220 protein-coding genes, 3 tRNA genes and 1 pseudogene (2 of these 224 running past the window's edge) are annotated in these 220,271 nt (G+C 65.5%); 129 read left to right on the forward strand and 95 right to left on the reverse strand.

The features are described from left to right. The 4 genes in view from serS to ACYQ4T_RS21010 are tightly spaced (at most 19 nt apart) and all read left to right on the forward strand, a layout consistent with a single transcriptional unit that may run on beyond the window. Positions 1-652: the 3' portion of a serine--tRNA ligase gene (gene serS, locus ACYQ4T_RS20995; RefSeq protein WP_459858439.1), read on the forward strand. 623 nt of this gene lie to the left of the window's left edge; 652 of the gene's 1,275 nt are visible here — the last part of the coding sequence; the start codon falls outside the window, past its left edge; the stop codon is at positions 650-652. A 19-nt stretch (positions 653-671) separates the two neighbouring features. Further along, complete coding sequence (gene surE, locus ACYQ4T_RS21000) at positions 672-1,577, forward strand: 5'/3'-nucleotidase SurE (RefSeq protein ID WP_459858441.1); 906 nt, start codon at positions 672-674, stop codon at positions 1,575-1,577. Between the two features lie 10 nt (positions 1,578-1,587). Then, positions 1,588-2,268, forward strand: a complete 681-nt coding sequence (locus ACYQ4T_RS21005) for a protein-L-isoaspartate(D-aspartate) O-methyltransferase (RefSeq protein ID WP_459858443.1) — start codon at positions 1,588-1,590, stop codon at positions 2,266-2,268. After that, on the forward strand, positions 2,261-3,541 hold the full coding sequence (locus ACYQ4T_RS21010) for a peptidoglycan DD-metalloendopeptidase family protein (RefSeq protein WP_459858445.1): 1,281 nt from the start codon (positions 2,261-2,263) through the stop codon (positions 3,539-3,541). Before ACYQ4T_RS21005 ends, ACYQ4T_RS21010 begins: the two co-directional genes overlap by 8 nt. A gap of 13 nt (positions 3,542-3,554) precedes the next feature. On the opposite strand, the gene ACYQ4T_RS21015 is transcribed toward ACYQ4T_RS21010, so the two are convergent. The 7 genes from ACYQ4T_RS21015 to ACYQ4T_RS21045 form a co-directional block, all read right to left on the reverse strand. Beyond that, a complete protein-coding gene (locus ACYQ4T_RS21015) occupies positions 3,555-4,169 on the reverse strand; it encodes a hypothetical protein (protein ID WP_459858448.1) in 615 nt (204 codons plus the stop codon). Positions 4,170-4,183: 14 nt separating this feature from the next. Further along, positions 4,184-4,366: a hypothetical protein gene (locus tag ACYQ4T_RS21020; protein ID WP_459858451.1), complete on the reverse strand. Its 183-nt coding sequence runs from the start codon at positions 4,364-4,366 to the stop codon at positions 4,184-4,186. Positions 4,367-4,530: 164 nt separating this feature from the next. Then, positions 4,531-5,940: a hypothetical protein gene (locus ACYQ4T_RS21025; RefSeq protein ID WP_459858454.1), complete on the reverse strand. Its 1,410-nt coding sequence runs from the start codon at positions 5,938-5,940 to the stop codon at positions 4,531-4,533. A gap of 110 nt (positions 5,941-6,050) precedes the next feature. Beyond that, positions 6,051-7,151, reverse strand: coding sequence for a hypothetical protein (locus ACYQ4T_RS21030; protein WP_459858456.1), 1,101 nt, complete (start codon positions 7,149-7,151; stop codon positions 6,051-6,053). A 4-nt stretch (positions 7,152-7,155) separates the two neighbouring features. Next, complete coding sequence (locus tag ACYQ4T_RS21035; protein WP_459858459.1) at positions 7,156-8,013, reverse strand: ATP-binding protein; 858 nt, start codon at positions 8,011-8,013, stop codon at positions 7,156-7,158. A 66-nt stretch (positions 8,014-8,079) separates the two neighbouring features. Further along, positions 8,080-9,837, reverse strand: a complete 1,758-nt coding sequence (locus ACYQ4T_RS21040) for an ABC transporter ATP-binding protein/permease (protein ID WP_459858462.1) — start codon at positions 9,835-9,837, stop codon at positions 8,080-8,082. 107 nt (positions 9,838-9,944) lie between these two features. Continuing rightward, entirely contained in the window at positions 9,945-10,700 is a 756-nt protein-coding gene (locus ACYQ4T_RS21045) for a phosphoadenylyl-sulfate reductase (RefSeq protein ID WP_459858464.1), read from the reverse strand. A gap of 260 nt (positions 10,701-10,960) precedes the next feature. On the opposite strand from ACYQ4T_RS21045, the gene ACYQ4T_RS21050 reads away from it, so the two are divergent. The 3 genes from ACYQ4T_RS21050 to ACYQ4T_RS21060 all read left to right on the forward strand — a co-directional run bounded on the left by ACYQ4T_RS21050 (position 10,961) and on the right by ACYQ4T_RS21060 (position 13,831). Then, entirely contained in the window at positions 10,961-11,293 is a 333-nt protein-coding gene (locus ACYQ4T_RS21050) for an NIPSNAP family protein (RefSeq protein ID WP_459858467.1), read from the forward strand. A gap of 224 nt (positions 11,294-11,517) precedes the next feature. Then, a complete protein-coding gene (gene nirK, locus ACYQ4T_RS21055; protein WP_459858469.1) occupies positions 11,518-12,576 on the forward strand; it encodes a copper-containing nitrite reductase in 1,059 nt (352 codons plus the stop codon). A 25-nt stretch (positions 12,577-12,601) separates the two neighbouring features. Further along, positions 12,602-13,831, forward strand: a complete 1,230-nt coding sequence (locus ACYQ4T_RS21060) for an NnrS family protein (protein WP_459858472.1) — start codon at positions 12,602-12,604, stop codon at positions 13,829-13,831. Here ACYQ4T_RS21060 and ACYQ4T_RS21065 read toward each other — a convergent pair. The 4 genes from ACYQ4T_RS21065 to ACYQ4T_RS21080 form a co-directional block, all read right to left on the reverse strand. After that, complete coding sequence (locus ACYQ4T_RS21065) at positions 13,803-14,162, reverse strand: c-type cytochrome (protein WP_459858474.1); 360 nt, start codon at positions 14,160-14,162, stop codon at positions 13,803-13,805. The two genes, ACYQ4T_RS21060 and ACYQ4T_RS21065, sit on opposite strands and share 29 nt — an antisense overlap. Positions 14,163-14,323: 161 nt before the next feature. Continuing rightward, positions 14,324-14,950, reverse strand: a complete 627-nt coding sequence (locus tag ACYQ4T_RS21070; RefSeq protein ID WP_459858477.1) for a ferritin-like domain-containing protein — start codon at positions 14,948-14,950, stop codon at positions 14,324-14,326. Between the two features lie 109 nt (positions 14,951-15,059). Beyond that, a complete protein-coding gene (locus ACYQ4T_RS21075; RefSeq protein ID WP_459858479.1) occupies positions 15,060-15,764 on the reverse strand; it encodes an anti-sigma factor in 705 nt (234 codons plus the stop codon). Then, positions 15,761-16,300, reverse strand: coding sequence for a sigma-70 family RNA polymerase sigma factor (locus ACYQ4T_RS21080; protein ID WP_459858482.1), 540 nt, complete (start codon positions 16,298-16,300; stop codon positions 15,761-15,763). The genes ACYQ4T_RS21075 and ACYQ4T_RS21080 overlap by 4 nt, the downstream gene beginning before the upstream one ends. Before the next feature lie 220 nt (positions 16,301-16,520). On the opposite strand from ACYQ4T_RS21080, the gene ACYQ4T_RS21085 reads away from it, so the two are divergent. From ACYQ4T_RS21085 to ACYQ4T_RS21095, 3 genes are all read left to right on the forward strand, one after another. Continuing rightward, positions 16,521-17,318 (forward strand): enoyl-CoA hydratase-related protein, encoded by a 798-nt coding sequence (locus ACYQ4T_RS21085; protein ID WP_459858484.1) that lies wholly within the window; start codon positions 16,521-16,523, stop codon positions 17,316-17,318. A 9-nt stretch (positions 17,319-17,327) separates the two neighbouring features. Then, positions 17,328-18,137, forward strand: a complete 810-nt coding sequence (locus ACYQ4T_RS21090; protein WP_459858486.1) for a glycosyltransferase family 2 protein — start codon at positions 17,328-17,330, stop codon at positions 18,135-18,137. A 293-nt stretch (positions 18,138-18,430) separates the two neighbouring features. Then, on the forward strand, positions 18,431-18,877 hold the full coding sequence (locus tag ACYQ4T_RS21095; protein WP_395019987.1) for a helix-turn-helix domain-containing protein: 447 nt from the start codon (positions 18,431-18,433) through the stop codon (positions 18,875-18,877). Positions 18,878-18,931: 54 nt separating this feature from the next. Here the strand turns inward: ACYQ4T_RS21095 and ACYQ4T_RS21100 are convergent, their stop codons facing one another. Then, positions 18,932-19,687 (reverse strand): iron-containing redox enzyme family protein, encoded by a 756-nt coding sequence (locus tag ACYQ4T_RS21100; RefSeq protein WP_459858490.1) that lies wholly within the window; start codon positions 19,685-19,687, stop codon positions 18,932-18,934. A 261-nt stretch (positions 19,688-19,948) separates the two neighbouring features. On the opposite strand from ACYQ4T_RS21100, the gene ACYQ4T_RS21105 reads away from it, so the two are divergent. Then, positions 19,949-20,593 carry a GntR family transcriptional regulator gene (locus tag ACYQ4T_RS21105; protein ID WP_459858492.1) on the forward strand — a complete coding sequence of 215 codons (645 nt, stop codon included), beginning with the start codon at positions 19,949-19,951 and terminating at the stop codon, positions 20,591-20,593. A 114-nt stretch (positions 20,594-20,707) separates the two neighbouring features. Here ACYQ4T_RS21105 and ACYQ4T_RS21110 read toward each other — a convergent pair whose 3' ends face one another. The 7 genes from ACYQ4T_RS21110 to ACYQ4T_RS21140 all read right to left on the reverse strand — a co-directional run bounded on the left by ACYQ4T_RS21110 (position 20,708) and on the right by ACYQ4T_RS21140 (position 27,445). Continuing rightward, on the reverse strand, positions 20,708-21,868 hold the full coding sequence (locus ACYQ4T_RS21110; RefSeq protein WP_459858495.1) for an acyl-CoA dehydrogenase family protein: 1,161 nt from the start codon (positions 21,866-21,868) through the stop codon (positions 20,708-20,710). A gap of 3 nt (positions 21,869-21,871) precedes the next feature. After that, a complete protein-coding gene (locus ACYQ4T_RS21115; protein ID WP_459858498.1) occupies positions 21,872-22,351 on the reverse strand; it encodes a thioesterase family protein in 480 nt (159 codons plus the stop codon). A 1-nt stretch (position 22,352) separates the two neighbouring features. Beyond that, positions 22,353-23,324, reverse strand: a complete 972-nt coding sequence (locus tag ACYQ4T_RS21120; RefSeq protein WP_459858500.1) for an L-carnitine dehydrogenase — start codon at positions 23,322-23,324, stop codon at positions 22,353-22,355. An 11-nt stretch (positions 23,325-23,335) separates the two neighbouring features. Then, a complete protein-coding gene (locus ACYQ4T_RS21125) occupies positions 23,336-24,226 on the reverse strand; it encodes a beta-keto acid cleavage family enzyme (protein ID WP_459858502.1) in 891 nt (296 codons plus the stop codon). A gap of 110 nt (positions 24,227-24,336) precedes the next feature. Continuing rightward, positions 24,337-25,011 carry a hypothetical protein gene (locus ACYQ4T_RS21130; RefSeq protein ID WP_459858504.1) on the reverse strand — a complete coding sequence of 225 codons (675 nt, stop codon included), beginning with the start codon at positions 25,009-25,011 and terminating at the stop codon, positions 24,337-24,339. Continuing rightward, positions 25,008-26,303, reverse strand: a complete 1,296-nt coding sequence (locus ACYQ4T_RS21135; protein WP_459858506.1) for a DUF2254 domain-containing protein — start codon at positions 26,301-26,303, stop codon at positions 25,008-25,010. The genes ACYQ4T_RS21130 and ACYQ4T_RS21135 overlap by 4 nt, the downstream gene beginning before the upstream one ends. Before the next feature lie 149 nt (positions 26,304-26,452). Beyond that, complete coding sequence (locus ACYQ4T_RS21140; RefSeq protein WP_459858509.1) at positions 26,453-27,445, reverse strand: GlxA family transcriptional regulator; 993 nt, start codon at positions 27,443-27,445, stop codon at positions 26,453-26,455. A 511-nt stretch (positions 27,446-27,956) separates the two neighbouring features. On the opposite strand from ACYQ4T_RS21140, the gene ACYQ4T_RS21145 reads away from it, so the two are divergent. From ACYQ4T_RS21145 to ACYQ4T_RS21165, 5 genes are all read left to right on the forward strand, one after another. Further along, positions 27,957-29,543 (forward strand): ABC transporter substrate-binding protein, encoded by a 1,587-nt coding sequence (locus ACYQ4T_RS21145; protein WP_459858511.1) that lies wholly within the window; start codon positions 27,957-27,959, stop codon positions 29,541-29,543. Positions 29,544-29,678: 135 nt separating this feature from the next. Continuing rightward, on the forward strand, positions 29,679-30,626 hold the full coding sequence (locus ACYQ4T_RS21150; protein WP_459858513.1) for an ABC transporter permease: 948 nt from the start codon (positions 29,679-29,681) through the stop codon (positions 30,624-30,626). A gap of 23 nt (positions 30,627-30,649) precedes the next feature. Beyond that, positions 30,650-31,504, forward strand: coding sequence for an ABC transporter permease (locus tag ACYQ4T_RS21155; RefSeq protein WP_459858515.1), 855 nt, complete (start codon positions 30,650-30,652; stop codon positions 31,502-31,504). A 15-nt stretch (positions 31,505-31,519) separates the two neighbouring features. Further along, a complete protein-coding gene (locus ACYQ4T_RS21160; RefSeq protein ID WP_459858517.1) occupies positions 31,520-33,160 on the forward strand; it encodes an ABC transporter ATP-binding protein in 1,641 nt (546 codons plus the stop codon). Positions 33,161-33,752: 592 nt separating this feature from the next. Beyond that, a complete protein-coding gene (locus tag ACYQ4T_RS21165; protein ID WP_459858519.1) occupies positions 33,753-34,166 on the forward strand; it encodes a DUF2280 domain-containing protein in 414 nt (137 codons plus the stop codon). 35 nt (positions 34,167-34,201) lie between these two features. Here the strand turns inward: ACYQ4T_RS21165 and ACYQ4T_RS21170 are convergent, their stop codons facing one another. Further along, positions 34,202-36,334, reverse strand: coding sequence for a methyl-accepting chemotaxis protein (locus tag ACYQ4T_RS21170; protein WP_459858522.1), 2,133 nt, complete (start codon positions 36,332-36,334; stop codon positions 34,202-34,204). 165 nt (positions 36,335-36,499) lie between these two features. Here ACYQ4T_RS21170 and ACYQ4T_RS21175 point away from each other — a divergent pair, with 165 nt between their 5' ends. From ACYQ4T_RS21175 to ACYQ4T_RS21185, 3 genes are all read left to right on the forward strand, one after another. Further along, entirely contained in the window at positions 36,500-38,530 is a 2,031-nt protein-coding gene (locus ACYQ4T_RS21175) for a CocE/NonD family hydrolase (protein WP_459858525.1), read from the forward strand. A gap of 77 nt (positions 38,531-38,607) precedes the next feature. Then, positions 38,608-39,060, forward strand: a complete 453-nt coding sequence (locus ACYQ4T_RS21180) for a peptidoglycan-binding domain-containing protein (protein ID WP_459858527.1) — start codon at positions 38,608-38,610, stop codon at positions 39,058-39,060. 55 nt (positions 39,061-39,115) lie between these two features. Beyond that, positions 39,116-39,271: a DUF3096 domain-containing protein gene (locus ACYQ4T_RS21185; RefSeq protein ID WP_459858530.1), complete on the forward strand. Its 156-nt coding sequence runs from the start codon at positions 39,116-39,118 to the stop codon at positions 39,269-39,271. Here the strand turns inward: ACYQ4T_RS21185 and ACYQ4T_RS21190 are convergent. The 3 genes from ACYQ4T_RS21190 to ACYQ4T_RS21200 form a co-directional block, all read right to left on the reverse strand. Next, positions 39,268-40,218 (reverse strand): aldo/keto reductase, encoded by a 951-nt coding sequence (locus ACYQ4T_RS21190; protein WP_459858533.1) that lies wholly within the window; start codon positions 40,216-40,218, stop codon positions 39,268-39,270. The two genes, ACYQ4T_RS21185 and ACYQ4T_RS21190, sit on opposite strands and share 4 nt — an antisense overlap. Before the next feature lie 35 nt (positions 40,219-40,253). Further along, positions 40,254-40,526, reverse strand: coding sequence for a hypothetical protein (locus tag ACYQ4T_RS21195; protein ID WP_459858535.1), 273 nt, complete (start codon positions 40,524-40,526; stop codon positions 40,254-40,256). Between the two features lie 73 nt (positions 40,527-40,599). After that, complete coding sequence (locus tag ACYQ4T_RS21200; protein WP_459858537.1) at positions 40,600-41,052, reverse strand: group III truncated hemoglobin; 453 nt, start codon at positions 41,050-41,052, stop codon at positions 40,600-40,602. A gap of 170 nt (positions 41,053-41,222) precedes the next feature. Here ACYQ4T_RS21200 and ACYQ4T_RS21205 point away from each other — a divergent pair, with 170 nt between their 5' ends. Both ACYQ4T_RS21205 and ACYQ4T_RS21210 read left to right on the forward strand, forming a co-directional pair. After that, entirely contained in the window at positions 41,223-43,007 is a 1,785-nt protein-coding gene (locus ACYQ4T_RS21205; protein WP_459858539.1) for a tetratricopeptide repeat protein, read from the forward strand. A gap of 187 nt (positions 43,008-43,194) precedes the next feature. After that, the gene (locus ACYQ4T_RS21210) at positions 43,195-43,587 is read left to right on the forward strand and encodes a response regulator (RefSeq protein ID WP_459858541.1); all 393 of its coding nucleotides are present in this window, start codon (positions 43,195-43,197) and stop codon (positions 43,585-43,587) included. Here ACYQ4T_RS21210 and ACYQ4T_RS21215 read toward each other — a convergent pair. The 3 genes from ACYQ4T_RS21215 to ACYQ4T_RS21225 all read right to left on the reverse strand — a co-directional run bounded on the left by ACYQ4T_RS21215 (position 43,584) and on the right by ACYQ4T_RS21225 (position 44,746). Continuing rightward, on the reverse strand, positions 43,584-43,994 hold the full coding sequence (locus tag ACYQ4T_RS21215) for a response regulator (RefSeq protein ID WP_459858544.1): 411 nt from the start codon (positions 43,992-43,994) through the stop codon (positions 43,584-43,586). The two genes, ACYQ4T_RS21210 and ACYQ4T_RS21215, sit on opposite strands and share 4 nt — an antisense overlap. A 281-nt stretch (positions 43,995-44,275) precedes the next feature. Further along, positions 44,276-44,506, reverse strand: coding sequence for a hypothetical protein (locus ACYQ4T_RS21220; RefSeq protein ID WP_459858546.1), 231 nt, complete (start codon positions 44,504-44,506; stop codon positions 44,276-44,278). A gap of 165 nt (positions 44,507-44,671) precedes the next feature. Further along, positions 44,672-44,746: transfer RNA gene (locus tag ACYQ4T_RS21225), tRNA-Thr, on the reverse strand. A gap of 640 nt (positions 44,747-45,386) precedes the next feature. Here ACYQ4T_RS21225 and murA point away from each other — a divergent pair. The 5 genes from murA (at position 45,387) to ACYQ4T_RS21250 (ending at position 48,997) form a co-directional block, all read left to right on the forward strand. Beyond that, positions 45,387-46,670 (forward strand): UDP-N-acetylglucosamine 1-carboxyvinyltransferase, encoded by a 1,284-nt coding sequence (murA, locus tag ACYQ4T_RS21230; protein WP_459858548.1) that lies wholly within the window; start codon positions 45,387-45,389, stop codon positions 46,668-46,670. Positions 46,671-46,685: 15 nt separating this feature from the next. Continuing rightward, a complete protein-coding gene (locus ACYQ4T_RS21235) occupies positions 46,686-47,186 on the forward strand; it encodes a DUF2948 family protein (RefSeq protein WP_459858551.1) in 501 nt (166 codons plus the stop codon). After that, positions 47,183-47,842 carry an ATP phosphoribosyltransferase gene (hisG, locus tag ACYQ4T_RS21240; RefSeq protein WP_459858553.1) on the forward strand — a complete coding sequence of 220 codons (660 nt, stop codon included), beginning with the start codon at positions 47,183-47,185 and terminating at the stop codon, positions 47,840-47,842. Before ACYQ4T_RS21235 ends, hisG begins: the two co-directional genes overlap by 4 nt. Positions 47,843-48,032: 190 nt before the next feature. Continuing rightward, on the forward strand, positions 48,033-48,527 hold the full coding sequence (locus ACYQ4T_RS21245; protein ID WP_459858555.1) for a UPF0262 family protein: 495 nt from the start codon (positions 48,033-48,035) through the stop codon (positions 48,525-48,527). Between the two features lie 8 nt (positions 48,528-48,535). Beyond that, positions 48,536-48,997 carry an arsenate reductase ArsC gene (locus ACYQ4T_RS21250; RefSeq protein ID WP_459858558.1) on the forward strand — a complete coding sequence of 154 codons (462 nt, stop codon included), beginning with the start codon at positions 48,536-48,538 and terminating at the stop codon, positions 48,995-48,997. Here the strand turns inward: ACYQ4T_RS21250 and ACYQ4T_RS21255 are convergent. Further along, positions 48,994-50,256 carry a hypothetical protein gene (locus ACYQ4T_RS21255; RefSeq protein ID WP_459858560.1) on the reverse strand — a complete coding sequence of 421 codons (1,263 nt, stop codon included), beginning with the start codon at positions 50,254-50,256 and terminating at the stop codon, positions 48,994-48,996. The two genes, ACYQ4T_RS21250 and ACYQ4T_RS21255, sit on opposite strands and share 4 nt — an antisense overlap. Before the next feature lie 245 nt (positions 50,257-50,501). Between ACYQ4T_RS21255 and ACYQ4T_RS21260 the strand changes: the two genes are divergently transcribed. Then, positions 50,502-51,743 (forward strand): DUF6600 domain-containing protein, encoded by a 1,242-nt coding sequence (locus ACYQ4T_RS21260; RefSeq protein ID WP_459858563.1) that lies wholly within the window; start codon positions 50,502-50,504, stop codon positions 51,741-51,743. A 7-nt stretch (positions 51,744-51,750) separates the two neighbouring features. On the opposite strand, the gene ACYQ4T_RS21265 is transcribed toward ACYQ4T_RS21260, so the two are convergent. Continuing rightward, positions 51,751-51,951, reverse strand: a complete 201-nt coding sequence (locus tag ACYQ4T_RS21265; RefSeq protein ID WP_459858566.1) for a tautomerase family protein — start codon at positions 51,949-51,951, stop codon at positions 51,751-51,753. Between the two features lie 236 nt (positions 51,952-52,187). Between ACYQ4T_RS21265 and infA the strand changes: the two genes are divergently transcribed. The 21 genes from infA (at position 52,188) to ACYQ4T_RS21370 (ending at position 66,771) form a co-directional block, all read left to right on the forward strand. After that, entirely contained in the window at positions 52,188-52,406 is a 219-nt protein-coding gene (gene infA, locus ACYQ4T_RS21270; RefSeq protein WP_028097283.1) for a translation initiation factor IF-1, read from the forward strand. A 20-nt stretch (positions 52,407-52,426) separates the two neighbouring features. Then, positions 52,427-53,026, forward strand: a complete 600-nt coding sequence (locus tag ACYQ4T_RS21275; RefSeq protein ID WP_459858569.1) for a Maf family protein — start codon at positions 52,427-52,429, stop codon at positions 53,024-53,026. Beyond that, the gene (locus tag ACYQ4T_RS21280) at positions 53,019-53,975 is read left to right on the forward strand and encodes a ribonuclease E/G (RefSeq protein WP_459858572.1); all 957 of its coding nucleotides are present in this window, start codon (positions 53,019-53,021) and stop codon (positions 53,973-53,975) included. The genes ACYQ4T_RS21275 and ACYQ4T_RS21280 overlap by 8 nt, the downstream gene beginning before the upstream one ends. Then, the gene (locus ACYQ4T_RS21285) at positions 53,975-54,154 is read left to right on the forward strand and encodes a DNA gyrase inhibitor YacG (protein ID WP_459858574.1); all 180 of its coding nucleotides are present in this window, start codon (positions 53,975-53,977) and stop codon (positions 54,152-54,154) included. The genes ACYQ4T_RS21280 and ACYQ4T_RS21285 overlap by 1 nt, the downstream gene beginning before the upstream one ends. A gap of 135 nt (positions 54,155-54,289) precedes the next feature. After that, positions 54,290-54,365, forward strand: a tRNA-Phe gene (locus ACYQ4T_RS21290). A gap of 240 nt (positions 54,366-54,605) precedes the next feature. Further along, a complete protein-coding gene (locus ACYQ4T_RS21295) occupies positions 54,606-54,902 on the forward strand; it encodes a helix-turn-helix transcriptional regulator (RefSeq protein WP_459858575.1) in 297 nt (98 codons plus the stop codon). 157 nt (positions 54,903-55,059) lie between these two features. Beyond that, positions 55,060-56,178 carry an AAA family ATPase gene (locus ACYQ4T_RS21300; RefSeq protein WP_459858576.1) on the forward strand — a complete coding sequence of 373 codons (1,119 nt, stop codon included), beginning with the start codon at positions 55,060-55,062 and terminating at the stop codon, positions 56,176-56,178. A gap of 221 nt (positions 56,179-56,399) precedes the next feature. Next, on the forward strand, positions 56,400-56,531 hold the full coding sequence (locus tag ACYQ4T_RS21305) for a hypothetical protein (protein ID WP_459858577.1): 132 nt from the start codon (positions 56,400-56,402) through the stop codon (positions 56,529-56,531). After that, positions 56,528-56,695, forward strand: coding sequence for a hypothetical protein (locus tag ACYQ4T_RS21310; RefSeq protein WP_459858578.1), 168 nt, complete (start codon positions 56,528-56,530; stop codon positions 56,693-56,695). The genes ACYQ4T_RS21305 and ACYQ4T_RS21310 overlap by 4 nt, the downstream gene beginning before the upstream one ends. Beyond that, a complete protein-coding gene (locus ACYQ4T_RS21315) occupies positions 56,692-57,348 on the forward strand; it encodes a hypothetical protein (RefSeq protein ID WP_459858579.1) in 657 nt (218 codons plus the stop codon). The genes ACYQ4T_RS21310 and ACYQ4T_RS21315 overlap by 4 nt, the downstream gene beginning before the upstream one ends. Beyond that, on the forward strand, positions 57,345-57,668 hold the full coding sequence (locus ACYQ4T_RS21320; RefSeq protein ID WP_459858580.1) for a hypothetical protein: 324 nt from the start codon (positions 57,345-57,347) through the stop codon (positions 57,666-57,668). The genes ACYQ4T_RS21315 and ACYQ4T_RS21320 overlap by 4 nt, the downstream gene beginning before the upstream one ends. 4 nt (positions 57,669-57,672) lie before the next feature. Beyond that, positions 57,673-58,320 carry a hypothetical protein gene (locus tag ACYQ4T_RS21325; protein WP_459858581.1) on the forward strand — a complete coding sequence of 216 codons (648 nt, stop codon included), beginning with the start codon at positions 57,673-57,675 and terminating at the stop codon, positions 58,318-58,320. Positions 58,321-58,331: 11 nt separating this feature from the next. After that, positions 58,332-58,778 carry a hypothetical protein gene (locus tag ACYQ4T_RS21330; protein WP_459858583.1) on the forward strand — a complete coding sequence of 149 codons (447 nt, stop codon included), beginning with the start codon at positions 58,332-58,334 and terminating at the stop codon, positions 58,776-58,778. Next, positions 58,775-58,981 carry a hypothetical protein gene (locus ACYQ4T_RS21335; protein ID WP_459858584.1) on the forward strand — a complete coding sequence of 69 codons (207 nt, stop codon included), beginning with the start codon at positions 58,775-58,777 and terminating at the stop codon, positions 58,979-58,981. Before ACYQ4T_RS21330 ends, ACYQ4T_RS21335 begins: the two co-directional genes overlap by 4 nt. Then, entirely contained in the window at positions 58,978-59,559 is a 582-nt protein-coding gene (locus ACYQ4T_RS21340) for a hypothetical protein (protein ID WP_459858586.1), read from the forward strand. Before ACYQ4T_RS21335 ends, ACYQ4T_RS21340 begins: the two co-directional genes overlap by 4 nt. A 7-nt stretch (positions 59,560-59,566) precedes the next feature. After that, the gene (locus tag ACYQ4T_RS21345; RefSeq protein ID WP_459858587.1) at positions 59,567-59,758 is read left to right on the forward strand and encodes a hypothetical protein; all 192 of its coding nucleotides are present in this window, start codon (positions 59,567-59,569) and stop codon (positions 59,756-59,758) included. Between the two features lie 9 nt (positions 59,759-59,767). Next, positions 59,768-59,947 carry a hypothetical protein gene (locus ACYQ4T_RS21350; RefSeq protein ID WP_459858588.1) on the forward strand — a complete coding sequence of 60 codons (180 nt, stop codon included), beginning with the start codon at positions 59,768-59,770 and terminating at the stop codon, positions 59,945-59,947. Further along, entirely contained in the window at positions 59,947-60,147 is a 201-nt protein-coding gene (locus ACYQ4T_RS21355) for a hypothetical protein (RefSeq protein ID WP_459858589.1), read from the forward strand. The genes ACYQ4T_RS21350 and ACYQ4T_RS21355 overlap by 1 nt, the downstream gene beginning before the upstream one ends. Continuing rightward, positions 60,134-62,212 carry a hypothetical protein gene (locus tag ACYQ4T_RS21360; RefSeq protein ID WP_459858590.1) on the forward strand — a complete coding sequence of 693 codons (2,079 nt, stop codon included), beginning with the start codon at positions 60,134-60,136 and terminating at the stop codon, positions 62,210-62,212. The genes ACYQ4T_RS21355 and ACYQ4T_RS21360 overlap by 14 nt, the downstream gene beginning before the upstream one ends. Then, the gene (locus tag ACYQ4T_RS21365; protein WP_459858591.1) at positions 62,209-64,257 is read left to right on the forward strand and encodes a hypothetical protein; all 2,049 of its coding nucleotides are present in this window, start codon (positions 62,209-62,211) and stop codon (positions 64,255-64,257) included. The genes ACYQ4T_RS21360 and ACYQ4T_RS21365 overlap by 4 nt, the downstream gene beginning before the upstream one ends. Next, a complete protein-coding gene (locus ACYQ4T_RS21370; protein ID WP_459858592.1) occupies positions 64,258-66,771 on the forward strand; it encodes a hypothetical protein in 2,514 nt (837 codons plus the stop codon). It abuts the gene before it with no gap. 95 nt (positions 66,772-66,866) lie between these two features. Here the strand turns inward: ACYQ4T_RS21370 and ACYQ4T_RS21375 are convergent, their stop codons facing one another. From ACYQ4T_RS21375 to ACYQ4T_RS21400, 6 genes and pseudogenes are all read right to left on the reverse strand, one after another. Next, positions 66,867-67,088, reverse strand: a complete 222-nt coding sequence (locus ACYQ4T_RS21375) for a hypothetical protein (RefSeq protein ID WP_459858593.1) — start codon at positions 67,086-67,088, stop codon at positions 66,867-66,869. A gap of 126 nt (positions 67,089-67,214) precedes the next feature. Beyond that, positions 67,215-67,541 carry a hypothetical protein gene (locus ACYQ4T_RS21380; RefSeq protein WP_459858594.1) on the reverse strand — a complete coding sequence of 109 codons (327 nt, stop codon included), beginning with the start codon at positions 67,539-67,541 and terminating at the stop codon, positions 67,215-67,217. A gap of 320 nt (positions 67,542-67,861) precedes the next feature. Then, a complete protein-coding gene (locus tag ACYQ4T_RS21385; protein ID WP_459858595.1) occupies positions 67,862-69,061 on the reverse strand; it encodes a tyrosine-type recombinase/integrase in 1,200 nt (399 codons plus the stop codon). Positions 69,062-69,309: 248 nt separating this feature from the next. Further along, positions 69,310-69,831 carry a hypothetical protein gene (locus ACYQ4T_RS21390; RefSeq protein ID WP_459858596.1) on the reverse strand — a complete coding sequence of 174 codons (522 nt, stop codon included), beginning with the start codon at positions 69,829-69,831 and terminating at the stop codon, positions 69,310-69,312. Positions 69,832-69,911: 80 nt separating this feature from the next. Further along, positions 69,912-70,823 (reverse strand): annotated as a pseudogene (gene ltnD, locus ACYQ4T_RS21395) (L-threonate dehydrogenase); the annotation flags it as partial. A gap of 18 nt (positions 70,824-70,841) precedes the next feature. Further along, positions 70,842-71,993: an AAA family ATPase gene (locus ACYQ4T_RS21400; RefSeq protein ID WP_459858598.1), complete on the reverse strand. Its 1,152-nt coding sequence runs from the start codon at positions 71,991-71,993 to the stop codon at positions 70,842-70,844. A gap of 86 nt (positions 71,994-72,079) precedes the next feature. On the opposite strand from ACYQ4T_RS21400, the gene ACYQ4T_RS21405 reads away from it, so the two are divergent. From ACYQ4T_RS21405 to ACYQ4T_RS21420, 4 genes are all read left to right on the forward strand, one after another. Then, complete coding sequence (locus ACYQ4T_RS21405; RefSeq protein ID WP_459858599.1) at positions 72,080-72,256, forward strand: hypothetical protein; 177 nt, start codon at positions 72,080-72,082, stop codon at positions 72,254-72,256. Between the two features lie 6 nt (positions 72,257-72,262). Beyond that, on the forward strand, positions 72,263-72,562 hold the full coding sequence (locus ACYQ4T_RS21410) for a putative quinol monooxygenase (protein WP_459858600.1): 300 nt from the start codon (positions 72,263-72,265) through the stop codon (positions 72,560-72,562). A gap of 71 nt (positions 72,563-72,633) precedes the next feature. After that, on the forward strand, positions 72,634-74,049 hold the full coding sequence (locus tag ACYQ4T_RS21415) for a hypothetical protein (protein ID WP_459858601.1): 1,416 nt from the start codon (positions 72,634-72,636) through the stop codon (positions 74,047-74,049). A gap of 192 nt (positions 74,050-74,241) precedes the next feature. After that, a complete protein-coding gene (locus tag ACYQ4T_RS21420; protein ID WP_459858603.1) occupies positions 74,242-75,420 on the forward strand; it encodes a PAS domain-containing sensor histidine kinase in 1,179 nt (392 codons plus the stop codon). A gap of 4 nt (positions 75,421-75,424) precedes the next feature. Here ACYQ4T_RS21420 and ACYQ4T_RS21425 read toward each other — a convergent pair whose 3' ends face one another. Both ACYQ4T_RS21425 and ACYQ4T_RS21430 read right to left on the reverse strand, forming a co-directional pair. Then, the gene (locus ACYQ4T_RS21425) at positions 75,425-75,907 is read right to left on the reverse strand and encodes an anthrone oxygenase family protein (RefSeq protein ID WP_459858604.1); all 483 of its coding nucleotides are present in this window, start codon (positions 75,905-75,907) and stop codon (positions 75,425-75,427) included. A 147-nt stretch (positions 75,908-76,054) separates the two neighbouring features. Continuing rightward, entirely contained in the window at positions 76,055-76,948 is an 894-nt protein-coding gene (locus tag ACYQ4T_RS21430) for a glycerophosphodiester phosphodiesterase (protein ID WP_459858605.1), read from the reverse strand. Positions 76,949-77,092: 144 nt separating this feature from the next. Between ACYQ4T_RS21430 and ACYQ4T_RS21435 the strand changes: the two genes are divergently transcribed. Continuing rightward, a complete protein-coding gene (locus ACYQ4T_RS21435) occupies positions 77,093-78,340 on the forward strand; it encodes a hypothetical protein (protein WP_459858607.1) in 1,248 nt (415 codons plus the stop codon). A 199-nt stretch (positions 78,341-78,539) separates the two neighbouring features. Continuing rightward, complete coding sequence (locus ACYQ4T_RS21440) at positions 78,540-78,743, forward strand: hypothetical protein (protein ID WP_395020757.1); 204 nt, start codon at positions 78,540-78,542, stop codon at positions 78,741-78,743. Positions 78,744-78,758: 15 nt separating this feature from the next. On the opposite strand, the gene ACYQ4T_RS21445 is transcribed toward ACYQ4T_RS21440, so the two are convergent. The 3 genes from ACYQ4T_RS21445 to ACYQ4T_RS21455 all read right to left on the reverse strand — a co-directional run bounded on the left by ACYQ4T_RS21445 (position 78,759) and on the right by ACYQ4T_RS21455 (position 81,342). Further along, positions 78,759-79,289 carry a low affinity iron permease family protein gene (locus ACYQ4T_RS21445; RefSeq protein ID WP_459858609.1) on the reverse strand — a complete coding sequence of 177 codons (531 nt, stop codon included), beginning with the start codon at positions 79,287-79,289 and terminating at the stop codon, positions 78,759-78,761. A gap of 77 nt (positions 79,290-79,366) precedes the next feature. Continuing rightward, a complete protein-coding gene (locus ACYQ4T_RS21450) occupies positions 79,367-79,840 on the reverse strand; it encodes a PAS domain-containing protein (protein ID WP_459858611.1) in 474 nt (157 codons plus the stop codon). Beyond that, positions 79,837-81,342: a sensor histidine kinase gene (locus ACYQ4T_RS21455; RefSeq protein WP_459858613.1), complete on the reverse strand. Its 1,506-nt coding sequence runs from the start codon at positions 81,340-81,342 to the stop codon at positions 79,837-79,839. The genes ACYQ4T_RS21450 and ACYQ4T_RS21455 overlap by 4 nt, the downstream gene beginning before the upstream one ends. Before the next feature lie 321 nt (positions 81,343-81,663). Here ACYQ4T_RS21455 and ACYQ4T_RS21460 point away from each other — a divergent pair, with 321 nt between their 5' ends. From ACYQ4T_RS21460 to pcaF, 4 genes are all read left to right on the forward strand, one after another. Beyond that, positions 81,664-83,166 (forward strand): MDR family MFS transporter, encoded by a 1,503-nt coding sequence (locus ACYQ4T_RS21460; protein ID WP_459858614.1) that lies wholly within the window; start codon positions 81,664-81,666, stop codon positions 83,164-83,166. 87 nt (positions 83,167-83,253) lie between these two features. Further along, positions 83,254-84,102, forward strand: a complete 849-nt coding sequence (locus tag ACYQ4T_RS21465; protein ID WP_459858615.1) for a CoA transferase subunit A — start codon at positions 83,254-83,256, stop codon at positions 84,100-84,102. A 2-nt stretch (positions 84,103-84,104) separates the two neighbouring features. Next, positions 84,105-84,890, forward strand: a complete 786-nt coding sequence (locus tag ACYQ4T_RS21470) for a CoA-transferase subunit beta (RefSeq protein ID WP_459858617.1) — start codon at positions 84,105-84,107, stop codon at positions 84,888-84,890. Then, positions 84,887-86,089: a 3-oxoadipyl-CoA thiolase gene (pcaF, locus tag ACYQ4T_RS21475; protein WP_459858619.1), complete on the forward strand. Its 1,203-nt coding sequence runs from the start codon at positions 84,887-84,889 to the stop codon at positions 86,087-86,089. Before ACYQ4T_RS21470 ends, pcaF begins: the two co-directional genes overlap by 4 nt. On the opposite strand, the gene ccoS is transcribed toward pcaF, so the two are convergent. From ccoS to ACYQ4T_RS21525, 10 genes are read right to left on the reverse strand one after another with little or no spacing between them, the layout of a single operon-like run. Next, the gene (gene ccoS, locus ACYQ4T_RS21480; protein WP_459858621.1) at positions 86,086-86,238 is read right to left on the reverse strand and encodes a cbb3-type cytochrome oxidase assembly protein CcoS; all 153 of its coding nucleotides are present in this window, start codon (positions 86,236-86,238) and stop codon (positions 86,086-86,088) included. The two genes, pcaF and ccoS, sit on opposite strands and share 4 nt — an antisense overlap. Further along, positions 86,235-88,607 (reverse strand): heavy metal translocating P-type ATPase, encoded by a 2,373-nt coding sequence (locus ACYQ4T_RS21485; protein WP_459858623.1) that lies wholly within the window; start codon positions 88,605-88,607, stop codon positions 86,235-86,237. The genes ccoS and ACYQ4T_RS21485 overlap by 4 nt, the downstream gene beginning before the upstream one ends. Beyond that, positions 88,604-89,101 (reverse strand): FixH family protein, encoded by a 498-nt coding sequence (locus ACYQ4T_RS21490; RefSeq protein WP_459858624.1) that lies wholly within the window; start codon positions 89,099-89,101, stop codon positions 88,604-88,606. The genes ACYQ4T_RS21485 and ACYQ4T_RS21490 overlap by 4 nt, the downstream gene beginning before the upstream one ends. After that, entirely contained in the window at positions 89,094-90,533 is a 1,440-nt protein-coding gene (gene ccoG, locus ACYQ4T_RS21495) for a cytochrome c oxidase accessory protein CcoG (protein ID WP_459858626.1), read from the reverse strand. Before ccoG ends, ACYQ4T_RS21490 begins: the two co-directional genes overlap by 8 nt. Positions 90,534-90,586: 53 nt before the next feature. Then, on the reverse strand, positions 90,587-91,456 hold the full coding sequence (gene ccoP / locus ACYQ4T_RS21500; RefSeq protein ID WP_459858628.1) for a cytochrome-c oxidase, cbb3-type subunit III: 870 nt from the start codon (positions 91,454-91,456) through the stop codon (positions 90,587-90,589). Between the two features lies 1 nt (position 91,457). Further along, a complete protein-coding gene (locus ACYQ4T_RS21505; protein ID WP_459858629.1) occupies positions 91,458-91,634 on the reverse strand; it encodes a cbb3-type cytochrome oxidase subunit 3 in 177 nt (58 codons plus the stop codon). Further along, positions 91,631-92,377 (reverse strand): cytochrome-c oxidase, cbb3-type subunit II, encoded by a 747-nt coding sequence (gene ccoO / locus ACYQ4T_RS21510; RefSeq protein ID WP_459858630.1) that lies wholly within the window; start codon positions 92,375-92,377, stop codon positions 91,631-91,633. The genes ACYQ4T_RS21505 and ccoO overlap by 4 nt, the downstream gene beginning before the upstream one ends. Before the next feature lie 14 nt (positions 92,378-92,391). Further along, positions 92,392-93,846, reverse strand: a complete 1,455-nt coding sequence (gene ccoN, locus ACYQ4T_RS21515; RefSeq protein ID WP_459858631.1) for a cytochrome-c oxidase, cbb3-type subunit I — start codon at positions 93,844-93,846, stop codon at positions 92,392-92,394. Continuing rightward, complete coding sequence (locus ACYQ4T_RS21520; RefSeq protein ID WP_459858632.1) at positions 93,846-94,028, reverse strand: hypothetical protein; 183 nt, start codon at positions 94,026-94,028, stop codon at positions 93,846-93,848. Before ACYQ4T_RS21520 ends, ccoN begins: the two co-directional genes overlap by 1 nt. Beyond that, complete coding sequence (locus tag ACYQ4T_RS21525) at positions 94,025-94,825, reverse strand: DUF2189 domain-containing protein (RefSeq protein ID WP_459858633.1); 801 nt, start codon at positions 94,823-94,825, stop codon at positions 94,025-94,027. Before ACYQ4T_RS21525 ends, ACYQ4T_RS21520 begins: the two co-directional genes overlap by 4 nt. A 190-nt stretch (positions 94,826-95,015) precedes the next feature. Here ACYQ4T_RS21525 and ACYQ4T_RS21530 point away from each other — a divergent pair, with 190 nt between their 5' ends. The 3 genes from ACYQ4T_RS21530 to ACYQ4T_RS21540 all read left to right on the forward strand — a co-directional run bounded on the left by ACYQ4T_RS21530 (position 95,016) and on the right by ACYQ4T_RS21540 (position 98,416). Further along, positions 95,016-95,717 carry a sulfite exporter TauE/SafE family protein gene (locus tag ACYQ4T_RS21530; RefSeq protein WP_459858634.1) on the forward strand — a complete coding sequence of 234 codons (702 nt, stop codon included), beginning with the start codon at positions 95,016-95,018 and terminating at the stop codon, positions 95,715-95,717. A gap of 95 nt (positions 95,718-95,812) precedes the next feature. Beyond that, complete coding sequence (gene shc, locus ACYQ4T_RS21535) at positions 95,813-97,771, forward strand: squalene--hopene cyclase (protein WP_459858635.1); 1,959 nt, start codon at positions 95,813-95,815, stop codon at positions 97,769-97,771. Positions 97,772-97,774: 3 nt separating this feature from the next. Beyond that, on the forward strand, positions 97,775-98,416 hold the full coding sequence (locus ACYQ4T_RS21540; RefSeq protein ID WP_459858636.1) for a phosphorylase family protein: 642 nt from the start codon (positions 97,775-97,777) through the stop codon (positions 98,414-98,416). On the opposite strand, the gene hpnH is transcribed toward ACYQ4T_RS21540, so the two are convergent. After that, positions 98,384-99,538, reverse strand: a complete 1,155-nt coding sequence (gene hpnH, locus ACYQ4T_RS21545) for an adenosyl-hopene transferase HpnH (RefSeq protein WP_459858638.1) — start codon at positions 99,536-99,538, stop codon at positions 98,384-98,386. The two genes, ACYQ4T_RS21540 and hpnH, sit on opposite strands and share 33 nt — an antisense overlap. 51 nt (positions 99,539-99,589) lie before the next feature. Beyond that, a complete protein-coding gene (ispH, locus tag ACYQ4T_RS21550) occupies positions 99,590-100,546 on the reverse strand; it encodes a 4-hydroxy-3-methylbut-2-enyl diphosphate reductase (RefSeq protein WP_459858640.1) in 957 nt (318 codons plus the stop codon). Between the two features lie 487 nt (positions 100,547-101,033). Here ispH and dxs point away from each other — a divergent pair, with 487 nt between their 5' ends. The 3 genes from dxs (at position 101,034) to ACYQ4T_RS21565 (ending at position 104,434) form a co-directional block, all read left to right on the forward strand. Continuing rightward, a complete protein-coding gene (dxs, locus tag ACYQ4T_RS21555; RefSeq protein ID WP_459858641.1) occupies positions 101,034-102,953 on the forward strand; it encodes a 1-deoxy-D-xylulose-5-phosphate synthase in 1,920 nt (639 codons plus the stop codon). An 18-nt stretch (positions 102,954-102,971) separates the two neighbouring features. Next, complete coding sequence (locus ACYQ4T_RS21560; protein WP_459858643.1) at positions 102,972-103,592, forward strand: ABC transporter substrate-binding protein; 621 nt, start codon at positions 102,972-102,974, stop codon at positions 103,590-103,592. Positions 103,593-103,780: 188 nt separating this feature from the next. Further along, on the forward strand, positions 103,781-104,434 hold the full coding sequence (locus ACYQ4T_RS21565) for an ABC transporter substrate-binding protein (protein WP_459858644.1): 654 nt from the start codon (positions 103,781-103,783) through the stop codon (positions 104,432-104,434). Positions 104,435-104,498: 64 nt separating this feature from the next. Here the strand turns inward: ACYQ4T_RS21565 and ACYQ4T_RS21570 are convergent, their stop codons facing one another. Both ACYQ4T_RS21570 and ACYQ4T_RS21575 read right to left on the reverse strand, forming a co-directional pair. Beyond that, positions 104,499-107,072 carry an MMPL family transporter gene (locus ACYQ4T_RS21570; protein ID WP_459858645.1) on the reverse strand — a complete coding sequence of 858 codons (2,574 nt, stop codon included), beginning with the start codon at positions 107,070-107,072 and terminating at the stop codon, positions 104,499-104,501. Between the two features lie 102 nt (positions 107,073-107,174). Further along, positions 107,175-107,792 carry an ABC transporter substrate-binding protein gene (locus tag ACYQ4T_RS21575; protein WP_459858647.1) on the reverse strand — a complete coding sequence of 206 codons (618 nt, stop codon included), beginning with the start codon at positions 107,790-107,792 and terminating at the stop codon, positions 107,175-107,177. Positions 107,793-107,918: 126 nt separating this feature from the next. Between ACYQ4T_RS21575 and ACYQ4T_RS21580 the strand changes: the two genes are divergently transcribed. After that, entirely contained in the window at positions 107,919-108,938 is a 1,020-nt protein-coding gene (locus ACYQ4T_RS21580; RefSeq protein WP_459858648.1) for an NAD-dependent epimerase/dehydratase family protein, read from the forward strand. A 4-nt stretch (positions 108,939-108,942) separates the two neighbouring features. Here the strand turns inward: ACYQ4T_RS21580 and ACYQ4T_RS21585 are convergent, their stop codons facing one another. Beyond that, on the reverse strand, positions 108,943-109,350 hold the full coding sequence (locus ACYQ4T_RS21585) for a CHAP domain-containing protein (RefSeq protein ID WP_459858650.1): 408 nt from the start codon (positions 109,348-109,350) through the stop codon (positions 108,943-108,945). A 327-nt stretch (positions 109,351-109,677) separates the two neighbouring features. Between ACYQ4T_RS21585 and ACYQ4T_RS21590 the strand changes: the two genes are divergently transcribed. From ACYQ4T_RS21590 to ACYQ4T_RS21630, 9 genes are all read left to right on the forward strand, one after another. Next, complete coding sequence (locus ACYQ4T_RS21590) at positions 109,678-112,755, forward strand: phosphoenolpyruvate carboxylase (RefSeq protein WP_459858651.1); 3,078 nt, start codon at positions 109,678-109,680, stop codon at positions 112,753-112,755. A gap of 94 nt (positions 112,756-112,849) precedes the next feature. Further along, on the forward strand, positions 112,850-114,340 hold the full coding sequence (locus ACYQ4T_RS21595; RefSeq protein WP_459858653.1) for a leucyl aminopeptidase: 1,491 nt from the start codon (positions 112,850-112,852) through the stop codon (positions 114,338-114,340). Between the two features lie 239 nt (positions 114,341-114,579). Continuing rightward, the gene (locus ACYQ4T_RS21600; protein WP_459858655.1) at positions 114,580-116,229 is read left to right on the forward strand and encodes a Na/Pi cotransporter family protein; all 1,650 of its coding nucleotides are present in this window, start codon (positions 114,580-114,582) and stop codon (positions 116,227-116,229) included. A 132-nt stretch (positions 116,230-116,361) separates the two neighbouring features. Beyond that, complete coding sequence (locus tag ACYQ4T_RS21605) at positions 116,362-116,487, forward strand: hypothetical protein (protein WP_459858657.1); 126 nt, start codon at positions 116,362-116,364, stop codon at positions 116,485-116,487. A 134-nt stretch (positions 116,488-116,621) separates the two neighbouring features. Continuing rightward, a complete protein-coding gene (locus tag ACYQ4T_RS21610) occupies positions 116,622-117,677 on the forward strand; it encodes a putative 2-aminoethylphosphonate ABC transporter substrate-binding protein (protein ID WP_459858658.1) in 1,056 nt (351 codons plus the stop codon). 129 nt (positions 117,678-117,806) lie between these two features. Then, a complete protein-coding gene (locus tag ACYQ4T_RS21615; RefSeq protein WP_459858659.1) occupies positions 117,807-118,847 on the forward strand; it encodes a putative 2-aminoethylphosphonate ABC transporter substrate-binding protein in 1,041 nt (346 codons plus the stop codon). Positions 118,848-119,044: 197 nt separating this feature from the next. Next, positions 119,045-120,136, forward strand: a complete 1,092-nt coding sequence (locus ACYQ4T_RS21620; RefSeq protein ID WP_459858660.1) for a putative 2-aminoethylphosphonate ABC transporter ATP-binding protein — start codon at positions 119,045-119,047, stop codon at positions 120,134-120,136. Then, a complete protein-coding gene (locus tag ACYQ4T_RS21625; RefSeq protein WP_459858661.1) occupies positions 120,136-121,866 on the forward strand; it encodes a putative 2-aminoethylphosphonate ABC transporter permease subunit in 1,731 nt (576 codons plus the stop codon). The genes ACYQ4T_RS21620 and ACYQ4T_RS21625 overlap by 1 nt, the downstream gene beginning before the upstream one ends. A gap of 64 nt (positions 121,867-121,930) precedes the next feature. Next, on the forward strand, positions 121,931-122,416 hold the full coding sequence (locus ACYQ4T_RS21630) for a PAS domain-containing protein (protein WP_459858662.1): 486 nt from the start codon (positions 121,931-121,933) through the stop codon (positions 122,414-122,416). 1 nt (position 122,417) lies between these two features. Here ACYQ4T_RS21630 and ACYQ4T_RS21635 read toward each other — a convergent pair whose 3' ends face one another. Both ACYQ4T_RS21635 and ACYQ4T_RS21640 read right to left on the reverse strand, forming a co-directional pair. Further along, positions 122,418-122,876: a hypothetical protein gene (locus ACYQ4T_RS21635; RefSeq protein ID WP_459858663.1), complete on the reverse strand. Its 459-nt coding sequence runs from the start codon at positions 122,874-122,876 to the stop codon at positions 122,418-122,420. After that, positions 122,873-123,760: a LysR substrate-binding domain-containing protein gene (locus tag ACYQ4T_RS21640; protein WP_459858665.1), complete on the reverse strand. Its 888-nt coding sequence runs from the start codon at positions 123,758-123,760 to the stop codon at positions 122,873-122,875. The genes ACYQ4T_RS21635 and ACYQ4T_RS21640 overlap by 4 nt, the downstream gene beginning before the upstream one ends. A 98-nt stretch (positions 123,761-123,858) precedes the next feature. Here ACYQ4T_RS21640 and ACYQ4T_RS21645 point away from each other — a divergent pair, with 98 nt between their 5' ends. The 6 genes from ACYQ4T_RS21645 (at position 123,859) to ACYQ4T_RS21670 (ending at position 129,739) form a co-directional block, all read left to right on the forward strand. After that, positions 123,859-124,995, forward strand: coding sequence for a 2-aminoethylphosphonate--pyruvate transaminase (locus ACYQ4T_RS21645; protein ID WP_459858666.1), 1,137 nt, complete (start codon positions 123,859-123,861; stop codon positions 124,993-124,995). Positions 124,996-125,001: 6 nt separating this feature from the next. Next, the gene (gene phnA / locus ACYQ4T_RS21650) at positions 125,002-126,261 is read left to right on the forward strand and encodes a phosphonoacetate hydrolase (protein ID WP_459858667.1); all 1,260 of its coding nucleotides are present in this window, start codon (positions 125,002-125,004) and stop codon (positions 126,259-126,261) included. Positions 126,262-126,264: 3 nt separating this feature from the next. Beyond that, the gene (gene phnY, locus ACYQ4T_RS21655; RefSeq protein WP_459858668.1) at positions 126,265-127,695 is read left to right on the forward strand and encodes a phosphonoacetaldehyde dehydrogenase; all 1,431 of its coding nucleotides are present in this window, start codon (positions 126,265-126,267) and stop codon (positions 127,693-127,695) included. Between the two features lie 6 nt (positions 127,696-127,701). Next, positions 127,702-128,859, forward strand: a complete 1,158-nt coding sequence (gene tmpA / locus ACYQ4T_RS21660) for a 2-trimethylaminoethylphosphonate dioxygenase (protein ID WP_459858669.1) — start codon at positions 127,702-127,704, stop codon at positions 128,857-128,859. Continuing rightward, positions 128,856-129,398 carry a phosphonate degradation HD-domain oxygenase gene (locus ACYQ4T_RS21665; protein ID WP_459858670.1) on the forward strand — a complete coding sequence of 181 codons (543 nt, stop codon included), beginning with the start codon at positions 128,856-128,858 and terminating at the stop codon, positions 129,396-129,398. The genes tmpA and ACYQ4T_RS21665 overlap by 4 nt, the downstream gene beginning before the upstream one ends. Before the next feature lie 119 nt (positions 129,399-129,517). Next, entirely contained in the window at positions 129,518-129,739 is a 222-nt protein-coding gene (locus ACYQ4T_RS21670; protein WP_459858672.1) for a hypothetical protein, read from the forward strand. Between the two features lie 74 nt (positions 129,740-129,813). On the opposite strand, the gene ACYQ4T_RS21675 is transcribed toward ACYQ4T_RS21670, so the two are convergent. Next, positions 129,814-130,299 carry a transcriptional repressor gene (locus tag ACYQ4T_RS21675; protein ID WP_459858673.1) on the reverse strand — a complete coding sequence of 162 codons (486 nt, stop codon included), beginning with the start codon at positions 130,297-130,299 and terminating at the stop codon, positions 129,814-129,816. A 240-nt stretch (positions 130,300-130,539) separates the two neighbouring features. On the opposite strand from ACYQ4T_RS21675, the gene ACYQ4T_RS21680 reads away from it, so the two are divergent. Genes ACYQ4T_RS21680 through ACYQ4T_RS21695 form a run of 4 tightly spaced genes read left to right on the forward strand, consistent with a single transcriptional unit; the run spans position 130,540 to position 133,874 of the window. Next, complete coding sequence (locus ACYQ4T_RS21680) at positions 130,540-131,361, forward strand: precorrin-2 dehydrogenase/sirohydrochlorin ferrochelatase family protein (protein WP_459858674.1); 822 nt, start codon at positions 130,540-130,542, stop codon at positions 131,359-131,361. Beyond that, on the forward strand, positions 131,358-131,666 hold the full coding sequence (locus tag ACYQ4T_RS21685; RefSeq protein ID WP_459858676.1) for a DUF2849 domain-containing protein: 309 nt from the start codon (positions 131,358-131,360) through the stop codon (positions 131,664-131,666). The genes ACYQ4T_RS21680 and ACYQ4T_RS21685 overlap by 4 nt, the downstream gene beginning before the upstream one ends. 8 nt (positions 131,667-131,674) lie before the next feature. Beyond that, positions 131,675-133,357 (forward strand): nitrite/sulfite reductase, encoded by a 1,683-nt coding sequence (locus ACYQ4T_RS21690; protein ID WP_459858678.1) that lies wholly within the window; start codon positions 131,675-131,677, stop codon positions 133,355-133,357. Further along, positions 133,320-133,874: a DUF934 domain-containing protein gene (locus ACYQ4T_RS21695; RefSeq protein WP_459858679.1), complete on the forward strand. Its 555-nt coding sequence runs from the start codon at positions 133,320-133,322 to the stop codon at positions 133,872-133,874. Before ACYQ4T_RS21690 ends, ACYQ4T_RS21695 begins: the two co-directional genes overlap by 38 nt. Positions 133,875-134,090: 216 nt before the next feature. Here the strand turns inward: ACYQ4T_RS21695 and ACYQ4T_RS21700 are convergent, their stop codons facing one another. Beyond that, the gene (locus ACYQ4T_RS21700) at positions 134,091-135,482 is read right to left on the reverse strand and encodes a cryptochrome/photolyase family protein (RefSeq protein ID WP_459858680.1); all 1,392 of its coding nucleotides are present in this window, start codon (positions 135,480-135,482) and stop codon (positions 134,091-134,093) included. Positions 135,483-135,540: 58 nt separating this feature from the next. Between ACYQ4T_RS21700 and ACYQ4T_RS21705 the strand changes: the two genes are divergently transcribed. Together ACYQ4T_RS21705 and ACYQ4T_RS21710 are read left to right on the forward strand one after the other, a co-directional pair. Beyond that, on the forward strand, positions 135,541-136,314 hold the full coding sequence (locus ACYQ4T_RS21705; RefSeq protein ID WP_459858681.1) for a 5'-methylthioadenosine/adenosylhomocysteine nucleosidase: 774 nt from the start codon (positions 135,541-135,543) through the stop codon (positions 136,312-136,314). After that, positions 136,314-136,532, forward strand: a complete 219-nt coding sequence (locus ACYQ4T_RS21710; protein WP_459858682.1) for a hypothetical protein — start codon at positions 136,314-136,316, stop codon at positions 136,530-136,532. Before ACYQ4T_RS21705 ends, ACYQ4T_RS21710 begins: the two co-directional genes overlap by 1 nt. A gap of 92 nt (positions 136,533-136,624) precedes the next feature. Here ACYQ4T_RS21710 and ACYQ4T_RS21715 read toward each other — a convergent pair whose 3' ends face one another. Beyond that, entirely contained in the window at positions 136,625-137,035 is a 411-nt protein-coding gene (locus ACYQ4T_RS21715; protein ID WP_459858683.1) for an HIT domain-containing protein, read from the reverse strand. A 182-nt stretch (positions 137,036-137,217) separates the two neighbouring features. On the opposite strand from ACYQ4T_RS21715, the gene ACYQ4T_RS21720 reads away from it, so the two are divergent. Further along, positions 137,218-138,492, forward strand: coding sequence for an MFS transporter (locus ACYQ4T_RS21720; protein WP_459858685.1), 1,275 nt, complete (start codon positions 137,218-137,220; stop codon positions 138,490-138,492). A 133-nt stretch (positions 138,493-138,625) separates the two neighbouring features. On the opposite strand, the gene tauD is transcribed toward ACYQ4T_RS21720, so the two are convergent. The 6 genes from tauD to betI all read right to left on the reverse strand — a co-directional run bounded on the left by tauD (position 138,626) and on the right by betI (position 144,847). After that, positions 138,626-139,507: a taurine dioxygenase gene (gene tauD, locus ACYQ4T_RS21725; RefSeq protein WP_459858686.1), complete on the reverse strand. Its 882-nt coding sequence runs from the start codon at positions 139,505-139,507 to the stop codon at positions 138,626-138,628. A gap of 22 nt (positions 139,508-139,529) precedes the next feature. Further along, positions 139,530-140,372: an ABC transporter permease subunit gene (locus ACYQ4T_RS21730; protein ID WP_459858687.1), complete on the reverse strand. Its 843-nt coding sequence runs from the start codon at positions 140,370-140,372 to the stop codon at positions 139,530-139,532. A gap of 72 nt (positions 140,373-140,444) precedes the next feature. After that, positions 140,445-141,155: a taurine ABC transporter ATP-binding protein gene (locus ACYQ4T_RS21735; RefSeq protein ID WP_459858688.1), complete on the reverse strand. Its 711-nt coding sequence runs from the start codon at positions 141,153-141,155 to the stop codon at positions 140,445-140,447. A 26-nt stretch (positions 141,156-141,181) separates the two neighbouring features. Further along, positions 141,182-142,192: a taurine ABC transporter substrate-binding protein gene (locus ACYQ4T_RS21740; protein ID WP_459858690.1), complete on the reverse strand. Its 1,011-nt coding sequence runs from the start codon at positions 142,190-142,192 to the stop codon at positions 141,182-141,184. A 406-nt stretch (positions 142,193-142,598) separates the two neighbouring features. After that, positions 142,599-144,266, reverse strand: a complete 1,668-nt coding sequence (betA, locus tag ACYQ4T_RS21745; protein ID WP_459858691.1) for a choline dehydrogenase — start codon at positions 144,264-144,266, stop codon at positions 142,599-142,601. After that, positions 144,263-144,847, reverse strand: a complete 585-nt coding sequence (gene betI, locus ACYQ4T_RS21750) for a choline-binding transcriptional repressor BetI (RefSeq protein ID WP_459858692.1) — start codon at positions 144,845-144,847, stop codon at positions 144,263-144,265. Before betI ends, betA begins: the two co-directional genes overlap by 4 nt. Positions 144,848-145,089: 242 nt before the next feature. Between betI and ACYQ4T_RS21755 the strand changes: the two genes are divergently transcribed. The 4 genes from ACYQ4T_RS21755 (at position 145,090) to ACYQ4T_RS21770 (ending at position 148,983) form a co-directional block, all read left to right on the forward strand. Next, entirely contained in the window at positions 145,090-146,022 is a 933-nt protein-coding gene (locus tag ACYQ4T_RS21755) for a glycine betaine ABC transporter substrate-binding protein (RefSeq protein ID WP_459858693.1), read from the forward strand. Between the two features lie 124 nt (positions 146,023-146,146). Next, positions 146,147-147,013 (forward strand): choline ABC transporter permease subunit, encoded by an 867-nt coding sequence (gene choW, locus ACYQ4T_RS21760; RefSeq protein WP_459858694.1) that lies wholly within the window; start codon positions 146,147-146,149, stop codon positions 147,011-147,013. Positions 147,014-147,023: 10 nt separating this feature from the next. Beyond that, entirely contained in the window at positions 147,024-148,277 is a 1,254-nt protein-coding gene (choV, locus tag ACYQ4T_RS21765; RefSeq protein WP_459858695.1) for a choline ABC transporter ATP-binding protein, read from the forward strand. 10 nt (positions 148,278-148,287) lie between these two features. Beyond that, positions 148,288-148,983 carry an HAD family hydrolase gene (locus tag ACYQ4T_RS21770; protein ID WP_459858697.1) on the forward strand — a complete coding sequence of 232 codons (696 nt, stop codon included), beginning with the start codon at positions 148,288-148,290 and terminating at the stop codon, positions 148,981-148,983. 6 nt (positions 148,984-148,989) lie between these two features. Here ACYQ4T_RS21770 and ACYQ4T_RS21775 read toward each other — a convergent pair whose 3' ends face one another. Both ACYQ4T_RS21775 and ACYQ4T_RS21780 read right to left on the reverse strand, forming a co-directional pair. Further along, positions 148,990-150,126, reverse strand: a complete 1,137-nt coding sequence (locus tag ACYQ4T_RS21775) for an aminotransferase class I/II-fold pyridoxal phosphate-dependent enzyme (protein WP_459859199.1) — start codon at positions 150,124-150,126, stop codon at positions 148,990-148,992. A gap of 2 nt (positions 150,127-150,128) precedes the next feature. Continuing rightward, positions 150,129-150,833, reverse strand: a complete 705-nt coding sequence (locus tag ACYQ4T_RS21780) for a helix-turn-helix transcriptional regulator (protein ID WP_459858698.1) — start codon at positions 150,831-150,833, stop codon at positions 150,129-150,131. A gap of 106 nt (positions 150,834-150,939) precedes the next feature. Here ACYQ4T_RS21780 and ACYQ4T_RS21785 point away from each other — a divergent pair, with 106 nt between their 5' ends. After that, positions 150,940-151,449, forward strand: a complete 510-nt coding sequence (locus ACYQ4T_RS21785; protein ID WP_459858699.1) for a tetratricopeptide repeat protein — start codon at positions 150,940-150,942, stop codon at positions 151,447-151,449. A 13-nt stretch (positions 151,450-151,462) separates the two neighbouring features. Here ACYQ4T_RS21785 and argS read toward each other — a convergent pair whose 3' ends face one another. Together argS and bmt are read right to left on the reverse strand one after the other, a co-directional pair. Further along, complete coding sequence (argS, locus tag ACYQ4T_RS21790; protein ID WP_459858700.1) at positions 151,463-153,226, reverse strand: arginine--tRNA ligase; 1,764 nt, start codon at positions 153,224-153,226, stop codon at positions 151,463-151,465. Between the two features lie 80 nt (positions 153,227-153,306). Then, positions 153,307-154,356 (reverse strand): betaine--homocysteine S-methyltransferase, encoded by a 1,050-nt coding sequence (bmt, locus tag ACYQ4T_RS21795; RefSeq protein WP_459858701.1) that lies wholly within the window; start codon positions 154,354-154,356, stop codon positions 153,307-153,309. A 232-nt stretch (positions 154,357-154,588) separates the two neighbouring features. Between bmt and ACYQ4T_RS21800 the strand changes: the two genes are divergently transcribed. The 4 genes from ACYQ4T_RS21800 to ACYQ4T_RS21815 all read left to right on the forward strand — a co-directional run bounded on the left by ACYQ4T_RS21800 (position 154,589) and on the right by ACYQ4T_RS21815 (position 157,578). Beyond that, complete coding sequence (locus ACYQ4T_RS21800; RefSeq protein ID WP_459858702.1) at positions 154,589-155,662, forward strand: two-component system sensor histidine kinase NtrB; 1,074 nt, start codon at positions 154,589-154,591, stop codon at positions 155,660-155,662. After that, complete coding sequence (gene fixJ, locus ACYQ4T_RS21805) at positions 155,663-156,286, forward strand: response regulator FixJ (protein WP_459858703.1); 624 nt, start codon at positions 155,663-155,665, stop codon at positions 156,284-156,286. Between the two features lie 92 nt (positions 156,287-156,378). Beyond that, positions 156,379-156,756 carry a response regulator transcription factor gene (locus tag ACYQ4T_RS21810; RefSeq protein ID WP_459858704.1) on the forward strand — a complete coding sequence of 126 codons (378 nt, stop codon included), beginning with the start codon at positions 156,379-156,381 and terminating at the stop codon, positions 156,754-156,756. A gap of 93 nt (positions 156,757-156,849) precedes the next feature. Then, positions 156,850-157,578 carry a helix-turn-helix domain-containing protein gene (locus ACYQ4T_RS21815; RefSeq protein ID WP_459858705.1) on the forward strand — a complete coding sequence of 243 codons (729 nt, stop codon included), beginning with the start codon at positions 156,850-156,852 and terminating at the stop codon, positions 157,576-157,578. Positions 157,579-157,591: 13 nt separating this feature from the next. On the opposite strand, the gene ACYQ4T_RS21820 is transcribed toward ACYQ4T_RS21815, so the two are convergent. Next, complete coding sequence (locus tag ACYQ4T_RS21820) at positions 157,592-158,500, reverse strand: DMT family transporter (protein WP_459858706.1); 909 nt, start codon at positions 158,498-158,500, stop codon at positions 157,592-157,594. Between the two features lie 78 nt (positions 158,501-158,578). On the opposite strand from ACYQ4T_RS21820, the gene ACYQ4T_RS21825 reads away from it, so the two are divergent. Continuing rightward, the gene (locus ACYQ4T_RS21825; RefSeq protein WP_459858707.1) at positions 158,579-159,517 is read left to right on the forward strand and encodes a LysR substrate-binding domain-containing protein; all 939 of its coding nucleotides are present in this window, start codon (positions 158,579-158,581) and stop codon (positions 159,515-159,517) included. Then, positions 159,514-160,119 carry a DJ-1/PfpI family protein gene (locus ACYQ4T_RS21830; protein ID WP_459858709.1) on the forward strand — a complete coding sequence of 202 codons (606 nt, stop codon included), beginning with the start codon at positions 159,514-159,516 and terminating at the stop codon, positions 160,117-160,119. The genes ACYQ4T_RS21825 and ACYQ4T_RS21830 overlap by 4 nt, the downstream gene beginning before the upstream one ends. Here ACYQ4T_RS21830 and ACYQ4T_RS21835 read toward each other — a convergent pair whose 3' ends face one another. The 4 genes from ACYQ4T_RS21835 to ACYQ4T_RS21850 form a co-directional block, all read right to left on the reverse strand. Beyond that, the gene (locus ACYQ4T_RS21835; RefSeq protein WP_459858710.1) at positions 160,120-161,010 is read right to left on the reverse strand and encodes a FecR family protein; all 891 of its coding nucleotides are present in this window, start codon (positions 161,008-161,010) and stop codon (positions 160,120-160,122) included. It lies immediately after the preceding gene. A gap of 72 nt (positions 161,011-161,082) precedes the next feature. Continuing rightward, positions 161,083-162,246, reverse strand: coding sequence for a ComEC/Rec2 family competence protein (locus ACYQ4T_RS21840; RefSeq protein WP_459858711.1), 1,164 nt, complete (start codon positions 162,244-162,246; stop codon positions 161,083-161,085). Next, the gene (locus tag ACYQ4T_RS21845; RefSeq protein ID WP_459858713.1) at positions 162,243-163,985 is read right to left on the reverse strand and encodes a hypothetical protein; all 1,743 of its coding nucleotides are present in this window, start codon (positions 163,983-163,985) and stop codon (positions 162,243-162,245) included. Before ACYQ4T_RS21845 ends, ACYQ4T_RS21840 begins: the two co-directional genes overlap by 4 nt. A gap of 646 nt (positions 163,986-164,631) precedes the next feature. Further along, positions 164,632-167,193, reverse strand: a complete 2,562-nt coding sequence (locus tag ACYQ4T_RS21850; protein WP_459858714.1) for a GcvT family protein — start codon at positions 167,191-167,193, stop codon at positions 164,632-164,634. A gap of 272 nt (positions 167,194-167,465) precedes the next feature. On the opposite strand from ACYQ4T_RS21850, the gene ACYQ4T_RS21855 reads away from it, so the two are divergent. After that, the gene (locus ACYQ4T_RS21855; protein WP_459858715.1) at positions 167,466-169,031 is read left to right on the forward strand and encodes a trimethylamine methyltransferase family protein; all 1,566 of its coding nucleotides are present in this window, start codon (positions 167,466-167,468) and stop codon (positions 169,029-169,031) included. Here ACYQ4T_RS21855 and ACYQ4T_RS21860 read toward each other — a convergent pair. Further along, complete coding sequence (locus ACYQ4T_RS21860; RefSeq protein WP_459858717.1) at positions 169,028-169,900, reverse strand: LysR family transcriptional regulator; 873 nt, start codon at positions 169,898-169,900, stop codon at positions 169,028-169,030. The two genes, ACYQ4T_RS21855 and ACYQ4T_RS21860, sit on opposite strands and share 4 nt — an antisense overlap. Before the next feature lie 105 nt (positions 169,901-170,005). Here ACYQ4T_RS21860 and ACYQ4T_RS21865 point away from each other — a divergent pair, with 105 nt between their 5' ends. Next, complete coding sequence (locus ACYQ4T_RS21865; RefSeq protein WP_459858718.1) at positions 170,006-170,596, forward strand: cysteine hydrolase family protein; 591 nt, start codon at positions 170,006-170,008, stop codon at positions 170,594-170,596. Here ACYQ4T_RS21865 and ACYQ4T_RS21870 read toward each other — a convergent pair. From ACYQ4T_RS21870 to ACYQ4T_RS21890, 5 genes are all read right to left on the reverse strand, one after another. After that, positions 170,593-171,105 carry a PAS domain-containing protein gene (locus tag ACYQ4T_RS21870; RefSeq protein ID WP_459858719.1) on the reverse strand — a complete coding sequence of 171 codons (513 nt, stop codon included), beginning with the start codon at positions 171,103-171,105 and terminating at the stop codon, positions 170,593-170,595. The two genes, ACYQ4T_RS21865 and ACYQ4T_RS21870, sit on opposite strands and share 4 nt — an antisense overlap. Next, positions 171,102-171,719 carry a septation protein A gene (locus ACYQ4T_RS21875; RefSeq protein WP_459858720.1) on the reverse strand — a complete coding sequence of 206 codons (618 nt, stop codon included), beginning with the start codon at positions 171,717-171,719 and terminating at the stop codon, positions 171,102-171,104. Before ACYQ4T_RS21875 ends, ACYQ4T_RS21870 begins: the two co-directional genes overlap by 4 nt. Next, positions 171,716-172,654 carry a DMT family transporter gene (locus ACYQ4T_RS21880; RefSeq protein WP_459858721.1) on the reverse strand — a complete coding sequence of 313 codons (939 nt, stop codon included), beginning with the start codon at positions 172,652-172,654 and terminating at the stop codon, positions 171,716-171,718. Before ACYQ4T_RS21880 ends, ACYQ4T_RS21875 begins: the two co-directional genes overlap by 4 nt. Positions 172,655-172,726: 72 nt before the next feature. Further along, positions 172,727-177,070, reverse strand: a complete 4,344-nt coding sequence (locus tag ACYQ4T_RS21885; RefSeq protein ID WP_459858722.1) for a PAS domain-containing protein — start codon at positions 177,068-177,070, stop codon at positions 172,727-172,729. Positions 177,071-177,220: 150 nt separating this feature from the next. Continuing rightward, on the reverse strand, positions 177,221-178,147 hold the full coding sequence (locus ACYQ4T_RS21890; RefSeq protein ID WP_459858723.1) for a fatty acid desaturase: 927 nt from the start codon (positions 178,145-178,147) through the stop codon (positions 177,221-177,223). A 174-nt stretch (positions 178,148-178,321) separates the two neighbouring features. Here ACYQ4T_RS21890 and ACYQ4T_RS21895 point away from each other — a divergent pair, with 174 nt between their 5' ends. Genes ACYQ4T_RS21895 through ACYQ4T_RS21915 form a run of 5 tightly spaced genes read left to right on the forward strand, consistent with a single transcriptional unit; the run spans position 178,322 to position 181,997 of the window. Then, positions 178,322-179,173, forward strand: coding sequence for a GFA family protein (locus tag ACYQ4T_RS21895; protein WP_459858724.1), 852 nt, complete (start codon positions 178,322-178,324; stop codon positions 179,171-179,173). Positions 179,174-179,184: 11 nt separating this feature from the next. Then, positions 179,185-180,042, forward strand: a complete 858-nt coding sequence (locus ACYQ4T_RS21900) for a GFA family protein (protein WP_459858726.1) — start codon at positions 179,185-179,187, stop codon at positions 180,040-180,042. Positions 180,043-180,047: 5 nt separating this feature from the next. After that, positions 180,048-180,851: a phosphate/phosphite/phosphonate ABC transporter substrate-binding protein gene (locus ACYQ4T_RS21905; protein WP_459858727.1), complete on the forward strand. Its 804-nt coding sequence runs from the start codon at positions 180,048-180,050 to the stop codon at positions 180,849-180,851. Positions 180,852-180,855: 4 nt separating this feature from the next. Further along, positions 180,856-181,770 carry a DMT family transporter gene (locus ACYQ4T_RS21910; protein ID WP_459858728.1) on the forward strand — a complete coding sequence of 305 codons (915 nt, stop codon included), beginning with the start codon at positions 180,856-180,858 and terminating at the stop codon, positions 181,768-181,770. A 5-nt stretch (positions 181,771-181,775) separates the two neighbouring features. Continuing rightward, a complete protein-coding gene (locus tag ACYQ4T_RS21915; protein ID WP_459858730.1) occupies positions 181,776-181,997 on the forward strand; it encodes a sulfurtransferase TusA family protein in 222 nt (73 codons plus the stop codon). A 4-nt stretch (positions 181,998-182,001) separates the two neighbouring features. Here ACYQ4T_RS21915 and ACYQ4T_RS21920 read toward each other — a convergent pair whose 3' ends face one another. Continuing rightward, on the reverse strand, positions 182,002-183,129 hold the full coding sequence (locus tag ACYQ4T_RS21920) for a TAXI family TRAP transporter solute-binding subunit (RefSeq protein ID WP_459858731.1): 1,128 nt from the start codon (positions 183,127-183,129) through the stop codon (positions 182,002-182,004). A 329-nt stretch (positions 183,130-183,458) separates the two neighbouring features. Between ACYQ4T_RS21920 and ACYQ4T_RS21925 the strand changes: the two genes are divergently transcribed. Then, positions 183,459-185,588: an acetate--CoA ligase family protein gene (locus ACYQ4T_RS21925; RefSeq protein ID WP_459858732.1), complete on the forward strand. Its 2,130-nt coding sequence runs from the start codon at positions 183,459-183,461 to the stop codon at positions 185,586-185,588. 12 nt (positions 185,589-185,600) lie between these two features. Here ACYQ4T_RS21925 and ACYQ4T_RS21930 read toward each other — a convergent pair whose 3' ends face one another. The 3 genes from ACYQ4T_RS21930 to denD form a co-directional block, all read right to left on the reverse strand. Next, entirely contained in the window at positions 185,601-186,725 is a 1,125-nt protein-coding gene (locus ACYQ4T_RS21930; protein ID WP_459858733.1) for a DUF2336 domain-containing protein, read from the reverse strand. Positions 186,726-186,930: 205 nt separating this feature from the next. Further along, positions 186,931-188,520: a S1C family serine protease gene (locus ACYQ4T_RS21935; protein WP_459858734.1), complete on the reverse strand. Its 1,590-nt coding sequence runs from the start codon at positions 188,518-188,520 to the stop codon at positions 186,931-186,933. Between the two features lie 136 nt (positions 188,521-188,656). Then, positions 188,657-189,646, reverse strand: a complete 990-nt coding sequence (denD, locus tag ACYQ4T_RS21940; RefSeq protein ID WP_459858735.1) for a D-erythronate dehydrogenase — start codon at positions 189,644-189,646, stop codon at positions 188,657-188,659. Positions 189,647-189,840: 194 nt separating this feature from the next. On the opposite strand from denD, the gene ACYQ4T_RS21945 reads away from it, so the two are divergent. Both ACYQ4T_RS21945 and ACYQ4T_RS21950 read left to right on the forward strand, forming a co-directional pair. Beyond that, positions 189,841-190,152, forward strand: a complete 312-nt coding sequence (locus tag ACYQ4T_RS21945) for a hypothetical protein (RefSeq protein ID WP_459858736.1) — start codon at positions 189,841-189,843, stop codon at positions 190,150-190,152. Between the two features lie 113 nt (positions 190,153-190,265). Next, complete coding sequence (locus ACYQ4T_RS21950; protein ID WP_459858737.1) at positions 190,266-190,463, forward strand: hypothetical protein; 198 nt, start codon at positions 190,266-190,268, stop codon at positions 190,461-190,463. 248 nt (positions 190,464-190,711) lie between these two features. Here ACYQ4T_RS21950 and ACYQ4T_RS21955 read toward each other — a convergent pair. Then, a tRNA-Thr gene (locus ACYQ4T_RS21955) sits at positions 190,712-190,786 on the reverse strand. A gap of 202 nt (positions 190,787-190,988) precedes the next feature. Between ACYQ4T_RS21955 and ACYQ4T_RS21960 the strand changes: the two genes are divergently transcribed. The 3 genes from ACYQ4T_RS21960 to ACYQ4T_RS21970 all read left to right on the forward strand — a co-directional run bounded on the left by ACYQ4T_RS21960 (position 190,989) and on the right by ACYQ4T_RS21970 (position 192,813). Then, the gene (locus tag ACYQ4T_RS21960) at positions 190,989-191,852 is read left to right on the forward strand and encodes a carbon-nitrogen hydrolase family protein (protein ID WP_459858738.1); all 864 of its coding nucleotides are present in this window, start codon (positions 190,989-190,991) and stop codon (positions 191,850-191,852) included. A gap of 48 nt (positions 191,853-191,900) precedes the next feature. Beyond that, positions 191,901-192,506 carry a glutathione S-transferase family protein gene (locus ACYQ4T_RS21965; protein ID WP_459858739.1) on the forward strand — a complete coding sequence of 202 codons (606 nt, stop codon included), beginning with the start codon at positions 191,901-191,903 and terminating at the stop codon, positions 192,504-192,506. Positions 192,507-192,576: 70 nt separating this feature from the next. Further along, entirely contained in the window at positions 192,577-192,813 is a 237-nt protein-coding gene (locus tag ACYQ4T_RS21970; RefSeq protein ID WP_459858740.1) for a hypothetical protein, read from the forward strand. Positions 192,814-192,836: 23 nt separating this feature from the next. On the opposite strand, the gene speB is transcribed toward ACYQ4T_RS21970, so the two are convergent. From speB to ACYQ4T_RS21995, 5 genes are read right to left on the reverse strand one after another with little or no spacing between them, the layout of a single operon-like run. Next, entirely contained in the window at positions 192,837-193,793 is a 957-nt protein-coding gene (gene speB, locus ACYQ4T_RS21975) for an agmatinase (protein ID WP_459858741.1), read from the reverse strand. Positions 193,794-193,818: 25 nt separating this feature from the next. Beyond that, positions 193,819-195,531 carry an OmpA family protein gene (locus tag ACYQ4T_RS21980; RefSeq protein WP_459858742.1) on the reverse strand — a complete coding sequence of 571 codons (1,713 nt, stop codon included), beginning with the start codon at positions 195,529-195,531 and terminating at the stop codon, positions 193,819-193,821. Beyond that, positions 195,528-196,379 carry a hypothetical protein gene (locus ACYQ4T_RS21985; RefSeq protein ID WP_459858743.1) on the reverse strand — a complete coding sequence of 284 codons (852 nt, stop codon included), beginning with the start codon at positions 196,377-196,379 and terminating at the stop codon, positions 195,528-195,530. Before ACYQ4T_RS21985 ends, ACYQ4T_RS21980 begins: the two co-directional genes overlap by 4 nt. Beyond that, positions 196,372-198,036, reverse strand: a complete 1,665-nt coding sequence (locus ACYQ4T_RS21990; RefSeq protein WP_459858744.1) for an AAA family ATPase — start codon at positions 198,034-198,036, stop codon at positions 196,372-196,374. The genes ACYQ4T_RS21985 and ACYQ4T_RS21990 overlap by 8 nt, the downstream gene beginning before the upstream one ends. After that, a complete protein-coding gene (locus ACYQ4T_RS21995) occupies positions 198,036-198,782 on the reverse strand; it encodes a PspA/IM30 family protein (RefSeq protein ID WP_459858745.1) in 747 nt (248 codons plus the stop codon). Before ACYQ4T_RS21995 ends, ACYQ4T_RS21990 begins: the two co-directional genes overlap by 1 nt. Positions 198,783-199,022: 240 nt before the next feature. On the opposite strand from ACYQ4T_RS21995, the gene ACYQ4T_RS22000 reads away from it, so the two are divergent. Continuing rightward, positions 199,023-200,192, forward strand: coding sequence for a pyridoxal phosphate-dependent aminotransferase (locus ACYQ4T_RS22000; RefSeq protein ID WP_459858746.1), 1,170 nt, complete (start codon positions 199,023-199,025; stop codon positions 200,190-200,192). Position 200,193: 1 nt separating this feature from the next. On the opposite strand, the gene ACYQ4T_RS22005 is transcribed toward ACYQ4T_RS22000, so the two are convergent. The 3 genes from ACYQ4T_RS22005 to ACYQ4T_RS22015 form a co-directional block, all read right to left on the reverse strand. After that, the gene (locus ACYQ4T_RS22005) at positions 200,194-200,592 is read right to left on the reverse strand and encodes a hypothetical protein (RefSeq protein ID WP_459858747.1); all 399 of its coding nucleotides are present in this window, start codon (positions 200,590-200,592) and stop codon (positions 200,194-200,196) included. A gap of 135 nt (positions 200,593-200,727) precedes the next feature. Then, positions 200,728-201,462, reverse strand: a complete 735-nt coding sequence (locus ACYQ4T_RS22010) for an MBL fold metallo-hydrolase (RefSeq protein ID WP_459858748.1) — start codon at positions 201,460-201,462, stop codon at positions 200,728-200,730. 3 nt (positions 201,463-201,465) lie between these two features. Then, positions 201,466-202,089, reverse strand: a complete 624-nt coding sequence (locus ACYQ4T_RS22015) for a TetR/AcrR family transcriptional regulator (protein ID WP_459858749.1) — start codon at positions 202,087-202,089, stop codon at positions 201,466-201,468. 110 nt (positions 202,090-202,199) lie between these two features. Here ACYQ4T_RS22015 and ACYQ4T_RS22020 point away from each other — a divergent pair, with 110 nt between their 5' ends. The 10 genes from ACYQ4T_RS22020 (at position 202,200) to ACYQ4T_RS22065 (ending at position 211,709) form a co-directional block, all read left to right on the forward strand. Then, entirely contained in the window at positions 202,200-203,243 is a 1,044-nt protein-coding gene (locus ACYQ4T_RS22020; protein ID WP_459858750.1) for a polyamine ABC transporter substrate-binding protein, read from the forward strand. Continuing rightward, positions 203,243-204,115, forward strand: a complete 873-nt coding sequence (locus tag ACYQ4T_RS22025) for an ABC transporter permease (protein WP_459858751.1) — start codon at positions 203,243-203,245, stop codon at positions 204,113-204,115. The genes ACYQ4T_RS22020 and ACYQ4T_RS22025 overlap by 1 nt, the downstream gene beginning before the upstream one ends. Next, positions 204,112-204,897 (forward strand): ABC transporter permease, encoded by a 786-nt coding sequence (locus ACYQ4T_RS22030; RefSeq protein ID WP_459858752.1) that lies wholly within the window; start codon positions 204,112-204,114, stop codon positions 204,895-204,897. The genes ACYQ4T_RS22025 and ACYQ4T_RS22030 overlap by 4 nt, the downstream gene beginning before the upstream one ends. Beyond that, a complete protein-coding gene (locus ACYQ4T_RS22035; RefSeq protein ID WP_459858753.1) occupies positions 204,894-205,934 on the forward strand; it encodes an ABC transporter ATP-binding protein in 1,041 nt (346 codons plus the stop codon). The genes ACYQ4T_RS22030 and ACYQ4T_RS22035 overlap by 4 nt, the downstream gene beginning before the upstream one ends. 55 nt (positions 205,935-205,989) lie before the next feature. Next, the gene (locus ACYQ4T_RS22040; RefSeq protein WP_459858754.1) at positions 205,990-206,874 is read left to right on the forward strand and encodes a dimethylarginine dimethylaminohydrolase family protein; all 885 of its coding nucleotides are present in this window, start codon (positions 205,990-205,992) and stop codon (positions 206,872-206,874) included. 66 nt (positions 206,875-206,940) lie between these two features. After that, positions 206,941-207,411, forward strand: coding sequence for a DUF1203 domain-containing protein (locus tag ACYQ4T_RS22045; protein WP_459858755.1), 471 nt, complete (start codon positions 206,941-206,943; stop codon positions 207,409-207,411). Positions 207,412-207,521: 110 nt separating this feature from the next. Next, a complete protein-coding gene (locus ACYQ4T_RS22050) occupies positions 207,522-208,595 on the forward strand; it encodes an ABC transporter substrate-binding protein (RefSeq protein ID WP_459858756.1) in 1,074 nt (357 codons plus the stop codon). Positions 208,596-208,598: 3 nt separating this feature from the next. Further along, complete coding sequence (locus ACYQ4T_RS22055; protein ID WP_459858757.1) at positions 208,599-209,672, forward strand: FecCD family ABC transporter permease; 1,074 nt, start codon at positions 208,599-208,601, stop codon at positions 209,670-209,672. Further along, positions 209,665-210,402, forward strand: a complete 738-nt coding sequence (locus tag ACYQ4T_RS22060) for an ABC transporter ATP-binding protein (RefSeq protein ID WP_459858758.1) — start codon at positions 209,665-209,667, stop codon at positions 210,400-210,402. Before ACYQ4T_RS22055 ends, ACYQ4T_RS22060 begins: the two co-directional genes overlap by 8 nt. Beyond that, a complete protein-coding gene (locus tag ACYQ4T_RS22065; protein WP_459858759.1) occupies positions 210,399-211,709 on the forward strand; it encodes a hypothetical protein in 1,311 nt (436 codons plus the stop codon). Before ACYQ4T_RS22060 ends, ACYQ4T_RS22065 begins: the two co-directional genes overlap by 4 nt. A gap of 3 nt (positions 211,710-211,712) precedes the next feature. Here ACYQ4T_RS22065 and ACYQ4T_RS22070 read toward each other — a convergent pair whose 3' ends face one another. After that, complete coding sequence (locus ACYQ4T_RS22070) at positions 211,713-212,423, reverse strand: FadR/GntR family transcriptional regulator (protein WP_459858760.1); 711 nt, start codon at positions 212,421-212,423, stop codon at positions 211,713-211,715. A gap of 216 nt (positions 212,424-212,639) precedes the next feature. Here ACYQ4T_RS22070 and ACYQ4T_RS22075 point away from each other — a divergent pair, with 216 nt between their 5' ends. From ACYQ4T_RS22075 to ACYQ4T_RS22100, 6 genes are all read left to right on the forward strand, one after another. After that, complete coding sequence (locus ACYQ4T_RS22075; protein WP_459858761.1) at positions 212,640-213,980, forward strand: NAD(P)/FAD-dependent oxidoreductase; 1,341 nt, start codon at positions 212,640-212,642, stop codon at positions 213,978-213,980. 100 nt (positions 213,981-214,080) lie between these two features. Then, positions 214,081-215,547, forward strand: a complete 1,467-nt coding sequence (locus ACYQ4T_RS22080) for a glutamine synthetase family protein (protein ID WP_459858762.1) — start codon at positions 214,081-214,083, stop codon at positions 215,545-215,547. Positions 215,548-215,617: 70 nt separating this feature from the next. Further along, on the forward strand, positions 215,618-216,553 hold the full coding sequence (locus ACYQ4T_RS22085) for a class II glutamine amidotransferase (protein ID WP_459858763.1): 936 nt from the start codon (positions 215,618-215,620) through the stop codon (positions 216,551-216,553). Positions 216,554-216,574: 21 nt separating this feature from the next. Next, a complete protein-coding gene (locus ACYQ4T_RS22090; RefSeq protein WP_459858764.1) occupies positions 216,575-217,411 on the forward strand; it encodes a GltB/FmdC/FwdC-like GXGXG domain-containing protein in 837 nt (278 codons plus the stop codon). A 24-nt stretch (positions 217,412-217,435) separates the two neighbouring features. After that, a complete protein-coding gene (locus tag ACYQ4T_RS22095; RefSeq protein WP_459858765.1) occupies positions 217,436-218,896 on the forward strand; it encodes an FMN-binding glutamate synthase family protein in 1,461 nt (486 codons plus the stop codon). 12 nt (positions 218,897-218,908) lie between these two features. Further along, on the forward strand, positions 218,909-219,325 hold the full coding sequence (locus ACYQ4T_RS22100; RefSeq protein ID WP_459858766.1) for a hypothetical protein: 417 nt from the start codon (positions 218,909-218,911) through the stop codon (positions 219,323-219,325). 55 nt (positions 219,326-219,380) lie between these two features. On the opposite strand, the gene ACYQ4T_RS22105 is transcribed toward ACYQ4T_RS22100, so the two are convergent. After that, positions 219,381-219,971, reverse strand: a complete 591-nt coding sequence (locus ACYQ4T_RS22105; protein WP_459858767.1) for a hypothetical protein — start codon at positions 219,969-219,971, stop codon at positions 219,381-219,383. Between the two features lie 139 nt (positions 219,972-220,110). On the opposite strand from ACYQ4T_RS22105, the gene ACYQ4T_RS22110 reads away from it, so the two are divergent. Next, positions 220,111-220,271: the 5' end (the start) of an FAD-dependent oxidoreductase gene (locus ACYQ4T_RS22110; protein WP_459858768.1), read on the forward strand. The gene runs 1,096 nt beyond the window's last position; 161 of the gene's 1,257 nt are visible here — the first part of the coding sequence; it begins with the start codon at positions 220,111-220,113; its stop codon lies beyond the right edge, outside the window.

The following is a 220,271-nucleotide window of genomic DNA, read 5'->3' on the forward strand; positions in this document are numbered from 1 at the left end:
ACAGCTGCCGAAATTCGAGGAGGACCTGTTCAAGACCACGCAGGGCCTCTATCTGATCCCGACCTCGGAAGTGCCGCTGACCAACCTCGCCGCCGACGAGATCATCGACGAGGACAAGCTGCCCTGGCGCTTCACCGCGCTCACCCCCTGTTTCCGCTCGGAGGCGGGTGCCGCCGGCAAGGACACCCGCGGCATGATCCGCCAGCACCAGTTCATGAAGGTGGAGCTGGTCTCGATCGCCCATCCGGATCATTCCGAGGCCGAGCACCAGCGCATGACGGCCTCCGCCGAGAAGGTGCTGCAGAAACTGGGGCTGCCTTACCGGGTTATCTGCTTGAGCACCGGCGACATGGGCTTCGCCGCGCAGAAGACCTACGACATCGAGGTCTGGCTGCCGGGGCAGGGCGCCTATCGCGAGATCTCGAGTTGCTCCAATTGCGGCGAGTTCCAGGCGCGGCGGATGAAGGCGCGCTGCCGCAAGCCAGGTGAGAAAGGGACGCGCTTCGTCCACACCCTGAACGGTTCGGGCGTGGCGGTGGGCCGCGCGCTGATCGCCATCATGGAAAACTACCAGCAGGAGGACGGGTCGATCCTCATTCCCGAAGCCCTGCGCCCCTATATGCATGGTCGGGAGAAGATCGCCCGTGAGTAAGTCCCCCGTGAAAAGGCCAATGGCGCTGCGCAACAAGAGATCCGCGAAGCCGATGTCGGCCCCGACCGGCGCCAAGGTCAAGTCGCCGCCGGCGGACCTGCGCAGCGCCCGCATCCTGGTCACCAATGACGACGGCATCCACGCGCCCGGTCTCAAGGTGCTGGAAAAGATCGCGCGCTCCTTGAGCGACGACGTCTGGGTGGTGACGCCCGAGAGCGAGCATAGCGGCGCCAGCCACGCGCTGACCCTACGCCGGCCGCTGCAGATCCATAAGCTCGGGCCTCGGCGCTACGCCACCTCGGGCACGCCGACCGACTGCGTGCTGCTGGCGGTCAACCATCTGGTCACCGGCAAGCGGCCGGACTTGGTGCTCTCCGGCGTCAACCGCGGCGCCAATCTCGGCGAGGACGTGCTCTATTCCGGCACCGTGGCCGCGGCGATGGAAGCCTCGATGCTGGGCATCCCGGCCATCGCCATGAGCCAGGTGCGGATGGGCGAGACGCTGCACTGGAAGACCGCGGAGAAATTCGGCGCGGAGATCGTGCGCAAGCTGGTGGCGCTGGAATGGCCGGACGATCTCCTCATGAACGTTAACTTCCCGCCGATCCCGCCGGAGCAGGTGACCGGGATCGCGGTCGGCGCGCAAGGGCGGCGCAAGTCCGAGGTTCAGGTGGTGAAGAGCAAGGATCCCTTCGCCCGGGACGTGCTCTGGGTCGGCGACTTCACCAGCGACGAGCCCGAAGACCCGCACAGCGATCTGGCGGTGATCGCGCGCGGCGGCATCGCCATCACGCCGCTGCATTTCGACCTGACCCAGGGCGCCATGCTGAAGCGGATGGCCGGGTTGTTTCCCGGCGCACGTGCCGCGGCGCAGTCGCGTCCGGCCACCAAATCGCGCCGCCGCAAGAAGGGCAAAGCCCAGTGAGGACGTTCCCGTGAGCCTCGCCGCGCGCAAGATCCGGTTGATCATGGGCCTGCGCCGGGCCGGCGTCACCGACAGCGCCGTGCTGAACGCGCTGGAGCGGATTCCGCGCGAGGCCTTCGTTCTGCCGCATTTCCATGATCAGGCTTATGAAGACCAGGCCTTGCCGATCGCCCAGGGCCAGACCATCAGCCAGCCGCAGATCGTCGCGATGATGACCGAGGCCTTGCGTGTGACCAAATCCCACAAGGTGCTGGAGATCGGCACCGGCTCAGGCTACCAGACCGCGGTGCTCTCCAAGCTCGCGCGCAGGGTCTACACGATCGAGCGCTGGAAGACGCTGCTCGACGAGGCCGAGGGTCGGTTCAAGCATTTGCGCATCCACAACGTCACCTCGAAATGCGCCGACGGCTCCAAGGGCTGGAAAGAGCAGGCGCCGTTCGATCGCATCATCGTGACCGCCGCCGCCGCGGAGATGCCGCTGACTCTGGTCGAGCAGCTTGCGGTCGACGGCATCATGGTGCTGCCCTTGGGCGCCGAGCGCGGCGAGCAGGCGCTGGAACGCGTGACCAAGCTCGCCGACGGCTCGCTGAAGCGCGAGACCCTGGCGGATGTGCGCTTCGTCCCGCTGGTCTCCGGCGCGCTGCCGGAAGAGGAGCGCCGCAGTCTCTTGCGCGAGGTCGGGCATGGCTGACCGTGCTGGATCTCGCTTCTCCTTCTCGCCCCTCCTGATCTCCGCCATCTGCCTGGCGCTCACGGCCTGCAATGCCAGCGGCCGGCCGAAGAACGCACCGAAGGTCGCCGAGCCCGCCGTGGCGGCGCGGCCCGCGGTCGATCCGGCGAGCTTCGGCAAGACGGTCGGCAGCGAATATGTGGTGGCGCCGGGCGATACCCTCGCGGTGGTCGCCGCGCGCACCAACACGCCGATCCGCAGCCTGATCGACATGAACGGCTTGCAGCCGCCCTATGGCCTCGCGCCCGGCATGCGCCTCGCGCTGCAGCAGCGCTCGCAATACGTGGTGCAGGCGGAGGACACGCTGCCTGATCTCGCCGCCCGCTATGGGGTGAGCCAGAGCGATCTTGTCTCGATCAACAACCTGACCCCGCCTTACACGCTCAAACCCGGCCAGACCCTGAACATCCCGAGCCAGAGCGAGTCATCCAACCTGCCGGCGATGACCGCTGCCGCCGTGCCGCCGCCCTCGCCGTCGGGCGCGGTCAGTTCTGCGCCGTTGCCGGCGCCGGGCGCCCCGGTGTCCACGGCTACGCCCCCGAAATCCACGGGCGGCAGCGTGAGCGCGACGCCGCTGCCGGCACCGACGGTGATCACTCCAACCGCACCGACGGCAACGCCGCCCAAGCCGGTGTCACCGACGCCGGTGCCGAGCACAGCGAAGGCGACGCCGCTGCCCCCGACACCGACCGCGCCGGTGGAGAGCGTCGAGACGCCGGCGGCGCCGGCGAAGACCCAGACCGCCACCGCACCCGGCACCAAGTCGAAGACGCCGGAGCAGATCGAGGCCGAGACCGAGGCCGCCGTCGAGGCCGCCGAGGCGGCGAAATCGGCTGGGCCGGCGGCGGGCACCGGCAAGGGCCCCTTCGTCTGGCCGGTCCAGGGCAAGGTGATCGGCGCCTTCGGCTCGAGCAAGGACGGGATGAAGAACGACGGCATCAACATCGCCGCGCCCAACGGCGCGCCGGTCGTGGCCGCGGCCGACGGCACCATCGCCTATGCCGGCAACGAGCTGCGCGGCTTCGGCAACATGATCCTGATTCGGCATGACGGCGGCTACGTCACCGCCTATGCGCACAACGCGTCATTGCTGGTGAAGAAGGGCGACAAGGTGAAGCGGGGCCAGACCATCGCCCGCGTCGGTCAGACCGGCGCCGTCTTCGGCCCGCAGCTCCACTTCGAAATCCGCAAAGGCACCCAGCCGGTCGACCCGATGAGCTTTCTCGGCGGGTGAATCTGGATTCGCCTCAGGCAGCAACGACTGCGGCGAGCGCCTTCAACTCGACAAGCTTCGCCGGCTTCGCCGGCTTTACGATGTCATCGTTGATCTCGACGACCAGTGCCTTCAAGAGTTGGGTCCGGTTCAGTTTGGTCTCCGCAGCCAGGCGATCGAACGCCGACGAGAAAGCCGGCGTGACCTTCATCGACAGGCGACGCTTTGCGGATTTGGAGCCACCGGTCAGTGCGAGATCGGCTTTGTCCAGCCGGCTGCCGATCATGCGCAGCCGCTTCGCCTTGCCCGTGCCAGCAACGGCGTAATACATCAGGAGGCGTTTCCGCAGTTCGGTAGTGGCGGCCGGATTCAAGCGGTAGCAGGCGAGATCAAGCGCATCGAGATAGGCAGCCGGCAGGTTCGCCTCAATCGCCTCGGTGGCAACTTCGCGTGCAGCCCGAATTGCCGGCGTGGACTGCGGCGGGATCGCAACCACATCACCGCAGACGTCGCAAACACCGACAAGAATGTCCTTCGCGCTGCCATGCCCGTCGCTGAATGGGACATCGCGGCGCCGATAGGTGATGCCCACAGCGCCGTCGCGGCCGCAAATCGCCTGTTCTTGATGCCCTTCGATAATCAGTTTCATTTTCGCCGACTGCCTTACTGGTGCACGCTGATGAAGACGGTCTCCGGGTCGACGAAGTAGAACTTCACATACCAGTTCAGACAGACGACCGTGTGGACCGTGACCGTCGGCACGGCATGGTGCGGGCTCATGCTATGATCCTTGCCCGTGCTCTTCTTGATGATCTCGGCGACCTGCTCAGGCGAGATATCGCCCATCAGGAGCTGATTCTTGACCTCGATCTCGTTCCGCGCTTCGTGCCGATACGAGCCATCGGCGAGCGCAGCGAGGACCCTCCGCTTGGCATCCTTGTAACTGATGGCTCAGCGTCCTTATATACGATGATCTTCGTATAAGTCAAGCCCGCGGATGACCGGCTGAATCAGTCCTTGTTCTCGATCCTGAGCGTGGAGGCATTGCCGTCCGCCGCGCAGGGGAGGTCGGGGTTCCAGTCGGCCAAGGTCGCGCCCTGCATGCAGGTGCCGGAGCTGTCGGCTTCCTCTGCCACTGCGACCGGCTCAGGCGCAGATTTCGGCGGCTCGGAGCCGATCACGGTCTTGGCGACGATCTGCGGCTTTGCCGTGTTCGGTTCCACCCCAGATTTCGGCGGCTCAGCCCCGATGACGGTCTTGGCGACGATCTTCAGCTTCTCGAACTTGGGCTCTGCGGCCTTCGGCGCCACGATCTTTGGCGCCGCGACTTCCGGCTCCGGCGCTGTCGCGGCCGACGCGACCACGGTCGGCGCGGGCTCCAAAGACTTTGGCGGCTCGGCGCCGATGATGATCTTCGGCTTCACCACGATCTTCATCTGCTTGGTCGGCGTGCAAGGCAGGAAGGGGTTCCAGTCGGCGAGGTTTGCCGACTGCATGCAGGCCATGTCGGAGCCGTCCTCAAAACTCGCGGCGGCGGAGGCCGATGCGGCGGCAGGCTCGGCTTCAACCGGCGCCGCCGCGGCAACCAGGATCGGCTGCGACTGGGTGGCGTAGGCTTCCGGTGTCGCCTCCGCGACCTGAACGTCCTCGGTCGCTTGCGGGGCCGCGCCCGGCGAGGTGACCAGTGCTGCAACCTGCGTCGCGTCCGCGACGTAGCCCGGCGGCGGGGCCGGGGTCACCAGGTTGTAGATCTGCACGCTGTCGGCGTTGACCCCGGCCAGCACCTTGTACTTGCGCAAGCCCGAGAGGTCGGCCAGATCACCGCGGCGGTTGTCGAGGATGAAATATTCGCCCTCGGCGCGGACCCGCAGCACGACATGGCCGCCCTTGAAGCTGTCGGCGAAGCCGGGCAGCTGGGCGACGATCAACTGCAGATCGCGCTCCTTGAAGCCGAGCCGCTTCAGGGTGAAATACTCGGCCAGCGCGTGGTCGCCGCAATCGCCCTCGCGATCGCTGAGGAATTCGAGCCGCGTCTTCCAGCAATCGACGCCGCAATCCGGCGCGTGCTCTTTCCATTTCACCTTGTTGAAATAGGCATAGACCGCCTCGACCTGCTCGGCCGGCGACAGGCCCTGGAGCTTTTCCTCCAGCAGCAGGGCTTCCTTGGCGGCGCAGGCCAGGCGCGGCTCGCCGGCCTTGCAGTCGTCCGGGTTGGCGCGCGCCATCAATTGCGCTTCGCGCTGTTGCACCGAGCGCCAGCGCATGAGAGCGGGTGCCTTCTGGAACGGATAATCGTCGATCGCATAGACCGGGAACTGGCTGGTCGGCACGGCTGCAGCCGGCGTAGCGACGGCGAAGAGCACGCCGAGAACAAAGCCGAGCAAAGCCCCGATGCGGTCGTATCTGATTGAATTCGCCATAATCTCCCCGGGCCCAGTCCCCGGCCGGAGTATAGGCGGAGCGAAGCGCGCCGCAAGGCCGCGCGCCGACATTCCTGTGGAGAAACTCGCCTTATGGTATGGGCGCCGGCCTAGGCGCCGCTGAAGCGAATGGAGATTTCTCCGAAAACCTTCCCATCCATCCGGATATGGAGTTGGCGATTGCCGGTATTCACATGCAGGAACGGGAGATAGGGCGAGAGCGATTCCAGGCAAGGTCGCCAGGTGAAGCTCGGAAAGACCGCGGTCATGTCCGGCCAGAGCGGCACCGGCTCGCGGCTATCGTCGAGCAAGACCGAGCCGCGTGCCAGCATCGCGTCGAGCTGCGCCTGCGCTTGGGCGGGCGAGGCAGGATGATCGGCATCGACCGGCGCGGATTCGCGATAGCTGCCGTCGTAAGCGTCGAGGGTCAGCAGCAAAGTCGCGCGGCCGTCGCGCAGCATCGGCACGATGTAATGATGGTCCGCCGGGAAGTTGAGTCGCGTGACCAGCATCGGCTCGCCCGGCACCGTGTTCCGCGCGGCCGCCTGCCAGCGCGGATGGCGCGCAAAGCGCTCGCTGCGAACGGCGGCGCTCGCCATGGCCGGCATCGCGGCGGCGTCCAGCAACGCGCGCCGGACGAACGGCGTATCTGCCTCGGCGCGCAGCTCCGGCGTCGCGGCCGCGGCCGCGCCGGCGCAGACCACCACGCGCCTGGTGCGCCAGATCCCGTGCAGCACGCCGGTCTGGTATTGCACAATCCAGCTCCGCACGTCGATGTGATGGTCGAGCGGTCCATAGGGATTGCGCAGATAGAATCCCCGCAGGCCCCAGGCCGCGTCATCGATCGAGGCCGGCGCCGTCTCGGCCTCGAAGCCGGTGACCATGCCCCAATGCCGGCATTTCCAGATCAGCACCGCAGGCGCGATGTGATCCTTGAGGATCGACCAGGCGCAGCGCCGCATCGCCTGCTCGGCCGTGATGTCGGGGTGGAAGGCGAATGTCTTGCCGCTATGAACGCTGAGCAGCTTCGCCAGCGCGTCCGGCGCCATCTTCCAGCCGGGCTCCTCGGAGCCGAGCTTGTGCGCCTCCAGTGCGAGCGCAGCCTGGTCGAGGCCGGCATCGCCGAGCAGCATCTGCGCGCAGGCGCCGCCGCCGAGATCCGGCTTGGCTTGCGCGAAGGCGGGGAGGTCGAGCGTGCAGAGCTCGGCCAAGCCTTCAGCCTTCGATGGTCTTGCCGAGCCGGCCGGCGAGGTCCTGGATGAACTGCCAGGCGACCCGGCCGGAGCGGGCGCCGCGGGTCATCTGCCACTCGATCGCCTGGGCACGCAGCGCCTCGGTCTCGATCGGCAACTGGAAGGTCTTGGCATAGCCTTCGATGATCGCGAAGAAGGTGTCCTGGTCGCAGTTGTGGAAGCCGATCCAGAGGCCGAAGCGATCGGACAGCGAGACCTTCTCCTCGACCGCTTCCGAGGGGTTGATCGCGGTCGAGCGCTCGTTCTCGATCATCTCGCGCGCCATCAGGTGGCGGCGGTTCGAAGTCGCGTAGAAGATCACGTTCGATGGCCGGCCCTCGATGCCGCCTTCCAGCACTGCCTTCAAGGACTTGTAGCTGGTATCGGCGGTGTCGAAGGAAAGATCGTCGCAGAAGATGATGCAGTGGTGTTTCGAGCCGCGCAGGATCGAGAGCAGCTTGGGCAAGGTCACCAGATCCTCGCGATGGATCTCGATCAGCTTCAGCTTGGCTTTGCCCTTCTCATTGATCTGCGCGTGCGTGGCCTTCACCAGCGAGCTCTTGCCGGTGCCCCGCGCGCCCCAGAGCAGCGCGTTGTTGGCCGGCAGGCCCTTGGCGAAGCGCTCGGTATTCTCGATCAGCATCTCCTTGGCGCGGTCGATGCCCTGCAGCAGGTTGATATGGACCCGCGAGACGGTCGCGACCGGCTCGAGCCAGCCCTCGGCCTGCCAGACGAAGGCGTCGGAAGCGTCGAGATCGTTGCCGCGCGCGGCCTGCGGCGCCAGCCGCTGCAGGCTCGCGGCGATCGATTGCAGGACAGGAAGCAGATCTTTTTCGGTCATGCGTGATGGTCCCCCCGGATGCGGGGTCAGTATGCCGACCGCCGCATTCAATTCAAGCGGCCCGCTTCACTCCGCGGCGATCGGCGAGATGGTCGCGGCCTGCGCCTTGGGGTCGATGGCAAGGCGTTGCCGATGGTACTTGGCGATGGCCGGCCGATGGGCGATCGACAGGACGGCGGCGTCCGGCAGGCGCGCGGCTAGCAGCTCGTACATCTGCCGCTCATTGTCGGCGTCGAGCGCCGCCGTGGCCTCGTCGAGATAGAGCCAGTCCGGCTTGATCAGCAGGGCGCGCGCGATCGCCAGGCGCTGCTGCTCGCCGATCGAAAGCGCCATCGACCAGTTCTCGCGGTCCTCGAGGCGGTCCTTCAGTTTCGGCAGGTTGACGGCCTCGAGCACTTCCACGAGCGCCGCATCGGAGAAGTCCTTGGATGAGGCGGGATAGGCGAGGGCGTCCCGCAACGTGCCGATGGGCAGATAAGGACGCTGCGGCAGGAACAGGGCGCGCCCGCCTTCCGGGCGCTGCACGCTCCCCTTGCCGAACGGCCAGAGTCCCGCCAGCGCGCGGAACAGGGTGGTCTTGCCGGCGCCGGAAGGACCCGTCACCAGCACTTTGTCGCCCCGCGCGATCCTGGCGTTCAGGCCGCCGACCAGGGTGCGGCCGTCCGGCAGGCCGAGGGTGAGGTTCTCGGCGACGAGTTCCGGCGAACCGACATCGGAAGTCGCGATGCCGGATTTCACGTGCTTGGCATGCTCGATCGCATCGACGAAGCCGGTGAGGCGGTCGACCGTCGCCTTCCAGGAAGCGAGATTGGCGAACGACGTCACGAACCAGGAGAGTGCGTCTTGGACCTGGCCGAAGGCGGAGGAGATCTGCATCACGTCGCCGAGCTGGATCTGGCCGGAGAAATAGCGCGAGGCGGAGAACAGGAAGGGGAATACCACGGCGGCCTGGCTGTAAAAGGCGGTGAACCAGGTGAGGTTCTTTCGCTGCTTCATGTAGCGCCACCAAGTCGCCCAGATCGAACCGAAGCTGTGCTTCAGGATCTCCCGTTCCTTGTCTTCGCCGCCGTAGAAGGCGACGCTTTCGGCATTCTCGCGCAGGCGGGTCATGCTGAAGCGGAACGACGCGTTGTAGCGCTGCAGCGAGAAGTTGGTCTTCACCAGCGGCCGGCCGATGAAGAAGGTCAGGAAGGAGCCGACCGCTGCATAGGCGACCGCCGCCCAGACCATGTAGCCGGGAATGACGAAGGCGTGGCCGCCCAGCGTCAGGGTGTAGGAGCCCGAAAGCGTCCAGAGGATGGTCACGAAGGAAACCAGCGTGACCGTGGAGTTGAGCAACCCCAGGCAAAGATCGAGCGTGCTCTCGGTGAACAGCGCGACGTCGGCTTCGATGCGCTGCTCGGGATTATCGGCGCGACGGTTGCCGCGGCCCGCCTCGAGCTGCATATGGTAGTAGGCGCGATGGCTGAGCCAGTCGCCCACCAGTCGGTCGGTCATCCAGCGGCGCCAGCGGATCTGCAGCATCTGCTGGAGATAAAGGTAGTAGACGGCGATCACGATGTAGATGGCCGCTAGGTAGGAAAAGCGCTCGATCTGGTGCCAGAAGGCGGCCTCGTTCTTGTTCTGGAGCGCGTCGTAGAAGTCCTTGTACCAGTAATTGAACAGGACGTTCATATAAACCAGGCCGAGACTCATGGCGACGATCACCGCCAGCAGGCCGCGCGCGATCCATTTCTCCTCGGATCGGAAATAAGGCCAGGTCAGCGCCCAAAGCTTCTTCAGGAATCGCCCGCGATGGGGGATGGCGATGTCGGTCTGGCTCATGATTCGGATCCGCTGCTGTCGATCGCCGCGGATCATAGGCGAGCGCGCAGGGCCGCGTAAGCTCTTGCGGGTAACGCCCCGTATCGTCTGTTACGCTTCGCGCGGGCTCAGATCTGGAAGTCGAGGTGGATGCCGCACTCGGTCTTGTCCAGGCCGGCCCAGCGGCCGGCGCGGGCGTCCTCGCCGGCTTCGACGCGGCGGGTGCAGGGCTGGCAGCCGATCGAGGTGAAGCCCTCGTCGAACAGCGGGTGCTGCGGCAGCTTATAGCGCTTGAAGGCGTCGGCGATCATGTCCGGCGTCCAGTAGGCCAGCGGGTTGACCTTGATCTTGCCCTCGGCCGAGGCCTCGAACAGCGGGATGCTCTTGCGGGTCGAGGCCTGGAAGCGCTTGCGGCCGGTGATCAGCGAATCGAAAGGCGCCATGGCGCGGTCGAGCGGCAGCACCTTGCGGATGCGGCAGCAGGCATCCGGGTCCTTGGACCAGAGATCGCCGTTCGGATCCTGGGCGGCGAGCTCGGCCGCGTCGGGCTTGAGCTCGCGCGCATCGGTGAAGCCGAAGCGGTCGATCAGGATGTCCCGGTACATCAGGGTTTCCATGAAGTGCTTGCCCGTCTCCAGGAACAGCACCGGCACGGCTTTATCGACCTGGGCGAGGTAATGCAGCACCACCGCGGCCTCGGTCCCGAAGGAGGAGAGCAGGGCGATCCGGCCCGGGAACAGCTTATGCACCGCGTCTTCCAGCAGCGCCTCGATCGGCAGGCCCTGGTAGGCGGCATCGAGCTGGCGGGCGGTTTCCTTCAAATCCACCGGCGAGTGCGCCGGCGGGGCGGGTTGAAGGTCTTGCAAGGCGGCGGCGAAGGTCATGATTTCACGAGAAAAATCGTTGCTGGAAGGCGAGGGGTGCTTCAGCAGCTTCTACATATTACGCGCGCGAAATGTAGTTTTCCTTCTTCCATGTGAAATAAACTGGCGATTTCCCCTGGAAAGTCAATGTGGCCGCTCGGCCACAAGCTATGTTTCCTTATTTCACACAGCCAGTTGCCGATCGTGACGCTGCGGCCAGGGCCGAAGCATTGCACCACCAGCCGCAGCTAGGGTCGGGCCTCCCTTGAGGAGGAGCCGAGATGATCACCTGTTTCATTCGCTATGAGATCGACCCGTTCAAGACCGCGGCCTTCGAGCACTATGCGCGCAACTGGGGCCAGGCGATCCCGCGCTGCGGCGCCGACCTGATCGGCTATTTCGCGCCGCATGAGGGCTCGGCCACCACCGCCTATGCCGCCTACAACATCGCGGACCTTGCGGCCTACGAGCGCTACCGCGCCCGGCTCAAGGAGGATCCGCTCGGCAAGGAGAACTACGCCTTCGCCAGGCAGGAACAATTCATCCGCCGCGAGGACCGTCTCTTCCTGCGCCTGGTCTCGGCGCCGCATGCCGCCTGGGTGAAGCCGGAATGAGATGGGCAATGAGCTCGGCGGGAGCATCCTGCCAGCGCCGTCGCGGCCCGTCCTTGCGGCAAATCAAACTTATATCGTGAAGCGATTGAATAGCTGCGCTATTTGTCTGATAAACTTGTAAAAGCGTTGCGACATCAGGGCGCTAAGGAGTGACCCTAACTATCACGGCCACGCATCATCCACATATGCTGAGAGCAGAACTTCACCCGACAGGAGAGTCGATCATGACTCCGCTCTCAACCCGCCGTTTCGCCCGCAGCGTCAGCGTGGCCGCCTTGAGTCTCGGGCTCGGCCTGATCGCCCTGGCACCGGCCGCCTTCGCCGAGGATGCAGCCGAGACGCCGGCCGCCGTCGATATCTCGCGCGACCCGACCGATCTGCCGCCGCCGATCGGCCAGCGCGCGCCGCAGCATCTGAAAATCGATCTCGAGGCCAAGGAGCTGCTGGGCCGGCTCGACAACGGCACCACCTATCAGTACTGGACCTTCGACGGCAAGGTGCCGGGACCGTTTCTGCGGGTGCGGGTCGGCGACACCGTCGAGGTCCATCTGAAGAATGCCGAGGACAGCGGGATGATGCACAACATCGACCTCCACGCCGTGTCCGGCCCGGGCGGCGGCGCGGTGGCGACCGATGTGGCGCCGGGCGAGACCAAGGGCTTCCTGTTCAAGGCGCAGATTCCCGGCCTCTACGTCTATCACTGCGCGATGATGCCCCATGCGCAGCACATCTCGAACGGCATGTACGGGCTGATCCTGGTCGAGCCGGACGGCGGTCTGCCCAAGGTCGATCACGAATTCTATGTGATGCAGGGCGAGATCTACACCGACCAGAAGATCGGCACCCAGGGCGAGGCCACGCCGAACTGGGACAAGCTGCTGGACGAGAAGCCGGAATACTTCGTCTTCAACGGCGCGGTCGGCGCGCTCACCGAGGACAAGCCGATGCAGGCCAAGGTCGGCGACACCGTGCGCATCTATTTCGGCGATGGCGGCCCGAACGCGACCTCGTCGCTGCACATGATCGGCGCCGTGTTCACCAAGGTCTATCAGCTGGGCTCGCTGACCGCGGCGCCGCTGACCGATGTCCAGACCATCACCGTGCCGCCGGGCGGCGCCGCGGCGGTCGAGCTGAAGCTGCAGGTGCCTGGCGACTTCGCCTTGGTCGATCACGCGCTGTCGCGCCTGGAGAAGGGGCTCAAAGCCGTGCTGCATGTGGACGGTCCTGCCAATCCGGAGATCTACCAGGATCTGGCGCCGACCACGGTCGGGTCGGCCGAGTAGCGCGCGAGCGCGGGGCGGAACGGTCATGCCGGCGCGGCCGATCTCCGGGACGGTGCAGGATCCGATCCCGCGCTATCGCGCCTATCGGGGTCCGGCGGTGCTGGCCGCCGGATTCCGCCCGTTCTTTCTGGCCGCCGCGCTCTGGGCGGCGGTTGCGGTGCCGCTCTGGCTCGCCGCCTATGCCGGCGGGCTGGCTTTGGCGAGCGGGCTCGATCCGATCGTCTGGCATGCCCATGAGATGGTCTACGGCTTCGTCGCGGCGGCGGCCGCCGGCTTCATCATGACCATGGTCCCGAACTGGACCGGCCGCATGCCGCTGCAAGGCATGCCTTTGCTGCTGCTGGTGCTGCTTTGGGCCGCCGGCCGGCTCGGCATTCTGCTGGGCGGATGGGTCGGTGCGCCGCTTGCGGCGGCGGCCGATCTCAGCTTCCCCACGCTGTTTCTCGCGGCAGTCGCGCGCGAAGTCATTGCCGGACGCAACTGGCGCAACCTGCCGATCCTCGGCGCCCTGGTCCTTCTGCTGCTCGGCAATGGCCTGGTGCATGGCGCGGCGCTCGGCCTCACCCCCGGCACCGCGGCGCTCGGCAACCGCATCGGCATCGCCACCTTCCTGATGCTGATCGCGCTGGTCGGCGGCCGGCTGGTGCCGAGCTTCACCCGCAACTGGCTCGCCAAGCGGCGGGCCGGCGGTGCGCCGGTCGCCGCCGCGGACCGGCTGGATCAAGCGGCACTCGGCGTCACCGCTCTGGGCTGGGCCCTCTGGGTGCCCGCGCCGGAGGCCGCGGCCACGGGCTGGGCGATGCTGGCGGCCGGTGTGCTGCTGCTGCTCCGGCTCCGGCGCTGGCAGGGCTGGCGCACCGCGTCCGAGCCGCTGCTCCTCATCCTGCATCTCGGCTATGCCTGGCTCGGGATCGGCGTGCTGCTGCTCGGGATCGACCGGGCCTTCGACTTGCTGCCGCCGGCCGCGGCGCTGCATGCGCTGACCGCCGGCGCGGTCGGGACGATGACCCTCGCGGTGATGACCCGGACCACGCTCAGCCAAACCGGGCGGCGCGGCAGCGCGCGGCGCGGGACCTCGCTGCTGATCCTGGCGATCGGCGCGGCCGCGCTGCTGCGTATCCTGGCGCCGCTCGCCGGGGCGGGGATGATGCCGGTGCTCTGGCTCTCGGGACTCTGCTGGAGCGCGGCGTTCCTCGGCTTTGCCGTCGGCTACGGGCCCCTGCTGCTCACTTCAGCGTCTTCAGGTAAGCGATAAGGTCCGCGCGGTCTTCCGGCTTGGCGACCTTGAAATTCATCTTCTGCCCCGGCACGAAAGCCTGCGGGTTGGTGAGCCATTTGTCCAAGCTCGCATCGTCCCAGACGAAGCCGGCGCCCTTGAGGGCTTTCGAATAGCTGAAGTCGGGCAGCGACCCCGCCTTGCGGCCGAAAACGCCGCGATGCATCGGGCCGACCCGGTTGGCGTCCGGCGAATGACAGGCGACGCAGCGGCTCTCGTAGAGCTGCTGGCCGCGCGCGGCATCGCCTTCCGCATTGGCGGGTGCGGCGGTCAGCGCCATCAAGGCAGCCAGCACGACGATGCGTTTCATCGCTTCTCTCTCATCGAAAAAGGTGGCTCCGCCATGCCCGACGGATCGGACGATCCGCCCCTTAGGTTGGGGGACTGTTGGGGAAGGGCACGGCGGAACCGAGTGTTCGGCGCGCGACCGCTGTGATGACGCGCCGAATCTGCCAGTGGTCTACGGGGTGCCTACGCGCCGAAGGTCAGCGCCTTCTCCGGCAGTGCCTGCTTCAGGGCCGAGGCGAGCACCGTCCAGTGCATGGTCTCGTCGGCGGCGAGACGACCAGCTACCTGGGCGAGGTCCTTGTTCTCGAAGGCGGGGATCACGCCGAGATAGGCGTTGGCGGCACCCTTCTCGAGCTTGGCCGCCAGGGTCAGCACGTCGGCCTGGGACTTCAGCGACCCGGCATTGAGCGCCTGCGCGTAGTCGTTCATCGACTTCTCGGCGACCGGCATGCCGCCCATGCTCTTGATCGCCGCGACCAGCGCATCGCGATGCTGCTTGTGGTGGCTCTGGAACGAGACCGCGATATCCAGCACCGGCTTCTGCAGCAGGCCGCTCTCGGCGCCGAGCTGGTAGGCGTTGATCGCCTCATGTTCGAGGCCCAGTGCCACGTTCAGCGTGTTGACGTCGCCTTCCGAGGCCATGGTCGTGGCCATGGTGTTCTTGCAGCCGCCGAGGATCGCGATCGCGGCGGCGCTGAGCGTGGTGACGCCCGCGGCGCGGAACATCTGGCGCCGGCCCAAATCGATACCCTCAGAGTTGAACCCTTGGGGGCGGATGATGGTGGTATTGGCAGTTTCCAGCTTCGACATGTCTGCACTCCCGTTTTCATGTCGGCGCGCCGATCGCGTCGCCGTGCTGGAACTACGGGGGGTCTCGCGGGGTGGATGTGTGACGGCCGTCACAAAGCTCGAGTGGGCGCTAGTTTCCGGCCAGGTGGAAGACGCCGGTGTAGAGCACGGGCCCGGTCGGGGCGCCGCTGGCCGAGCCGCCGCTGGGCTCCAGGCTGACTGCGAGCATGGTGCCGGGTTGGATCAGTGCCGCCCGCATCTGGTCGATCGGCCGTTCGATCCGCTCGGCGGCCTTCAGCACGCCGAGGGATACCGGGCTCTTGCCCGGCGGCAGCACCCAGAGCTCGTAGTCCTTGCCCGCGCCGGCGCCCGGCGCCTGGGCCAGCATCACCATCTGGCGGCGGTCCTGGTCGATCTGGAACACGACCACGTTGTTGCTGCCGGTCTCCTCGCGCAGCATCGCATAGCCGCCGAGCTTCGGCGGTTGCGGGGTGAGGAGGAAGACCAGGGCGACCGCGACCGCCGCGCCGATGGCCGACGCCCCGAACGTCCAGGCCAGCCAGCGGATGATGCTGAAGGGCCGCGCTGCGGGCGCCTCGGCGCCGATACGGGAAAGGATTCGGTCGCGCAGGGCCGGCGGCGGTGCGACGGGTGCGACCGAATCGGCCAACGGCTGCAGGCGTTCCGACCAGGCGGCGACGGCGCGGCGCAGGGACTCGTCGCGGCCGAGCGCCGCCTCGAAGGCGGCGCGCGCGTCGCCGGCCAGCGTGCCCAGCACATACTCTGCGATTCGGGCGTCGCGGTCTTCCGGGCTCATGTTCATGGTGTCGGTCATGGTTCGAGACAGCCTTTGAGGCGCTGCAGCCCGCGCCGGATCCAGCTCTTCACCGTGCCCAGGGGCGCGGCGATGCGGGCGGCGAGTTCCTCATGGGTGAGGCCGTCGAAATAGGCCAGCAGGATCGCGCGCTTCTGAACCTCCTCCAGCTGCTCCAGGCAAGCCGCCAGCCGGCGCGCGGCCTCGCCCGAGATCGTGAGATCGAGCGCCGAGGGAGCGGGGTCCTCGACCTCCGGCATAGCGTCGCCGCTGGGCTCCAGCCGCGCCGTGCTCTCGCGCCGCAGCCGGTCGAGCGCGCGGTTCCGCAGGATCACTGTCAGCCAGGCCTTGCCCGAGCCGAGTTCGCGGCGATATTCACCGGCGCTGCGCCAGGCCGAGATCAGGGCTTCCTGCAACACGTCCTCGGCCCAATCGCGTCTCTTCAGGATACGCAGCGCAAGGCCGAATAGTTGCGGCGCCGCGGCATCGTAGAGCGCGCTGAAAGCGGCCCGGTTGCCCGCGGCGCTGGCTTCGATCAGGGATTCCAGTTCGGACATGTCTCTGGCATTGGCCCCATTCCCCCGGGGGGATCATTAGCGGCGATTGGTGCGGGTTGCAATCGGGCCCGGGCGGGTGAGGGCTGGCGGTTGGGTTCCTTTCCAGCGTCGGATGGCGCCCTGCCGATGTCGCCTTTCCGCATGTCGATACAACCCGCCGCTCAACATGATAGACACGAAACAAGACGATTCTGCCCAATGAATCCGAAAGGAAGGTGCGATGAGTGAAGCGGTCAAGGTGGTGAAGCGCGGGCATGTGCTCGAAGTGACGCTGGACCGGCCGAAGGCGAATGCGATCGACGTGGCGACCAGCAAGGCGCTGGGCGAGGCCTTCGTGCGGTTGCGCGACGATCCGGAGCTTCGGGTCGGCATCATGACCGCGGCCGGCGACCGCATCTTCTCCGCCGGCTGGGATCTGAAAGCCGCCGATCGCGACAACCTGGTCGGCCGCTGGTGGGAGACCGACTACGGGCCGGGCAGCTTCGCCGGCCTGACCGAGCTTTGGGATCTCAACAAGCCGGTGATCGCCGCGCTGAACGGCCTCGCCTTCGGCGGCGGCTGGGAGTTGGCGATCGCCTGCGATCTGATCATCGCCGCCGAGCATGTCGAGTTCGCACTGCCCGAATTGCCGCTCGGCATCGTGCCGGATTCCGGCGGCGTGCAGCGAGTGCCCAAGCGGCTGCCGCACAACATCGCGATGGAGATCCTCCTGCTCGGCCGGCGCATGTCGGCCCAGGAGGCGCATCACTACGGCATGGTGAACAAGGTGGTGCCCAAGGACAAGCATCTCGATGCCGCGCGCGAATGGGCCGACATCATCGCGACCGGCGCGCCGCTCACCATCCAGGGCCTGAAGGAATGCCTGCGCGAGATGGACGGCAAGTCGGTCCGCCAATCCTTCGATCTGATCCGCAGCGGCACCATGAAGGCCTATGAGAAGGCCGTGCAGTCGGAGGATGCGAAGGAGGGGGTGAAGGCCTTCGCCGAGAAGCGGAAGGCGAATTTCCGCGGCGTCTAGCCCGCCCGCATGCCCGCTGTTTCCGTCATCATCGCCGCGCTCGACGCCCATGATACGTTGGGCGCGGCGATCGACAGCGTGCTCGCCCAGGACTTCTCCGACTTCGAGATCGTCATCGCGCCGGACGAGCCGGCGGATTATGCGGCTTTCGCCAAGCGCGATCCGCGGATCCGCGTGCTCGACGGCGTGCCGGCGCCGACCGGCCCTGGCCCGGCGCGCAACCGCGCACTCGCCGCGGCGAAGGGGGAATGGATCGCGCTGCTCGATGCCGACGATCTCTGGTCGCGGAATTATCTCGGTGCTCTGATGCGCGCAGCGGCGCCCATTGGTGCCGCGTTCGGTAGAACCTCGGTTCTGGACGAAAACGATCGAGAGTTGCGGTCTATTCCATCGCAAAACTACCGCGGTCCGGCAAATTTTTCAGTCTTCGCGCGTGCCTTCGGCTCGTTTCACGGCATCGCCCGTCGCGGCTCGGATCGCGGTTGGCGCAATCTCTTCGCCGAGGACGTCCTGTTTGACATGGAGACGCTGTCGCAGGTCGGCGGTGTGGCGCCCTACGTGCCGGAAGCAGTCTACATCCTGTGTTCGCGCGCTCAATCCGCGACCCGCAGCGCTTCCTTCATTGGAGATATCGGAAAGCATTACGCGACAATCATCGATAAGATCGCGGCAGGACGAACCATGATTGGTTCGCAGCATCGCGCCGATGCCGTCGCCGTCTTCGAGTCCTGGGCGGAAATGAATGACAGATTCCTGCAAGCCCGTGCGGCCGATCCTCTTTTGAAATATCAAAACTATATCTTCAGCCTCAAGCTGTGAGACGGATTCGGGGATTTGCAATTTCTTGGCGAAACAGTCGCGATTTTTTTTGCAAGCCCGACTTGGTCTTGTCATAGTGTAACCGCCGGTTGCCGTTGGATTGAACGTATAACCCCACGGCGTCGACGAATCCGACGCGCCGCGTTCGGCACTTGATCGATCGGAGAGGGATCAGGACCCGCAGGATCGACTCGATCGGATGACCGATCGACCTCCGCGATCGAGCTGAATGTCCGGTTTTGTTCATTGTTCTCGGCACGTGGTGTCGCAGACAGTCTGAGGGAGAGAAGATTATGGTGCGCAAGCGCAAGTCCTCCGGCCGCATGGCCAGCAAGGGCTTCCCCAATCCGATCGACGTGCACGTCGGCAACCGTATCCGGCTCCGCCGGACCCTGCTCGGCATGAGCCAGGAGCGGCTCGCCGAGCAGATCGGACTGACCTTCCAGCAGGTCCAGAAGTACGAGCGTGGCACCAACCGCGTGAGCTCGAGCCGCCTGTTCGACCTCTCCCGGGTGCTCGACGTTCCGATTCGCTATTTCTTCGAGGAAATGAGCGCCGGCGTCGAGAGCCAGAGTCCCGGCCAGCTGCACGGCGCGGCGCCGAGCCTGCCCGGCGAGGAGCACGACCCGATGGCGCGCCGCGAGACCCTGGAACTGGTCCGCGCCTACTACAAGATCCCCGACCAAGCGGTGCGCAAGCGCATCACCGATCTCGCCCGCGCCCTCGCGCGCTCGGCCTGACGACGTTGGCGGCGCGCCGGCTTCCGCCGGCGCGCCCCGCAACTCTCCGGAAAACTAGGCGACCTTCTGCAAGGTCGGCGCGCTGATCAGCTCGGTCAGCGTGGCGAAGAATCGTCCATAACCGTCCATGAAGGCGTCGGCGCCGGCCGTGATCTCGGCCGTGCAGTCGGGCCGCCGCGTCAGATAATCGCGGACGGCGGTGCGGCTGCTCGCGCCATGCATCGGCTCGACCTGGGTGTGGATGAAGTAGAAGCCGAGCTTCGGATCGTCCGGTCCGCAGAGGCCGTAATGCGCCGCATGCGCCTGCAGCCCCTCGAGGCAGAGCGTGAATTCGACATCCGAGGTCAATTCCGAGGCCAGGTGGAAGCCGAGGCTCTCACCGAGCGGACGGCGGCGATAGAAGAGGGCGGTCAGCGCCGCCATCTCTCGGGCGGCCTGGGTAATCCCGACCGGATCGTCCAGTGCGGCCCGCGTCACGCCGAAGGCCGCCGCGGTATCGAGGAAGAAGGCGTGATGCGAAGCCTGCACGCCGCGCCGTAGCTGGTGCAGGCCGAACTCGTCCACCGCGGAATAGAGGATCTGCGCGCCCTTCTCGACGGCGCCGAACCGCGCCTGCGGCATCCAGTCGTCGGTCAGCCGCAACGCCAGCGCGAGAATCCCGCCCGGCACCTCGCGGAAGAACTCCCCGGTCGAGGCAAAGAAGAGCTGGAGACCCGCGGCATCGAGCGGCCGCTTGCGCAATTGCTCCCCGAAACGCCGGAGTGCGAACATGCCGGGATGGGACTCGATCCGGAGGGTGGCCGACTCCACCTCGGTCTCTGGAGCGGAAATAGGCGTAAAAGCCTGATTTGATTGGCTCGGGACGGTCGAAAGACCGGTTGAATCATTCATGGGATAGTGCTCCTGCATGGGTTTGAAAAACGTTGAAGTTCAACTTGTTATCTCACCTCGCTGGTGCAGCGAGGTGATCCATGCTGGACGAAGTTGCAACCTTGGTATATCACATGACTGGGGTATGCCCGTTTTAGGCGAGACCATTCAAGGTGTATAGTCCCAGGAGCGCGCCAGCCGATGTCCGGTGAGCCAGCAACCCTCAACACCGCGCAGACCATCGCCCAGGCGCTGCGCGAACAGATTCTTTCCGGCGAGCTCGCGCCGCATACCCGGGTCACCCAGCGCGACCTTGCGGCGAAGTTCGGCTTCTCGCCGATGCCGGCGCGGGACGCGGTGAAGATGCTGCTGGCCGAAGGCCTGGTGGTCCAGGAGGGCAGCAAGACCATCGTCGTCGCACCGACGAACAACGAGGACTTCATCGAGATCATGGACCTGCGCACGCTGCTCGAGCCGCGCGCGCTGGAACTGTCGATCCCGCACCTCACGGAAGCCGACTTCGCGGCGGCGCGCGAAGCACTGGCGCGGTCGGGCAAGACCCGCGATCTCCGCCAGGTGGTCGCCGACCACTGGGACTTCCACCGCGCCCTGTATCGCCGCGCGGGGCGGCCGCGCCTGCTCGCGCTGATCGAGCAACACCACAATCTTCTGGTGCGCTATCTGCTGCCGCAGTGGGGGCAGTACGGCGTCATGGACGATTGGGCCGGCGACGAGATGGCGTTGATGGAACTGGTCGAGCAGCGCAAGATCGAAGCGGCGGTCGCCTGGCTGAAGGAAGATCTCGCGGTCGCCAAGGACCGCGTGGTCCGGACGGCGCGGCAATAATCCACCGCCATTGCCGGGCTTGACCCGGCAATCTCGCGCAGCTTGGAACCAGATGCGCGGCCCCGTCCGCGAATGCGGGCATTCGTCCGCTGCGCCCGGGCATGACGATTGAAGTCAGTTCTCCAGCGGCCGCAGCAGCGCCCGCGAGATGATGTGGCGCTGGATCTCCGAGGTGCCGTCCCAGATCCGCTCGACCCGCGCGTCGCGCCAGAGGCGCTCGACGCCGGTCTCCTCCATCAGCCCCATGCCGCCGAAGATCTGCACCGCGTTGTCGGTGACTCGCGCCAGCATCTCGGTCGCGAACAGCTTGGCCATCGCATAATCCTGGTCCTGCGCCGTGCCCTGCTCGGTCTTCCAGGCGGTCTGCAGCACGATCAGGTTCGCGCATTCGATCTCGGTCGCCATGTCGGCGAGCTTGAACGAGGTGCCCTGGAACTTGCCGATGGCCTGGCCGAACTGCTTGCGCGTGGCGGCCCATTGCGTCGCCATCTCCAGCGCCCTTTGTGCACGCCCGACGCATTGTGCCGCGACGGTCAATCGCGTGGCGCCGAGCCAGGTATTGGCGACGTCGAAACCCTTGTGCACTTCGCCCAGCACCTGGCGCTTGTGCACCCGCGCCTTGTCGAAGGCGAGCTCGCAGTGGTGGAAGCCGCGATGGCTGACCGAGCGCGAGCCCTTGGTGACGGTCAGGCCCGGCGTGTCCTTGTCGATCAGGAAGCTGGTGATCAGCTTCTTCGGTCCCCGCGGGGTGTCCTGCACGCCGGAAGCCGCGAACAGGATGATGTAGTCGGCGACATCGGCATAGGAGATGAAATGCTTGGTGCCGGTGATGACGAAGTCGTCGCCGTCCTGCACCGCGCGCGTCGCCATCGACTTCACGTCCGAGCCGGCATTGGGCTCGGTGATGCCGAGGCATTCGATCCGCTCGCCGCGGATCGTGGGGAGCAGGTAGCGCTGCTGCTGCTCTGCGTTGCAGGCCCTGAGGATGTTGCTCGGCCGGTGCACCGCGTATTGCAGGGCGAAGCTGGTGCGCCCCAGCTCGCGCTCCATCAGGGTGAAGGCGACATGGTCGAGCCCGCCGCCGCCGAGTTCCTCCGGCATGTTGGCGGCATAGAGCCCGGTCGCCTGGGCGCGTTCGTGGATCTGCTGGATCAGCTCCGGCCGCACCGCGTCGGTCTTCTCGACCTCGTTCTCGTGAGGCACCAGCTCCGCGTCGACGAAAGCGCGGACCGTGTCCACCAGCATGCGCTGCTCTTCGGTGAGGCCGAAATCCATGGCTCAGTCCTTCTTCGGCGGTAGCCCGATCGAACGGCCGGCGTTCTTGTGCCGCGGCAGGTCCCGGTGCAGGCGCCAGATGTCGTCGATCCGGCCCAGCACCGGCGGCAGCCAGGGCGCGCCCTTCGGTCCGCTCATGTCGATCGACATCAGCATCTGCTCGTTGGTGGCGACGATCTCGGCCTCGTTGCCGCGGTGCATGGTGTGGAAGATGTGCAGCCTTTTCGCATCATAGGCAATGAGCTGCGTGTCGATCCGCACCTCGGCGCCGCCTTTCACCTCGAGCATGTAATTGGTGTGCATCTCGAGGGTGAACAGCGTGTGGTTGGTGGCCGCGCGCTCTTCCGGCCCGAGGCCGATATGTGCCATCAGCGCGGTGGTCGCATCGCTGAAGATCACCGTGTAATAGCCGTCGTTCAAGTGGTTGTTGTAATCCACCCAACCGGGCTGCACGACCGCGCGATGAAGCGTGAGGAGCGCCACATTAATCCTCGTACTTCCAGCCGTGCCGCGCCTTCGCGTTGGTGATCGCGGCGATCACGTCGATGATGCAGTCGTCGCGCAGCCGCTCCAGCTCCTTGATCGAATGCGTGCCGGCCTGCTTCTCGGTGCCGTCGACGATCTTGTCGATGATCTCGTCGGTCAGCTTCGGCGCCTTCAAATGCGTCCAGGGCAGTTCCAGCGCCGGGCCGAACTGGGCCAGGAAGTGGCGCATGCCGGCGTCGCCGCCCGCCATGTGATAGATCATGTACATGCCGAAGAACGACCAGCGGATGCCGAAGCCGAAGCGGATCGCGTCGTCCAATTCGCCGGTGGTGCAGTAATCGTCGTTGATCATATGCATGCCTTCGCGCCAGACCGCCTCGAGCAGGCGGTCGGCGAGGAAGCCCGGGACTTCCTTGCGCACGTGAAGCGGTCGCATGCCGAGCGACTTGTAGAATTCGATCGCGATCTGCTTGGCCTCGTCCGTGGTCCACTTCGAGCCGCAGACCTCGACCAGCGGCAGGAGATAGACCGGGTTGAACGGATGGCCGACCAGGCAGCGCTCCGGGTGCTTCGCTTCCTTGTAGAAGTCCGACGGCAGCAGGCCCGAGGTCGAAGAGCCGAAGATCGCACCGGGCTTTGCCGCCGCGGTCGCCTGGGCGTGCATCTTCACCTTCAGTGCCTCGTTCTCCGGCGCGCTTTCCTGGACGAAGTCGGCATCCTTCACCGCTTCTTCCATGGTCGAGACGAATTTCAGCCGGTCCTGCGAGGCGCCGGGCTTCAGGCCGACCTTGGTCAGCGCCGGCCAGGCATTGGCGACGTTGGCGCGCAGGGTCGCTTCGGCATTCTTGCCGGGATCCCAGGCGACCACATCCAGACCATTCGCCAGGAAACGCGAGGCCCAGCCGCTGCCGATGACGCCGGCGCCGAGGATGGCGGCGGTCTTGATATCCTTCGCTGCAATCAATGCCATGATCTCAAACCTCAGTTCCTGGCCTTCAGGCCGAGCTTCTTGCGGCCTTCCGCCGGGGTGAGCGGGCGGGCGCCCAGACGCGTGATGATCTCGCAGGCGCGCTCGGTGAGCGACCCGTTCGACGCATGCACGCCCTTGTCGAGCCAGATGTTGTCCTCGAGGCCGACCCGGACGTTGCCGCCCAAGAGCATCGCCTGCGCGACCATCGGCATCTGCATGCGGCCGATGCCGAACCCGGCCCAGAGCGCGCCGTCCGGCAGGTTGTCGACCATCGCCTTCATCGTGGTGGTGTTGGCTTCCGCACCCCAGGGAATGCCGAGGCAGAGCTGGAACAGCGGCGCGCCGTCGAACAGGCCTTCCTTCACCATCTGCTTGGCAAACCACAGGTGACCGGTGTCGAAGATCTCGAGCTCCGGCTTCACGCCGAGCTCCTTCACGCGTTTGGCGCCGGCGCGCAGCATGTTCGGGGTCGAGATATAGGTGTAGTCGCCGTCGCCGAAATTGAGTGTGCCGCAATCGAGCGTGCACATCTCCGGCAGCAGCGCTTCCACATGCGCCAGGCGCTCCAGCGGGCCGACGAGATCGGTCGCCTTGCCGAACTTGAACGGATCCTCGCCGCCCCCGATCTCGAGATCGCCGCCCATGCCGGCGGTCAGGTTGATGATGATGTCGGTGCCCGAGGAGCGGATCCGGTCCACCACCTCCTTGTAGAGGTTGACGTCGCGGCAGCCCTTGCCGGTCTCCGGGTCGCGGACATGGCAATGGGCGACGGTGGCGCCGGCTTTCGCGGCCTCGATCGCCGCGTCGGCGATCTGTTTCGGCGTCACCGGAATGGCCGGATGCTTGCCGACGGTGTCACCGGCGCCGGTCACCGCGCAGGTAACGATCACTTCGTAGTTCATGCTGTCCCTCCCAAGAATCGTGGCGGGATGGTCGGCTCCGGGCGAGGGCATGGCGTGAGGAATCCCGACAAGCCATTGTCGGTTTCCGCCGGGGAGCCGCCGGGGGAAGCCTAGCCGCCGAGCGCCACGTTGATCATGCACATGCCGATGCCCAGGACCGCCACCGTCAGCCCGACTTTCCAGGGCGCGATGTCGGTGTAGGAACCCCAGCGGTAGCCGCCGATGAACAGCAGGGCGACCTGGATGCCGTTGGAGACGCGGAGCGCGAGGCTCTCGTCGGCAATGATGAAGAAGGGGATGGCGCAGGGAATGGCGGTGAAGGTCACCAGAACGAAGATGATGAAGGCGGCGACCAGGTCTTCGCGCGTGACCTTGATCCGCGCCGGCGTGGCGCGCCGGCCGAGCGCCAGGATCGAGCGGTAGAGCTCATCGCGCTCGGCGTCGGCGATGTTCAGCGGCTGGTCCTCCAGCCCGAACTGATCGGCGACGGCCGCCAGCGCCGCCTTGTCGTCGGTGGTCTCGCGCAAGGTGCGGAAGAACATGGCGCGCTGACTGCGGAAGAACAGGTTGCCCACGACGTAGAGCACGGCATCGATGATGCCCCAGGCGATGTTGCAGCCGATCGCGCCGACGATGAGATCCTGGCGGTCGAACTCGCCCTTGGCGAGGAAGAAGCGCGCGCCGACAGTGAAGGTGAGCGTCATGATGATGCCGAACATCACCTCGCCCAGCGCGTCGCCGGGATCGAGATAACGGTGGATGACCGGTCCGCGGCGCAACTTCATCCTCCATTCGCTGGTTTGCCGACCGAGCGGCCGCCGAGGCCCTGCGGGTCGGAAAGGCGGGCGACGGCGAGGTCTTCGGGAAACTCGTGCAGCTTTGTGAGGGCACGGTCCAGCAGCTCGAGCTCGTGCTGGAGCGCGGGATGGCGCGACGGCGGCAGGATCTCGATCAGGCTTTCGATCATGGCCCGCAAGCGCCGCGAGATCTGGAAGTTCCCCGCGCCATAGAGCCGGATCTCGGCAAAGGTCAGATGGACGAAGTCTTCCCAGTTCGGGGTGCGGGCGATCGCCCGCAGCGCGCCGGCGGGGTCGTAATTCTCGTCGTTGCGGAGCTGGCGCAGCCCGACGGCGCGCAGCAGGCGCTGCAGCTGGTCGATCGCCAGCACGGCGGTGGTCGGGTCGTTGATCGCCGCCGACAGCGCCTTGATCGCGATATCGACCACGATCCGGAAGGCGAAGGTGGCATCCTGGTCGATGGTGCGCTCCGGCCCGAAGGCGACCGTCCCGCGCAGCAGTCGCTCGTCGACGGGGGCGCTTCCGCCATAGACCCGGAACAACGCCTCGTCGGAACCGACGAAGTCGCCGACCATCGGCACCAGCTCGATCACCGCATCGGCCCGGCGCGCCAGCGCCATGATCGCCTTCAGGTTGATCGCCAGCAGGATCGCGGAATGCCCCTCATGGGTGACCACCTGGCGCGGCGGCGGCAGCGCAGCGCCGGCCCGCGGTGGCGCGCCGTCCGCCGCCAGGCGTTGCGGATAGACGTCGCGGATGGCGGCGCGGCCCTTCTCGCCGACCAGCCAGAGGACGCTGACCGGCCGCAGCATCCGGGCGCCGTAGTCGATCAGGAACAGGAAGGCGGCGAGCGACGCGAGCCCGAGCAGGGCGGCGATCAGCGAGGAAAGCTGGGCCGGCCCCGACTCCAGCCGGGCCGAGGTCCCCATGGCGAACAGGAAGGTGAAAATCAGCAGGCCGATGATGCCGCGCAGCGCGTTGTTGCTGAGCAGGGTGGAGGCGATGATCCGGGGAGTGAGTTGGCCGCCCGCCACCTGGATCGCCACCAGCAGCGAGCCGAGGGTGAAGATCAGGAAGGTCAGGGTGAGGTTGACGATGGTCTGGACCACCACCCGCGGTCCGGCCGGGCCCAGGAACCAGTCGGGCTGCCAGGGCACCAGCCCCTCGATCGTCCCGACCACCCGGATCGCCACGACGTAGAGCAACACGGCCAGAAACGGCACGATCCAGAGCGACGATCGCACGTAGCTTCTCAGGCTGTACCACTGGTTCCAGAGCATGCCCTTCCCCGATCCTCGGCCTGGTCCCGAGCCGAGCAACCCAGTTCGACGACTAGGCGATCGGGCGCCAAGGGGGGAGTACGGACGCGCTATTTACCGTAACGGAGCGGACTAGGCTTGACCTGCCGCGGGCCTCGGGCGGCCACGGCTCAGCGCAAGGCCGGCATGATCCCGGCTTCGACGCGGCGGCGCTCGCTGGAGGGGGCCTTGCCGGTCCAGGCGTGGTAGCTCCGCGAGAAATGCGCCGCGCTGCCGAAACCGCAGGCGACCGCGATCTCGACCACCGGCATGTCGGTATATTGCAGCAGCGCCCGGGCGCGCTGCAGCCGGAGATCGAGGTAATAGCGCCGCGGCGCCATGTTGAAATGCTTGTGGAACAGCCGCTCGAGCTGGCGCAGCGACAGGCCGGCGGCGTCGGCCAGCTTCTCGGCGTCGAGCGGGTCCTCTAGATTGCTTTCCATCAGCGCGATGGCGCGGGCGAGGCCGCTATGGCTGATGCCCTGGCGCACCCGGGGCTCCATGCGCTGGCGGTCCAGCGGGTCGCGGATCTGGGCATGGATGAACTGCTCCGAGACCGCGGTCGCCAGCCGGTGGCCATGCTGCAGCGATATGAGGTGCAGCATCATGTCGAGCGCCGCGGTGCCGCCGGCGCAGGTCAGCCGGTTGCGGTCGATGATGAAGAGGGCGTTCTCGACCTCGACCTTGGGGAAGGTCTCGCGGAAGGAATCCAGGCTCTCCCAATGGGTGGTGGCGCGGTAGCCGTCGAGCAGCCCGGCCCGGGCCAGGATGAAGCTGCCGGTGTCCATGGCACCGAGATCGGCGCCGGCGCCGGAGAGCTTCAGCAGCCAGGATTTGATGCGCCGGTCGTAATGCCGCTCCGGCTCGAAGCCGGCGCAGATCACCAGCATGGGATAGAGCGGGGCATCGTCCAGCGCGCGGTCGGCGACCAGCGACATGCCGTTCGACGCCTCCACCGACTTGCCGTCGCGCGAGACGATCTCCCAGCGATAGAGTTCGCGGCCGGCCAGCCGGTTGGCCACGCGCAGCGGCTCGACGGCGGAGACGAAGGCCATCATTGAGAACTGCGACAGCAGCAGGAATCCCAGCGTCTGGGGCGCTTCGATCGCCGGCATGGCCAGCATGGCAGGCAGGTCCCGTCCCGTTTGCGGCGTTGCGGGAGACATTCGGGGCTCCCCGGCACCCTATGTCGCTCAATCTAACGCCCATGTCGCAATTGCGCAATCGCGCCAGACCCATACGGCATAAAGGGTTAAGCACAGGGATGGCAGATCGAACCCGGGGCAACAGGGTTCGCCGAGGGGCTTGGAAAATACAGGCGGAGCGACAGCGCGGCGGTGCCGCGGGCTTTCGCACATCTTCGCTTCCGCATCGGGCCGCTTGCGCATCCGGCGCCGGAGGCGGCGGCGTATCTGGGAGTCATCCGATTGGCACGAAGCAGGTGCTATCGGTGGCGGCGCATCAGGAACGCGTATGGGTAGGTGAGTTCTTGGAATGCCGGCTGAGGCTTATTGCGACGGGTTGGGTCTTTCTGCATAGTGGTTATTAAGAACGGCCCGGGCCTCGCCCGCAAAACCGTCACGCAACAGACGCCGCTCCGACATAGTGTCGTTTGCGGCAAACAGGAGGGAGAGCATGAATCGCTGGGACGAACTGCAACTTGCTGCCGTTGAGGGAAAGATCAGCCGGCGCGACTTTATGCGTCGCGCGGCCGCCCTTGGCATCACCACGACGCTGGCTTCGGGCATTCTGAGCTCGGCCGGCTACGCCGCCACGCCGAACAAGGGCGGTCTGTTCCGCCTCGGCATGGAAGGCGGCTCGCCGTCGGACTCGCTCGATCCGCGCACCTATGCTGACTCGGTGATGATCCATGCGTCGCTGACCGTCTGCAACAACCTGGTCGAGTTCGACGAGAAGGGCCAGCCGACCGGCGAGCTGTTCGAGAGCTGGGAAGTGAAGCCCGGCGCCAAGGAGTGGATCTTCAACGTCCGCAAGGACATCACCTTCTCCAACGGCAAGACGCTCGACGCCGACGACTGCATCTACTCGATCCAGATCCACCGCGGCGAGACCAAGTCGCCGGCCAAGGGCATTCTCGAGCAGATCAGCGAGATCAAGGCGCTCAACAAGAACCAGGTCGCGATCACGCTGGCCGATGGCAACGCCGACTTCCCGGTCATCCTCGGCGACTACCACCTGATCGTGGTGCCGAAGGACTTCAACGACTGGGATCACCTGGTCGGCACCGGTGCCTATGAGCTGGACGGCGATCCGGAATACGGCGTCCGTTTGGGCTTCAAGAAGCGCGACGGCGAGTACTGGAAGCCGGGCCGCGGCAACTTCGACGCGGTCGAGATCCGCAACATCCAGGACCAAGCGGCCCGCACCGCGGCGCTGCAGTCGAACGAGATCGACGCGGCCAACCGCCTCGACGCGCGCACCGTGAAGAAGCTGATGGAGGACAAGAACCTCCAGATCGTCCGCACCAAGGGCACCGGCAACCGCTACTGCTTCGTGACCCGGGTGACCGACGATCCCTACACCAACAAGGATCTCCGCACCGCGCTCAAGTATGCGATCGACCGCGAGAAGATCATCGAGCAGGTCTACAGCGGCTTCGCCGTTCCGGGCAACGACCACAACCTCGACGCCCTGAACCCGTTCTACAACACCGCCATGCCGCAGATGAAGTACGACCCGGACAAGGCCGCCTTCCACTTCAAGAAGGCCGGCGTGTCCATGCCGATCGATCTGCAGACCTCGGAAGGCGCTTGGAACTCGGCGGTCGATTGCGCCCAGCTGTTCCAGGAGTCGGCGAAGAAGGCCGGCGTTCCGCTCAACGTGAAGAAGGTCTCGGGCGACGGTTACTGGGACAACGTCTGGCTCAAGGTGCCGTTCTGCGCCGTGTATTGGGGCCGTCGCATGTCGGCCGACCAGTCGTTCACCCAGGTGTTCGGCGAGGCCTCGGACTGGAACGACACCAACTGGAAGGTGCCGGAGTTCCAGACGCTCATCAAGCAGGCCCGCGCCGAGACCGACCAGGCCAAGCGCAAGGAGATGTACTGGAAGGCCCAGGAGATGATCGCCGACGACGGCGGCTTCATCTGCTTCGCCATCACCGACTATCTCGACGGCTACTCGAGCAAAGTCGCAGGCATCAAGCCGCACAGCCGTTACGACCTGGACGACAACCGGGCCGCGGAAAAGGGCTGGTTCGCGTAAGCGGGCCGATCGTGGCGGAGCCGGGTCCAAAGCCCGGCTCCGCGCGCGAGCCAGTGTCGATGTCGGTTGTTCTGGCCGGTACTCGGTATTCATATTTCCTGATGTGTTGATCGGCAGTCCAAGGGGGACGGCGCGATGGGAAGAACTATTGCGATTCGGGTTGTCCTCGGACTGCTGACGCTGCTCGGCGTCAGTATCCTCGTCTTCGCCGCCACCGAGATCCTGCCGGGCGACGTCGCCACGGCGGTGCTCGGGCAGGGCGCCACGCCGGAGACCGTGGCAGTGTTCCGCAAGGAGCTCGGCCTCGACCAGCCGGCCTACCTGCGCTACCTGCAATGGCTGGGCGGCGCGATCCAGGGCGACTTCGGCGTCGCCCTCACCAACAAGCGCGACATCGTCAAGACCATGTCGCCGAAACTGTTCAACACGCTGTTCCTGGCCGGCTACGCGGCGCTCATCGCCGTGCCGCTTGCGGTCGGCCTCGGCATCCTGGCCGCGATCAAGGAAGGCAAGTGGGTCGATAAGACCGCGAACATCGTCTCGCTGGCCGCCATCTCGATGCCGGAATTCTTCCTCGGCTATCTCTTCATCTTCTTCTTCTCGGTGCAGCTCGGCTGGTTCCCGTCGCTGGCGACGGTCTACAACAGCATGCCCTTCGACAAGCGGATCTACGTCGTGGCCATGCCGGCGGTCTGCCTCACCCTGCTGGTGACCGCGCATATGCTGCGCATGACTCGCTCCTCGGTGCTGGCGATCATGTCGCAGCCCTATATCGAGATGGCTTTCCTGAAGGGGCTGAGCCGGGCGCGCGTGATCTTCGTGCACGCGCTGCCCAATGCGGCGGCGCCGATCATCACCGTGGTGGCGCTGAACCTCGCCTATCTGATCGTCGGCGTGGTGGTCATCGAATCGGTGTTCGTCTATCCGGGAATCGGCCAGTTCATGGTCGATGGCGTCAGCAAGCGCGATCTGCCGGTGGTGCAGGCCTGCGGCCTGGTCTTCGCCGCCGCCTTCGTGATCCTGAACACGGTCGCCGACGTCTTGAGCATCCTGGTCAATCCGCGCTTGCGGAAGCCGCGGTAGAGCCGAAGAGGGGACGGGGAAACATGCGCATCTTCGGACACAAACCGACGCCCACCGCCTGGGTCGGCATCGCCATCGTGGCCTTCTTCATCCTGATGGCCTTGTTCGGCCCGCTGGTGGCGCCCTACGGCGAGGCGGAGACGATTGCGGAATCCTATGCGCCGCCGACCGCCGTCATGTGGTTCGGCGCCGACCAGATCGGCCGCGACCTCCTGACCCGCGTGATCTACGGCGCCCGCACCACCATCGGCATCGCCTTCGTGACGACCATCCTCTCCTTCGCGATCGGCATCGTCATGGGGCTCTGGGCCGTGGTCGGCGGCAAGATCGTGGACCAGATCCTGTCGCGGATCGTCGACGTCATGCTCTCGATCCCGCTGCTGATCTTCGCGCTGATCATTCTGTCGCTGTTCGGCTCGCTGTTCACCTCGGTGATCGGCTCGCTGACGGTGCTGGTCTTCGTGATCGCGGTCCTTGATTCCACCCGCGTGTTCCGGCTCTCGCGCTCGGTCGCCATGAACATCGTGGTGCTGGAATATGTCGAGGCGGCGCGGCTCAGGGGCGAGGGCACCTGGTGGATCATCCGCCGCGAGATCCTGCCCAACGCCCTGCCGCCGATGATCTCGGAATTCGGCCTGCGCTTCTGCTTCAACTTCCTGTTCGTGGCCGCCTTGTCCTTCCTCGGCCTCGGCGTGCAGCCGCCGCTGGCCGACTGGGGCGGCATGGTGAAGGAGAATGCCAAGGCGCTGGGCTTCGGCGGCATGGCGCCGCTCTGGCCGGCGGCGGCGATCGCGCTGATGACCATCGGCGTCAACCTGATCGTCGATTGGATCCTCTCGATCAACGCGCGCCCGTCCGGCGCCTCGGCGGAAATGTAGGGGGAGTCGGTCAGCATGGGGATGGCGGAAGGCGCGAGCACGGCCGGCAAGACCGACCAGGTGCTGAAGATCACCGACCTGCGGATCGAATCGATCCATGGCCTGGTGCTGGTGGACAATGTCTCGCTGGAACTGAAGCGCGGCGAGGTCTTGGGCCTGATCGGCGAGAGCGGCGCCGGCAAGTCCACCATTGGCCTGGGTGCCATGGCCTATTCGCGAGGCGGGTGTCGCATCACCGGGGGCAAGGTCGAAATCGATGGCGTCAGCATCCGCGATCTCTCCGCGGAAGGCCGGCGCGAGATGCGCGGCCGGCGGATCGCCTATATCGCACAGAGCGCCGCCGCCTCGTTCAACCCGGCGCACAAGATCATCGACCAGGTGATCGAGATGCCGGTCAAGCACGGCATCATGTCCCGCGAAGAGGCCAAGGCCTGGGCACTGGAGCTGTTCCGCGCCCTTGATTTGCCGAAGCCGGAGACCTTCGGCCAGCGCTATCCGCACCAGGTTTCCGGCGGCCAGCTGCAGCGCGCCATGACGGCCATGGCGATGTCCTGCCGCCCCGACATCCTGGTCTTCGACGAGCCGACCACCGCCCTCGACGTGACGACGCAGATCGAGGTGCTGGCCCTCATCAAGAAGCTCATTCACGAATACAATACCGCGGCGCTCTACATCACCCACGATCTCGCCGTGGTCGCCCAGGTCAGCGACCGGATCATGGTGCTGCGCCACGGCAAGATGGTCGAGCTCGGCGAAACCAAGCAGATCCTCGGCGCGCCCAACACCGACTACGCCCGCGCGCTGGTCTCCGAGCGCAAGGAGGCCGACCACCTGAGCCAGCTCGAGGCGGTGGACGAGAGCAACGCGGTCCTCTCAGTCGTGGATGCGGTCGGCGTCTACGAGACCTTCGTTGCGGTCAACAATGTCTCGATCAACGTCGCCAAGGGCGAGACGGTCGCCGTGGTGGGCGAATCCGGCTCCGGCAAGAGCTCGCTGGCGCGGCTGATCCTCGGCCTGCTGCCACGCAAATCCGGCTCGGTGAAGTTCAACGGCAAGGAGCTGCCGCCGGCTTTGAAGGACCGCAGCAAGGACGAGCTCCGCCGCATCCAGTTCATCTACCAGCAGCCGGACGTGGCCTTGAACCCGCGCCAGACCATCGGCGAGATCATCGGCCGGCCGATCCAGCTCTATTTCGGCCGCTCCAAGGCTGAGGTCGATAAGCGCGTCGCGGAACTGCTGGTCGAGGTCGGCCTGCCGGTCGACTATGCCGGCCGTCTCTCGACGGCGCTCTCCGGCGGCCAGAAGCAGCGCGTCTCGATCGCCCGTGCGCTGGCGGCCGAGCCCGACCTCATCATCTGCGACGAGCCGACCTCTGCCCTCGACCAGCTGGTCGCCGACGGCGTGCTGAAGCTCCTGAAGAAGCTGCAGGACGAATTGGGCGTCGCCTATCTCTTCATCACCCACGACCTCGGCATCGTGCGCCGCATCGCGCACCGCACCGCGGTCATGCTGCGCGGCGAGATCGTGGCGCAGGGTCCCACCCCGCAGATCTTCAACCCGCCGTTCCATCCCTATACCGAGCGCCTGATCTCCTCGGTCCCGGAGATGCGCACCGAATGGCTGGATGAAGTGCTCGCCAAGCGCAAGGCCGGGTAGGGTCCGAGGGCGCTTTCCTTCCGAATTCGGCCTAAGAGCTTGAATTCGCCCGAGAAACTTGCAAAAGAACAAAAAACGAACTAGACTGCGCTTCGCAGTTCGATGACGCCTGCTGCAGCGCCGCTTCGCGGAGCTTTGTGCTTTCCGGCACCACGGTGCCGCGTCCCCATTCGGCACAACCAAATGCGACCGACGCCGCGCGCGCCGCTCGCGTGAGAGGCCTCCTATGCCCACGAGACTGACTGGACTGACAAAGCATCTCCCAACCGAACAGGCGACCAGGATCCAACCCGGACCGAGCCAAGCGCCGATGCCCGCCCTCGACGACGAGATAGAGGCGTTCATCCTTCAACGCTTGGCCCGGGATGATCCGCCGTCCCTGATCGCCGACTTGGTGCGGGCGAATTTCCACACCGAGGTCGATCTCGCGCAGGTCCTCACCGGCTGGCTGAACCGAAACCCGCTCCCAACCCCGACCGGACCCCGACAGGAATCGGCAACCCCGACTGGACCCCGACAGGAATCGATGACCCCGACCGGACCCCGACAGGAACCTGCAACCCCGACCCAGCCCCGACAGGACGGAGAACCGATGGCGATCCTCACCGACGAGATCAAGGAGTTCATCGTGCGCGGCCTGGCGCGCTACGAAACGCCCACCCAGGTGGCTGCGGCGGTAAAGGCGCGGTTCGGCATCGAGATCACCCGCCAGCAGGTTCACGAGTACAACCCGGCCGGCAATCATCCGCCGGCTTCGCGCTGGTGCGAGCTCCACGCCGTGACGCGCGAGAGATTTCTGAACGACATCTCCATGATCGGCATCGCGCAGAAGGCCTATCGGCTGAGGATGCTCGACCAGTTCGCCCGGCGCGCCATCGATACCAATTTCCCGTTCCACGCCGCCGAGTTCATGGTGCTGGCGGCCAAGGAATGCGGCGGCTTCTATGATAGGCAAAGGACCGCTGCCGCGGCGAAGGACCAGCCGCCGAAGGACACGGCGTCCTAGCGGCTCGTATCGCCGTCGGCGGCGGTCCTTGTCCGTCAGCCCGCGCGCACCCGTGCAATGAAGGAGTCCACCTCGCGCCGCAGCGCCTCGGATTGCTGCGCGAGCTCGCCGGAGGCTTCCAGGACCTGACCGGCTGCGCTGCCGGCGTCGCCGGCCGCGTTCTTCACGCGCTCGACGTTGCGGGCGACTTCGTCGGTGCCCGCGGCGGCCTGGCCGGCATTGCCGGAGATCTCGCGGGTGGCCGCCGACTGCTCCTCCACCGCCGAGGCGATGGTGGTGGCGATCTCCTCGACCCGGCTGATGGTCGAGCGCACGCCGTCCATCGCCTTCACCGCATCGCCGGTCACCGACTGGATGCGCTGGATGCGGCTGGTGATGTCCTCGGCGGCGCGGCCGGTCTGGGTGGCGAGGCTCTTCACCTCGGAAGCGACCACGGCGAAGCCCTTGCCGGCATCGCCGGCGCGGGCGGCTTCGATGGTCGCGTTGAGGGCGAGCAGGTTGGTCTGCCCGGCGATGTCGCTGATCAGGCGCACGATGTCGCCGATCTCCTCGGCGGCCTTGGCCAGCTCCTGGACGGTGTTGGCGGCGGAATCGGTCTCGCCGACCGCGCTGTGCGCGGCACCCGAGCTCGCCGCCACCTGGCGGCTGATCTCGGCGATCGAGGCCGACATCTCTTCCGAAGCCGCGGCGACGGTCGAGACGTTGGCAGAAGCCTGGGTGGTCGCGGCCGAGACCGCGGTCGATTGGCGGGTCACTTCCTCGGCCACCGAGGACATCGACTTGGCGCTGGCTTCGAGCTCGACGGCGGAGGCGGAGACCGCCTCGACGACGCCCTTCACGCTGGATTCGAAGCTGTCGGCAAGCTCCAGCATGCCCTTGCGGCGCGCCGCGGCGGATTCCTGTTCCGCGGCGGCGGTCTTGGCCCGAAGCTCATCGATCTCGATCAGCTTCTGGCGGAAGAACTCGACGGCGCGGGCCATGACGCCCAGCTCGTCGCCGCGCTCGGTGGCGGGAACGGTGATGGTGGTGTTGCCGTCGGCCAGGGTCTGCACCGCCTTGGTGAGGCCGCCGACCGGGCGGGTTACCAGCGAGCGGACCAGCCAGGCGACGATGCCCGACAGGACCAACACCAGGATGGCGGCGGCGATGACGGTGGAGGTTGTGAGGTTGCGGGCCGGCGCCAGGATCTTGTCCTGCGGCAGGTTCACCATCACCGACCAGGGCGTACCGGTGGTGCCGATCTCGACCGGCACGAAGGCGCGGAGCACGTCGGTCTGCAGGCTGTTGGAGAAATCCGCGAACTCGAACACCTCTCCCTTGATGATCGCGTCCTTCGCCGCGGCCAGGGATTGGGATTGCTGCTCGATCGGCTTCATCACCCATTGCGGATCGCCAAACGCCGCCCAGTTGCCGGCGGCCGAGATCAGCGAAACCGATCCGGTCTCATACGGCTTGACCTTGGCCAGCCGCTCCTGGATCGCGGCGAGGTCGAGGTCGAGGCCGACCACGCCCAGCGTCTTGCCGTCGATCACGATCGGCGTCACCAGGCTGGTCATGATCACGGTCTTGTCGCCGACCTGATAGGCATAAGGCTCAATGACCTGCTGCTTGCCGGATTTCTGCGCCAGCAAGTAATAGTCACCGGCGCCGGGCTTGTCGTAGTCGGTCAGCGGGGCGAGATCGAAGCCGCCGGGGGCGGCGAAGACATAGGGCACGAAACGCCCGGTAGCGTCATGCGCCTTGGCGCCGGGGAAAGTCGCCTTGCCGTCGGCATTGGCAAACTCGGCGTCCTTGCCGTCGAAGGCGTTCGGTTCCCAGGCGGTCCAGACCGCGACGTATTGCGGATTGGCCTTGACCGCGCTTTCCAGCATCGCGAGATAGGCTGCCCGGTCCTTGTTGCCGGCGGTGTAGAGGCCGACGAAAGCATCGCGCATCGTCTCGGTGACACGCATGGCGACATTGAGGTCGCGCTGGACGTCGGCGGCGACCGTCGCCGCGATCTGCTTGCCGTTCTGCTCGGAGAGGTCACGGGTGATCCCCGCGCTGCGATCCGAGATGAAGAAGGTCGTGATTGCAAGCCCCGCCACCAAGGCGGTGACGACGGAGATCAGAATCTTGGCGTTCAGCGAGAGCTTCTTCGCGAAGCCCCGCTTCTTTTCGTTCGACATGTTCCACCCAGGCAAGCGGACCCCGCTTATCGGAGCCCTTTCTCGGATGGTTAGGGGGAAGGACTTAACGCCCGGTAAATATCGTGGGGCGACGCTTTGCTCCGCCCGCGCGTAACGGCTAGTGTGGCCCTCCCGAACCCGAAAGACTCCAAGCAAGACAACGCCATGACGATCGTTACCCGCTTCTCGAACTCGGTCCGCCGGGTCGAGCATTTCTGGATCACGTTGAAGGACGGCATCCGCCTCTCGGCCCGGATGTGGCTGCCGGACGATGCCGAAACCCATCCGGTGCCGGCCATCCTGGAATACATTCCCTACCGCAAGCGCGACGGCACCCGCGGGCGCGACGAGCCGATGCATCATTATTTCGCCGGCCATGGCTATGCGGCGCTGCGGGTGGACCTGCGCGGATCGGGTGAATCCGACGGGCTGCTGGACGACGAATACACGCAGCAGGAATTGGCGGACGGCTGCGAGGTGATCGCCTGGATCGCGGCGCAGAAATGGTGCAGTGGCGCCGTCGGCATGATGGGCAAGAGCTGGGGCGGGTTCAACTGCCTGCAGGTCGCGGCGCTCCGGCCGCCGGCCCTGAAGGCCGTGCTCTCGGTCTGCTCGACCGACGACCGCTATGCCGACGACATCCATTGGATGGGCGGCTGCTTGCTCAACGACAATCTCTGGTGGGGCGCGATCATGCTGGCCTACCAGGCGCGGCCGGCGGATCCGGAGCTCTATGGCCCCGACTGGCGCGCGAACTGGAAGCAGCGGCTCGAGCATATGCCGTTCTGGCCCGCGCTCTGGCTGAAGCACCAGCGCCGCGATGCCTATTGGCAACACGGCTCGATCTGCGAGAACTACGCGGATGTGAAGGTGCCGGTCTTCCTGGTGGGCGGCTGGGCCGATGCCTATACCAACGCGATCCCGCGCATGCTCGAGCATCTCAAGGTGCCGCGCAAAGGCGTCATCGGCCCCTGGGCCCATGTCTATCCGCAGGACGGCACGCCGTCGCCGGCGATCGGCTTCCTGCAGGAGGCGGTGAAGTGGTGGGACCGCTGGCTGAAGAACGAGGCCAACGGCGCTGATGAGGAGCCGATGCTGCGCGCCTGGGTCCAGGATTGGACGCCGCCGGTCGGCACGCGCACGGAATCGCCCGGCCGCTGGGTCGCCGAAGACTCCTGGCCGAGCGCCAACATCGCGGCGAAGTGCTGGTATCTCAACGCTGATGGCTGCCTGTCGAGCGGCGCCGGACCGGCGCGCGATCTCAAGATCCGCTCGCCGCTCCAGGTCGGCCAGGCCTGCGGCGAATGGATGGGCGCCGGCTGTCCCGGCGAACATCCGACCGACCAGCGGATCGACGATGCGCTGTCGCTGACCTTCGACACGCCGCCGCTGTCGAGCGCGCTCGAGATTCTCGGCGCGCCGCAGCTCGATCTCTGGATCGCCGCCGATAAGCCGGTCGCCCAGATCGGCGTGCGCCTGGTCGATGTCGCGCCCGATGGCGCAGCCCTTAGGGTCAGCTACCAGGTGCTGAACCTGACGCATCGCGACAGCCACGCGACACCGACGCCGCTCGAGCCCGGCAAGCGCTATCGGGTGAAGGTGAAGCTCAACGATTGCGGCCATCGCTTCGCCGCCGGGCATCGGGTCCGCGTGTCGCTCTCCAGCAGCTACTGGCCACTGGTCTGGCCGGCCCCGGAATGGGCGACGCTCACTATCGGCGCCGGCGAGAGCAAGCTTCTCCTGCCGGTGCGCGGTGCGCGACCCGATGACGGCAAGAATCCATTCGCCGCCCCGGAGACTGCACCGCTCACGCTGGCGACCAAGCTGAGCCAAGGCCGGCTCGAGCGCCGTTCCAGCTATGACCCGGTGAACGACCTTGCCATCTATGTGACCGATGCCGATGGCGGCGTGTTCGGCGAGGGCATGGTCCGCTTCGATGAGATCGGCACGGTGCAGGATCACCACTTGAAGCGGGAGCTGACGATCTCGCCGTCCGATCCCAGCTCTGCGATCTATACCTTGACCGAGCGCTATTTCCTGAAGCGGGAGGGATGGGATATCCGGGCCGACATCACCTGCGGCATGACGTCGACCAAGGACAGCTTCACCCTCTGGGGCAAGCTGGAAGCCTTCGAGGACGGGAAGAGTGTGGTGCTGCGCGAATGGCGCGAAGAGGTGCCGCGCGACCTGGTGTGAAATCGCGGCGCGAACTCCCTGGAACGTTCACCCTTTGCGCCGGTTGGTGGCGTGAATGAGTGGAGTGGGAGGTCGCAATGGATCGTCGCGCTACCTATCCGGGCGAACGCATGATCATCCTGGCCGAGCAGCGTCGCGAGTGGCGCGCCGGTCTTTCCGCCGCGATGGTGGTCTTCGGCGCGATGATCGGCAGCTGGCTGGTGCTGTCGGCGCCTCAGGACCCGTCGCTGCTGGGTGCCTCGGTGGTGCCGCGCGCCGAGGCGGCCTCATTCTTCGCCGAGCGACCGCTGCAGCCGCATCGTCTGAACCGCGCCGGTCCGATCCAGGAGGCACAGGCCGATGCGCCGCTCACCCATGACGACATCGTCAAGGTCCAGGAGCGGCTGAAGGCGCTCGGCTATGATCCCGGCACGGCTGACGGTAGGCCCGGCAAGCGCACGATCGCAGCACTGAATGAATACCGGGATTCGCTCGGCCTGGCGCCGATCGAGGTGCTCGATCGGCAGGCGGTCGCGCCACTTACTCCGTAAGTCGCGCGGCCAGTCGGACCGGGCACGAGATTTCACCGCAGAGGAGCCCGCCCTGATGATGGGCCATATCTACATTGTCCAGCCGCTGATCGCCCTGATCGCCGGCGTTCTGATTCTGATCGTGCCGCGGCTGTTGAACTACGTCGTGGCGCTCTACCTGATCATCGTCGGCCTGGTCGGGCTGTTCGGCGCCTTCACCATCCCTGGCTAGGTCGCGCTCGCCGCATTCAAGGCGTCGATCTGCTCCGCTGAAAGGTGCAGCCGCATTGCCTTGATGAGATCCCGGCATTGCTCGACCTTGGTCGCGCTGACGATCGGCGCGGTCACGCTCGGTCTTGCGATCAGCCAGGCGACCGCTACCTGCGCCGGCGTCGATCCGGTCTCGGCCGCGACCTGGTCCAGCGCCGCCAGGATGCGGAAGCCGCGCGGGTTGAAGTATTGGCCGATGTCCTCGCCGCGCGCACTCTTTCCGAGATCCGCCTCGGATCGGTACTTGCCGGTGAGGAAGCCCGAGGCCAGGCCGAAATAGCCGATGACGCCGATCTTCTCCTTCTCGCAGAGCGGCTCCAGTTCCTGCTCATAGCCGGCGCGCTCATAGAGATTGTATTCCGGCTGCAGGCTTTCATAGCGGGGCAGCCCGTTCCTGGCGCTGATCGCCAGCGCGGCGGCCAGGCGCTCCGGCGTGAAGTTCGAGGCGCCGATCGCCCGCACCTTGCCCGCCTTGATCAGCTTGCCATAGGCCTCGAGGGTCTCTTCCTGCGGCGTCTCCAGATCGTCGCGGTGCGACTGGTAGAGATCGATGTAATCGGTCTGCAGCCGTTTCAGCGAATCCTCGACCGCCCGCGCGATATAGCCCGCCTTCAATCCCTTCCGCCCGTTCCCCATGTCGGAGCCGACCTTGGTTGCCAAGATGACCTTGTCGCGGCTCCCGCGGCTGTTCAGCCAGCGGCCGAGCACGGTTTCGGATTCGCCGCCCTGGTGGCCGGGCACCCAGGTCGAATAGACGTCGGCTGTGTCGATGAAATTGCCGCCGGAGCCGGTGAACTCGTCCAGCACCGCGAAGGAGGCTTTCTCGTCGGCGGTCCAGCCGAACACGTTGCCGCCGAGACAGACCGGCGAGACCTTGAGGCCGCTGCGGCCGAGCGCACGCAATTCCATTCTGGGATTCCTTGGGTCTAAGCCAGGCGCGGCGGCTACTTCTTCTTCTTCGCAGCGGCCTTCTTCTTGGCTTTGGCCTTCGGCTTCGCCTTGGCCTTGGCCTTGGGCGCCTTCTTCTTGGCGGCCTTGCGCTTGGGCTGGGCGACGCCCAGGGCGGCGTTCATGGCACGCTTGGCGGCATCGATGAATTGGGATTGGACCTGCGCCGGCACATCCAGCCATTTCTGGACATCGGCGCGCTGCAGAATATCGGCGCTGGTCAACTCGTCCCAGAGATGGACGAAAAACGGATCGTGCTTCTTGGCCATGGCAATTCCCCCCGGGGTGATGGCGACTGGAGCACCCAGCCTCGCCGAACCCGTGGTTCGGTTCAAGAGGCGACTAGCGGACGGTGGTCAGCGGGATGGCGCGCGGCGGCAGATCCGCCCAGATCTCGGGCGTCGGGGAATGGAAGGCAAAGCCGAGCTTCAGGCTCTCGGCGATGCGCCGGGCCTTCTCGACGAAGCTCGCCGCGAGGTCGGGCGCGAACAGCTCTTTCGCCGTCGCCTCGAACAGGCGGAGCCACTCGGCGAAATGCTGCGGCTGGATCGGGTTTTGCGGCTGCTGCTGGTTGATGCGCACATGGGCGGGAATCGGCCGGCCCTTGTAGCGGCCGGTGGTCAACATCACCGACGACCAGAAATCGCACATCAGCTTCAGATGCGGCGTCCAGTCGTCGCCGATCACGCGTTCGAAGATCGGCCCGAGGCTCGGATGCTTGCGGATCCGGGCATAGAAGGTGGTGACCAGATCCTCGATCTGGCTTTCGGTCGGAAAGGGTGTCGCTGCATTCATGGCTCCAGATAAAGGCATGAGGCGGCGCGACGGCAAGCTGACGCGAAGTCGCAGTACCTGCGGAGGAACCCCTCGCGCTGCAAGGGGCATTCTTCCCCGACAGAGGGCCAGATTGACCGGGAGGAACGGTTTCTCTAGAGAAGCCGAACAGTCCATTCGCGGAGCAGGTCATGCGGTTTCTCCCGGCGGCGCTCTTGGCCGTGCTGTTGCTGACGGCGGCGCCGGCGCGGGCGGACACCGTCCTGCCCCCGGGCGACGATGCGGCGGGAACCGGGGAGGGCGGCGCCGATATTGCGAACTGCATCGACGCCGCGAAGCGCCGCGATGCCGATGCGACGGTCGCCGCCTGCAGCCGTGCCCTGGATGGCGGTCACCTCGGCGAAGCGCCGACGGTCGCGGCCTTGATCAATCGCGGCCTTGCGCTTATCGCCAGGAACGAGCCGGCAGCCGCCGTCCCGGATTTCGACCGGGCGCTCCAGCTTCGGCCGGAGGCCGCCGCCTTCTACGACATGCGCGCCACGGCGCATGCGATGCAGGGCGACGCCGCGCCCGCCATCCGCGACTATGCGGAGGTGATCCGCCGGGCAGTGCCGGAGACCGCCGGCGAATCCGAACGGAAGCTGCGCGAAGCGATCGCGCTGCATCTCAATGGCGATGACGCAGCGGCTCTCCCGCTCTTCGACCAGGCGCTGAGACTGGCGGGAGTGGGCAGCGACGACGCGCTGCGGGCATTGCTCTGGGAGAATCTGGCGCTGCAGGCCACCCGCCAGAACGCAATTACGCCGCTCAGCGCGGCGGCCGCCGGGCGCGATCTCACGCAATGGCCGGGCCCCCTCATCCAATACTATCTGGACCGGATCACCGAGGTCGAGCTGGGGCAAAGCCTGGAGGATCCCGATCCGGCCGTCTCCGCCGCCCGTGCCTGCGCGGCGACCTTCTTCGTCGCGGCCCAGGCGTTGGTCGACAGCCGCTTCGGCGTCGCCAAGGACGGCTTCACCCATGCCCAGACTCTCTGCCCGCAGAACTCGCTCGAGCTGGTTGCAGCTCGGGCGGAAGCGCTGGTCGCGGCGCAGCCGATTGCGCCGGATCTCTCGAACGACATGCTGCAATGCCAGGCTGCCGACGCCAATGGCGAGAGCGCGGCGATCCTCGATTATTGCGGCCGCGCCCTCAGCCACGCCGATGCGCCGGATGTCTGGCGAGTTGGCGCATTGACGCGGCGTGCGACGGCCTATCAGCGCAATGGGGACCTCGAACATGCGATCGCCGATCTGGATGCCGCCGCGGCGCTACGCCCCGATGCCGTCGATGTCTACCGGCAGCGCAGCGGCTACCGCCTGGAAAAGGGCGAAACCAGTGGCGGTCTGGCCGACCTCGCCTATGCGCTGACCCTGCAGCCCGATTTCGTCCCCGGCTATGTCGATCGCGCCTGGGCCCGCCTTTCCGGCGGCGACAAGGCCGGTGCCCTTGCCGATTTCAGCAAGGCGATCGCGCTTCAGGACCAGCCACGACTGCACCTGGGTCGCGGCATCGTCGCTTATGTGGCCGGCGACGATGCGCAGGCGGTCGCGGATTTCACCGCCGTGATCCAGACCTCGCCGCGCGCGCCCTACGCGGTGCTATGGCTGGCCCTGAGCCAGAAGCGGCACCCGATCGACGACGGTGGTGCCTTGGATTACGGCCTGGCGGCGCTTGATCTGCAGCAATGGCCCGGCCCGTTGCTGCGCTTCGTCCGTGGCGAGATCTCGGCCACCGAACTCAGCGCCGCCGCCGCCGATCCGGATCCGCAGACAGCCAGGCGACAGAATTGCGAGGTCACCTTCTATTCCGCCGCGCTGGCTCGGATTTCCGGCAACCCGGCCGCCGCCAGGGCCGGCCTGGAGCAGGCGCGCGATCTCTGCTCGGCCGACAATATCGAGTTTCACGCCGCCCAGGCTCTGGTCGGGGCGGAATAGCTATATATTCTTAGCCCCGAGGGGAACGAAGCGTGCCGCCCTATGTTGGATAGGGGCGCGGCACAGGCCAAAGGGAGGCCCCCCGCGCAGATTTCCGGGGAATATCATGCGTGGCTTCGCCGTCCCATCTCATCCTCTGCAATTCTCCCCGTCTCGGTCCTCGGCCGCTGGTGGGCCCGCCGCTGGGATGGACGGGGCCGATCCCGAACTCCATCCGAAGAACGGCGCGTCGCGCAAATCGACTGTCCTGGTCGTGGAGGACGACATCCTCATTCGCATGGCCGCCGCGGATCACCTGCGCGACAGCGGCTATCGGGTCTTGGAAGCGGCGGATGCGGAGGAGGCGCGCACGCTGCTTCGCGCCTCGGAGCCCATCGAGGTGGTGTTCTCCGACATCAACATGCCGGGCATGGATGGGATCAAGCTCGCCCTGTGGATCGCCAAGGAGTTTCCCGACGTCAAGGTGGTCCTGACCTCGGGCGATCCGCGAAATGCCGCCGCGGCCAGGGCGGTCACGCATTTTCTCGAGAAGCCCTATGACCTCGACATGCTCGGCCGGCTGATGAAACAACTGCTCTAGCCGCTCTTGCCCTGTCGCAGCCGCTGGATCCTGCGCAGCAGCTCCTGCGGGTGGTAGGGCTTCATCAGCGGACCCTCCTCGCAGAGGGCGGCTGCCTTGTCCGCCAGCTTCGCCGCGCTCGAGGTGCGGATGACGGCGATCTCGGGATATTCGGCGCCGATTTCGCGGGCCAGCGTGAAGCCATCCTCGCTGGATTGGAGCTGCATGTCGATCAGCAGCACCTCAACCTTATGGCCGTCTTCCAGGACGGTGCGAACCTCCGCGCCGCAGCTGCCTTCGATGACCTTGTACCCGCAGCTGCGCAGGTAATCGGAGATTGCCATGCGGGCGAGGATGTCGGCATCGACAACCATCACGATGGTCGCGGCAGTGCCGTCAGGTTCGGCAGGTTCATGATCATCGGTCATGCGCGGTCAACACCGGGGCGAGGCGGAGTTTCCACCCGCGCCGGCCGTTTGGCTGAAAACCGTCAGGCGGCGGCGCGCTGGTCCGCAGACCGTCTCGATCATCTCTAACACAGGCAAGGGTTTGTGAAAGACCGCGGCTGCGCCGACGCGTGTCGCGGGGTCTCTACATCGCCGCCCGATGTCACGATCACAGGGATGCCGATCCGGCGGCGGGGACTCGGCCGTAGGCCTCCCTGGCGCTGAACCGTCTGACCCGCCGCAATCAAGCCTCCGAGGAGTACCTAGCCCTCCGGGTCCATGCGGTTTTCCCCGGGGGTGGTCTTGTCGGCTGTGACCCTCGCGTCGGGTTTGCGTCGGAAATGCATCAAGAGGGATTCCAGGCCCATCTCAAGCATGTCGCCAAGGTCGATCCCGTTTCGCCTCGGATCCTCGTCGCGGGGCGCGCCCGCGCCGGAGCCGTCCGCCGCACGGTAGACGCTCGGAAGCGCGGCTCCTTTCAGGTTCTGGTCCATGTCATTCATCCGCTTCGTCTCTGCTTGCAGCGTTAATGAATCCAACCCGGCATCCGGGTGGCTGTTGCAAGCAGGTCGCGCGGAAAATGCGCTTGGTGTCCCTGAGAAGGGTTCCAAGTGCCACGGCATCTTGATTTTCGGGTTCAGCGGCCCGGAAGAGGAAGCTGGTGCTGCCGAGAGGAATTGAACCTCCGACCCCGTCCTTACCAAGGACGTGCTCTACCCCTGAGCTACGGCAGCGAAACCGGGGATTTGAAAAGCGGGCGGAACATGCCACCGGCCGCCCGGGATCGCAAGCGCAATGACGTTGTGGCGCCAATTGCCGCGAAATCTAGAATTTCCCAGGCTTTTTCATGGGCTTGCCAAGATATGGTCATGCTTTCGTCACCGCCGCCGGCTACCAGAGGTCCGGGCGGTCGGGAGGGATGATTCGCATGTCCAAGCTCAGATCCTGGTTCAGTAATCGGCGGAAGCGGAAGCAGCATAACGCTGACATCCGGGCTTTCATGCGGTTTCAGTCCGAGCGTTCGGCCCGGCGCCGGGCCGCGGCGCAACCCGCGCACTGACTCGCCGCAATCAAATTAATCTTTCAGGATCAACGCGTTGACATGACGCGCTGAAAAGGCAAGGCTCGCTCCGTTGACGACCCGGAGTCCCGACCCTGAGCCAGAAGCCTGAGAAACCAACGCCCGCGAAGCCAGCCAAATCGGCGCCGCAATCCGACTCTATGGAGGAGCGCCGCCGGCGCGAGGCCGAGGCCCTGCGCCAGAATCTCCTGCGGCGGAAGGCCCAAACCCGCGCGCGGCGGGATCCGAAACCTTGAGCCGCCGGTTCAGCTTGGTTACAACCCGCGCGACTCTTCTCCCGAGATTGGACTCCGATGGATAGAATCAGAATACGGGGCGGCCGGCCGCTGCGCGGCCAGATCCCGATCAGCGGCGCGAAGAACGCCGCCTTGCCGCTGATGGCGACCTGCCTGCTGACCGACAAGGAAGTGCGGCTCGACAACGTCCCGGACCTTGCCGACATCAGCACCATGACGCATCTCCTGGTGCAGCACGGCGCCGAGGTGACGACCAAGCTCAACGCCAAACAGCGCTCGCTGATCCTGAACGGCGCCGGCGTCAACGACACCACCGCGCCCTATGACCTGGTGCGCAAGATGCGCGCGAGCGTGCTGGTGCTGGGGCCGCTGGTGGCGCGGCACGGCCAGGCGCGGGTCTCGCTGCCCGGCGGCTGCGCCATCGGCACGCGGCCGGTCGATCTGCACATCAAGGGCCTGCAGCAGCTCGGCGCCGAGATCGAATTGAAGGACGGCTATGTCGTTGCCAGTGCACCCAAGGGCCTGGTCGGCGCGGAAGTCGCCTTCCCGAAGGTCTCGGTGGGCGCCACCGAGAATCTGTTGATGGCCGCGACCCTGGCCAAGGGCGAGACCCTGCTGGTCAACGCGGCGCGCGAGCCGGAGATCACCGATCTCGCGCAATGCCTGGTCGGCATGGGGGCGAAGATCGAAGGTATCGGCACCAACACGCTCCGCGTCACCGGGGTCGATCGGCTCGGCGGCGTCACGCACCGCGTGGTGGCTGACCGCATCGAGGCCGGCACCTATGCGATGGCCGCCGCGATCACCGGCGGCGAGCTCGACCTCATCGGCGTGAAGCATGACTTGATCGCGGCCGCCGCCGCTTCGCTGGCCCAGGCCGGTGTCGAGATCCGGGAGACCGAGCAGGGGCTTCACGTCAGCCGCACCAACAAGCCGCTCTCCGGCGTCGATGTCATGACCGAGCCCTATCCGGGATTTCCGACCGATCTCCAGGCCCAGATGATGGCGCTGATGACCACCGCGGAAGGCGCCTCGATGATCACCGAGACGATCTTCGAGAACCGCTTCATGCATGTGCCCGAGCTCACTCGCATGGGCGCGAGCATCAACGTGCACGGCGCCTCGGCGATGGTGCGCGGGGTGAAGAAGCTGACCGGTGCGCCGGTCATGGCGACCGATCTGCGGGCCAGCGTTTCCCTGGTGCTGGCGGGTCTTGCCGCCGAGGGCGACACGGTGTTGAACCGCATCTATCATCTCGATCGCGGCTACGAGAAGCTGACGCAGAAGCTCGCGGCCTGCGGCGCCGAGATCGAGCGGCTGCAGGACGCCGCGGCGGAGTAGGGGGGAATCCAGGGGATGGCTGAAGCGCAGCCCATCAGGCTGATGGCCAAAGACGCCGAGGATCTGGCGGTGATTGCGTCATGCCTGCAGGATGCCCTGGTGCCGCTCTCCGAGATGCGGTTCCTCAAGGGCGAGAAGCGCTTCGTCATGCTGGTCAACCGCTTCCGCTGGGAACAGGCGGGCGATGCGCTGACGCCGGAGCAGAGGGGTGATGCCAGCTATGCGGATGCAGCGCCCAACCAGCGCATCAACAGCGGCGTGTGCATCGACGGGGTCACGGCGGTCCGCAGCCGCGACATCGACCGCGCCAAGCCGGCCAAGTTCCTCTCGCTCATGACGATCGGACTGGACGGCACGAATCGTGTGAACCTCCTCTTCTCCGGCGGCGGCACCATCCAGCTCGAGGTTGAGAGCCCGAGCGTCTTCCTGCAGGATTTCGGCGAGGCTTGGCCGACGCAATGGCGCCCCGATCACGCGGTCGATCGTCGTGCCGGTGATAGGGGACCGAGCCAGTGACCAACGAGCCTTTCATCCTGGCGCTGCCGAAGGGCCGCATCCTCAAGGAGGCGATGCCGCTGCTGAAGCGTGCCGGGATCGAGCCGGAGCCCGACTTCTCCAACGAGGATTCCCGCGCGCTCCGCTTCAAGACCAACGTGCCGGAGATCGAGATCATCCGGGTGCGGAGCTTCGACGTCGCGACCTTCGTCGCGTTCGGCGCGGCCCAGCTCGGCATCGCCGGCAATGACGTGTTGCTGGAGTTCGACTATCCGGAGATCTACGCCCCGGTCGACCTCGGCATAGGCAAGTGTCGCCTCTCGGTGGCCGAGCCTGCCGAGATGTCGGAGAAGGACGATCCGAGCCGCTGGTCGCATATCCGCGTCGCCACCAAGTATCCCAACATCACCCAGCGCCATTTCGCCGCCCGCGGGGTTCAGGCGGAATGCATCAAACTGCAGGGCGCGATGGAGCTGGCGCCGACACTGGGCCTCTGCGGCCGCATCGTCGATCTGGTGAGCTCGGGCGCCACCTTGAAGGCGAACAACCTGGTCGAGGTCGAGACCATCGCGACGGTGACCTCGCGGCTGATCGTGAACCGCGCCGCGATGAAGACCTATCCGCGCGCAATCGGCGGCTGGGTCGAAAGCTTCCGCCAAGCCGCGGAAGCGGCGTGATCTTCAACACCCAGCGCTGGATCATGGGCGCCCAGGCTGCACGTCCCCCCCTCCCGACCTTCCCCCTGAAGGGGGAAGGGGAAGAATGCGACCGCCGCACGATCGAACTCATCCCCCCTTCAGGGGGAAGGTCGGGAGGGGGGCGCGTTGCAGCCGGGCTACTGAAGATCCAGCGCCAGGTCTTGCAGCGATGAGCGAGGAAACGCCCGCGCCGGGCCCCAACCAGCGCATCGTCAAGGTCGAGCTCGACGAGAACTCCGCGTCCGGTGGTTCGGCGGAGGCGCAGCAGGAGCGGGCGGTGGCGATCTTCGACCTGATCGAGGAGAACACCTTCGCGCCGGCGATTGAGCACGAGGGCCCCTATCACCTGAAACTCGCGATCGAGGAGAACCGGCTCGTCTTCTGCGTCTGCGACACCGAGGACCGGGAGCTGCACCGCTTCATCCTGTCGCTGACCTCGTTCCGTCGCATCGTCAAAGAATATTTCGACATCTGCGACAGCTACTACAAGGCGATCCGCAGCGCCTCGCCGTCGCAGATCGAGGCGATCGACATGGGCCGCCGGGGCTTGCACAACGAGGGCTCGGAGATCCTCAAGGAGCGGCTCAAAGGCAAGGTCGAGATCGACTTCAACACGGCGCGGCGGCTGTTCACGCTGATCTGCGCGCTCTTCATGCGGAGCTGAGCCTCCGCATGGCCCATGGACACCCTCCAAACTCCCTGCCGGGCGCCGTCCTCTTCTGCTGCACCCAGAACGCGATCCGCTCGCCGATGGCCGAAGGCATGCTGAAGCAGATCCTGGGCAAGAAGATCTATGTCGATTCGGTGGGTGTGCGCGCCGGCGAGCTCGATCCCTTCGCAGTCGCCGCCATGGACGAGATCGGCATCGACATGTCGAAGCACCGGTCGAAGACCTTCGATGCGTTGGAGGACAGCTCCTTCGACCTCATCATCTCACTGTCGCCGGAAGCGCAGCACAAGGCGGTGGACATGACCCGCACCATGGCCTGCGACGTCGAGTTCTGGAACACCTTCGACCCTTCGATCGTCGAAGGCTCGCGCGAGCAGCGGATGGACGCCTATCGCGACGTGCGCGACCGGCTGATGGACCGGATCCGCGAGCGGTTCCCGCTCCCGGGCGCGCCGAAGATCTAGGGCGCCGGGTGCAGGGAGTCGCTCAGCTCCTTCAGCTGCATGAAATAGGCGTCCGCCTCGAGCTGCTGGATCAGCGCCGGCGCGGCGGAAGCGTCCAGACCCAGCGCCGCGCAAACCGGCTGGCTGGCGGCGTCGTTCTTCAGTCTTACGTAGAGATCGATGATGTTGCGGACATAAACGCCGCGCAGCGCCTTCAGCCCGTCGTCCCGGACCAGGACGTAGAGCTGCGCCTGGGAGATCCAATCGACGATCAGGCTGAGCTCGTAGGGCAGCCGGGGCAGCATCAGGAAGGGGTTCTGGTGCGCCAGCACCTGCGCATTGTCGATGCCGATCTCGTTCAGCCGGTCGATCTTTTCCCGTGACAGATCGTCGATCATCAGCAGCGGCAGGGCGCTCGGCATCACGGCATCCGCCGGATCGGACCGCGAACCCCAGACCTTGATGACCCGGAAGGCCTTGCGGCTGAGTGCTATGATGAAGAGATCGGGCGTGAAGCCGACGATGAAGCCGAGCAGGAGCAGCAGCGGGTTGAGTGCGGTGCCGTCCGGGACCACGGAATCGAAGACCAGGATCGAGTGCCGCAGCACCGCGGCGACGAGGCAGGCGATGATGATCCGCGCCGCGTAGTAGTAAAGGGAGATCGGATAGAGGTCGTTGTTGTTGATCCGGTCGAGGATCCGCCCCAGCGCATAGGCATAGGCGCCGGCCATCGCCATGGCGACCACGCAGAAGGTGCCGCGCTGATACATCGTATAGGTTTCGGCCGCCGGGTCGGTCAGGCCGCCGAGGAAGATAGTGGGCGGGTCGAACATCTCATGCCGGCTGTAACCGAGGAAGATCGCCAGGAAACCGACGAAGCAGACCAGGAAGTAGACGAAACTCGGCACGATGTAGTCGTTGTCCATCCAGGAATCGCCGGCATCGGCGGCGATCGTGCGCTGCGCGGTGGAATAAAGCGTGGTGTCGGCGACGCCGGTGCGTTCGAGGGCCTCGAGCTCGCCCTGCTGGCGCCGCAGCGATACGTTCTGCACGGTGCAGATCATCGCCGGCATCATCGAGAGCAGCACCGCGAGCGCGAAGGAGAAACCGGTGGTGAGCTTGCTGGTGCCGCCCATCTGGTCGCCGACCAGGATCGGGTAGATCGCCACCGCGGCCGCAATCGCCACGGCAACCACGATCCCGACCGGCAGCAGGGATCGGAAGCGCATCCAGCTGGGTTGCGCACGACGCGCCGAACCGGCGACGTAAGCCTGAGCCATGGCAGTCCCCCGACGATGGTCTCGGGATGAGGGTATTCCCAGGCTGGATGCAACTCAAGGAACCCCGCCCGGGCAGGCGATGACGGCGGTCACAGTCGGTTCTGGCCAAGAACAGCCGCGCCTCGCCCGGCAGACTGCCGAAGGTTGGCCCATGGTATGGAATCCATCACGAATTATTGAGCTTGCATCGCCATGGCAGGGTGCAGAATTGAGCTGTTGGGGGACGGTGCGGTAAGGAGGCGGGTATGGCGACCCGGGTCTTGGCGCTGGTCCTGGCGCTGTGCATGGCCTCATCGGCCGTGGCGGAACAGCCGGCGGATGCGCCGGCCCAGATCGGCCGCCTGGCCGCGACCTCCGGCTCCACCCTCTACCAGCCGAGCACCGCTGCCGCGGCCGCCGAAGCTCTGGTCAATACGCCGCTGACCACTGGCAGCCGGATTGCGACCGCGCCGCGTGCCCATGCGACGGTCGACATCGCCGCCGGGCGGTTCTATCTCGACGGCGACAGCGCGATGACCATCGGGGCACTGGGCCCCGGCACCGCCGCGGTCGCGATCGAGCGGGGCGCCGTCATTCTTCGCGTGCTGCCTGGCGGAGCGGGGCAGGTTTTCGTCATCGAGACGCCGCGCGGCAAGCTGCGCGCCGACCAGCCCGGCTATTTTGAAGTCGAAGTGTCGGACACGGCGGTCACGCTCTCCGCCCTTGAAGGCGGCGCGCAGTTCAACGAGACCACCGTGCTGTCGCCCGGCCTGCGCGCGACCGTCGCGCCGGATGCGGCGCCGGTGCTGGAGGCTGCGGCTGACGACGACTTCATCCGCCGCGTCGCCGCCGAGATTGCGGAAACGGGCGAGAACGAGCTCGAGCCGCCGAGCCACGTATCAGCGCAGGCGACCGGCTTCCAGGATCTGCAGCGCCATGGTCTCTGGGTCGCGAGCGAGCAATATGGCTGGGTCTGGGAGCCGATGGTCGCCTCCGACTGGGCGCCGTTTGAGGACGGGCGCTGGGTCGAGATTGCGCCTTGGGGCCGGACCTGGATCGACAACGCGCCCTGGGGCTTCGCGCCGTCGCATTACGGCAGCTGGGCGGAGGTCAACGGCCGCTGGGTCTGGGTCCCGGGCAACGCGGCGCAGGCGGCGACCAGCTTCTTCGACGCGACCGCCGAGCGTGGACAGAATGCGCATTGGGTGGCGCTGGGACCCGAGGAGCCGCATTTCACGGCTTCGCCGGTGATCGTCACCAACGTGAGGGTGGTCAACCGGCCGGCGACGCCGAAGGTCGTCAACGTCACGACGGTCAACAACACCACCAACGTGACCACGGTGGTGAAGGAAGAGCGCCAGCCCGCGCTGGTGGTGATCGGCGGTCAGGTGCCGAGCCCGCCGCCCCCGACCCCCAGCCCGACGCCGAGCACGCCGCGCAACCTCACCGGGCTCGGCGCGACCGGAACCCCGATTGGTGGCGGCGTGCCTTTTCCGGGCTCCCGCTAGCGGTCGACTACGATCGCTTGGCCTTGATGTCGGCGACCGAATCGCCGCCGACATACCAGTCGTCCGATTCGACATCCTCGAACACCACCCAGACCGCCTCCTTGGGCAATTGCGCCACTTCGGCGATCGCGTCGGTGACGCGGCGCGAGATCTCGTCCTTCCGCTGCTTGGAATGGCCTTTCAGGATCCGGATGTTGACGAACGGCATGATGCTTCCCTGACAATCGTGGGCGGCCAGTATGCGATGCCGCCCGCGCGTCGACCAGCCGGCGCAAATTCCTGACGGCTCAATGGGTTGGCGGACGCGGTCCGGCGCGGTGGTGCGAACTGCGGCTATGCCTTTGCGACAATTGCGCTTTTGGCTTTTTGGAGTATGATCCGCGCCGATTTCGCGCCGGCCGGGGGTTGGAAACGGGGGACGGCGCGGAGAAACCAGGAGATTTGATGGCGAAAGAAGATCTGATCGAGTTCTCGGGCACCGTCACGGAACTGCTCCCCAATGCGATGTTCCGGGTGAAGCTCGACAACGAGCACGAGGTGCTGGCGCATACTTCCGGCAAGATGCGCAAGAACCGGATTCGCGTTCTGGCCGGCGACCGCGTGAATGTGGAAATGACGCCCTACGACCTCACCAAGGGCCGCATCACATTCCGCTTCAAGTAATCGAAGCTTCGAAGACGTAAATGGCGGGGATGGACCGCCCGCAGGAACTGGTGCTGGCATCGGCCTCGCCGCGCCGGCTCGATCTGTTGCGTCAGATCGGGATCGCGCCCGCGCGCGTCGAGCCCGCCGAAATCGACGAAACACCGGAGAAGGGCGAACTGCCCGCGCATTACGCCAAGCGCATCGCCGGGGCCAAGCTCGATGCCGTGGCACCCCGTCATCTGCAAAGCTTCGTCCTCGCTGCGGACACGGTGGTTGCCTGCGGGCGGCGCATTCTCCCGAAGGCCGAGGACCAGAACAGCGTGCGCCGATGTCTCGAGCTGCTGAGCGGCCGGCGCCACCATGTGCTGGGTGCCATCGCCATCGCCGCGCCCGGCGGCAAGCGGGCCCTGCGCCTGGTGGACACTTCGGTCATCTTCAAGCGCCTTTCGGAAGCGGAGATCGCGGCCTATGTTGCCGGCGGTGAAGGCGAGGGCAAGGCCGGCGGCTATGCCGTGCAGGGCCATGCCGCCGCTTTCGTGCGCACGCTCTCCGGCTCCTACAGCAACGTGGTCGGCCTTTCGCTCTACGACACCGCGGCGATGCTGACCGGCCTCGGCTTCAAGTCGCTTCATGGCTGACCAGGTCTTCATCTCGCTCGGTCCCGACCGCGCCGAGCTGTTCCGCTGGTCGCCAGGCTCCTCGGGGGATCGCCTGGTGCAAGCGACCACCGAGCGGGAAGGCGAGGGCGGCCCGGTCGGCGGCGTTCATCTCGGTCGCGTGTTGAAGCTCGACCGGGCGCTGAATGCGGCTTTCGTCGAGATCGGCCTCGATCGCCCCGGTCTGTTGCCGCTGAAGAAGCATGACAGCCTCTCCGAGGGCGATGCGGTCGCCGTGCAGGTCCGCCGCGACGCCCGCGAGGAGAAGGGTGTCCGCCTCGCCCGCTTCAACGCAAAGCCCAACTTGATCGGCGAGAAGAAACCGCCGGCGCAGCTGCTGCCGCCGCCGATGCTCTGGCAGACCGCCTTGCAAGCACTGGTGCCGGAGCGGGTGGATGTCATCCACTGCGACCGGCGCGGCGATGCCGACCGGATCATCGCCGCCGCACCCGAGCTCCGCAAGAAGGTGCAGCATACGCCACGCCGCAGCTGGGAACTGAACGATGCCGCGGCGAACGAAGAGATCGCGACAGCGCTTCAGGAGGAAGTGCCGCTGCCGAGCGGCGGCCATCTGCTGATCGAACCGGTGCGCACCCTGACCGCGATCGACGTCAACAGCGGCGATGCCGGCGGCCGGCGGGGGGAGGGTGGCGGCATGAGCGAGACCGCGCTCGCCGTGAACCTCGCCGCCGCGCGCGAGATTCCGATGCAGCTCGCCTTGCGCAACATCGGCGGCGTCATCGTCATCGACTTCATCGACATCGAGCACCGCGGCAAGCGCGAGCAGATCGTCGAGGCCCTGCGCGAGGCGGTGATCGTCGATCCGGCGATCGACTGGGTCGGCAACATGTCGCGCCTGGGCCTGGTGGAGTTGAAGCGCCGCCGCGGCGGCCCCACCTTGGCGGAGATGTGGTCGAAACGGGATTCCTGATGGCCAGATGCCCGAACTGCGGCAAGCCGACGGTTGTTGAGTTCCGCCCGTTCTGCTCCGCCCGCTGCAAGCAGGTCGATCTGAACCGCTGGTTCAGCGAGAGTTACCGCGTCCCGGTGCAAAGCCAGGACGAGGAAGAGGACGAGGCCGCCCGCCCGGACGGGCCAGAAGAGCCTTAAGGCCTTGGCCCGGGCCGATTTTCCCAGGGGACCTACAAGGCTGGACAAGCCGGTTCATATTCACTAAAAAGCCGCGATCCGCGTCGGGGGACACCAACCCAGGGCCGCAGCCCGAGCCCCGACATTTCCGGACATGCCCGGGTAGCTCAGTTGGTAGAGCACATGACTGAAAATCATGGTGTCGGTGGTTCAACTCCGCCCCCGGGCACCATCTTATCAAGCACTTAGCCCGCGTCGTTCATTCCACTTATAGACACTAGAAGCACCACAGTAAGCGCCAGGGGCCTTCGTCCTCTTGGTGCGGTGCTCGCTTTGGTGCGGAAAGAACGCCGGCCGGCGGGTGGGCTTACGCTAGCGAAACCGCCAATGACTACACTATTGTGTATCGATCCGGGGGCTGGTAGAGTATAAGCCAGTAAACGATGGCACAACCAATTGGACAGACCGCCGGATGTGCAACGAGGATGTCTTCGGCGAAACCTATCTGGAGATCGGAGCGATGGATTCAAAGGTCGAGACCCCCGAACAAAACAGCAATAAACTTCGGCGAGCGCAAGCCGCTGAATTTCTTACCAGAAATGGCTGGCCGATCAGTGAAAGCACGCTGGCGTGCTACGCGGTGAAGGGAACCGGCCCGGCCTACAGGAAATGGTCGCGCATACCGCTGTATTCACCGGAAGATCTTCTCCGCTGGGCTGAAGGTCGGGCGTCGAAGCCTGTTCGCTCGTCTTCGGAGCTGGTCGCGTGATGTTGCTCGGCTTGAGCATGCACCCCCTGCCGCGCCGTTGTCCCCTCCGGCGCGCTGAGGCGGGGAGCGGGTCCCCCTTTCAACCTGCTCCCCGTCTATCCGTTCGGGCGGCGCAATGACAGCGGACACGGCAATGAAGGGGTGGGATTTCTCGGGGGTGAACACCGACTGGGCGCGTGCTTCGCGGCCTAAATCTCATCTCAGAATTGCCAAGGACGGTGATGTGGGCCGGTTCCCTCTCGTTCGCCTTCGAGAGATCCAACCGAACCTTGAGGGGCGGTATCGAGTGAAGGGACTGTTGCAGAGCACCGGTCTCCATAACTTCTGGGGGCCGCCGAAGTGCGGCAAGACATTCTTGGTCCTCGATCTGGTCGCGCATGTTGCCTGCGGGATGCCGTATCGCGGTCTAAGGGTGCGTCAGGGCGCGGTGCTCTACATCGCGGCTGAAGGCGTGGAGGGCTTCAGGGCGCGCGCCTTGGCCTGGTGCCGGGAACATCTAGAAGATGATGCGGACCCTCCGCTCTATGTGCTTGGGATGCGGGTCGACCTGATGGCTGATCACCGGGGGCTTATTGATGCTGCCCGACTAGAGATGGCGGACGAGGTGCCGGCGGTGGTCGTAGTAGACACACTCAACCGGACGTTCACCGGCTCGGAATCCTCCGATGAGGATATGACCGCTTATGTGGCGGCGGCGGATGCGATCCGAGAGGCGTTCGGGTCCGCTGTCATCATCGTGCATCACTGCGGGCATGATGCCAGTCGGCCTCGTGGGCACACGGCCCTGATGGGTGCGGTGGATGTCCAAGTCGCGGTGAAGAAGGACGAGGCCACGAAGATCATCACGGCGGAAGTAGAGTTCGCTAAGGACATGGCGGACGGGCTCGTACTGTCGAGCAAGTTGAAGGTGGTCGACCTGGGCGTTGATGAGGACGGTGACCCGGTGACAACCTGCATCATCGAGGCGACGGAGGAGGCGCCCAAGGCGAAGTCGATCGGTCCGAAGCTCACCCCGCCTTGCCAATTGGCATTTGCGGCCCTGAAACAGGCGATCGGTGAGGCCGGGGCGATCCCGCCCGCCAGCAACCACATCCCGTCGAACATTCCCACGGTGGCGCTGGAGTTCTGGAAGAAAGTCGCGCTGATGAAGGGCGTCAGCGAGGGGTCGGAAGATGCCAACCGGAAAGCCTTCGGCAGGGCGGCAGAGAAGCTTCAGGCCGCCGGGTACATCGGGGTTTGGAATGGGCAAGTCTGGCCTGCGGAGGCGCGGTCATGATGGCGGACAAAACCGGACAAAACCGGACAATGTCCGCTGGAGTCCATGGACACACAGGACCGGACAAAACCGGACACACCCCTAAAAGGGTGTCCGGTTGTCCGTCTGTCCGGCTGGCGATCGGGGATCTGGTCTCAATCTTCGGTGAGCGGTCGGCAATTCGAGAGTTTGACGGTGGTGCGGTTCGGTCTCTCGCTGAGATCGGGGCTTTCTGGGATTGCATGGCGGAGGCCACCAGCCGCGGCTGTGAGTTGGCCGCCGTGCAGTATCTGCAACAGCTTTGCCACCTCGTTCATCAAGACCTGGACGGGAAACTGGCCGATCTGGTGAACATCATGCGGAGGGCAGCATGAGCCGGGGACGCCCCTACATCGCAACAGAGAGCCACCGGGCGGAGCGTGAGTTCCGCGCCGTCCAGGAGCGCGACCGGCTCAAGCTAGAGAACCTGGAACGCAAGATCGAAGCGGCGAAGCAGAAGCGGCTGCTGAAGCTTGGCATGGAGACGCAGCGGCCATGAAGTTCACCCGGACACGTTTCCGCGCAATGCTGGCGGCGCGCGCCCAAGACCTGGAGTTGGGTGGCATGTCGCGCGACCGTGCGGAAAGAGCGGCGCAGCAGGAGATCATCGACAAGGCGCAGAAGCGCATCAACGACACGATCGAACGGTTGCGCTGCGCGGGCTGCGGAGACTTCGGGGTTGTGGCCTCGGGCTTGTGCAGTGTCTGCTACCGGCGCGCTCTCAGGCGCCGGAAACGGATCAAGCTAAAAGACTGCAAAGCTTGCGGTAAGCCGTTTCAGACCACTCGGAAGGACGCTAAAACGTGCTCGGCAACCTGCCGTTCGCGGCTTCGGCGGCTTGGCTTGAATGGCGAAGTGGGCGGAACCGCACAGTTGCCCGCGCAGATGGCCGAAAATGCGCACAGCGAGAGCGTGACGGACTCGGCAAATCCCCTCGACACGATCGAAGCGGCGCGGCGTGAGCTGGCTTTGGCGAACGATCTCCGAAACGCAGCAACTCCGACGCTGCACATTCCGGTGCGCGTGGCGGAGATGGTGTTCGAAGCTGGCGCGGCGGCGGCGGAACGTGAACGGCGTGAACGGCTATGGAATCCGTTCTCTCGGCTTCCTCGGCCGGCGAATGCAATCGTTATATATGAGAGGAAATCATGAAGGCGATCACGGTTGCGGTGTTGATGGTGCTGGTCGGTGCGTGTGCGACGCCAAGCCCGGCGCCGAAGGTGACAGAAGCCAAGAAAGCTTACGCGGATTGCCTGGGCCGCGAACTCCCGAAGTCCGCGAAGTCAGCCCTGAGCGCGGAAGGCGCGGCGGACGCGGCGATCAGGGCCTGCGATGCCGAACACACCGCTTTGTACAAGGCGGTGCAGGCGGCGAACCAGAACGATCAGGAGACGGCCTTAGCAATGGCCGACTACGACACGCGGACCCGCGCTGACGCGGAAGCGTACATCAGTGAATTGAGAAAGGATTAGAGACATGGTTGCACCGAGCAAGTCCTGGGGCGATAAAATCGGCGCCACGGGTGGGAACAGGAGCAAAAAGGGCGATTCAGGCGCCGGCACGAAGGCGCTGACCGATCCCGACATCCTCGGCACGGCGCCCGGATGGAATCAAACCGGCCCTGGTGGTCCGACGATCACCCGGTCCGGCAAGCCGACCCCGGACGGCTCCCCGGGTGGCGGCACCAGTACTACCTGGCAGCAGACCCCCGGCGCGGTTCCGAACTTCCCCGACGCCAACCCGGCGGAGGAATTGGCGAAGGCGGCTGTTATCGGGCCGCTGGGCATGGCCGCCAAAGTCGCCTGGGGCGCCGTGACCGGCGAAGACCCCAGCCCCTTTGACCCTGGCCAGCAACGCGGCTGGCAGCCCGACCGCCACAAGGGGAAGGCCAACATGACCGGCATCGGCGATCCCGGCTCCGCGAGTGGCCTCTCCCCTGGCGAGCGGGCGATTCCAGGGTCGCCATACAGCCGCGATGCCGTCGCGCTGATCGGCGATGACTTGGCCGGCAATCCATACATGCCGCCCAGCGGCGATTTCAGCGACGTGATGATGCAGGACCGCCGCCGGCCGCGTGATGAGCTGACGGCCGAGCAGAAGCGCCGCGCATTGCTGGCGGCGTAAGGAGCAGGGAAATGAACAGGCAAAGTGATGCAGTAATCGACCGCGCCCTGTCGGCTAAGACCCGGCTGGCGCAGTTGCGATCCTCAAAGACCTTCCAGCGGCGATACGCGGAAGGCGACCCGGCGGCGATCGACGCCTTCAATGAATTGGTGAGCCGGTATGCGACCGGCCGCGAGATCGCGGAAGCCGAGATCGCGACTGCGGAAGCGCAACGCTACGGCGTGCCGCTGGCGCCGGACGTAAACCGGCAGTCGGAAGCTTGGCAAGCTCGCCAGCAGGCGGTCGAAGGTCTGATCAACAGCCCCGAGTTCCAAAAAAAGTACAAGGCCGGCGATCCTGATGCACTTCGGCAATGGCGGGAGCTTTCCGAGGGTGCCGCGACAATGCTTGGAGTTGATGCGAGCGAGGCTTCGCCCGCGCCGGCTCCTGCTCCTGAGATCGGCGGGGGTGCAGCATGAGTTTCATCGGCGATGCCTTCTCGGCCCCGAAACAGAAAGTCGAGCCGATTCCCACGCGGGATACCGCAGCGGACGCGCTAGACGCGGAGCGAGAGGCCAAGCGGCGGGCATTGCTCGGCATGGGCGGCCTCGGCTCGACGATGCTGAGCGGCCCCGGTGGCGTTACTCGCGAACTGACCGGAACGAGGAGCCTTAACCAATGAACTCACACGATCTCGCGGCCCGGATCGCCGCGCTGGAAGCCGATCTCGCGGGCGTGGAAGCGGAGCGAGGGCTGTTCGCGCTTCAAGCCGAGTCCGGTGTTGTGAACGGGCCATCCACCATGGCGGGCCTGAACGAGCGCCGGGCGAGTGTCTCCGCTGCGCTGGAGCAGGCGCGGCTGGCGCACAAGGCGCTACTCCGAGAGGAAGAGAAGGAAGCGGTTGCCGCCCGGCAGCGTTCGGCTGAAGCCCGGCGCGTTCGGGAAATGCGTTTCGGTGATGATGCTGTGGCGAAGGTGCGGTCTATTGACTCCCACATCCTGGCTGCGGTCCAGGAGCTGCGAGACCTGGCCGCACTCCATGCCGAGTATCAGGGCGGCGGCTACCCGCTGCCGCAGGCCGTCACAGAGGCGGTGCGGTCTTTCCCTCGGATGGTTCAGGACATGCTGGCCGGAAGCGGAGTCTTCGGCTTCAGCAACTGGCGCCTGCCGGGGCAGACCAGCGTCAACGGCTCGCCGTGGACTGGGGCGCTCCAGAGCGTCTACCCCCCTGCTGAATCATTCGTTCAAACGGAAAGGTAAGCACAAAATGGCAACCAGATTTTTCGGCCTGAACCGCGGTGAGCAGGCGCTCTCCGTGACGAAGGACACCAGCACCACCGGGAAGGCGATCGAGCTCGCGGTCAATGATGCAGTGGGCCTCAAAAAGAGCGAGATCCTGGTCGCGCTCCGCCAGTTCGAACAGGCGATCCTCGACGACCGCGCCACCCCGTTCATCTAGGAGGCGGACATGACTGACCATGAAGCGAAGCGCGCTGAACTCCGGACGCTTCTCGCCGAGACTGAGGCCAAGCTGGCCGCTGCCCGCGATGCCGCGTGCAATGGCGGTTCCTGGTCGGACATACCGACACTTGAGCGAGGCGCAGCCGCGCTGCATGTCCAGCTTAAGACGCTCGGAGATCCGCTCTGATGGTTAAGGCATCGAACGACAACGACGCCGAGGTTGAGGCCAAGGCGCGGGCGATGGCGGCCCGTCTGAAGGAAGATCTGAAGCAGCGCGGGATCTCAGCGGAAGGCCTGGGCGTCTTCGGTGAGGATGAATACCTGCTCGAAGAATCTAGGCTCCAGGTCCTGGCCAGGAAGGCGAAATCGGAAGATGACAACGATTGATATCTGGCAGCGGCAAGTCCTGCCCCGTGGCGACATCGGGGCCGGCACGGCGCGGATTAGTCCGGGCGAGATCATCGGCAACGCTTTGCAGAACTTTGGGCAGCAGGCCCAATCGACGATGCTGGACGTGGCTCGGGCGGAGAGGCTTGGACAGGAGCGCCAGGAGAGGCGCGACCTACAAGCGACCTCAAAGCTGGTGCTGGATTTCACGGCGGCAAATGACGCCCGCATGGTCGAGCTTCAGCAGCAGGCCGCGCCCGGTGGTGAGGGTTTTGTCGACGCGGCTCAAGAGGATTTCAACAAGCGGTCGGCGGAGTTTCTAAAATCGGTCCCGGACTCCGCGCGGCCGTACGCGGAAGAGCAAATGGCGCGCCTATGGGCGCTGACGCAGGGCGATGCGCTGAAATACTCGGCAACGTCGCGGGTGATGTTGGATCGGAAGACAGCGGCGGACATCATTGACCAAGGCGGCGCGGTCCTCGTAACCGATCCCGGAAAGCTTGATTTCGTCCGCGAGAATGTCGTGGCATCCATCAGGGCGCTGAAGCGGTCGCCGCAGGAAGAAGCGGAACTCCTGGCCGATGTTGATTCCGGCCTCGCAGGCGCGGCGCTCGGTGGCATGGTGCAGAAGAACGCGCGGGCGGCGCTCGCTCAAATCGATGCCGGCCGCTGGAACTCCGTTGGCCCTGACAAGCTCCTTGCCATGCGCGGGGCGGCGGAATCAAAGATCCGGCAAGAGGAAGCCATTGCCCGCATGGAGTCGAACATGCGGCAGGCCCAAGCGGAAGGCGATCTCCTCGGCCGCCTTGATCTGGTGATGCCGGCCTTGGCTGAAACAGGCGTTGTTCCGGTCGATAACAAAGGCGTTCCGCTCGTCTCCGGCCCGGAGGAGATCATGGCGCTGATCCCCGGTCGGCGTGGCGAGGCGCTGGCGCGCAAGTTCTCGGCGATGCAGCAGGAAGGCCAGTACCGCCTGGAAATGTCGGACACCAACATTGCCGACGATTACGCCCGGCTCCAGGCGATGGCACCGCAACCGGGGCAACCGTACTCGGCAGAACAGGTGCAGGCTTATCAAAGCTTCGGTTCGGCGGTACAGGCGAAGGCCAAGCTACTGGCGGAAGATCCGGCGGCGGCGGTGATGGGTTCTCCGACGTTGCAACAGGCATGGGCGCTTCGAGACTCCCTCGCGTCTACACCGGGAGTCGATCCGCAGCAGGTGACGAAGGCGACGAGTGCGGCAGTCAATGCCACGGTCCAGGCGCAGATAGATCTAGGGGCTGCGCCTTGGGCAGCAAAGCCGTTGACGAAGGCGCAAGCCGCTGGGTTCGCGGGTTCGCTGCGGACGGCCCGCAACCCCGAAGCGATGAAACAACAGGTCGAGGCCATCGTCGCGCTCGGCCCGCAGGCTGTCGGGCAGGTGGTGGCGGCGGGCGCGCCTTCGGGCTTTGCAGCTATGGCGGCGATCGATGATCCGGTGTTGCTGGACCAGTTCTCCAGGGCAATCTATCGGCCGGTAGCCGAATATGACTCGATCCTCGCGGCAAAGCAGATAACGCGCTCGGACGTGGCGGCGGCCGTTTCCGACGAGCTGGCGCCGCTCTATTCGACCCTGCCGCCGGATTCCGTGGCGCTATATCAGGATGCCTTCACGGACATGGCAATCGATGCCTTGGGACGCGGTGCCGCGAATGAGACTATCGCGGCGCAATCGGTGACGCGGACCCTCATGGGGGGTATGCAAATCGATGGGCACCTTCGGGTGCCGGCCGGTCTCGATCTTGGCGCGGTAAAATCCGGTCTGTCTCTTGCGCTGACCGATCTGGTCGACGGCAAGGCCGGAATCGAAATCCAGGCCCCGCCCGGCATCAACGGGATAGATGCGCTGAAGCGCGCGGCGGTCGAAGGCGGCTTGGAGTGGTTTACCAACGAGACCGGCGACGGTGCCGTATTGGCGACACCGGAAGGCCGCTGGGTCCAGGTGATCACCCGCACCTCGCGGGATAAGGTGACGGTCGGTCGGTATGAAGTGAAATTCGATGATGCGATGCGGAGAGGGCTGTGAACCTTCCCGGCTCCGCTCTCCTCGGTCCCGCTGACTCCTGGCGCGATTACGAGGCCCTGACTTCGGGCTGGGCGCTGGGGACCGCGTTCCAGAACCAACGCGACTTCGGCCCGCTCGGCAGCACCTTCCGAAGCCTGGACCAGCAGCAGGCGGCCGGCGGAACTCCGATCTTCGGCTTCAGCTACTTCATGCCGATTCCCGGCGAGCGTCGCTCGGTCGGCCCGGAAAGCGCGCTGCTCGATCCGGCGGACGCGAACAAGCGATATGGAATCTCCGGCGCCCTGTCCTGGTCGGTGCCGGTGCGGGAAGAAGAAGCCAAGCTGCTGAATGCATGGAAGCAGGAGGAGCTGCGGCAGGCGGACATCCTGGCGCGCTCTTCTCCTGGGGCCGTTCCGGCAACTGCTCGTTTCCTGGCCGGTCTTGCGGGCGGTAACGCGGACCCGCTGGGCTTCGGGTCCAACTTCGTGCCGGTGCTGCAAGAGGCACGCTGGGCGCAGCTTGGCGCTCGGATCGGTTATCGCGGTATGCGCCTGATTCGAGGCGCGGCGGAAGGCGCGGCCGGTACTCTGGTCACTGAGCCTCTGGTCTACGGGCAGGCGGTCCGCCAGCAGGCCGATTACGGCTTCGAGGACTCCGCGCTCAATTTCGCGTTCGGTGTCGCTGGTGGCTCTGGTCTGCATTTCCTCGGCGGCGAGGCTGGCGACCTCCTGAAGCGGTGGCGCTCGGCTCCTATCGAGATCCGGGACGCGGCCATGAACCAGGCGGCGGCGGCGCTGGTGACTGGGACGCCAGTCCGCACGGCTGAAATCCTCGGTACCGTGACGCCACCCGAGACCCTGAAGGCGGCGGCGCTCAAGGTCGGTGATCGGGTATTCACCGGACAGACGCACGCGGACGCCTTTGACGCGGCGATTGCCGCCGGCATCTCGGAAGATGCGCTCGGGTTGGCGAACCGTGATTCCGGCTTTGTCACGTCAACAGGCCGCTATGTGGGGCGCGAAGATGCGCTCTCGATCGCGCAAGAGTCCGGGCAGAAGTACCGGCGGGTCGGCAACAGCGTTACATCGCAAGGCACGACGGCGCCAACGGCCGAAGAGATCCGGGCAGGCAAAGCGCCTGCATCTGAGGCAAAGGCACAGGACGTGATCGCTTTCGTCCAGTCCAAGGGCGGCATCCGCGACACCGAAGGCCACGATCTGCGGAACGCGGTCGGCCAGCGGCAGAATCCGAGATACGGGGCGCTGCTCCGTGAGAAGGGAAACACGATCGATGAAATCGGCGAAATGCTTTGGGAAGGGGGCTATTTTGGTGACCCCAGAACCTCGCCGCGCCCGACCGAAGCGCAAGTGGTCGACCTGCTCCGAGAAGCCTCGGGGCGGAAAATCTACAGCGAATTGGCGAACGTCGAGGCGGGGGTCGATGCTGGTCATGCGCGCGATCTCGCTAACGAAGAACTAGGCCGCGTCGCAGAGGAAACCGGCGTCAGGGTCTCGGACGTGGAAAAGTCGGCCGCTCTCGACCTGATGCTGGGCCGGGGGCTGTCGGCCTCGGATGCGCTGGACCAGGTGCTGGAGCGGACGGCAATCGAGGGCGGGACCTTCGCGACGACGGCGCAACGGGTCGCGGATGTCGAGCGGCGGATTGCGGCCATGGTGGAAGGCAATGCACCGCTTTCCGAAATAGCGCCGCTGATGGACGAGAGGATGGCGCTCCAGGAGGATCTAGCGCGGGAACGGATGCCGGCGGTGGGCGAGACCATCCGGGCGGATCTGCGGGGCGATGCGCCGGGGAGTCTGGACGCCATGGGGCTGGAAGCCTCGCGGGGCGCCGCCCAGGACGCCAAGGACGCCTTGCCGATTGAAGAGGCGGTGGAACAGGCAAGGGCCGCGAGAGTGAATGCTGAAGCCCATTTCAAAGCGGTGTCCGGTGGTGCCGATCTCGATCCGGCGGAGCTGCGGGCGATGAATGCCGAAATCGAGACGCTGGCCGCGAAACGTCAGGCCGCGCTGTCGCTGGCCGGGTGCATGATTCGAGAAGGTGTCTAGATGGCGTATGAAGCTTGCATCCGGGAAATCCAGGGCGCGGCCGGCGGAAAGCTGACCGAAGACGATTTGGCCGACATTTTGGATGAGATCCTGAAGCGGAAGAACCGGCGGGCTCGTCAGAGCATGTCGCAGACCGACTATGTTCTCAAGGTCGCGGAAGAGTACGGCCGCTCCTTGGAAGAAGCCGAAGAGATCCTGAAGCGTAACGCATACCAGAACGCACAGAAACGGATCGCGCGGCGCGGTGTCCAGGCGGCGGCGCCAGACCCGGCGCTCGGGATGGAAGCGGCGTTGGTCGGCGTGAATACGCCGTTCGGCGGTTCACGGGATTCGGTCGAAGCGGTCGAGCGCGCCTTGACGGCGGATTGGCTCGGCGGGTTTCACATCGATGCGAAGCGGGCCGGGCTTCACAAGTACGCGGCATCCGGGATGGATGATCGCGACATTGCCCGCGAGCTGGCAGAGCTAAACAAGACCGATGGGAAACCCGGCATTACCGGCAATAAGCGCGCGGCCTCGCTGGCGGCGATCTTGGACAAGTACCAGTCGGCGGCGATGGCGACCATGAACCGCTCGGGCGCATGGGTTAAGCCGCTCTATGGCCGCGTCAGTCGCACCATGCACGATCCCGACAAGATCCGGGGGCTGGGGCGGTGGGACCTACTGTCGGGCCGGATGCCGGCGGAACCGGAAGCGCGGGCGGCCTGGTCTCAGTTCGTGCTCGATCACGCGGACCTGGACAAGACATTCGGCGGGCGTGATGGCGCATTGAAGGCGCTGCCGACCATGTGGGCGGAGTTCACCGCAGGCCAGCATCTTTCGGGCATCGATCCCGACGAAGTGAAGCCGTTCATCGCCGGAGCTAACCAGGGCCGGCGGGCGTCGTCGTCGCGGACCATCGTCTGGAAGTCCGCCGAAGACTGGGCGGCGTACAATGCGAAGTACGGCGCAGGTTCCACGACGGCGGCCGTCCTGTCGAACCTGAAACGGTCGGCAAAGATCAGCGCCTTGATGCAGAAATTCGGGACCAACCCGCTCAACGCGTTCGAGTCCGATTTGGCGCATTGGAAGCAGGAAACCATCCTCAACGAGCGGAAGCGGCAGGCGCTGACGAAGGCAGAACCGAAGCTCCGCAACCTGCTGGCAATCGTCGACGGCTCGGCCGACATACCCGCCAATGCCGTTTCGGCGGCGCGGGTCTCGGCCTGGATGCGGTGGCAGCGGTGGGCCAAGCTCGGATCGGCGCCGCTCTCGGCAATCAACGATCTGGCGTCGAAGCTCTCGGAGCTGCGGTATCAGGGTGTGCCGTTCCTCGATCGGTATCGCGGCCTGCTGACTGACTATCTCGGCCGGGCCGGGATGGTGACGGAACAGCGCGAAGCGGCGGACCTGCTGCGGGCGGGGGTGGATGGCGAGATCCACAACCTCGTGTCCAGGTACGAAGTCGGCATGGATCGGCCGGGCCTCGGAACGACCATTGATAACGCCTTTTTCAAGTACACGGGCCTGACTCCGATGACCGATAACCAGCGGCTCGGCGCTCAGATGATCATGGCCCGCCACATTGGGCGACTGAAGGGCAAGACGTTCGCGGAAATGCCTCGGGGTCTCCGCGTGGTGCTGGAAGGCGTCGGCATCGGAAACAGCGAATGGGACCTGTTGCGCTCGGCGGAGTGGAAGGAGATCGGCAAGCGCGATTTCTTCGACCCTTCGATAGTTGACCGCATCGACCCGCAGAAGCTGGCGATCTATGCCGGCAGCAGAGGCGTCGAGAATGCCAAGGCAGAACTGCGGCAGAAGGTGCTGACATACATTCACGACCGCGGAATCTACGCTGTTCTTGAGGCGGGTTCGCGGGTCCGCCAGACCCTGCTCGGCGCGTCACGTCCCGGCACTGCTGGGGGCAATGCGCTGCGTCTCCTGTTCCAATTCAAAGCGTTCCCGGCGGCAATGCTGGAAAAGACCTGGGGCCGCGAGATCTACGGCGGCGGGTCCGGTATGGATCGGCTCGCCGGCATCTCCGAGTTGATGATCGCCAGCACCATCTTGGGCTATGTCTCGATGTCGCTCCGTGACGTGCTGTATGGCAAGACGCCGGCAGACCCGCGCGACCCGCAGGTTATCGCCCGCGCGATCGTGGCCGGCGGCGGGCTCTCGATTTACGGTGACTTCATCTTCGGGAGCTGGTCGCGCTACGGTGCGAGTGCCGGCGACTCCCTGCTCGGTCCGACCTTCGGCCAGTTATCGGCCGGAGCGGATCTGGTGTCGGCGCTACGCGGTGGTCAAGACGGCTGGGCCGATGCATTCAAGATCGTGAAGCAGAACATCCCAGGTCAAAATATCTGGCTGACGCGGACGCTGCTGGATCACTTGCTCGTGTTTCCAATTCAGGAAGCGTTGAATCCCGGCTACTTGAAGCGCCTCGAAAAGCGCCAGAAGAACCAGGCGAAGGAGCCGTGGCTGCTGCGGACTCGTCAGAGCTATTGGTTGCCGCCGACCTCGGCGGTGCAGTAGGGCCGGCCGCGCCCGGGGTAGGCCCCTGGGAGCAGACACGGCCGGACACCGACCCGCCCGGGTGATGCGTTAGCCGCCCGGGCGGGGTGGTTCTATCAGGCGAACTCGTAAGCCTTACGGTAGGCTTCGATGAGTCGGTCAAGCTGGGGGATCGTGTCGCGCGCCCGGCGAATGCATTCGTCGGTGGTGTCGCTACAGCCTCCGTTGCCTGTAGAGAGCAAGCGCGGTTCGGCGGTCATCTGTTCGAGGGCCAGAGCCGTGCAGGCGCGTTCGGCGCGGAGATCGGCTAGAATGCGGGCGGGAAATTCGTTGGACATGGCGTAGCTCCTTCTAAGGGCCTGTGGCCGTCATCAGACGGGCACTCAACACCCCGCACCATAGCATGCGCGGGGCATTGGAACAAATCGCCCCGGGCAGAATCACGCGGCCCGGGGCGAGGGCGCTTAGCGGCCGGTCTGGAAAAGCGGCGTCGGCTCTGCGGCGCGGTTGAAGCCTTGGTTTGCGGTGTCGCATTCCATTGGGTCGTCGTCTTCCTCCTCCTCGCTATCGTCCTCTCGATCTCCGTTGTCCTCGCCTGGGTCATCATCTTCCGCGTGGTCGTCCTCCTCGCGGTCGGGGTCTCCTTGCCGGGCGTCCAGGATTGCAACGACGATCTCGGCCAGGGCCTCAAGGGCCTCGGTGTCCAGCTTCTCCAGGACGGTTAGAGATTCCGAGTTGCCGGGCATGTCGTAAACCGGGACGACCCGCTCGGCCTTTCTCCGGCGGCTCATTTTCGGCCCCCGCGCTTGACCGCCGCGGGCTTCCTGAGATCGGGCAGAGCGTCGGACTCGGCCTTCGTCATCGACGTGATCCACAGTAGACACGGCTTCTTCCACCGCGCCGGCCGGCCGAGCCTGAACCAGACCCGGGGCTTGCCGTCCGGGTGGACTGGCATCCGAGGCGGTAGCGGGGACTTGCGGGATGCGGCGCGACGCCGCACCTTTGCGGTAGCCTTCGGCATGTGGTCACTCCTCATGCTGGTGGTCAGGGGTCGGCCGGTGGTGCAAACACTGGTCGGCCCCGCTATGCCGCCTGCCGGGCGGCTCGGTCGTTACCCTGACAGCTTCCGCTCCAGGGTCTTGCTCCAGAGCCTCAGGGCGTCGGCGCGCTCCTCGGCGTACTGAAACTTGTTGTAGATGCGTTTCACCCCGCCCTTGGTCCGGCTGGCGTGGTTGAGGATGCGGTCGGCCACATGCTCGGCGACGCCCAACTCATTCAAGCCGGTGGCGAGGCTGCGGCGGAAGTCGTGCAAGATCCAATCCGGCATCACATCCCGCTTGGCCTTCTCTCTGGCCTCCTGGATGCGCTTGTCGATGCGTTCCTTTGGCTTGCCAAACCCCGATATCGGCGTCTCCCCGGTGGTGCTGAAAACCAGGTCCTGGCCCTGGATTTGCGGGCATTCGGCAAGCACCCGCAGGGCGAGGGGTGTCAGGTGCACGATGTGCTCAAGGCCGTTCTTGGCCCGCTCCTTGGGGATGGTCCATGTGCTGCCGTCAATCTCCGACCAGCCCATCCCGGCGACCTCGTTCCTACGCTGGCCGGTGAGGATCAGAAGCTTGATGAAGGGGCCGAACGGGAACCCTTCCGGGTCGGCCGCCTGCCAAATCTCCTTAAGCTCATCGAGGGTGGGGGACCGGTCCCGGCTTTCTTCGGTCCCGGGCTTCTCCAGGTCCTCGGCCGGGTTGTTCGTCACCTTGCCCCGGCGCCGTGCCCATTTGAACATCGCCTTGAGATAGGTCGCGATCCGGTTTGCCTGGACGGGGAAGTTAACGCCGATGGTGTCGACCAACTCCTGGGCCTCGCCATGGGTGATGGTGTCGGCGGCTCGTTTGGACCAAGCTTTCCCGACGTGCCTATCCAGGGCACGGCGGACCAGTTCGGCCGACTTCTTGTCCTTGGTTTCGAGGTGGTCGGCATACCCGGCAATCAGGGCGGCCACGGTGTTCTTGCGCTGGAGTTCCTTCTGCGCCATCGGGTCGATGCCCTTGGCTACGTCCTGCGCCAGCTTCTCAGCCCGCATACGGGCTGTGCTGGGCGTCCAGGGCTCTCCGTGCTTCCCGATGGTGTAGCGGCGGCTAGGGGCGGCCCGGCCGCTCTGCATGCGATATTGGAAGACGTAGACCTTGCGGCCGGCGGGGGTGATCTTCAGACCGAAACCGGGCGTGTCCTCATCCCAGATGAAGCGGTCTAGCTCGCCGGGTTTCTCCCGGTCGACCAACGTCTTGTTGATGGTCTGATGAGACCTCGGCATCTCGGCCCCTGCGCTTACTGGATCGAATATAGCAAGCGCGAACAATCAAACAAGGTATAAGTTCATACAAGAGAGCATCACCTAAAATGATTGTCGTGTGTGCGTTCTCGCTCGTTAGCGCGGTGAAATCGAATCTCGCCGATCACAGTATGACTCGGCCACTGCTCCTGAAAATCATGGTGTCGGTGGTTCAACTCCGCCCCCGGGCACCACTTCCCTCCTCGCGATCGGGTTGCCGGCGTCAGGCTTCACCCCACGGGCTTCTCGGCCTCGGCCATCTCCGCTTGCCGCTTCAACTGCGCCTGCTCGCGCTCGGCGATGATCGCTTCCACGAATTTGAGGATCAGGTCGGTGAAGGAGTCGTGGTCGAACTTGTCCAGCTCGAAGGAGGCGCCGGCGGGGCGCCCGACGACGCCGCTGTAGACCAGCTGCACGGTTCCGGTCTGCGCCAGGTTGAGCGCCATCGACTTGTGCACGATCGGGGTCCCCGTGGCCACGATGATCGTCATCCGGCCGACCGCGCCGCTGATATTCCCGCTGCCCTCGACGGCCAGCGTGAGGCCACGTGGCGAGAGTGCCGGGTTCAACTCGTTGACGACGTTCTTGACCACCTGGAAGGCGTTCTGCCAGTTCGTGACCATGTCCTCCCGGCGCTGCCGCTCCCGGGCTTCGGCGGCTTCCTTCTCCTCCTTCAGCCGCTGGTCCATCTGGTCGGCCGCCTGCATCCGCCGGACCAGCGACGCCAATCGATCCTTATCCGCATCTTTCATTCCGGGCCCCATTCCGCTTCCAGCTGCTCAGCCCATCTTGCCACAACCGAGCCGGGGCAAGTCGATACCAATCCTGTCGGTCATTTCTGCTTTTGCGGCAGCTCAAGCCCGGCGATCTCGGCATAGAGCCGGGCGACCGAGGCATCGTCGTCGCGCCCCATGCCGGCCGCGGCGGTCATCATGAACATCTGAAAGGCCTGGCCGGCGATCGGGGTCGGGAATTTGTTGTCGCGCGACATGTCCAGCACGATGCCGAGATCCTTGGTGAAGATGTCCACGGCGCTCCTCGGCGTGTAGTCGCCTTCCAGGATATGCGGCACGCGATTCTCGAACATCCAGGAATTGCCGGCTGCCGCCGTGATCACCTCGTAGACCTTGCCGATGTCGAGGCCGAGGCGCTGGGCGAAGGTGACGGCCTCGCAGGCCGCGGCGATGTGCACGCCGGCCAAGAGCTGGTTCACCATCTTGAAGGCGGCGCCGATGCCCGGCTTGTCACCCAGGCGATAAAGCTTCGCCGCCATGGCATCCAGGGCCGGCTGTGCCTGGGCGAAGGCGGCGTCGCTGCCGGAGGCGAGGATGGTCAAGGCACCCTCGGCGGCGCGCTGCGATCCGCCGCTGATCGGCGCATCGAGATAGCGCAGGCCTTGCGCCTCCGTTTCGGCGGCCAGACCTTCGGCGTCCTTGGGGCTCATCGTGGCGCAGGAGACGATGACGGCGCCCTGGGGCAAGGCTTTCGCGGCGCCGTCCGGTCCGAACAGCACCGCCCGCGTCTGCGCCGCGTTGACCACGACGACGACCAGGATGGCGGCGTCGGTCGCGGCTTCCGCCGGGCTCTTGGCGCCGCGGCCATGAGTTGCGAAGCGCTGCACCGCCTCGGCGCTGACATCGGCGCCGGCGACGTCGAAGCCCTTGCGCGCCAGCGACACGGCCATGCCAAAACCCATCGAGCCGAGCCCGATCACCGCCGCTTTCGTCTTGCTCATTTCGTATCCTTCATTGTGATGATGTGCTCAACGCTTCGGCCAGACCCAGCGCTCCGGGGCCTCGGTCTGCTCGGCCAGCGTCTCGCCGAGCTCTTTCCGGAGGCGCACTTCGCGGCAGTCGAAATCGGCCAGGAGGTTGCCGATCAGCGCCTCGGAATGCGTGACCAGGATGATCTGCGAGCGCGAAGCTGCTTCGCCGATCGCCCGGGCCAGCGCCGGGATCAAGTCGACATGCAGGCTGTTCTCGGGCTCGTTCAGCACCATGAGGCCCGGCGGGCGGGGTGAGAACAGCGCGGCCGCGAGCAGCAGGAACCGCAGCGTGCCCTCGGAAAGCTCGGTCGCCTTCAGCGGGCGCAGCAGCCCAGGCTGACGCATCTCGATCTCGAAATAGGTCCCGCTGACGACGACCTCAATCGAATGCCCGGGAAAGGCATGTTCGATCGCCGCATCGAGTGCATCGCCGTCGCCGACTTCGCGGATGGTCTGGATCGCCGCCGCGAGATCGCTGCCGTCGCCGGCCAGAGCCGGTGTCCGCGTGCCGATCTGCGGGCGGCGTGCGGGCGCCTCGACGTCCGTTCGCAGGTGATCGTAGAAGCGCCAGGCGCGCATCCGCTCGCGTACCACCAGTAGCTCCTGCGCTTCGCGTGGGTCGGCGCAGTGGGTCATGATCGAATCGTAAGTGGCGAGACCGGTCTCCGCCTGGGCCCAGGCCCCGGCCTTTTCACGAATGCGCACCGAGGGGCCGTGGCGTTCGGCCAGGACGTTGTTGCGTCCCGGCTGCGCACCGATCCACAGCGTCTCCAGCTTGATTTCGGGGTCCAGGGCGAAGAAGCCGCCGATCGGCAAGCCGAGCTCGATGGCATAGCTGTAATCGTCGCCGGCGAAGCCGAGCTTCAGCGCGACCGGAGTCTTGCGCCGCGTGCCTTCGACCGGGTGCTGGCCTTGCTTCACCGAGCGGGCGAAGGATTCCGGGCCGGCCCAGAGCGTCGAGGGCAATCCGCCTTCGGCCGCCAGCGAGCGGATGATGCCGCCATGGGCGATGTCGTTCATCAGTCGCAGCGCGCGGTAGAAACTCGACTTGCCGCTGCCGTTCGGACCGGTGATGATGGTGAGGCCACCCAGCGCAACCGTCAGGTCGCGCAGCGAGCGATAGCCGGAAACCGCAATCTGGTGGATCATCCCGGAACTCTACCCCCAACCTTCGGCCACCATTTGTGTCAGCGCGCGTTGTCTCGTGGCAAGTCACATCGGAGGAGACCGAGCGAATGTCCAAGGAAAAAGACAAGAAGGCAGAGCCGATCGATCCCGAAGCCCTGGTCGATGAGGCGCTCGAGGAGACCTTCCCGGCGAGCGACCCGATCTCGCCGGGCGTCGGACCCGGCGAGCCGATCCGGGAATCCGGCGACAAGGCCCAGCAACCGAAGTCGAGTGGAAAGAAGTAAGCCTCCATGGTTCACGTCATCGCCATCATCACCGCCCATCCCGGCAAGCGCACGCAGCTGCTGGAGCTGTTCCAAGCCGTCATCCCGACGGTGCGCGAGGAGCAGGGCTGCATCGAATATGGCGTCGCCGTCGACGTGGAGAATGCCGATCCGGCCTTTGGTCCCGACACCTATGTCGTGGTCGAGAAGTGGGAGAGCCTCGCGACCCTGAAGGCCCACAGCGTGGCGCCGCATATGAAGGCCTTCGGCGAAGCCGCCGGCGGGATGATCGCCAAGCGCGCGGTCCACGTGCTCGAGCCGGCCTGACGGGCGCCACTGGCCGGCCGCCACAGGAAGTTCACTATTCCGGTCCGGTGTTGCGGTTCTAGGCTCTGGTCATGCAGTTGAAACCTTCCGAGCTGCGGCCGGTCGCCAGGATCGACCCGCGCTTCCAGTCCTACAATGTCGAGATGGTCGAGGTGACCGGCGGCCGCTTCTGGTCGCCCTACGCGGTCTTCGCCGCGGGCGGCGGGCTCTATCACGAGCGGCCGTCGGTCGATCTCGAAAATCCGAAGCTCCGCCGGCTCGCGGCGGCGCTGGGGCCCGCCTATATGCGGGTCAGCGGCACCTGGGCCAACAGCACGTGGTTCTGCGATTCCGACCCCGTGCCGTCCCAGCCGCCCGACGGATTCGTCGGCGTCCTCAGCCACCAGCAATGGCAGGGCGTGATCGATTTTGCCCGCGCGGTCGATGCCGAGATCACGACCTCGGCCGCGATCAGCGCGGGGACCCGGGACGCGGCCGGCCGCTGGCAACCGGATCAGCTCCGCCGGCTGTTCGCCGCCACCCGCAATGCCGGCGGCCGGATCGCCGGCATCGAGTTCATGAACGAGCCGAGCGCAGGGGCGGGCGCACCGCGGGGCTATGATGCGGCCGCATTCGCGCGCGATCATGCCGTCTTCCGCGACGCGGTACGCAAAGCTTCGCCGGAGACGCTCATCCTCGGCCCGTGCGCGCTCGGCGACAAGATCGACGACCCGAACGAGCCGGGGCTAGCGGCGCGCCGGATTCTGGAACTGGCTGCCGCGGACCACGACGTGCTTTCCTATCACCACTACGGCGCCGCCTCGCGACGCTGCAGCAACGACGGCTGGTGGCCGCAGACCCGGGCGCAGGACGCCCTCGGAGAGGACTGGCTCGGCCGCACCGGGCAGGCGTTCGAGGTCTACCGACAGCTACGCGATCGTTTCCTGCCGGGCAAGCCGATCTGGCTCACCGAGACCGCCGACACGGTCTGCGGCGGCAACCCCTGGGCCTCGACCTTCCTCGACTCCTTTCGCTATCTCGACCAGCTCGGGCGCTTGGCGCGCGGCGGCGTGCAGGTCGTAATGCACAACACGCTGGCCGCCAGCGACTACGGGATGATCGACGAGGCGACGCTGACGCCGCGGCCGAACTACTGGTGCGCGCTGCTCTGGCGCCGCCTGATGGGCGAGACCGTTTTCGACGGCGGCGCGCCGGCGCCGGAACGTCGCCTCTACGTCCACAGCCTGCGTGATCGGCCGAGCGGCAAGGCCGTTCTGGCCCTCAACACCGAGCGCGAGAAGGAGCAGGTGCTGAGGTTGCCGGTGCCCTGCCTGCGCTACACGCTCACCGCCAAGGAGCTGCAGGCCCGATCCTTCTTCCTGAATGGGTCCTTGCTGCAGATTGCATCCGACGGGACGCTGCCGCCGCTGACCGCCGAAACGGTCTCGGCGGGTGCCTTGCATCTGCCGCCGGCATCGGTGACCTTTCTTGAAATCCATGCTGAATAAGGCGGGCATTTGAGACGATGCCAAGGGGCACACACCCGCGGCAACGTTCCAACAATAATTCCTGCCAATGGGGAAAGTCCTTAGGAGCATTTTAGAGTGATTGGCGTATCTCCTGTGACGCGCCCAGCCGCCGCCCGGAGAGTCGGCATTTCGCGACGGGTGGCAAGCGAGCATCGGCGGCCACGAGAGAAGATGAAGCTACAGGCGACCAGAAAAGACGATTGGAGCGAGGCAGGCAGCCGGGAGCCGGCCTCTCGGCTCTCCACCCGTCAGGACTTCCTTCTGAAGATCGTCGGCGGGATCCAGAATCCGGTTTTCGTCAAAGACGAGGACTTCCGCTTCGTCTTCGTCAACCCGGCCTTCTGCCAGTTCATGGGGCGCAGCGAAGCGGAGCTGCTGGGCCATACGGATTTCGACGTAGTCTCCGCCGAACACGCCCGGGTCTTCCGCGACGTCGATACCAAGATCTTCGCAGACGGCCTGCCGCACGAGAACGAGGAAGCGATCGCCAATGCCGGCGGTGCCGAGTTCTGGATTGTGACGCGGAAGTCGATCTTCGAGCTGTCCGGCGCCGGTCGTTTCATCGTCGGCGTCATCACCGACATCACCCACCGCAAGCGCATGGAGCTCGAACTCTGGCAGGCCAAAGTAGAGGCGGAGAACGCCAACCACGCGAAATCGCAGTTCCTGGCCAACATGAGCCATGAGCTCAGGACGCCGCTCAATGCCATCATCGGCTTCTCGGAAATCATCAAGGACGAGCTGTTCGGCAGCATCGAGCAGACGCGCTACCGCGCCTATGCCGAGGACATCCATCGCAGCGGCGGCCATCTGCTGCAGCTGATCAACGACATCCTCGATCTCACCAAGATCGATTCCGGAAAGTACAAGCTGCGCGAGACCGAATGCGACATGCAGCTCGCGGTCTCCGACGTGGTGCGGCTGATGCACGATATCGTGGTCCGCAACGGCATCACGCTCGAGAACAAGAGCGTGCCGCGGCTGCCGCTACTGTTCGCCGACGAGCGGGCGGTGCGCCAGATCATCCTCAACTTCCTCTCCAACGCGGCGAAGTTCACGCCGCGCGGCGGCCGCATCGAGATCGCGGCGCGCCAGGCGCCCGACGGCGGCCTGGAAATCAGCGTCGCCGATACCGGCATCGGCATGGCGCCGGAGGACATCCCGCGCGCCTTGAGCCCGTTCGACCAGCTCGAGGATTCATGGGACCGCCGTTATGAGGGTACCGGCCTCGGCCTGCCACTGACCAATGCGCTGCTGACCTTGCATGAAGGGAAGTTGGAGATCGTCTCGGCGCCCGGCCAGGGCACGACCGTCACTGCCCGATTCCCCGCCCATCGCACACTCGGCTGAAGCTTCAGGGCATTCCCAGGATGAAGCTGCCGGTCGCCGCGATGCAGGCGATCGTCCGGAGGTGGTTCCACCATGTCCATACCCTGAGGTAGTGCGCCCAGACGGTCGCGCCTTCCGCGCTCTCGGGCGTCACCCTGGCGAGTCCGTTATTGAGCGGCACGTTCCAGCGCATCGTGATGCCGATCGAGCCGGCGAGGTAGAGCAGGCTGCCGGCGAGGCGCCAGCTTGATCCGGCATCGCTCCAGGCGATCGCCGCCATGATTGCCAGGATCAGGCTCAGCAGGGCGGTGCCGAAGAACAGCAGAAAGAAGATGGGTTTGAGGATGGTCTCGTTGATCGACTGCATCGCGGCGATGCCGACCGGTGCGGGCCGCTTGGCCAAGGCCTGCATGATGAAGGTGGAAAAGGCGAAGAACAGCCCCGCCATGATACCGCTGCCGAGCGCGGCCAGCAGAGTCAGGATGAACAGCCAGCTGGGTGTCGCCATTCTCGAATCACGATGTGCAGTTTGATCCACATCATGGCCGAGCCTCGGGTCGCGGTCTAGAAACGCTGCAGCGCCGGCCAGATCCCTTAACGCACAGGCCGGTGCGTCGACGAAGCCCCTCCCGACAACGGGAGGGGCCCAGTCGCATCAACCTTCGTACAGAGCTTGCAGCGCGTCCGGCTCGTCGGTCGTTATCTGGTCCACCTTCAAGGCGACCAGACGCCTCAGGCTGCGTGCCGCACCCGGGTGGTCTGTGTTGAGGGTCCAGGCATCCACCGCCTTGCCGGCGGCCCTGAAGGGCGCCACCAGATCGATCCCCAATGCCTCCGCCGCGAGGATGAGGCGGTAATCGAGATAGATCATCTCTGCTTCCGGCGCGGTCGCGAGCGTGCTCTCGACGAAGTCGAGGCAGTCGATGCCGTCGCGCAGATAATCCAGCGTGTCCTCGCAGCAAGGATCGAAGCCGCGACGCATCGCCGGAACCGCGTCGGCCAGGCGCGAGATCGCCTTCCAGTCGAAGCCGCTCAGGATGCAATTTCCGGCAATGCAGGAGACCGTGCGGCGGAAGTTCTCGATGGTCTGGCCGTCGAGCGCGGCGTCGATCTCCTTGAGGTCGAGCTGGATCAGCGCATCCGGCGCCGCGATGCCGCGCGCCAGCTCGGCCAGGTCCTCCAGCAGGATCAAGCCTTCGCCAGTGCTTCCCTCGTTACCGCGCAGAGTGATGCGGCGGAGCTGGTCGAGCGAGGCGGCGGCAACCGGACCGCTGCCGCTGGTCTCGCGGTCCAAGGTTGCGTCATGCAGGCAGACGAAGCTGTGATCGGCGTGCAGGCGCAGGTCCACCTCGAGCGAGGCGCCGGCGGCGAGGCCTTCCAGCAAGCGGCGCGCGGTGAAGGGCCGGTCGCCCAGGCTTCGTTGCAGCCGGTGCCATTTCAGCCGTGTGACATGCTCCTTGCCCGTGATGGCGATGCCGGCGAGAGGGGTTTCGAACGAGCCGGCAAGGCTGGTGTCGGCGTGGAGCAGGGCGGCGCCGATGTCATGCATTTCGTTTCCAACTCTTCCATTTCCTCAGGGGCTTTCGTTAGCACGCGGGGCATGACGGAGATGTGTCGGCGCGATCGGCCGCGCCGGGTCGATGACCGGCAAGTCGGGCTGGCGGCGGCGGCCCGGCCGCGCTAAGCAGGATGGATGCGATGGCTCCCGTTGCTGTGCCTGCTCGCAAGCCTGATGCCGTGCGGGGCGAAAGCCGATCCCGCCGAGGATGTCGCAGGCCGTGCCTGTTCCGCACTGGCATCGCGGGTCGCGGCCGTCGCCGGCGACGATCCCTTGTTCCTGCGCAGCTATGACGCCGGGTCGGGCGATGGGCCCAATCCGGTACCCGCGCTCAACGCCGCCTTCACCTATGACAACGCTCTGGCGGCGATCGCGCTCAGGGCCTGCGGCCAACTCGATGCCGCGCGACGAATCGGCGACGCCCTGCTGGCGGCTTCGGAAGCTGATCGTGGCGGTGCGGCGGGGCGGTTGCGCAATGCCTATCGCCCGGGGGCCGTGCACGAGACGCCGGTGCCGCCGATGGGCTGGTGGAACGCGGACGCGCAGCACTGGGATGAGGATCCCTATCAGGTCGGCTCCGCCACCGGCAATCTTGCCTGGGCTGCGATGGCCTTGCTGACCCTGGCGGATGCGACAGGGGATTCCGATTACACCGATGGCGCGGCGCGCATCGCGCGCTGGGCGGCCGAAGCCAGCGCCGATGATCGCGCACCGGGGGGCTACACCGGCGGTCTCTACGGTTACGACGACCAGGCCCAGCCGCTCGGCTGGAAATCGACCGAGCATAATGTCGATCTCGCGGCGGTATTCGGCTGGCTGGCGCGCCTGCAGCCCGAAGCCGGCTGGGAAGGGAGGGCCCAACATGCGCGGGATTTCGTCGCCGCGCTCTGGGACCCCGCGCTCGGCCGGTTCTGGGTCGGCACCCTGCCGGACGGGGTCAGCATCAACCGCGCGAACAGCGGGCTGGATGCCGAGCTCTGGCCGCTGCTGCTGGCGGACGCGCCGCCGGAATGGCTAGGTGCCCTCGCTTACGCCGAACAGAACCACGCCGCCCGGCCGGGCTTCGACTTCAACGACGACCGCGACGGGGTCTGGTGGGAAGGCACCGCCCAAGCCGCCCTGGTTTACCGGGTGCTGGGCCGGGAGCAACAGGCCGACCGGCTGCTGAAGGCCCTGGCCCGGCGTTTCAGCCCCGGCGGCCTGCTTTGGGCCACCGACGCCGCGCGGATCACCACCGGGCTAGCCCTGTCCCCCAGCAGCACGACCGACGACTTCTATTACTTCCGGCTGCCGCATCTCGGCGCGACCGCCTGGGCGGCGCTGGCGGCCCGGGGCTGGAATCCCTTCACAGGGGCGCCGGTCGGAAGCGGGCCAGTTCCATGAAGATGCAGGGAAAACAAGCGATTACCGCCTGACCCTGCGATTTTTCCCTGGGATTCCACACCGCCGAAGTTCACAGTCCCAAAGCGATGATGTATAGAGGAACGGTCGGCATCGCGCCGGGTTGGGCCCCTCATGGCGTCAAGCTGTGGCGACCAGCCGGATTCGATCAGGGCATTTTGTGAAACACAGGGGATTACCAATGAAGACTTTGAAGATCGTTGTCGGTCTGTCGCTTCTGGCTGGCCTCGCCGCCTGCGAGAACAGCAAGGGCCTCTATTCCAGCGGCGACTACTACAACGCCTTCGGCCGCGGCTACTACCAGCCCTACCAGGATGGCAGCACCTTCCACTATCACCACTCCTACTACGCCAAGGCGAACACCGTCCCCGAAGTCGGCGAGTAAACCCCAGGGCTTACTCTAGCTGCGTTTCCGGTTGCGCTCGGCCCGCTTCTTGGTGCGGGCCGAGCCGCTTTGCTTGGGCGCTTCGTGCCTGACCGCTGCGAGCTGGTCGATATGCTCGGCGGCAGCCTCCATATCTTCATCTTCCAGCGCGTCCTGGGCCTTCTCGGCCAGCGCCTTGTAGCGTTGCTGAATCCTCTGGAGATCCTTGTCCTCGAGGTCCTCCAGGTTCATCAGCGTGTTGTGAGCGCCATCGAGCGCGAAGATGATCTCATCCAGCTTCAAATGCATCGCGGTTGAGTCCCGGTTCTGCGTGTTCTGAATCAGGAACACCATCAGGAACGTGACGATGGTCGTGCTGGTGTTGATGATCAGCTGCCAGGTATCGCTGAAGCCGAAGACCGGCCCACTGACGGCCCAGCCGACGATGATCAGGACCGCCGCCACGAAGGTAAACGGATGTCCCGCGGCCCTCGCGGTATGATTGGCGAAGCAGGTAAACAGGGACTGGCGATGGTTCTTGGACGATTGTTGCTTTCGATTGCTCACGGCACGCCTGTCAGGTTCATGCGGGCTCGGGTTGCCGCAGGCAGATAACCCCCAGGTCGGGCCGGAGTTTCGTGTCTCTAAAAGTCCAGAGCCTCGCCTTCCTTGGTGTCTTCCACGGTCAGGATCTGGCCGACTGAATCGTCGCCCACAGCCAGCGGCAGCATCGCGAACTCGGCAACCCCGCTCCGGCCGTCGGCATAGGCCCAATGGTCGAGCCCGAAAATGGGCTCGGCTCGCGCCCGGACATCCCGATAACAGCCGAGATAGAAATCGCGGTTGGCGAAGTTCTGGGCGTCGAGGAAGGTGCCGGTGAAGTCTCCGCCGGCATTGGCCACGACTTCGGTGCCGACCAGGCGGTAGCGGAAACGGTCTTCGACCACCTCGACGATGATCAGGCAGGAGAGGACGTCGGCCAGGTCGACCGGGTCGATGGCGGCGCGCTGCGGGATCCGTCCGCCGACCGCCTTGCTGCGCCAGTAGTCGTAGATGCGCTGGATCCGCGCCGATCGCACCTCGCCGGGCCCGGCATAGCGCCTCGGATCGAATCTCATGCGGTCTGCTTAGCCACGGCCGAACTCTCGACGGTTGCCGCCGCGGTGACAGGCTGCGGCGCCGCCGAGAAGAGCACGCGGGCGATGGTCCCGGTCGGATGGTTGCGCTCCAGGGACAGCGTGCCGCCCAGGAGCCGTGCATAGCGGGCGGCGATCGAAAGCCCCAGGCCCACGCCTTGCTTGGCGCCGCCGCGCGACAGCACGTTCTCGCTGATGTTGAAGAGATCGCCGACCGTGCGCAGGAACTTGTCGGACAGGCCGGGGCCGCAATCCACGATGCGTAGCATCAGCTCGCGGTCGTCGCCGGTGAGATGCACTGAGACAGAAGTCCCGTTCGGCGCGGCCTTGATGGCGTTCCGCAGCAATTCGTCGGCGATCGCGCGAAACGCCTTTTCGTCGCCGGACCAGGCGTCCGGCGCCTGACAGCATTCCGAAGTCAGCTCGACGCCGCGGCGCGCGGCGGCGTCCTTGAGCGTGTCGATCACGTGGCTGATGGACTCGCGCGGCTGGAAGCTCTGGTTCTGGATCGAACGCTGTCCGGAATCCAGTGCGACGAAAGTGAGGATGCGGTCGACATTCCGCAGCATCATGCGGCCGGCATCATGGGCATAGCCGGAATATTCCGTGACCTTGTTGTAGCTGTGGGCCGCGGCCTCGGCCTGGATCAGCTCGGTGAAGCCGAGCACGGCGTTGAGCGGGGTGCGGAACTCGTGGTTCATATTGGAGATGAAGCTGTCCTTGGCGCGATTGGCCTGCTCGGCGCGCTGCAGCGCTGCCGCATAGTCGCTGCCCAGGCGCTCCAGCCGCACCGCCTGCTCCTCGAGCAGGCGGTTGGTTTCCTCGAGTTCCGCTTCATGCGCAATCAGCGCCTCGTTGCTGCGGCGAAGCTTTCGCTTCGAGGCCATCAGCAGTTCCCGCGAATGGCACAGCGATCCGGCCAGCAGCACGGCGCCGACCACGAAGTTGAGCGTGAATGAGGCAATCGAGTAGTGCATCAGGAACGGCGTGCCGACGAACATCCATCGCACCAGCGCCATGGCGCCCCGCAATGCGAAGATTCCGAAGGCGAAGGCGCCGATCATCGGCAGGCGCCGAAGCAACCAGCCGGTCCAGAAATAGAGCGCCGCCGTAACCGTGCCGATGAAGGCTAAGCCCCATTCCGCGTCCTGCAGCCGGATCCCGATACTGATGGCGATGATGACGGCCGCGCTGACCGAGATCGCGCGCCACGGCACCTTGCGACCGGCGAAGGCGAGGTTGCCCATGATCATGAGCGCAACGAAGGTCCAGAACAGCAGGGTGGCTGCATAACCGGCCCCGGCCGCGCCGGTCGCGATCCGGAGCGTGACGCAGCCGATGCCCAGCGCGTAGGACAGCATCGCGCCGGTCCAGGCGAGATCGAAGAAGCGCCTTCCGTCCAGGAACCACTTGAATCCGAAGACGAGCCCGATCGAGCCGGTGCTGATCGCACCGAAGGAAAAGACCAGGATATCGGGACTCATGTCATCCCGCCTGAAGGGCGGGGGCGAGCGCGACGATGCCGAGCGATGGTCAAATCTAACACCCCTTGCGACCGCAACTGATCCACCCGGGACGGCCGCGCCCTCCAGGCTATGGCACAGACCTTAAGTGGGACTTAACGCCTACTGTTGTTTTAATAGTGCAAATCAGCGGCTTAGGAGCGTGAAACGGGCCAGGAAGCCATCGCGGCGGCGCACGACATCCATGCAGGGATTCCGCATACGGCGCTGGACGGCTTGGCTTAAATAAGAACCCGACGGTTTCAAAAGCCGTCGCGCGGCGCCAGAATCCCGGGTAACCCCTTGAACGCCACCAATTTCTATCCGCGCCCCGCCGGCATGGCCCCGCGCGAGGTCCGCCAGATCCTGCTCGGCGTGCTGCTCACCATGTTCCTGGCGGCCCTGGACCAGACCATCGTCGCCCCGGCGTTGCCAACCATTGCCCGCGATCTCCACGGCTTCGACTCGGTCTCCTGGGTGGTGACCGCCTATCTGCTCTCCGCCACCGCCACGACGCCCATTCTGGGCAAGCTCAGCGACCTCTACGGCCGGCGCAGCGTGATGATCATCAGCGTCGCGGTCTTCCTGGTGGGATCGGTCGCCTGCGCGCTCGCGCCCAGCATGTTCCTGCTGATCTGTGCCCGCGCGATCCAGGGGGCGGGCGGCGGCGCGCTGCTGTCGCTCGCCAACACCATCGTGGCCGACGTGGTCTCGCCGCGGGAGCGGGGGCGCTACCAGGGCTATTTCGCCAGCATGTTCGCGATCGCCGGGATCATGGGACCGGTGCTCGGCGGCTTCTTCGCCGAGTACATCAGTTGGACCATGATCTTCTGGATCAACCTGCCGATCGGGCTTTTGGCGATCTGGATTGCGCGCCGTGCGCTGGCGCATCTGCCGGCGAAGGGTGTTTCGCATCACATCGACTATCTCGGCTCCGCCTTGATGGCCACGGCGACGGTCAGCTTGCTGCTGGCACTGACCTGGGGCGGGCATCGCTTTGGCTGGCTCTCCGCGCCGATTCTTGGGCTGGTGCTGTTTTCGGCCGTGCTCTATGCGCTGTTCCTGCGCCAGCAGAGCACGGCGCGGGAACCGGTCCTGCCTTTGAGCCTGTTCGCCAATCCAGTCATTCGCATGACCTCGATGCTCGGCTTCACCATCATGGTGATCAATGTCGGCGCCACGGTCTACGTGCCGCTCTATCTCGAGTTCGTGCGCGGCATGAACGCCTATGATTCAGGCCTGGTGCTGATCGCGCTGATGGTTGGCGTGGTCGGCGGGGCGCTGATCACCGGGCAATACATGCGCTTCACCGGCCGTTACAAGCTGCCGCCGCTCATCGGCGTTGCCGCCGCGGCGATCGGGTTGTTCTATCTCGCCTATGGTTCGGCAGCACGGACCAATGTCGAGATCGTCATCGTGCTGACCGTGACCGGCATCGGCCTGGGCACCGCATTCCCGGCGATGATGGTGGCGACCCAGAACGCGGCGCATGGCGGCAATCTCGGCATCGCCACGGCCAACCACACCTTCTTCCGCTCGCTGGGCGGTGCGGCCGGTGTCGCCTTCCTCGGCGCGATCATCTTCAGCGTCCTGGCCTCGCATATCGATATCGAGCGCGGCGCGGACCTCAATGACATCCTGCGACCCGGGCCGGTCCTCAATGCCGTGCAGCCCTATCTTGGCCATGCCTTCTCGGCCTTCTTCGCGGCGGCGGGCGCGGTGGCGGTGCTTTCGGCGATCGGCTTCCTGTTCATGAAGGAAGTGCCGCTGCGCCAGAATGCCGGCCACGAGACGCCCGCGGAGTAGGAACGCCCCGGGTCTCCCCTTAGGCCTCCCCAGGAACCTCGGGCGTGCTATACACAGCCACCGTCAGGGACCAACCGAGACCAGGAAATGGCCGTCTTTTCATCACTCGCCGAAGCCGTCGCCGCCAATATCAAGGACGGCGACACCGTCGCCTTCGAAGGTTTCACCCATCTCATCCCCTTCGCCGCGGTCCATGAGACCATCCGGCAGCAGCGTCGCGATCTCCATCTCGTGCGCATGACGCCGGACCTCATTTACGACCAGCTGATCGGCATGGGCTGCGCGCGCAAGATGACCTTCTCCTGGGGCGGCAATCCTGGGGTCGGCTCGATCTACCGCTTCCGCGATGCCGTGATGAACGGCTGGCCGCGCCCGCTGGAACTGGACGAGCACAGTCACGCCGCGCTCGCCAATGCCTATGAGGCCGGGGCAGCGGGCCTGCCTTGCGCAATCTTCCGCGGCTATCGCGGCGCCGAGCTGGCGGCGGTCAACCCCAACATCAAGTCGATCACCTGTCCCTTCACCGGCGAGAAGCTGGCCGCCATCCCGTCGATCCGCGCCGACTGCGCCGTGATCCATGCCCAGAAGGCCGACCGCAGAGGCAACGTCCTGATCGAAGGCATCCTCGGCGTGCAGAAGGAAGCCGTGCTCGGCGCCAAGCGCGCCATCGCCACCGTGGAAGAGGTGGTCGAGGTTTTCGGGCCGCTCAGCCCGAACGCCTGCATCCTGCCGAGCTGGACCCTGAGCGCCGTGGTCGCGGTGCCCGGCGGCGCGCATCCGTCCTATGCCCATGGCTACTACAAGCGCGACAACGCCTACTACAAGGCCTGGGACGAGATCAGCAAGGAGCGCGACGTGTTCCTGAAATGGATGGAAGAGAATGTGCTGCGGCAGGGGCCGGACGTTTTCAAGCGCCATGCCGGGAAGGCGGCCTGATCATGACCGACTACACGCCCAATGAGATGATGACCATCGCGGCCGCCCGCGCGCTGCGCAACGAGGATGTCTGCTTCGTCGGCATCGGCCTGCCGAGTGCGGCTTGCAATCTCGCGCGGCTCAGCCATGCGCCGGACATCACGCTGATCTATGAGTCCGGCACCATTGCCACCAAGCCGGACGTGCTGCCGCTGTCGATCGGCGACGGCGAGCTGTGCGAGACGGCGCTGGGGACCGTATCGGTGCCGGAGATGTTCCGCTACTGGCTGCAGGGTGGGCGCATCACCCGTGGCTTCCTGGGCGCCGCCCAGCTCGACAAGTTCGCCAACATCAACTCCACCGTCATCGGCTCCTATCACAAACCGAGCGTGCGGTTGCCGGGTGGCGGCGGCGCGCCGGAGATCGCCACCTCCTGCGGCGAGATCTTCGTCGTCATGGCGCAGTCAAAGCGGAGCTTCGTCGAGAAGGTCGATTTCATCACCTCGCTCGGCCATGGCAAGGGCGGCGACGACCGGCAGAAAAATCATGGTGTCACGACCAAAGGACCGACCAAGGTGATCACTGATCTTTGCGTGATGGAGCCGGATCCGGTCTCCAAGGAGCTGACCGTGATCGGCCTGCATCCGGGGGTGACACGGGAGGCCGTCGTGGAGGCCACGGGCTGGGCGGTGAAGTTCGCGACGAGCCTCGTGGAGACACTGGCGCCGGCCGCCGACGAGTTGAGGGTGCTGCGCGCGCTACATGCGCGGACCAAGGCGGCGCATGCGCCGAAGCAGGCCGCGCAATGACCCGCTCGGTGTTTCTCTGCGACGCCGTTCGCACGCCGATCGGCCGATTCGGCGGCGCGCTCGCCTATGTCCGTACCGACGATCTCGCCACGGTGCCCCTGAAGGCGCTGCAGGCGCGTAACCCGACGGTCGACTGGAGCCGTCTCGACGAGGTCTATTTCGGCTGCGCCAACCAGGCTGGCGAGGACAACCGCAATGTCGCGCGCATGGCGCTGCTGCTGGCCGGCCTGCCGGACAGCGTTCCGGGGACCACGATCAACCGGCTCTGCGCCTCGGGCCTCGATGCGGTGGGTTCCGCGGCGCGGGCGATCCGCGCCGGCGAGATCGATTTCGCCATCGCCGGCGGGGTCGAGAGCATGAGCCGCGCGCCCCTGGTGATGGCGAAGGCCGAGACCGCGTTCCAGCGTTCGGCCGAGGTCCATGACACCACGATCGGCTGGCGCTTCATCAATCCGCTGATGAAGGCGCAGTACGGCGTCGATTCCATGCCGGAGACCGGCGAGAACGTCGCCGAGCAGTTCCAGGTGGCCCGCGCCGACCAGGACGCCTTCGCCTTTCGCAGCCAGCAGCGCGCCGGCCAGGCCGCCGCCTTCCTCGCCGCGGAGATTGTGGCCGTGGAAGCCAAGGACGCGCGCGGCAAGCCGGTCACCGTCATGGTGGACGAGCATCCGCGCGCCGACACCACACTCGAAGGCCTGGCCAAGCTGAAGACTCCGTTCCGAAACCCCGGCACGGTGACGGCGGGCAATGCATCCGGCGTCAATGACGGCGCGGTTGCGATGATCCTGGCATCGGAAGAGGCGGTGAAGGCGCATGGCCTGAAGCCGCGCGCCCGCATCCTCGGCATGGCGACGGCCGGCGTGCCGCCGCGGATCATGGGCATCGGCCCGGTGCCGGCGACGCGGAAGCTGCTGGAGCGCCTCGGCCTGGAGATCGGCGACTTCGACGCGATCGAGATCAACGAGGCTTTCGCCGCGCAGGTGGTCGCCTGCCTGCGCCAGCTCGGCCTGCCCGACGACGCGCCGCAGGTGAACCCGAACGGCGGCGCCATCGCGCTCGGCCATCCGCTGGGCATGAGCGGCGCCCGGATCGCGATGACCGCGGCGCACCAGCTGGAGAAGACCGGCGGCAAGCGCGCGCTGGCGACGCTCTGCGTCGGCGTGGGGCAGGGCGTGACCCTGGCGATGGAGCGGGTCTAGACCCGGTCCTGCGGATCGTCGAACAGGATGCGATGGGCGGCGCCGTCCATGTCGTCGTACTGGCCGGACCGGAGCGCCCAGAGGAAGGCGGCGAGGCCGAGACCGCCCATGCAAAGCGCGATCGGAATCAGGAACAGCAGGATGTTCATGGCAGCTTCGCCCCCTTTGATTCAAAGCGCCCGAGCCGGAGTGCGTTGAGGGTGACGATGATCGACGAGCTCGACATCGCCACGGCGGCGATGAGCGGGGTCACGAAGCCGAGGATCGCCAGCGGCACCGCGGCGAGATTGTAGACCAGCGCGATCCCCAAATTCTGCCGGACCAGACTATCGGTCCGTTTGGCCAGCCGCAAGGTCAGCGGGATTGCCTCCAGCTTGTCGCCCTGGAACACGACGTCGGCGGCGCTCTGGGTGATCTCGGTGCCGCTCGCCGGCGCCATCGATACATGGGCGCCGGCCAGGGCGGCCGCGTCGTTGATGCCGTCGCCGATCATCAGCACCTTGCGGCCTTCCTTCGCCAGCGCTTCCAGCCGGGCCGCCTTGTCGATCGGCGAGAGCCTCGACGCATAGGTGTCGATGCCGAGCTGGCGTGCCAGGCTTTCGACCGGGGCGGCGCGATCGCCCGAGAGCATCTCCATCTGCAACCCGAGCGCCTTCAACCGTGCAATCACCGCTTCGGCGTCGGGTCGCAGCCGGTCGGAGAACTGGAAACGCTGCTTGGCGCCGTCTGGACCGGCCAGCCACAGAACCTGGTCGGTGGCCGCATCTTCCGGCTGTCCGGTGAAGGCGCAGCTGCCGAGCTTCCAGCCGTTCCATTCCAGGCCGGCGCCCGGATGTTCTTGCACGCCGGTCAGCACCGTGGCCTCGGGTGCGGCGCGGGAGAGCGCGCGCGCCAGGGGATGGCGGCTGTTGGCGGCGATGCCGGCGGCGATATTGAGCATCTGTGGATCGGCACCGGGCTTCAGTTCCAAGCGGCCGAGGGTGAGCGTCCCGGTCTTGTCGAAGACCACGGTGTCGATCCCGGTCAGGCGCTCCAACGCATCGGCGCTCTTCAGCAGGATGCCGGAACGCATCAGCCGTTGGCTGGCCACCACCTGCACCACCGGCACAGCGAGCGCGAGGGCGCAGGGGCAGGTGATGATCAGCACCGCCACCGCGATCATCAGCGCCTCGGTCCAGGGGAGGCCGCCGCCGGCCCACCAGCCGAGGAACGTCGTCAGGGCCACCAGATGCACGACCGGCGCATAGCGCCGCGCCACCCGGTCGGCGATACGGGTGAAGCGGCCCTTGCGCGATTCCGCGGCCTCCATCAGCCGCACCATGTCGGCGAGCAGGGTGGAATCGCCGACCGCATTGACCAGAATCTTGAGTGGGCCGGTGAGATTGAGCGTGCCGGCGAACAGGCGGTCCCCGGGATTGCAGCGTTGCGGCGCGCTTTCGCCGGTGATGGCGGAAACGTCGAGATCGCTGCTGCCGGTGGTGATCGTGCCGTCGGCCGGCGCGCGTCCGCCGGGCGCGATCAGAACCGTCATGCCGGGGCGAAGCTGCGAGGGCGACAGGCTGTGCTGGCGGCCATCGGGCTCGACCACGGTCGCCGCCACGGCATTCAAAGCAAGCAGCCGGGCGGCGGTTGCGTGCGCCTGGCCCCGGGCGCGGCGATCGAGCGCGCGACCGATCAGCAGGAAGAAGAGCAGAGTGACTGCGGAATCGAAATACGCATGCTCGCCGCCGCGGAAAGTCTCGAACAGGGAGATCGACGGAGCGAGGATGATCGCCAGGCTGATCGGCACGTCCATATTGGTGCGCCGGGCCTTGAGCGCGGCCAGGGCCGAGCGGAAGAACGGCCGTCCGGCATAGGCGATCGCCGGGATGGCGACCAACGCCGAGATCCAGTGCAGCAGGTCGCGGGTGCCGGGATCGGCACCGGACCAGACCGAGACCGACATCAGCATGATGTTGCCGGCAGCAAAGCCGGCGACGGCCATCGCGGTCAGCAACGCTTTGCTCTCCGCATCGGCTTCGGAGGCGAGGCGCTCGGGATCGCAGGGCACCAGCTTGTAGCCGAGCCGGGTCACCAGCTGGACCAGGCCTTCGGGATCGGTCTCGCTGTCCTTCCAGCGCAAGGTCAGGCGCCGGGTGGAGAGGGCGACGCGCGCCGAGACGACGCCTGGCTGCTGCAGCAGGGTCTGCTCGATCAGCCAGACGCAGGCGCCGCATTGCAGCCCCTCGATCATCAGGGCGATCTCCTTCTCGCCGGGCGCCACGTCGCGGCTCCAGGCCGAGAGGTCGATCTCGGTTTCGATCTCGTCCGGGCGGGTCGGCGGCTGGGAAGGATCGGCCACGCGCTGCTGGTAGTAGCGCGAAAGGCCGAGCGACTGCACCAGCGCATAGGCACCTGCGCAGCCATGGCAGCAGAAGTCGCCTTTGCCGCGGAACGCCGCCCCGCAATGCTTGCAAGGACGGTCAGCCGCAATGCCGCAGACGTCGAGCGTCTCCGCGAATTGCGGCAGGGCGTTCACTTCACGAAGATCCGCTGCACCACCTGCCAGTCGGTCGTGCCGTCGAGCGCCGAGAGCCGGAGCTCCCAGCTTCCGTTGGCCGGCAGGATCACGTCGGCGCCGTAGATCCCGGCACCCTCGGACCGCAGCGTCAGCCGCTGGTCGAACGCCGTGCTCACCGGGCGAACCAGATGCGCCGCGACCGTCAGGCCCTGGACCGGCCGGCCGGCCTTGTCGGTGATAGTGACCGCGAGATGCCGGCCACCGGTCGCCGGCGTGACGGTGGTCTTCGCGGTCCAGCCCAAAGCCGCGCTGGCCGCAGCCTCTTTCAGGATCGCGTTGTACTCGATGCCTTGCTGATAGGCCTTGGTGGTGTCGAGGCCGCTGAACGTGCTCTGGGCGAAGAAGATCATCACCCCGTTGACCACGACCACGCCCAGCATCAGGAGCACCATCAGCGTGGGGATCCAAAGCGAGCGGCGCTGCGGCCGTGCGTTCTGCGTCAGGTCAGTCATGGTCGCGCTCCGGGCCGCTGAAGATGGCGCCATGATGGCTCTCCTCGCCGGTGCTGATGTTGGTCGCGTTGATCTTGATGTCGGTCTGCTTGCGCTTCAGGCTTTCGCGCGGTGCCTTCACCAGCAGGCGGAAGGTGCCGACGCTGTCTCCGGCGACCTTCACCGACTGCGGGTCGGCGCCGATGATCTTGATCGAAAGCCCCTCGATCCCCTCCACCGTAACCCGGTATTCCATGGGTTGCGGATTCTTGTTGGAGATCTTCAGAGTGAAGCCGTCCTGGATCTCGCCGTCGCCGAGCTTGACGAAGAGCGGCGAGCGGTCGGCCTGCACCGTGACGTCCATGGTGGCGCGGGTCGAAAGCGAAAACAGCATGCCGGCCGTGACCAGGACCAGTCCGATGGCATAGATGATCGTCCGGGTGCGGACGAACTTGAACTTGGCCGGCTTGCCGGCGGCACGCGCGGCGCTGTTGGAGAGCGAATCATAGGTGATGAGCTCGAGTGGGCGGTTGAGTTTGCCCATGATCGAATTGCAGGCATCGACGCACAGGCCGCAGCCGATGCAGGCGAGCTGCGGGCCGTTGCGGATATCGACGCCGGTCGGGCAGACGTTGAAGCAGAGGTTGCAGTCGACGCAGTCGCCGAGCTTCTCGGTCTCCTTGGCCTTCTTCTTGCCTCGGGGTTCGCCGCGCCAGGCCTCGTAGGTGACGATCAGGCTGTGCTCGTCGAGCATTGCGCCCTGGAAGCGCGGCCAGGGGCACATGTAGATGCAGACCTGCTCGCGCGCCCAGCCGGCCAGCAGATAGGTCGTGGCGGTGAAGAGGCCGATGAAGCCGACCTGGGTCAGGGTGGCTTTGAAGGTGAACAGGTCGCGGACCAGCGTCGGCGCATCGTTGAAATACATCACCCAGGCGCCGCCGGTCGCCGCCGCGATCGCCAGCCAGGCCGCATGCTTGCTGATCTTCAGCCAGGCTTTGCGCAGGGAAAAGGGCTCCTGGTCCAGCTTCATGCGAGCATTGCGATCCCCTTCGATCCAGCGCTCGACCTGCATGAAGAGGTCGGTCCAGACCGTCTGCGGGCAGGTGAAGCCGCACCAGACCCGACCCAGCAGCGAGGTTGCCAGGAACAGGCCGATCGCGCCGAGGATGAGCAAGCCGGCGAGGTAGTAGACCTCCTGGGGCCAGATCTCGATCCAGAAGAAATAGGCGCGCCGGTTCGGCATGTCGACCAGCAGCGCCTGGTCGGGGCGGCCGAGGCCGCGGTCCCAGCGCAACCAGGGCGCCAGGTAATAGATCCCCAGCAGCAGGCCGAGCGCGCTCCATTTGATGACACGGAAGCGGCCCCAGATGCGTTGGGGGTAGATCTTGACGTGTTCGGCGTAGAGCGAAGCGTTGGTCACGGTCTGCTCTGGCTTGATGGCCTGGTGTTGCATTCTATCATCACTTCACCCCCTCTCCGCGGAGAGGGGGTGTTGTTCGTTTCCGATTACTGGCCGCCGCCGAGTGAATGGACGTAGACGGCCAGCATCTTGATCTGCGCGTCGCTCAACCGGCCCTGCCAGGCCGGCATCACGCCATGCCGCGGTTTGTTGACCTGCGCGGTGATGGTCTTGGCGTCGCCGCCGTAGAGCCAGATCGAGTCGGTGAGGTTCGGGGCGCCGAGCTCGAGATTGCCCTTGCCCTGCTCGCCGTGGCAGGCGGCGCAGTTGTCGGCAAAGACCGTCTTTCCGCGCTCCGCCGCCGTCGCATCGGCCTTTTCGCCGCTCAGCGACATGACGAAGGCGGTCACGTCGGCAATCTGCTCCGGCGTCAGCACGCCATCGGCGCCGAAGTTCGGCATGATGTTGCTGCGCGTCGCCTCATCGGTCGTCGCGCGGATGCCGTGGCGGATGGTCTGCTCGATCTGCGCCAGGTCGCCGCCCCAGAGCCAGTCGTCGTCGGCCAGGACCGGATAGGCCGGCCGGCCGGCGCCGCCGGGCGCGTGGCAGGCGGCGCAGTTCTCATTGAACACCGCCTTGCCGCCGCTCATGGCGAAGTTCAGCAACTCGGCATCGCCATTGATCTGCTCGGCCGAGGAGGCGCTGATCTTGTCGATCCAGACCTTCTGCGCCTCGGCCGCCTCGGCCGCCTGATGGGCATAGTCCGCGCGCTGGTCGTAGCCGAGGATGCCCTTGGTATAGCCGGAGAAGCCGGGGATCGCCGGATAGAGCACCCACCACAGCACCGAGAAGGCGATGCAGGCGTAGAGCACGGTCAGCCACCATTTGGGCAGCGGGTTGTTCAGCTCCTGGATGCCGTCCCAGGAATGGCCGGTGGTCGGCTTGCCGGTCAGTTCGTCCTTGTTGATGTCGGTCATATCAGGCTCCCGAGCCTCTGTGCTCGTCCCGTTCATTCTTGAAGGGGATCTTCGCGCACTCGGCGAAGTGCTCCCGGTTCTTCGGGCGGAAGGCGTAGAAGGCGATGCCGAGGAACACCAGCATCAGCCACGCCGCCCAGAACTGCTTGGCGACTTCGGAGATCTCGAGCCAGGTCATTGTGCCTCTCCTTCGGCCTTGTTGGCGTATTCCGGGCGATAGGTCGTGAAGTCGACCATCCTGCCCAGCACCTGCAGATACGCGACCAGTGCATCCATTTCGGTCAGCTTCGCGGGATCGCCGTCGAAATCGCCGGTCGCCGCTTTCGGATAGCGGGCGAGCAGGCCAGCCGTGTCGGCATCCGGCGTCGCCTGCGCGGCGAGGTCGGCGGCGGCGTTCTCGATCTCCTCGTCGGTATAGGGCACGCCGACGATGCGCAGCGTCTTCAGGTGGTCGGCGATGTTCGACGGGTCCACCTGGCGCCGCGAGAGATGCGGGTAGGGCGGCATGATCGACTCCGGCACGACCGAGCGCGGGTCGATGAGATGCGCGACCTGCCAGTCGTTGGAGTACTTGCCGCCGACCCGGGCCAGATCGGGGCCGGTGCGCTTGGAGCCCCATTGGAACGGATGGTCGTACATGCTCTCGGCGGCCAGGCTGTAATGGCCGTAGCGCTCGACCTCGTCGCGGAACGGACGGATCTGCTGGCTATGGCAGAGATAGCAGCCCTCGCGGATGTAGACGTTGCGTCCGACCAGCTCGAGCGGCGAGTAGGGGCGTACCCCCTCCACCTTCTCGATGGTCTCGCCGATCGTGAACAGCGGCACGATCTCGACGAGGCCACCGATCGCGACCGTGACGATGATCCCGAGCAGCAGCAGGATCGAGTTGGTTTCGAACTTCTCTTGCTTGATGAGTGCCATTGGAATTGCTCCGGTCACGCGGTGGCGGTGACGGCGGCACCGAGCTTGGTCTCGGTCCGGACGTCGCCGCGCGCCGTGCGCCACATGTTGTAGACCATCACCAGCGCGCCTGAGAGGAACAGGACGCCGGCCAGGGCACGGACGATGTAGTAGGGGTGCATCGCCGCCACAGTCTCGACGAAGGAGAACTGCAGGAAGCCGAGATCGTCATAGGCGCGCCACATCAGGCCCTGCATGATGCCGCTGATCCACATCGGCGTGATGTAGAGAACGATGCCGATGGTGGCCAGCCAGAAGTGCCACTCGATCAGGCGGATCGAGTAGACGCGCGTGGCGTTCCAGAGCTTGGGGACCAGGTAGTAGACGGCGCCGAAGCTGACGAAGGCGACCCAGCCCAGCGCACCCGAGTGCACGTGGCCGATGGTCCAGTCGGTGTAGTGGCTGAGCGAGTTGACCGAGCGGATCGACATCACCGGGCCTTCGAAGGTCGACATGCCGTAGAAGCCGACCGAGGTGACCAGGAAGCGCAACACCGGATCGGTGCGGAGCTTGTCCCAGGCGCCGGAGAGCGTCATCAGCCCGTTGATCATGCCGCCCCAGGAGGGCATCCACAGCATCACCGAGAAGGTCATGCCGAGGAACTGCGTCCATTCCGGCAGCGCGGTGTAGTGCAGATGGTGCGGGCCGGCCCAGATGTAGAGGAAGATCAGCGACCAGAAGTGCACGACCGAGAGGCGATAGGAGTAGACCGGCCGCTCGGCCTGCTTGGGCACGAAGTAGTACATGATGCCGAGGAAGCCGGCGGTCAGGAAGAAGCCGACCGCGTTATGGCCGTACCACCATTGCAGCATCGCGTCCTGGACGCCGGAGAACAGTGAATAGCTCTTGGTGCCGAGGAGAGAGACCGGGACCGACATGTTGTTGCCGAGATGCAACACGGCCACGGTGACGATGAAGGCAAGGTAGAACCAGTTCGCCACATAAATATGCGGCTCCTTCCGCTTGATCAGCGTGCCCAGGAAGACCAGCAGATAGGTCACCCAGACGATGGTCAGCCAGAGGTCGGTGTACCACTCGGGCTCGGCATACTCGCGGCCCTCGGTGATGCCGAGCACGTAGCCGCTGGCGGCCAGCACGATGAAGAGCTGATAGCCCCAAAACAGGAACTCGGCCAGGCCGTCGCCGCCGAACAGGCGGGCCCTGCAGGTGCGCTGCACGACATAGAGGCTGGTCGCGAACAGCGCGTTGCCGCCGAAGGCGAAGACCGCCGCCGAAGTGTGGACCGGCCGCAGGCGGCCGAACGTGGTCCATTCCAGGCCGAGGTTGAAGATCGGAAAGGCGAGCTGCAGCGCAATCACCACGCCGACCAGGAAGGCGACCACCCCCCAGAACAACGTGGCGATAGTGAATTGCCGAACGACCCGTTCGTTATACGGGCTGCCGGCAGCAGCGAGTGCTGTGGCGGACATCAGTGGCCCCCTTTAGGCGCAGTAGCAAGCGTGATGAAGCGGAACACGACCAGGATCGCGAAGACGAAGAGCAGCAAGCCGAACAGCGAAAACGCCGCATCATGTGCGCGCGCGCTGATGGCGAGGCCGATCAAGCCGATGATGGCGAGCACGCCGCCGCCGATGAATTTCCCCGTGTTCATTTTCCTTCTCCAACGAGATCGCGATAGGCATGCCAGCTGGCATGGCCGATCAGCGGCAGGGTGACGATGAGGCCGAGGCAGCCGGTGATGAGACCGGCGCCGGTGAAGAGCACGATCAGCGCACCCCAGCCGAACAGGACGCGCCAATTGGCGACGCTGACGGCGATCGAGGTGGCGATCGCCTGCGCGGTGCCGACGTCGCGGTCGAGCAGCAGGGGAAACGAGACGACGCCGATCGCAAAGCAGACCGCGGCGAGCACGCCGCCGACCGCGCTTCCGGCGATCAGGAAGACCAGCCCGTCGGTCGTGGTCAGGATGGTGAGGACGAAGCTTTCCCACTCGACCGGTTGCGGGCCGAAGAACAGGGCGTAGATCAGCATCGCGATACGCATCCAGAAGATCTGGAGCAGCATCATGACCAGGCCCAGGGTGAAGAGCGGGCCCGGGCGCTTGGACCAGGCGGTGGCGATGTCGTGGAAGCGGATCGGCGCGCCCATCTCCAGGCGCCGGCTGATCTCGTAGAAGGCGATGCCGAGGAACGGCGCCACGAACATGAAGCCCGAGGCCAGCGGGAAGGAATAGGCGAGGTAGTCCTGCTGCCAGAGGCCGTAGATGATGACGACACTGATCGCGGCGATGATCACCCCGAAGGTCAGACTGACCTCGGGCGCGCGCGACAGGTCCTGCCAGCCCCGGCGCAGCCAGCCCCAGGGCATCTCGACGTCAACGCGGTTGATCGGCAGGACCAGTCCGGCATACTCGGCATCGAGCGCCGGACCGATCAGCTTCTCCCCCATGGCCTAACCTCATGCGACAGCGTGATTCGAGCTTGAGGGTAGGAGCGGACGGCCGGTCCGTCGTTGACTTGAGTCAATTCCGTCAGCCTGCGGACGACGCAGAATACGACAGACAGACTGTCGCAGCCCGGCCGCGTCCTTCCCCTCGGGGACAGGAGAATACCGGCCTGCCGATACGGAAAGTGGGACTTTGGACTCGATTGCCATCATCGCCGCCCATTGCCAGGTGGCTCTCCGCGACAACGCGCCGCTGATTCTGGCTTTGTTCATGGCGGGGCTGGTGGGGAGCGCCGGGCATTGTGCCGGCATGTGCGGTCCCTTCGTGCTGGCCCAGGTAGGGGCAAGGGCGGGGCTCAGCCGGGTCGCCGGCGCGACGCTGCTGCCCTATCATCTCGGCCGGGCCACGACCTATATCGCTCTCGGCACGCTCCTCGCGGCCCCGATTGGGCTGCTGAGCCGGCTGGATGAACTGCGCTGGATCCCCGCTTTGCTGCTGGCCGGTGCCGCCGGCCTGTTTCTGTTCCAGGCCCTGCGCGGCTTTGGCGCGATCGGCGCACCCGCGCCGGGCTTCCTCAAACACGCGCGCGGCTTGTTCGCCCGGCCCCTCGGCATGCGCGGCTATGCGCTCGGGGCGCTGCTCGGTTTTCTCCCCTGCGGCCTCCTCTATGCGGCGCTCGGTGCCGCCGCCGCCACCGCGGATCCGATCGCCGCGGCGATGGGCATGCTGGGTTTCGTGCTCGGCACCATGCCGATGCTGATCGCCATCGGATGGCTCGGCCACGGCGCCGCCGCGCATTGGCGCGAGCTTGCGCGCAAGGCTATGCCGGTGATCGCCGCGGTCAATGCTGTGGTTCTGCTGGCGATGGCTTGGCAGGTTGCCGGAATCGCCTAATTTTTGCAGGCCTGACAAGAGGTTGAGGGCCATTGCCACGGCCTGGGATTTCGCGCATTCTCCGGCGCAAATTCGCGAATCCTTAACAAACCTTAATGATGAACGCTGACCTTGCTACCGATCTCGGCGCAAGCCTGATCGCCAATCTGGAAAAGTCGATCGGCCGCGCGACCGACGCGCTCTTGGCGCGCCAGCATGACGACGGCCATTGGGCCTTCGAGCTGGAAGCCGATGCGACGATTCCGGCCGAATATGTCCTGCTGAAGCACTTCCTCGCCAGCTCCATCGATGAGATCGACACCGAGGTCGAGCGCAAGATCGTGCGCTACCTCAAATCGATTCAAGGCGAGCACGGCGGCTGGCCGCTTTATCACGGCGGCGCCTTCAACATCTCGGCCAGCGTGAAGGCCTATTACTGCCTGAAGATCTGCGGCGAGGACATCAACGCCGACACCATGCGCCGCGCCCGCGAGGCGATCCTCGACGCGGGCGGCGCCAAGACCTCGAACATCTTCACCCTGATCCAGCTCGCGCTCTACGGCCAGGTGCCGTGGCGCGCCGTGCCCGTCATGCCGATCGAACTCATCAACATGCCGACCTGGTTCCCGGTCCATCTGGACAAGGTGAGCTACTGGTCGCGCACGGTGATCGTGCCGCTGCTGGTGCTGATGACCAAGAAGCCGCGCGCCCGCAACCCGAAGCAGGTCGATATCCAGGAACTCTTCACCGTGCCGCCTGAGCAGGTGACGAACTGGTACAACATGAACCGCAAGGGCGCCTGGGCCAGCTTCTTCCGCGGCATCGACCGCGTGCTCCGGCGCACCGAATGGCTGTTCCCGAAGCGCGGCCGCGAGAAGGCGCTGAACCGGGCCGTCGCCTGGGTCACCGAGCGCCTCAACGGCGAGGACGGCCTCGGTGCCATCTACCCGGCGATGGCCAACAGCGTGATGATGTTCGACACTTTGGGCTATGCGAAGGATCATCCCGACCGCGCGATCGCCGAGAAGTCGATCGAGAAGCTGATGGTGATCGAGGAGGACCGCGCCTATTGCCAGCCCTGCCTCTCGCCGGTCTGGGATACCGGCCTCGCGGCGCACGCGCTGCTCGAGGTCGGCGGCGAGGCGGCCGAGCGGCTGAAGCCGTCGATGGAATGGCTGCGCCGGAACCAGATCAAGGACGTGGTCGGCGACTGGGCCTCGGCGCGGCCGAACGTGCGGCCGGGCGGCTGGGCCTTCCAATACGCCAACCCGCATTATCCTGATGTCGATGACACCGCCGTCGTGGTGATGGCGCTCGACCGCTTCAATCATGCGGAGAGCAAGGAAGCGATCGAACGCGGCGCCGAATGGGTGCTCGGCCTGCAGAGCAAGAACGGCGGATGGGGCGCCTTCGACGCCGACAACGAATACTATTACCTCAACCACATCCCCTTCGCCGATCACGGCGCGCTGCTGGATCCGCCGACCGCCGACGTCTCGGCGCGCTGCCTCGGCATGCTGGCTCAGCTCGGCTACAAGCTCAGCGATCCGCGCGTCAAAGCCGCGGTCGATTACCTCATTCGCGACCAGCAGGCGGACGGCAGCTGGTTCGGCCGCTGGGGCACCAACTATATCTACGGCACCTGGTCGGTGCTCACCGCATTGAACGCGATCGGCCTGCCGCACGATCACCCGGCGATGCGCAAGGCGGTCAAATGGCTGGAATCGAAACAGCGTCCCGACGGCGGTTGGGGCGAAAGCGGCGACAGCTACTGGGACGACAAGCCGCGCGGCGAAGGCCCGGTCTCGACGCCCTCGCAGACCGCCTGGGCTTTGCTCGGCCTGATGGCCGCGGGCGAGGTGGATTCAGCCGCGACCAAGCGGGGCATCCAGTTCATTTCGTCCACGCAGGCCGATGACGGCCTCTGGGACGAGCAGGAATTCACCGCGGTCGGCTTCCCGCGCGTCTTCTATCTGCGCTATCACGGCTATCGCGCCTTCTTCCCGCTCTGGGCCCTGGCGCGGTATCGGAATTTGAAGCAGGGCAACTCGACTCACGTCTTGCACGGACTCTAGCCCATGCTCGGCATCGTCACCGGCATGGCCAGTGAAGCGCGAATCTTCGGCGCCGATGCGCTGACGATCTCCGCCGGCGGCGATCAGGCTGCGACCCGCGCCGGCATCGCGACCTTGATCGCGAATGGCGCCGACCGGCTGGTCAGCTTCGGTATTGCCGGCGCGCTGGATCCGTCACTGAACCCCGGCGATCTCATCATCGGCGGCGCGGTGCGCACAGCGCAGGGCGACCGCATGCCGGTCGATCAGAGATGGCTGGTGCATCTGACGACCCATCTCGGCAACGCGCGGGTCGCCGACGTCTTCGGCAGCACGGCTATCGCCGCGGCCGCCGCGCAGAAGGCGGTGCTCTATCGCGACACCGGCGCCGCTTGCGTCGATCAGGAGAGTCATTGGGTGGCGGATGCGGCGCATGCCAACCACCTGCCGTTCATCGTCGTCCGCGCCATCGCCGATCGGGCAGGGGACAGCCTGCCGCCGGCCGTGCTGGTCGGCCTGGATTCACAGGGCAATCCGCGGACAGGTGCAGTCATCGGCGCCCTGCTGCGCGATCCCTCACAGCTTCCCGGATTGATCCGCGTCGCCCTGCAAACCCGCCGGGCGTTGCGAAGCCTACTCCGCGGCCGAGCGGCGCTGCTTCTCTAGCGCCTCTTTCTGGGCGTGGATGTCCTCGATCGCCTTCTCGACATGGCGCGAGAAGACGTATTCCGCCTTGCGCTGCTTATCGAGCGGAATGTCCGGCGCCATCTCGCCGGTGACGGCCACACCCTGACGCGAGACCTTGAGCGCCTTCAGCGGATGCTTGATCGCGTCGGCGACCGCGGTGCCTTCGAAGCCGGAGTGGACCATGCAATCGGCGCATTTCTCGTAGTTGCCGACGCCGTAGTCGTCCCACTTGGTGTCTTCCATCAGCTCCTTGAAGGTCTTCGCATAGCCTTCGCCGAGCAGGTAGCAGGGTCGCTGCCAACCGAACACGTTGCGGGTCGGGTTCGCCCACGGCGTGCAGTGATAGGTCTGGTTGCCGGCCAGGAAGTCGAGGAACAGCGACGACTGGCTGAACTCCCACTTCTTGCCGCCGTTGCCCTTGCCGAGGATGTCGCGGAACAGCTGCTTGGTCTTGCGGCGGTTCAGGAAGTGCTGCTGGTCCGGCGCGCGCTCATAGGCGTAGCCCGGCGAGACGGTGATGCCGTCGACGCCCATCGCCATCACGTCGTCGAAGAAGCTCGCCGCGCGATCGGCGCTGGTGCCGTCGAAGAAGGTGCAGTTGATGTTGCAGCGGAAGCCGGCCGCCTTGGCCAGCTTGATCGCCTCGACCGCCTTCTCGTAGACGCCGTCCTGGCAGACCGACTTGTCGTGCTCTTCCTTCGAGCCGTCGAGATGCACCGACCAGGTGAAGTAGGGGCTCGGCTTGTAAAGGTGCATCTTCTTCTCGAGCAGCAGCGCATTGGTGCAGAGATAGACGAAGCGCTTCTGCTTGATCAGCCCTTCGACGATCTCGGGCAGCTCCTTGTGCAGCAGCGGCTCGCCGCCGGCGATCGAGACCACCGGCGCGCCGCATTCCTCGGCGGCGGCGAGCGCATCCGCGACCGAGATGCGCTGGTTCAGGATCTCGGCCGGGTAGTCGATCTTGCCGCAGCCGGCGCAGGCGAGGTTGCAGCGGAACAGGGGCTCCAGCATGAGCACCAGCGGGTAGCGCTTCCGCCCCATCAGGTGCTGCTTCACGACATACGAGCCGACGCGAATGGCCTGCTGCAAGGGAACTGCCAAGTTACTCTCTCCTAGCTCAATCTCATTTCATGCTCACGCCGGGGCGCCCGATTACTGGGCTGCTCCGACATGCCGTTCTTCCCCGTCCGATAGCTCCGGCGGCAGGCGGAAGCGCACGTTCTCCGCCACGCCGTTCATCATCTCGAGCTCGACGCCATGGAGCTGGCGCAAGCGCTCTACCACGTCCTGGACCAGGATGTCCGGCGCCGAAGCACCGGCTGTGACGCCGATCGCTTTGGCACTGGTCAGCCATTCCGGCTTCAGCTGGTCGGCATTCTCGATCAGGTAGCTTGCAACGCCGAGTTCCTCGGCGATCTCCTTCAGGCGATTGGAGTTCGACGAGTTGGGCGCGCCAATCACCAGGATCAAGTCCACTTCCTGCGCGAGTTCCCTGACAGCCTTCTGACGATTCTGGGTCGCGTAGCAGATATCCTTGGTGTCCGGACCGACGATCTTGGGAAAACGCTGCCGCAACGCATCGATCACGTCCTTGGTGTCGTCCACGCTCAAGGTCGTCTGGGTAACGAAGGCCAGCTGCTCCGGGTTCGCCACGCTGAGCGTCGCCACGTCTTCCGGCGCCGAAATCAGATGCACGCCGCCGGGCACCTGGCCCATCGTGCCCTCGACCTCGGGATGGCCGGCATGGCCGATCAGGATCACCTCGCGGCCCTGGGAGGCGTAGCGGCGCCCTTCGGTATGGACCTTCGAGACCAATGGGCAGGTGGCGTCGACCACCATCAGGCCGCGCTCGCGCGCCGCGCCCTCGACCGCCTTGGAGACTCCGTGGGCGCTGAAGATCGCGATCTTGCCCTCGGGAATCTCGTCCAGCTCCTCGACGAAGATGGCGCCCTTGGCGCGCAGGCTTTCGACCACGTGCCGGTTGTGCACGATCTCGTGCCGCACGTAGACCGGGGGGCCGAATTTCTCGATCGCCCGCTCGACGATCTCAATCGCCCGTTCGACGCCCGCGCAGAAGCCGCGCGGCTGGGCCAAAACCACTCGCATCATTCAATCCGTCCGATCGCCCAGTCGTTCATTCGTGGGTGACTTCCATTCGCGGGTAGCGACGCTCCCCCCAGGGCTTGCTTGAGGGTGGTGGTTGGAGTGTCCCTGGAGATTTCCCCAGCGCCGTAGTCAACGAAACCCAAAAACCTGTCGCAGACCTGCCTCGCCGCTGTGGAGGCAAATACACAAAGGTCTGCTTCGCCCGGGGAACCCGCAGCCCCTTGTGTAGGTTCCTGGACAGGCTGTCGTCTTACACAAAATCGACATGACTGCCTATCCCGAATCACCTACCGTTGCTGCAATGCAACAGATTTTGCATTTCGCGCCTTAAATACACCACTAAATTAGTCAAGTATTCGTGAGACCTAAGGGCGAAAGACAAGTTCCGCACTGGCGTTTATCCTGCCCTTGACCTATAAGCCCGCGATTCTTCGGGGAAACGGCAAACCCCAGGAGAGCCTCCCCGAGTCGGATAAAAGGAAGCCGCAGCGTGACCGCACCCAGCAAGACACCGCTCCTAGACCGCGTCACCACCCCGGCCCAGCTTCGCCAGCTCGATCCCTCTGATCTCCGTCAATTGGCGGATGAACTGCGCCGCGAGACCGTGGACGCGGTTTCGGTCACCGGTGGCCATCTGGGCGCCGGCCTCGGCGTTGTCGAGCTGACCACGGCGATTCATTACGTCTTCGACACCCCCTACGACCGGCTGATTTGGGACGTGGGCCACCAGGCCTATCCGCATAAGATCCTGACCGGCCGCCGCGACCGCATCCGCACCATCCGCCAGGGCGGCGGCCTCTCCGGCTTCACCAAGCGCTCGGAATCCGAATACGACCCGTTCGGGGCCGCGCACAGCTCGACCTCGATCTCGGCCGGCCTCGGCATGGCGGTTGCCAGCGACCTGATGGGGCGCAAGCGCAACGTCATCTCGGTGATCGGCGACGGCGCGTTGACCGGCGGCATGGCCTATGAGGCGATGAACAACGCCGGCTCGATGAAGAACCGGCTGATCGTGATCCTGAACGACAACGACATGTCGATCGCGCCGCCGGTCGGCGCGCTTTCGGCCTATCTCTCGCGCTCGCTCACCTCGACGCCGTTCCGCTCGCTGCGCCACATCGCCAAGGACATGTCGAAGATCCTGCCGCCCCGCCTGCAGGAAGTCGCGGCGCGCGCCGAGGAGTATGCGCGCGGCATCATCTCCGGCGGCGGCACGCTGTTCGAGGAGCTCGGCTTCTACTATGTCGGCCCGATCGACGGTCATAACCTCGACCATCTGCTCCCGGTGCTGCAGAACCTCCGGAACTCGGAGGAACCGGGTCCGGTGCTGGTCCATGTCGTCACCCAGAAGGGCAAGGGCTACGCGCCGGCCGAGAAGTCGGCCGACAAGTATCATGGCGTCGTGAAGTTCGACGTCGCGACCGGTGCCCAGGCGAAGTCCACGCCGAAGGCGCCGAGCTATACCTCGGTCTTCGCCAAGGCCCTGATCGCCGAAGCCAAGGTCGACGACCGGATCGTCGCGATCAATGCCGCGATGCCCAGCGGCACCGGCTGCGATGCGTTCGGCAAGGAATTCCCGAAGCGCTGCTTCGACGTCGCGATCGCCGAGCAGCATGGCGTCACGTTCTGCGCCGGCATGGCGACCGAGGGCATGAAGCCCTTCGCGGTGATCTATTCGACCTTCCTGCAGCGCGCCTATGACCAGATCGTGCATGACGTAGCGATCCAGTCGCTCCCCGTGCGCTTCGCGATGGATCGCGCCGGCCTGGTCGGCGCCGATGGCGCGACGCATGCCGGCAGCTTCGACATCGCCTATCTCGGCTGCCTGCCGAACTTCGTGCTAATGGCGCCGTCGGATGAGCTCGAGCTCATGCACATGGTGGCGACCGCGGCGACGATCGACGATCGACCGTCGGCGTTCCGCTATCCGCGTGGCGAGGGCATCGGCCTCGAGCTGCCGGCGCGCGGCGAGGTGTTGCCGCTCGGCAAGGGCCGCATCATCCGCGAAGGCACCAAGGTGGCGCTGCTGAGCTACGGTACCCGCATGGCCGAGGTGCTGAAGGCGGCCGACGAACTCGGCGCCAAGGGCCTCTCGACCACTGTCGCCGATGCGCGCTTCTGCAAGCCATTGGATTCCGAGCTGGTGCGCCGCCTCGCGCGCGAGCATGAGGTGCTGATCACCATCGAGGAAGGCTCGATCGGCGGCTTCGCCACCCATGTGATGCACGATCTCGCCCATGCCGGCCTGCTGGAATCCGGCGTGAAGTTCCGGCCGATGACGCTGCCTGACATCTTCATCGATCACGACGCGCCGCAGAAACAGTACGACGTGGCCGGCCTCAACGCCCGTCACATCGTCGCGCAGGCATTGGTTGCGCTGGGCGTCTCCGAAGCGATCGCCAGGGCTTGAACTAAGGTGGGTCAGCGGATGATGATTTCGCGTCGTCGGTTCGGCGCCATGGCGTTGAGTGCGGTCCCGGTGTTGGCCGCGGGAGCGGCGCGTGCCGATGCGGCGGAGCCTGCCGCCGTCGTCCAGACGCTCTACGATGCGCTGTCGGAGACGATGAAGGACGGCGAGAAGCTCGGCTTCGACGGCCGCTACCAGAAGCTCGAGCCGGTGATCCACAAGGTCTTTGACGTCACCACCATGTGCAAGATCGCCATGGGTGGCTACTGGACCACGCTCACCACGGACAAGAAGAACGCGGTGCTGGTCGCCTTCGACAAATACACGGTCAGCACCTACGCCTCGCGCTTCAAGGCCGACAAGGGTGTCCAATTCAAGGTCGGCGAGACCAAGCAGGTGCCCAATGAGCGCGTGCTGGTCCAATCGACGATCGTGAAGCCCGATGGCGAGCCGGTCGAGCTCAACTACCTCTTCCGCAAGGGTGCGGAAGGTTGGCAGGTGATCGACGTCTATCTGGCCGGTGCTATCTCGCAGTTGACGCAAATGCGCTCGGAATTTTCGGAACCGCTTCAGAAGGGCGGCGTTGATGCCCTCATCCAGGTGCTCGATCAGAAGGTCGAGCAATTGAAGCAGGCCGCCTAGCCGCGTTGAGAATCCAGACCCAGTGAGCCTGCCTGCGGCCAATTGCCGCCCGCGACCTGGATTCACGGGTTCTTGAGACTGGATCGGCAGGTTGCCATCTAAGTTTCACGTAGTAACGCACCAGTAAGGCCTTCCAGGGGATCCTGCGGGATCGGAGGGCGATCCCAAGGACAGAGATGGAGTTCGATATGCGTTTGGTTCGTCGCGGCCTCTTGCTGGCCGGTATCGCTCTCGCGGCCTCGGCCATGCCCACGATCCTGACGGTGCCGGCGGCGCCCGCCCTTGCCGCCAGTGCCTCGCAGGCCGCGGCGCCGATCGGCCCGGTGCAGCGTCTCGATAACGCGCTGATCGAGGTGATGAAGAACGGCGAAGCGCTGAAGTTCCAGGGGCGCTATGACAAGCTCGCCCCGGTAATGAGCGCCGTCTTCGACGTGCCGGAGATGACGCGGATCGCGGTCGGCCCGATGTGGAACGACGCCGGCGAAAGCGACAAGAAGGAAATGGTCGAGGTATTCGGCCGTTACATGACGACGATGTACGCCGCGCGCTTCAAGGGCTACGGCGGCGAGACCTTCGAGATCGCCGATTCCAAGCAGCGCGACGGTGGCCGCGTACTGGTCATCACCAAGCTGAACCGCCAGGACAAGGAGCCGGTCGAGCTCTCCTATCTGATGAAGGGCGAAGGCGACAATTGGCACGTGACCGACGTCTACTACAACGGCTCGATCTCGCAGCTCGCCCAGCTCCGCTCCGAGTTCGCCGGGGCTCTCCGAGACGGCGGCGTCAAGAACCTGAAGTCGGTCCTCGAAGACAAGATCAAGCAGCTCCAGGGCGGCGCGTAACGGCACCGCGCCTCAGGCAAAGCAAAAGCCCGGGTTCTGCCCGGGCTTTTTTCTTGACCGGTGCTTATGGCTTGGTCGCGCCCGGCGGCCGGCCCATCAGGGACGGCATGAAGGTGAAGATCGTCGCCAGCACCACCGCCAGCCCGAGCAGCAGCAAGGCGCCGATGCTGGCCGTGCCCGGATGATTGGACACCGCCAGCCCGCCGAATGAAGACCCGGTCGCCAGCGCGCTAAACAGGACCGCGCGGGCCGTCGCGGTCGACAGCGGATGCTCGACGCCGCGCCGCCAGTTGACCGCGAAATAGATGTCGAAGGCGATGCCGATGCCGAGCAGCAGCGGCAGCGCGATGATGTTCGCGAAGTTCAGCGGCATGCCGAACACGACCATCACCAGGATGACGGACCCGCCTGCCGCCACCAGGGGCGCCAGCGCGTAAAGCACGTCGCGCACCCGTCGCAACACCAGGAAGAGCAGCAGCGTCACGGTGATCAGTGCGGTGAGCGTCGCCGTGCGGAAGGCGTCGGAGACGGCGCGGCCGGACTCGTAGATCTGCACCGCCGGCCCGGTCACGTCGGGGGCGACACCGCGCAGCGCGGCGACGAACTTCGCCAGGTTCTCGCTGTTGTTGTCGTCACCGCTCGGGAAGACCGCGATCCGGGCCGTCCCGTCGGCGGCGATCCAGTCGCGCTTTATCTCCGGCGGCAGGCTGTCGAGCGTCACCTCGCCGGCGGTCATCGCCGCCTTGAGCGCGGCGAGCCGGGGCATGAGCCCATCGACCAGCATGCGCTTGAGTTGCGGGTAGAGCGCGGGGTCGGCCTCGGCTGCCTGATCGAGGAGGCGCGCGAGGCCCATGGCGATCTCCGAAGAAGCCATCGCCTGGCGCAGCTTCTCGGCGCAGCGCCGCAGCGACGCGCGCACCTCGTCGTCGGTCGGCGGCTCGCGGACCGTGACCGGATCCAGGCTCAAGCCCATCAGGTCGTTGAGATCCGCAAGGATCGCCAGCTTCTCCTTCTGGTCCTGCGGCACCAGCGACTGCGCGGTGATCACCGCATAGACTTCCGGCAGCTGCTTCAGCTTCGCCGCGGTCTCGGTGGCGGTCTTGATGTCGGGCGCCAGCAGCTCGGACTCATAGGGTGTTCGCAAGGGATCGCGCATCAGGTCGAGCATGGTGGCCATGGATTCGACGTTGGGATCCTTCAAGTGCAGCGGATTGAAATCGAAGGCGAGGCGGGGGCTCAGGGCGAGGCCCGCGACCGTGATCACGGCCCAGACCCCGACCACCAGCCAGCGGCGCTTCAAGAGGAAGGCGTCCACGCCCGCGGCCCAGGGAAAGCCCATCTCGCGCGGCGCACTCTTGGGCTTCAGCACGGTGAGCAGGGCCGGCAGCAGGGTGAAGTTCAGCACCAGCGTGATCGCCATGCCGGCGAGCGCGATCAGGCCCAGCTCAGAGACCCCGCGATAGGCGGTCGGGATGAAGGCGGCAAAGCCCAGCGCGATCGCCGCGGCGGCAAGCGCCAGCGGCCGCGCCATCGCGCCGCCGGTCCGCGCCAGGGCGCCGGCCTCGCCATGCTCGAACCGCTCCTGCCCATAGCGCACCCCGAACTGGATGCCGAAGTCGATCGAGAGGCCGATGAACATCACCGCGAAGCCGACCGAGATCAGGTTGAGCGATCCGATGGTGAGAAAGGCGAAGGCGAAGGTGAGCACCAGCCCGACGATCAAGGTCGCGAAGGTAGCGAAGATCAGCTTCACCGAGCGCAGCGCAGCCAGGAGGAAGATCAGCACCAGCGCAACGGAGACGACCAGGGCCAGCCCCATGCCCTCGGCGACAGTGCCAAATTCCTCGTCGTTCAAGGCGACCGGGCCGGTCAGGCGCACGGTGACGCCGGTATCCGCGAGGGCGAGCGCCTTGATCTGGTCGCGCACGTATTGGCTCGCGACGGCACCGGGCTTCAGCGCGCTGAAGTCGCGGTTCGGCTGCGCCAGGATCAGGTGGCGCAACGTGTTCTGGTCGGCCGGCCGGTCGATCAGCAGTGTCTGCCAAGAGAGCGGCTGCTTGCCGCCCGCCAGGCCGTCGGACAGCGTGCGCGAGACCGCCGCCAGCGGCTTCTCCAACCGACTGATCGGTACGGCATTGCTTTCGACGCCCTGGACGAAGGTCGAAAGCGTGTCGAACAGCCCGCGCAGGCTCGGGTCCGCGGTCAGGCTGCCGATGAAGGGCTGCGCCTCGATCACGGAATCCGCGATCTTCTGCACCTCGTCCTTCTTCAGATAGAGCAGGCCGTGCTGCTCGAAATAAGGCCCGCCGTCGGGCCGCCGCACCGACATGAAGAGGTCGGTCCGGGCCAGCATCTTTTCATACAAGGCCGCGGTCGCGTCTTCGGTCGCGTCGGGAGTCTTGCCGTCGACCACCACGACCAGCAGGCCGGTATTCTGGGGAAAGAGCTCGTTGAAATGCGCCACCTGCTGCCGCCAGGGCAGGGTGGGCGAGATCATGTTCGCGGTGTCGGTGTCCATCTTGAAGGCATGGACGACGAACGCCCCGGCCAGGACGGCGGCGAGCACCATGACGCCGACCACGGCAACGGCGCGGCGCTCGCACCAGGTGACCGCGCGAAAGACGACGGATTCCAGCATCAGGCGGCGAGCCTTTTCTTGGTTCTCAGCAAATTGCGCTCACGGACGATTCCGCCTGTATCGGGCAAGGCGAACCCGCTCTAGCAGACCATCAGGGGCTTGTCACTGAGGGGCGTTGGCGCTGTCGTCGCCGGCCATGGAGCTTTGCCGGTAACGGGCGAGCGCGCTGCGCCAGCGCGGGATCACCCCATCGATATCGGTCTCGGCCAAGGTGGCCTCCGTCATGCTGCGCAACGCCATCGCCGCATTGATTCCCGCAACCGTGATTTCGGTGATTTGGAAGGTTCCATCGGCCGGGTCCCGCATCACCTGCCAATCGACCGGCAACTCCCTGCCCGAAGGCATGGTCAGCATGCTGAGGACCAGCGTGCTACCGTCGTCGCGGCTGCGGCTTCCCTTGACCCGCAGCGCCGGGCTGGGGTTGGCGCGCAGGCCCACGGTCACCACCTCGGCGACGAAATCCTGGAAGTCGGCCTGGAACCGCCGGCCCGCTTCGTTGTTGTCGGTGGGCCAGAGCCGGCCAAGCATGTACCGGGCGGTATCGTCCAGGCGAATCGCGCGCAGCAGCAGTCCTTTGACGGCCTTTGTCGCGTATTCGTCGGATTGCGGCGCAACGGCGGTTTCGACCGTTGCCCGGAAAAAGCCCGCAATATAGCTTTCAGCGGGTTCGGAATTGGCGGGCGAATCGGCCCGAGCCGATAAGATCGGGACCGGTAACACGGCCTTAAGCAGTCCGACGGCCAGAATGGTCGCCAGGACAACTGGGAAGAATCCCCTCGGCTTGCGCGTTGGATAACGGTGCATCGCGGGGGAGAATAGGATAGTCGCGGGATGAGAGGAAGCGGGGTGGGGACGGCACTTGTGACCGGTGGCTGCGGCTTCATCGGCCGTCACCTCACAGCTTTGCTGGCCCAGCGCGGCTACGGCGTGCGCGTCCTCGACCTCCAGGATTGGCCGGATGCCCCGGCCGGCGTCGAGGTCCGCAAGGGGTCGATCCTCGATCGTGCCACCATGGCCAGCGCCGTCGAGGGCGTGCAGCTCGTATTCCATCTCGCGGCAAATCCCAATCTCTGGGCACCCGATCCGCGCACCTTCCACGAGGTCAACTACGAGGGGACTTGCCGCGTGCTCGAGGCGGCGGCGAGGGCGGGGGTCGAGCGCATCGTCTACACCTCGACCGAATCCATCCTGAAGAACATCCACGCCCGCAACGGCGAAGCGGCGGCGCTGATCGACGAGAGCGTCGATCTGGCGATCGACGATGTCTGGGGCGCCTATTGCCGCTCGAAATACTTGGCCGAGCGCGAGGCGCTCCGCGCGGCGAAAGCCGGGCTGCCGGTCGTCATCGTCAACCCGACCATGCCGGTTGGCCCGGGCGACGGCTTGATCACGCCGCCCACCCGCATGCTGATCGGATTCCTCAACGGCGCGACGCCGGCCTATCTGGATTGCGAGTTCAACCTGGTCGATGCCCGCGATGCGGCGAACGGCCATCTGCTGGCCGCCGAACGCGGCCGGGTCGGCGAGCGCTACATCCTCGGCGGCGAGAACCTGGCCTTGGGCCATGTGCTCGATCTGCTGCGCGAGATGACCGGGCTGCCGATCGCCCGCACCCGTGTGCCCTATGCCTTGGCCTATGTCGCGGGCTGGATCAGCGAAGGTCTCTCGCGCCTGACCAAGCGTCCGCCGATTGCGCCGCTGACCGGCGTCGTGCTGGCGCGCTCCTCGATGGCCTTCGATTCCCGCAAGGCGCGGCGCGAGCTTGGCTGGCACACGCGGCCGCTGCGGCAATCGCTGCAGGATGCCGTGGTCGATCTGCAGACCCGCGGCCTGCTGCGCCGCGATCTCCGCCCGCAACTGGCCTGATCGGCTAGCCCGAAGTCGGCGTCAGCGACGGCATCTGGTAGATGAACCCGTCCGCGGGATAGATCGAGCCAAAGACCCCGTATTGCGGGTTGAAGAACCGCAGCTGGGTCCAGTCGTTGTCCGGCGAGACGTCCCGCACCTGCATGCCAGTAATGATACGACCGGGCACCCAGTTCGAGTGATCGACCAGGATGTCGCGGCTGTCGATCACCTGCCGCACCACCGCGACATGCCCGAGCTTCAGCCGGTCGGTCTGCCCCAGGACCAGCACCGCGCCGGCTTCCGGCATGTTGCCGCGCAGATACCGCCCGGCCGCGAGGGTCCACCAGTTCCAGGCATCGCCCCGGAGGTCGATCCCCGACGCCGCCCGGGCATAGAGCACGCAGGAGCCGCCGAGCTGGTCATCGACCACGCCCGTCACCGGGCCGACCGGGCTCGGACGGGACGCCTGCTGGGTGCCGCAGCCCGCCAAAACCAGGGCGAGCAGGGCGATCCTTCCAAAGAATAAGGCTGCGGGTCGACTCGGGAACATGTGGATAAGTGTAACCGCATCCGGCGAAATCGCCTAGTTTCAGGCATTTGCGCCGCAAACCTGCGCCGCCGGGTCGCCCGGCGATGTCGCAGTCAGACCATCCTCGCCACGGAAAAACCAGCAGTATTCCGCATCGCAGCGATCTAGATTGCTGCATTGCGGTGGTGCAGGGGAACCGGCCGATGGCACGCGGCTTGGGAGGGTGAGATGGCAAAGCAGAAGCGGGCAACCGACATGGCGCTCCGGAGCACGCCGGCACCGCGCAAATCGACCGGCCCCTCGGTGAAACTGGACGAAGGCCTTTCGCCGCTCGCCCGCGTCTTCGCGCCGACCAAGTTCTTCGACGCCGCGCGCGCCGAGAGCGAGCTGCGCGACTTGATGGGCGAGCTCGCGAAGCTGCGCGAACGCAATCCTTTCGGCAACACCGTGAAGCTGCTGGCGCTCGAGCTGGGCAAGAAGCTCGACGCCGAGAAGTTGGAACTGGGCTCGCTGGAGGACCTGATCCAGCACATCTCCGCCGAGGCCTACGAGCATCGCGCCGGGCGGATCTCGCGCTATCTCGGCGAGCATGATGCCAGGAAGAACGAGGAGCGCCTGCGCCTGGTCTTCCGCCAGGCTGCGGGTATCGCCGATAAGCCCAAAGGGGGAAAGGGCAAGAAGCCGGCAAAGTCCTTCGCGCAGTTCCAGGCGCTGCTGGAGCGCGAGCTGTTCGGCATTGTCTTCACCGCGCACCCGACTTTCTCGCAGTCGAAGCCGATGATGCAGGCGCTGGCCGAGCTCGCCATCGACCGCGATGTCGACGGAAAGAAGCTTTCCGCCAAGGAGCGCAATCGTCTCCTCGCGCAGGCGCGCGCGGTCGAGCATCGACCGGCCGAGAAGCTCGACCTTACCTACGAGCATGAACTCTCGCTGCTGGCGATCGAGAATACCCACAAGGCGCTGCGCCGCGCCTATGAAATCGCCTTCGAAGTGGCGGCCGAGCTCTATCCCGAAGACTGGCAGAAGCTCTCGCCGCGTCTGCTCACCATCGCCTCGTGGGTCGGCTACGACCTCGACGGCCGCTCCGACATCCGCTGGTCCGACACGCTGCTGAAGCGCCTTAAGGTCCAGGTGCTGCAGCTCGAGCGCTATCGCGCCACGGTAGAGGAGCTGCGCGCGATCTATCGCCAGAACCGCGGTAATGTCGATCTCATCCATCTCATGGACCTGATCGAGAGCCGCCTCGCCATGGCGATCAACGAGGCGCGCGACGAGATGGAGGTGTTCCGCGGCGGCGCCCAGGACCAGGAGAGCTGGGTCGAGGAGGTCAAGCGCATCGCCAAGCGCATGCACAGCGGCCGCGATCTGCGCCTGATCGAGTCCGTCCAGCTGCTGGAGCTGGTCGAGCGTGCGATGGCGATGACCGAGGCGCCAGCGGCCTTGAGCAAGCTGCTGATCCTGCGCGCCGAGCTCGCCAATCACGGCCTCGGCCTCGCGCATACCCACGTGCGCCTCAACTCCGTGCAGATCCACAACGCGATCCGCAATCTCATCGGCATGGAGGCGGCGCCCGACGATCCGGCGCACAAGCGCTCCTACATGGCGAGCGTCACCAGGCTCGCCCATGACGTGAAGCCGGTGAAGATCAACTTCGCATCGATCCTGGCGGAGCGAACCTCGGCCAAGCGGCTGTTCATGCTGGTCGCGCAGATGCTGAAATACATCGACGCGACCACGCCGGTTCGCTTCCTGATCGCCGAATGCGAGACCTCGCTGACGCTGATGGCGGCGCTCTATTTCGCCAAGCTGTTCGGCGTCGATCACAAGGTCGATATCTCGCCCTTGTTCGAGACCACCAAGGCCTTCGAGCGCGGCATCCGCGTGATCGACGAATGCCTGCAGAACCCGACCTTCGCCGCCTATGTGAGGAAGCGCGGCCGGCTCTGCATCCAGACCGGCTTCTCCGACGCCGGCCGCCACCTCGGCCAGACGGTTGCCGCGATCTCGGTCGAATGGCTGCGCCTGAAGCTGGGCGAGCTGCTGAAAGACCGCGGCTTCACCGATATCGAGCTGGTGGTGTTCGACACTCATGGCGAATCGATTGGCCGCGGTGGCCATCCGGAGGATTTCCGTGCCCGCCTCGAATACGTGGCCTCACCCGTCAGCCGCCACCAGTTCGCGGTCAACGGCGTGCGCTGCAAGGAGGAGGCGAGCTTCCAGGGCGGCGACGGCTACATGTATTTCGTCACGCCGGACATGGCGCTGGCTTCGGTTACGCGCATCCTCGAATACATGCTGGAGCTGCCCTCCAGCACCACCGAGGACGACGTCGCCTACAAAGCCGAAGAGGATTACATCAAGGAGACCTTCATCACGGTCCGCCGCTTCAACGAGCGAGTGATGGACGATCCGGCCTATGCGACCCTGCTCGACACCTTCGGCGGCAATCTGCTCTTCGTCAGCGGCTCGCGGCCGATCCGGCGCCAGCAGGACGGCGTCGAGCAGCGTCTGAATCTCACGCATCCGTCGCAGATGCGCGCGATCCCGCATAACGGCATCCTGCAGCAGATGGCGCTGCTGGCGAACACCGTCGGTGGGGTGGGCGAGGCGATCGTGCGCGATCCCGAGCGGTTCCAGCGCGTCTATAAGGCAAGCCCGCGCCTGCGTCGCTTGCTGGGCATGGTCGAATGGGCCCTCGAGTTCACCGATCTCGAGGCCTTGAAGTCCTACATCGATCTCTACGATCCCGGCCAGTGGCTCTCCCGCGCCGCGCAGATGAAGGACCCCGACGAGGCCCAGGGCCTGCGCGCGGTCGCCGAGCATTTGGAGCATGAGAACGTCTACAACCGCCTCGCCAAGATCTACCGCGTGTTCCAGCGCGACATGATGGACCTGCGCGACGGGCTGGCCCTGGTCGGTCTGCCGAAGCCGAAGATCGACGCCGAGGTGCGGGCGAACCTGCGCGTCCTGCATGGCATCCGTATCGCGCTGATCATGCGGATCTTCAGCCTCGCGATCCACGTCCCGGACTTCTCGCAGCAGCACAACATCACCCGCGAGCAGCTCTTGACCAAGATCTTCCATCTCGAGATCGACGACGCGATGCGCAAGCTCGCAACCATCTTCCCAAAGGTGGAGGAAACCAAGTTCGAAGGCGATTTCGGCGAGGTCGCGACTTATGTCGGTGACTGGACCCAGACCTACGAACGGGAGCACGCCCGGATCTTCCAGCCGATCGCCGGTCTCTACACCCTGGTTCTGCGGGTGAGCTCCGGCGTCACGCATACGATCGGCGCGATGGGGTAGGGGGCGGCGCCCCTCCCTATCTTTTTTACCGGATCGCCATCCGGGCGCCGATTTGCGATAACCCCTGGCAAAGAGAGTGAGTCAGGGGAATCGCATGCAGATCGCCTATCAGCCGAAACCGTCGGCCGCCGCCGTCATTGCCGTCCTCGTGCCCGAGGGCGGCAAGCTCGGCGCGCGGGCCCAGGTGCTCGACACCCAGCTCGGCGGCGCCATCGGCCGTGCCGTCAACGCGCCGGCCTTCAAGGCCAAGCGCGAGCAGATCATCGAGCTGGTCGCCCCCACGAAAGACGGCCCGCGCCGGGTGCTGATCGCCGGCGCCGGCGTGCCGAAGGAGTTGAACGCCCGCAACGCCCGTAGCCTCGGCGGCGCCATCGCCGCGTGCCTGATGGCGGCGCATGAGCCGGAGGCCGATCTGCTGGTGGACCTGCCGAAGGGCACGCCGCTCGGCGAGGGCGAACTCGCCGCCAACCTCGCGCTGGGGATTCGCCTGCGCAACTACCGCTTCGGCAAGTATCTCACCAAAGAGAAGCCGGGCAAGCCCAAGCTGCTGACCGGTGCCACGCTGGTCACCGCGAAGGCCGCCGAGGCGCGGAAGCTCGACCACCGCCTGGCCGCCGTGGCCGACGGCGTGCATTGGGCCCGCGACCTCACTAACGAGCCGCCCAATGCCCTTTATCCGGAAGAATTCGGCGCGCGCATGAAGAGCCTCGGCAAGCTCGGCGTGAAGGTCGAGGTGCTCGACGTCGCCGCCATGAAGAAGCTCGGCATGGGCGCGATCCTCGCGGTCGGCGGCGGCTCGCAACGCCCGCCGCGGCTGCTGGTCCTCCAGTATAACGGCGCGAAGCAGACGAAAGACGGCCCGATCGCCTTCGTCGGCAAGGGCGTCTGCTTCGACGCCGGCGGCCTCTGCCTGAAGAAGCCCTCGGGCATGGTCACCATGAAGGGCGACATGGCCGGCGGCGCCGCGGTGGTGGGTGCGATCCACGCGCTGGCGGCACGCAAGGCCAAGGTCAACGCGGTCGGTGTCGTAGGGCTGGTCGAGAATCTGCCATCCGCCACCGCCTACAAGCCGGGCGACATCGTCACCACCATGTCCGGCCGAACCATCGAGGTGATTGACACAGATGCCGAGGGCCGCCTGGTGCTGGTCGACGCGCTCTATTACACGGCGACCCGCTTCAAGCCGCGCTGCATCGTCGATCTCGCCACCTTGACCTATGCCGTGTCCGCTGCGGTCGGCGGCGCCTATGCTGGCATCTTCTGCAACGACGAGCGCCTGAACAAGCAGCTCACCAGCGCCGGCGAAGCCACCGGCGAGCGCCTCTGGCGTCTGCCGATCGACGGTTATTACGACCAGAACCTGGAATCCGGCATCGCCGATTTTCGGCATCACTCGCCGGACGACGAATCCGCGGATGCGGCGCATGCCGCGGCCCTCCTGAAGAACTTCGTGGCAGACCGCCCCTGGGCCCATCTCGACATCGCCAGCAAGGAGTTCACCGGCAAGGATCGCCCACTGGTCCCGGCCGGCGCGACGGGCTACGCGGTCGCCCTGCTGGAAGAGTTCGCAGCGGGACTGGAGTAGGACGGAGCACCGCTGCCGCAGATTGCCGGGTCGAGCCCCGGCATGACGGTGCCTGTTTGATTGTCATGCGCGGGCGTGACTCGCGCATCTCTCGCCGTTTTGTCGTGGGATAAGTCCCATCCTCGCGGAAACGTGTCGCTTTCGCGCTCGCCCGACTCGGGCTCCATAATGTTACAGTTTTATGACAAAGTGACCGTCGGGAGTGAGCCGCCGGCTCCCATCCGGCGTTGGAATCAACCATGGAATTCCTCCTCCATCTCTTCGGCGCAGTCGCCCTGCTGCTCTGGTCCTTGCGCATGGTGCGGACCGGGGTAATGCGCGCCTATGGCAGCCAGCTCCGGCATTGGGTCGGCCTGGCGATGACCAACCGCTTCCGGGCGGTCGGCGCCGGCGTCGTCACCAGCCTGCTGCTGCAATCTTCCAGCGCCACCGGGCTGCTGACCTCGTCTTTCGTCACCCGCGGCATGGTGGGCGCGGCCTCGGCCTTGGCGATCATGCTCGGTGCCGATCTCGGCACCAGCCTGGTGACGCAGGCCTATTCGCTGCCGATCTACATCCTCTCGCCGGCGCTGATCCTCATCGGCTACATCATGTTCAACAAGCTGGAGAGCACGCGCCTCCGGGATCTCGGCCGTGCCGGCATCGGCCTCGGCCTGGCGCTGCTGGCGCTGCATCTCATCACCGAGGCGGCCGAGCCGATCCGCGAGGCGCCGCTGCTGCCGCAGATCCTGAACCTGATGTCCAACTCTCCTGTATTCGGCGTGATCGCCGGCGGTATCCTGACCGTGCTCTGTGCCTCCTCGATCGCGGTGGTGCTGCTGATCGCCTCGCTGGTGAAGGCTGGGCTGCTGCCGGTGCCGCTGGCGCTGGCCTTCGTGCTCGGTGCCAATCTCTGCGCCGACGTGATGGCGATGCTGGCCTCGATGGGCGATCCGCCCGAGGCGCGCCGGGTCCAGCTGGGCAATATGATCTTCCGCGGAATCGGCGTGGTCGCGATCCTGCCCTTCCTGCCGCTGGTCGTGCCGCTGCTGCCCATGCTGCCGGATTTCGGCGGCGGCGCGATGCGCCAAGTCCTCGACTTCCATGTCGGCTTCAACCTGGCGCTGCTCCTGGTCTTCATCGGCCTGATCGGCCCGGTCTCGCGCCTGACCCGCAGGCTGATGCCCGACGCGACCAAGGCCGACGACCCGGCGCGGCCGCGCTATCTCGCCGCCAGCGCCGTGGATTCGCCATCGATCGCGCTGGCCAATGCCTCGCGCGAGGCCTTGCGCATGGGCGATGCGGTCGGCGAGATTCTGCGCCTGTCGCTGCAGGCCTTCCGCTCCGACGACCGCAAGGTGATCAAGCAGGCCAGCGACCTCGATTCCCAGGTCGACAAGCTCAACGAAGCGATCAAGCTCTACCTCACCAAGGTCAGCCGCGAGAGCATGGATGCCGCGGATCAGCGCCGCATCATCGACCTCATCACCTTCACCACCAACCTCGAGCATATCGGCGACATCGTCGACAAGAACCTGATGGAGCTCGCCGCCAAGAAGGTGAAGTACAAGCTGAAATTCTCGCCCGAAGGAGCCGAGGAGATCGAGGGCATCCACGATCGCCTCAACGGCAATCTGCAGCTTGCCATGAACGTCTTCATGACCGGCGATCTCGACCTCGCCCGCAAGCTCTTCGCCGAGAAGCAGGCGTTCCGCGAGCTCGAGCGCCAGGCGTCCGAAAGCCATCTCGAGCGCCTGCGCGAGGGCCGCATCGAGAGCATCCAGACCAGCGGCCTGCACCTCGACATTCTGCGCGACCTGAAGCGGATCAATTCCCACCTCGCCCTGGTCGCCCAGCCGATCCTGGAGGCGGCCGGCGAGCTCAGTCCCTCGCGCCTCAAGGAAGCCTGATCTCCGAATCGTCACGGCGCTTGCGGTTCTTGATGCACGTCAAAGAGGGAAGGGGCAGTTTGTGCCACCATTCTCCTGATCGCTCGGTGCCTCAAAGACAGGCGCGGGCACCTGTGCGAAGGAGTACGGGCCATGGCCCTTCTCATGATCACCAGCTGGCTGGCGCTGCAGCTTCCGACCGGCATCCTCCTCGGGCGTTACCTGGAGCGACAGCCGCTTCTGGTGCCCGTCCGGGTCCGGCGCCGAGCGGCAACCTGACGCCGCGATCCGGGCCTATCCTTCTGTGATTTCCCGCTTAATTTGACTTCGGTATAATCTCCCAGCTATGGAAAGCCGCGCCGGGGCAGGGGACGCCCGCGGGCGATGGGGAACAGACTGGGAAGGCGTTTTCAATGACTTCGACCATGCGGACCGCGCTGCAATGGCTTTGCGGCGGATGCTCTGTGGCAGCCTTGTTCTTCGCCCCCGCCGCCCAGGCGGCCGATCCCCAAAAGGTCGTGGTGTATACGGCACTCCAGGCCGAGCAACTGCCGGTCTACGAGAAGGCCTTCGAGGCAAAGTACCCGAAGTTCGATATCGAATGGGTCCGCGGCACCCCGGCCGAGATCACCGCGAAGCTGCTGGCCGAGAAGGGCGATCCCCAGGCCGATGTCGTCTGGGGCCTCGGCGCCAGCTATCTGATGCAGGCCGACAAGAACGGCCAGCTCGAGCACTACCGCCCGCAGGGCTTCGACCAGATCAAGGACAGCTTCAAGGACCGCCGCACCGGTTGGCCGGTCTGGGTCGGCATGGACGCCTGGGCCAACGCCATCTGCTTCAACACCCAGCTTGCCGCCGAGCGCAAGATCCCGAAGCCGGACGCCTGGAAGGACCTGGTCGAGCCGGTCTACAAGGGCCAGATCGTCATGCCCAACCCGAGTTCCTCGGATACCGGCTTCGCCTCGGTCGCGGGCTGGATCCAGACCTTCGGCGAAACCGGCGGCTGGGACTATATGGACCTCCTGCACGAGAACGTCTCGAGCTATCTCCATTCCGGCGCCAAGTCCTGCGCTGCGGTCGCGACCGGTGACGCCGCGGTCGGCATCTCCTTCGGCTATGCCGGGGTCAAGCTCGCGAACAACGGCTCGCCGATCGAAGTCGTTTTCCCGAAGGAGGGTCTCGGCTGGGAAATGGAGGCGACCGCGGTGGTGAAGGGCGCGAAGCATCTCCAAGGCGCGCAAGCCGTCGCCGATTTCTCCGCCAGCGCCGAAGCCAACACGCTCTACAACAGCTACTACCAGATCCTGGCCCGCAAGGACGTCGCGGCGACTTTGCCGGACAACTATCCCGCCGGCGAAGAGGAAGCGCTGATCGACCCCAACAACTTCGAGGCGGTCGCTGCGCGACGCCAGCAGATCCTCGACGAGTGGGAAAAGCGCTACGGCGGCAAGAACGCGCCGAAGAGCTGAGGCGCGGACGAGTCTTCCCCAGCTGAATACAGCTGCCTCCAACACGTCACCGCGCTGTTATCAAACCGTCACGGTTTCGGAAGAGGTTCCCTTCGCGCGATCCGGAGAGATCGCTGAGGAGAGGGAATCATGCAGATGTTCGGAACTAAATCACGTCTCGCCGGCCTGACGCTGGCGGCGCTGGTCGGCTTTGCCGCTACGGCAGCGGCGAAGGACAAGCTCACCGTCTATACCGCGCTCGAGGAAGAGCAGCTGCCGGTCTACAAGCAGGCCTTCGAGGCCGCGAACCCCAACTACGAGATCGAGTGGGTGCGCGATTCGACCGGCGTCATCACCGCGCGCCTGCTGGCCGAGAAGGCCAACCCGCAGGCCGACGCGATCTGGGGCCTGGCGGCGACCAGCCTGATGGTGCTCGATAAGGAAGGCATGCTTGAGAGCTACAAGCCCGCGGGCTATGCGGACATCAAGGATGACTTCAAGGACAAGCGCGACAACCCGACCTGGGTTGGCATGGACGCCTGGGCCTCGGCGATCTGCTTCAACACGGTCGAGGCCGAGAAGCTCGGCCTGCCGAAGCCGGAGACCTGGAAGGACCTGCTGAAGCCGGTCTATGCGGGCCATATCGTGATGCCGAACCCGAACTCGTCCGGCACCGGCTTCCTCGATGTCGCGGCCTGGCTGCAGATCTTCGGCGAGAAGGAAGGCTGGGCCTACATGGACGGTCTGCACCAGAACATCAACACCTACCTGCACTCTGGCTCGAAGCCCTGCAAGGCTGCTGGCGCCGGTGAATATCCGATCGGCATCTCCTTCTCCTACCCGGGCGTCGTGCTGAAGAACAAGGGCGCGCCGCTCGAGATCATCCTGCCGAAAGATGGGATCGGCTGGGAGATGGAGGCGACCGCGATCATGAAGGGCAGCAAGCACCTCGACGGCGCCAAGGCACTGGCCGACTTCGCCGCCACCGCCGACGCGAACAAGATGTACAACGACTACTATCAGGTCCTGGCCAGCAAGACCGTGCAGGCCAAGTTGCCGGAGAACTACCCGGCCGACGAAGAGAAGCTGATGATCTCGCCGAACGACTTCACGGCCATGGCCGCGAAGCGCGCCGCGATCCTCGAAGAGTGGCAGAAGCGCTACGGCTCCAAGGACGCCCCGAAGAGCTGAGCTGCCGCAGCGGAGAGACCCGTCGACCCCTCACCCTGTCCCTCTCCCGCAAGGGGAGAGGGAACGCTGTGGCGATAGCCTTGACTAGGCTCTCGCGCCTTGCAGCGAAGAAGAACCCCCTCTCCCCTTGCGGGAGAGGGCAGGGGTGAGGGGTCGATCACTCTCACCGCGCAACACTCACGGTCGCGAGCTGTATCATGCCCTACCTCCAGATCTCACATGTCAGCAAATCCTTCGGCAGCTTCCAGGCGCTGAAGGATGTCTCGCTCGACATCGAGGACGGCCGGTTCGTCTGCTTCCTCGGCCCCTCCGGCTGCGGCAAAACCACCTTGCTCCGCGCCATCGCCGGCCTCGACATCCAGACCTCCGGCCGCATCTTGCAAGCCGGCCGGGACATCTCCGCGCTGCCGTCTGCGCAGCGCGATTTCGGCATCGTCTTCCAGTCTTATGCACTGTTCCCGAACCTCTCCGTCGCCGACAACATCGGCTACGGCCTCAAGAACTCCGGCAAGCCGCGCAAGGAAATCGCCACCCGCGTCCAGCAGCTCGCGGAGCTGGTCGGCCTCAACGGCCATGAGCGCAAATACCCGAGCCAGCTTTCCGGCGGCCAGCAGCAGCGCGTGGCGCTCGCCCGCGCCATCGCCATGTCGCCCGGCTTGCTGCTGCTCGACGAACCGTTGTCGGCGCTCGATGCCCGCGTGCGCCTGCACCTGCGCACCGAGTTGAAATCGCTGCAGCGCAAGATCGGCGTCACCACGATCATGGTGACCCACGACCAGGCGGAAGCGCTGGCGATCGCCGATCAGCTGGTGGTCATGAACCACGGTGTGATCGAGCAGGTCGGCACGCCGCAAGAGGTCTACCGGAACCCGAAAACCGCCTTCGTCGCGGACTTCGTCGGTCATATGAACTTCCTCCGTGCCGAGGTGGCGGGCGAGGGGACGGTGCGCGTCGGGCCATTGATGCTCTCTGCCGAAACCGGCGGTCTCGGCGTGGGTGATAGCGTGACGCTCTGCTTCCGCCCCGAGGACATCCAAGTCCGTGGCATCGCCGCCGGCCACAAGAACGCAATCGAGGTCCGGATCGAGGAGATGGAGTTCCTCGGCACCTTCTACCGCGCCGACCTTGCCGTGAACGGCCACCCTGCTTCGCAAAGACTGGGCTCGCCGCGTCTGATGGCGGACTTCTCGATGAATGCCGCCCGGGACCTGGGGTTGGAGCGCGGCAAGGTCATCCCCATCGCGATGCCCGCGGACCGGTTGCGGCTGTTCGGTGAGAAGCGCGGCTGATGGCCGACACCTTCGCCTTCGACCTTGTTTCCGCGCGGCCGCAAGCACCGGCGAAGATCCGCCCGATCGTCGGCCGCGAAGAATGGGGCATGCGGGCCGGGCTCGGCCTGCTGGCGCTTTACCTCGCGGTCACCATCGCCATCCCGCTCTTCATGCTGCTGCGCAAGAGCGTGGAAGACGCGGACGGCAACTTCGTCGGCCTCGCCAATTTCGCGAAGTATTTCGCCGACCCGGCGCTGTCGCTCTCCTTCGAGAACAGCTTCTTCATCTCGATCCTCGGCACCGCCATCACCCTGGCGCTGGCCTTTTGGTATGCCTACGCGATCACCCGAACCTGCATGCCGGCCCGCGGCTTCTTCAAGGCCCTGGCGCTGATCCCGCTGCTGGCACCTTCGCTGCTGCCGGGCCTGGCTCTGGTCTATCTCTTCGGCAACCAGGGCATCTTCAGGGGCGCGATGATGGGCGGGTCGATCTACGGCCCGGTCGGCATCATCATCGGCGAGGTGTTCTTCGCCTTTCCCCATGCGGTTCTGATCATCACCACGGCCCTCGGGATGGCGGACCAGCGCCTCTACGAGGCGGCAGCTGCCATGCGCGCCGGTCCGATGCGCACCTTCTTCACCGTGACCTTGCCCGGCTGCCGCTATGGCGTGATGAGCGCCGGCTTCGTCATCTTCACCTTGATCTTCACCGATTTCGGCGTGCCCAAGGTGATCGGCGGCTCCTATGACGTGCTGGCGACCGACATCTACCAACAGGTGATCGGCCAGTTCAATTTCCAGATGGGCGCCGTCATCGGCCTGTTGCTGCTGGCGCCGGCAGTGATCTCCTTCGCCGCCGACCGCATCACCACCCGCCGCCAGCAATCCATGGTCTCCTCCCGCGCCGTGCCGCTGGAGCCGAAGCCGCGCCCGGCGGTGGACCGCGCCTGCCTCATCTTCTCGCTGCTGGTAGCGCTCTTCCTGCTCGGCGTGATGGGCATGGCGGCATTCGGCAGCGTGGTGAAATTCTGGCCCTACAATCTCACGCTGACGCTGGAGCATTACGACTTCGGCAAGCTCGGCACCGATGGCTGGAACCCCTTCTGGAACAGCCTGAAGCTCTCGGCCTTCACCGCCGTTTTCGGCACCGCGATCGTCTTTACCGGCGCCTACCTCGTGGAGAAGATCCGCGGCTTCGGCGTCGCGCGCTCGGCGGTGCACCTTCTCGCCATGCTGCCGCTGGCGACGCCGGGCCTGGTGCTCGGGCTCTCCTATATCTTCTTCTTCAACAGCCCCGCCAACCCGCTGAACTTCATCTACGCGACGCTGGCGATCCTGATAATCAGCACGATCACGCATTTCTACACGGTCTGCCATTTGACCGCGGTGACCGCGTTGAAGCAGCTCGACGCGGAATTTGAAGCGGTCTCGGCCTCGCTGAAAGTGCCGGTCTGGCGCACCTTCCTGCGTGTCACCGTGCCGGTTTGCCTGCCGGCGATCCTCGACATCGCGATCTATTACTTCGTCAACGCGATGACCACGGTCTCGGCGGTGATCTTTATCTACACCGGCGCCACCAAGCTGATGGCGATCAACGCCCTCAACACCGACGACGCCGGCAACAGCGCCGCCGCCTGCGCCATGGGCATGACCATCGTCCTCACTTGCGCGCTGGTGCGCGGGCTGCATGCACTCGCTGGTCGAACTTTCCTCGCACGGCACCAGGAGTGGCGGCATCGGGCCGGTTGAGGCAAGGGGGAGTCGCCTTGCGATAGGAATTGGCTCAAGATGCACCCTCGACCTGGGGGTGTTCTTGCAAACCTGGACCGATCCGGAACTGGCCAAGTCTACACAGGTCAGGACGCTCTATGACTGGTGGATCGCCAATGCCGGCCCGTCAGGCATCCCGGATCGCGAGTCCTTCGACCTGATCGAGCATCGCCTGCTGATGCCCAACGTCTTGATCTCCGATGTCGAGCCGGAACCGTTCCGCATCCGCTATCGACTGGTTGGTACGCGGGTCGTCCACAATATCGGAGTCGATTTTACCGGCCGTTATCTGGATGAATTTCTCGGCTCGAATTTCACCATTCCCTGGGCGCAGTTTTACCGCCAGGCCTACACCACGCGCCGGCCGCTGATGGGCGTCCTGACCGAGCCGACCCGGAGCGGCAACACCTTCACCTATGAGTTCGGGATCTTTCCGGTCGCGCGCGGCGGCACCGCCGTGGAGCAGTTCATTGCAATCGAGGATTACTTCGACTTCACCCTGAGCTCCGGCGCGCTGGCCGGACTCTGAGCTATGCGCGGCAACCCGCGATCATCGGCTTGAGCGCCGCCGCGGCGCCCTCGGCAGTAAACTGGCCCTTCCAGCCGAACGGCGACATCGAGATCGTGAAGGCCTTGCTGGCGGCGATATCCTCGGCCAGGCGCTGGAACGCCACTTGGGCGTTGAGATCCGACGCCTCGAAAGTGAGCTCCGCATCCTTGGCGACCGCGGTGATCTCGCTGCGCCCGCGATCGGTGGCGAAGGTCAGGGTGTAGCGGTGGTCGTCGGGCACCGAGACCCGGAATTGATGCGAGCGCAAGATGATCTGCGGTGCACCCGTGACCGGGCAGACGAAGATCACCGCGTTTTCCCGCGCGTCCTTGGTGCCGGCATAGCGCGCCCCCTTGTTCTCCAGTCCATCCCAAGGATCCGACTGCGCATAGGCGGCCGCGCTGAATAGCGAGAAGGCGAGGGCCAACATCCACTTCATCGCTTCCGCTCCTGTGCCACCGTTTCCTGCACGATATCCAGGAAGGCCTTCACCAACGGCGTTCCTTTCCGATCGGCGAGGCAGGCCACGTATTCCGTCGAAGCCATCACCGGCCCTTCGAACTCCAAGGCTTTCAGCCGCATGTCGTCGCCGAATTCCGCGCGCGCGACGATGCCGATCCCCAGGCCCGCGGCCACTGCCTCGCGGATCGCTTCGCGGCTGCCGATTTCCAGCACCTCGCCGGTCTTGATCCCGGTCCCCTTGATCGCCGCCTCGAAGCATTGCCGCGTGGTGGAGGAAGGCTCGCGCAGTACCAGGCGATGCCCGGCGAGCTCGGCGATCTTGATCCGTCGGCGTTTGGCCCAGGGATGGGCGCGATCGACGAAGCAGATCAGCTGGTCCTGCCGGAACGGGATGGCATGGATCCGCGGGTCGGGATTCACGTTGGCGGCGATGGCGACGTCAACGCTCTGGTCCAGCAGGTCCTCCTGCAGCTTGGTCGAGTTGCCGATCGACATCGACAGCCGGAGATTGGGATAGCGCCGGTTGAACACCGCCAGGAACGGGATCGAGTGATAGGGCGCGTCGGCGCCGATCCGGAGATGCCCGCGCTTCAGCCCCTTGGCCGAGGTCAGGACCTGCTCGGCCTCGATTTCCAGGCTGAACAGCCGCCAGGTGATCTCCAGCAGCTGCCGCCCGATGTCGGTCAGCTCGATCTTGCGCCGCCGCCGGTCGAACAGGTGCACCCCGTAGCGCTCCTCGAGCGCCCGGACCTGCCCCGACAGGGTTGGCTGGGTGACGTGCAAGTTATTGGCGGCCTTGGTGAAACTGCCCTCGGTGGCGACCGCGTGGAAGGCCCGGAGCTGGCTCTGGCTGAGGCTCATGACAGAATAGGTTGGCCCTATAGGTCACATAACTGTTAACGATTGGATTTATAGTACGAGCCGCGGCCATAATCCAGCCATCCCCATTGGAGAGAGACATGGCGCAAGCGCACGATCCCTGGCTTCTGACCCCCGGCCCGCTCACCACCTCGATGACGGTGAAGCAGGCGATGTTGCACGACTGGGGCTCGCGCGACGCCGGCTTCATCGCCATCAACACCCACATGCGCCGGCGCCTGGTCGAGCTGATCGGCGGCGGCAACGATTTCACCACCGTGCCGATGCAGGGCAGCGGCACCTTCGCGGTGGAGGCGATGCTGGGCAGCTTCGTCGGCCCGAAAGACAAGCTGCTGATCCTGATCAATGGCGCCTACGGCAAGCGCATGGCGAAGATCTGTGAATACGCCAAGCGCGCCGCCGTGCTGCTGGAATGGCCGGAGGACCAGCCGGTTGATCCCGCCAAGGTCCGCGAGACCCTCGCCGCCGACCAGGCGATCACCCATGTCGCCGTTGTTCATTGCGAGACCACCTCGGGCATCTTGAACCCGATCGTCGAAGTCTCCAAGGTCGTCGCCGAAGCCGGACGCAAGTTGCTGATCGACAGCATGAGCGCCTTCGGCGCATTGCCGATCGACGTTGCGTCCGTCACCTTCGACGCGGTCGCCGCTTCCTCGAACAAATGCATCGAAGGCGTGCCGGGCCTGGGCTTCGTGCTCTGCCGCATCGCCGCGCTGGAAAAGACCAAGGGTAATGCCCATTCGCTCACCCTCGACCTGTTCGAGCAGTGGCAGAACCTGGAGAAGACCAGCCAGTACCGCTTCACCCCGCCGATCCATTGCATCGTCGCCTTCGACCAGGCGCTGACTGAGCATGAGGAGGAAGGCGGCGTGCAGGGGCGCGGCGGCCGCTATCGCAACAACCATAGGATCCTGGTCGAGGGCATGCGGGCGCTCGGCTTCGAGACCCTGCTGCCCGATCGCCTGCAAGCGCCGATCATCGTCACCTTCCACATGCCGGCCGATCCAAAATTCGTGTTCGAGAACTTCTACGACGGCCTCAAGGACTGCGGCTTCGTGATCTACCCGGGCAAGCTCACCGTCGCGGACAGCTTCCGCATCGGCTGCATCGGCCGTATCGGCGAGCCTGAGATGAAGGCCTTCCTCGCCGCCGCCAAGGACGTGCTGAACGGAATGGGCGTCGCCTCAGGCCGCCCGCACAACAAGGCGGCGGAGTAAGCGCCCATGAATAACGTCAACAAAAGCATCACCGTCAACGGCAAGAGCTATGCCTGGCCGAAGCAGCCCTTGGTCGTCGTCTGCGTCGACGGCTGCGAGCCGGACTATCTCACCAAGGCCATTGCGGCGGGCGCGATGCCCTGGCTGGCGAAGGTGGTGAAGACCGGCGCCAACCTGATCGGCGATTGCGTGGTGCCGAGCTTCACCAACCCCAACAATCTCTCGATCGTGACCGGCGCGCCGCCCTCCGTGCATGGAATCTGCGGCAACTACCTCTATGACCGCGAGAGCGGGCAGGAGGTGATGATGAACGATCCGAAATTCCTGCGCGCGCCAACCATCCTGGCGGCCTTCGCCGATGCCGGTGCCAAAGTCGCCGTGGTCACCGCCAAGGACAAGCTGCGCCTGTTGCTCGCCAAGGGCATGAAGGGCATCTATTTTTCGGCCGAGAAGGCCGACCAGGCAAACGAGCAGGAGCATGGCATCGGCGACGTGCTGAACTTCGTCGGCAAGCCGCTGCCTTCGGTCTACAGCGCGGATCTCTCGGAATTCGTCTTCGCCGCCGGCGTGAAGCTTCTCAAAGCCAAACGCCCCGACATCATGTATCTCTCGACCACCGACTATATCCAGCACAAATACGCACCGGGCGACGACACCGCCAATGACTTCTACCGCATGATGGACAGCTATCTCGCGGAGATGGACGCCATGGGTGCGGAGATCGTGCTGACCGCCGACCACGGCATGAACGACAAGCACGGCGACGACCTGAAGCCGCAGGTCGTCTACCTCCAGGACGTGCTGGACGGCTGGCTCGGCGCCGCTAAGGCCCGGGTCATCCTGCCGATCACCGACCCTTACGTGGTGCATCACGGCGCGCTCGGCTCCTTCGCCACGGTCTATCTGCCGGAAGGCGCCGACCAGGCCGCCATCATCGCCAAGATCGCCAAGATCCCGGGGATCGAGCTCGCGGTCGATCGCGCCACCGGCTGCAAGAAGTTCGAGCTGCCCGAAGACCGGGTCGGCGACGTGATCGTGGTCTCGGAGAAGCTCTTCGCCATCGGCACCAGCGTCGCCAAGCACGACCTCTCGGGGCTCACGCGCCCATTGCGCTCGCATGGCGGCATGACCGAGCAGAAGGTGCCGGTCATCGTGAACCGCAAGCTGAAAGCCTTGCCGCAGGGCTATCGCTTGCGCAACTTCAGCGCTTTCGACCTCGGCCTCAACTACGCTTCTGACGAAGCCCAACTCGACAAGGCAGTCTGATCCATGGGTGTCATCCGCAAAGAGAAGATGCGCGTCGCCGGCAATTTCGGCACCAACGACCGCAACTTCGACGTCTTCAACCCCTACACCAACCAGGTGGTCGGTACCTGTCCGAAGGCCACGGTCGACGACATCCGCCAGGCCTTCGCGGTCGCCAAGGCCTATAAGCCGACGTTCTCCCGCGCCGACCGCAGCGCGATCCTGCGCAAGACCGCCGAGATCCTGGTCGCGCGCCGCCAGCAGATCGCCGAGCTGATCACTGCGGAATCGGGGCTCAGCCTCAAGGACACGCTCTACGAGGTCGGCCGCGCCTATGACGTCTTCCATCTGGCGTCGGGCATCGTGATCAAGGATGACGGCGAGATCTTCTCCTGCGACATCACCCCGCACGGCAAGAAGCGCCGGATCTACACCCAGCGCGACCCGCTGCTGGGCGTCATCTCGGCGATCACGCCGTTCAACCATCCGCTGAACCAGGTCGCGCACAAGGTGGCGCCGTCGATCGCCACCAACAACCGCATGGTGCTGAAGCCCTCCGAGAAGACGCCGCTCTCGGCGTTGATGCTGGCCGACGTGCTCTACGAGGCCGGCCTGCCGCGCGAGATGTTCCAGGTGGTGACCGGCGACCCCAAGGAAATCGCCGACTCCCTGCTGACCGACCCCAACGTCGATCTCATCACCTTCACCGGCGGCGTCTCGGTCGGCAAGTATATCTCGGCCCATATGGGCTATCGCCGCGCCGTGCTGGAATTGGGCGGCAACGACCCGCTGATCGTCATGGAAGACGCCGATATCGAGGAAGCGGCCACTCTCGCCGTCGCCGGCTCCTACAAGAATTCCGGCCAGCGCTGCACCGCGGTAAAGCGGATGATCGTCCACGAAACCGTCGCCGACAAGTTCGTGGAGCTGCTGCTCGCCAAGACCAGGGCGATCAAATACGGCGATCCGATGAATCCGGACACCGACATGGGCACCGTGATCGACGAGGCCTCGGCGATCTATTGCGAGGAAGCGGTCAACGAGGCGGTGAAGGCGGGCGCCAAGCTGCTCCACGGCAACATCCGCAAGGGCGCCCTGTATTCGCCGACCGTGGTCGACCACGTTCCCTATGACTGCCGCCTGGTGAAGATCGAGACCTTCGGCCCGGTCTCGCCGGTGATCCGGGTGAAGAATATCGACGAGGCAATTAAGGTCTCGAACTCGACGGCTTACGGGCTTTCTTCCGGCGTCTGCACCAACCGCCTCGACTACATCACCCGCTTCGTGCGCGAGCTGGAAGTCGGCACCGTCAACGTCCGGGAGGTGCCCGGCTATCGGATCGAGATGTCGCCCTTCGGCGGCATCAAGGATTCCGGCCTCGGCTACAAGGAGGGCGTGATCGAGGCGATGAAATGCTTTACCAACGTGAAGACCTATTCACTGCCCTGGAACTGAGTGCCGATGTCCGATCCTAACCGCCGTCCCGCCGTCGCCGAGGTGCATGAAGGCGGCATCACGGTCCGCTGGAGCGACAAGTCGCCGACCCACCTGCCGAATTTCTGGCTGCGCGACAACTGCCGCTGCGCCAAATGCCGGCATCCCGGCAACGGGCAGAAGCTCTACGAGATCGTCGACCTGCCGGCCGATCTCGCCGCGCTCGAAGCCATGGTCGGGGCGGATGGCACGGTCAAGGTGCTGTGGTCCGACGGCCACCGTTCGGAATACGGCGCCGAATGGCTGAACGCTCATGACCTGATCGCCTCGGCGCGCAGCGCGCGGCAACTCAAGCCGCAACATTGGGGCAAGGCGCTGGAAAGCGATCTCCCGGTCGGCGACTGGCCGCAGATGCTGCAGGATCCCACAAAGGAGCTGGCCTGGCTCGACCGCTACGCCGCGCTCGGCTTCGGCCTGCTGCGGAACGTGCCGACCCAGCTCGGCATGGTCGCCGAGGTCGGCGATCACCTCGGCTTCGTCCGCGTCACCAATTACGGCCGGCTGTTCGACGTGATCTCGGTGCCGAACCCGAACAACCTCGCCAATACCTCGCTCGGCCTCGGCGTCCATTCCGACAATCCCTACCGCCATCCCTCGCCTGGCGTGCAGCTGCTGCATTGCCTGGAGGCGGGCGCCCCCGGGGGAGACACCTTGCTGGTGGACGGCTTCCACGCGGCGGAAATCCTGCGCAAGGAGAACCCCGGCGCCTTCGCCTTGCTCTCGACCGTGCCGATGACCTTCCGCTTCAGCGACGACAAGGCCGAGCTCGAAGCGCGGCAGACCCTGATCACCGCCGACATGGACGGTGTCGTCACCGCGGTCCATTTCAACAACCGCTCCGCGGACTGGCTCGACGCGCCGATCGATCTCGCCGCGCGCTGGTACAGCGCCTACCGCATCTTCGCCCAGATCCTGAAGCGCCCCGAGCTCGAACTGGTCTTCCGCCTCGGTCCCGGCGATCTCGTGGTGATGCAGAACGACCGCGCGCTGCATGGCCGCACCGCCTTCGATCCCAATCTCGGTCGCCGCCACCTGCAGGGCTGCTACATCGACCGCGACGGCATCGAAAGTCGCCGCCTCGTGTTGAAGCGCCGCACCACCAACCGCACGGACGCCGCGGCATGAGCACCATGGAAGAGATCCGCGCCGCCTTCGCGAAGCGCGGCCATGAGGGCTACGGCGAAGGCGTCAGCCAGCTCGAGCATGCGCTGCAATGCGCGGTCTTTGCCGAGCGGGACGGGGCGTCGGAGCCACTGATCGTCGCGACCCTGCTGCACGATATCGGCCATATGCTCCATGACCTGCCGGAGGACATCGCCGATTCCGGCATCGATACCCAGCATGAGTCCCTGGGCTCGGCCTGGCTGTCGCAGCATTTCGGACCCGAGGTGAGCGAGCCGGTCCGGCTGCATGTCGCGGCCAAACGCTATCTCTCGGCCCGCGAAGCGGGCTATTTCGACCTGCTGTCGGAGGCGTCAAAACTGTCGCTGCGGCTGCAGGGCGGCCCGATGAACGCGGAAGAGCAGGCCAAATTCGGAGCCGAGCGCTTCTACAAGGACGCCGTAGCACTCCGGCGCTGGGACGACGAGGGCAAGATCCTCGGCCTGAAAACCCCGGATCTCGGCCATTTCGCGCCGATGATCGAACGCAGCCTGCGCCGCTAGTCCACCAGACCCCTGCATAGCCGCTTATTTTCGGGAACCTGTCAGCGCGGTTGCCGTTTTTTCCTCATATGCGCGGGTTGGCGAACGAGCCGCGCTCCCCTTATGAGGAGGGCTGCGCCATGGCGACCTATCAGACGGCGGGACATCACCCGGATCATCTCAAGCATGAGCTCCGGCCCGACCACGAGATTCAAGATACCGAGGGTCACCCGACCGTCGGCATCGAAGATGCGCGCGCGGCGGAGACCACCGGACGCGTCCGCATCATCCTGGCGGTGTCATTCGCGCTGGCGGTGATCTGCCTCGGCGTGGTGATGCTCACCTTCGCCAGCGGGATCTGATTTAACATTCTGGAGATGGCTCGACCGCCGTCGCGCTTGCGGCTACCGCAACGCGGCGGCGTTTCGATTCTGGGCTAAGCGGCTTTCGCGCAAGCGGGGCAGGTGCCCTGCAATTCCACGGTGAACCGGCTCACCGTGAACCCCGCCTCGGCGGCGCTCTTCTTCACCGCATTGGCGATGCCGCGGTCGTCGATCTCGACGGCGGCGCTGCAGTTCGTGCAAATCAGGAACTGGCTGACATGCCGGTCTTCCGGATGGTCGCAGCCGACGAAGGCGTTCAGGCTCTCGATCCGGTGGATCAGCCCTTGCTCCATCAGGAAGTCCAGCGCGCGGTAGACCGTCGGCGGCGCCGCCGCTTTGTCGCCCTCGCGCAGATCGTCCAGGATCGCATAGGCCCCCACCGGCCGATGGCTGTTCCAGACCAGCTCCAGCACCCGGCGGCGGAGCGGGGTCAGTCTGGCCCCACGCTTGGCGCAAACCGTCTCGGCCAGCCCCAACGCGTCCGCAATGCAGCGGGTGTGGTCATGCGGGGCGGTGGGCTGGATCTGGTGCGTGTCCAAGGGGGCAGTCCCTCAGGTCAAACCGTTGCAAACATTGCAATCATAGCTGTCCGTCAGGTGGGGCGCGATGGGCATCCACGCAAGCCCGGGCCGAGCTTTATTTATTCCACACAACAGTGTGAAATACATTGATTTGTGGGCAATGATCTTGACTTAAGGGGGTCCGAATACGTATTTGAGAGAACAGGAAAACTTCTCAATCCGGCTTATTAGCGAACGATCTGTGTAAATTAAACCAAGATGCAGTCTTTCCCGATTTTCATGCGGCTCTCGGGCCGCCCGGTCCTGGTGGTCGGCAGCGGTCACGCCGCCGAAGCGAAGCAGCGCCTGCTCGAAGCCGCCGGCGCGCGAGTCGACCGCTCGGACCGGATCGACTCGCTCGCAGGTTATGCGCTGGTCTTCGGCGCGACCGGTGACGATGCGCGCGATGCCGCGGTCTCGGAAGCGGCACGGCGCGCCGGCATTCCGGTCAATGTGGTCGACCGTCCCGAGCTTTCCGATTTCATCATGCCGGCGGTGGTCGATCGCGGTGAGATCGTGATCGGCATCTCGACCGGCGGCAGCGCGCCGATCCTGGCGCAGCGCATCCGGGCGACGATCGAAGATGTGCTGCCGAACGGCCTCGACCGCCTGGCCAACTTCGCCCGGCGCTTCCGCGCCGCGGTGCAGACCCGCGTCACCGACAGCGCCACGCGCCGCCGCTTCTGGGAGCGCTTCTTCGAGGGCGAGGGCGCCGATCTGGTGATGGCCGGCGAAGACTTCCGCGCCGCCCGCAAGATCATCCGCGACCTCAATGCATCCAATGCTGTTGAGAGTGGGGCAGGATCGGTCACCGTGATCGAACTCGCCTCCAACCGCAGCGACGATCTCACCCTCGGCACCTTGCGCGCGCTGCGCCAGGCCGACGTGATCTCCCATGATGCGAACGTCGCTCCGGAAATACTGGATTACGCCCGCCGCGACGCGCGCCGGGTCGATCTCAACAGCGACCTGCCGCAAGACGCGCGGGTCGTGGTGCTGCGCGCGCCCGCCGCCGCCAAACGTGTGGGAGTTGCCCAATGACCGTCCACGTCGTCACCGCCAATCGCCTGCGCGACGGCGTGATCGTCTGGCTGAAGGCCGACCACAGTTGGTCGGAGGACTATGCTGAGAGCAAGCTGCTGCGCGACGAGACCGAAGCCAAAACCGCGCTCGACGCCGCCGGCATCGACGTGAAGGCGCAGTTGATCGTCGGTCCCTATCTCGCCGAGTTCAAGGAGACGCCGGAAGGCCTGCAGGCCGCCAGCGCCCGCGAGCGGATCCGGGCCAGCCGGCTGCCCACCATTGTGCCGGACCAGGGCTCCTGGACCGGCCGGATTGCAGGTTGAGCTGAACGATGTACCGTTACGACGAATTTGACGCCACCTTCGTTGCCGAGCGCGTGAAGCAGTTCCGCGGCCAGGTCGAGCGTCGATTGGCCGGCGAGCTGACCGAGGACGAGTTCCGCCCGTTGCGCCTGCAGAATGGCGTCTACCTGCAGCTCCATGCCTATATGCTGCGGATCGCGATCCCCTACGGTGAACTTTCGTCGAAGAAGCTGCGCAAGCTCGCCTTCATCGCGCGGCGCTACGACAAGGGCTTCGGCCATTTCACCACGCGCCAGAACATCCAGTTCAACTGGCCGGAGCTGGTGGACGTCCCCGACATCCTGGACCATCTCGCCGAAGTCGAGATGCATGCGATCCAAACCAGCGGCAACTGCATCCGCAACACCACAGCCGATCACTTCGCCGGCGTGGCGCCGGACGAAATCGAGGACCCGCGGGTCTGGGCCGAGATCATCCGGCAGTGGTCGACCCTGCACCCGGAGTTCGCCTTCCTGCCGCGCAAGTTCAAGATCGCGATCACCGGTGCGAGCCACGACCGCGCCGCGGTCAAGTTCCACGACATCGGCCTGAAGATGGTGAAGAACGAGGCCGGCGAGATCGGCTTCGAGGTCATCGTCGGCGGCGGCATGGGCCGGACGCCCGCGATCGGCCCCACCATCCGCAGCTTCCTGCCGAAGCAGCATCTCCTGAGCTATCTCGAGGCGATCCTGCGGGTCTATAACCTGCTCGGCCGCCGCGACAACCTCTACAAGGCGCGGATCAAGATCCTGGTGACGGCGACCGGCACGCAGGAGTTCGCGCGTCTGGTCGAGGAAGAGTGGGAGCGGATCAAGGACGGTGTGTTGACCCTCCCCAAGGAAGAGGTCGCGCGAATCCAGGCCTATTTCACGCCGCCGGAATACGAGAAGCTGCCAGTGATCTCGACCGAGCTTGAGACCGCGAAGCGCAGTGACGCCGCCTTTGCGCGGTGGGTCCGCGCCAACACCCATCCGCACAAGGTCGATGGCTACCGCATCGTCTCGATCTCGCTGAAGCCCGAGGGCGGTGCGCCGGGCGACGCCTCGGCCGACCAGATGGACCTGATCGCCGATCTTGCCGACGAATACAGCTTCAAGACCATCCGGGTCACGCACCACCAGAACCTGGTCCTGCCCAGCGTGCGGCAGCAGGATCTCTATGCGCTGTGGCAGCGTCTGGCCGCGGTGCGGCTGGCCAACCCCAATGTCGGCTTCCTGACCGACATCATCGCCTGCCCGGGCCTCGACTATTGCAACCTCGCGAATGCGCGGTCGATCCCGATTGCCCAACGCCTGTCGCGGCGCTTCAACGACTTCCAGCGGCTGGAGGAGATCGGCGAGCTTCGCCTCAACATCTCCGGCTGTATCAACGCCTGCGGGCATCACCACGCAGGCAATATCGGCATCCTCGGCGTCGATAAGCAGGGCGAGGAATTCTACCAGATCACCCTCGGCGGCTCGTCGAAGGACGATGCCTCGATCGGCAAGATCATGGGACCCGCCTTCTCGATCGACCAGGTGGCGGATGCCGTCGAAAACATCGTGAACGTCTATCTGGAAAAGCGGACCAACAAGGAAGAGCGGTTCCTGGAAACCTTCCGCCGGCTCGGCCTCGATCCGTTCAAGGAGAAAGTCTATGGCAATTCTCAAGCACGGCGCCCTGCAGCCGAATGATTGGCTGACCGTCGCGGACGACGCGGCTCTGCCGGAAGGCAAGCCCGCGGTGGTTTCGCTCGACCGCTGGCTGAAGGAGCGCGACACGCTCATCGGCCGCAACGCCCCGCTGGGCGTCCGTCTGAAGAGCGACCAGTCGCCGCTGGCGATCGCCGAGGATCTCGAGCGGATCTCGCTGATCGTGCTCGAGTTCCCGAAATTCACTGATGGCCGCGGCTATTCCCATGCCCGGGCGCTGCGCCAGCGTCTCGGCTACAAGGGCGAACTCCGGGCGGTCGGGAATGTGTTGCGCGACCAGTATCTGTTCATGGACCGCTGCGGCATCGATTCCATCGAGATCGCCGACGAGGCGAATGTCGCCGGCTACCTCGAATCCCTGGGCGAATTCTCCATCTGGTACCAGCCGGCGGCCGACAAGCGGCCGACGGTCCGCCACCTCCGCGCGGCAAAACGGATGGAACCCACGGGCGGCAGCGCGGTTGTTCGTGAGAGTGTAGCGGCCAGCTGGGCTTACTAGAGTCTACTCGAGCGTTCCCTCTAAACTAGCGGCGGCCTCCGGGCCGCCGCTCTTGTTTTTTGGACAAGCGCGGCGAGGGTATTCAACCCCGGGGAGAGGGAGATTTCCTCCGTGCTCCGCGCGTAAGAGAACGAAGCCATCTCGACCAGCAGCGAAAATCAACCCCCTCTCCCCTTGCGGGAGAGGGCGGGGCGAGGGGTCGCTCGATCCTTCCGACTAACGAATCTTCTCGTAAGCAGCCAGCGCCCGCTTCCGTGCCTCGTCATGCTCCAGGATTGGCTGCGGATAGTCGCGCCCCAGCACCACGCCCGCCGCGGCTAGGTCGATCGGCGACGCTTCCCAGGGCGCGTGGATCGCCTTCGCATCCAGCTTCGTCAGCTCCGGCACCCAGCGCCGGATATAGGCGCCATCCGGATCGAATTTCCGGCTTTGGGTGATCGGGTTGAAGATGCGGAAATAGGGCGCGGCATCGGCGCCGCTTCCCGCCACCCATTGCCAGTTCCCCGCATTCTGCGCGCGGTCGGCATCGACCAGCGTGTCCCAGAACCAGGCCTCGCCGCGGCGCCAGTCGATCAGCTGGTCCTTCACGAGGAAGGAGGCGGCGATCATGCGCACCCGGTTGTGCATCCAGCCAGTGGCCCAGAGCTGCCGCATGCCGGCATCGATGATCGGATAGCCGGTCAGCCCGCGCTGCCAGGCTTTCAGGCCCTTGCCGTGCGGCAGGAAGGGAAAGCCGCGGAACTTCGCCGACCAGGCTTCCTCGGGGAGTTTCGGGAAATGGTAGAGCAGGTGGCTGTTGAAATCCCGCCAGCCCAATTGCCGCAGGAAGGGCAGGGCGGCCTCGCCATGTCGCTCACGCAAGCGCCGCCAGATCTCATGCACGCTGATCTCGCCCCAGGCGAGATGCGGGCTCAGGCGCGAAGTACCCTCCCGATCCGGCCGGTCGCGGGTCTCGTCATAGCTGTCGGCTTTATCGAGCAAATCGGCGAGGCGTGCCGCAGCGCCGGCTTCGCCCGGCCGCCATTCCGCCGCGAAGCCCTCGCTCCATCCGGCCGTCACCTGCCAGTCTTCGAGAGGCTCACCCTCCGGCCAGGCCTGAGGCGCGCGCAGCTTGCGCGGCGCCGCCAGCGCGACCGGCGGACGATAGATTTCGGCGAGGCGCCGCCAGAACGGCGTGAAGACCCTGAACGATCCGCCGGTCCCGGTCTTCAGGCGCCAGGGCTCATGCAGCCGGTTGGCGGGATGATCGAGCGCGATCGCCCCATGTTTCGGCATGGCGGCGAGCACCGCGATGTCGGTCTTGATCGCATCGGGCTCGAGCGTGCGGTTGAAGTGAACCTCCACCGCACCGGTCTCCGCCACCAGCCCGGCAAGGATCGCGAGCGGATCGCCGGTCCGCAGCAGGATGTCGCTGCCGAGCATGCGCATTTGTTGCCGCAGCGCCGACAGGCTGCGGCCGCGCCACCAGGCCGAGGCGCCGCCGATCTCGTCCTGCTTCGGCCGGATGAAGACCGGGATGATCGGCCGGCTGGTCTTGACCGCGGCGGCGAGCGCCGGGTTGTCGCCGATCCGGAGATCGCGCCGCAGCCAGAGCAGGACCGGTTCCATCGTTACGCCTGTCATCATGTAGACAGAGTGGGACTCCGTCATTAGGGTCCAGCCTATCATGCTGAAAGAACGAATCCCCCTCGGCATCATCTGCGCCATGCCGGAAGAAATCGCGGCGCTGCTCGGCGACATGAGCGGAATCAACCGCCAGGAACTGGCCGGGCGCGAAGTCCTCACCGGGCAGTTGTTCGGCCGACCGGTCGCCATGATCGAAAGCGGCATCGGCAAGGTCGCCGCGGCAATGACGGCGACCCTGCTGCTCGACGGGCTCAGCTGCCGGGCCATCGTCATGTCGGGGGTCGCCGGGGGAATCGATCCGTCGCTCGCGATCGGCGACCTGGTGGTGGCGCAGCGCCTGGTCCAGCACGATTACGGCCGGCTGCAAGCGAATGGCGTGACGCCGTTCCGCCCCGGGGTGCCGCCCTTCGGCCCGGGCCGGACGGATTTCGGCTATGACTTGCCGGACGATCTGGTCGCGCGCATCCACACCGCGCTCGACGGCTTCACGCTGCCGTCGCTCCCCGCCGACCTGGTGGGCAAGGAGGCGCGGGCGCCGATGATCAAGATCGGGACCATCGTCAGCGGCGATCAGTTCATCAACGACGAAGGCGCGCGGGCGCGGCTCCAATCGGTGTTCGGCGCCCATGCCGTGGAGATGGAAGGCGCCGCCGTGGCGCAGGTCGCCGAGGCCTTCGGCGTGCCGGCGATCGTGATCCGCAGCTTGAGCGATCTCGCCGGCGCCGACAGCCATCTCGATTTCGGCAAGTTCGTCACCGCCGTGGCGCCGACCGCGGCCAAGGTCGTCGAACGGCTGGTGCCGGTTCTCGATTGATGGAAGCGCCGGGACTGGAAACGACGCTCATCGCGTTGGCGATCGGCTTGGCGGTAGGGGGCTTGGCGAACTGGCAGCTGCGCCGACCGGTCGATCTGCGCTGGCCGGTCGTGCCCTGGCTCGCCGTGCAGTTCCTGTCCCTGGCGGTGTTGCTGATCTTCGGCGCGCATCTGATCAGCCTGCTGACCGGCCACCCGTTCGGCCGGAACGTGAACTGACCTTTAGAAGGCGTCATGGCCGGGCTTGACCCGCCCATCTTTCTCCGCAGGGCACCAGATGCCCGGATCAAGTCCGGGCATGACGATTGCTGCTAGGCGAGCCGCTCGCGCCACTGGATGACTTCGACCTCGGCCTCGTCGCTGTCGAAGGCTTGCGGCTTCTGGACGCCCCAGATCGGGCGTGGCCAGGCGGGGTCGTCGGTGAAGCGGCCGATGACATGCACATGGAGCTGTGGCGTCACATTGCCGAGGGCCGCCACGTTCAGCTTCTCGGGTTTCAGGGCCGTCTTGATCGCCCGGCTGGCCCGGGCGATCTCGCCCAGCAGCAGGCCCTGGTCGGCGGTGGAGAGATCGATGATCTCCCGCTTGCCCACCCGGCGCGGGACCAGGATCAGCCAGGGATAGGCCCGGTCGTTCATCCGTAGCACCCGGCAGAGCGGCCAGTCCGTCAGGAACAGGCAATCATTGTCCAGCTGCGGGTCGAGCTCGAAATCGGTGGCCATGCATTCCCCCCCAGTGCATCCGCCGGGACTGTGTCCCAAGTCATATTCCCTCGGGCCTTGTCGCAATGTTACCAATGCGCGGCGTTTGGGACCGGGACTCCGAGGCAAGGTTAGCGGATGATCGGCCGGTTCCGCCACAATTTCGAGCCGTACCACCCGATGCTGCGTCCAGTGAGTGCCCGATGATCCAGATCCTGGCCAGCGTCTTCTCCCTGCTGCTGGGGGCCGCCATCCTGGTGGTCGGCAACGCGCTGCTCGGCATCGTGCTCCCGGTGCGCATGGGCATCGAGCATGTGCCGGAATTCCAGTCCGGCCTGGTCATGTCGGCCTATTACCTCGGCTTTGTCCTGGGCAGCGCCCGGATCCAGTCGCTGATCCGCCGCGCCGGCCATATCCGCGCCTTTGCCGCACTGGCCGCCATCATGACGGCCGCGGCCATGGTGCACGCGCTGGTCTTCGATATCTGGGTCTGGGCCGGGATGCGCGTCGTCGCCGGTTTCTGCCTCGCCGGCCTCTATGCGATCATCGAAAGCTGGCTCAACGTGAAGAGCAGCAACGAGAACCGAGGCCAGATTCTCTCGATCTATGTGGTGACGATCTACACCGCTTCGTTCGGCGGCCAGTTCCTGGTCAACATCGGAACGGTGCAGGGCACCGAGCTCTACTGCATCGTCGGTCTCGCGGTGGCGCTCTCCCTGGTGCCGGTGGTGCTGACCCGGGTCCCCGGCCCCGAGATCGACAAGATCAAGCCGATGAGCCTGATGGCGCTCTATCGCGCCTCGCCCTTGGGCGCCGTCGTCACCTGCGGCGCAGGCCTGCTCTCGGGCGCCTTCTATGCCTTGGGCGCGATCTACGCCAATTCGATCGGCCTTTCGGTGTTCGAGGTCTCGCTCTTCATGGGCGCGCCGATCTTCGGCGGCCTGGCGCTGCAATACCCGATCGGCTGGCTTTCGGACCGCTATGACCGGCGCACGGTGCTGCTCGGCGTGCTGGCGGGCACCCTGATCTCCAGCGTCAGCATCATCCTGATCGCGATGAAGCAGGGGCCTTTCGCCGGGACCCTGACGGCGGTCTTCGTCTTCGGCGGCTGTTTGGCGGCGATCTATCCGATCGCGGTCTCGCAGATCTACGATTATATCGACCGCGCCGAGATGGTCGGCGCCTCCGGCGGCCTGCTGCTGATCTGGTCGATCGGTGCCGTCGCCGGCCCGCTGATCGCCTCGGCCCTGATGGGCCCGTTCGGGCCGGGGGCGTTCTTCTTCTACCTGACGGCGGTGGCGCTGCTGCTGCTCATCTTCACCCGCTACCGCATGGTGCGCCGCGTGGCCCGGCCCGCCGGCGAGCAGACCGGCTTCGTGGCGATGCAGACCACCTCGGCGATCGCCGGCGCCCTCGACCCGCGCACCGACCCGCTGCCGGAATTCCACTACGAAGACATCGATCCAGGAGACCGGTAGGGCAGGCAAGCAGCAGCATACTCGCTCGTCATCCCGGGACTTGGTCCCGGGATCCACGCCTTCCTTTCATCGTGCCCAAGCCGCGGATCCCGGCGCCTAGCGCCGGGATGACGGCATTGACGGTTCAGACTCCTCACACCGGCCGATCGCCGAGAATCGTCGCCCGGTGCATGCGGCGGCGTTGCGGCCAGTAATCGGCGACCACCATGTGCTGGGTGATGCGGTTGTCCCAGAACAGGACGTCGCCGGTGCGCCAGCGGTGCCGATAGCCGTATTGCGGCTGCTCGGCATGGCGCCAGAGCAGCTCCAACAAGGCATCGCTCTCGTGCCGCTGCAGGCCTTCGATCGCCTCGGTGAAGCCGCGGTTGACGAACAACCCCTTCTCGCCGGTCTCCGGATGGGTGCGCACCACCGGATGGCTGACCGGTGGGTTGTTCCTGCGCGCCTTGGCGAATTTCTCCGGATCGCTGGTATCCCCGTAATAGGGACTGCTGCGGAAGCTGCGCTCGAAATCATGCCGCGCGGTGAGACCCTCCAGCGTGCGCTTCAGCGGCTCAGAAAGTCCGGCATAGGCGGCGCCGAGATCGGCGAAGAGAGTGTCGCCGCCGGTCTCCGGAATCTCCACGCCATAGAGGATCGAGCCCAAGGGCGGCGTTGCGATGAAGGTGACGTCGGTGTGGAACTCGTCCTTCTCCGGCGGCCGGTCCGGGCCGTAATCGAGGACGATGATTTCCGGGTTGTCGTTGCCCTCGTCGTTGTTCAGCAGCGGATGGACGTGAAGCTCGCCGAAGTTGCGGGCGAAGTCCTTCTGCTGGCGCGGGGTGAGCACCTGGTCCCGGAACAGCAGCAGCTTGTGCGTGGTGAGCGCGGTGCGGAGCGCGTTGAGGGTCTCGGTCGAATGCCGCGCGCCGAGATCGAGGCCGTGAATTTCCGCGACGAAGGTCGGGTTCAAGGGCGTGATGTCGAGCTCGGCGGTCAGCGGGTGGGCGCGCGGTGCGACGATGGTCCTGGGCATGAACTTCTCCTTGGGTTGACGGCTATTCCTGGCCCTTCCAGGGGGTCAGGCGGCGTTCGAGCAGTCTGAGGGCGGCGAGAAAGAGGGTGGCGAGCGCGGCGATGGTGAGGATTCCGACGAAGACCACGTCGGTCACCAGGAACTGCGCCGCCGAGAGCGTCATGAAGCCGAGCCCCTGGGTGGCGGCGACCAGCTCCGCGGCAACCAGCGTTGCCCAGCCGGAGCCGATGCCGAGCCTGAGGCCCGTCAGGATCTCCGGCAGCGCATTCGGCAGCACCACATGGCGGAAGATCTGCAGCTTGCCGGCGCCGAGGCTCTGCGCCGCCTGGATCCGGCCTTGGGCGACTGAGCGCACGCCCGCCTGGGCCGAGATCACGATCGGCGCGAACATCGCAAGGCTCAAGAGGATGATCTTCGCGGTCTCGCCGATGCCGAACCAGATGATTACCAGCGGCAGATAGGCGAGCGGCGGCACCGGCCAATAGAGCTGGATCGGCGGGCTGAAGATGCCCTTGACCCAGCGGTTCAATCCCATGGCCAGGCCGAGCGGCACACCGACCGCGGTTGCGATCGCAAACGCGGTCAGGATCCGGAACAGGCTGGTGCCGACATGCTGCAGCAAGGTCGCGTTGGAGAAGCCGTCGACCGCGACGGCATAGAACTGCGTCGCGACGTCGAGCGGCGAGGGCAGGAACAGCGGCGCCACCAGCTTGAGCTTGGTGACCAGGGCCCAGGCCAGCAGCAGGCCCAGGGCCGAGATCAACGTGATCGGGACGACGCGTCTTTCGACCCGCGCGCGCAGCGCACGCAGCGGCCAGGCCGCATTCGCGCCTTCAGCCTGCGCGAGCAAGGAGATGTCGACCATGACTCTCGGCTCCTGTGTTGTGGATCAGGTTGCGGATTTCCTCGCGGAGCGCGATGAATTCCGGGTCGGACTTCACCGCGGAGGCGTCGCGGGTCGCGACATAGCGCTGCACGAAGTCGAGATGGTAGCGCTGGATGATGCGCCACCCGGCCGGGGCGACATCACCACCACCTCGGTCCCGAGAAACAGCGCCTCCTCGATCGAATGGGTGATGAAGAAGATCGACTTCTTCGTCTCCGCCCAGAGATCGACGATCAACTCCTGCATGGTCTCGCGGGTGAGCGAGTCGAGCGCGCCCAGCGGCTCGTCCATCAGCAGGATCTCGGGATTGGTCGCGAGGGCGCGCGCCAGGGAGACGCGCTGGCGCATGCCGCCGGAGAGCTGGTAGGTGGCGGCCTTCTCGAAGCCCTCCAATCCCACCAGCGCCAGCAGTTCAAGCGCCTTTGCCTCGCGTTTCGGACGGTCGAAGCCGGCAAGCTTCAGGCCGAATGCCACGTTCTCTTGAACGGAAAGCCAGGGATAGAGCGTGTCTTTCTGGAAGACCACGCCGCGGTCCGGCCCCGGGCCGGTGACCGGGACGCCGTCCACGGTCACCGTGCCCTGGGAGAGACGCAGGAACCCGGCCATAGCGTTCAGCAAGGTGGTCTTGCCGCAGCCGGAAGCACCGAGCGCCACCACGAAACCCTGGCGGGGGATGGCGAGGGACGCATCCGCCAAGGCAAGGACGGGAGGGGAATCCTTGGCGTCGTAGGTGACGCTGGCATGCTCGACAACGAGTGTCATGGCCGGGTTCCTTCAGTTGCCGCGCTTCAGTTCGAGGCCAGGGTGGCCTGCACGAAGCGCGGATCGACGAAGGCGGCGTAGGAGTCCAGAACCTGGTTGATCTTCTGCTGCTCCTTCAGGAACACAGCGGTGTCCTTCAGCACGGAAGCGAGCTTGCTGCCTTCGCCGCCGCCGAGCCATTGCGCGCTGGCCTGCGCGGCGCCCGGGACGTAGACCGAGACCTTGATGCGGGCGGCGATGTCCTCGGGCTTGGCGCCGGTGAACTTCGAGAGCACCTTCACGTTCTCGGAGTCCGCGGTCCAATTCTCAGGATGGTCGTGCTGGTCCTTGTAGTACTTGTCCACGATCTTCACGAACTTCTGCACGAAGTCGGCATGCTCCTTCACCAGGTCATCGGTCGCGACCAGGGCGCCGAAAGTGACCGCGCCGCGCTCGGCCGCCTGCTTGGCGGTCAGGATCACCTTGCCGTTCTCCTGCAGCTTGCCGAGGGCCGGATCCCAGACGAAGGCGGCGTCGATGTCGCCGCGGGTCCAACCCGCCACGATCTCCGGCTGCGGGATCGCCAGCACCGTCGCCTCATCCGGCTTGATGCCTTCCTGCTTCAGGGTCGAGAGCAGCATGAAATGGTCGGTCGAGACCGGCGCGGCGGCGAGCTTCTTGCCCTTGAGATCCTTCAGGCTCTCGATGCCGCTGCCGTTGCGGACCACCAGCGCCTCGTCCTCGCCGGCGGCACCCGAGATGTAGACCGCCTTGACGTCGATGCCCTTGCTGACCGAGGCGGCGAAGGGGCTGGAGCCGACCTCGCCGATCTGGACGTCGCCGGCGGCGATCGCGGCGAAGATCTCGGCGCCGGAGTTGAACTGGCGGAACTCGACCTTCCAGCCCGGAATCGCCGCGATCTCGCCGGAAGCGACCGCGCGGGTCCAGGGTGAGAATCCGGTCTGGTAGGCGATGGTGACCGTGTTGTCGGCAGCTGCCGCCGTGGAGAGGCCGAGGCCGAAGGCCATGGCTGCAATGAGTGTGCGGGCGAGAGACATGCGAATACTCCTCTATGCGCGGCACGCTCTGCAAGCGTGCGCGGTGACTTGATCGGTTTGATAGGGTTTCAGAGCGCGGCTAGACGCGCCGAGCGGGCTTCAACAGCCGCGACAACACGCGGCCGGACAGAGACAGTCGGTCATCCTGGCCTCCTAGATCGGCCCCGCGGGGTGCAGCGCCGTCTTGTCCAATCTACGAAGATCGCGGCAACGGACAACGCAGAAGTTCTAGGGGGAGGGGACGAGGATTACTCGCTGTGGAAAGTGCGGCCGGTACACACCCCCATCCCGGCCTTCCCCCTGAAGGGGGAAGGAGAAGAAAGAAGCCGCAGCACAGAAAAGCCTTCCCTCCTTTAGGGGGAGGGTTGGGTGGGGGCGCCGCAGCCGTGATCCATCCAGGCGCAAACTACCGCTGCCGCGTCTGCCAGTCCTTGGCCTGATAAACCGGCGCGTTCGACTTCGGCAATGCCGGCTTGCCGAGGATCATGTCAGCGCATTTCTCGCCCATCATGATGGTCGGTGCATTGAGATTGCCGCTGACCACCGAAGGCATGATCGAGGCATCGACCACGCGCAGCGCCTCGAGCCCATGCACCCGCGCCTGCGGATCGACCACCGCCATCGCATCGGTGCCCATCTTGCAGGAGCAGGACGGGTGATAGGCGCTGTCGGCCCGCGCCCGGACAAAGGCGTCGATCTCCTCGTCCGACTGGGCGTGCTCCCCGGGCTGGATCTCCGGGCCGCGATAGGGATCGAAGGCCTTCTGGGCGAAGATCTCGCGGGTCAGTTTCACCGCGTCGCGGAACTCGCGGCGGTCGCGCTCGGTCTGAAGATAGAAGGGCTGGATCCGCGGATGATCGGTCGGGTCGGCGGACTTCAGCTTGATCCAGCCGCGGGCCTCCTGGCGCATGTTGCCGATATGCACCTGATAGGCATGGCTGGTGCCGTTCTTGCGCCCGTGGTCGTTCACCGTCGAGGGCAGGAAATGGAACTGCAGGTTCGGATGCTCGATGCCGGCCTCCGAGCGGATGAAGCCGCCGGCCTCCAGATGCGAGGTGGCACAGATCCCCTTCTTGGTCAGGAACCATTTGATGCCCGCCGCCACCATCGGCAGCGGCTTGGTGTAGGTGTAGAGCGTGATCGGCTGCTTGCATTGCTGCTGCACATACATCTCCAGATGCTCCTGGAGATTCTGGCCGACGCCCGGCAGGTCGTGGTGCACGTTGACGCCGACCTCGCGCAGGTGATCGGCCGGGCCAACGCCGGAGAGCATCAGCAGCTGCGGCGAGTTGATGGCGCCGCCCGAGAGGATCACCTCGCGTTCCGCCCGATACCGCTTCACCTGGCCGTTCTGCTTGAATTCGACGCCGACCGCGCGCTTGCCCTCGAACAGCACGCGGCTGGTGAGCGCGCCGGTCTCGACCGTGACATTGCCGCGCTTCTCGGCAGGACGCAGATAGGCCATGGCCGCGGACCAGCGACGCCCGTTATGGGTCGTCATGTCCATCTTGCCGGCGCCTTCCTGCTGATAGCCGTTCATGTCCTCGGTATAGGGATAGCCCGCCTGCTGCATCGCCTCGATGAAGGCCTCGTAGAGCGGGTTCGGCGTGTTGCCGGTATGGGTCCAGAGCGGGCCGTCTTGCCCGTGATACTGGTCGTTGCGGCTCTCGGAATGCTCGGCGCGGCGGAAGTAGGGCAGGATCTCCTGGTAGGACCAGCCCGTGCAGTTCTCCTTGAAGGCCCAGCGGTCGTAGTCCAGCGCATGGCCGCGGATATAGACCATGGCATTGAGGCTCGACGAACCACCGAGCACGCGGCCGCGCGGCCAGTACATGACCCGGTTGTTCATGTAGGGTTGCGGCTCGGTTTCGTAGTACCAGTTGTAGCGGTCGTGGCAGAGGTTATACATCAGCGCCGCCGGCATATGGATCTGCCAGTTCCACCAATGATCCTTCGGCCCCGCTTCCAGCACGCAGACTTTCAGCGCCGGATCCTCGCTCAGCCGATGGGTGAGGACGCAGCCGGCCGAGCCGGCGCCGACGATGACATAGTCGAATATGCGGTCGAATTTCATTTCAGCTTGGTATCCAGGCGGGCGGTGAGATAGTCGAGCACCAGGCGGCGGGCGCGGGCGGAATCCGGCCCGTCCTGGGCGAGGGCCGCGCGCAGCCAGAGCCCGTCGATCAGCGCTTCGGTCACCCGGGCGATCTCCTGGGCGTCCTTGCGCCCCATCAGCTTCAGGGCATGCACCAGGTTGTCGCGCAGCCGCGAGATGATGACATGCTGGATCCGGGCGAGGCGGGGGCTGGTCGGTACCTGCGCCCAGAAAGCCAGCCAGGCGGAAACGCCCTCGGGGGTGAAAATGTCGGTGCCGAGATTGCCGTCGATCACCGCCAGCAGCCGCTCGGTCGGCGTCCGGGCCACGTTCAGCCGGCGCACCACGCAAAGCCGCAGCTTGGTTCCCAGCGCCCGCAGGGTGGATTCCAGCAGCTCGGCCTTGTCCTCGAAATAGTGGTGGACGATGCCGGTCGAGACCCCGGCCTTGGCCGAGATCCGGCTGAGGCTGGATTCCGCGAAGCCGACCTCATGGATCGAGGCGATGGTCGCCTCGATCAGCTGCCGGCGCCGGATTTCCTCCATCCCCAGTTTCGGCATCGTCTCCCACCCGCCGGTTCCAAGCCGGCCATACTGCGGGTCTTATATTGGACGATCAATCAAAAAAGGACTGGGCAAATGCCGCGGACGCGTCATAAGATGGCGTAGATGTGAAACTCGCGATATGAACGCGACGTATAAAATCATGCAGGAAGGCCCCGGCACCGGCAGGGCAAAAAAACAAGAACAGCCGGAAAGAGCCGAGGCGACTTGGGACGCTGGTTCAACATGGGAGACAATCAATGAAGTTGCGTAATCTTCTCGCCGCCGCCGCGGCCGTCACGGCCTTGACCGCCTCGGCCGCTTTCGCCGCCGATCCGGAAGCTTGCAAGACCGTGCATTTCGCGGATGTGGGCTGGACCGACAACGGTGCGCAGAACGGCCTGTTCAGCGCGGTCGCAAAGGGTCTCGGCTACGAGCCGAAGATCGATCCGCTGGCTCTGCCCCTCATCCTCGAGGCGCTGAAGGCCAAGCAGCTCGACTTCTTCCTCGACAACTGGATGCCGTCGAACGCCGCGAACGTGCAGCCCTACCTGGACGAGAAGTCGATCGAGCAGCTGGCGCCGAACCTGACCGGGGCCGGCTATGGCCCGGTGGTTCCGGACTATGTCGCCGAGGCCGGCGTCAAGGACATCAAGGATCTCGGCGCCAACAAGGACAAGTTCGGCGGCAAGTTCTACGGCATCGAGCCGGGCAACGACGGCAACAAGATCATCCAGGCCAAGATCGACGATGCCAATTCCGGCATGGCCGGCTTCGAGCTGGTTGAATCCTCGGAGCAGGGCATGCTGGCCGAGGCGCAGAAGGCCATCGAGAAGAAGGAATGGGTTGCCTTCCTCGCCTGGGTGCCGCATCCGGTCATGAACAACATGAAGCTGCACTACCTGACCGGCTTCGAGAAGGACGGTTTCGGCTCGGCCGAGATCAGCGCGCTGACCCGTCCGGGCTATGTCACCGAATGCCCGAACATCGGCAAGTTCCTGACCAACGTGAAGTTCGACCTCAACATGGAAACCCAGGTGATGGACGAGATCGCCAAGGGCACCGAGGGCGAAACCGCGGGCGCCAACTGGCTGAAGGCGAATCCGGGCGTGCTGGACGGCTGGCTGGCCGGCGTCACCACGATCGACGGCGGCGACGGCCTCGCCGCGGTGAAGAAGTCGCTGGGCCTCTGAGCCTTCCGGGAACTTGGCCGGACCAAACATGATCTAGGCGGCCCCAGCTTAATTTCTTAAGCTGGGGCCGTTTCCTTTGTCGGACCCGAGGGGATTCGGGGTCGCGACGGAGTACGGGGAGTTCATGGAACAGATCGCAGCGATCATCACGGGCTGGAAGATTCCGGTCGGACTTTGGGCCAAGGCCGTCATCGACTGGCTGAAGAGCAACCTCGGCTGGTTGTTCGATTTCCTGTCGGGCAATGCCCGGGATTTCATGGAATGGGTCGCCCAGCTGCTGGCCGGGATCCCGCCTATCGTCTTCATTCTGTTGATTGCGGCGCTCGCGCTGTGGCGGCATCGCGACTGGCGCATCCCCCTCTTCGTCATCGTCGGGTTCCTGTTTATCTGGAACCAGGGCATGTGGGACGAGATGATCAACACCTTGGTCCTGGTGTTCTTCGCGACCGCAGTCAGCCTGCTCATCGGCGTGCCCCTCGGCATCTATTCGGCGCGGCGGAAATGGCTCTGGAACGCGGTCGCCCCGGTTCTGGATCTGCTGCAGACCCTGCCGACTTTCGTCTATCTGGTTCCCGCTTTCGCATTGTTCGGCCTTGGCATGGTGCCTGCGGTGGTCGCCACGGTCATCTTCGCCGTCGCCGCACCCGCGCGCCTGACCTATCTCGGCATCACCCAGGTGCCGACCGCGCTGGTGGAGGCGGGCGAGGCGTTCGGTTGCACCCGCTCGCAGCTGCTTTTCAAAGTGACCCTGCCCGCGGCCCTGCCGAGCATCATGACCGGCGTCACCCAATGCATCATGCTCTGCCTCTCGATGGTGGTCATCGCCTCCTTCGTCGGTGCTCCGGGTCTCGGCCATCCGGTGGTCCGCGCCTTGTCGACCGCCAATGTGGCGCTCGGCTTTGAAGCGGGATTTTGCATCGTCATTCTCGCCATCATCCTCGATCGGATCCTGAAGCAGCCGACGCGGCGCCGTCGTGTGAAGAAAGCCTGAGGCCGGCCCCATGACTGAATCCCAGACCGCACAAACCGCCGTCCGCTTCGAGCATGTCGACGTGGTCTTCGGCCAGCACCAGGCCGAGGCGATTTCTCTCCTTGACAAGGGCGAGGGCCGGGACAGCATCCTCGACAAGACCGGCTGCCTGGTCGGCGTCCACGACGCCTCGGTCTTCGTCGACCGCGGCGAGATCCTGGTGCTGATGGGCCTATCCGGCTCCGGCAAGTCCTCGCTGCTCCGCTGCGTCAACGGCCTCAACAAGGTCAGCCGCGGCAAGGTCATCGTCAACGACGGCAAGCGCGAGGTCGACGTCGCAAGCTGCGACGCCGAGACCCTGCGCCAGGTCCGGCGCAACAACATCTCGATGGTGTTTCAGCAGTTCGGCCTGATGCCCTGGCTCACCGTGCACGAGAACGTCGGCTTCGGCCTCGACGTGCGCGGCATGAGCAAGGCAGACCGCGACAAGGTGGTTGACGAGAAGATCGCCCTGGTGCGGCTCGACAAGTTCGCCGAAAAGTTCCCGCACGAGCTCTCCGGCGGCATGCAGCAGCGCGTCGGCCTCGCCCGCGCCTTCGCCACCGAGGCGGATATCCTGCTGATGGACGAGCCGTTCTCGGCCTTGGATCCGCTGATCCGCGAGCATCTCCAGGACGAACTGATGGAGCTCCAGCGCCGGCTGCACAAGACGATCATCTTCGTCAGCCACGATCTCGACGAGGCGCTGAAGATCGGCAGCCGGATCGCCATCATGGAGGCCGGGCGCGTGGTCCAGTTCGGCCGTCCGGAGGACATCATCCTCAATCCCGTGAACGACTACGTCAGGCAGTTCGTCGCCTCGATGAACCCGCTGACCGTTCTCAAGGGCGGCACCTTGATGCGGCCGGTCGGTGACCTCGCGCGCGAACAGGGTTCCTCGATGATCCAGCTCGACCGCGCCGGCAAGTGCCGCTGCCGGCTGGATGCCCAGGGCAAGCCGGTCGACCTCATCGTCAACGGCAAGCCGGGGCAGTTCCTGCCCTATGCGACCGATCTGGTCCTCGACCGGCTGGGGGACAACGTCATGGTCTGCGGCACCCCGGTGACGCCGATGCGGGCCGCCGTCATGGTGCGCCAGCAGACCAAGCGGCCGCTGGTCCTCATCGGTGACAGCGGCGAGCTGATCGGTGTCGTCGGCGAGCATGAGCTCTATCGCGGCATGCTGCGGCAGACCGAATATGCGCGCGTCAACCAGCCGGACCCGGCGACCGTGGAGACGCCGTGACCTTCCGCCCATGATCGAAGCCATACTCTTCGACAAGGACGGAACGCTGTTCGACTTCTACCGGACCTGGGGTGCCGTCACCGAGGAAGCCGCCTTGCTCGCCGCCGAGGGCGATGCCGCGCGCGCCGCGGAGATCATGCTGAAATCGGGCAAGGATGCCGTGACCGGGCGCTACCTGCCAGGCTCGGTCATCGCCTCGGGCAGCAACCGCGAGATCGTGGCGCTCTGGGCCGAACTGCTCGGCCGCACCGACGTGGACAGCCTCTACGGCTCGGTCTCCGCGCATTTCCTCAAGCGCCAGACCGAGGTCATGCACCCGGTGGTCGACTTCAACAGCTTCTTCGCGCGCCTGCGCGACCGCGGCTATCGCCTCGGCATCGCCACCATGGACAGCGAACTCGCGGCGCACCAGGCGATGGACAAGTTCGGCGTCAAGCAGGCGCTGGACTTCATCTGCGGCTTTGACACCGGCCACGGCACCAAGCCCGGCGGCGGCATGGTCGAAGCCTTCGCCCGTCTCATGCAGCTCCCGGCCTCCGCCATCGCCGTGGTCGGCGACAGCCCGCACGACATGCACATGGCGCGCGCGGGCAAGGCGGGAAGGGCGATCGGCGTCCTGACCGGTGTCAGTTCGAAGGACGCGCTGCTGGAAGCCGGCGCGCATGTCGTGCTGGAAAGCATCGCCGATCTCGAAGCGGCACTCTGAGGCCGCTCACGCCGCCTGCCGGTTCCCCCGCAGCCAGGCCCGCATCGCCGCGAGTCCTTCGGGCACATACGATCGCCCGAAACCGATGCGGAACCGATCCGTCGGGGTCGGCGTCAGCGCCGATTGATAGATGCTGGACGGCAGCAGGACCACGCCGATCTCTTCGGCAATCCGCCGGCAGAAATTCTCGACGCCGTCCTTGCCCTTGTAGCGGGGAAAGCCGATGCAGCCGCCGTCCGGCACCTGCCAGTCGAACAGCGCGTCGAACTCGGCGAAGAAGGCATTCACGTCTGTGAGGTTGCGCTCGATCAACGCGAGATTGCGCGCCACGATCCGTTCGCGTGCCTTGAGCGCAATGACGGCGAGATGCTCGCTCGGGCCGGCGTTGCAGATCGAGAGATAATGCTTGATCCGCTCCATGCGCGAGAGCAAGGCGCGGTCGCGGCAGGCGATCCAGCCGACCCGCAGTCCCGGCAATCCGTAAGCCTTCGACATGACGTTGAGCGAAAGCGCGCGCTCATAGACCTCGGCCGCCTGCGGCAGCTGCAGTTCCGGTCGCCGCTCCAGGCCGCGATAGACCTCGTCGGAGAAGAGATAGATCCCGCGTTCGCGGCAGAGCTTCACCACCGCGTCGAAGGTCGCGGAGTCGATCACCTTGCCGGTGGGATTGTGCGGGAAGTTGATCAGGACCAGCTTGGTATAGGGCCGGAGCGCCACATGCAGTTCGTCAATGTCGAGCGCCCAGTTCTCGCGCTCGCGCAGTGCGACCCCCGTGGTGGCGCAGATCGAGAGTGGCAGGGTCTCGCTGGACTGGTAGTTGGGGGTGACGACGACCGCATGGGACTCCTTGTCCAGCAAGGCATGCATCGCGCAGAAGATGCCTTCCTCGGCGCCGGCGAAGGCCAGCACGTCTTCCGGCTGAAGGCCGGCATAGGTCCCGGCGACGGCGGCGCGCAGCGGCGGCGTGCCCATGGTCTCGATATAGCCGAGGCGCAGCTGGTCTAGGGCGGCGCCGTCCTCCGGGGTCGCCAGGGCCAGCAGCTCGGCGATCGACATCGATTCCATGTCCGAGGCGGTCATGTGATAGCGCGCCGAGAATTCCCACTTCGCGAGATAGGTCTCGAGCTTGAAATCGGGCAGCATGGTCACTTGCGTTTCCCCGTCTTTGCTTGGGTCTTGGCCCCCGGCGCTCGAGCCCCGGAAGCACGCGCTTGCCGCAGCAGCAGATAGACCGTGGTGCGCGAGAGATCGAGCGCTGCCGCGATGTGATCGACCGCGCGGCGGGTCTGGAAGGCGCCGCTCTGGTCGAGATGCTCGATGAGCGCCACCCGTCCGGCCTGGTCGAGCGATTGGATGCTCAGGTTGCGGCGTTTCAGGTAGTCGGCGATCTGCAGGTTGATCTGCTCGCGGATGTCCTGGCGGAACATCCAGTCCGGCCGGCTCTCACTGGTGGCGCCGAAGCTCTGCAGCAGCCGGGCCGCCGCGTCGAACTGCGAGACGTCGAGGTTGATGCAGAGCAGGAAGCGGGGAATCTGCATCCGGTCGCGCAGGATGGCGCTGATCGATTTCAGCCGCGTGCCCCTTGGACTGGCTTTCTCATAGGGACCGGCGACGTTCTCTTCCACCAGTTCCGGATCGATGTCGTCGAGATCGGAGGGTTCGCCCGGCTTGCGTCCGGAGAACGGGTTCCAGATCTTGGCGATCTTTCCGGTCGCGAGGTCGTGCAGCACGATCTCGGCATGGGGATGCAGCAGCTGGACGATGGTCTCGGCGATCGCGTCGACCACCGGTCCGAGCGGCATCACATGGCTCGGCAGTTCGATCAGTCGGCTGGGCTGCGGCGTTTTCATTCCGTACAGTCTGTACGTTACGGACGATTTGTCAATGTCCGCGCCGGCGATTGCCAAGGGATTGGAAAAACTGCATCTTTCAGCCCGGCAGCGGGGAGGTGAGGCGGTGCGTTTGCGAATTCTTGGCGGGCTTCTGGTTCTTCTCGCGGCACCGGCCGCCTTGGCCCAGCAGGCGAAGTTCAACCCGTCGCAATGCGACGGCCGCACCGCGCAGGACTGCAACGACCTGATGGGTTCGTTCAATCTGCCGCCGGAAGAGCGCCAGAAGGTGCTGATGATGCGCGCCACCGCGTTGATGCAGCAGCACGATCTCGCCGGCTCGATCGCCGAATACCGCGAGATGACGGTGATAGACCCGCACAGCCTGATCGCCTACAGCACGCTCGGCTTCCTGGAGAGCATCGGCGAGCAGTGGAAGGAAGCCGCTGTCGATCTCAAACGCGCGGTGGAGATCGCGCCTGACCAGGATCGTCTGCATGCGATGTTGGCGGTCGCCCTGGCGAAGAGCGGCGATTGCGACAGCGCGAAAGCGTCGATTGCCGAGGCGAGGGCGAAGACCAAGGACGCGGCGACTCTGCAGTCGGCCGAGCAGAGCGTGGCGGCGACCTGCCTTTAGCGCAGGCCGGCGCTCACATCCGGTCCGGGGTCGCGATTCCCAGCAGTTCCAGGCAGAGCTCCAGCTCCTTCAGCACCAGTTCGGCGATCGCCAGACGAGAACGCCGGATCCCGGTGTCGGTTTCGCTGAGGATGTGGAAATTGGCGTAGTAGGCGCTGAAGGTCTGCGCCAGGGTGAAGGCGAAGTCGGCGATCTTGTTGGGGGCGAGGTCCGCATAAGCCGCCTCGATCGCGTCGGGCAGCTGTCCCAGTTGCAGCAGCAGGTCGCGCTCACCCGGCTCCGGCGGCAGGATGGTGCCCGGCGCGTCGTTCTGCTCCCGCGCCTTGCGCAGCAGGGATTTCACCCGCACCGCGGCGTAGAGCAGGTAGGGGCCGGTCTTGCCCTCGAAGCTCGAGAAGCGATCGAGGTCGAACACATAGTTGGCGATCGGGTTGTTGGAGAGATCGGCGAACTTCAAGGCCGCGACGCCGACCTTATGCGCGATGTCGATCTTCTCGGCCGGGTCATAGCCTTCGCCGAGCTTGTGCTCGGTGATCTTCTTCGTGGCTTCGTCGGTGACCATCTGGAACAGATCATCGAGGCGCATCACCCCGCCGGCCCGGGTCTTGAACGGCTTGCCGTCGGTGCCGTTCATGGTGCCGTAGCCGAGATGCACGAGCTCGCCCTTGCCGTTGATCTTCGCTTTCTTGGCGGCGCGGAACACCTGGACGAAATGCAGGCTCTGGCGGTGATCGACCACGTAGATGCTCAAGTCCGGGTCATGGCAGTTCACCCGGTCGACGATGGTCGCGAGATCGGTGGTCGCGTACATGAAGGCGCCGTCCGACTTCACCAGGATCACCGGCGGGATCTCGGCCTTGTCCTCGGGTTCGGCGACGCGCACGATCTCGGCGCCTTTGCTCTCCTCGACCAGGCCTTGTTTCTTCATGTCGGCGATCATCGGCGCGATCAGGTCATGGACGATGGCCTCGCCCTTCCAGAGATCGAAATAGACCCCGAGATTGCCGTAGTCCCTGCGCAGGGCCACGACGGAAATATCGAAGAAATGCTGCCAGAGCGCGCGATAGCCGGGCCGGCCGTCCTGGAGCTCCGCCGTCGCCTGGCGCGAGACCTCCATCCGCTCCGGGTTCTCTTTGCTGTCCTTGGAGGCCTTCGGATACATCTCCTCGAGCTCAGCCAAGGTCACCGGGCTTTCCTTCGGATAGGGGCCGGTGAAGCTCTTGTCGAAATAGGGCAGGTCCGGCTGTCGCAGCTCCAGCTCGGAGATGATCATCCCCATCTGCAGGCCCCAGTCGCCGAGATGCACGTCGCCGATCGTCTTGTCGCCGGCGAATTTGTAGATCCTGCGCAGGGAGTCGCCGATGATGCCGGCCCGGAGATGCCCGACATGCATCGGCTTGGCGATGTTGGCGCCGCCGTAATCCAGCACCACGGTCCGCGGCTTGGCTCGCGGCGGGACGCCGAGACGCGCGTCCTGCAGGATGCGGTTCATCTGCTGGCCGAGATAGGCGTCGGTCATGTTGAGATTGATGAAGCCGGGACCGGCCAGCGAGACCTCGCGGAAGATCGGCTCGGCCTTCAGCCGTTCGGCGATCTTCTCGGCGATGGCCCGCGGATTCTGCTTCGCGGCTTTCGCGGCCGCCAGTGCGCCGTTGCACTGATACTGCGCGAGATCCGGCCGGTTCGAAACGATGACCTTGCCGAAGGCGGCATCGAGGCCTTCCGCGGCAAAGGCCCGGCCGACAGTCTCGGAGAGCAGGGTGGAGAGCGAAGACATGATGGGATCTCAGAAAACTCCCTCTCCCGTAGGGAGAGGGCTGGGGTGAGGGTCTTGCCGCAGGTTAGGTTTGTCCAGACTTAGAACGCGGCTTCTTCCGAAGCGCCGCGATCGCGTCGCCGGCTGCGCTTCGGCGCCGCCGCGGAGATGTCGCCGCCGGCGAGCAGCGCCGCGGCCCCTTCGGTCACCGGGCCGAGGCGCGCGACGATCTCGGCGGCGCTCGGCTTGGCGCCGGGCTGGTGGCCGTCGAGCGCGTGGCGGATCGACTGCAGATGTTCCGGCGAGGTGCCGCAGCAGCCGCCGACGATCCGGGCGCCGGCATCGCGCACGATCCGCGCATAATCGGCCATCAGCTCGGGCGTGCCGTTATACTTGATCTTGCCTTCCTCGTAGAACGGGATGCCGCAGTTGCCCTTGGCGACGATGATGTCGTCCGGGCCGGCGGCTTCCGACAGCTTCACGATGGTGGCGACAAGATCCGCCGCGCCCACGCCGCAATTGGCGCCGAAGGCGACCGGCTTCGGGTCCAGCGTGTGGACGAAGGCGACGAAATCCGCCGGCGAGATTCCCATCATGGTCTTGCCGTTGGTGTCGAAGCTCATGGTGGTGACAATCGGCAGGCCGGTCGTGGCCGCACCCTTGACCGCGGCCGCGACTTCCTCCTTGGAGGACATGGTCTCGATCCAGAGCACGTCGACGCCGCCATCGGCCAGCGCCTTGGCCTGCTCGGCGAAGGCGGCGATGGCTTCGGCTTCGGTCAACGTGCCCATCGGCTCGAACAGATCGCCGGTCGGGCCGATCGAACCCGCGACGATGACTTCGCGTCCCGCCTTATCGGCGACCTTGCGGCCGATCTCGGCGGCGCGCTTGTTGATTTCATGGACCCGGTCCTGGGCCTGATGCAGCTTCAGCCGGTTCCGCGTTCCGCCGAAGCTGTTGGTCAGGAAGAGGTCGGCGCCGGAATCGACGAAGCTCTGGTGCAGACTCTCGATCCGCTCGGGATGCTCGAAATTCCACAGCTCCGGCGAGTCGCCGGTCATCAGCCCCATGCCGAACAGATTCGTCCCGGTGGCCCCGTCGGCCATCAGAAAGGGTCGTTCGCTGAGGAGCTTCAAGAAGCGGTTCGCCATTGCCGGTCCTGCTTGCCTGCCATTGCCAGAGCCGCAAGTTAGGCGCTTCGCACCTGCGGGGCAAGGCAGCAATTGGCACGGCTCCATTGCGAAAAAGGTAACACTTTCAGGCACATTGCGCTATTTCTTGAGGCTGAGCAGGGTTGCCCGCGGAGCGGTGTTCGCAATACAGTTGCAGGCATGCTTGGCGAAATGAGGCTCTTGGGCGTGATGCGCATCGCATGGGGCGGGGATGCTGGCCTCGGAAAGCATGGCGGGTTGGGGTGCTGGGGTGTTTGAGGCGCTGATCACGGCGGCCGCGGACGGCATCATCGTCGTCGATGCCGCGGGTCATATCCTTGTATTCAATCCCGCCTGCGAGCGCCTGTTCGGCTACCGGCCGGACGAGGTGGCCGGGAAGGATCTGGGGGTCCTGGTCCCTTCGCCCTATCGCGACGCGAAGGCCGGCCGCCGGCTGGCCAGCCGCGAAACGCTCGGACGGCGCAAGGACGGCTCGACCTTCCCGATCTATCTCTCGGTCGGCCAGGGCAAGTCCGAGGGCGCCGACATCTCGGTCTGCATCGTGCACGACCTTACCGAGCGGGGCGCCGCGCCGCTGATGGATGTCTCGCGCTTGAGTGCCATGGCCCAGATGGGCTCGTCGATGGCGCACGAGATCAACCAGCCGCTGGCCGCCGTCATGAACTACGTGAAGGCCGCGCAGCGGACCTTGGAGACCTGTCATGAGCCGCGCGCCGCGAAAGCCGGCGAGCTGCTGGGCAAGGCCTGCGAGCAGATCGTGCGGGCCGGCGCGATCATCCGCAACCGGCGGGACTTCATCGCCAGGAGCCAGTCCGCCCGCCGTGAAGAACAGCTCTACAAGATCATCGAGAAGGCGGTGGCGCGCGCGCTGACCGGCGCCGGTCGCAGGAACACCAAGGTCACGCTGACCTTGGATCGAAACCTGCCGCCGGTCCTGGTCGACAAGATGCAGATCCAGCAGGTGATCATTCACCTGATCCGTAACGCCCTGGAGGCCATGGAGTCGGTGCCGGAGCCGCGCCTCAGCATCGAATGCGGTAGCCCCGAACCGGGGCTCGCCGAGGTGACGGTCTCGGATTCCGGTCCCGGCCTGTCCGAGGCGGAGATCGGCGGCTTGTTTCAGCCCTTCGTGACCACGAAGGAGCGGGGCATGGGCTTGGGCTTGACCATTTCCAGGTCGATCATTACTGCGCATGGGGGTCGGCTTTGGGCGACGCGCAATCCGGAAGCCGGCGTTTCGTTTCATTTCCAGCTGCCCTTGGTCGAGAAAAAGACGGAAGAGTGAATGTCCGACGAGACCGTTTTCGTCGTCGATGACGACGGCGCTGCCCGCGACTCCCTCTGCGCGCTGCTGGAATCCGCCGGCGTCGCCGCCGAAGCGCATGAATCCGCGCGGGCCTTTCTCGATGCCTATCAGCCCGGGCGGGCCGGCTGCCTGATCGCCGACATCCGCATGCCGGACATGGACGGGCTGGAGCTGCAGGAAGAGCTCAACCGCCGCAATGCCGGTCTCCCGGTGATCGTGGTGACCGGCCATGCCGATGTGCCGCTCGCGGTGCGGGCTATGAAGGCGGGGGCGGTCGATCTGATCGAGAAGCCCTATGACGACGAGCGACTGCTCGCCAGCGTGAAGCGCGCGCTGGCGCAGGCCCATGGTGCCCGCGAGCAGGCCGCGGTCGCGGAAGCCGCGAAGACCCGCATCGCCAGCCTCTCGACGCGCGAACGCCAGGTGCTGGAGCTGCTGGTCGCCGGGCAGCCGAACAAGATCATTGCCTTCGAGCTCGACATCTCGCCCCGGACCGTGGAGATCCACCGGGCGCATGTGATGGAGAAGATGGAGGCGCGCAGCCTCTCGGACCTGGTGCGGGCCGCGATCGCCGCCGGCATTTCGGGAATCGCCAGGAACTAGCGCACCGCCGCTAGGGGTTATTGCGTATACCTTGCGCTGCAGAGATATCCCTATTCTGAGGCGTGATGGCGCCTCGGCGTTCGGAGACTTCTTTGGCTGCAGCGGATCGGGATACGGTCTACATCGTCGATGACGATGCCGACGTCCGCGAATCCGCGCGGGCCCTGCTCGAATCCTATGATCTCGCGGTGCAGGAATTCGATTCGGCGCGGGCTTTCCTCGCCGGCTTCAAGTCGGGCTGCAGGGCCTGCCTCTTGCTCGACCTCAACATGCCGGAGATGGGCGGACTGGAGCTCCTGGCGCAGCTCCGCCGGCGCGAGATCGGCATTCCGGTCATCATCGTCACCGCCCAGGGCGGTCCGGAGGTCAAGGAGCAAGCCCGGCGCGCCGGTGCCTTCGCCTTCCTCGAGAAGCCGGTCGGCGAAACCCTGATCGCGACGGTCGATCGCGCGCTGAAGCGACCCCACTAGGTAGTAACCCTTACGGGACTTTCCTCAATATTCTCAAAGATCGTTCGGGGGGATGCTTTGGCCCATCGTCAAGGATCACTCGGGGTACGACCGATGACCGCCATGTTGCAGATCGCGCCCGTCGCCGGTGAGACTTTGGCCACCCGCGCCCGCGCGCCCTGGCCGGTGCTGGAAGGCGGCCGCAGCGAGACCGCCGATCCGATCGCGGCGATCCTGCAGGGTCTCGGCAAGGTCCTGAAGTTCACGCGCAATGCTGCCGTCTTCAACGAAGGCGATCCCGCCCGCCACGTCTACAAGGTGATCAGCGGCGCGGTACGCACCTGCCGCGTGCTGATGGACGGCCGGCGCCAGATCGCCGATTTCTATCTCCCGGGCGATTTCTTCGGCCTCGACTGGCAGGGCGAGCATGGCTTCACCGCCGAGGCGATCGCCGACGCGGTCGTGGTCTCCTATCCACGCGCGCAGCTCGAGCTCTCGGCCGAGACCCACCCGGCCGTGCAGAAGCTGCTGATGAGCCTGCTCGCCAACGGCCTCTCCGCCACGCAGAATCACGTCGTCATGCTGGGTCGACAGACGGCGCAGGAGCGGCTCGCCTGGTTCCTGCTCAGGATCATGCAGCGCTCGCACGACAACCCGCATCTCGATTTGCCGATGAGCCGGCTCGACATCGCCGATTATCTCGGTCTCACCATCGAAACCGTCTCCCGCGGCTTGAGCCAGTTCAAGCGCAGGGACCTGATCGCCGTCTCCGGCGCCCATCAGGTGGTGCTGAAGGACGTCGAGGCGCTGGAATCCCTCGCCAGCGGCGAAGCCGAAATCTAGCCCCGCAAGCGCGTCAAGCCCGGCGACGACGCAGCGCCAGGTTCACGATCGCGACGCCGACCAGCGCCAGCGCGCCGCCGGCGATCCCGAGCAGCGCCGGAATCTCATCCAGCCAGAGGAAACCCATCAAGGTCGCGGTGGGTGGGATGCAGTAGAGGAAGTTCGCCGCCCGCGCCGCCGGGAAGCGCGACACCGTCACCGACCAGCCGCAATAGGCGACGAAGCTCGGCACCGTGCCGAGATAAAGCGCCGCGAAACGCGCTTCGCCGCTGGCCTCGGCAAATTGCCGGAACGCGCCGGGCAGGCCGGGCGCCAGGAACAGCGCCGCGAAGATCATCGACCAGCAGGCGACGGCGAGGCCGTTATGCCGCTTGAACAGCGGTTTCTGGATCACCGCATCGACCGAGGTGCAGAGTGCCGCCGCCAGGATGAACAGCACCCCGGAATCGAACTGGAAGGAATCGCTGTCGCTCAATGCGACCAGGGTGACACCGGTGAAGGAGAGCGCGGTGCCCAGCCAGGCGATGGTGCCGAACCGCTCGCCCAGCAGCAGCATCGCCCAGATCGCGGTCAGGATCGGGCTCACGTTGACGATGAAGCTCGCCGCCCCGCTCGAGACCGTCCGCTCGCCGATGTTGAGCGCGACCGTATAGACCGAGACGCAGACCAGGCCGCGCAGCGCCAGCCGCACAAATTCACGCCAGGTCGGCCGGGCCGGGCGCATGATCGCCAGCAAGATCGCGCAGGGCAGGGCGGCGATGGCGAAGCGCAGCGACCCCAGTTCCAGCGGCCCGAAGGCGGTGAGCCCCGCCCGGATCGCCGGGAAGGCCGAGGCCCAGCCGATCACGGTGAGGGTCAGGGCGAGGATGGGGATCCAGTCGAATTTGCGCGGCAAGGGCAGGGCTTCCGAACCCAGGGACATCGGCTACTCCTTCTATGTGCCTGAAATCTGCGCAAAAGTGAGTTGCTTGACAATCGACAGGATCGATGCCGAGCTGTGATGATGAATCACATCACAGACTTCGCGGGCCGGGCGCCCTTGCTGCCGCTCGATACCCTTCGGGCCTTCGAGGCGGCGGCGCGCACCGGCAGCTTCTCTGCGGCGGCCGAGGCGCTCGACGTCACCCATGGCGCGGTCAGCCGCCAGATCGCCAAGCTCGAGCGGTGGCTCGGCCAGAAGCTGTTCCAGCGCCAGGCCCGCGGCGTCGACCTGACACCGGAGGGCCTGCGGCTCTACCAGCGCACCACCGAGGCCTTGGCGCTGATTGCCGACAGCTCCGACCGCTGGATCGAGGCCAAGGGCAGCGCGGTGGTGCGCCTCGCCTCCCTGCCGTCGGTCAGCGGCCTCTGGCTGATGCCGCGGCTGCGGGCGCTGGAAGCCGGCGAGCCCGAGCTTCGGGTCGAGCTCATCATCGACCACCGCGAATCCAATCTCGCCGATGACGGCATCGACCTCGCCTTGCGCTGCGGGCGCGGCGGCATCCCGCGGCGGCACTCGGTGCAGCTCTTCGAGGAGCATTGCTTTCCGGTCGCCGCACCGGCGCTCGCGGCCCGGATCGGCAAGGGCAAGCCGGAGCGCTTGCTCGACTATCCGCTGATTCATGATTCCGACGCCTCGGGCTGGCGTGCCTGGCTCGGCGCCCAGGGCCTGGACTATCGCCCCCGCCGCCAGGACCGCCGGTTCGAGGATTACAACCTCGTGGTCGATGCCGCCGAACACGGCCTCGGCATCGCGCTCGCCAGGCCGCCGTTGATCCAGGAGGTGCTGGAGCAGGGGCGGGTGGTCGCGGCCGACGACCGCACGGTGCTGAACCCGGTCGCCTACTGGCTGGACCGGCCGGAGGGTAGCTTGCGGCCAGCCGCCGCCGCCTTCGCGCGCCGCATCATGCAGGCAGCCGGCCTCGGCGACGCGGCGATGGCGCGGTTCCTGGCGTCATGAAGCGAACGGTCGGCGTCCTTCTGTTCGAGCGCTTCGAGCTGCTCGACGTTTTCGGTCCCCTGGAGATGCTGGGCATGCTCCCGGAGGATTTCGCGATCCGGCTGGTCTCGGAACAGACCGAGGTGGTCGACAGCGCCCAAGGCCCGCAGGTGGTGATCGACGACTTCTTCGTCGACCATCACCCCTACGACGTGTTGCTGGTGCCGGGCGGCATGGGCACCCGCCGCGAGGTTGATAACCAGGCGCTGCTCGATTGGTTGGTGCAGGCGGCCGGGCGCGCCGAGATCGTCGCCTCGGTCTGCACCGGCAGCGCTCTGCTGGCCAAGGCCGGGCTGCTCGACGGCCGTCGGGCCACCACCAACAAGAACGCCTTCGACTGGGTCGTGAGCCAGGGGCCGAAGGTGGAGTGGCAGCGTCGCGCCCGCTGGGTCGAGGACGGCAAGTTCTGGAGCTCGTCCGGCGTCTCGGCCGGAACGGATATGGCGTTGGCCCTGATCGCGCGGCTCTGCGGGACGGGACGCGCGCGACAGGTGGCGCATTGGGCCGAATATGTCTGGAACGAGGACAGCACGGACGACCCCTTCGCCCGCAGCGAACCCTAGCTAATTGTCGCCGCCACCACCGCCGCCGCCGTCACCGCCTCCATCGCCGCCATCACCGCCAGAGTCCCCGCCATCTCCGGAATCGCCGCCGTCGGCGTCGCCGCCATCGCTGCCGTCGCCGCCTTCGGAATCGCCGTCGGCGCTGTCGGCATCGCCGTCTTCGCTCTCGGCCTCGCTCAGCGCGGTCTCGATCTCGTTGGCCTCCTCGTCGGAAAAGCCGAGCTCGTTAAGCCCGACCTCGGCGAGGTCGGGATCGCCATCGAGCGCCACGTTGTCGACGAACTCATCCGCGACCTCGACCTCGTTCGCGTCCACCCCGCCCAGTCCCTGCTCGTTGCAGCTGACGCTCTGCCCGGGCCCCAGCGTCGCCGTCGCGAAGGTTCGCCGCGCGGTCACCTCGACCGAGCCGCGGTTGACCGAGACCACGGTCGTGCCGTCGGCCAGCACCCGGAGCTTGAAATTGGTGCCGCGCACCGCGACCACCGCGGTCGGGGTCTGGATCTTGATGCTGTCGCTCTTGATGCTGCCCGAGACGAAGCGCAGGGCGCCGGCGGCGATGGTATAGGCGGCGCTCTCCTTGCCGGCTTTCGGGTCGAAGACGAAGGCATCGATGGTGAGCGCGGCATTCTCGCCGATCAGCACATGCGAGCCGTCGATGAAGCTGATGTTGGCCTTGGATCCCGCCGCGGTCAGCACCTTCTCGCCGAAATGCGCCGGCGACTTCAGCTGCTTGGGCGCCGGCGGCTGGCCGGGCAGGGCGCCGCTCACCTCATTGGCGACCTCGGCAAAGCCGCCGATGACATTGCCGGTGGTGACGTCGGCGTCGGCCGACATTGTCGATGCGCCGCAAAGCAGCGCGGTCACTCCGGCCAGACGACAGAAACGGTTCATCTCGATCCCCCGGACCATCTTGTTACAGATGCCGGCCGAGGGCGAGGGGGATTTTGGCCTGGGACCGTAGCCTCAGAATTCGAGATCGACGTGGGTTCCGGTCTTGCCGTCAGTCGTCACCACCTTCTTGCTGCGGCGGGCCAGCTCGTCGAGCAGGGACGTGTCCGGGACCGGGTTCTTGGTGCCGTAGACATTCTTCTTGGTGGAGACCAGCACCTGGGCGGAGGCCTTGCGCTTGACCGGCAGAAGCTGGTCGAGCAGCTCCAGCGGCGTGCCGTTATGGCTGCCGTGGTGCGAGACCTTGAGGAAGTCGACCGGCTTCTTGAACTCCGCCGCGCATTTCTTCTTCATCACGTCCCAGCTCTCGAGCTCGGCATCGCCGGGCAGCAGCAGCCGCTTGCCGCCGGCCTCGATCATCAGGCAGAGCGAGGTGTTGTTCTGCGCGCGGTCGATGAACCGCGCCATGGCGACGCCGTCCTCCCGGATGGCCCGGCGCAGGCGCTCGAAGTCGCTGCGCGAGACGCCGCCCAGCTGGTTCGCGGTGGCGCGCGGCACGTCGGGGAAGGTCCAGTTCAGGCCCTCGGTCTCTTCCGTTGTTCCGGCAGCCGCGGCGAGCGATGCCGTCAAGGCGTTCTCCCGCGCGCTCGCCGAGTAATAGACGCTGACGTCGGGTTCCGGGGCCAGCACCCGGATCTGGATGTTCTTGAAGCCGGGCGACACCGACTTGCCGCGCGCCAGGTAGGCTACCGGCTTCTTGCCGAGTTTGCGCAGATAGTCGACGCGGTCCTTGTTGGCGAGGTTGTTCTGCAGCAGGGAGATGAAGCCCGGATGCAGGACCAGCCCGTTGCGCCGGGCATCCGCGGCAAAGGCGGTGAGGCCGGCACGGAGCTTCTTCTGCAGCTTGGCCTTGGGAAAATCCGTGTAGTATTTCGGGTGGCTCGGCAGGCTCATCCAGACCCGGTCTACCGTCATGCTGTTGAAGACTTCCCGCTCGCGGTAGAAGCCTTCCATATGGTCCAGGTGCTCATGCGTCATGACCAACAGGTCGAGCCGGCCGCCGCATTCCTTCTTGATGTCAGCCGCGATCGCCGGGAACCGTTCCAGGCTGGCCGAATCGTTGGGCGCCCGGCCGAAATCGAAGAGCAGATGGCGGGTCTTACCGCCGTCGGGGAGACGCAGCAGGATGCAATCCCCGAAACCGACGACATAGGCGCGGATGCGGATGCCCTGGCTCATCGATGTGCCCCGTGCTGCGTCCCCTGCCGCGCGCCCGGCCCAGTGTGCCGCATGGCGGCGTTGCGCTGCAGCTCCACATGGTCGCCGCGGATCACCGCGCGGATGCGATAGGCTTCGCGACCGGGCGCGCCGATGCCGCGGGCATTATCGGCGACGCCGATCTCGCCCTCCCTGACCAGGTAGCGAATGTACTTCAGCAGCTGCTCGCGCCGTTTGTCCGACGGCAGGACCATGGCCTGGTGCAGGAAGTTGCCGCTGCCGTCGAACACCAGCGTGCCGCCGCACAGCAGCGGCATAAAGGTGCCGTCGAGCGAGCCGAACGACTTGCCGGCGAGCTTCAGATCCTCGCTCCAGGTGAACTCGATCACGCGCTCCTTGGGCGTCCAATAGCCGCTGCTGGCCCGCTTGTTGGTGCGATAGACCGCAACCACCGTCACGTTGGCGTCGCGCGGAATGCCGAACACGTCGCGATAGCGGTTGAGGAAGCGATAGGCATCGACCGGCGTCGCGGTCACATCGTCGATATCGGGCGCCTGGCGCAGCGCGCTGACGATGTTCTGCCTTTGCTTGGGCGGCTCGGGCTTGAGCACCAGCCCGCGCTTTATGAAGATGCGCCGGAGCTCGGTCCGCACGCCGTAGGCATCGATCGGATACGCGACCTCGTCGGCGCGCAGCACGGCGCGGGCATATTCGTCGTAGCGCAGGTCCACCGGCGGGCAATAGTCGATCGCCCGCAGCATGATGTTGGCGGTATGCGTGGCCGATCGGATCAGCGACTTGATCGCCAGGTACTGGCGGCTTTGCTTGGGCTCTTCCTTCCGCAGGTTCTGCAGATTGCGCCGATAGAGGAACTGCAGCAGGTTGTAGTAGATTCCCGTGAGAATCTCCGACCAGTCGTGCTCCTCGTAAGTGCCGCGCAGGTCGCGCATCTTCCGATTGTTCCAGGCGCCCCGCAGGTAGTCGGTGCCGCGCAACGCTTCGCCGAACTCGCTCGCGATCTTCGAGACCACGTTCCGCGCACCGAGCTGGGTCGGCGCGCCTCTCGCCACCAGCCTGGCAATCTCCCGGTTGCTGAGGCTCGCCACCATGGCGATCGCGTCGCCGAAATATTCATGGAACCCCGCCGTCTCCGGCGAGGCAACTTCGTTATAGCCGGGCTTCAACCCGTCGAGGATCGCGTGTCCCAGTTCGTGGGTGACGATATCGTGCGAGAGGCAGGTAAAAACCCGGTTCCCGTCCTTGCCCTCGCAATAGAAGAAGTGCAGCGCGCCGGTGCCGCGATCGTAGAACGCGTTCTGGTCGTATCCGGCATGCGGCAGGATCAGCAGCCGGCCGAGGCCGGAGGCCCAGGGGATCGGCCGGCCGAGCGCACGTTCGCTCTCCAGCCGCTCCAGCGTCTGCTCCGCGATCGCCCAGGCATTGACCTGGTGGAAGGTGAAGCTTTCGAGAATCTTGTCTGGGGACTTGCCCGCTAGGCCGACGAAGCCCGATCCGTCCTTGAGGACCCGGGCCGGCGCGAAGCGCACATCGAGGTCGGCGTTGTAGTCCACCACCGCGATCCGCGCGCTGGTGGGCCCGTCGTCGATCGTGGCACACTTGACCTTCTCGGGCCGCTCGGGCGGCCAGAGGCCTTCCTTGCGGGCCACCATCGGGTCCTTGGGCAGGACCTTGACCAGCACCGTCACATCCTGCCGGCGGCCGGTTCTGGTCTCGTCTTCTTCTGCAGGCTGGACCGCCACGCTGCTCCCTTTCTCCTCGGGAGGACGACGACCCTCGAATGGTGCCTGCAATTGCCGGTTGTTGCAAGCGCGATCGGCGGGCGGATTACCCGTTGCGAGCGGCGTGACCTTGCCGAGATAGTCTGTCCGAATTCGCAACCGGGGGTAGCGGCAGAACTGGAAATGAGCTAAGATGCAATGAGGGTGATCCGAAATCTGCGTCATGCCGGATGAAGCAGACCTTCTTCGTCGTACCGAAGCAACCCATACCGAACCCATACAGAATCGCACGACAGTGCTGGACCGGCACTGAGCCACGCACCCCGACGAAACCAGAACTGTACCCGCTAACCCTGTATATCAGGCTGCGACCCCGACGGAATCACGCTACGCAGACGCCGCAGCCCAACGCAGATAGGACGTAGACAAAGAGGTTGAACGCCGACGGTGCAGTGCAACGCGGACAGGGCACAGACGAAACCGCCGCTAAACCCCTGATGAAGCAGCGCAAGGCAGATGAAGCCGCTCAACCCCGCTGATGCGGCGCAACGCAGACAGGACGCAGACGAAACAACTTTCGGACGGAGCAGTGCAACCCGGACAGGACCCGGACAGAAAATAGATTCCCGGCCCGCCGCATGAGCGCGCAGGCGGTACAGACTGCGCCTCAGGTCCGCGGCTTCAGGTTCTCCGGGTCGTAGAGCGGCTTGTAGCCGACGCCGGCGACTTCGACCGGATAGGTCTCGCCGAAATACTCGACCTGGAGCTTGCGGCCTTCCTGGCAATAGGCCCAGGGCAGGTAGGCGAGGGCGATGTTCTTGCCGATCGTCGGACCGTAAGCGACCGAGGTGGTGAAGGAGCGGCGGCCGAGCTCGTCCACCAGGCCTTCGCCGGTGGCGGGATCCAGCACCGGCATGATGCCGACCGGATAGCGCGCCACACCTTTGCTGTCGGTGTTCTCGGTCATGACCAGGGTGCAGAGCATCGCCGGCTGGTTCTTCCTGGCGCGGTGCTCCAGGTGCTTCGCCTTGCCGCGGAAGTCGGCCTCTTTGACTTTCGGGCGCTGCAGATCGCTTTCGATCAGGTTGTATTCGGTGAGGAGATCCGCGTTTTGCAGGCGCAGCGACTTTTCCATGCGGCGGCTGTTGGCATAGGTCTCGACGCCGAACGCCATGACCCCGGTCGAGCGCAGTGCGTCCCAGACCGCGAGCCCGTCCTCGTATTTCATATGCAGCTCCCAGCCCTGCTCGCCGACATAGGAGATGCGGAACGCCATCACGTTCTTGCCACCGATCTCGATCGACTTGATCGCGGCGAAGGGGAAGTTCTCCGGCGTCAGGCCGGCCGGATCCTTCACCACCTTCTGCAAGGTGGTGCGGGCATTCGGGCCCCAGATGCCGATGGTGACGAACTTCTCGGTGACATCGGTGACCGTCACGTTGAAGCCCTTGTCCGCGGCCACCCGGCGCAGGTAGTGGAAATCGCGCGGTCCCGCATCGGCGCCGTCGATGACGCGGCAGCGATCCGCCATGCGGATCACGGTCAGGTCGGCACGCACCATGCCCTCGTCGTCGAGGAAATGCGTGTAGATGCCTTTGCCGACCATGTTGTCGCCGCCGATCTTCGCGGCGCAGACCCATTCCATGAGGGCCACGTGATCCGGGCCTTCGACATCGCACATGTAGAAATGCGAGAGGTTGACGATGCCGCAATCCTCGCTCATGGCGAGATGCTCGGCATTGGAGACGCGCCAGAAATGGCGGTTGTCCCACTCGTTCTCGCGCACCGGCACCCGGTTGCCGTATTTCTTCAACAGATGCTCGTTGGCCGCGTAGCCATGGGCACGTTCCCAGCCACCCAGCTCCATGAAATATCCGCCCAGCTCCTTCTCGCGCTCATAGAAGGGCGAGCGGCGGACGTTGCGGCCGGTGGCGTAGGGCTCGCGCGGATGGACCGCGGGGTTATAGATCTTCTGCGCCGCCTCGCCGCAGCGGCCCTCGATGAATTTCTCCTCGAGCTGGTGCGGGTAGAAGCGGGCATAGTCGATCTTCGCGTGGTCGATCGGCGTGCGACCGTCGGTCATCCAGTCGGCGACCAGCTTGCCCATGCCGGGCGCGTCCTTGACCCAGATCGCGACCGCATACCACAGGCCGCGCACCTTCTGGCTCTCGCCGATCGAGGGACCGCCATCGGCGGTCACCTGGAGGAGGCCGTTGAACGAGCGCTTCTCGTCATAGCCGAGCTCGCCGAGGATCGGCGTCAGCTCGATCGCGCGCTCCAGCGGTTCCAGAATCTGCTCCATCTCCAGGTCGCGCTGCGAGGGCGAGAGACGGGACTCGTGCTTCTCCAGGAGATCGCGCGGATGGCAGAGCCGCGGATTCTTCTCTTCGTAATAGCCCCATTCGATCATGCCGCCTTCGGCCGTCTTGGGATCGCCGGTGTCGCGCATATAGGCGGAGTTGCCCTGGTCGCGCAGCAGCGGCCAGCCGATCTCCTTGCCGGTATTGGCGAACTCCGTGTACGGCCCGAAGAAGGTGAGGGGATGATCGACCGGCATCACCGGCAGGTCCTCGCCCGCCATCTCGGCGATCAGGCGACCCCACAGCCCGGCGCAGACCACGACAGTGTCCGCCATGATCGTGCCCTTCTCGGTCACGACGCCCTTGATCCGCCCGTTCTCGATCACCAGCGACTTCGCCGGCGTGTTGGCAAAGGCTTTCAGCTTGCCCGAGGCCTCGGCTTCACTGACCAGCTTGTGCGCGACGGTCTGCGAACGCGGGATGACCAGGCCGGCATCCGGATCCCAGAGCCCGCCCTGCACCATGCTCTCTTCGATGAGCGGGAACTTCTCCTTGATCCCCTTGGCGTCGATCAGCCGGGCGCGGGTGCCGAACGCCTTGGCCGAGGCGACCTTGCGCTTGATCTCGTCCATGCGCGCGTCGTCGCCGACCCGGGCGACCTCGAGGCCGCCGACGCGCTCGTAGTGACCGAGCTTGTCGTAGAAATCGATCGAGTAGAGCGAGGACCAGCAGGAGAGAAAATCGTGGCTGGTCATGTAGCAGAAGTCGGAGGCATGCGCTGTGGAGCCGATATCGGTCGGGATGCCCGACTTGTCGATGCCGACGATGTCGGTCCAGCCGCGCTGGATCAGGTGATGGGCGACCGAGGCGCCCACGATGCCGCCCAGCCCGATGATGACGACCTTTGCCTTGGCAGGAAATTCAGCCATATCCCCGTGACTCCGGATTTGGAAATTTTTCGGACTATAAAGCGGCTCTCGCCCGATTGCCGCCTGTTTGCGACACCGGCCCCAGGCCGTGCGACACGCCGCCATCCGCCGGCCGAACCCGGATAAGCCTCGGAAACTGGCCGATTTCGCCGGGGGCGGGTGGGGCGCGAAAAGGGCAGCGCCTGTCGCTCTGTCGCTAGAGGAAAACCGCCCCCGATGTCGATATGGGGCCAGTTTCAGCCCCCAAGATCGCTCCAGGATGAGGCATGCCGATGACTGTTTCTGACCGCGCCGAAGGTACTCCGGAAACCGGCCGCCGGACCCGCGGAGGCGCCGATGCGCGCCGCGCTCTGCGCCAGAAACCGAAGATCGTCCAGAACCCCTACATCGTCCGCAAGATCCCGCTGGTAACGGTGCTGGACGAGGAGGGCCTCACCACCATCGAGAACAACGCCGACACCATCCTGCAGGAGATCGGCATCGAGTTCCGCGACGAGCCGGAAGCGCTCGAGCTCTGGAAGAATGCCGGCGCCGATGTGAAGGGCACCCGCATTCGCTTCCCGAAGGGCCTGCCGCGGTCGATCATCCAGAAGTCGGCGCCGCGCGAGTATATCCAGCACGCCCGCAACCCGGAGCGTTCGGTGAAGATCGGCGGCGACGCCACCGTCTTCGCGCCGGTCTACGGCCCGCCCTTCATCCGCAACCTCGACGACGGCCGCCGCTATGCGACCATTGAGGACTTCCGCAATTTCGTGAAGCTCGCCTACATGTCGCCCTCGATCCACCATTCGGGCGGCACGGTCTGCGAGCCGGTCGATCTGCCGGTGAACAAGCGGCATCTCGACATGGTCTACAGCCACATCAAGCTGAGTGACAAGCCGTTCATGGGCTCGGTGACCGCGCCGGAGCGCGCCGCCGATACCGTCGAGATGGCGAAGATCGTCTTCGGCGAGAAGTTCCTCGAGACCAACACCGTCATCACCTCGCTGATCAACGCCAACTCGCCGATGGTCTGGGACGGCACCATGCTGGGTGCCATGAAGGTCTACGCCCGGGCCAACCAGGCCTCGATCACCACGCCGTTCATTCTCGCCGGCGCGATGAGCCCGGTCACCGCCGCCGGCACGCTCGCGCAGGTCCTGGCCGAGGTGCTCTCGGGCGCCGCGACCAGCCAGCTCTACAAGGCCGGCGCGCCGGTGATCTTCGGCGTCTTCGCCAGCTCTATCTCCATGCAATCGGGTGCCCCGACCTTCGGAACGCCGGAACCGACCCTGGTCAGCCTCGCGGCCGGGCAGCTCGCGCGGCGTCTCGGCATTCCCTACCGCACCGGCGGCTCGCTTTGCGCCTCCAAGGTCCCGGACGCCCAGGCGGCCTACGAGAGCGCGCAGACACTGCTGCCGACCTTGCAGGCCGGCACCAATTTCGTGCTGCACGGCGCGGGCTGGCTCGAGGGTGGTTTGGCCTCGGGCTACGAGAAGTTCATCATGGATGCCGATCAGCTCGGCATGATGCAGGTCCTGGCCAAGGGCATCGACCTGACCGAGAACGGCCAGGCGCTGAGCGCCATCCGCGAGGTCGGCCCCGGCAGTCACTATCTCGGTTGCAGCCACACCCAGGCCAACTTCGAGACCGCCTTCTATCGCTCGTCGATCGCCGACAACAACAGCTTCGAGCAGTGGCAGGCCGAAGGCGAGCAGGACGCGGCCCAGCGCGCCAACAAGATCTGGAAGCGCATGCTGAACGACTATGAGGCCCCGGCACTCGATCCCGCGATCGACGAGGCGCTCAGCGAGTTCATTGCCAAGCGCAAGGCCGCGGCGCCGGACTCGAACGTCTAGGCGCCTGCGAACAGCTTGCGATCCCGCGCCGTCCGCTCGACCAGGAAGTCGATGACGGCGCGGAAGCGCGGTGCATCCTTCAAATCGCGATGCACCAGCAGCCAGAGCTCGCGGGTCATCTGGGCCGGTTCCGGAAGATCTGGGACCCGCGTGAGGCCCTTCGCCGCGTAATGCGGCAGCACGCTCACGCCCAGACCGGCGCGCACTGCTTCGATCTGGGCCATGCGGTAGTTCGAGCGGAAGGCGATCGGCCGGTCGCCTGCCACCTGTTTCAGCCAGGCCACCTCGGGCAGGTCGGGCGGGCTTTCTTCGAATCCGACGAAGGAGAAGCCTTCTTTCCTGGCGCGCTGCAGATGGGCGGCGGTCGCGTAGAACCCGTAGCCGAGAGTCGCAATGCGACGGGTCACCAGGCTGCTGTCCTTCGGCCGCGCCAGGCGCAAGGCGATGTCCGCCTCGCGCCGCGCGAGGCTGAGGCTGCGCTCATCGACGATCAGCTCGATCTCGATCAGCGGCTGCTGCTTGCGGAATGCGGCCAGGATCGGCGTGAGATAGGCGGTTGCGAACATGCCGGTGGTGGTGACGCGAACCGGTCCGGCCAGCTTCGGCCGCGCCTCGGCCAGCCGCGCGACGGTCGCCGCGGCGTCGCGCATCCGCTCCGCCTCGGCCAGCGCCGCTTCGCCGAAGGCGGTGAGGGCGAGACCCGGCCGCTGCCGGTCGATCACCGCGCGGCCGAGCGTTTTCTCCAGGCGCCGAATGCGCCGCCCGATCGTGGCGTGGTCGACGCCCAGCGCCCGCGCGCCGCCGGAAAGGCTGCCCTGGCGCACAGCCTCCACCAAGTATTGCAGATCGTCCCAGCGCGGCGAGCGCATTGGTCAGCCTCGTGCAAAATTGCACAGTGAAGGGGAAATATTGCCAGTGTTGCAGGCTTCCTGCACGGCCTAAATCGGGCCTGTCAAACCCCGATGGAGAAGTCGATGTCTCTTCCCAAGACCCTGCGCGACCATGCCGGCATCGCCTGGCCGCCGGCCACTTTCGACGACGCCGTCCTCGTGGTGATCGACGCGCAGCGCGAATACACCGAAGGCAAGCTCCGGCTGCGTGGCGTCGACGCCGCCGTCGAGACCATTGTCGATCTGCTCGCGCGGGCGCGTCGCGCCGGGACGCCGATCGTGCACGTGGCGCAGAACGGCAGGCCGGGCAGCGCGCTGTTCGACCCGCAGGGGCCGATGTCCCGCTTCATCGCCGGCGCCGAGCCGCGCGAAGGCGAGACCACGGTCATCAAGTCGCTGCCCAACGCCTTCGCCAAGACCGAGCTCGATTCCATGCTGAAAGCGGCCGGTCGCGGCAACCTGATCGTCGCCGGTTTCATGACCCACATGTGCATCAGCGCGACCACCCGTGCCTCGGTCGATCTCGGCTACCGCGCCACCATTGTCGCCGCAGGGACGGCGACACGCGACCTGCCGGACGGCAACGGCGGGGTCATCGAGGCGGCGACAGTGCAGCGGGTCGCGCTGGCGGCGCTCGGCGATCGCTTCGCGACCGTGGTGCCGAGGCTGGATTAGAACAGCTTCCCGCCGCGCGGCGTGACCATGGTGTAGTCGTCGATGCTGATCGCGTGCGTCACGCGCTCCCCGTCGTCGGAGAGCGGAAACACCGCCCATTCGAAGATGCGGTCGGCCTTGGCCAGGAAGTCGGTGTAGGAGAGGCCGTAGAGCGGCTTCGCCTCTCGGTAGAGCCGCTCGTAGATGTGGGTGGTGTCGGTGATGTCATGGGGAGGCCATTCCATCTCGTCGATGAAGCGGCCCTGGACGTTGCTGCCGTAGAGCCGACCCACCTCGTTGCCGACCAGGCGGAACTGGATGCGGAACGGCGCGTGCTGGTACTGCAGCATCGAGACGTAGGGCAGGGTGTTGTAGATCGCGGTCGGGTCGATCTCGGCGCGGGTCGGAAACCGCCTGTCGCCGCGCAGGGCTTCCCAATGCCGCTGCACCGAGGCGATCATCTCGGAGCGTCCGCTCGGCTCGGCGAGGTAGAGGATTTCGCCGAGCCATTCCTGATCCTCGGTCGTCATTCCCCGGCGGTGCCCTTGGTTTCCGATTCTCCCGGCTCCGGCAGCATGTGCCGCTTGATCATCGGCAGCTGGGTCGCCATGAACAGGAAGGTGAGGAAGATCGAGCCGAACTTGAAATTGACCCAGAAGTTCTCGGACTGGGTGCGCCAGACGATCTCGTTCAGCAGCGCCATGCCGGCGCAGAATAGCGCGAAGCGTGCCTCCAGCTTGCGCCAGCCGGCATGATCCATTCTGAGGCTGGTGCCCATCAGGCGCTCCATCAGCGGCTTCTTGAGCAGCAGTCCGCCCCACAGAGTCACCGCGAACAGCGTGTAAACCACCGTCGGCTTCATCTTGATGAAAGTATCGTCATGGAAGATCAGCGTCAGCAGTCCGAACACGACCACGATTGCGGTGGTGATGATCGGCGCCCAGGGCAGCCGCCCGGCGCGGAGGTAGCCGACGATTGTTGCCGCCACCGAAGCGGCGACCAGCACCGCGGTCGCCGGCATCAGACCCCATATCTTGTAAGAGATGAAGAACAGCACGATCGGGCCGTATTCGACCGCGGGCTTGATCCAGCCACCGGATTTGGCGGCTTCGGGCGTGGGCGCACTCGGGCTCTCTTGGCTCATTCCGGCAGGCTCGCATGTTCCGGGACCGGGGGGAAGTTCCGCCGCTGCGCCAGGCGCGCCTCGCGATGGGCGATGTAGAGATTGGCGCCGATGATCAGGGCGGCGCCGACCAATACGGCGACGGTCGGCAAATCGGCCCAGAACCAGTAGCCGAACATGGTCGCCCAGATCAGGCCGGTGAACTCGATCGGCGCCAGCATCGAGGCCTCGCCGAAACGGAAGGCGCGGATCATGGCCAGCTGTCCGAAGGCACTGGCCAAGCCCTGGATCAGCATCACGCCCGCTGCCTGCCAGCCGATCGGCTGCCAATAGAGAATGCCGGGGACCGCCGCCGCCACCAGGGTCAAGGCTGTTGAATAGAACAGCAGATTGTGCGTGTGCTCCTTGCCCGATAAACCGCGCAGGGTGAGCAGGATCAGCGCATAGGTGAACGCCGAGGTGAAGACCAGGGCGATGCCGAGGCTGGTTTCACCCCTCCATGTTCCGGTCGGGTCTACCGCGACCACCACGCCGGCAAAGCCGACCACCACCGCGGACCAGCGGCGCCAGCCGACTTTCTCTTTCAGCATGGGTCCGGAGAGTGCCGTCACGAAGATCGGTGCCGCGAAGGCGATGACGATGCAATCCGCCAGCGGCAGGTATTTCAGCGCGGCGAAGAAGGTCGTGGTGGTGATCAGCACCAGGATGCCGCGCAGCATGTGCATCGGGAGGAACTTGGTCTGCACGCGGAACGGGCTGCCGGTGGCTTGCATGGTGACCGCGAGGGCCACCAGCAACGGCGGGATGCGGGTCAGGAAGGTGATCTGCCAGGTCCCCAGATCGTAATCGACCCGCAGCAGTCGCGTTGACGCATCCACCACGGCGAAGGCCAGCACGCCGAGAGTGTAATACGCGAAGGCCTGGACGGGAGCGGAGCGGGTGGCGGGCGGGATCATGGGCATGCTCAGTGAGAGTTGAGCTTTACCGGATCGGCGCCCAAATAGCGAGAGAAGGCTGTATCACAGCTTTCAGCGGATCGAGGTCAGGACGGCGCGCGTTTCACGCCGTGAGGCGGGCAGGGGCGGCGCGGCCTCGGGGCCGAAGATCTCCGCCAGCTTGCGGCCGAGGTCGGCGGCGCGGAACGGCTTGCCGATGGTGAAGGTCCCGGCCTGCTGCGACCGCTCCCCGACCGCGCGATCGCCGAGATAGCCGGAGGTGAGCAGCACCGGAAGGTCGGGCCGGCGGCGGCGCGCCAGATCGGCCAGCTGCAATCCGCTCGGCCCTTCCTTGAACACGATGTCGGTGAACAGCAGTGCGATGTCGGGCCGCGTGTCGAGCAGCTTCAGCGCGGTCCTCGCGCAGGGCGCCGACAGCGCGCGATAGCCGAAGGACCGGACCGCGCTGACCGCATAGCCCCGGAGGTCCGCATTGTCCTCCACCACCAGCACCACTTCCTTGCCGCGGCTCGGCGTCGGCAGCGGCTGCTGCAGCTCCGGTTCGGCAAGTGCCGCATCGGCCTGCAACGGCAGATAGATGTGCACCGTCGTGCCTCGGCCGGATTCGCTCTTGATCTCGACATGGCCGTCCGACTGCTTGACGAAGCCGTAGACCATCGAGAGGCCGAGACCGCTCCCCTGGCCCGGTGCCTTGGTGGTGAAGAAGGGTTCGAAGGCGCGCTCCATCACCGCCCGCGGCATGCCCATGCCGGTGTCGGAGACCGAGAGCGCGAGATAGGGCCCGGGTTGCAGCTCATGCAGACCCGCCGGCCGGTGCTCGTCCAGCACCACGCTGCGGGTCCCGATGGTGACGGTGCCGCCCTCCGGCATCGCGTCGCGCGCGTTGATACAGAGATTGAGCAGCGCGCCTTCGGTCTGCGGCCGGTCGATCAGGCAGAGCATCTGGCCGCCGGCGAGCGCAGTCTCGATCAGCACCTTGTCGCCGAGCGTGCGGCGCAGGAGGTCGAGCATGTTGACCACCAACTCGTTCACATCGGTGAGCTGCGCGTTCAGCGCCTGCTTGCGCGAGAAGGCGAGCAGACGTCGCACCAGCTGCGCCCCGCTCTCCGCTGCAGCGACCGCGCGCCCGGCCAGCGTACGGGCCCGTCCGTCGCCCTCGATCTCCTCCATCAGCAGGTCGAGATTGCCGAGTACGGCGCCCAGCAAATTGTTGAAGTCGTGGGCGATGCCGCCGGTCAGCTGCCCCACCGCCTCCATCTTCTGTGCGTGCTGCAACTGCGCTTCGATCGACTCTCGGTCGGTGATGTCGAGCGTGGTGCCGGCGATGATCAGATTGCTCGGACCAAAATCCGCGATGGGCTCGCCATGCACCTGGATGGTGCGGATCCGGCCGTCGGAGCGCACCAGTCGGCAGCGGTATGTGAAGGCGCGCGGATTGTCGGCCAGGGACTCGACAATCGAACGCACCATGGGCAGGTCGTCGGGGTGCACCTTCTGCAGCCAGCTCTCGCGCGTGAGTGGGCCGGCGCCTGGGGCGAAGTCATAGATCCGGTAGGCCTCGTCCGACCACCAGCGGGTGTTGGTGGCGATGTCCCATTCCCAGCTGCCGAGTTTGGCGATGCGTTGCGATTCCGCCAGCCGGTTCTCGATCTTCACCCGCTCGGTCACGTCCATCACGGTGCCGGCATACTGGCCGACCGAGATCGGTTCGCCGGTCTCGACTACGGTGCGGACCTGACCGTCGGGGCGGATGATGCGGTACTGATAGCGATAGGGCTTGTTGTTGCGCCAGGCATGCTCGAACTCGATCTCGGTCCAGGCGACGTCGTCGGGATGGGTGAGCGTATCCCAGCCGGGAGAGCTGGCCGGCATCTGCGGATCGAGGCCCAGTATCCGATAGCATTCCTCCGACCACCAATGCTCGTCGCGCTCGACGTCCCATTCCCAGCTGCCGATCCGGGCGATGCGCTGGGCGTGGCTCATGTTGCGCTGGGCGCGCGTGAGGTCGGTGATGTCCCAGAGGATGCCGGTGAACGTGCCGGTGGCGTTCATCTCGGACTGCTCGAAATACAGGCGATAACGCCCGTCGGGCTGCCGCATGCGGAACTGGATCGCGAGCCCCTCCGGCCGGGCGCCGGCTTCCTCATAGGCAAGGCGGACCCGCTCGCGGTCGTCCGGATGCAGCAAGGCGTGCCAGGATTCGTGGCTGTATTGCCAGGACTCGCGATCGAGCCCGAGCATCCGGCAGAGTTCGTCGGATATCCAGGTCGCGTCGGTCGCCGGATCCCACTCCCAGCTGCCGATGCCGCCGATCTCCTGTGCCTTGGCAAGATGGCGCTGGACCTGTTCGCGCTCGGTGATGTCGGTGACAAAGCCGGCAAAGCGGCCATTGGCGTATTCGCACTGCTCCAGCATGAACCGGGTCTGGCCATCGGTCCGGATCACCCGATATTGGATCGCATAAGGCTGGCGGCTGCGCGTGGTCGCCTCGTAAGTCTCAAGCACGCGCCCGCGGTCTTCCGGGTGGATATGCTGCAGCCAATAGGTGACGTCCGGTTTCACCGATTGCGGCAAGGCGCCGACCAGCCGGAACATCTCGTCCGACCAGCGCGTCTCGCGGCTATGCTCGTCTACTTCCCAGCTGCCGAGCTTGGCGATGCGTTGCGCCTCGGCGAGGTTGCGCTCCACGCGGACCCGGTCGGTGATGTCGACCATGGTGCCGACGTAGCGCTCGTCGGAGATCGGCTCGCCGGATTCGATGATAATGCGTTCCTGGCCGTCACGCCGGACCAGGCGGTATTGGCAGCTGTAAGAACGTCGCGCCTCGAAGGCGTCGTTGACCTCGATCCGCGTTGCCGTCCGGTCGTCCGGATGCACCAGCTCGGCCCAGACCCTTGCATCCAGCCGATCCTGCCTCGGATCGAGGCCGAGGATACGGTAGCACTGCTCGGACGCCCAGTGGTCGTTCGAGATCAAGCTCCATTCCCAGCTGCCGATCTGGGCGATCTGCTGCGCCAGGTTGAGGTTGCGCTCGGCGCGATGATGCTCGGTGATGTCCACTAGTACGCCGGTATAGACGCCGTCGGCGTCGCATTCCGCCTGCTCCAGCACCAGCCGGTGGTCGCCGTCGGGCCGCACGATGTGATACTGCGCCGAATAGCTGGAGCCGGCGGCGGCCGCGCTGGCATGAATGCGCATCACCTTGGCGCGGTCGTTGCGATGCACGAGGTCCAGCCAGCGGCGGGGCGTTTGATGCCACGTCGAAGCGTCGACACCGAGGATGCGGTAGAGCGCGTCCGACCACCAGCTTTGGCCGGTGCGCCGGTTCCACTCCCAGCTGCCGAAACCGGCGATCGCCTGGGCGCGTGACAAGGTCCGCTCGATCCGCAGCCGCTCGGTGATGTCCATGAGATGGCCGACTTCGAGCCCGTCGACGAACTCGGCTTGGTCGAGCATGACGCGCACGCTGCCGTTCGGCAGGCGCACGCGGTATTGGATGGAATAGTTCTGCTGCCGCAGGATCGCCGCATCGACCGTCCGCCGCACCGTCTCGTAGTCGTCGGGATGGATCCGCGACAGCCAGAGCTCGGTCGTCGGCACCACTTCGTTGGGCTCGAAGCCGAGCAGGCGATAGGTCTGCTCTGACCACCAGAACACGTTGGTGCGCGGGTCGAACTCCCAGGTGCCGAGCTTCGCGGTGCTTTGCGCGCGCAGGAGATTGCGCTCCAGCCGCGTGCGGTCGGTGATGTCGGTGATGCGGCTTTCGAAGGTGCCGGGTTCTTTAGGGTGTCCGTCCTCCTCGATGAACCGGATCTCGCCGCTCGGGCGCAGGATCCGGTAGCGGTGATGGAACGGACCGTTGGTCTTGCGGGCCTGCTCGTAGGATCGGCGCACACGTTCCCGGTCCTCGGGATGGATGACCAGGTTGCGCTCCTGCTCGCAGACAATGCCATTGGCGGTGAGGCCGAGTATCAGCAGCGCCTCCGGCGAGGCGCGAAACGTCTTCTGCCCGCTGTCCCATCGCCAGCTGCCGACCATTGGCATCGCCCTGCTGTCGGCGCCTTCCGGCTCATCGTCGAGCGCGATCCGGTTGGTGACGTCCATGATCGTGCCGATCACCCGCGGCTGTTCCGCGGTCCAGCGCGGGCTGGCGCCGCCGGTCTCGCGCAAGGTGCGAACCACGCCGTCCGGGCGGCGGATCCGATAGTAGATGCTGTAGGCGGGCAGGGCGGCCGAGGCACCGTCCACGTTATGAACCCAGCGGTCCTCTTCCAAGGTCATCGCCACGATCTTGGTGATGTCCGGCGTGAAGGTGGCGCGGCTGACACCGAAGATCCGGTAGAGGCTCTCGGACCACCAAAGCTCACCGCTGCGCGGATCCCATTCCCAGGTGCCGAGACCGAGGAAAGGTTCCACGGCTTCGACCGGAGCCTGGGATGGCTCAGGCGGGCTCCCGGGTTGTCCCCCGGGTGGTCCATTGCCGTCGGGACTCATGGTGGAGCGGGCACCTTCAGGCTGCGATCGGCAATACTAAACCGAAGGCAATCGAAGGTCACGGATTCGCGGTCAGGGGTAGGGGTGCAGCAGCGGCTCTTTCGGCGTCAGGAGGTAGCGCCGCGCCAGCTCTCCATAGCCCTTGATCAGGTATCCGCCGTTTGCTGCCAGCAAGTCCTCGCGGATCTCGCGATAGCGCGCGGGACGCCGCCACCAGACCAGGCCCGGCTCCAGGTGATGCAGGACATGGAGGTTGTTGTGCAGGAAGAGGATGCTCCAGAACGCGCCCGATTCGATGATGGCGCTCCGGTGGTTGTGATTTTGTGCCCAACGATGCTCGGCGAAGGAGCGCACCAGCGCCATCGCCGTGCCGGGATAGGCGAAGAACAGCACGTATTGCCAGAACGGCATCTCGCAGACCCAGAGCACCCAAAACAGGATAGCCGCGACGGCGACCGCGTGCCAGAGCCAGGGTGCCAGCAACCGGCGATCGCCGCGGATCAGCGCCTCACCTAGCTCGATGTAGTTCATGACGCCGAAATAGATCGGGCCGATGATGAAACGACCGGCGAGGCTGCCCATCGCCATGCGGATCATGCGGTGGATCTTGCCCATCTGCGCCCATTGCGCCGCAGTCACATAATTCGATTCCGGATCACGCAGCGGGTCGGTCAGCTGTTCGTCGATGTGATGCTGCAGATGCAGGCGGCGATAGGTGCCGTAGGGCAGCCAGAGCCAGAGCGCCCAGCCGGCGATTAGCAGATTGGCGAACGGCCAGCGCGTCGGATAGCCGTGCACCGCCTCATGCTGCAATGAACCGTGGATCCCGACGATAACGGCGCCCATCGGCAGCAACAGCCACCACGGGATCGAGGCGTGAAAGTAGGTGGTGATGAGAAAAGCGGAATAGATGATCACCGCCAGGCCGATGGTCGGCCAGTCGATCGAATAGGGCCTGCGTCCAAAATCACCCTTGGACGCTGACTGCGGCGAACTCATCGTTTTCCCTTGTGGTTACTTGTATAGACAACTCTACCAAGAGGGTCTTCCTGACGCAAGATGTCAGGAGCGTTAAGCCGCCCAAATAGGCGTGATGTCGCACACAGGCGAGCGAGTTTATCTTGCCGGTGCTCTACCGGACGGGCCGAGAACAAAGCGGGACAGGACGGAATCATGCTGAAAGGACGTTGTCTCTGCGGCGCGGTTTCGTTCGTGATCCAGGGACCAACCTCAGCGCCCAGCCTGTGCCATTGCAGTCAATGCCGCCGGCTTCATGGCGCGCCCGGCGCCTATACCAGCGGGCCGACCTCAGCTTACCGGATCAGCGGTGAAGAAAGCCTGAACTGGTACCCGATCTCGGCGCGTTCCGAGCAGGGCTTCTGCAAGAGCTGCGGCTCCAAGCTGTTCTGGCGGGAGATCGGCGGGGCGGACCTCGACGTGACCATGGGCAGCCTGGATGCGCCGACCGGCCTCTCGCTCGCCCGCCACATCTTTGTCCGGTCCCAGGGCGACTATTATGAGATCGGCCATGACGGCGTGCCGCGTTACCCGGAATACTCGGCTGGTGCCCAGCCGATCGGCGCGGAGACACCGCCGCAGGCCGGGCCGCGGAAGACCGAGCACAGCGGTCGCTGCGAATGCGGCGCGGTCCGCTACCGCGTCAACGGCGGCATGCGCGACGTCGTCGTCTGTCATTGCGGCCAATGCCAGCGGAACCACGGCTACGCGCCGGCCTACACCGCAGCGCGCAAGGCCGAGCTCACGGTGGAGGGCGAGGACAATGTCGCCTGGTATCGCTCTTCCGAGCAGGCGCGGCGCGGCTACTGCCGGACCTGCGGCTCCAGCCTGTTCTGGTCGACCGAGGGACGGGACACGCTGTCGATCACTGCGGGTTCGCTCAATCCGCCGACCGGCCTGAAGACGGTCCTGCATATCATGACCGCCGACAAGCGCGACTACTATGCGATCGCCGACGGCGTACTGCAGGTGCAGGGCCGCTCGGGTCCGGAACCGATCACGTTTTGAACAAGAGTGGAATGATGACCAAAGGACAATGCCTCTGCGGCGCAGTGTCGTTCGAGATCGAGGGGCTGCTCTCGGCACCGACGGCGTGTCATTGCGGCATGTGCCGCCGGCACAGCGGCGCGCCCGGCGCCTATACCAGCGCGCCGGTCTCGGCCTACCGGCTCCGCGGCGAGGAGAACCTCGGCTGGTACCGCTCTTCGCACGGCGCCGAGCGCGGCTTCTGCAAGCGCTGCGGCTCGAAGCTGTTCTGGCGCGAAGTCGGCGGCAAGGCGCTCGACGTCACCATGGGCAGCCTCGAAGCGCCGACCGGCCTCAGGCTGGCGAAGCATATCTGGACGCGGCACCAGGGCGACTACTACGAGATCGGCCACGATGGCGTGCCGCACTACGCCGAATCTTCCGCCGGCGACGCGCCGCCGATCGGCGAGGAAGCGCCGCCCCAAGCCGGTCCGCGCAAGACGCAGCATAGCGGCCGCTGCGAGTGCGGCGCGGTCCGCTACCGGGTCCGCGGCAACCTGCGGGACGTGGTCACTTGCCATTGTGGCCAGTGCCGCCGCGTGCACGGTCACGCGCCCGGCTACAGCGCCGCCCGCAAGGCCGAAACAACGATCGAAGGCGAGGGCAACATCGCCTGGTACCGCTCTTCCGATTCAGCGCAGCGCGGCTTCTGCGGGCAGTGCGGCTCCAGCCTGTTCTGGCGGCCGGAGGGCCGCGAGACCGTGTCGATCGCGGCGGGTTCGCTGGAAGCGCCCACCGGGTTGAAGACCGTCCGGCACATCTTTGCGGGCGACAAGAGCGACTATTATGAAATTGCCGACGGTGTGCCGCAGGATGCGGGAACCATGGCCGGGAACCCGGTCAAGTTCTGAGCATCATGTTCGCATCCCTCGGCATGTACGACCTGCCTGAACTGGCGGCGGCCACCGATGCCTGGTGGCGCGGCCTCGGGCGCCATTTCACCGCGCAAGGCTTCCGCGACCTGCCCCAGGCGCTCAATCGCGCCGGCGATCCGGTCGATCGCCTGACGGCGCCGGGACTGATCTTCGCCCAGACCTGCGGTTTCCCGCTGACCCACAAGCTCAAGGGCCATGTGCAGCTGCTGGCGACGCCGCGCTATGCGGTGCCCGGCTGTGCCGGTGCCTCCTACGTCAGCTGGATCGTGGTCCGGACGGACGATCCGGCCAAGACGCCGGCCGACCTCCGCGGCTATCGCGTCGCCTATAACGACGACGGTTCGCAATCCGGCTACAACACGCTGCGAGCGCTGATTGCGCCGATCGCGCAGGGCAAGCCCTTCTTCGGCGCCTTGACCGAGAGCGGCGCGCACCGCAGTTCGCTCGCCATGGTGAAAGCGGGTGAGGCGGATGCCGCCGCCCTCGACTGCGTCACCTTCGCGCTGCTCGTGCGGCTGGCGCCCGCGGAGGTTCAGGGCATCCGCGTGCTGCGGGCCAGCGCGGCCGCGCCGGGCCTGCCTTATGTCACCGCGGCGACGACTTCGGCCGCCGACGTGCAACGCCTGCAAGCCGGCATCGTTGCCGCTTTCGCCGATCCGGCTCTCCAGGAGACCCGCGCCGCCTTATTGCTCGATGGTTGCGAAATCCTGCCGTGCTCGGCATATGACGTGATACCGGCCATGGAACGGGCGGCGATCGCCGCCGGCTATCCGCAACTCGCGTGAATGAATGAGCGCACAGGGTCAGAGCGTCCTCCTGCCGAGCCTCGCTGTCGCGGCTTCCGCCGTGTTCTGGGGCACGACCTGGATTCCCCTGCGCGAGATCGACGGCCCCGGCGTGCCGCAGGAATGGAGCGGGCTGCTGATCTATCTGGTGCCGGCGCTGCTGGTGCTGCCGATGATCTTGCTCCGCCGCCGCCAGGTGATCGCCGGGGGCCTGCCGCTCCTCGTCACCGCGGTAGCGGTGGGTGCCTGCAACGGGCTCTTCGCCGTCTCGATGGTTTTCGGCGAGATCGGCATGGTGATCCTGCTGTTCTATCTCAACCCGGTCTGGGCGACGGTGCTGGAGCGGCTCGTGATCGGGACGCCGATCGCCGGCTTTCGTTGGGCCGGGATCGGTCTTGGCCTCCTGGGGCTGGTGGCACTGCAAGGCCTCGCCGGTCGGTGGCCGTTCCCGTCCAACGCCGCGGAGTGGATGGGCTTCCTGGCGGGCGTCTGTTGGGCCGTGGGTCTGGTCGCGACCAACCTGGCGAAGGGCGCCTCCATGATCGAGAAGACCTTCCTGCAATTCGTCTTCGCGGCACTCACCGCCGGCCTGCTCGTCGTGATGCTCGGCTGGGCCGATCCGGTGCCCACGGTTGAAGGCCTCGGCGCCTCCATGGGCTGGATCCTCGCCGCGGCGGCCTTCTGGGTCGTCCCGGCCATGGGCTTGAGCCTCTGGGGCGCGAGCCGCATGTCGCCCGCCCGTGCCAGCATGATATTGATGCTGGAAGTCCTGGTCGGGGTCGGTTCCGCCGCCTGGCTCGCGGGCGAGGAGCTGGGCATGAACAAGATCGTCGGCGGCGCGCTCATCCTTTCGGCCAGCCTGGTCGAGGCCTGGGGCAGCGCCAAGGCAGATGGAGAGGCCGCCCGAGCGGCCGGATGAGGAAAATGCGCCAGTTCGACGCCAAAGGCATGAAATGCCCGCTACCGGTCTTGAAAGCACGCCGCCTGCTGAGGGAAATGGCGCCCGGCGAGCAGATCGAGATCGAAGCCACCGATCCCGGGGCACCGAAAGACTTCGTGCATTTCTGCGAGACGACCGGCCACAAGCTGGTGGAGAGCCGCGAACGCGACGGCGTCTACGTGATTAAGATCGAAGCGGTCGGTTGAGACGCTAGTTGGTGGAGGGCGCGTTGCCGGCGCGGTGCTCGTCGTAGAAGCGCTTGGCGCCGGGATGCAGCGCCAGCGGCCCGGTCGCATCCGCCAGGGTAAAGTCGATCGGGCTCTTGCCCGTGGCGGCGAGGGTCTGGCTGGCCAGTGCCTTGGCGAGGTCATAGGCGAGGTTCGGATCGAGCAGGTTCGATACCGTCCAGAGGATCGGCACTTCGATGGTCGTGACCGGCGGCAGGCCCTTATAGGTGTCGGCCGGCAGGGTCACCGCCTTCAGGAAGCTCCTGCCGGTGACGAGCTTCGCCATCGGCTCTCCGTCCACCGGGAGCAGCCGGGCATCGGCGCTGTAGCGCAGGGCTGCGACGTCGGGATTGGGCGCGCCGTCGGCGACGATCATCGCGTCGATCTCGCCATCGACCAGCGCGGCGATGGTCGGCTGCATCTCGTCATATCTGAACTTCGCGCGCTTTGGCGTGATCCCGTAGGCCGCCAGGACCATGGCGCCGGTGACCGCGGAATCCCGGAGCTTCGGCCCGAAGCCGATGGTCTTGCCCTTCAGGTCGGAAATCGATTTTGCCTTGGAGGCGCCGGCGACCAGGACTTGGACCTGGGCCGCGCCGATCCGGGCCAGGGCCCGCAGTTCGGCTTCCGGTGCCGCGCCCTTGAAGGGCTCGTCGCCGGCCATGGCTTCGGCCGCGATATCGGCCTGGGCGACGGCGGATTCGATGGTGCCTTGATGCAGGCTCTGCAGGTTCTCGACCGAGCCCGCCGTGGTCTGCGCGAGGCCAACCAACCCCGGCACACCGCAGGGCGCTTTGTCGTCGCATTTGGCGGCGCCGGGCGGGTTGGTGATGGCACCCGCGATCGCGCCCGCGAGCTGATACAGCCGCGATCCCACGCCGCCGCCGCCGATGCGGAAATAATTGATGTCCTGCGCCGCCGCATCGGAGACGCCCGAGAGACCGGAAGAGAGGAGGCGCAGCGCGCCGAAACCGGTGCCGCCGACCGCCGCCGCGCCGAACCCGAGCAGCAGCCGCCGGCGACTGATATCCAGAGGACCAAGCCGCAGCGCCGCGGTGCCCGCAAGCGGGCGTCTCAGCAGGCGTTGAAGGTCGATCTTCGGGCTGGACACGACGCGTCCTCGAGCTGCGAATCAGCGCTATCCGCAAGATATAACCGCGACATTCTAAGCTCCAGTAAAAGGGCCGCGAGAATGACACCCGTCACTGTGCGTTTTTCTCATTGGGAATGAACGATTGCCTTGCGGCGAGCGCGTGACGGAAGTTTGGCGCTTTCGGGGCAGCGGTTCGAACCGTCGCGACTGGCTCCATCAGTGCATACAATCTGGCTCGCAGAACCGCCCATCGCGTCGGATTTGCGCAGGGTCCCGGCGGATTGCGTCAATCCTGGAGCCTCTGCTATCAGCCATCCAGATACCCAGATGATCGGGGAGCATTTCCAGTGAACGCGGCCAGCGTGAAGTCGGGGAATTTGAAGTCCAAACGGGCGCAAAACCTGCGCCGCCTCTTGAAGCCGCGCCAGGTCTGCATCGTCGGCGGCCAAGCCATGGAGGATTCGATCCGGCGCTGCGCCGATACCGGTTTCGCCGGCGAGGTCTGGGTGGTGAACCCCAAGCGCAGCGAGTTGGGTGGCCGGAAGTGCTACGCCTCGATCGCCGATCTGCCGGAGGCTCCCGACGCCACCTTCATCGCGGTCCCGCGCGAGCCGACCATCGACATCCTGCGCGCCCTCAATGCCGCAGGTGCGGGGGGCGCGATCTGCTATGCAGCAGGTTACGCCGAGGTGGGCGGCGAGGGCCACGGCCTGCAGAAGCAGCTGATCGAGGCGGTTGGCGACCTCGCCATGGTCGGCCCCAATTGCTACGGCATCCTCAACTATCTCGACGGGATCGCGCTCTGGCCGACCGGCCATAACGGCCGACGCGTGGAATCCGGCTGTGCCTTCATCGGCCAGAGCGGCAACATCGCCTTGAACGTAACAGGCAACGACCGTTCGGTGCCCTTCGGCTATGTGATCAGCTCCGGCAACCAGGTGATCCTGACCGTCGCCGACTTCGTCGATGCGCTGACCGAGGATCCGAAGATCACGGCAATCGGCCTCTACATCGAGGGCATCGACGACGTGCCGGCCTTCAGCCGCGCCGCCGCCAAGGCCATGCAGGCCGGCAAGCCGCTGGTGGCCCTGAAGGCCGGCAAGTCGGAGCTCGGCGCCAAGCTCGCCATGAGCCATACCAGCTCGCTGGCCGGCAGCGACCGGATGTACGATTCCCTGTTCGAACGCCTCGGCGTCATCCGTGTCGATACGATCCCGCAGCTCATGGAGACGATGAAGTTCGTCTCGACGGCGGGGCTGCCCAAGGGCAACAAGCTCGCGGTATTCACCTGCTCCGGCGGCGACGGGCTGATGACTGCGGACATCGCGGAATCGATCAACCTGCCGCTGCCCCAACACAGCCCGGCCCAAGTTGCGGATCTAAAAACCCAGCTGCCGAACTTCGCCACCATCTCCAACCCGCTCGACTACAACACTTCGCTCTGGGGTCATGAAGACCTGCTGACCCGCTGCTTTGACACGGTGATGGCGGGTGACTACGACGCCGGCATGCTGGTGATCGACTACGCGACCGACGGCGAGGCCAGCGAGCAGGCCTGGGACTGCTCGGTCAACGCGCTGGTCGCCGCCTGCCGCAAGAACGTCAAGCTGCCGATCGTCACCGCGACCCTGCCCGAGCTGCTGCCGGGCCGCGTGCGCGACCTGGTGATCCGCGGCCATGGCGCGCCGATGCAGGGACTGAAGGAAGCGCTGTGCGCCTTTGAAGCTACCGAGAGATTTGCGCGTTTGCGCGATCGTCTGGCAGGTGGCGGGTTGGGTGGCATCACGGTGCCGCCGACCCCGAAGCCGGAGGGCGCGGGTCGCTTGCTGCCTGAATACGAGGCCAAGCAGCAGCTCTCCGCCTATGGCTTGAGTGTGCCCGAAGCCCGGGTCGTGGCGCCGGCGGATGCGGCCAACACGGCGGCTGCCCTCGGCTTTCCCGTGGTGCTGAAGGTCGCCGAGCCGGTGCTCGCCCATAAGACCGAGGCGGGCGCCGTCGCGGTCAATCTCAAGTCCGCCGCCGAGGTCGAAGCCGCGTTGCAGGGGATGAGCGCGTCTCTTGCGCAGTACAAGCCCGGCAGCGTCATCGCCAAGGTCCTGGTCGAGAAGATGGTTTCCGATGTCGTCGCCGAACTCATCATCGGTGTGAAGCGCGATCCACAATTCGGTTTGGCGCTGGTGATCGGCGCCGGCGGCATCCTGGTCGAGATGGTGCAGGATTCCGCCATGCTGCTGCTGCCGACCGACCGCGGCGCAATCGAGCGGGCGATCGACAGCCTGAAGATCGCGAAGCTTCTGAAGGGTTATCGCGGCCGCCCTGCCGGCGACCTGCGTGCCATCGCCAGCGCGGTCGCCGCCGTCGCCGCCTTTGCCGAGGCGCACCGCGGCAGCCTACTGGAGCTCGACGTCAATCCGCTGATGGTGCTGACGAACGGCGCCGTCGCCGTCGATGCGCTGGTGGTGCTGGCGGAAGGGTAGGAGAGCTGTCGCTCAACGCCGCCGCTGCTGCAGCTTCAAGATCGACTTGATGTATTCCGGATCGATGGTCCAGCGATCGACCATCTTCTTCGCGGCATCGGTGCTGATCCGGTCGAAGAGCTCAAGCGACTTCGACATCAGATAGGGATCGCGGGTCATCGGATCGGTGCGCGCCCGCTGCATCAGCATGAACAGCGTGACGAAGCTCGAGCGGTCGATGCCGGCGGCGCGGCATGCGACCACGAGGCCTTCGCCATGTGAATCATAGATCAGCTTGCGGGCCAGGATCGGCTTGACGCCGATGCGCTCGCCGAGCATGGCTTCGAACAAGGGCGTCTCGCCGCGGCGCAGGGTCTCGACGATGATGTCCGGGGTGAGATCTTCGCGTTCCGCCAGTTGGCGCGCGAGGTTGATCGCGGGCTCTTCAGCCGCCGGCAATGAGACGCTGTGCGCCGCCTGCTGCGCGATCTGGCCGAGCGTCAGGTCGAGTTCCACCGGATCGACCGGGAAATTCTCGACGATGAACTGCCGCATCGCGGCGGAGACCCAGTAATACATCTTCTTGACCAGGTCCTGCGGCAGGTCGCTGCGGCGGAGCAGGGGCTCCTGGTAGACGTCGAGGGTCTTCGACTGGTCGCAGAGATAGGCCATGGTCGCGACTGAGATCTTGGCACCGTGGTTTTCGAGCAGCGCCTTGATGACGTCGACCGAATTGGTCGCGACCAGCGCGTCGCAGACCGGTTCGTTCAACGAGCGGCGCATGGCGATGGCGAGGCGATGGCTGATGGTGCGGTGGCGCACGATCTCCATCAGGTCCTCGTCCTCGAGCAGCGTCGAATTGAGGAGGATCGGCGAAGCGATGTCGAACTCATCGTTGGCGAGCAGCGTCGTCACTTCGCGCGGCGCATGCGGCGAGAGCGCGAGCTTTTCGGCCAGCGCCTTGCGGACCGGGCGCGCGACGTCCTGGATCAGCTTCTTCAGAATGTCGTTGATGAGGGCACGTTCCTGCAGGGTCAGGATACGGCCGTGGTCGCTCATCAGGTCGCCGATGGCGGTGACCAGATGGCTGCGGCCCTGCGTCGTGCGATCATGCGCGAGGTCGATCAGGCTCCGAACATCATTCGCAATCGCGGACATGGTGGCAGAGGCGCCCAAGACAGAATTCCCAGTTGGATCAAGCCGCCTTCGCGTTGCGGCTCAGCCGGCACGCTTCCCGATCGGACAGAATGACCAGTGTTAATGAGACGTTAGCTGAGCACCGGTTAGCAAAGCATTAATTCAACGGGCTAACGTTTCCGTGAGACCTGGGGTCTGTGGTGTGTGCAGCGCGGCGAAATGGGCATTAAGCCGGGCGGATGACGTCAGGTTTTCCGTCATAGTCGTAGTCCATGCCGATCGAGTCAGGCTTGCCGTCCTCGTTGTCGTCGATTTCCCAGACGTCGCACTCGCCTGCCGATTCATCGCCGTAGATGATCCGCGCCTCGGGTTTGTCGTCCTGGTCGCGGTCGAGCAGGCCGTAATCGACTTCGCCGTCGCTGTCTTGATCCAGCAGATAGAGATCGGGCTTGCCGTCGCCGCTCAAATCGACGCCCCAGCGCTCCGGCTTGCCATCTTTGTTGTCGTCATAGCTCCAGGTCTGGTAGTCGCCGCCGCCGCCCGCCGAAGCCGGCTGCACCTTGGCATCGCCGTTGCTGCCTTCGCTGGCCTTCGCTTCGATGACGCTGCCATCGGCCAGCCGGTCGCCGTGCATCAGCATCAGTCGCGTCACCTCATCGACCGACACGGCATAGTTCAGCCCTTGCCCTTCGGAATCCACGAAGCTGTTGATGCCGATGAGCATGCCCTCGTCGTCCAGCAGCGGTCCGCCGGAATTGCCGGGATTGATCGGCGTCTGGGTCTGAATGACATCTGCCTGGTGCTGGTAGAAGGAATCGTCCCAGTCGTATTTCGGCCGGATCTGGCTGACATAGCCGCGGGTATAGCTCCAGAATTCCCCATGCGGATGGCCGATCGCGTTGACCTCCTCGCCGATCTCGACCGAGGAGGGATCGCCGAGCTTCACCAAGGTCATGTCCTGCGGCGGGTTCTTGATGCGGATGAGCGCGAGGTCGGCCACCACGTCGATGCGCTCGACCGTCGCGTCATAGGCCTTGGCGCCGTCTACCGACGCACCGCCGGCGGGCATGAAGATGACCGATACCGCATCCGCGCCGGCGACGACGTGGTGGTTGGTCACGACCAGACCGTTTTGATCGAGGATCGCGCCGGCGCCGATGAAGTCGCCGTTCACCACCAGCACGACGCCGTTGGCGACCTTCTTGAACACAGTGGAGCCGACGCTGCGGCTGGTCGATGGATTGACCGGCGGCACCTGCTCCAGAGTTTTTGCCACCGCCTCGGATTTCGCAACGACATCCTCCGCCTGGTCGTAGGCGCCGAGGTTGACGCCGCCGATCGAACGGGTGCGCGCGCCGCTGGCCCCGATGTCGGTCGCGAGGTTGCCGATCTGGATCGCCGTGGAATCGACGATGCGGTAGCTGGTTTTTGCCAGCACCGCGCCGGCGGCGTCTTCCGCCGAGACCTTCTCCTCGCCGAGCCCGCTGGTTACGTGATACCAGCCGCCGTCTGCCGGCAGCCGCTTGCTCTCGCCGGCCTTCAGCGCGACGCTCTGCGCCAGCAAGGCCGTCGCGCCGTCGCTCGGCGTGTAGCGAATGTTGACGGTGGCGTCCTGGGTCGCGCTGATCACCAAAGCCAGCTTGGTGCCGATCGTTACCGGATCGCCGGCATCGATGATGATCGGCCGAGCGTCGGGGGCGCCGTTCTGCGGCTGGGTGACAAGCTGCAGCGTAACGGCATCCTCGGCGCGCAAAGGGGTCGTCGCGAAAGCAAGAATGACCAGCAGCACCGCCGCCGCGAAGCGAATCCGAACCATGTGCCCCTCCACCCGATTGCAGCGAATTTTGCGCCAGCACCGATGGGTGGGGGAAGGGGAGATTCGGCGCACGCCCTGACAAGCAGGTGTGCGCCGTTATGCAATCACCGCCATTTGGCGGTGTTGTGGCGTGCGCTCAAACCCCGATCTTCCCGCCGAGCTCGTCTTCGATATGGATCCTGATGATCTCGTCGAAGGAGCTTTCCGCCTTGAAGCCAAGCTCGATCGCTCGCTTGGGCGCGAAGTCGCGCGGCCAGCCGGCGACGATCTTGCCGATCGTGGCGTCGGGCTCGCGGCGGATCAGCTTCAGGGCCCTCTCGCCGCCGAAGCGCTTCAGGGCTTCGAGCTGCTCGCCGACCGTCGCCGAAAGGCCCGGCATGTTGAGATTGCGCCGGGCGCCCAGCTTGCCGGTGTCGAGTGTCGCCGCGTGAATCAGGAAGCCGACCGCGGCGCGCGGCGAGGCATGCCAGTGGCGCACGTCCTCGCCGACCGGCAGCACCGCTTCCTGGCCTGAGAGCGGCTCGCGCAGGATGTTGGAGAAGAAGCCGGAGGCCGCCTTGTTCGGTTTGCCCGGGCGGATGCAGATAGTCGGCAGGCGGATGCCGATGCCGTCGAAGAAGCCCTTGCGGGAATAGTCCGAGAGCAGCAGCTCGTCGATGGTCTTCTGGGTGCCGTAGCTGGTCAGCGGCGCCTGGATGAACTCGTCGCTGATCTTCTCCGGGAAGGGCGCGCCGAACACCGCGATCGAGGAGGTGAAGACCACGCGCGGATTATAGGGCGACTTCAGCCCTTCCTGGCGGATCGCTTCGAATAGGGCGCGGGTGCTGTCGAGATTGATGCGATAGCCCTTGTCGAAATCGGCCTCGGCCTCGCCGGAGACAATCGCCGCCAGGTGGAAGATGGTATCGGGCCGAAGGGCGGCCAGCTTCGCCGCTTCGCCGGGGGACGAAAGGTCGCTGATCAGCGTCGCGATCTGGCCGGTGAAGCCGGCGGGTTTGGCGGGCTCGATCACGTCGGTCAGGGTCAGGCGGGCGAGCTCGCGGCCGCCGAGCCTTCCATCCTTCACCAGCCGGTCGGTCAGCTTGCGGCCGACCATTCCCGCCGCTCCGACAATCAAGACATGCATGCGCCGTGTTCCTTCTGGCTGAGCCACTTGGCTGAAATCCGTGGTGCGCAGGGGTCGCGTGGAATGCTTGTCCTGTCAAGGGGAACCAGCGGGTCCGGGTTCGCGATGGCTGAATGGGTGTCTTATTTCACTACCGCCCGTTGAATCCTAGGTCGGGTCGACGGTATAAGCAGGCTGCATGGGGGAGTTGGGCGATGCGGTTGGTTTCCGGAATCCTGGCGGCGGTAATACTGGCGGCGGCGGTGCCGCCTGCCTGGGCGGTCTGCATCATCCGCGGCGGCGTCCGCAACTGCTATCAGGAACCGAGGCCCTGGAAGACCGCCGAAGGGCCAGAGCAGGAATCCCCGGCAGTCGCCCCGATCTCGGAGCTGAAGACGATCGTGCTGCAGCCGAGTGCGTCCGGGGACAACGCCTGGGTGCTGACGCCCGAGAGCGGCGACGGCGCGGTTGCGGCGCGCAGCATTAACATTTCAGCGCCGGCTTGCGAGCCGGGGCTGAGTTGCTAGCCTTCTCCTTTCGGCGGAACTGCGCTTCGTTGCCGAGGTTCAAGGATGCATAGGCCCAATCCGGCAGTCGGGCTTGCTCCGAGGCCGGCGGTCTATTGGATTGGAGATCCTCGATGCTCTACACCGCCATCCTGGTCGCCTGCATGGCGAACTCTCCCGAAGACTGCCGCACCCATGAAATGCTGATCGAAGCCTCGGCGATTCCGACCGCCGCTTTCCTCGAGGCCCAGAACAAGGCCGCCTTGTGGCTGCAGGACCATCCGGAGATGACCAAGCGCTCGCTCACCGTCAAGGCGGGCCAAAGCATCTGACGCCGGCTCATCTTGGCCGGCGACCACTTTCTCCCCTTTCGCGAATAAATCGTCCGGTCCCAGCAAGTATCCGAACGCCACATCGACGGGGTCGAGCAACTCGCCGGCGTCGGACTCGCCGGCGTCGGGTGAGACGGTCGTGCTGACACCCGGCGCCGAGACCGGCAATGCCTGGGTCTTGACGCCACAGAGCGGCGGCGGCGCCACTTGCGGGCAAGGCACCCGCTGCGACTGAGCGCGAAAGCGGGTGGTGCCGGCTGCGGGATTTGAACTCGCGACCTACCGCTTACAAGGCGGTTGCTCTACCCCTGAGCTAAGCCGGCAATCCAGGGATTTGCCCCCTCATAGCCTTCAATCCCGGGCGGGATCAAGTTATCAATGCGGGATCACCGGAACCGGCACGGCGAAGCTGCGCGATGCCCCATGAACCGGTCCCGTTAAGCCTGCTTGCCCGAAGCCTGTTTATCCGGCGGCGCCCGGACGCTATGCTGTCGGCATTCCGCGTGCTTGCCGCCAGCGAGGTGCATGATGGCCAATTCCGTGAAAGTCGCCCTGATCCAGAACTGCGCCGAGCGCGATATGGCGCCGAGCATCGCCGCCGTCGAGCCGCTGATCCGCACCGCCGCGAAGGACAAGGCGCAGTTCATTCTGCTCACCGAAATGGTCGCGATGCTGGAGCCGGACAGCGACAAGGTCCTGCAGAAGACAGTGCCCGAGGCCGAGGATCCGGCGTTGAAGACCTTCCGGGCCCTGGCGCAGGAGACCGGCACCTGGATCCTGGTCGGCTCGCTGCTGCTGAAGGAGCCGGGAAAGACCCGCGTCGTGAACCGCTCGCTCATGGTCGATCCCACGGGGGCGATCACAGCGCGCTATGACAAGCTGCATCTCTTCGACGTCGATGTCGGCGACGGCCAGGCCTACAAGGAATCCGCCACCGTGGAGCCCGGCGAGCGTGCCGTCCTGGCCGCGACCCCTTGGGGCCTCGCCGGCCTTTCGATCTGCTACGACCTGCGCTTTGCCTATCTCTACCGCGCCCTGGCCCAGGCCGGCGCCGCGATGCTGACCGTGCCGGCCGCCTTCACCCATGCGACCGGCAAGGCGCATTGGCATGTGCTGGCCCGGGCCCGCGCGATCGAGACCGGCAGCTTCGTGCTGGCGCCGAACCAGTGCGGGACGCACGCCGAGGGCCGCAAGACCTGGGGCCATTCGCTGATCGTCAATCCCTGGGGCGAGATCCTCGCCGACGGCGGCGAGGACGTGGGCATCGTGACCGCGACCATCGACCTCGACCAGGTCACCGAGGCACGGCGCAAGATCCCGGCCCTGAAACACGACCGCAGCTTCCCGGCACCGGGAATGCCGGTGCTGAAGAGCAAGGCGGGGGAGTAGGGGCAAAGCCTCCGTTCTTGTACATCATCTGAGACCAGGGGGAGCCTCGTGCCCAAACTGAAACTCTACGGCGGCGCCAAGAACCGCGGCCGGCGCTGCTACTGGCTGGCGAAGGAGCTCGGCCTGGAGATTGAGGCGGTTGAGATCGACCTCGCCAGCGGCCAGCACAGGTCGCCGGAGTTCCTGAAGATCAATCCCAACGGCCAAGTGCCGGTGCTGGATGACAATGGCTTCATCCTCTACGAATCCCTCGCCATCAATCTCTATCTGGTGAAGAAGCAGGGTGGTCCGCTCGCGGGCGCGAGCTTGCAGGAGGAAGCGCTGCTCACGCAGTGGAGCCTCTGGGTGGTCAATGAGATCGAGCACCTGCTGATCGAAATCCTTGAGCACCGCCTGATGCTGCCCGAAGCCGAGCGCAATCCGGCGCAGGCGGACCAAGCCTGGCGGAGCTTGCAGAAGCCGCTCGGTGTTCTCGAGCAGACCTTGACCGGTCGGGACTATCTGGTCGGCAACCGCTTCACCGTCGCCGACTTAAACGTCTCGATCGTGATGAGCCTGATCAACCGGCTGCAGCTTGACATCACGCGCTATCCAAACGTCCGGGCTTGGCTCGACACGTGCCTCGGCCGTCCCGCCGGCAAGGGCTTCGTGTGACTTGCGGCCGCCAAAGTTGCATGATGCTTGGCGGCGCGAGTCTCACTGACTGCATCACAGGGGAGGGATCATGGCCGACGATCTCGGTACTTTCCGGAGTGGTATTCAGCGATTTCGATCCGGCGGCATTGCCATAGCGGCGTTGCCGCTTGTCCTCGGCGTAGCACTCCTGTTGGCGGGTGAGCGCGTGCCGGCCTTGGAGATGCTCGCGGTTTCCGTGATCCTCATCTTCCTGATCCTCTGGGCCACGCACTGCATGGAAGACGCGATCGGAAAGCTGCAGGCCGGGCGCAAGACCGACGGGTAGCTTGCGGCTGCGGAGCGCCTGCGTTAGTTCCGGTATTTGACCCCCGGCAGCACGCAGAGCATCTCGTAGAGCAGGTTGGCGCCGAGCAATGCCGTGTTGCCGGTCGGGTCATAGGGCGGCGAAACCTCGACCAGGTCGCAGCCGACCAGCTGCAGGCCCAGGCAGCCGCGGATGATTTCGATGCCCTGGATTGTGGTCAGGCCGCCGATCTCCGGCGTGCCGGTGCCCGGTGCCGAAGAGGGGTCGAGCCCGTCGATGTCGAAGGAGAGATAGACCGGTCCCTTGCCCAGCTGTTGGCGGATCTCCGCCATAAGCGGCGCCAGCGACTTGTACCAGCACTCCTCGGCCTGCACGACGCGAAAGCCCTGGCTCCGCGGCCAGTCGAAATCCTCGGCCGCATAGCCGGTCGCGCGCAGCCCGATCTGAGCCACGCGTTTGCCGTCGAGCAGGCCTTCCTCGACTGCCCGCCGGAACGGCGTGCCATGCGCGATCTTCTCGCCGAACATCGTGTCGTTGATGTCGGCATGGGCGTCCACATGCACCATGCCGACTGGCCCGTATTTACGCTTCAGCGCGCGTAGGATCGGGAGGGCGATGGTGTGGTCGCCGCCCAAGGTCATCGGGATGCAATTATGGCTGAGGATCTCGTCATAGGCCTTCTCGATCAGGCCGATGCTCTTTTCGAGATTGAAGGTGTTGATCGCGACGTCGCCCACATCCGCCACCGACAGGCTGTCGAACGGCGCCGCCCGGGTCGCCATGTTGTAAGGGCGGATCAGACAGCTCTCGGCCCGGATCTGGCGCGGTGCGAAGCGCGCGCCGGCACGGTTGGAGGTGCCGATGTCGAACGGCACACCCACGAAGCAGGCGTCGAGCCCCTTGGCGCTGGAAACGGCGGGCAGCCGCATCATGGTGGCTGGGCCGCCGAAGCGTGGCATCTGATTGCCGCCGAGCGGCTGGTGATGGACTTTGTCGTTCATGATGTCCTCGGTTCAGGCGGGTGCTCTATTCCAGAGTAAACCACTGCGCCTCGACCCGTCGATTGAGATTGCTGTCCTGGCTGGAAGGCTCCTCCCAGCCGCGGCCGACAATCTCGACGCGTTTCGGGTCGATGTTGGGAAACTTCTTCAGAAGCGCGGTGCGCACCGCCTCCGCGCGCTGTTTGGAGAGCTCCATCGCCTTCAAGGCCATGGATTTCACCAGCTCCTCGCCGCCCTGCTTGCGGAACTCCTCGATCCGGGCGTTGTCGACATGGCCGCGCAGCAGGATCTCCGAGCCGGGGCTGACCTGCAGGAAGGTCTTCACGGTGTCGAGATACTGCTGGTTCTCCGGCGAGGCCTCGTCGAGCCGCGCGGAGTTGGGTTCGAAGAAGAAGCGGATATCCTTCTTCAACAGCGGATCGCCTTCCAGTGCCTGGGTGGTCGTGGTGCGGATCGGCGCGATCGCGATCACCTGGTCGGCGAACTTGCCCTCGCTCTTCAGTGCATCGAGATGGCTGGTATCGACGAAGCGGTCGCCATCCACCGGATTCTTGATCCGGTCGCCGTAGGACAGCACCGAGGACTGATAGATGCCGGAGAACGATCCCGCGGCGTCGATCGTGCCCTTGAAGAAAGCAAGGCTCTCCGGAAGGTTGGAGAGATGGACATGCGCCAGCTCGTCCTTGGTCTCGGCTTCGGTCCATTTGAAGGCCTTGGCCACCAAGCCGATATTCTGGTCCGGCTGATCGCGCAAGCGGCGATTGCCTTCCAGGAGGCCATGCACGATGCCCTTCACCATCTTCGGATTGGCCTCGGCGAAGCCTTTGTTGACGGTCAGGATGTCGGCGATGATCAGCAGGTTCTTGTTGGAGACCAGCATCTTCGCCTTGCCGCCGGATGCCTCGATGACTTCGTCGGTGCGTGGCGTCCAGCCGACGCAGCCGTTCAAGCGATTGGTGCCGTTCTTCAACTCCGCCTCATAGGCATCGCAAGCGACGAACGAGTCCTCGTAGAGCACCAGGCCCACCTCGTCCGCTGCCGGTCTGGCGTCGAGATCGCGCAGCAGCTTCACCTTCAAGCCGGCTTCGCTGGCGAGATAGCGCAGGAAGAACTCGCTCTCGTTGAACTCCGAGCCGGAGACCACCTTGCCGGCGAGCTGGTTGACCGAGGCGATGCCCTGATCGACCACGATCATGTCGGCGCCACGGGAGAAGCTGATCTGCGCCGGCACCACCACGTTGAACTGCCGCCCGAGCACCGCCAGCACATCGGCGGTGGTGGCGGCCGCTGCGAACTTGCCGTTGTTCAGCTTGCCCCAGGTCTCCTCCTCGGACACCGAGAACTTGACCTGGAAGCCGTATTCCTTGGCGAAGAAGGAATCTGGGTTTGGGGCGAGGCCACCATTGGCGACGATCAGCCCGCCGTAACCGGCATATTCCGAGATGTCGATCTCGACCACGTTGTTCTTCGGCACATAGGCCGCCGCGGCCTCGATCTGCGGGCTGCCGGCGGAAGGCTCGACCGGCGCCGGCACGTCGACCTGCTCGTTCGACGGAGCGGCGGGCGTCGCCTGCGAAGTCTGCTGGGTCGATGACTGCGTGGTGGCGGCGGTCGGCGCGCCCTGGTTTTTGTAATAGAGCCAGCCGCCGAGGCCGATCACGCCGAGGCCGAGGACGAGCGTGATGATGATCCCGAGCGGCGAACGCTTCGGACGATTGATCGAGCTCGGGTCCGTCATTGCGATTCTCCCACGCGCTTGCTGTTGCGTTGCTTTTGCGGCGAGTCCTTGAACGGGGACTCATAGGGCGTCGCGCCCAACTCGGCGATCTCGCCGAAGATCTCTTCCTGGTCCTTGAGCCAGCGGCCGGATTCCGTGAGGAAGGCGGCGAGGCCGTCCACCGACCGCCCGATCGAGGCCGGGTCGGAGCTCAGCAGTGCCTGCTCCCGCATCAGCGCCATCTGGTCGCGGATCCGCTCGAGCTCGGCGTCGAGCACGTTGATCCGGCGCTCCGCCTCAGCCCGCATGCCGATGCGCTGTTCGAGAATCCGCTGCTGGTCTTCCAGCGTCTCCTTGAGGTCATTGTCGATGCCATCGACGCTCAGCCGCTTCTTCACCTCGGCAAGCTGCTCGGCGATCGACGCCTTGCCCTTTTCGTCGCGGTTCTCGGTCACGGCGATCGCGGCGCTGCGGGCCGCCAGCAGCTTCAGGTGCAGACCTACTAGTTGCCAGACGCCGGCGATATGTTCCTGGCCGGCCTTGGCGTTCTCCAGCACCTTCTGCAGCTCGGCGCATTGCGCCTCGAGCTTGGCGTGACGTTCGCGGCTCCAGGGATCCAGCCGCTGCAGCAGGCTGGCATATTCGTTCTCCGGCGGCGGCAGGAGCAGATGCGCATCGACCGCGGTGCGGAAGCGCTTGCTGCTTGCGAGGACGCCGGTGAACATCGCCGTCGCCCCCAGGCCGATCAAGGCGAGGGGGGCGGCGACGAAATAGCCGACCAGGGCCGAGGCCAGGACCGCGAACCAGAGCGGTGGCACCGGCATTCCGATCGGCCGGACGTTGAAGGCCTTCCAGAGATATCTAAGCATCGGCCTTCCCGGCGAGCTTGCGCAGGCTTTCCGGCACGAAGGCGATGTCGGTCGCCTCGCGGATCGCCAGAACCATCTGGAACTTGAGCACGTCCTCGGGCACCGGCGGCTGATAGCCGGTCAAGCAGGCCTCGATCGCCTTGATCGATTCCAGCTTCTCGGTCCGCGCCAGGCGATAGGCCTTGACTGCGATTGCCTCCGCCGCACCCGGCGTCAGCAGAAGAGGGAGCTTGTCCCCAAGAGCGACGAGCTGTTCCTTGGTGACCTCGAGCCCCATACGCTTGCAGAGGGCGCGCAGCAGCTTGGCGCTTTCCTCCGGCGTGGTGGTCGGCAGCAGCGGGACCTTCACGTCCACGCGGCCCGGGCGCTTCAGGTCGACCTCGATCATGTCGGGGCGCGAGGAGGCGAGGATCCAGACCACATGGCCACGGGTGTCGGGATCGCTCATCTCCTGGGCGATCATCGAGTAGATGCGCCCGGAAAGGCCGCTGTCGCTGCTATCGGAAGTGCGGCGGCCGAGCGTCTGGTCGGCCTCGTCGATGAACACCATGCAGCGGCCGAGCGCGCGCACCAAGCCGATGATCTTCTCGAGATTGCCTTCGCTCGAGCCTACCCAGCGGTCGCGGAAATTCTTCAGTTTGACGACCGGAATGCCGGCCTCGCCGGCCAGGCATTCGACCAGGTAGGTCTTGCCGGTGCCGACCGGGCCGCAGATCAGGTAGCCTTTGGGGAGCGCCTTCAGATCGCCGGCTTGCCAGAGCGCCACGTCCTGCTGCAGCCAGGTTTTCAGCGCCTCCTGGCCTTCGTAATCGGCGAGGGTGCGCTTGGATTCGATGAACTCGATGAGATTCGCGCTCTCGCGCTCGACCAGTTCCTTCTTGATCTTGACCAGGTCGTCGCTCTTGATCGGCTGCTTCTGGTGCGCGCGCTGCTTGGTCAAGGTTTCGACCGCGGTGACTGCGACGCCGGTCAAGGCCGCAGCCATGGAGCTCTCGTCCTTCATGCTGCTGTCGAAGGCCGCGGCATTGTCGCGGCGGAGCAGGGCGAGCGCCCGGGTCAGCATGCCGGTATCCGGCAATGGCACCTTGACGCGTGCCGCGCGCGGATTGAGCGCGACCGAGGGATGCAGGTCATTGAGATTGTCGGCGATGATCAGGCTGACGAAGGGATGGCTGCTGAACGGTGCCTCGCCGGCCCAATCGCGCAGCAGGCTTGCCATGCCGCCCAGTTCGTAGCTCCAGCCGCCGGTCGCCGGCAGGATGTCGTCGGCATCACGCAGGATGCAGGCGACATGCAGCACCTGCTTCTCCTGGCCCAGCGCCCGCAGGTTCGCGCGGTAGCGCACGAAAGAGCTCACCAGCTCGATCGCGGCCAGGGGCTGGCGGACGGTCGGGTCGAGCCGCTTGGCGCCGCTCCAGCCTTCGAGCAGTTCGCCGCCACGCGTCACGCGCAAGCCGTTGCCGAGATCGAAGCTGAAGATCACCTGGAAGCCGGCCAGCAGCTCCTTCTCGATGAAGCCGCCGAGATTGACCAGGCTGCCGCCCACCGGCAGCCGGTCATGCACATTGCCGCTGAGGATGAACTGGCCCTGGGCCGTGCTTTCGTAGGCGAGTGCGATCTCGGCAGCCCAGGCCGGGGCCTCGGGCGACAGGGGCATCAGCTCTTCTCCGCGGCGCCTTCACTGCCCATGGTGCGCGGCGCGGCCGCGGCACCTTGCGGCGTTTCCAGGGTCAGTCCTTCGCGCGCGGCGAAGTCGGCCAGCGCCTGGTCGGCCAGCGCGTTCTGCTCCGACTCCTTCAGGTTCACCTCGGTCATGTCGATCGAGTCCTTGGCGACACGGGCGCGGCCCGCCGCCTTGGTGCGTTCCTCCTCGACCATCTCGTGCAGGCGGTTGAGCGTGTCGCCGCTGCCGCCGATGGTGCCGATCATCCCGGCCGCCATCTCCTGCATCTCGGCCATGGCGGTGTTCATGCGCATGTCGGCGATGGCGCCGCGCAGGCTTTCCATCTTGGACCTGGCGCTCTGCACCGAGACGTCGCGGGCCTTCAGCATGTTCTGGTAGGTGGCCTCGGCGCCTTCGAGCTGGCGGCGGTTTTCCTCGAGCTCGCGCTCCACGGTCTGCAGGCGGAGCGCATACTGGCCCGCAGCCTGTTTGTTGCCGGCCTTGAGGTTGGCGGCGGCCTTGGCGCGCAGGTCCTTCTGGTCGGCTTCGAGCTTGCGGACCTGACCCATCAACCGCTCGGCGAGTCCGGCATGGGCGGCGAGGCCCTGGTTGAAGTTGGCGATCTGCTTGCGGAGATTCTCTTTCTCGAGCTCCAGCAGCGCTTCCGGGTTCTGCCGCTCGACGCTGCCGATGAAGACGTTCAGAAACGCTTTGAAGAGATTAGCGATACGTCCGAGCATGACTCCCCCTTATGGCATCCCGCAGCCCGACAATCGGGCGCCAGAGTGCCATTGATCCGTCGTTGCATCTAGGAAAATCGTTCAATAAGAGCGGCCTAGCCCCCGCGGCTTGCGGCGCGCTCAACGGCGAGTCGTCACATTCGCCCATCCCTCATGGCCAAGCCAGATGTGGATGCTGGGCCTTGATTTCAATGGCCGGGCCTTGCACTGTCCCGGCCAAGTCTTAACGGGTCCATCGACATGCGATACTCCAGTTTCACCCAGCGCATCGGCGGGGAGGGTGCCCGCGCCTGGGAAATCCATCACCGCGCCGTCCAAGCGAAACGCAGAGGGGAGGACGTCATCATCCTCTCGATCGGCGATCCGGATTTCGAGACGCCGGCCTCGATCAAGCAGGCTGCGGTGGCGGCGCTCGACGCCGGCGACACCCATTACACCGACATCCTCGGCTTCCCGGCGTTGCGCGAGGCGATCGCCGCCTATCACCGGCGTACCTCCGGCCAGGATATCACCGCGGAGAATGTTGCTGCCGTATCAGGTGCGCAGGGCGGTTTGTTCGTCTCGTCGATGCTGGTGCTGGACCAGGGTGACGACGTGGTCGTGCCCGAGCCGATGTATCTCACCTACGAGGCGACTCTCCGCGCGGCGGGCGCCCATCTCGTGCGTGTGCCGATGCGGCCGGAGAACGAGTTCCACCTCGATCCCAAGGATATCGAGAAAGCGATCACGCCGAAAACCAAGGCGATAGTCTTCGCGACACCCGGCAATCCAACCGGCGCCATGTTCGGCCGCGACGTGCTGGAGGCGATGGCCAAGCTCGCGATCGAGCGCGATCTCTGGGTCATCGCCGACGAGGTCTATGCGGCATTGAGCTTCGGCAAGGAGCATGTGAGCATCGCCAGCTTGCCGGGGATGGGCGAGCGCACGGTCACCATCAACAGCCTCTCCAAATCGCATGCGATGACCGGCTGGCGGATCGGCTGGATCGTGGCGCCGCCGCAGCTGATCGACTTCGCGCATGATCTCGGGCTTAGCACGCAATACGGCCTGCCGGGTTTCATCCAGCGCGCCGCCATCCGTGCGCTGGCCGAACCGGTGCCGGAAGTCGGGGCGATGCGGGATGCCTACCGCCGCCGGCGCGACGCGGCGACCGCCACCCTCAATCAGGTTCCGGGGCTCAAAGTGCATGTACCTGAGGCCGGGATGTTCATGATGCTGGATGTGCGCGGGACGGGGCTCAGCGCCTTCGACTATGCGCTGCGCCTGTTTGAGCAGACCGGCGTCGCCGTGCTCGATGCCACACCCTTCGGCCGAAGCGCCGAAGGGCATTGCCGCGTCTCCTTCGTGGTCGATGAGAGGAGTCTGACTGAAGCCTGCCGAAGGATCGCAGGATTCACCAACAAGCTCTGAGCTACTCCGCCGTCTTCATCTCGAGCGGGGCGACGCCGCCGAACAGGCGCGCCTTTTGCGTGCCGTTCTTGCTCGACCAGGAGACTTTGTGGCCGACCACATCGACGCGGTAGCAGCCGTCCTCTGAGACCACGGCTTTCGGCCATTTCAGGCAGACGTCGCCGCTCTTGTCGAGCGACCAGGCGCCGGTTTGAGTTTCCGCGGTCCCTTCCTGGATGGTGGCCTGGCCGCCCGGCAGGAAGTAGAGCTTGTAAGGCGTGCCGTCCGCCGTCTTGCCCGTGAGCGTGTTGCCGGCCATCGCCGTGATGAATGCGTCACCACGCAGCGACTTGGCTTCGGCCGGCACGCCGGCCAGCAGAGCTGCCGCACCCAGTGCGGCCAATGCGAAATTCTTGAGCATGTCTGTCCTCCTCGCTTCGGTCCCGGCACCTAAATGCGCCTGGGGCCATGCCGGTTCACCTGGGCGAGGCGGGATCAATTCGCAAGCCATACGTGCGTATAGTGCCGCGCACGATACCGTCTGTTACAAAGCCGGCTATCGGTCGAATGCGCGTAAAAAATCGCGGATGATCGCCTGCATCCGCTCCCGGCCGAAGCTCGGATAGTGCCCGCCATGGACCAAGCGGACCGGAAGGCCGAGCAGCCGCTTCATGCTGGCCACGTATTGGCGCATCTCGCCGGCATTTTCCTCGTCATAGGCGAGCGGGCCGTCATAGACCACGTCACCGGCGAACAGGATCTCAGTCGCCTTCTCGTAGAGCGCGATCGAGCCCGGCGAATGGCCGGGCAGGTGGAAGACCTCGAAGCTGCGGTCGCCGGTATCGACCACACTGCCTTCCGGAAGCAGCGTGGTCGCGGGCGCGGGTGGGATGTCATAGCGCAGCGGTTGCCAGTCGCCCGGCGGCAATTGCGTGAAGATGTCGTTGTTGGCGACGTACTTGTCCGCCACCGTGTTGGCGCGGGTGGGATGTGCGAGGATCTCCGCCTCGTCCGGATGAACGGCGCGCTCGGCGAACTCGTGATGGGTGCCGATATGGTCGAAATGGGTATGCGAGGCAACCGCGAGAAGCGGCCGTTCGGTCACGAGCGGAATTTGCTCGCGCAGGCTGACCACGCCCATGCCGCTGTCGATCAGCAGGTCGTGGTCGCGGCCGCGCACGTGCCAGATGTTGCAGCGGTAGTATTCCTTGATATGCGGCTCGAAAATCCAGGTGACACCGTCGCCTAAGGTTCGGCTCTCGTACCAGGTCTCCGGCGTTGCGATCTGCATGGCTCAAGCCTCGGTGGTGGCGAGGCCAGCAAACACCAGACGGACCTGCCGCGCCAAGTTCTTCTTCAACAGAGCGATCGGCATCTCCTCGCGGGCGACGAAGACCTGGAACAGGCTGTTCACCACCTCGAACAGCACATCGCCGGCGGTCTTCGCATCGACCTTGGCGTCGATCTGCCCGCGTTCCTGCAGCGCGGCGACCAGCTCGCCGACCTGGTTGGCCAGTTTGCGGTCCAGCGCGGCATAGGCGAGGCCGAACTCCGAGCTCGGCTGCGACAGCGCATTCGCCATCGCGTTGCGCCAGAGCTCCTTGGAGAGATGGATCAGCGAATGGTCGATGTAGAAGGTGAGGAGCTTGCAGACTGCCTGCACCGGGTCCTTGGGCGGATTGGCGATGATGCTCTTGCCGGCGGCGCGCACTTCCTCGCCGTCGAGCGCCACCAGCGAGATCAACAGGTCGCCCTTGGATTGGAAGTAGTTGTAGACCGTTCCGGCGGCGACCTCGGCCTCGGCCGCGATCGCCTCGATGCTGGTCGCGGCGAAGCCGTCGCGGCGGAACAGCTTGGCCGCGGCCGCGAGGATGTCGCGCCGCCGTCCCGCCTTCTGCCGCTCGCGCAAGCCCGCCATGCCCGCTCCAGAAAATGAATTGACTTAAGTTTGTAGTTCATTCATTTTTTTCGAACAAGCAAAATCAAGCCCGACAAGGGCAGGCAGAGAGCAGGAGCGGGCAGATGAACATGGCGAAGACTCTTCTGGCGGGCGTCGCGCTGATCGCACTGACGACCGCCGCCCAGGCGGCGGACACCCTGAACGTGCTGACCTGGTGCGACCACGAGGATCCGGCGCTGCTCGAGCCCTTCGAGCAGGCGAATGGCGTCAAGATCAACTTCAAGGACATCGACAGCACGGCGGCGATCCTGGCGGTACTCGGGCAGTCGAAGCCCGGCGACTGGGACGTGCTGGTGGTGGACCAGACCGACACCGGGCGGCTTGCGGCCATGAAGCTGCTGGAGCCGCTCGATGCCAAGGACTACCCGTTCGGCGACATTCCGGCGGAGATTGCTGATCCGAAGCTCTCCTCGGTCGATGGCACGCTCTACACCGTGCCGGAGAAGTTCGGCTACAACACGGTCGCCTACAACAAGGCTGCGGTCGATCCCGCGGCGATGACCGACATCAACGCGATCTGGGACCCGAAATACAAGGGCAAGATCGCGATGTATGACTACTACGTGCCGATGATCGAATATGTGGCGATCGCGCTCGGCAAGAAGCCGGCCGATCTGACCGAGGCCGATCTCCCCGCGATCAAGGAGAAGCTGATCGCCCTCAAGGCCAATTCGCAGATGATCGGCGACGTCGTGACGGTGCAGCAGGCGCTGGCTTCCGGCGCGGTCGATATCCTGGTCGGCGGCGGCGAATGGGTGACGGCGGGCATCGTCAAGGATAACCCGAACCTCGATTACGTGATCCCGACCCAGGGCGGCGTGCGCTGGCAGCAGGGTCTCGCGATCTTCGCCGATTCCAAGCAAAAGGACCTCGGCAAGAAGTTCGTGCAGTACATCCTGAGCCCCGAGGGCCAGGGCAAGCTCGCGACCTCGTCCTGCTACTGGGGCATGCCGGCTAACAGCAAGGCCGTGCTGAGCGACGAGCAGAAGACGATCCTGCGCTGGAACGAGCAGCCCGGCTATATCAAGGTCTCGCATCCCTATCTGCAGATGTCGCCGGAGTTCGACAAGGCGCTGCAGGCGATGTGGGCCGAGGTGCTGCAGGCGAAGTGATGGTGTCGTCGAACGAGGCGCGCGCGGCATCCCATGCGCGCCTCGCCGGCTTCGGTTTCACCCTGCCGGCGGTGGCCTGGATCCTGCTCTTCTTCGGCGCGCCGCTGGTCATCATGGCGGTCATGAGCCTGCTGCCGTTGACCGCGGACGGATCGCCGTCGCAGCTCAGCTTCAAGGCCTACACCGATTTCTTCAACCAGCCGGCCTATGTCGAGGCGATCTGGAACTCGGTCATCACCACCGCGATCGTGGTCGTGGTCTCGCTGCTGCTGGCTTACCCCTTCGCCTATGTGCTGGCCGCCAAGGTGCCCAAGCGCTGGCAACGTTTCGCGCTCGCCTGTGCCATCCTGCCTTTCTGGACCTCCTATGTCGTGCGCTCCTACGCCTGGCTGCTGGTGCTGGCACCGACCGGGATCATCAATGCGCTGCTGATCAATCTTGGGCTGATCGAGCGGCCGATCACCCTCGCCTATAATCCCAACGCGACTGTCCTCGGCTTCGTGCATTTCTTCATCATGCTGAACGCGCTGACCATCTACGCCAACCTGGTGCAGATCAACCCGCGCTATGCGCTGGCGGCGCAGGATCTGGGCGCTTCGGCCTGGCGCAGCTTCCTGGCGGTGACTTTGCCGCTGAGCGTCCCGGGAATGGCGGTCGGCGCCTTCCTGACCGTGGTGCTCTGCATCGGCGACTTCATCACGCCGCAGATCCTCGGCGGCAACAAGGAGCTGTTGCTGCCCCAGGTCATCATGATGCAGATCCAGCGCCAGCTCGACCTGCCGATGGCCTCGGTCATGTCCCTGGTGCTGACCGTGATCGTCGCCGTGGTCTATCTCATGATGCAGAAGCCGATGCGGAGCGCGCGGCTGTGAGGCGGCAGATCGGCAATGCCCTTGCGGGCTTCTACCTGACGGCTTGCTACGTCTTCATCCTGCTGCCGGTGGCGGTGCTGATCCTGTTCTCGTTCCAGGACGGGCGCCTGGCCGTGCCGCCGTTCAAGGGCCCGACCCTGCAATGGTATGTTACCATCTTCACCAACGACCGGATGATGGATGGCCTGGTCAATTCCCTGATCGTCGGCATCTCTTCCTCGGCAATCTCGGTGATGCTCGGCTTCCTCGCCGCCTACGGCATCTCCCGCTATGAGTTCCCGGCGCGGCGTCTGCTCCAGGGCGTGATCATTCTGCCGCTGGCGGTCTCCTATCTGCTGGTCGGCATGGGGCTGCTGGTCACGATCTCCTCGCTCGGACTGGGACCGTCGCTCTGGAACGTGGTGATCGGCCATGTGGTGATCAACATGCCGCTGGCCTTCGCGATCTGCCTGGCCCAGCTCGGCGAGCATCAGCGCAAGATCGAATGGGCGGCCTGGGATCTCGGCGCCTCGACCTTGCGGGTCCTCACCCAGGTCACCATGCCGATGATCGCGCCGGCTCTGGTGGCGGCTTTCTGCCTCTGCTTCACGCTTTCCTGGGACGAGTTCATCATCGCCTTCCTGGTGACGCGCTTCGACGTGACTCTGCCGGTCGTGATCTGGAGCCTGCTGCGCGGCGGCTTGAGCCCGCAGACCAACGCGGTCGGTTCCTTCATCTTCCTCTGCTCGATCGTGATGCTGGTTGCGGTGGAGCTCCTGCTGTTCCGGAAACGTCGCGCATGACCGCCCATCTCGAAGTTGACTCGATTTCCAAGATCTACGGCGCGGTCACCGCGCTCGACCAGGTCTCGCTGGCGGTGGAGCAGGGTGCCTATGTGGTGCTGCTGGGCCCGTCCGGCAGCGGCAAGACCACGCTGCTCTCGGTGATCGGCGGGTTCACCGTGCCGACCTCCGGCCGCGTTTCCATCGCCGGCCGCGATGTGACCGCGCTTTCGCCGGCGCAGCGCCCGACCACCACCCTGTTCCAGGACTACGCGCTGTTCCCGCATATGTCGGTGGCCGGCAATGTCGGTTTCGGCCTCAAGGTGCGACGCATAGCGGCGGATGAGCGCGAGAAACGCATCTCCGCGGCCCTGGATCTCGTTGGTCTGGCGGGTTATGGCCGGCGCGGCATCCACGAAATGTCCGGCGGCCAGCGGCAGCGCGTCGCCCTGGCCCGCGCATTGGTGGTGGAGCCGGAGATCCTGCTGCTGGACGAGCCTTTGGGCGCGCTCGATCTCAACCTCCGGCGACAGATGCAGGACGAGCTGCTGGCCTTGCAGCGCCGCACCGGGCGCAGCTTCGTGCACGTGACCCATGACCAGGAGGAGGCGATGGCCCTGGCCTCGCTGGTCGTGGTGATGGACAAGGGGCGGATCGAGGACGCGGGTGCGCCGAAGCGCATCTACGAACGCCCGGCAACCTTGTTCACCGCGACCTTCATGGGCGAAAGCACGCAAATCTCCGGGCGCGTCTCCGGCACCAATGCGGTCGAGACGGCGATCGGGCTGGTCCATGCCGACGTGGCGCAGCCGATCGGTGCCGAGGTGGTGCTGATCGTGCGGCCGGAGAATATCCGCACCGACGGCGCCGAGACCGATCTCGGCACGGCGCGGATCCGCGAGGCGACCTTCCAGGGCGCGCATTACCGGGTGCTGGCCAAGGCCGAGCGCGGCGACCAGGACTTCGTGCTGCGCCTGCCGCCGGATGCCGCGGTGGAGCCGGGCGCCATGCTGCGCTTGAGCTGCCGGGCCGAAAGCCTGGTGGCCTTGGCGCGGTAGTTGCGAGGCGCCGGCGGTTCGTCTAATCCTCTCGCCGTCCAATGAGGGGAAGCGCATGTCCGTCGGAATGAACGAGCTCAAGCTCAATGAATACGGCCGGTTGAAGCGGGTGGCCTTGCGGCGCCCGGAGCAGGCCATGCTCGACCAGGCCAAGGTCGATGCCGAATGGCAGGCGCTGAACTACCACACGCGGCCGGATTTCAATGTCGCGGTCGCCGAGCACAAGCGGCTGGTGGAGATCATCCAGGGCGTCGGCGCCGAGGTCATCTACCTGCCGGCGCAGGAATCCCTCACCATGGACAGCCTCTATGTCCGCGATGCGGCGACGGTCTGCGCCCGCGGCGTCATCCTCTGCAACATGGGCAAGCCGGCACGCTCGGCCGAGCCCGGCGTCCATGGCGAGCACTTCCGGAAGGCCGGCATCCCGGTCGCCGGCGCCATCACCGGCGACGGCAAGGTCGAGGGCGGCGACATCATCTGGCTCGACCAGCGCCATGTCGGCATCGCCCGCGGCTATCGCACCAATGCCGAGGGGATCCGGCAGTTCAAGGAAATCCTCGGCGGCGATGTCCATGTCGAGGTCGCGGTACTGCCGCACTACAAAGGCCCATCCGACGTCTTCCACCTGATGTCGATCATCAGTCCCTTGGACGAGAAGTTGCAGCTGGTCTATTCGCCGCTGATGCCGGTCACCTTCCGGGAATGGCTGATCGACCACGGCCACCAATTCGTCGAGGTGCCGGAAGAGGAATTCGCCAGCATGGGCTGCAACGTGCTCGCCATCGCGCCGCGCGAGGTGGTCATGGTGAAGGGCAATCCCGAGACCCGGCGCCGGATGGAGGCGGCGGGCTGCAAGGTCCATGTGATCGACGCCGACGCGATCTCGGTGCCGGGCGAGGGCGGGCCGACTTGCCTGACCCGGCCCCTGATCCGGGCCTAGCAAGAATCGGGACGTATTGCTGCCGGATCAGGGTTACTTGAGGACCATCCGAGATGGAGGTCCGCTATGTCATTCCGTATTTCCAGCCTGCCGGTCGAGCCCTTTCAGGCCCTGTTCGGCCTCAGCGACGAAGAGCTGCTGAAGCACGGCGCCCGGCGCGCCATCGCCGACGAGAAGCCCGGCTTTCCCTGCCGGGTCACCCTCGCCGATGCCGAGCCCGGAGAGTCGCTGCTCCTGCTGAACTACGGGCATCTGGATGAGCAGAGCTCGCCCTATCGCGCCAAGGGGCCGATCTTCGTGCGCGAAGCGGCGAAGCAGGGGCGGGACGTCGTCGATGCGGTGCCGGACTATCTCGCCCGCCGGCTGCTCTCGATCCGCGCCTATGACAAGGACGGCATGATGCTGGAAGCCGACGTCGTCGATGGCCGCGAGCTCTCGCCGATGATCGAGAAGATGTTCGCCATCGACGGCGTGGACTATTTACATGCTCATTTCGCCCGGCGCGGCTGTTACGCGGCACGGATCGATCGGGCCTAGGCTTACCAGATAGGCGGAGGTTCCTCTCCACCTTATCTTTCTGTTACACTTGCGAATAAGTCGCATTTGCGGTAGCGTCCCGGTCTCATTTCGGAGAGAGGACGGGGACGATGCGGTTGTCGGAGCGGGTTTCGGGGTTGGTGCTGGGCGCGGCGGCAGCGCTGCTGATGGCGAGTGCGGCGCAGGCCGACGTGACATTTCTCGATCATCGCGGCAAGCAGATCACTTTGAAGGAACCGCCGAAGCGCATCGTCTCGATGTTCGCATCGGGGCCGCTGGTCTATGGCGCGGTCGAGGGAACGACCGAGCATATCGTCGGCGTCAACGTGAAGGGCAAGAAGACCTATTCGAACGGCATCTATGAAGAGCTGATGCCGGAGCTCCTGAAGCTCAACTTCGACGTCGCCGGCGAAGGCTTCGCGCCCAACGTGGAGGCGATCCTCGCGCTGAAGCCGGACCTCGTGCTGCAATGGGTGTTCGACCCGAAGATCATCGAACCGCTCGAGCGGGTGAACCTGCAGGTGGTCGGCTGGGATTGCTGCACCAACCAGCACCGCCGCGACTACCTGATGCTGGCCGGCTATACCTCGACCCGCATCGACCGCGCCCAATCGATTCTCGCCACCCAGGACGCGTCCTGGAAAGCGCTGACCGATACCTTCGCCAAGGCGAAGCTGGCGAAGCCGACCGGAATGCTGGTCGTGGACCAGGTCAAGGAGAGCATCCAGGTCATCGCCAACAGCTCGCAGGATTACAGCCTGAGCGGCACCAGCAATCTCGCCGCCGACAATACCGGCGAATGGTGGCGCACCATCGACGCCGAGCAGCTGCTGGTCTGGAACCCTGAGATCATCGTGATCCCGGCCTATGCGCAGGACCTGAAGCCCGCCGACATCTACGGCAACCCGATGTTCGCCGGCGTCGATGCGGTGAAGAACAAGCGGGTCTACAAGTTCCCGCAGTTCAACCGCTCGCCGGATTCGGCGGAGATCTACCTCTCCGACGACTGGCTGGCGCGGGTCGCGCATCCGGACCTGTTCCCGGACAAGAAGGCGTTCAAGACCACGATCAAGGACGCCTACAAGCTGATCTACCAGAAGGACGTCACCGAGGATCAGGTGAAATCGATCCTGGAGCTGGAGCAGAACAAGGACTCCGCCGGCTATAACGACATCCTCGGCTGACCCGTGCGTGCCGCGACGGCGACCTGGCGTGACAACTTCGCCGCACTCGATGTGCGGCGGCGCGGCTGGCTGGTCATCGCGGCGCTCACCCTGCTGCTGGTCTTCTGCATTGTCTATTCGGTCACGCTGGGGCGCTACGGCGTCAGCATGACCAATGCCTGGCTGATCCTCTGGAACCACGTCGTGCCGGTGGCCAACCCCACATGGAGCGACGTGGATGCCAATGTGGTGACGGCGGTGCGCCTGCCGCGCATCCTCGGCGCGCTGCTGGTCGGCGCGGGGCTGGCGCTTTCCGGCGCCGCGCTGCAAGGCCTGTTCCGCAATCCGCTGGTCGATCCCGGCATCATCGGCGTCACCGCCGGCGCCGGGTTCGGCGGGACGCTGGCGATCCTGATGGTCGGCGGCGGCACGGTCGTGCTCGGGGCGGCATTCGGCACCGGCATCGCCAGCCTGCTGATCGTGCGCTTCCTGGCGACGGTCAAGGGCCGTACCTCGACGCTCACCTTCGTGCTGGCGGGCGTGGTCGTCACCTCCTTCTTCGAGGCGGCGATCTCCATCATCAAGCTGCTGGCCGACCCGCACCAGAAGCTGCCGGCGATCACCTACTGGCTGATGGGCAGCATCGCCTCGACCGGATACAAGGACCTGGTCCTGATGGCGGTCGCGATCCTGCCGCCATCCATCCTGATCTTCATGCTGCGCTACCAGATCAACATCCTCTCGCTGGGCGAGGAGAAGGCGCGGGCCTTGGGCTCGCCGATCGAGCGGGTGCAGTGGATCGTCTACGCCGCGGTCGCCTGCATCTCGGCCGGCATCGTCGCAACCTGCGGCATCATCGGCTGGGTCGGCCTGGTGATCCCGCATCTGGCCCGCGCCATGGTCGGGCCGGATCACGGCCGCCTGCTGCCGGTTTCGGCTTTGCTGGGTGCCATCTACATGCTGCTGGTCGATGACATCGCGCGCACGGTGACGGTCGCCGAGTTGCCGATCGGCATCATCACCGCCTTGATCGGCGTGCCGGTCTTCGCGGTGATCCTGCGCCGCATCCAGTCGAAGAGCGGATGGGTGCATGATTGAAGTCCGAAACCTCGGGGTCTCGCTCGGCGGGCGGGCCATCCTCGAAGGCTACAGCCTCGATGTCACCAAGGGCGAAGTGTTGGCGATCCTCGGCGCCAACGGCGTCGGCAAGACCACCTTGCTGAACTGCCTGGTCGGGTTGGGGCATCCCGACAGCGGCTCAGTCGCCAAGACCGGACGCATCGGCTATGTGCCGCAGCTGTTCCAGGCGACCTTCGCCTTCTCGGTGCTGGACATCGTGCTGATGGGCCGGGCCCGGCATCTCGGCCTGTTCACCGCGCCGCGCAAGGCCGACTACGCGGTAGCCGAGCGCTATCTCGAGCTGATGCAGGTGGCGCATCTGCGCGACCGGCCGTTCAATGCCTTGAGCGGCGGCCAAAGGCAGCTGGTGATCATCGCCCAGGCGCTCGCCTCCGAATGCGAAATCCTGATCCTCGATGAGCCCTGTTCGGCGCTCGACTACAAGAACCAGGCCGTCGTGATCAACACCTTGCGGCGGCTCAACCGCAACATGGGGCTGACCATCGTCTTCACCACCCATGCGCCCCAGCATGGCTTGGAAGTCGCCAGTCATGTGCTGCTGATGAGCGACCGGCGGCGCTATCGCCACGGCCCGGTCAGCGAAATCCTGACGGCAGAGAATCTCTCGAGTCTCTATGACGTTCCCATCGCCCGCGCCGAGTTCGCCGCGGACGGACGCTTCACCTTCGCTCCCACGTATGCCGCATGAACGCCATTCTGCCGACCCGAACCAAGAAGATCGCCTACCTTACCTGGGGCTGCGCCAGCCAGGTGACCAGCTACCAGGATTTCGCGCATTTGCTCGACGACATGATCTACCTGCGCGAACTCGAGACCCGCGATCTCGACCAGTATGCGGCGGTGGTGATCCCGGACAGCATGGACAGCGCCACCATTGCGCGCTATGCGGCGCAGCTGAACGGCTATGTCCGCAACGGCGGCTTCCTGGTCGCCTTTTCCTGCAAGGGCATCCACGAATGGATCGACGTGGTCCAGCTGAAGATGCGGCCGATCGATGCGAAAGACTGGCTGTGGTGGACCAGGCCGCAGCCTTATCTCGAGATCCGCCAGCCCGAGCCGAAACACCCGCTCTGCGACGTCATTCCGCTGAAGGACATGAGCTGGCACTGGTTCGGCGTGTTCGACCATCACCCGGACGCGATCAGCGCGCTCAATCTCGACGATGACAGCGGCAGCCTGTTCCTGGATTTCCCGAAGCTCGAGGGCGGCGGTCGCCTGATCGTCTCCACCCTCGACCCGCATGTGCATAACGGCGAGCGCTTCATGCCGGCCTGCGCGCGGTTCCTGAAGGCCTTCTATCCCTGGCTCAACCGCGAGCTCGGCATCGAACGCGCGACAGGCGATTTCACCGTCACTTATCTGCAATGCTACGAGAAGTCGGCGGAATGGACCGCGCCGGGCTTTGCTGAGAGTTTCGATGGCACCTGCGGCTGCGTGAAGTTCCACCCGCAATATCAGCTCGATGCAGAAATGCTGGCGGCGACCGACATCCTCTTCCTGCCGCATATCCACGACCAGTTCTTCCTGCGCGAGAAGCAGCACCTGCTGTTGGATTATCTCGCGCGCGGCGGGCACATGATCCTCTGCGCCGAGCCGGCGATTCCATTTCTGCCGTTCCTGCACGGCTTCCAGGCGGTGCCGCCGCGGCCTTTCTCCAACATCAAGGTGCGGGTGCGCAAAGACCCCTTGGGTTTCTTCAAAAACATGCCTGAGGACTTCGACGGCTGGCAGGGCATCTTCGGCCAGTATGTCCGCGGCTGGTCCACCATGCCGGAGGGCGCCATCTGGCTGACCGATATCGGCAGCGCGGAGGATCCGAAGCCCGCCGACTGGCTCTGGCAATACCCGACCGACCACGGCCGCGGCGGCCTGGTCTTCATGCACAACGGCGACAACATGATCCGCTATCCGGATCACGGACCGCACAAGCAGGGCCTGGTGCGCGACATCTGCCTGGGGTTGATGCGCCATCGCGGGCTGCTCAATCGATTCTGATCGCTAGACGCTGCCCTCGGCGCCCATCAGCTGCCGCCTTGCGTAGTGCAGGTGGCTGGTGACCATGGCGACCGCGCCTTCGACGTCGCGGCTCGCAATGGCTTCGGCCAGCGCACGGTGCTGGCGGTTGTAATCGGCGATGCGTTGCGGGGTCAGGATCTTGTCGCGCATCGAGGCCCATTGGTCATGAGCGCGGATCTCGTTCACCCGCCGGTAGATCCAGAGCATCAGCGGATTGTGCGAGGCCTCGGCGATGCGGATGTGGAACTGGGTGTCCCATTCGGTGAATCGCGTCGGGTCGTTGCCGGCGGCTTCCGCCATCTCGCAGGCCTCGACCAGCTTCTCAAGGTCCTTCGCCGATGCGTTCAGCACGGCGAGCCGGGTCATGTAGGGCTCGATCGCCAGCCGCGCCTCGATCAGCTCCACCGGCGAGGTGATCTCGGCGATGTCGTCGGTCTCGCCGGGCTGGCGATAGGAGACGAAGGTGCCGCTGCCGATCCGGCGGGCAACCAGCTTGTCGGCCTCGAGTCGGTCGAGGGCGAGGCGCACCGTGGTGCGGGAGGCATTGAATGCCTCTGCCAATTGGCGCTCGGCCGGCAGCTTCTGGCCGAACTTGTAGGTGCCATCGACGATGGCCTGGCGCAATTGGTCGGCAATCCAGGCGGAGCCGCGCGCTGCATCGACCGGGACTACCGTGGGACCGGTTTCCGCCAAGGCCGCCGTCTCCGTGGCTTCTGCACCAATTCGAGCCAATTCAATACCTTTGTAAAAAATAGGTTGGCAAATGGGCCATGCTATGCTGAGATTATGGGCGCGCCGAACCGCGCCGGTCAACTCGCAGCGACATGAAGAACAGCGGGGTCGGATGGGGAAGCGCGTCTAGCTCGCTGCTGTACCAGTTCTTCGACCTGCCTCGGAGTGGACTCGGCCATGGCGCTTCCCGCGCAAGTGAAATTCGTCGTCATCGGTGCCGGTATTCATGGCCTGAGCTCGGCCTGGCATCTCGCCGAGAACCTCCGCAAATCCGGCAAGGGCAGCGGCAAGGACATTCTCCTCATCGACAAGGGCGGCATCGGCTCCGGCGCCTCGGGCATCGCCTGCGGCGTCGTGCGCAACAACTATTTCCAGCCGGCGATGCGGCGGCTGATGGCGCACAGCGTCTCGGTCTGGGAGCGCGATCCCGAAGCTTTCTCCTATCACCCGGTCGGCTATATGCAGATCAGCCCGGAGGTGATGCACCAGGACGTCGCCTCGATCTACGCCCAGCAGAAGGAGATCGGTTACCCCTCCACCTTCATCGAGGGCGAGAAGGACTGCATGAGATACATGCAGGGCCTGTTCTCGGACTGGCAGGCCAAGGGCATCACCTCGGTGCTGCATGAGAAAAAGGGCGGCTACGCCAACAACACCGCCTCGCTCTACGGCCTCGCCAAGAAGGCGGAAGACGAGGGCGTGCGGATCATGACCGGCGTCAAGGTCACCGGCTTCAAGCGCGACAACAAGGGCGCCATCACCGCGGTCGAGACCGACAAGGGTTCGGTGCAGTGCGAGCAGGTGATCGTCGGTGTCGGGCCTTGGGTGCGCTCGATCTGGCATATGCTCGACCTGCCCGATGCGATTTCGATCAAGGGCAAGGACGGCAAGGTCCACGACAACGTGCCTATGTGGGTCTACTGGTCGCTGCAGGAAGGGACGCTCGGCGTCGATCCCGACTACCAGAAGACCAATGACGGCAAGATGCCGCCGGTCATCCACGTCGATACCGACTCGCCGCTCTATTCCGATGTCGACAAGTCGCTGATCACCGACAAGCTCTGGGGCATCTATTACAAGCCCGACTTTCATTTCGGCGGCATCCAGGGCGGCGCCATGCCGTTCAAGGTGAAGAAGAAGATCGACGACGTCGCGGTCGACCCCTACGGCACCGAGAGCCCGGATTTCATCGTCGGCGACGACTTCGCGCATATGTGGGTCTCGGCGCTGGCCTTCTGCCAGAAGCGCTTCGAGGGCCAGATGCCGAAATACAAGAAGGAGCCATCGGGCGGCATCGGCTGCTTCACCGCGGACAGCTTCCCGGTATTCGACCGGTTCTGCGAGAACGCCTATTTCATCGCCGACTCCAACCATGGCTACAAGATGATCGGCGTCGGCAAGCTGGTTGCAGACGACATCTGCGGCATGGGTGACGAGATCCTGCGGCCGTTCCGCTTCTCGCGCTTCGCCGAAGGCAAGCTGCATCCGACGTCCAATTCGCCCTTCCCCTGGAGCTGAGGAGGAGAAGGACGAGGTACTGAGAGTTCTCGGCGGGGGACCGCCGATACAGGGAGGCGGGGCTTTCCGAGGCCCGCCGATAAAAAACGGGAGAACTCAGATGACTGACCTCGAGGCACATGTAAACGCCAAGGGCCGCAAAGAGCTCGTCAAGCAAGTTCGCGACAAGATCAAAGAACTCGATATCAAGTATATCTACTACCAGTTCGTCTCCGTCACCGGCCGCATCGTCGGCAAGGGCATCCCGGCGGACCACTGGGAATCGGTCGCCGAGAAGGGCTTCCAGCTGGTCTACGGCTCGACCGCCAACCTCTTCACCGATCGCCACAAGCGCTACATCGGCTACGGCCCCGAGGCCTCGGAGCTGGTCGGCATTCCCGACCCCGAGACCTTCGTGCAGCTGCCCTGGGACAAGCGCGTCGCCCGCGTGTTCTGCACCTGCTTCCGGAACCGCGAGGAGCGGAAGAATCCCGGCGGTCACCTGACCTCGGATTGCCGCGGCAACCTCCGCATCCTGCACGAGGAGTTCCAGAAGAAGCACAAGGGCTTGCATCTCCGCCACGGCTGCGAGCCGGAGATGATGTGGCTGAAGAAGGGCGCCGACGGTTTGCCCGACGGCGGCTTCTCCAAGCCGAACTGCTATCACATCGACCAGTTCGAGAAACTGCGCCCGGTCTTCATGCGGGTGATCGAATACGCCAACGCCATGGGTCTCGACATGATCCAGGGCGACCATGAGGACGCGCCGGGCCAGCTCGAATTGAACTTCATGTTCGACGACTGCCTGCGCACCGCGGATCGCCTGACCACCTATCGCCAGATCTGCGCCCAGGTCGCCCGCGAGTTCGATCTCATCGCCTGCTTCATGCCGAAGCCCTTCATGGGCGTCTCGGCCTCAGGCTGCCACCACAACCTGTCGCTCTGGCGCGGCGGCACGGACCAGGTCAATGATCTGCACAACAAGCCGTTGCCGGGCATGAAGGACGTGTTCTCCTACCGCAAGGGCGGCGAGAACACCTTCCTGCCGCTCAAGGGCCAAGCGAAGCCGGGACCGATCGGACTCAACTGCATCGGTGGCGTGATCAAGCATCTGGGCGCCCTGACTGCGCTCGGCTCCTCGACGGTGAACTCCTACCGCCGGCTCTGGGACACGGGCTTCTGGGCGCCGGTCTTCGCCGATTGGGGCTATCAGAACCGCACCTGCGCGCTGCGCATCTCGGCGCCGGGCCGCTTCGAGTATCGCTCGGTCGATGCCGCGGTGAACCCCTACCTGATGGCGGGCGCGCTGCTGAAGGCGTTCGACGACGGCATCACCTCGAAGCTCGATCCGGGCGAACCGGAGGAGCGCAACATCTACGAGGCGATGTCGGCCGGCAAGAAGGTGCAGAAGCTGCCGATGTCGCTCGGCGAATCGCTGGATCGGCTGTCGAAGGACGAGGTGATCAAGGAAGCGCTGCCGGACGAAATGTACCGGGTCTTCATGCATTACAAGACCGACGAGTGGGAGCGCTACATGGCCACCGTTACGCCTTGGGACCTGGAGACCTATTGGGACTGCCTGCCGTAAGGCGATTGAACTGCTCCCTCCCTTCGCTAGCGAGGGGAGGGAGCCATTGACTGGGAGAAAGGACGCTGCCATGTGCGGAATTGCGGGACTGATTCACCGCGGCAAGACCGGCGATATCGGCAAGGAAATGACGGCGATGCTGCAGAGCCTGAAGCATCGCGGCCCGGATAGCACCGGCTACGCGCTCTACGGCTCGCCCAAGGGCAATGCGCTGATCATGCGCTTCAAGGCCGCCGAGCAGGAGGAGATGCGCCACGGCTTCCATATCCATGACCAGGTCAAGGAGCGGAAGGTCGAGGTCGAGAAGCGTCTGAAGGAGCTCGGCGCCACCATCGTCTCCGAGGAGGACGCCACCGAGTACGCCTATCGCTATGTCATCGATTTCGGCGGCGACAAGCGCAAGCTCGCCAATTACATCGAGGACATCGAGGGCGTCGAGATACTCTCGCTCGGCTACGGCCTGGAGTTGATCAAGGATCTCGGCGACGCGACCACGGTGACGGATCAGTATCATCTGCAGGGCTTCAAGGGCAGCCACGCCATCGGCCATACCCGCATGGCGACGGAGTCCGATGTCGATATCCGCTCGGCCCATCCTTACTGGGCCTATCCGTTCGCCGACGTCTCGGTCGTGCATAACGGCCAGCTCACCAATTACTGGGGCGGCCGGCGCGCGCTGGAACGCAAGGGCCACCGCTTCATGTCGAATTGCGATTCCGAGCTGATCGCCGTCTATCTGGCGGACAAGATGCAGGAGGGCGCCCAGCTCCAGGACGCCATGAAGGAGTCGATCGATGAATTGGACGGCGTCTTCACCTATGTCGTCGCCACCGCCGACAGCCTCGGCATGGCGAAGGACGTGATGGCGGCGAAGCCGATGGTGCTCTACGAGAGCGACGATCTCGTCGCCCTGGCCTCGGAGGAAGTGGCGATCCGCAGCATCTTCCCGAAGGAAATCGACACCTTCGACCCCTACGAGGGCGAAGTTCGGGTCTGGAAGCGATAACGAGAGAACGGAAAACCTGCCATGGCGCTTCGCACCAAATCGCATGACATGGGGATGCACACCGAGCGTCTCTCGGGCCGCACCCAGCAACGCTTCTTCGAGCCGGATGCCGAGGAGAACTTCACTTACCCCGGCGCCTATGACGTGGACTTCAACAAGCGCGCCGAGTTCGATGCGGCGAAAATGACGCCGACCGAGATCAACCACAAGATCCGCGAGCTCCTCAGTAAGGGCAACGGCACGATCGTGATGAAGAACCCGGGCGCCAAGCACGGGGTCGCGGTCGGCATCCTGAACAAGCTGAACCTGATCATCGAAGGCAGCCTCGGCTATTTCGGCGTCGGCCTGATCGACGGGCCGAACGTGCGGATTAAGGGCCGGGTGGGCTGGTCCTGCGCCGAGAACATGCTGGCCGGGACCGTGATCGTGGAGAAGAACGCCGGCTCGACCTTCGGCGCGGCGATCCGCGGCGGCGATCTGGTCTGCATGGGCGATGTCGGCGCCCGCATGGGCATCGACATGAAGGGCGGCACGATCATCGTCGGGGGCCGGGCCGGCGCCTTCTGCGGCTTCATGATGCAGCGCGGCCGCATGGTGATCCTGGGCGACGCCGGCAAGAACCTCGGTGACTCGATGTACGACGGCACGATCTATGTCGGCGGCAAGATCGAGGAGCTTGGCGTCGATGCGGTGCCGGGCGAGATGACCGAGCTCGACTGCCAGTGGCTGGAGCGGAAGCTGAAGCTCTACGGGCTCAAGGCGCCGAGGGGTGTCAAGAACATGACCAAGATCGTCGCCGGGCGCCAGCTCTGGAACTACGACAATCTCGAGCCTTCCGAAAAGAAGCTCATCCTGTAATCCGGGGATCGAAAGGAAATCATCATGGCAAATTCGAAGAAGACCCCCGGCAAGAGCAAGACGAAGCTCGCGAAGTCCAAGGCCACGGTAAAGCTGATCAAGACCGCACCGAAGCCTGCGAGCAAGCCGACGCCGAAGAAGAACAAGAAGCCGCTCAGCCGCGACACGCATCGCCTGGGCAACAGCTTCATCTTCCCGCCGACGGTGATCGACGACATCCACATCAAGTCGGAGCTCGGCCGCTACCGGATGCGGGGTTTCTCGCTGTTCAAGAAGATCCCGAGCTGGGACGATCTCACTTTCCTGCCCGGCACGCTGACCCGCTTCGTCATCGAGGGCTATCGCGAGAAGTGCCTGACCAAGACCGTGATCGGTCCGAAGTCGAAGCGTCCGCTGGTGCTCGACATCCCGGTCTACATCACCGGCATGAGCTTCGGCGCGCTCAGCTTCGAGGCGAAGATCGCGCTGGCGCGCGGCGCCACCATGGCCGGCACGGCGACCTGTTCCGGCGAAGGCGGCATGATCCCCGACGAGCGGCGCTATAGCTCCAAGTGGTTCTACCAGTGCATCCAGTCGCGCTATGGCTTCAACCCGCACCATTTGCAGTTGGCCGACGCCTGCGAGTTCTTCATCGGCCAGGGCTGCAAGGTCGGCCTCGGCGGCCACTTGATGGGCCAGAAAGTGACCGACCAGGTCGCCGAGATGCGCTCGCTTCCGGCCGGCATCGACCAGCGCTCGCCGGCCCGCCATCCGGATTGGCTCGGCCCCGATGATCTCGCGCTGAAGATCAACGAGGTGCGCGAGGCGACCGACGGGCAGATTCCGATCCAGTTGAAGCTCGGTGCCGCGCGCGTCTATGACGACGTGCGCATGGCGGCGAAGACCGGGCCGGATTCGATCTACATCGACGGCATGGAAGGCGGAACCGGTGCCGGCCCGCATGTCGCGACGGAAGAAACCGGTGTGCCCGGCATCGCCGCGATCCGCCAGGCCCGCAAGGCGCTGGACGACGTGGGCAAGTCGGGCGAGATCAGCCTGGTCTATGCCGGCGGCATCCGCAACGGCGGCGACGTCGCCAAGGCGCTGGCCCTCGGTGCCGACGCGGTGGCGATCGGCCATTCGGCCCTGATGGCCTTGAACTGCAACAAGGACATCCCGGAAGCCGATTTCCCGAACGAGATCGGCTGCGAGGCGGGCTATTGCTACCACTGCCATACCGGCCGCTGCCCGGTCGGCGTCGCCACCCAGGATCCGAAGCTGCGCGCGCGGCTGGACCCGGACGAGGCGGCGGAGCGGGTCTACAACTTCCTGCACTGCCTCACCATCGAGGCGCAGATGATGGCCCGCGCCTGCGGCAAGACCAACATCCACTCGCTGGAGCCGGAAGACTTGGCGGCGCTGACGATGGAAGCCTCGGCGCTCGCCCAGGTGCCGCTCGCCGGGTCGCAGCACACCGTCGGCCGTCCCGACATGAACCGGTACTAAGGGAGAGACGTCATGGCCAAACCGACTGCGCCAAAGGGCGGCAAGAAGGACGACGTCAACAAGTTCCTGAAGTCGCCCTCCGGCCTCGATTCAGCGCGCGAGAAGGAGATCGGGCAGCACATCGGCTATCGCTACGATGTGAACCTGGTGCCGGACTACACGCGGCTGACACCCTTCCTGAAGAAGTACATGGAGATCATGGGCTGGGACGACCTCAACTGGCTGGAGGACGTCCATATGGGCTACGAGGAAGGCCGCGCCGCGGTGTTCGACCGCAACATCAACGGCTGGGTCACGGTGCCAAAGAACATCAAGCTGCCGGACAACCAGCAGGACCGCGACATGATCGCCCGCGAGCTGCTGATCAAGTTCCAGATGTCGAAGCGTCACCCGATGGTGGACCTGAACAAGGCCTACCGGAAGTTCTGATCACCTCGAGGAAGCCCTCGCTCCGGTCATTCTGGGCCGGGGCGGGGGCTCTTTTTCAGGCGGCGTCCACTTGCGCGCGGCGCCAGTCGGGGATGAAGCAGAGGACGCGGACGCCGGCCGGCATGTTCGGGTTGAACAGGCGATTGTGCCAATAGGTGGACTGATAGAGCGGATCATGCTCCGGCAATTCCAGCACCGAGACCGGCAGGCGGAAGCGCTGGCCGTATTCGGCGAAGTCCAGCAGGACGCGGCCGTGGTTCAGCATGGTGTCGCTGATCGGCGCCGCGGGGCCGAACAGAGCGGTCAATCGCTCGTCGAAATCGGCGGATTTCTGGAAATAGCCGGCGGCCATATGCTCGATCGCCTTCTCCCAGCGCTCGACCGGGTCCTGGGTCTTCAGGACCTGGTGGCGGAAGAGGGAGGTCGTATGCTCCGGCTCGCTCTTGTGGATCACCACCATGACGCCGGGATGAAGCTCGGTGTCGTCCTCGGCGAGAACGGCGGGCCGCATGCCGGGCGACGGGCGCCCGGCGCCGTCGCGCATGGCGATCTGGCGAATCCGGCATTGCCAATGCAGGAAGTCGTCGCGCACCTTCTCGGCGGCGGGACCCATCCGGACGACGTTGTTGCTGGCGCGACATGCCATGGCCCAAGGGTGCAGCGGCGCGGGCGCTTTGGCAAGATGCGGGATGATGAATGATGGGAAAGTTTGTTGAACCGGGGGAAAACCGCGGCTATCGTCCGGCGACCTCTGATTCTGCTGAAATCCTGGGGATCTGACGCGAATGTTGCCGGCCTTTTTGCCCACCGGGCTGCTGAAATACGGGCTCCGCAAGAAATACCCGGCGTTCCGCTATATCCCGCCGGCGAGCGAGCTGAAATCCCATTACGACGTGGTGATCATCGGCGGCGGCGGCCATGCCTTGGCCTGCGCCTATTACCTCGC

The sequence above is a fragment of the Dongia sp. agr-C8 genome (assembly GCF_054658695.1).

What these genes read in the sequence shown, in the direction of transcription:
- surE (WP_459858441.1), top strand. Translation starts at nt 672, where the DNA reads ATGGCGCTGCGCAACAAGAGATCCGCGAAGCCGATGTCGGCCCCGACC.
- ACYQ4T_RS21010 (WP_459858445.1), top strand. Translation starts at nt 2,261, where the DNA reads ATGGCTGACCGTGCTGGATCTCGCTTCTCCTTCTCGCCCCTCCTGATC.
- ACYQ4T_RS21015 (WP_459858448.1), bottom strand. Translation starts at nt 4,169, where the DNA reads ATGAAACTGATTATCGAAGGGCATCAAGAACAGGCGATTTGCGGCCGC.
- ACYQ4T_RS21020 (WP_459858451.1), bottom strand. Translation starts at nt 4,366, where the DNA reads ATGGGCGATATCTCGCCTGAGCAGGTCGCCGAGATCATCAAGAAGAGC.
- ACYQ4T_RS21025 (WP_459858454.1), bottom strand. Translation starts at nt 5,940, where the DNA reads ATGGCGAATTCAATCAGATACGACCGCATCGGGGCTTTGCTCGGCTTT.
- ACYQ4T_RS21035 (WP_459858459.1), bottom strand. Translation starts at nt 8,013, where the DNA reads ATGACCGAAAAAGATCTGCTTCCTGTCCTGCAATCGATCGCCGCGAGC.
- ACYQ4T_RS21040 (WP_459858462.1), bottom strand. Translation starts at nt 9,837, where the DNA reads ATGAGCCAGACCGACATCGCCATCCCCCATCGCGGGCGATTCCTGAAG.
- ACYQ4T_RS21045 (WP_459858464.1), bottom strand. Translation starts at nt 10,700, where the DNA reads ATGACCTTCGCCGCCGCCTTGCAAGACCTTCAACCCGCCCCGCCGGCG.
- ACYQ4T_RS21050 (WP_459858467.1), top strand. Translation starts at nt 10,961, where the DNA reads ATGATCACCTGTTTCATTCGCTATGAGATCGACCCGTTCAAGACCGCG.
- nirK (WP_459858469.1), top strand. Translation starts at nt 11,518, where the DNA reads ATGACTCCGCTCTCAACCCGCCGTTTCGCCCGCAGCGTCAGCGTGGCC.
- ACYQ4T_RS21060 (WP_459858472.1), top strand. Translation starts at nt 12,602, where the DNA reads ATGCCGGCGCGGCCGATCTCCGGGACGGTGCAGGATCCGATCCCGCGC.
- ACYQ4T_RS21065 (WP_459858474.1), bottom strand. Translation starts at nt 14,162, where the DNA reads ATGAAACGCATCGTCGTGCTGGCTGCCTTGATGGCGCTGACCGCCGCA.
- ACYQ4T_RS21070 (WP_459858477.1), bottom strand. Translation starts at nt 14,950, where the DNA reads ATGTCGAAGCTGGAAACTGCCAATACCACCATCATCCGCCCCCAAGGG.
- ACYQ4T_RS21075 (WP_459858479.1), bottom strand. Translation starts at nt 15,764, where the DNA reads ATGACCGACACCATGAACATGAGCCCGGAAGACCGCGACGCCCGAATC.
- ACYQ4T_RS21080 (WP_459858482.1), bottom strand. Translation starts at nt 16,300, where the DNA reads ATGTCCGAACTGGAATCCCTGATCGAAGCCAGCGCCGCGGGCAACCGG.
- ACYQ4T_RS21085 (WP_459858484.1), top strand. Translation starts at nt 16,521, where the DNA reads ATGAGTGAAGCGGTCAAGGTGGTGAAGCGCGGGCATGTGCTCGAAGTG.
- ACYQ4T_RS21090 (WP_459858486.1), top strand. Translation starts at nt 17,328, where the DNA reads ATGCCCGCTGTTTCCGTCATCATCGCCGCGCTCGACGCCCATGATACG.
- ACYQ4T_RS21095 (WP_395019987.1), top strand. Translation starts at nt 18,431, where the DNA reads ATGGTGCGCAAGCGCAAGTCCTCCGGCCGCATGGCCAGCAAGGGCTTC.
- ACYQ4T_RS21105 (WP_459858492.1), top strand. Translation starts at nt 19,949, where the DNA reads ATGTCCGGTGAGCCAGCAACCCTCAACACCGCGCAGACCATCGCCCAG.
- ACYQ4T_RS21110 (WP_459858495.1), bottom strand. Translation starts at nt 21,868, where the DNA reads ATGGATTTCGGCCTCACCGAAGAGCAGCGCATGCTGGTGGACACGGTC.
- ACYQ4T_RS21120 (WP_459858500.1), bottom strand. Translation starts at nt 23,324, where the DNA reads ATGGCATTGATTGCAGCGAAGGATATCAAGACCGCCGCCATCCTCGGC.
- ACYQ4T_RS21125 (WP_459858502.1), bottom strand. Translation starts at nt 24,226, where the DNA reads ATGAACTACGAAGTGATCGTTACCTGCGCGGTGACCGGCGCCGGTGAC.
- ACYQ4T_RS21130 (WP_459858504.1), bottom strand. Translation starts at nt 25,011, where the DNA reads ATGAAGTTGCGCCGCGGACCGGTCATCCACCGTTATCTCGATCCCGGC.
- ACYQ4T_RS21135 (WP_459858506.1), bottom strand. Translation starts at nt 26,303, where the DNA reads ATGCTCTGGAACCAGTGGTACAGCCTGAGAAGCTACGTGCGATCGTCG.
- ACYQ4T_RS21140 (WP_459858509.1), bottom strand. Translation starts at nt 27,445, where the DNA reads ATGCTGGCCATGCCGGCGATCGAAGCGCCCCAGACGCTGGGATTCCTG.
- ACYQ4T_RS21145 (WP_459858511.1), top strand. Translation starts at nt 27,957, where the DNA reads ATGAATCGCTGGGACGAACTGCAACTTGCTGCCGTTGAGGGAAAGATC.
- ACYQ4T_RS21150 (WP_459858513.1), top strand. Translation starts at nt 29,679, where the DNA reads ATGGGAAGAACTATTGCGATTCGGGTTGTCCTCGGACTGCTGACGCTG.
- ACYQ4T_RS21155 (WP_459858515.1), top strand. Translation starts at nt 30,650, where the DNA reads ATGCGCATCTTCGGACACAAACCGACGCCCACCGCCTGGGTCGGCATC.
- ACYQ4T_RS21160 (WP_459858517.1), top strand. Translation starts at nt 31,520, where the DNA reads ATGGGGATGGCGGAAGGCGCGAGCACGGCCGGCAAGACCGACCAGGTG.
- ACYQ4T_RS21165 (WP_459858519.1), top strand. Translation starts at nt 33,753, where the DNA reads ATGGCGATCCTCACCGACGAGATCAAGGAGTTCATCGTGCGCGGCCTG.
- ACYQ4T_RS21170 (WP_459858522.1), bottom strand. Translation starts at nt 36,334, where the DNA reads ATGTCGAACGAAAAGAAGCGGGGCTTCGCGAAGAAGCTCTCGCTGAAC.
- ACYQ4T_RS21175 (WP_459858525.1), top strand. Translation starts at nt 36,500, where the DNA reads ATGACGATCGTTACCCGCTTCTCGAACTCGGTCCGCCGGGTCGAGCAT.
- ACYQ4T_RS21180 (WP_459858527.1), top strand. Translation starts at nt 38,608, where the DNA reads ATGGATCGTCGCGCTACCTATCCGGGCGAACGCATGATCATCCTGGCC.
- ACYQ4T_RS21185 (WP_459858530.1), top strand. Translation starts at nt 39,116, where the DNA reads ATGATGGGCCATATCTACATTGTCCAGCCGCTGATCGCCCTGATCGCC.
- ACYQ4T_RS21190 (WP_459858533.1), bottom strand. Translation starts at nt 40,218, where the DNA reads ATGGAATTGCGTGCGCTCGGCCGCAGCGGCCTCAAGGTCTCGCCGGTC.
- ACYQ4T_RS21195 (WP_459858535.1), bottom strand. Translation starts at nt 40,526, where the DNA reads ATGGCCAAGAAGCACGATCCGTTTTTCGTCCATCTCTGGGACGAGTTG.
- ACYQ4T_RS21200 (WP_459858537.1), bottom strand. Translation starts at nt 41,052, where the DNA reads ATGAATGCAGCGACACCCTTTCCGACCGAAAGCCAGATCGAGGATCTG.
- ACYQ4T_RS21205 (WP_459858539.1), top strand. Translation starts at nt 41,223, where the DNA reads ATGCGGTTTCTCCCGGCGGCGCTCTTGGCCGTGCTGTTGCTGACGGCG.
- ACYQ4T_RS21210 (WP_459858541.1), top strand. Translation starts at nt 43,195, where the DNA reads ATGGACGGGGCCGATCCCGAACTCCATCCGAAGAACGGCGCGTCGCGC.
- ACYQ4T_RS21215 (WP_459858544.1), bottom strand. Translation starts at nt 43,994, where the DNA reads ATGACCGATGATCATGAACCTGCCGAACCTGACGGCACTGCCGCGACC.
- ACYQ4T_RS21220 (WP_459858546.1), bottom strand. Translation starts at nt 44,506, where the DNA reads ATGGACCAGAACCTGAAAGGAGCCGCGCTTCCGAGCGTCTACCGTGCG.
- murA (WP_459858548.1), top strand. Translation starts at nt 45,387, where the DNA reads ATGGATAGAATCAGAATACGGGGCGGCCGGCCGCTGCGCGGCCAGATC.
- ACYQ4T_RS21235 (WP_459858551.1), top strand. Translation starts at nt 46,686, where the DNA reads ATGGCTGAAGCGCAGCCCATCAGGCTGATGGCCAAAGACGCCGAGGAT.
- ACYQ4T_RS21245 (WP_459858555.1), top strand. Translation starts at nt 48,033, where the DNA reads ATGAGCGAGGAAACGCCCGCGCCGGGCCCCAACCAGCGCATCGTCAAG.
- ACYQ4T_RS21250 (WP_459858558.1), top strand. Translation starts at nt 48,536, where the DNA reads ATGGCCCATGGACACCCTCCAAACTCCCTGCCGGGCGCCGTCCTCTTC.
- ACYQ4T_RS21255 (WP_459858560.1), bottom strand. Translation starts at nt 50,256, where the DNA reads ATGGCTCAGGCTTACGTCGCCGGTTCGGCGCGTCGTGCGCAACCCAGC.
- ACYQ4T_RS21260 (WP_459858563.1), top strand. Translation starts at nt 50,502, where the DNA reads ATGGCGACCCGGGTCTTGGCGCTGGTCCTGGCGCTGTGCATGGCCTCA.
- ACYQ4T_RS21265 (WP_459858566.1), bottom strand. Translation starts at nt 51,951, where the DNA reads ATGCCGTTCGTCAACATCCGGATCCTGAAAGGCCATTCCAAGCAGCGG.
- infA (WP_028097283.1), top strand. Translation starts at nt 52,188, where the DNA reads ATGGCGAAAGAAGATCTGATCGAGTTCTCGGGCACCGTCACGGAACTG.
- ACYQ4T_RS21275 (WP_459858569.1), top strand. Translation starts at nt 52,427, where the DNA reads ATGGCGGGGATGGACCGCCCGCAGGAACTGGTGCTGGCATCGGCCTCG.
- ACYQ4T_RS21280 (WP_459858572.1), top strand. Translation starts at nt 53,019, where the DNA reads ATGGCTGACCAGGTCTTCATCTCGCTCGGTCCCGACCGCGCCGAGCTG.
- ACYQ4T_RS21285 (WP_459858574.1), top strand. Translation starts at nt 53,975, where the DNA reads ATGGCCAGATGCCCGAACTGCGGCAAGCCGACGGTTGTTGAGTTCCGC.
- ACYQ4T_RS21295 (WP_459858575.1), top strand. Translation starts at nt 54,606, where the DNA reads ATGTGCAACGAGGATGTCTTCGGCGAAACCTATCTGGAGATCGGAGCG.
- ACYQ4T_RS21305 (WP_459858577.1), top strand. Translation starts at nt 56,400, where the DNA reads ATGGCGGAGGCCACCAGCCGCGGCTGTGAGTTGGCCGCCGTGCAGTAT.
- ACYQ4T_RS21310 (WP_459858578.1), top strand. Translation starts at nt 56,528, where the DNA reads ATGAGCCGGGGACGCCCCTACATCGCAACAGAGAGCCACCGGGCGGAG.
- ACYQ4T_RS21315 (WP_459858579.1), top strand. Translation starts at nt 56,692, where the DNA reads ATGAAGTTCACCCGGACACGTTTCCGCGCAATGCTGGCGGCGCGCGCC.
- ACYQ4T_RS21320 (WP_459858580.1), top strand. Translation starts at nt 57,345, where the DNA reads ATGAAGGCGATCACGGTTGCGGTGTTGATGGTGCTGGTCGGTGCGTGT.
- ACYQ4T_RS21325 (WP_459858581.1), top strand. Translation starts at nt 57,673, where the DNA reads ATGGTTGCACCGAGCAAGTCCTGGGGCGATAAAATCGGCGCCACGGGT.
- ACYQ4T_RS21330 (WP_459858583.1), top strand. Translation starts at nt 58,332, where the DNA reads ATGAACAGGCAAAGTGATGCAGTAATCGACCGCGCCCTGTCGGCTAAG.
- ACYQ4T_RS21335 (WP_459858584.1), top strand. Translation starts at nt 58,775, where the DNA reads ATGAGTTTCATCGGCGATGCCTTCTCGGCCCCGAAACAGAAAGTCGAG.
- ACYQ4T_RS21340 (WP_459858586.1), top strand. Translation starts at nt 58,978, where the DNA reads ATGAACTCACACGATCTCGCGGCCCGGATCGCCGCGCTGGAAGCCGAT.
- ACYQ4T_RS21345 (WP_459858587.1), top strand. Translation starts at nt 59,567, where the DNA reads ATGGCAACCAGATTTTTCGGCCTGAACCGCGGTGAGCAGGCGCTCTCC.
- ACYQ4T_RS21350 (WP_459858588.1), top strand. Translation starts at nt 59,768, where the DNA reads ATGACTGACCATGAAGCGAAGCGCGCTGAACTCCGGACGCTTCTCGCC.
- ACYQ4T_RS21355 (WP_459858589.1), top strand. Translation starts at nt 59,947, where the DNA reads ATGGTTAAGGCATCGAACGACAACGACGCCGAGGTTGAGGCCAAGGCG.
- ACYQ4T_RS21360 (WP_459858590.1), top strand. Translation starts at nt 60,134, where the DNA reads ATGACAACGATTGATATCTGGCAGCGGCAAGTCCTGCCCCGTGGCGAC.
- ACYQ4T_RS21370 (WP_459858592.1), top strand. Translation starts at nt 64,258, where the DNA reads ATGGCGTATGAAGCTTGCATCCGGGAAATCCAGGGCGCGGCCGGCGGA.
- ACYQ4T_RS21375 (WP_459858593.1), bottom strand. Translation starts at nt 67,088, where the DNA reads ATGTCCAACGAATTTCCCGCCCGCATTCTAGCCGATCTCCGCGCCGAA.
- ACYQ4T_RS21380 (WP_459858594.1), bottom strand. Translation starts at nt 67,541, where the DNA reads ATGAGCCGCCGGAGAAAGGCCGAGCGGGTCGTCCCGGTTTACGACATG.
- ACYQ4T_RS21385 (WP_459858595.1), bottom strand. Translation starts at nt 69,061, where the DNA reads ATGCCGAGGTCTCATCAGACCATCAACAAGACGTTGGTCGACCGGGAG.
- ACYQ4T_RS21390 (WP_459858596.1), bottom strand. Translation starts at nt 69,831, where the DNA reads ATGAAAGATGCGGATAAGGATCGATTGGCGTCGCTGGTCCGGCGGATG.
- ACYQ4T_RS21400 (WP_459858598.1), bottom strand. Translation starts at nt 71,993, where the DNA reads ATGATCCACCAGATTGCGGTTTCCGGCTATCGCTCGCTGCGCGACCTG.
- ACYQ4T_RS21405 (WP_459858599.1), top strand. Translation starts at nt 72,080, where the DNA reads ATGTCCAAGGAAAAAGACAAGAAGGCAGAGCCGATCGATCCCGAAGCC.
- ACYQ4T_RS21410 (WP_459858600.1), top strand. Translation starts at nt 72,263, where the DNA reads ATGGTTCACGTCATCGCCATCATCACCGCCCATCCCGGCAAGCGCACG.
- ACYQ4T_RS21415 (WP_459858601.1), top strand. Translation starts at nt 72,634, where the DNA reads ATGCAGTTGAAACCTTCCGAGCTGCGGCCGGTCGCCAGGATCGACCCG.
- ACYQ4T_RS21420 (WP_459858603.1), top strand. Translation starts at nt 74,242, where the DNA reads ATGAAGCTACAGGCGACCAGAAAAGACGATTGGAGCGAGGCAGGCAGC.
- ACYQ4T_RS21425 (WP_459858604.1), bottom strand. Translation starts at nt 75,907, where the DNA reads ATGGCGACACCCAGCTGGCTGTTCATCCTGACTCTGCTGGCCGCGCTC.
- ACYQ4T_RS21430 (WP_459858605.1), bottom strand. Translation starts at nt 76,948, where the DNA reads ATGCATGACATCGGCGCCGCCCTGCTCCACGCCGACACCAGCCTTGCC.
- ACYQ4T_RS21435 (WP_459858607.1), top strand. Translation starts at nt 77,093, where the DNA reads ATGCGATGGCTCCCGTTGCTGTGCCTGCTCGCAAGCCTGATGCCGTGC.
- ACYQ4T_RS21440 (WP_395020757.1), top strand. Translation starts at nt 78,540, where the DNA reads ATGAAGACTTTGAAGATCGTTGTCGGTCTGTCGCTTCTGGCTGGCCTC.
- ACYQ4T_RS21450 (WP_459858611.1), bottom strand. Translation starts at nt 79,840, where the DNA reads ATGAGATTCGATCCGAGGCGCTATGCCGGGCCCGGCGAGGTGCGATCG.
- ACYQ4T_RS21455 (WP_459858613.1), bottom strand. Translation starts at nt 81,342, where the DNA reads ATGAGTCCCGATATCCTGGTCTTTTCCTTCGGTGCGATCAGCACCGGC.
- ACYQ4T_RS21465 (WP_459858615.1), top strand. Translation starts at nt 83,254, where the DNA reads ATGGCCGTCTTTTCATCACTCGCCGAAGCCGTCGCCGCCAATATCAAG.
- ACYQ4T_RS21470 (WP_459858617.1), top strand. Translation starts at nt 84,105, where the DNA reads ATGACCGACTACACGCCCAATGAGATGATGACCATCGCGGCCGCCCGC.
- pcaF (WP_459858619.1), top strand. Translation starts at nt 84,887, where the DNA reads ATGACCCGCTCGGTGTTTCTCTGCGACGCCGTTCGCACGCCGATCGGC.
- ccoS (WP_459858621.1), bottom strand. Translation starts at nt 86,238, where the DNA reads ATGAACATCCTGCTGTTCCTGATTCCGATCGCGCTTTGCATGGGCGGT.
- ACYQ4T_RS21490 (WP_459858624.1), bottom strand. Translation starts at nt 89,101, where the DNA reads ATGACTGACCTGACGCAGAACGCACGGCCGCAGCGCCGCTCGCTTTGG.
- ccoG (WP_459858626.1), bottom strand. Translation starts at nt 90,533, where the DNA reads ATGCAACACCAGGCCATCAAGCCAGAGCAGACCGTGACCAACGCTTCG.
- ccoP (WP_459858628.1), bottom strand. Translation starts at nt 91,456, where the DNA reads ATGACCGACATCAACAAGGACGAACTGACCGGCAAGCCGACCACCGGC.
- ACYQ4T_RS21505 (WP_459858629.1), bottom strand. Translation starts at nt 91,634, where the DNA reads ATGACCTGGCTCGAGATCTCCGAAGTCGCCAAGCAGTTCTGGGCGGCG.
- ccoO (WP_459858630.1), bottom strand. Translation starts at nt 92,377, where the DNA reads ATGGCACTCATCAAGCAAGAGAAGTTCGAAACCAACTCGATCCTGCTG.
- ccoN (WP_459858631.1), bottom strand. Translation starts at nt 93,846, where the DNA reads ATGTCCGCCACAGCACTCGCTGCTGCCGGCAGCCCGTATAACGAACGG.
- ACYQ4T_RS21520 (WP_459858632.1), bottom strand. Translation starts at nt 94,028, where the DNA reads ATGAACACGGGGAAATTCATCGGCGGCGGCGTGCTCGCCATCATCGGC.
- ACYQ4T_RS21525 (WP_459858633.1), bottom strand. Translation starts at nt 94,825, where the DNA reads ATGGGGGAGAAGCTGATCGGTCCGGCGCTCGATGCCGAGTATGCCGGA.
- shc (WP_459858635.1), top strand. Translation starts at nt 95,813, where the DNA reads ATGATGAACGCTGACCTTGCTACCGATCTCGGCGCAAGCCTGATCGCC.
- ACYQ4T_RS21540 (WP_459858636.1), top strand. Translation starts at nt 97,775, where the DNA reads ATGCTCGGCATCGTCACCGGCATGGCCAGTGAAGCGCGAATCTTCGGC.
- ispH (WP_459858640.1), bottom strand. Translation starts at nt 100,546, where the DNA reads ATGATGCGAGTGGTTTTGGCCCAGCCGCGCGGCTTCTGCGCGGGCGTC.
- ACYQ4T_RS21560 (WP_459858643.1), top strand. Translation starts at nt 102,972, where the DNA reads ATGATGATTTCGCGTCGTCGGTTCGGCGCCATGGCGTTGAGTGCGGTC.
- ACYQ4T_RS21565 (WP_459858644.1), top strand. Translation starts at nt 103,781, where the DNA reads ATGCGTTTGGTTCGTCGCGGCCTCTTGCTGGCCGGTATCGCTCTCGCG.
- ACYQ4T_RS21570 (WP_459858645.1), bottom strand. Translation starts at nt 107,072, where the DNA reads ATGCTGGAATCCGTCGTCTTTCGCGCGGTCACCTGGTGCGAGCGCCGC.
- ACYQ4T_RS21590 (WP_459858651.1), top strand. Translation starts at nt 109,678, where the DNA reads ATGGCAAAGCAGAAGCGGGCAACCGACATGGCGCTCCGGAGCACGCCG.
- ACYQ4T_RS21595 (WP_459858653.1), top strand. Translation starts at nt 112,850, where the DNA reads ATGCAGATCGCCTATCAGCCGAAACCGTCGGCCGCCGCCGTCATTGCC.
- ACYQ4T_RS21600 (WP_459858655.1), top strand. Translation starts at nt 114,580, where the DNA reads ATGGAATTCCTCCTCCATCTCTTCGGCGCAGTCGCCCTGCTGCTCTGG.
- ACYQ4T_RS21605 (WP_459858657.1), top strand. Translation starts at nt 116,362, where the DNA reads ATGGCCCTTCTCATGATCACCAGCTGGCTGGCGCTGCAGCTTCCGACC.
- ACYQ4T_RS21610 (WP_459858658.1), top strand. Translation starts at nt 116,622, where the DNA reads ATGACTTCGACCATGCGGACCGCGCTGCAATGGCTTTGCGGCGGATGC.
- ACYQ4T_RS21615 (WP_459858659.1), top strand. Translation starts at nt 117,807, where the DNA reads ATGCAGATGTTCGGAACTAAATCACGTCTCGCCGGCCTGACGCTGGCG.
- ACYQ4T_RS21620 (WP_459858660.1), top strand. Translation starts at nt 119,045, where the DNA reads ATGCCCTACCTCCAGATCTCACATGTCAGCAAATCCTTCGGCAGCTTC.
- ACYQ4T_RS21625 (WP_459858661.1), top strand. Translation starts at nt 120,136, where the DNA reads ATGGCCGACACCTTCGCCTTCGACCTTGTTTCCGCGCGGCCGCAAGCA.
- ACYQ4T_RS21635 (WP_459858663.1), bottom strand. Translation starts at nt 122,876, where the DNA reads ATGAAGTGGATGTTGGCCCTCGCCTTCTCGCTATTCAGCGCGGCCGCC.
- ACYQ4T_RS21640 (WP_459858665.1), bottom strand. Translation starts at nt 123,760, where the DNA reads ATGAGCCTCAGCCAGAGCCAGCTCCGGGCCTTCCACGCGGTCGCCACC.
- ACYQ4T_RS21645 (WP_459858666.1), top strand. Translation starts at nt 123,859, where the DNA reads ATGGCGCAAGCGCACGATCCCTGGCTTCTGACCCCCGGCCCGCTCACC.
- phnA (WP_459858667.1), top strand. Translation starts at nt 125,002, where the DNA reads ATGAATAACGTCAACAAAAGCATCACCGTCAACGGCAAGAGCTATGCC.
- phnY (WP_459858668.1), top strand. Translation starts at nt 126,265, where the DNA reads ATGGGTGTCATCCGCAAAGAGAAGATGCGCGTCGCCGGCAATTTCGGC.
- tmpA (WP_459858669.1), top strand. Translation starts at nt 127,702, where the DNA reads ATGTCCGATCCTAACCGCCGTCCCGCCGTCGCCGAGGTGCATGAAGGC.
- ACYQ4T_RS21665 (WP_459858670.1), top strand. Translation starts at nt 128,856, where the DNA reads ATGAGCACCATGGAAGAGATCCGCGCCGCCTTCGCGAAGCGCGGCCAT.
- ACYQ4T_RS21670 (WP_459858672.1), top strand. Translation starts at nt 129,518, where the DNA reads ATGGCGACCTATCAGACGGCGGGACATCACCCGGATCATCTCAAGCAT.
- ACYQ4T_RS21680 (WP_459858674.1), top strand. Translation starts at nt 130,540, where the DNA reads ATGCAGTCTTTCCCGATTTTCATGCGGCTCTCGGGCCGCCCGGTCCTG.
- ACYQ4T_RS21685 (WP_459858676.1), top strand. Translation starts at nt 131,358, where the DNA reads ATGACCGTCCACGTCGTCACCGCCAATCGCCTGCGCGACGGCGTGATC.
- ACYQ4T_RS21690 (WP_459858678.1), top strand. Translation starts at nt 131,675, where the DNA reads ATGTACCGTTACGACGAATTTGACGCCACCTTCGTTGCCGAGCGCGTG.
- ACYQ4T_RS21695 (WP_459858679.1), top strand. Translation starts at nt 133,320, where the DNA reads ATGGCAATTCTCAAGCACGGCGCCCTGCAGCCGAATGATTGGCTGACC.
- ACYQ4T_RS21700 (WP_459858680.1), bottom strand. Translation starts at nt 135,482, where the DNA reads ATGGAACCGGTCCTGCTCTGGCTGCGGCGCGATCTCCGGATCGGCGAC.
- ACYQ4T_RS21705 (WP_459858681.1), top strand. Translation starts at nt 135,541, where the DNA reads ATGCTGAAAGAACGAATCCCCCTCGGCATCATCTGCGCCATGCCGGAA.
- ACYQ4T_RS21710 (WP_459858682.1), top strand. Translation starts at nt 136,314, where the DNA reads ATGGAAGCGCCGGGACTGGAAACGACGCTCATCGCGTTGGCGATCGGC.
- ACYQ4T_RS21715 (WP_459858683.1), bottom strand. Translation starts at nt 137,035, where the DNA reads ATGGCCACCGATTTCGAGCTCGACCCGCAGCTGGACAATGATTGCCTG.
- ACYQ4T_RS21720 (WP_459858685.1), top strand. Translation starts at nt 137,218, where the DNA reads ATGATCCAGATCCTGGCCAGCGTCTTCTCCCTGCTGCTGGGGGCCGCC.
- tauD (WP_459858686.1), bottom strand. Translation starts at nt 139,507, where the DNA reads ATGCCCAGGACCATCGTCGCACCGCGCGCCCACCCGCTGACCGCCGAG.
- ACYQ4T_RS21730 (WP_459858687.1), bottom strand. Translation starts at nt 140,372, where the DNA reads ATGGTCGACATCTCCTTGCTCGCGCAGGCTGAAGGCGCGAATGCGGCC.
- ACYQ4T_RS21735 (WP_459858688.1), bottom strand. Translation starts at nt 141,155, where the DNA reads ATGACACTCGTTGTCGAGCATGCCAGCGTCACCTACGACGCCAAGGAT.
- ACYQ4T_RS21740 (WP_459858690.1), bottom strand. Translation starts at nt 142,192, where the DNA reads ATGTCTCTCGCCCGCACACTCATTGCAGCCATGGCCTTCGGCCTCGGC.
- betA (WP_459858691.1), bottom strand. Translation starts at nt 144,266, where the DNA reads ATGAAATTCGACCGCATATTCGACTATGTCATCGTCGGCGCCGGCTCG.
- betI (WP_459858692.1), bottom strand. Translation starts at nt 144,847, where the DNA reads ATGCCGAAACTGGGGATGGAGGAAATCCGGCGCCGGCAGCTGATCGAG.
- ACYQ4T_RS21755 (WP_459858693.1), top strand. Translation starts at nt 145,090, where the DNA reads ATGAAGTTGCGTAATCTTCTCGCCGCCGCCGCGGCCGTCACGGCCTTG.
- choW (WP_459858694.1), top strand. Translation starts at nt 146,147, where the DNA reads ATGGAACAGATCGCAGCGATCATCACGGGCTGGAAGATTCCGGTCGGA.
- choV (WP_459858695.1), top strand. Translation starts at nt 147,024, where the DNA reads ATGACTGAATCCCAGACCGCACAAACCGCCGTCCGCTTCGAGCATGTC.
- ACYQ4T_RS21770 (WP_459858697.1), top strand. Translation starts at nt 148,288, where the DNA reads ATGATCGAAGCCATACTCTTCGACAAGGACGGAACGCTGTTCGACTTC.
- ACYQ4T_RS21775 (WP_459859199.1), bottom strand. Translation starts at nt 150,126, where the DNA reads ATGCTGCCCGATTTCAAGCTCGAGACCTATCTCGCGAAGTGGGAATTC.
- ACYQ4T_RS21780 (WP_459858698.1), bottom strand. Translation starts at nt 150,833, where the DNA reads ATGAAAACGCCGCAGCCCAGCCGACTGATCGAACTGCCGAGCCATGTG.
- argS (WP_459858700.1), bottom strand. Translation starts at nt 153,226, where the DNA reads ATGTCTTCGCTCTCCACCCTGCTCTCCGAGACTGTCGGCCGGGCCTTT.
- bmt (WP_459858701.1), bottom strand. Translation starts at nt 154,356, where the DNA reads ATGGCGAACCGCTTCTTGAAGCTCCTCAGCGAACGACCCTTTCTGATG.
- ACYQ4T_RS21800 (WP_459858702.1), top strand. Translation starts at nt 154,589, where the DNA reads ATGCTGGCCTCGGAAAGCATGGCGGGTTGGGGTGCTGGGGTGTTTGAG.
- fixJ (WP_459858703.1), top strand. Translation starts at nt 155,663, where the DNA reads ATGTCCGACGAGACCGTTTTCGTCGTCGATGACGACGGCGCTGCCCGC.
- ACYQ4T_RS21815 (WP_459858705.1), top strand. Translation starts at nt 156,850, where the DNA reads ATGACCGCCATGTTGCAGATCGCGCCCGTCGCCGGTGAGACTTTGGCC.
- ACYQ4T_RS21820 (WP_459858706.1), bottom strand. Translation starts at nt 158,500, where the DNA reads ATGTCCCTGGGTTCGGAAGCCCTGCCCTTGCCGCGCAAATTCGACTGG.
- ACYQ4T_RS21825 (WP_459858707.1), top strand. Translation starts at nt 158,579, where the DNA reads ATGATGAATCACATCACAGACTTCGCGGGCCGGGCGCCCTTGCTGCCG.
- ACYQ4T_RS21830 (WP_459858709.1), top strand. Translation starts at nt 159,514, where the DNA reads ATGAAGCGAACGGTCGGCGTCCTTCTGTTCGAGCGCTTCGAGCTGCTC.
- ACYQ4T_RS21835 (WP_459858710.1), bottom strand. Translation starts at nt 161,010, where the DNA reads ATGAACCGTTTCTGTCGTCTGGCCGGAGTGACCGCGCTGCTTTGCGGC.
- ACYQ4T_RS21840 (WP_459858711.1), bottom strand. Translation starts at nt 162,246, where the DNA reads ATGAGCCAGGGCATCCGCATCCGCGCCTATGTCGTCGGTTTCGGGGAT.
- ACYQ4T_RS21850 (WP_459858714.1), bottom strand. Translation starts at nt 167,193, where the DNA reads ATGGCTGAATTTCCTGCCAAGGCAAAGGTCGTCATCATCGGGCTGGGC.
- ACYQ4T_RS21855 (WP_459858715.1), top strand. Translation starts at nt 167,466, where the DNA reads ATGACTGTTTCTGACCGCGCCGAAGGTACTCCGGAAACCGGCCGCCGG.
- ACYQ4T_RS21860 (WP_459858717.1), bottom strand. Translation starts at nt 169,900, where the DNA reads ATGCGCTCGCCGCGCTGGGACGATCTGCAATACTTGGTGGAGGCTGTG.
- ACYQ4T_RS21865 (WP_459858718.1), top strand. Translation starts at nt 170,006, where the DNA reads ATGTCTCTTCCCAAGACCCTGCGCGACCATGCCGGCATCGCCTGGCCG.
- ACYQ4T_RS21870 (WP_459858719.1), bottom strand. Translation starts at nt 171,105, where the DNA reads ATGACGACCGAGGATCAGGAATGGCTCGGCGAAATCCTCTACCTCGCC.
- ACYQ4T_RS21875 (WP_459858720.1), bottom strand. Translation starts at nt 171,719, where the DNA reads ATGAGCCAAGAGAGCCCGAGTGCGCCCACGCCCGAAGCCGCCAAATCC.
- ACYQ4T_RS21880 (WP_459858721.1), bottom strand. Translation starts at nt 172,654, where the DNA reads ATGATCCCGCCCGCCACCCGCTCCGCTCCCGTCCAGGCCTTCGCGTAT.
- ACYQ4T_RS21890 (WP_459858723.1), bottom strand. Translation starts at nt 178,147, where the DNA reads ATGAGTTCGCCGCAGTCAGCGTCCAAGGGTGATTTTGGACGCAGGCCC.
- ACYQ4T_RS21895 (WP_459858724.1), top strand. Translation starts at nt 178,322, where the DNA reads ATGCTGAAAGGACGTTGTCTCTGCGGCGCGGTTTCGTTCGTGATCCAG.
- ACYQ4T_RS21900 (WP_459858726.1), top strand. Translation starts at nt 179,185, where the DNA reads ATGATGACCAAAGGACAATGCCTCTGCGGCGCAGTGTCGTTCGAGATC.
- ACYQ4T_RS21905 (WP_459858727.1), top strand. Translation starts at nt 180,048, where the DNA reads ATGTTCGCATCCCTCGGCATGTACGACCTGCCTGAACTGGCGGCGGCC.
- ACYQ4T_RS21910 (WP_459858728.1), top strand. Translation starts at nt 180,856, where the DNA reads ATGAGCGCACAGGGTCAGAGCGTCCTCCTGCCGAGCCTCGCTGTCGCG.
- ACYQ4T_RS21915 (WP_459858730.1), top strand. Translation starts at nt 181,776, where the DNA reads ATGCGCCAGTTCGACGCCAAAGGCATGAAATGCCCGCTACCGGTCTTG.
- ACYQ4T_RS21930 (WP_459858733.1), bottom strand. Translation starts at nt 186,725, where the DNA reads ATGTCCGCGATTGCGAATGATGTTCGGAGCCTGATCGACCTCGCGCAT.
- ACYQ4T_RS21935 (WP_459858734.1), bottom strand. Translation starts at nt 188,520, where the DNA reads ATGGTTCGGATTCGCTTCGCGGCGGCGGTGCTGCTGGTCATTCTTGCT.
- denD (WP_459858735.1), bottom strand. Translation starts at nt 189,646, where the DNA reads ATGCATGTCTTGATTGTCGGAGCGGCGGGAATGGTCGGCCGCAAGCTG.
- ACYQ4T_RS21945 (WP_459858736.1), top strand. Translation starts at nt 189,841, where the DNA reads ATGCGGTTGGTTTCCGGAATCCTGGCGGCGGTAATACTGGCGGCGGCG.
- ACYQ4T_RS21950 (WP_459858737.1), top strand. Translation starts at nt 190,266, where the DNA reads ATGCTCTACACCGCCATCCTGGTCGCCTGCATGGCGAACTCTCCCGAA.
- ACYQ4T_RS21960 (WP_459858738.1), top strand. Translation starts at nt 190,989, where the DNA reads ATGATGGCCAATTCCGTGAAAGTCGCCCTGATCCAGAACTGCGCCGAG.
- ACYQ4T_RS21970 (WP_459858740.1), top strand. Translation starts at nt 192,577, where the DNA reads ATGGCCGACGATCTCGGTACTTTCCGGAGTGGTATTCAGCGATTTCGA.
- speB (WP_459858741.1), bottom strand. Translation starts at nt 193,793, where the DNA reads ATGAACGACAAAGTCCATCACCAGCCGCTCGGCGGCAATCAGATGCCA.
- ACYQ4T_RS21980 (WP_459858742.1), bottom strand. Translation starts at nt 195,531, where the DNA reads ATGACGGACCCGAGCTCGATCAATCGTCCGAAGCGTTCGCCGCTCGGG.
- ACYQ4T_RS21985 (WP_459858743.1), bottom strand. Translation starts at nt 196,379, where the DNA reads ATGCTTAGATATCTCTGGAAGGCCTTCAACGTCCGGCCGATCGGAATG.
- ACYQ4T_RS21990 (WP_459858744.1), bottom strand. Translation starts at nt 198,036, where the DNA reads ATGCCCCTGTCGCCCGAGGCCCCGGCCTGGGCTGCCGAGATCGCACTC.
- ACYQ4T_RS21995 (WP_459858745.1), bottom strand. Translation starts at nt 198,782, where the DNA reads ATGCTCGGACGTATCGCTAATCTCTTCAAAGCGTTTCTGAACGTCTTC.
- ACYQ4T_RS22000 (WP_459858746.1), top strand. Translation starts at nt 199,023, where the DNA reads ATGCGATACTCCAGTTTCACCCAGCGCATCGGCGGGGAGGGTGCCCGC.
- ACYQ4T_RS22005 (WP_459858747.1), bottom strand. Translation starts at nt 200,592, where the DNA reads ATGCTCAAGAATTTCGCATTGGCCGCACTGGGTGCGGCAGCTCTGCTG.
- ACYQ4T_RS22010 (WP_459858748.1), bottom strand. Translation starts at nt 201,462, where the DNA reads ATGCAGATCGCAACGCCGGAGACCTGGTACGAGAGCCGAACCTTAGGC.
- ACYQ4T_RS22015 (WP_459858749.1), bottom strand. Translation starts at nt 202,089, where the DNA reads ATGGCGGGCTTGCGCGAGCGGCAGAAGGCGGGACGGCGGCGCGACATC.
- ACYQ4T_RS22020 (WP_459858750.1), top strand. Translation starts at nt 202,200, where the DNA reads ATGGCGAAGACTCTTCTGGCGGGCGTCGCGCTGATCGCACTGACGACC.
- ACYQ4T_RS22025 (WP_459858751.1), top strand. Translation starts at nt 203,243, where the DNA reads ATGGTGTCGTCGAACGAGGCGCGCGCGGCATCCCATGCGCGCCTCGCC.
- ACYQ4T_RS22035 (WP_459858753.1), top strand. Translation starts at nt 204,894, where the DNA reads ATGACCGCCCATCTCGAAGTTGACTCGATTTCCAAGATCTACGGCGCG.
- ACYQ4T_RS22040 (WP_459858754.1), top strand. Translation starts at nt 205,990, where the DNA reads ATGTCCGTCGGAATGAACGAGCTCAAGCTCAATGAATACGGCCGGTTG.
- ACYQ4T_RS22045 (WP_459858755.1), top strand. Translation starts at nt 206,941, where the DNA reads ATGTCATTCCGTATTTCCAGCCTGCCGGTCGAGCCCTTTCAGGCCCTG.
- ACYQ4T_RS22050 (WP_459858756.1), top strand. Translation starts at nt 207,522, where the DNA reads ATGCGGTTGTCGGAGCGGGTTTCGGGGTTGGTGCTGGGCGCGGCGGCA.
- ACYQ4T_RS22060 (WP_459858758.1), top strand. Translation starts at nt 209,665, where the DNA reads ATGATTGAAGTCCGAAACCTCGGGGTCTCGCTCGGCGGGCGGGCCATC.
- ACYQ4T_RS22065 (WP_459858759.1), top strand. Translation starts at nt 210,399, where the DNA reads ATGAACGCCATTCTGCCGACCCGAACCAAGAAGATCGCCTACCTTACC.
- ACYQ4T_RS22075 (WP_459858761.1), top strand. Translation starts at nt 212,640, where the DNA reads ATGGCGCTTCCCGCGCAAGTGAAATTCGTCGTCATCGGTGCCGGTATT.
- ACYQ4T_RS22080 (WP_459858762.1), top strand. Translation starts at nt 214,081, where the DNA reads ATGACTGACCTCGAGGCACATGTAAACGCCAAGGGCCGCAAAGAGCTC.
- ACYQ4T_RS22085 (WP_459858763.1), top strand. Translation starts at nt 215,618, where the DNA reads ATGTGCGGAATTGCGGGACTGATTCACCGCGGCAAGACCGGCGATATC.
- ACYQ4T_RS22090 (WP_459858764.1), top strand. Translation starts at nt 216,575, where the DNA reads ATGGCGCTTCGCACCAAATCGCATGACATGGGGATGCACACCGAGCGT.
- ACYQ4T_RS22095 (WP_459858765.1), top strand. Translation starts at nt 217,436, where the DNA reads ATGGCAAATTCGAAGAAGACCCCCGGCAAGAGCAAGACGAAGCTCGCG.
- ACYQ4T_RS22100 (WP_459858766.1), top strand. Translation starts at nt 218,909, where the DNA reads ATGGCCAAACCGACTGCGCCAAAGGGCGGCAAGAAGGACGACGTCAAC.
- ACYQ4T_RS22105 (WP_459858767.1), bottom strand. Translation starts at nt 219,971, where the DNA reads ATGGCATGTCGCGCCAGCAACAACGTCGTCCGGATGGGTCCCGCCGCC.